A 230,686-nucleotide genomic window follows, 5' to 3' on the forward strand; every position below is an offset into this window, starting at 1 on the left:
CGTCGATGCCGTCGATGCCGTCCAGCACTTCGGCGGTCCACTGGGTCTCCAGGTCGATCGCGTGTTCGAAGGCCTTGTGCACGTAGTCGGTGAGCTGGTCGCCCTGCAGCGCCTGGTTCTCGCCGATGATGGCGCGAATCAGCTCGCTGATGAACTTCGAATGCGCCAGCTCGTCGCGGTTGATGAAGCTGATGATCTTGCCGGTGCCGGTCATGCGGTTCTGGCGCACCAGATTGTAGAAATACGCAAAGCCGGAATAGAAGTTGATGCCTTCCAGGATCGAGGACTGGATCAGCGAACGGATCAGCGTTTCGGCCGTCTTGTCGCGCATGAAGTCTTCGTAGGCGCCCATGATCGGCGCATTGCGCTTGATGATGGTCGGGTGGGTGCGCGCGATTTCGAACACGCGGTTCTGGTCGGCCAGGCCGGTGATCGAAGCCAGCACGTAGCTGTAGCTCTCGTTATGGATCACTTCCTGCTGGCCGATAATCGCGGCATTGGCATGCGCGGCCGGGTCGGTGATGTATTCGGCCACGTTGTAGATGAAACGCGTCTGCGGCGAGTCCAGCGTGGCCAGCAAACCGATGATCGAATCGTAGGCGTTCTTTTCACGCGCAGACAGCTCGTGGTACTGGCGCGCGTCGCCCTTCATGTCCACCTCGTCGGGGATCCAGAAGTTGGTCGACAACTCCTTGTAGGCCCGATAGAACGACGGGTACGGAATGTCGTTCCAGTTGAGGATGCCCGAGGTCTGACCATTGATGATGCCGGTCGAACGGTTGGGGTTGCGCGGCTCAAGGATCTTGATGCGGTCGAGCGGTGTTGCGGACAGGGCCATGGTTCTTTCTCGAATTTCACTGCGCCAATCACGGCGCTAAACGTGCTGGAGCAAAGCCCCCTGAGTCAGGGGGCGCGCCGACGGCGCGGGGGTGTGGAAGCTGATGAAGCAGGGTCCACGGTTCGCGCAGCGAACCGTGGAAGCGAAAGCGCGAATGCGCTTTAGCTACTGCACCACTCGCACTCACTGATATCGATATCGTTGGAACGCACGTAATACGTGGTCTTCAGGCCTTCGCGCCAGGCGGTCATGTGCAGGTCCAGCAGCGTGCTCGCACGGATGGTGCTGGGCACGTAGAAGTTGAAGCTGATCGACTGGTCCACGTGGCGCTGGCGGCGCGCGTTCTGGCGCACGCTGGCGAACTGGTCCACCTTGTAGGCACCCTTTTCGTAGTACGGCCAGGTGTCCAGCGACAGACCAGGCGCGGCGACCGGGCGACGGAAGTCCTTCTTTTCTTCGTAGTAGAACGCGCTGTAGATCGGGTCGATCGAGGCGGTGGAACCGGCAATCTGCGCGGTGCTCATGTTCGGCGCCACGGCCAGCATCCAGGCATTGCGCACGCCATTGACCGCCACCTGCGCCGACAGCTCCAGCCATTGCGGGCTGTTGTAGTCGCGCGCACGGAAGTACTCGCCGGTGTGCCAGTCGCTGCCACGGAACACGCTGTAGGTGCCCTTTTCCTTGGCCAGCTCCATGCTCGCCTGAACGGTCAGGTAGTTGATGCGCTCGTACAGCTCGTCGCTGTAGTCCTCGGCTTCGGTGGCATTCCAGTGGATGGACTTCTGCGCCAGCAGGTGGTGCCAACCGAAGGTGCCCAGGCCAATGGCGCGGTACTTCTGGTTGGTGATGGTGGCCTGCGGCACGGGCAACTGATTGAGGTCGATCACGTTGTCGAGCATGCGCACCTGGATCGGGATCAACCGCTCCAGCACGTCGGCACCCAGCAGATCGGCCTGGTCGGCCTGCACGGTGATCGCGCGGCCCAGGTTGATCGAAGACAGGTTGCACACCACGAAATCGCCGGCCTTCTTGGTGGTGACGATCTGATTGCCGCTGATGATCTCCTGCATCATCCGCGTCGGGCTCATGTTCTGCAGGATCTCGGTGCACAGGTTGGACGAATAGACCATGCCCTCGTGCTTGTTCGGGTTCTTGCGATTGACTTCATCGCGATAGAACATGAACGGGTTGCCGGTTTCCAGCTGGCTGACCATGATGCGCTTGAAGATCTCGATCGCCTTGACGGTCTTGCGCGTGATGCGCTCGTCGGCGACGACTTCTTCGTACTTGCGGCGGAAGCTGCTGTTGGCGTCGCCCTTCTTCTCGTCGTAAAAGTCCTGCAGGTACCAGCCCTTGATCCGCTTGACTTCGTGCGGATCGAACAGGTACCAGTCGCCGCGACGCTCGACCGCTTCCATGAACAGGTCCGGGATGCACACCGAGGTGAACACGTCGTGCGCGCGCAGGCGCTGGTCGCCGTTGTTCAGGCGCAGGTCCAGGAACGATTCGATGTCGCGGTGGAAGATGTCCAGGTAGACGGCGATGGCGCCTTTGCGCTGGCCCAGCTGGTCCACCGACACGGCGGTGTTGTTGAGCTGCTTGATCCACGGCACCACGCCGCCGGAGGAATTGGACACGCCACGGATCGCCGAACCCGACGAACGCACATAGCCCAGGTAGGCGCCCACGCCGCCGCCGTGCTTGGACACGCGCGCCACGTCGGTGTTGGAGTCGTAGATGCCCTGCAGGCTGTCGTCGACGGTGTCGATGAAGCAGCTCGACAGCTGGCCGCCCACCTTGCCGGCATTGGCCAGCGTGGGCGTGGCCACGGTCATGTACAGGTTGGACAGCGCCCAGTAGGCCTCGCCCACCAGCTGCATGCGGCGCTCGCGGCTGCCCTTGCCGGTGCCGATCTCGTCCTGCATCAGGTACAGCGCAATCGTCAGCCAGCGCTCCTGCGGCAGTTCGAACACGCCGCGCGAGCTGTCGGTGGCCAGGTAACGGGTGGCCAGCAGGTACAGGCCGTTATAGGCGAACAGCGTGTCGCGCTCGGGCTCGATCATCTTGCCGGCTTCGATCAGTTCGTCCTTGGAATAGCGGCGCAGGATGTCGTTGGAATAGACATTGCGGTCGGCCAGGCTTTCCTGCAGGCCGACGAACGAGCCGTACTTCTGGCTGGCGTCGTAGAAGCGGTTGCGGCTGGCGCGCTTGTAGAGGCGGCGCAGGTACAGCCGCGCGGCAAAATGCTCCCACTCCGGGGTGGTCAGATCGACGCGGGCCTCGGCCTCGCGGATCAGGTGGTCGACCAGGTCATCGGCGTTGACGCTGTCCTTGCGCTCGACGAACCCGAACACCGAGCGCTTGTAGTCGGCCACGTCCAGCTGCGGGAACTCGGCATGGATCTGGTCGATGGCGCGCTCCAGGCGCTGCGGCTCGAACGGAATCCTGCGATTGCCCGCTTCCTTGGTGATCCAGGTGGAGACGTTTTGTTCTTCGATGGTCTGTGCGTGCATTGCAATGGCTTGGCGGGGAGGCGGCACGATGTCCGACGGGTCGGCCACTTCCGGCGCGCCGCAGGCGGGCGCGGGAACGCTGGTGGGAACGCTGGTGGGTGCGGCGGTACCGGTGGCGATCGCGGAAAGGGTGTCGTTGGTGGTCATGCGTCCTCCATGCGTAGGCACACGAACCCGCTGGGGAGCAGGCGACGGCCAGGAGAACCCAGAGGAGGCTGGCGAAACGGGACACACGACGCGCGGCCCATGGCCCACGGCAGCATCCTCACCAATCTTCTTGAGATCCCATGGCCGCCATCATGCGGTGTGCTGTCGCATGATGGTTCGGTCGGTGATGCCGCACTGCCGTCGTCGGGTCCTGAAGCGGCACGGCATTGCCGGAACGCGTACAGGCACTGAAGCGGGTGCCACGGGCGATGCGGCTTGCGCATCCGCCTCGTCGCTTGGTGCCGTTTGGGGGGCGGTCACCACCGGACCCCAAGATAGTGTGGTCACCCTAGGGGGTCAACACCAAATATGGAGAAATCTGCGCAGGCCTTGTGGCACAACGCGCTGTTCGGACGAGCGGTCGTACCGGGCTGCTGGAGGACGAATCCGACTGCGCAGGTCAAGTCGGGAAGGCCCTGAACCACATCCCGCACTCACCTTGCATCCACACCAAACGTGGTACGCGTCGCGTTTTTTGCCAACCGCCGCGCGAGCGGCCGCAAGCCGGCTCGCATCTGTCGGCTGACGGCGAAGCGCCGCTCAGATCTCGGTCGGACCGAGCTGGTTGCGCTTGCGATAGCGGATCGACGACCACACCGAGGCGGCGATGAAGGCCACGCCGATCAGGCCGGTCAACACTTCCGGGACATGGTAGACGGTGCCCACCAGCATGATGATCGCCAGCACGCCGATGGCGTAATGGGCGCCATGCTCCAGGAACACGAACTCGTCCAGGGTGCCCTTGTGCACCAGATACACCGTCATCGAGCGCACGAACATCGCGCCGATCGCCAGGCCCAGCATGATGATGACCACATCGCGGGTGATGGCGAAGGCGCCAATCACGCCATCGAAGGAGAACGAGGCGTCCAGCACTTCCAGGTACAGGAAGGCGGCAATGCCCGAGCGCTTGGCCGGGCCCATGCTGCTGTCTTCGCTCTCTTCGGCCTCGAACAAGGCGTCCACGCTGCCGACCAGCAGGTACAGCAGTATCCCGCCCAGCCCGGCGAACAGCACGCTCTGGAAGATGGCATCGGGCAGGAACAGCTTGGTGCCCAGCAGCACGGTGACCGCCACGATCACCGACATTGCGTCCGCCTTGCCGAGCTTGCCCACCAGCCGCTCGATCGGGCCAAGCCAGTGCAACTTGCGCTCCTGGTCGAACAGGAAGTTCAGGAACACCAGCAACAGGAACATGCCTCCGAAGGCGGCAATGGACGGGTAGTGGTCGGTCAGCACCTGGCTGTAGCGCTCCGGCTCCTTGAGCGCCATCTGCATCACCGGCACCAGGCCCATGCCGGTGGCCACCGACACGATCACGATCGGGAACACCAGGCGCATGCCGAACACGGCGATCAGGATGCCCACGGTCAGGAACAGCTTCCGCCAGAATTCGTTCATGTGCTTGAGCACACCGGCGTTGACCACCGCGTTGTCGAACGATAGCGACACCTCCAGCACGCTCAGCACCAAGCACAGCCACAACGCCTGCCATAGACCCATTGCGGTGGTATGCCCCCACCAGGCAGCCAGGCCCAGGCAGATCGCTGTGACCAGGAACGACATTCTGAAATCGCGAAACATTGGCACTCCCAGGCGGGCCGAGACGACAGCCGGAGCAACAGGCCAGGGCAAGGCCCGGCAGGTCCGGCGTGCAGTGGAGGATGGGGGACCGCAGCGTGACGCAACGTCAGGCCGGGCGTGGCGCGTCCATTATAGGCAGTGTCACCGCCATCAGGGTCGCATCGTCCGGATCCGGGCGCACGCCGAAGCCCAGGCTCTGGCACATCGCCAGCATGGTGCGGTTCTCGCGCAGCACCTGGCCTTCGATCTGTTTCAGGCCCAGCCAGCGCGCGTACTCGATCATGATGCGCATCAGCTGCCAGCCGATACCGTGGCCCTTGAGGTCGGAACGGATCAGGATGCCGTACTCGCCGCCGATGTAATCGGCATCGGCATGCAGACGCACCGCGCCGAGCATGTCGCCGCTCCTGGGGTCGATGGCCACCAGCGCGATCGAGCGGGCGTAGTCCAGCTGGGTCAGGCGGGCGATGAATTCGTGGCTGAAATGCTTGACCGACTGGAAGAAGCGCAGCCGCAGGTCTTCGTCGGTGACGCGGGCGAAGAACGCGCGGAACAGCGCATCGTCCTCCGGGCGCACCGGGCGCACCAGCGCGTGGGTGCCATCGCCCAGGCCGATCTGGCGCTCCCATTCCTTCGGATAGGGGAAGATCGCAAAGCGCGGATGGCCGCGCCCCTTGTGCAGCTTGCGCGCCGGTGCCACCGCCACGCGGGCGTCCAGCGCGATCACCCCATCGCGGTCGGCCAGCAGCGGGTTGATGTCCAGTTCGGTGATTTCCGGGATGTCGGCGGCCAGCTGCGCCAGCTGGACCAGCACCAGCGCCACCGCGCGCTCGTCGGCGGCCGGCACGTCGCGGTAGGCCTTGAGGATGCGCGAGACGCGGGTACGCCCGATCAGCTCGTGGGCCAGGCGCAGGTCCAGCGGCGGCAGGGCGAGCTCGCGGTCGTTGATGACTTCCACCGCAGTGCCGCCACGCCCGAACACGATGGCCGGGCCGAACACCGGGTCATCGGCAATACCGGCGATCAGCTCGCGTGCCTTGGGCCGCAGCACGGTGGGCTGCACGATCACCCCTTCGATGGCTGCGTCCGGATGCGCAGCGCGCGCACGCGCCAGGATGCCGGTGGCCGCCTCGCGCACCGCCGCCACGCTGGACAGGTTCAGGCGCACGCCGTCCACGTCGGATTTGTGCGCGATCTCGCTGGACAGCACCTTCAACGTCACCGTGCGCCCGACCGCCAGCAACGGGTCGGCCAGCAGCGCGGCCTCGTTGGCGGTGGCGGCGACCTGCAACGGCACCACCGGGATGCCGTAGGCAGTCAGCAGCCGGTTGGTGGCCACCGGGTCCAGCCAGCGCCGGCCGGCGGCCAGCGCTGCTTCCACCAGCGTGCGCGCCACGCCGGCATCCACCACGAAATCTTCCGGCAGGCTGGGCGGGGTTTCCATCAACGCCGCCTGCGCCTCGCGGTAGCGCACCAGGTGGGTGAAGCCACGCACCGCATCCGATTCGGTGGCGTAGGTGGGCACGCGCGCGGCATTGAGCGCGGCGATGGCCGCATCGTCCTGGCCCAGCCATACCGCAAACACCGGTTTGTCGCGCTGGTAGCGGCTGCGCTGGTCCAGCGCGCGGGTCAGCGCCTTGGCCGCATCGGCCGAGGAGGTGAACGCAGTGGGCACGTTGACCACCAGCAAGGCATCGTTCTCCGGATCGTCCAGCAACGCTTCGATTGCCGCGGCATAGCGCGCGCCATCGGCATCCACAACGATGTCCACCGGATTGCTGCGCGACCAGCCTTCCGGCAACGATTGGTCCAGCCGCTCCAGGGTCTTGGCTGACAGTTCGGCCAGGGTGCCGCCGCGCAACACCAGCTGGTCCGCCGCCAGCTGCCCCACCCCGCCACCATTGCTCAGGATGGCCAGCCGCCGCCCCGGAAAACTGCCCAGCCGGCCCAGCGTTTCGGCGGCGGCGAATAGCTCGTCCAGCGCCCCCACCCGCAACAGCCCGGCACGCGCGAACGCCGCGCCATACACCGCATCCGAGCCGGCCAGCGCCTGGGCATGGGTATCGGCATGCGGATTGATGCGGAACTGGCGCCCCGATTTGACCACCACCACCGGCTTGGCGCGCGCGGCCGCACGCGCGGCCGACATGAACTTGCGCGCATCATCGATGCGTTCGACATACAGCAGGATCGCGCGGGTGCGGTAGTCGGTGGCGAAGTAATCCAGCAGATCGCCGAAATCCACGTCCAGCGTGTCGCCCAGCGACACCACCGCCGAAAAGCCTACCGAGCGCGCCACGCCCCACTCCACCAGGGCGGCGGCAATGGCGCTGGACTCGGAGATCAGCGCCAGGTCGCCGGCCTGCGGGCAGTGCGCGGCGATGCTGGCATTGAGCCGCGCGTGCGGGGCGATCACGCCCAGGCAGTGCGGGCCGAGGATGCGCATGCCCTTGGCGCGCGCGGCCGCCTCCATGCGCGCGGCCGGCGAACCGGGGCCGCGCCCCAGGCCGGCGGTGAGGATGATCGCTGCGGCCACCCCGCGGCGCGCGGCGATGGAAACGATGCGCGGCACGATGCGTGCCGGTGCGGTGATGACCACCAGGTCCGGCACCCACGGCAGATCGGTCAACCGCGCCACCGTGCGCACGCCATCGATCTCGCTGTAGCGCGGGCTCACCCAGCCGATCTGGCCGGGGAACCCGGCCGCGCGCAGGTTGCGCACCACCGCCCGGCCAGCCGACCGCTCGCGCGGACTGCCGCCCACCACCGCGACGGTGCCGGGGCGAAACACCTGCTGCAGGTGATAGGTACTCATCGTGCGGGGGACGCGGAAGCCATCGCACTACGGTACACGCACTGGGGGGCGAGGACATGCGCTGGCCGCTGCGGGCGATGCTGCCTGGTGGACACGCGCCGCCGAGTTGCTTGCCGTGGCGTAGAGGCGCCACTGGGCGCGAGGACGGTCTGGGCAAGGCCCTCGCGCCCAGGGGCGCTCCTACGTGATTGCTGCGTTCTGCGACAGTTCGCGTCCAGTGCGTCGGGCTGCGCAGCACGATGGCACGCCCATGGAGGCCTACAACAACGTGCCGCTCAGGATCATCGCCGCGATGCTGAAGTAGATCACCAGCCCGGTGACGTCCACCAGGGTGGCCACGAACGGCGCCGAGGCACTGGCCGGGTCGAAGCCCAAGCGTTGCAGCACGAACGGCAGCATCGAGCCGGACAACGAGCCGAAGGTGACGATGCCCACCAAGGCCGCGCCGATGGTCAGCGCCACCATCTGCCAATGTGGGCCGTAGTCGTACAGCCCGGCGTTCTGCCAGATGGCGATGCGCACGATCGCCAGCACGCCCAGGATCGCACCCAGGGTGAGGCCGGTGGGCAGCTCACGCAGGGCCACCCTCCACCAGTCGCGCAGGCGCAGTTCGCGCAGCGCCAGCGAGCGGATCAGCAGCGAGGTGGCCTGCGAGCCGGAATTGCCGCCCGAGCTCATGATTAACGGGATAAACAAGGTCAACACCACGGCCTTGGACAGTTCGTCCTCGAAGTGCTGCATGGCACTGGCGGTGAGCATCTCGCCCAGGAACAGCACGCTCAACCAGCCGGCACGCTTCTTGATCATCTGGCCAAAGCCGATGTGCATGTAGGGCTTGTCCAGCGCTTCCATGCCGCCGAACTTGTGCACGTCTTCGGTGGATTCGGCAATCAACGCATCCAGCACATCGTCCACGGTGACGATGCCCAGCATATGGCCGTTGCGATCCACCACCGGGATCGCCAGCAGGTCGTGGCGGCGGATCAGCCGCGCCACCTCTTCCTGGTCCAGCGCCGGGTCCACGGTGACCGGCGGATTGACCTGCGCCACCTCAAGGATGGGTGCGTCCGCAGCGCCGGTGATCAGCCGGCGCATGGTCACCACCTGCTGCAGCACGCGGGTCTGCGGGTCGAGCAGGTAGATCGCGTAGACGGTCTCGCGGCTACGCTCCACGTCGCGGATGTGCTGCAGGGTGCGCCCCACCGTCCAGTCGGTCGGCACCGCCACGAACTCGGTGGTCATCAAGGCGCCGGCGGTGTTGGGCGGGTAGCGCATCAACGCCTGGATCGACAGCCGCGCCTCGGCGCTGAGCAGCCACAGCAGCGGCTGGCGCTGGTCGGCATCCAGGCCGTGGAAGATGTCGGTGGCGCGGTCGTCGGCCATCTGGCCGAGTAGCGAGGCGGCCTGCTCGGCCGGCAGCTGCGCCACCAGCGCGCTGGCATCGCGCAGCTCGGGTTGTTCGAGCAGTTTCACCGCCCGCGCGGGCGACAACGCAACCAATACCTGCGCGGCGTCGTCGCGGTCGAGGGTGTTGAGATACTCCACCGCATCGGCCGTGTTGAGCTCGGCCAGCGGTGCGATCAGTGCATCGACGCCTTCGGCAAGGCGCAGGGTTTCGTCGTACATGGGGGTTCGCCTGGTGACGACCGTCGTCGATGACGGTCGGCGAACCTTCAAACCTCAGGCGCGCGCCAACCAGGTCATCGACCCGGGTCTAGGGTGACTGTCGCTGGACATGGATAAGGGCTCCGAAGGGTGCGCACCGACGGGTTGATCCGGCGGCGGCGCGGCGCAGTCTGCGCCGCCCGGGCCGGCTTGGTCAATGCCCCCTGCGACGCTCGCTCATGTCCGCTTCCGCTAGCAGGGCACAGGCGCCACGACAGCCCACGCACACGGTACGCACCACCGCCATCCATCGCGCCTAGCGGCCGTCGCCAAGGCATACCGACTGCCGGTTCCCGCTGTCGCATTCCGCCTCCCGCAGCGGATGGTCGAGCGCCTCATGCAATGCCGCCAGCGCCCGAGGTGCCGACTCAGCCAATCGCTCCCTGAAGGCGTGAGGGACACGCTGGCAGCAGCGAGCGACCGGCCGGTTCGCCTACTCGGTCAAGCCGCGATACTCCAGCAACGCCTCCACGCTCGGATCCCTGCCACGAAAGTTGCGGTACAGCGTGGTCACATCCACCGAATTTCCCGGGGCCAGGATCTTGGTACGGAAGATATCCCCGTTCTTGCGGGTCAGGCCGCCATGTTCCTCCATCCACTTGAATGCGTCATCGTCCAGAACCTCCGACCAGAAGTAGGCGTAGTACTTGGCCGCATAGCCGAAGCTCCAGATGTGGTCGAAGTAACTGCTCCGGTACCGTGGCGGCACCTCGGGCAGGTCCACCTTGAAACGCCGCATCGTGTCGGCCTCGAACTTGGCGACGTCCTGGATCGGCGCATCCGCCGATTGGCCATGCAGGGCCAGGTCGACGATCTCTGCCGACAGGTATTCGGTGGTCAGATAGCCGCTATTGAATGTTCTGGACTTGCGTAGTTTCTCCACCAATGCGGCGGGCATCGCCTCACCGGTCTGGTAGTGCCTGGCGTAGTTGGCGAACACCTTCGGATCGTTGGCCCAGTGCTCGTTGAACTGGGACGGAAACTCGCTGAAGTCGGTTGGCGTGGAGTATTGGGTCGTGGAGAACATGAAGTGCAAAGCGTGGCCGAATTCGTGGAACATCGACTTGACCTCGTCACTGCTCAGCAATGCGGGCTGTCCATCGGCCGGCTTGGTGAAATTGCACACGTTGTAGATCACTGGCTTGGCACCGGTCAGCGCATTGCGCTGGACAACATTGCCGGCCCAGGCACCACCGGACTTGCTCTCACGCTGGAAATAATCGGTGTAGAACAGCGCCAACGACTTGCCGTCCACATCGAAAATCTCGTACACCTTCATATCCGCGTGATAGGTCGGAATATCGGTGCGCTGCTTGAAGGTGATGCCGTACAGCTGCGTGGCTGCGTAGAACACGCCATTGCGCAACACACTGTCCAGTTCGAAGTACGGCTTGGTCTGCGACACATCCAGATCGTATTTCGCCTTGCGCACCTGGGCTGCGTAGAAGTTCCAGTCCGATGCGGTCAGCTTGAAGCCTCCATGCTGCGCGTCGATCAGCGCCTGGATCTGCGTTGCTTCGTCGCGCGCCTTGGCAGTGGCGCGCGGCACGATATCGGTCAGCAGCTTCAGCGCGGCCTGCGGGGTCCTGGCCATCTCGTTGCGCAGGCTGTAAGCGGCGTAATTGTCGAAGCCGAGCAGCCTGGCCCGCTGCGCACGCACTTGTAGCAAGCGACGGATGGTATCGCGCGTGTCGTTGGCATCGCCCTGCTCTGCACGCTTTTCCGACGCTTCAAGTATCTGCGCACGTAACGCACGATCTTTGAGCGAAGCCAGCACCGGTTGTTGCGTGGTGCTCTGCAAGGCAAGCAGGTACTTGCCATCGAGCTTACGTGCCTTCGCTGCGGCTGCAGCGGCCGCGATGTCAGCTTCACTCATGCCATCGAGCCTGGCCTTGTCGTCTACCACGATCGCCGCAGCCGCCGTCGCGGCAGTCAGCTTGGTGTGGTATTGGGTCGTGAGGTTATCCTCTTCCAGATTGAGCTTGCGCAGGATGGCCTTGTCGGGATCTGACAGGCGTGCCCCGGCGCTGATGAATTTTTCATAGGCCAACTCGAGCAGACGCTTCTGTTCGGGCGCAAGCCCCAGGGTGTCGCGCTGGTCGTAGACAGCCTTGAGCCGTGCGAACAGCCTGGGATTCATCAAGGCCTCGTCATTGAGCGCGGTGACCTTCGGACTGATGTCCCCGTCGATCGCACGCCGCGCGTCACTGGTGTCGGCAGACAACACGCTGTAGAAGATGTTGGAGACATGGGAAAGCGTGGCACCGCTGCGCTCTAGGGCTTCTACCGTGTTTTCGAAGGTGGGCGGTGCCGGATTCTCGATGATCCGGTGCAACTCGATGCGTTTGAGCCGGATACCTTCTTCGAAGGCAGGCAGGTAATCGCTGTCCCTGATCTTGTCGAAGGGCGGGGCCTGCAGAGGGAGCGTACTGGGGATCAACAGCGGGTTCAGGGCCAGACCTGTTCCGGGCGCGGTAGCCGTGGTGCCGGAGGCGGTGGTCGAAGCCGGGGTGGCGGTGTCTTTTCCACTGCAAGCGGCAAGACAGGCCATGATGATGACGGCCAGAGCGACGGGACGTTGCATGCGGTCGGGTTCCTGCAGGTGTGGGTTGCATGCAGCGGCACGGTGACCGTGAGCAGCGCGCATGGTTCGTTCCTCATCATGCGCATTGCTGCAGGGCATTGAGCCAGCTACTGTCTCAGCGCATTCCAGTATTGGCGCTCCCACGAGTAGCCGCAGGAGCGACCAGGAATCGGTGTCCCCTAAAGCGAACGGGATGGCGCGTGCCATCCCGTTCGGCCCTGCAATCGGTGCAGCGCACTCCCTCAGTCGGTCAAACCGCGGTTCTCCAGCAGCGCCTTGACGCTGGGATCCTTGCCGCGGAAATCGCGATACAGCGTGGCCAGGTCGACCGTATTGCCGCGCGAGAGGATCTTGGCGCGGAAGATGTCGCCGTTCTTGCGGGTCAGGCCGCCGTTTTCCTTGAACCACTCGAACGCATCGTCATCGAGCACTTCCGACCAGAAATAGGCGTAGTAACCGGCCGAGTAGCCACCGCCCCAGATGTGGTCGAAATAGGTGCTGCGGTAACGCGGCGGTACTTCGGCCAGGTCCACCTTGAAGCGCTTCAGCGCATCGGCTTCGTACTTGCTCACATCCTGCAGCGGCGCATCGGCCGGCTGGGTGTGCCAGGCCAGGTCCAGCAACGCCGCCGACAGGTATTCGGTGGTGGCGTAGCCGCTGTTGAAGGTCTTGGCCTTCTTGATCTTTTCCACCAGCTCGGCCGGCATCGGTGCGCCGGTCTGGTAGTGCTTGGCGTAGTGGGCGAAGACCTTCGGGTCCGAGGCCCAGTGCTCGTTGAACTGCGAGGGGAATTCCACAAAGTCGTTCGAGGTGCTGGTGCCGGCGATCGAGGGGTATTTCACCTTGGAGAACATGCCATGCAGCGCGTGGCCGAACTCATGGAACAGCGTGGTGACATCGTCGAAGCTCAGCAATGCCGGCTGGCCGGCGGCCGGCTTGGTGAAGTTGCAGACGTTGTAGACCACCGGCTTGGCACCGGTGAGGCCATCCTGTTCGACGAACACGTCCATCCAGGCGCCGCCGGACTTGCTGTCGCGCTTGAAGTAATCGGTGTAGAACAGCGCCATCGAGGTGCCGTCGGCATCGAAGACTTCATACACCTTCATGTCGGCGTGGTAGGTCGGGATGTCGGTACGCTGCTTGAAGGTGATGCCATACAGCTGCGTGGCCGCGTAGAACACGCCGTTCTGCAGCACGTTGTCCAGTTCGAAATACGGCTTGATCTGCGATTCGTCCAGGTCGTACTTGGCCTTGCGCACCTGCTCGGCGTAGAAGTCCCAGTCGGACGCGGCCAGTTTGAAATCGCCCTTCTGGGCATCGATGACCTTCTGCATTTCGGCCACTTCGCGACGTGCCTTGGCGGTGGCGGCCGGCACGGTGTCGGTCAGCAGCTTGAGCGCCGCCTCAGGGGTCTTGGCCATCTGGTCGCCCAGGCTGTAGGCGGCGTAGTTGTCGAAGCCCAGCAGCTTGGCTTTTTGCGCACGCAGCTGCGCCAGGCGCTGGATGGTCTGGCGGGTGTCGTTGGCATCGCCCTTTTCCGCACGCGTTTCAGACGCCTTCAGCACCTCGGCACGCAGCTCGCGATTCTTGAGCGACGCCAGCACCGGCTGCTGGGTGGTGTTCTGCAGGGTGAGCAGAGACTTGCCATCGAGCTTGCGCGCCTTGGCGGCATCGGCCGCGGCGGCGATGTCGCCCTCGCTCAGGCCATCGAGCCTGGCGGTGTCGTCCACCACCACCGCAGCGGCGGCCGAGGCGGCGACCAGGCGGGTGTGGAACTGGGTGGACAGCGTGGTTTCTTCCACGTTGAGCTTGCGCAGGCTGTCCTTGTCGGCATCGGACAGCTGGGCACCGGCACGGACCAGTTCTTCGTAATCGCGCTCGAGCAGGCGTTTTTGTTCCGGCTCCAGGTTCAGCGTGTCGCGCTGATCGTAGAGGGTCTTGACGCGTGCGAACAGCTTGGGATCAAGGTTGATCTCGTCCTTATGCGCGGCCAGCTTGGGCGCGATCTCTTCCTGGATCTTCTGGCGTGCGTCGCTGGTATCGGCCTGGACCAGCCCGAGGAAGATGCGCGAGACGCGCGTGAGCGTTTCGCCGCTGCGCTCCAGCGCTTCGATGGTGTTGTCGAAGGTGGGCGCCTGGCTGTTGTCGGCGATCTTGCGCACGTCGGCCAGGTGCTGGCGCATGCCTTCCTCGAAGGCCGGCAGGTAATCGCTGTCCTGGATCTTGTCGAACGGCGGCGCCTGGAACGGCAGCGTGCTGGCGGTCAGCAGCGGGTTCGGCGCGGCATCGGCGGCCGGGGTAGCGGTGTTCTCGGACACGGGGGCGGACTCCTGACCGGACGGCTCTTTTCCAGAACATGCGGCCAGTGCCAGGGTGATGGCGGCGGCCAGAACGACGGTACGCGACATGGCGTGTGATTCCTGAGTGGTGGGTACGACAAACCATCACGCTAGCGGGTTTGCGCGGCGCCGGCATGTGCCGTTGGCTGGGGAGCGATGAATGGCGATGTGCCGAGCAGCGGCGGTGTGGGGCCCTCATCCGCCCTTCGGGCACCTTCTCCCGCAGGCGGGAGAAGGCAGTGACTCACGCTGGCTTCCTCACAGCGTTTCGTCCTTGAAGATCGCCACGTGCGGGGCGCCATCGGCACCGATCCAGCCGCGGTACATGCCTTCGGTATTGAACGGGAAGGCGATGTTGCCTTGCGCATCCAGCGCAATGGCGCCGCCATCGCCGCCGGCGGTGGGAATCTGCTGGTCGATCACCGCCTCGGCGGCCTGCTGCAACGACTGCCCGGCGTATTTCATGCGCGCGCAGATGTCGTAGGCGGCCACCGCGCGGATGTAGAACTCGCCCCAGCCGGTGCCGGAGACGGCGCACTGCGCATTGGCATAGGTGCCGGCGCCGATGATGGGCGCATCGCCCACGCGGCCGTAGCGCTTGTTGGTCATGCCGCCGGTGGAGGTGCCAGCGGCCAGATGGCCGTCGCGGTCCAGCGCCAACGCGCCGACGGTGCCGAAATGCCTGGCGGTTTCCAGGTCCAGCGCGGCCTGCGCCTGGCGGTCGCCAGCCTCGGCCTTGAGCGCCTTCTGCAGCTGCTGCCAACGCTTGTCGGTGCGGAAGTAGCTCGGGTCCACCAGGGTGACGCCCTGCTCGCGCGCGAACTGCTCGGCGCCGTCGCCGACCAGCATCACGTGCTTGGAACGCTCCATGACGCGGCGCGCCAGCTGGATCGGGTTCTTGACCGTGTGCACGCCGGCAATCGCGCCGGCCTGGCCGCTGGCGCCATCCATGATCGCCGCGTCCAGCTCGTTCTTGCCGTCATGGGTGAAGACCGCGCCGCGCCCGGCGTTGAACTGCGGCGCGTCCTCCAGCACGGTGATGGTGGCCGCCACCGCCTCCACCGCGCTGCCGCCGCGGTTCAACACCGCATGCCCGGTGCGTAGCGCGCGTTGCATCGCCTCGCGTGCCTGGGCCTGTTCCTCGGCAGACAACCCAGACTTCTCCACGCCTGCGCCGCCATGGATCACCAGCATCGGGGTGGCGGCCAGGGTCGGACCGGCACACAGCAGCAAGGACAGGCACACCATGCGGATGGGCGAAGCGATCATGCGGTTTCCTGGTTGCACCTGCGCACGGTGATCGGCAGGTGCGGATGGGATGGGATGCGTTTCGCAGGCCAGACCCTGTGCCCGGCCTCCAGCGGCGTCCTACAGCGTATCGCGATGCTTGCCGCGCCACGGCCGGTACCAGGTGCGGATGGCGGCGATGTCGGCGGCCATGTCGGTGCCGGTCCAGAACGGCTCGCCGATGCCCACGGTCTTGCTGGGGTAATCGAAGTACACCGGCAGGATCGGCACCTGCGCATCGGAGGCGATCTTCCAGAAGCCGGCCTTCCAGTGTTCGACGCGCTTGCGCGTGCCCTCGGGGGTAATCACGTACCACATCTGCTCGGAGTTGCGGATCAGCCGCACCGCCTGGCCAATGGTGCCCTGCGGCGAGCTACGGTCCAGCGGGATGCCGCCGAGCTTGCGCAGCAGCGGGCCCAGCGGCCACCAGAACAGCTGCGCCTTGCCCAGCACGCGCACGTCGAAGCCCAGCGCGAACTTGGCCGCAAAGCCCAGGAAACCGTCCCAGTTGGACGAATGCGGAGCCACGATCATCACCAGCTTGGGCTCATCGGGCAGCCGCCCGAGCAGGCGCCAGCCGGTCAGGCGCAGCGCGGTACGGCCCAGCCAGCGGCCGAAGCGGCCGTGCGCACGCGGCATTCTGGGCGGGGCTGGCTGCAGCAGGATGTTGGCCTGTGTGACCGGTGGCAACGACGGAGCGTCTTGACTCACGCTTACTCCCAGTGGGACGCGGAGCGTCCACGTTTGGTCTGACTGCGCTCACGCTTGGCATCCAGCCGCCGCAGCTTGACGCCATGACTCGGTTTGGTGGCGACCCGGCGCTTGGGCACCGACAGGCACGCACTGATGATCTCGACCAGCCGCTCGCGCGCATCGTCGCGGTTGCGATCCTGGGTGCGGAAGCGCTGCGCATCGATCACCAGCACGCCTTCGGCGGTCATGCGGCGGTCGCGCCGCGACAGCAGGCGCGCACGCAAGGGCTCGGGCAGCGAGGGCGATCCGGCCACGTCGAAGCGCAGCTCCACCGCGGTGGACACCTTGTTGACGTTCTGCCCACCGGCGCCGCTGGCGCGCACGAAGCGCTCGACGAGCTCGCTGGGCGGGATCGTCAGGCTGGGGGTGATCTGGATCGGGTCGCTGGCCATACGCGTCGATTGTATCGGCAGCGGCACGCATGCGCGCGAACACCGGCTTCCCGTATGCTGCGGCCGGTTCCCCACTGCAGGACGCTTCGATGACCCCCGATTCGCTCGCCCCCGCCGGCGCGCTTGCCCGCCGCCTGATTCTGCTGGCCCTGCTGGCGCTGGCCACCCCGGCCGCGCTGGCGCAGGCGCCCACCGATGCCGACGTCAACCGTCTGCTGGCCGCCTCGCGCGCGCAGACCATGCTGGACACCATGCTGCCGCAGATCGAGGCGATGCAGCAGCAGCAGTTCGCCCAGCTCACCGCGCAGCGCCAGCTCGACCCCGCCGAGCAGGCGCAACTGCAGCGCATCCAGGAACGCACCCGCCAGACCGTGCGCAAGGCGCTGTCGTGGTCGGAGCTGCGCCCGATGTACGTGGACATCTACAAGCGCTCGTTCTCACGCGAAGACGTGCTGGCGATGGCCGAGTTCTACGAGAGCTCGGCCGGCCAGAGCCTGCTGGACAAGACCCCCGCCCTGACCCAGAACCTGATGGGCGCCATCCAGCAGAAGATGCTGCCGCTGTTTGCCGATCTGCAGAAGGATCTGGAGACCATCGTCAACGAGCCTGCCCCGGCGCAGAAGCCCTGAGGGGCGGGGAATCGGGAATCGGGAATCGTTAGAGCACAGCGCAAGCCCCTCTCCCTGTGGGGCGAGAAGGCACAGCTTGCGCGCCACTGGCGCGCGTACCTCGGAGCGCCCGGGGCGCGGAGCGAGGGTTGGGGTGAGGGTGCGGCTGCACGGAGTGGCACCAATCGCCACTGCCTTGCCCACTGGGAAGAGGACCACAGCGCGCCAGCGCTAAATCGCTGCCGCTACCTGCAACTGCGGCATGTCCCAGCCGAACAATGCGCAGGCCTTGACGAATTCCACATCCAGCGGTGCGGTGACGCCGATGCGCCTGCCATCGGCCGGGTGTGGAAACTCCAGGCGTTCGGCGTGCAGCAGCATGCGGTGGATGCCGAGCATGCGGAAGCTGCGGTTGTGGCGGCCATCGCCATGGCTGGTGTCGCCGATCATGTGATGCGACAGGTGCTTCATGTGCCGGCGGATCTGCCGAAAGCGCCCGGTCTGCGGCTGGCAGCGCAGCAGCGCATAACGCGAGGTGGCAAAGCCGGTGGAGGGGATCTCCAGCTCGCCGGTGGCCAGCCGCTGGAAGTGGGTCACCGCCGGCTTTTTCACCGGTTTGCCAGGGCCGCCATCCAGGGCGTGATCGACGACGAACTGCTCCTCGGCCGGCCAGCCGCGGCACACCGTCAGGTAGTGCTTGTCCACCTCGCCCGCCATCAGCGCCTTGCCCAGTGCACTGGCGCTGTCGCGGTCGAAGGCCAGCAGCAGGCAGCCACTGGTGGCGCGGTCGAGCCGGTGCACCAGGAAGATCGGCCGGCCCAGCTGCTCGCGCAGGCGGTCGGCCAGGAAGTCGTCTTCCCCGCGCGCCAGCTTGCTGTCGTGGACCATCAGGCCTGCGGGTTTGTCGACCACGGCCAGGACTTCGTCCTGGTGGAGAATCTGCAGATGCTTGGGGGATGTGCTCACCGGTGGATTATCCGCATCGCTGACACCGCCTGCCACTGCGCACGCGTGCCCATGCGCCGGTTGACCGCAGCACGGTGCCGGCAGAGCATGCAGATTCCCCACCGTGGACCACCCCAATGCGTACCTGGCTTCTGTTTTGCCTGCTGGCGGTCGCCCCGCTCGCGCAGGCCCTGGACCTGCCCTACGACGAACACGCCAATGCGGACGCGCAGCTACGCGCTGCGCTGGCCGCCGGCAAGAAAGCACATAAACCCACCTTGGTGATCTTCGGCGCCAACTGGTGCCACGACTGCCGCGCGCTGGACGCGGCGTTGCACACGGCCAGGAATGCGCCGCTGATCGACAAGTCGTTCGTGGTGGTCAAGGTGGATGTGGGCAACTTCGACCGCAACCTGGCGCTCAGCCAGCGCTACGGCGACCCGATCCAGAAGGGCATCCCGGCTGCGGTGGTGATCTCTCCCACCGGCACGCTGGTTTACACCACCCGTGCTGGCGAGCTGGCCAATGCGCGCAAGATGAGCGATGACGGCATCTACCAGTTCTTCGACCATGTGGCGCATGCCAACCACGCCCCCTGAGGCGATGGCCACCGCGTACGCGGCCTGCGCCGGCTGACCGTCGGGCAGCGCCGATGGGCCGTGCGCACAGGTAATACGCGCTAGCGACGCAGCCAGGCCACCAGCAATGCGGCCGTGCCGGCACCACCGCTGACCCAGCTCCATACCGGTATCGTGCCCAGGTACCAACCGTCCGGATGCAGGCCGTACAGCACCGCGGCGACCACCAGTAGCCCGCTGCCAGTGATGGCGGTGACCACGCGGGTCTGCAGCTTGCGCAGACTCAACTCCAGCGCGCGCAGCTCGGTGGAGCGGATCTCCAGCTGATGGCGGCCTTCCACCTGCTGCTTCAGCCAGCTGTGCACCAGGCGCGGCATGTCCGGCGCGTGGGTCATGAGTTCCGGCAGCCGCTTGCCCAATTCGCCGAGCATGCGGCGCGGGCTGTAGCGCTCGCGCAGGATGCGTTCGAGCACCGGGCGCGCCACCGCCCAGATATCCAGCTTGGGGTCGAGCTGCCGGCCCACCCCTTCGATGTTGAGCAGGGTCTTCTGCAGCAGGATCAGCTGTGGCTGCAGGGTCAGCTCGTAGCGCTGCGCGACGCGGAACAATTTGATCAACACCTGCGCCAGCGAAATCTCCGACAGCGGCCGGGTGAAGTACGGCTCGCACACCGAGCGCGCGGCCGCTTCCAGTTCGTCGATGCGCACGTTCGAGGGCATCCAGCCCGCCTCTACGTGCAACTCGGCCATGCGGCGGTAATCCTTGTGGAAGATCGCCATGAAGTTCTCGGCCAGGTAGTACTGATCTTCCTGCGAGAGCTGACCCATGATGCCGAAATCCAGCGCGATGAAGCGCGGGTTGAGACGGCGCTCCGGGTCCGCATCGACCCAGATGTTGCCGGCATGCGCATCGGCATGGAAAAAGTTGTCGCGGAACACCTGGGTGTAGAACACGCGCACGCCCTTGGCCGCCAGCGCCTTGCGATCGATGCCGGCGGCGTCGAGCTTGACGATATCGTCGGAGGGAATGCCGTACACGCGCTCTAATGTGAGCGCACGCTCGGCGGTGTGCGACCAGATCACTTCCGGCACGTACAGATCGTCCGAGCCTTCCCAGAACCGGCGCAGCACGCTGGCGTTTGCGCCTTCGCGCTGCAGATCGAGTTCGGCAGACAGGGTGCCTTCGATCTCGGCCACCACCTCGCGCGGGCGGATCTTGTCCGCACGCGGGTGGGTGCGTTCGACCAGCGTGGCCAGCGAGTGCAGCAGCGCGATATCGGCATCGATCTGGCGCTCGATGTCCGGGCGCAGCACCTTGACCACCACTGCGCGACCCACGCCGTTGGCATCGGCCGGCAGCGTGGCCGCATGCACCTGCGCGATGGAGGCAGACGCCAGCGGCACCGTGTCGAAGGAGGCGAACGCCACACTGACCGGCAGGCCGAGCGCACGTTCGACGATCAGACGCGCAGCCTCACCGTCGAACGGCTTGACCCGGTCCTGCAGCAAGGTGAGTTCTTCGGCCACGTCGGCCGGAATCAGATCGCGCCGGGTCGAAAGGATCTGCCCGAACTTGACGAAGATCGGCCCCAGCTCCTGCAAGGCCAAGCGTAGCCGCGCACCGCGCGATTGCGCGGCGATTTCGGCGCTGGCGCGCGGCACGAACGGTTTGGCCAGGCGCAGCCAGCGCTCGGCCGGAGTGCCTTCGAGCAAGGCGTCCAACCGGTAGCGCAGGATCACCCGGCCGATGCGGCTGGCCCGCAGGATCGCCTTCATGCCGCGCCTCCGGCAGCGCGCAGGCGGGCGACACGCGCAGCCAGGCGTTCGACAGCGTCGCGCAGCTCGTCCACGTCATCGTGGAAGGCGTCCAGCTCGGCACGCGGCACCACATCACGCGATTCTTCGGTGACGAATTCGGCCGCGCTATGCGCCAGATCCGATGCGCTGCGGCGGGCCTGCTGCAGCGCCGTGCGGACCGCGCCGGCAATCTGCACGCCCAGAATCTGCCCGAACACCGCCACGAACGGCAGCTGCCAATCCGGATCGAAGCGCCCGGCCAGCTGCTGCAGCTGGCGCGCCAGTTCCGCATCGCCGGAGACCTTGAGCCGCCCTGCCGGCGCACCGCTGCGGCGCGCATTGGCCAGGAACGGCAATTGCCCGAGCAAGCCGGCCAGGCTGCTGCGCACCGCCAGATCCGGTTCCTGCGCCGGGTCCACCGGCCCCACCAGCAGCCGGCGTTCGTGCACGCGGATCTGCAGGGCCAGGGCGGGCGCGTCCAGGGTCAGCGCAATCCGCTGGCCTTCCAGCGGCAGCAGGGCGTCGCGGGTATCCGGGTCCAGCGCCAGCGCGCGGTTGAGCGCGGCCTGCAGGGCCTGGCCGGCGAGCGGCTTGAGTGAGTTGAAAAGTGATCCGGGCATACAGGCATTCTACCGCCACCGCATGTCGCAGCCGCCTGATGGCGGTCTGCCTGTCGCTGTTGCGCGTTGCCGAAGCACCAGCACAACTGCCTGCAGGCTTCCGTGCGCTGCTCCCGCGCGGCATCCTGCCGCTTCCCTCAGCGATGGCAGGAACAGGCAATGCGCAAGATCCGGGTCGGTATCATCTTCGGCGGCAAATCGGCTGAGCACGAGGTCTCGCTGCAATCGGCGCGCAATATCCTGCAGGCGCTGGACCCGCAGCGCTTCGAACCGGTGTTGATCGGCATCGACAAGCAGGGCCAGTGGCATCTGAGCGCACCGGAAGGCTTTCTGCTCGATGCAGACGACCCTGGCAAGATCGCCCTGCATTGCAGTGGACGCGCGGTGGCCGTGCTGCCAGGCGCCGACACGGCGCAGCTGCGTCCGGTGGACAGCGAACAGGCGCTGGCACAGATCGATGTGGTGTTTCCGATCGTGCACGGCACCCTGGGCGAAGACGGCTCGCTGCAGGGACTGCTGCGCATGGCCAACCTGCCCTTCGTCGGCTCCGGCGTGCTCGGCTCGGCGGTTGCGATGGACAAGGACATGGCCAAGCGCGTGCTGCGCGAGGCCGGGCTGGCGGTGGCGCCGGGCGTCTGCCTCACCCGCCACACCGCCAAGCATGTCGATGCGCAGGCGCTGATCGCGCAATTGGGATTGCCGCTGTTCGTCAAACCGGCCAACCAGGGCTCGTCGGTCGGGGTCAGCCAGGTGCGCAGCGCAGACGCGTTTGCAGCGGCAGTGGCGCTGGCACTGTCCTACGACCACAAGGTGCTGGTGGAAGCGGCCGTGGCCGGCCGCGAGATCGAATGCGCTGTACTCGGCAATGCCGTAGCGCAGGCGAGTGTGTGCGGCGAGGTGGTGGTGCACGATGCGTTTTATTCGTACGAGACCAAATACATCAGCGAGCACGGGGCCGACCTGGTGATTCCGGCCGACATCGATGCGCCCACCCAGCACCGAATCCAGCAGATCGCGGTACAGGCCTACCAGGCGCTGGACTGCGCCGGCATGGCGCGGGTGGACGTGTTCCTGTGTGCAGACGGGCGCATCGTGATCAACGAGGTCAACACCTTGCCCGGCTTCACCCGCATCAGCATGTATCCGAAGCTATGGGAGGCAAGCGGACTGGACTATCGGAGCCTGATTACCCGGTTGATCGACCTGGCACTGCAACGCCATGACGACGATCAACTGCTGCGTAGTGCGGTGGACACACGCCGATGAGCGCAGCGCCGTTGCGCACGCGCTGCCCGCCCCACCACACGGGCCTACTCCAACAAATGCAATCGCTGAGAAAACGTCTGTGACAGGCATCAAACAGCGCGAATAACGCCATAACGCAGATGGCCCGCCTCCTTGCGGAAGCGGGCCATCTGCGCGCCGGCCGGCAGCGCCGCTGCCGGGACGTATCGTGCGTGCGGCGTTATACCTTGCCGCGACGGAACATCGAGATCACCGCCAGGATCAGGAACACCACGAACAGGATCCAGGCGATGTTGGTCGCTGCACCGGCGATGCCGCTGAAGCCCAGCACAGCGGCAATGATGGCGATGACGAAGAAGATGATGGCGTAATGCAGCATGGCAATGATTCCAGAAGTTGTCGTGCCGAATCGGCGCAGACGTATCTTGTGGATATGGCGGTCTTTATCGGGTGATGGCGATGTCGTTGGAAGATGAGGATCGCAGGCGGTTGAGCCCTTCTTCGATGCTGATCTGCGGCACATAGCCAAAGTCGCGGCGCGCCGGTTCCATGCTGTACCAATGCGGCGTGCACAGCTGTTCCACCAGGAACCGCGTCAGCGGCACTTCGCATGGCAGACGCAACAGTGGCCACACCGTCTCGCACACCGCACCGATCCGATAGGCGGTCTTGAACGAGAGCGAACGCGTCACCGCCGGTGCATCCACGGCCGCCAGCAGGCGGTTGAGCAACTCGCGCATCGGCAGCGGTTCGCCGTTGGAAATGAAGTACGCCTTGCCGGCGCAGGCAGCGCCCGGCGCCAGATGCTCGAACGCAGCGAAGTGCGCCTGCGCCGCGTTGTCGATGTACGTGCTGTCCACCAGATTGCTGCCATCACCCACCATGCGCAGCCGCCCGGCACGTGCGCGCGCAGCCAGACGCGGAAGCAGATGATTGTCGCCTGGCCCCCATATCAGGCGCGGGCGCAACGCCACCGTCGCCAGCTGCGCGTCGTTGGCTGCCAGCACCGCACGCTCGGCGATCGCCTTGGTGGCGGCATATGCGGCGCGCAGGTCTTCGCCATACGGCACTTCGTCGGCACCCAGCCCTTCCACCGGATTGGTGGCGCGATGGGTGACGCTGGGCGTGGACGTATAGATCAGCCGAGGCACGCCATTGGCGCGGCAGGCATCGAGCACGTTCTGCGTGCCCACCACGTTGGCCTGGTGATAGCTGTCGTAGCTGCCCCACGCACCGGCCTTGGCCGCGTTGTGGAACACCGCATCGATCCCGGCAAACGCATGCCGCACCGCCTGCGGGTCGGCCAGATCGCCCCGGATCTGGCCCACGCCCAGCGTCTGCAATACCGGGTAATCCCCACGCTGGAAGCTCACCACCTCATGCCCGCGCGCGCGCAGGCCGCGGCACAACGCCTGGCCCAGGAAGCCGCCACCGCCGGTCACCAATACCTTCATCGCGCCACACCGTTCATTCGAGGGAGCACACCATAGCCGGCCGCCATCGCCTTGGCGAATAGCCCGCCGACACGCATCAAATCGGCTTGCTGCAGCTCGTTACCCACGCTGTTGCGCCGCCCACACCGCCAAGGTCTCGCGGCCGATCTTGGCGTTATGGCGGATGTCCACCGGGAAGCCCGGATGGCGCAGGAAGCACGCGATTCCGGCGGTATGCGGGTGCGTCGCGCCCAGCGCACGTAATGCGGTTTGCACATCCGCAAAGGCCGACGCCGGCACACCCGGCTGCAACTCGACGCACAGCACCGGCTGTTGTTGTCCAACCGCGCCCACGCCGACCAAGGCGGTACGACGCACCTGCGCATGCACGTTGAACACCGGCTCCACCTGCTCGGTGTACAGCGGGCCGCTGGCGGTTTCCACGCGGTGCGTTTTACGGCCGCAGAACCACAACTGGCCCTGCGCATCGAAATAGCCCACATCGCCCATGCGGTGTACGACGCGCTCGCTGCCATCGTCGCAGCGCTCGCGGATCTTGGCGCTACGGGTGGCCGCATCGCGATTGAAGTAGGTATCGGTAGTGGTGGGCCCGGCGACGGTGATCTCGCCCACCTCGCCCACCGCCAGCACGCGCACGCCACTCCACTCGGCAATCGCCGCATCGTCGATGGCAATGATGCGCACCTCATTCGGCGCGACCACCTGGCCCACGCAGGTGCCCGCACCAGCCTCGGTGGCCGCGCGCGTGGCGTCCAGGGTGCGGCCTTCGATTGCCGCCACCGGCAGGCATTCGGTCGCGCCGTACGGCGTCCAGAACTGCGCATCGGCCGGCAGCAGTGCGCGGATCTTCGCCACCACATCCGGTGGCACCGGCGCACCGGCCGAGGTGACCAGGCGCACGTTGGGGAGCGGCTGCCCATCATCGGCCAGCACGCGCATCAATGCGGGCGAGCCGAACAACTGGGTGACACCGAAGCGGGCGATTGCATCGTGCAGCTTGCGCGGGTCGGCGCTGCCCGGGCGCGTCGGGTCCATGTCCGGAATCACCGAAGTCAAGCCCAGCGCCGGGTCGAACAAGGCGAACGGCGGAAACGTCGGTAGGTCCACACCGCCAGGCTGCATGTCGAACGCATTGCGCAGCAGCTCGATCTGTCCGACAAAATGCCGGTGCCGGTACACCACACCCTTGGGCACGCCAGTGGAGCCGCTGGTGAACAGGATCGCGGCCACATCGTCCGGCGCGGTCTGAGCCAGTTGCGCCGCAGCGCCAGCCCCATCACGCTCCACCCGCGCCAGGGTCACCCCGCCCCAGCCGTACCGGCCGCCAACGGTGACGATCTGCTGCGCGGACCGTGCCCAGCGCAGCAAGCGCCGCGCCAGCTGCGCCAGTGGAATGCCGATGAAGGCCTGCGGCTGCGCTTCGTCCAGGCATTGCTTGAGCGCGCGCTTGTCGATGCCCGGGTCCACCAGCACCGGCACCGCACCGGCCTTGAACAACGCGAACATCAGCAGGAAGAACTCCGGCGACGGCCGCACCATCACCACCGCGCGCATGCCGCGGCCGATGCCGTGCACTGCCAGCCCGGCCGCAATCGCATCGCTGCGCGCGTCCAGTTCGGCGTAGCTCAGGGTCACATCGTAGGCCGCGAACCCATTGGCGCCACGGCGTCCCGGGCAGCGGATGGCGATCTGATCGGGGCGCTCGCGCGCCAGCTGCGGAAGCGTGGCCGCGATATTGCAGAGGCTGGTCATTGCGTGATTATCGCGGATAACGCGCCGCGCATGGAGTGATGCACGGGCAACTGCACCAGCGCGTCCGTGTCCCATTGCCGGCGCGTGGCCTGGATCGACGTCGTTGATTGCGCGCCGGCCGCGTGAACCGCGCATGGCCGTGCACCACACGCTCTTGTTTCGCGGCGCAATTCGGTCAGAATGCCGCGCTCCCTACGCTCGTTTTGCCGCGCAAGGCCCGGCATGCCATGGCACACCCCTGCCTTACCTGCGGCGCTTGCTGCGCCTATTTCCGCGTCAGCTTCCACTGGAGCGAAGCCGATCCCGCCTTGGGCGGCAGAGTGCCGGTCGAATTGACCGACGCGCTACGCACCCACGAACGGGTGATGCGCGGCACCTCGCAAGCGCAGCCGCGCTGTATCGCGCTGGACGCCGACATCGGCCGCTACAGCCGCTGCAGCATTCACGACCGCCGCCCCTCCTCCTGCGCAGCGGTACCGGCTTCGCTGGAATTCGGCCAGCGCAGCGCGCAGTGCGACAAATCGCGCCTGGCGCATGGCCTGCATGCGTTGACCGAGGCCGACTGGGACGGTGTGGACGAGGCACAACGCAATCCGCTGCCGACGCTGTAAGGAGCAGGCACACGGCGTGCGTACCGCTGCGGGCGCCTCCCGGCACCTGCACTGCCTGCGCTACGCGCGGGCATGCGTGGCGGCCGGAGTTACAGCCGATGACGCTCCAAAAATGCACGAATCGCTGGCACCAGCACCTCGTGCTTGTCTTCCAGCACGTAGTGGTTCGCATCGTCGAACGCGGTGACTTCGGCCTGCGGCAGCGCGCGGCGGAAGCCGGCCAGGAAGTGCTTGTCGAAGCAGATATCGCGCAGGCCCCAGGCGATGAAAGCCGGGCGGTCGGCGAACGACGGCAGCGCCTGCGCCGAGCGTTCCAGCAATGACCAGCCCTTGTCGGCCGGCGACAGCGGGATGTCCTGCATGAAGCGGATAGTGGAGATGCGGTTGCGCCAGCTGTTATAGGGCGCCACGTAGGCACGCCGTACCGCCGCAGGCATGCGCCGCGACACGCCCAGCCACGAGGCGCCGGACGAAAAGGCATTGAAGGTGCGGATGAACCATTCGCCAGGACGCCAATGCCGGCCCATCGCAATCTGCCACGGCATCGGCTTTTCCGCCGGCAGCGGAAAGGCCGCGGTGTTGGTGATGACCAGCCGCCGGACCTGCGCATGGTGCGACAGCGCCCAGCCGAATCCGATCATGCCGCCCCAATCGTGCACCGCCAGCGTGACCGGGCCGGTGATGCCCAGGTGCCGCAACAGCGTGTCCAGATCGTCCACGCGCGACTGCAGGGTGTAGTCGTAACGCGGCTGCGCGTCGGGGGCATCGTCGGGCTTGTCGGACAGGCCCATGCCGATGTGGTCGGGCACGATGCAGCGATAGCGGTCGGACAGGCCGCTCACCAGATGTCTCCACAGATAGCTCCACGACGGATTGCCGTGCAGCATCACGACTACCTCGCCATCGCGCGGGCCTTCGTCCAGATACGCCATCGCAATGCCGGGACGCACCTCAAGGCGCTTGGGAGTGAAGGGATAGCCGGGGTAGGTCATGAAAAACGTATCCGATGTGTTTCAAGAGGGTCTGCACGGCTCAGGCGCTGACCTGGCACATGTACAGCAACGGCTTCGCGCATGTCGGCAAGCTCCAGCAAGACAGGCGATGCAAGCCCGCTGCTTTGCTTACTCGGCATCAGTGCTGAATTCTTTGTGGCAACGTATACCGCTGCGCTGCATGCGCATTGTCGGACAGCAGGCGCAGATACGCCGGATGCAGGAACAATTTCTCTTTCCCCATGCGCTGCTCGTGCAGTACGCCGATATCCACCAAGTCGCGAAGATAACGCGCCGCAGTTTCGCGCTTGGCGATACCGGCGTCTACGACGTTTTGAATGCGGCAGTAAGGTTGGCTGAAAAGCACATCCACCAGTTCGCGGCTGTAGGTTTTCGGGCGCTCTGCACGAACCCACTCACATGCATGCTCATGCAGTTGGCGAATGGCCTCAATCTTGGCGCCGGTCCAGCGTGCGGTATCGGCAACCGCATCCAGCATGTAAGCAACCCATTCGGCCCATGCGCCGTCGCGCGTGACGGCCAACAGCAAGCGGTAGTAATCCGCCTTGCGTTCGATGATGTAGCGCGACAGGTACAGCACAGGTTGATCCAGCAGATCCTGCTCGACCAGCATCAAGAGATTGAGCACACGTCCAGTACGCCCATTGCCGTCGGTGAACGGATGGATAGCCTCGAATTGATAGTGCGCCACTGCCATGCGAATCAATGGATCGATCTCGGGCGTCTCATGGATGAAGCGCTCCCAATTGGCCAGCTTTTCGCGTAACACCGCCTCGCCGACTGGAGGCGTATAGATCACGTCACCGGTCTGCTGATTGGCCAATGCCGTGCCAGGTACACGCCGCACCTGCATTTGTGCATTCTTGATGCGAGTGCACACGATCTCTGCTGTGCGGGTGGAGAGCGGGCGCGTACGCAGCGAAATAAAGCCCTCCTGCAACGCGGTGCGATAGCGCAATGCTTCTCGCGTTGCTGGATTGGCAGCGTCTTGATGCTCGGCGTAGCGAAACAGCTCATCCGTGGTGGTGACGATGTTCTCGATCTCCGAACTCGCCTGTGCTTCCAGGATGGGAATGGTATTGATCAACACGGCCGGGTTTGGCAAATGTCCGGTGGCCTGGCGAAGCGATGCCAATGCCTTGTGCGCCTCAATACACGCCTTCAGCAACCCCCGGGTTTCAAGCTCCACCGCAGGCGGCAACGGCGGCAGGTCGTTATACGGACGCTGGGGATCCATGCGATGGGCTCATGTCGACGGAATCGACATGATGCCAGCGTCATGTCGAAAAAACGGTAATCTCATACTTGGCGAGACTGCCATGAACGCAGTTAGCGCCTGGAGTGGGATGGAACGTGGCAACCGCTCGCTAGAAAGCGGCCATCCCATCTCTGGGATGGCCGTGCGGTTTCACCAAACCACTTCGGCCATCGAGCAATTCAGGCCCGAGCCGATCCCCATCAGGGCGATGCGGTCGCCCTTCTTCAGGCGGCCCAGTTCCTTGAGCTTGCTCAGCACGATCGGCACCGAGGCCGGTCCGATGTTGCCGTGCTCGCCGAAGATGGTCATGACCTTGGCCGGGTCGATACCGAACGACTTCACGAATGACGCGGTGTGCGGGCGGCTGACCTGGTGGATCACGAACTGGTCCACTTCGTCCACTGCCCAGCCCAGCACCTGCTTGGCAGCCAGGAAGGTCTTCTGCGCCAGTTTGATGCCTTCGATCAGCAGCAGGCGGGTGTCGGTGACCATGCGGTCCAGGTTGCCCCGGCACAGCTTGTTCCACTCGGTGGCAGAGCGGGTCACGCCGCCCTTGTAGCGCGGCGCGTCCGGCACCAGCTCCGAGCGCGCCATCACCATGGCAGCGGCACCGCAGCCCAGGGTCAAAGCGGCCAATTCGTTGCGGAATTCCTCTTCGGTAACATCCGGGGAGGTCATGCGCTCGAGGGTCTTTTCATAGACCAGGTTGGCGGTCTCGCCGTCGACGATCAGGGCGTAGTCGATTTCGCCACGCTCCAGCATGCGCGCGGCGATGTCCATGCCGTTGATGAAGGCCAGGCAGGCATTGGCCACGTCGAAGGTGACGCAGTGGTCGCCCACGCCCAGATTGCCGGACACGATGGAGGCCGTGGACGGCTCCAGGTAGTCGCGGCTCACCGAGGTGTTAACCAGCAGGCCGATCTTCTCGATGCCGATGCCGGCATCGGTCAGCGCCTTGCGCGCGGCCTGGGTGGCGGCGTCGGATGCCTGGACATCCTGGTCCCACAAGCGCCGTGCATGGATACCGGCAACGTCGCCCAACACGTCGGTCTTGATCCCGAGGCGGTCGTAGGTTGGTTGCAGGCGCTCGTTGATTTCCTTGGAAGTCAGCGTGTGCGGCGCATCAATATGCGCCAGTCCCGCGATGGAGACATTCTGGAAGAGCATCGAAGTAGCGCCATGGCGTCAGGCGAGGGGGCGCTAGTCTAGCTGCTGGCCGGTTTTACCGCATCTTTACAATTACATCGCCCCCGCCCCAGCCCAACGGTTCAGCGCGGCGTGCAGCGGAAGGCGTTGAAGCGCTGGCTCCCCTCGGCCGGCTGGCCCTGCGCCTGCACGGCATTGGCGTTGGCGCCCGGCGCTTCGTTGCGGGCCAGGGTTTCCAGTTCTTCCTGCACGCGCAGCGGGTTGCGGTTGTAGAAGCCGACCTTGCTCTTGACCGACACCACCACCTCGCCCTGCTGCTGGCAGCCGGCCGGCACCTGGCCAGCCGGGAGAACCCTCACCGTCTTGCCGCTTTGTTCGATCGGCACCCAGGTACAGGCGACGGTGGTGGTGGCAACCAGGACAGACAGCATCAGCACGCGCATACGGCATCACACCTGTGGACAAAGCCGGATTGTGCCGCAGTCGGCTGGCCGCGCAGCGCATGCCACTGCTCCTACGACACACCGCATTCAGTCCACCGGGAACCGCCGCGGCGTGCCCAGTGGCGGGCACGTCCGGTTGTCGGTTGCCCGCAAGCGTGTCCGGGTGTCCGGACGCGGACACCCGGCAGATCGCAAAATATCCATTAGAAACAACTGCATGTGGTTGGCACACCGTTTGCTCACTACCTCTTGCCTCTCGGAGCAAGCTACCGATAGCTGACTGATAGCTGAATAGAAACCAATCCGGCAGCAAAGTTCTTGCGCATGCCTAGATGGTGTACTACATTACTACCACACCACTTCTCACACACACCAAGAGACCTCGCCATGAACGCCCAGACCCTGCGCCTCGCCCTCTCCGCCGCCCTGATCGCCGCTGCCTCCCTGAGCGGCGCCGCGCAGGCCAGCAACCTGACCACGCTGGACGCGGTGCAGGTGCGCCCGTCCGCAGACCAGGTGACCCAGCAGACGCTGGAGCGCGCCAGCACCATCCGCACCCTTGCCGCCGTGCAGGTGCGCCCTTCCACCGAGCAACTGGCCGCCCTTGCCACCGAAGCGGCCGGCCCGCGCGTGGTTACCTTGGCAGCGGTGCAGGTGCGCCCGTCGGCCGGGCAACGCGCCGAGAGCATCGGCTACCGTACCGCCACCACGCAGGTCACTGCCGGCCGTGCTGCCGCCACGATCGGCGCACTGGTGGGCGAAGCCATCGTGAAGCTGCCGGTGCCGCAGCTGCAGCCATCGCCGGTCGAGCTGGAAGCGCTCATCGGTGCCGCCACAGGCCTGTGAGCCGCGCGCACCGCTACACTTGCGCGCATGCCAGCTCCCGTCCTCGACGTCATCCTGTTCCAACCAGAAATTCCGCCCAATACGGGCAACGTGATTCGCCTGTGCGCCAATACCGGCGCGCGCCTGCACCTGATCGAGCCGCTCGGCTTCGACCTCAGCGACAAGCAGCTCAAGCGCGCCGGCCTGGATTACCACGAATATGCCCAGTTGCAGGTGCATGCAGACCTGCCCACCGCCCTGGCGGCGATCGCGCCCAGTCGCGTGTTCGCGCTGAGTACGCGCAGCACGGTGCGGTATGACAGCCCGCACTTCGCCGATGGCGATGCATTCCTGTTTGGCCCGGAGACACGCGGCCTGCCGGCCGAGGTGCTGGAGTCGATCCCGCCGCAGCACCGGCTACGGCTGCCGATGCGCCCGGACAACCGCAGCCTGAATCTGTCCAACACCGTGGCGGTAATGGTGTTCGAAGCCTGGCGGCAGTGGAACTTCACCGGTGGCCAGTAGTCCCGACGGCCAGCACGACGCCAGCAACAGCGAGCGTCCACCGACCATCACGTCTAGCAGTCGCGCCCAGCACATCAGGCCTGCGGCTGCAGTCCGTTAGCCGCCTGCAACATGCCGCGGCAGCCGGCCCATAGCGCTACCGCCAGCAAGGCGATCGCGCCCAACGACAGGAACGCGATGCGGTAACCGAAGGCATGCGCCAGCCAGCCCCCGAACGCCGGGCTGAGCGCCGCGCCGATGCCCTGCACCGTCATCACCGCACCCTGGCCGACATTGACCCGGCCGGTGCCCTGCAGCAGGCGCGCCACCAGGGCCGGCACCACCACACTTTGCAGCCCGGCGCCCAGGCCATCCAGCACCTGCACTGGAAACACGCCCCAGCCCTGGATCACCGACGCGGCCACCAGCGCCCGCAGCGGCAAGGCCATGAAGGCGACCAACAACACCCACCAATGCCCGTGCACCCGGATCCAGCGCATCGCCAGCAAGGCCACCACCACCATCGTGGCCTGCGCCACCACGATCGTGGTGGCGGTCAGCGCGCTGGGGTCGCCGGCATGCGCCGCCACGATCGCCATGCCGTATAGCGGCAGCATGGCGGCGTTGCCCAGATGGAACAGCCCCAAGGTGACGGCCAGCACCGCCAGCGGGCGGCAGGTCAGCAAGACCCGCCAGCCGCCCGGCGCATCTGCGCCGTCGGCATGGCGTAGGCCACGTGCGGCACGGTGATCGATGGCATCGGCCGGAATCGCCAGCACTGCCGCCAGTGCCAGCACGCCGAACACCGCCGTCAGCGCAAATACCGCAGCAAATCCGTAGCGCCACCCTAACCATCCGGCCAGCACCGCGGCCAGCACCGCGGCCAGCATGTTGCCGGCATGTTGCCGGCATGGTTGGCGACCTGGTTGCGTGCCAGCTGATGGTCGAACCCGCGCGCGTGCACTAGCCCCAAGGTGATCCCGGTCAATGCCGGGCCGATGCCGGCTGCGGCAAGTGCCGAAGCGATCTGCGCGGCGACCACACCGGATGAGGTGGGCCGCAGCCAGATCAACGCGGTGGCCAGCAGGATCGCCAGACAGCCGATCACCACCACCGCGCGCTTGCGCCGGGTGGCATCGACCAGCGCGCCGGCCGGCGTGGTGGCGAGCATGCCAGCGATGCCACCCACGCTCATCACCGTGCCGATCGCCGCCACGGACCAGCCTTTCGACTGCAGAAACACGCTGAGAAACGGCCCCAGCCCGTCCTGCACATCGGCCACGCTGAAATGCAGCGCTTCCAGTGCGCGCGTACCGCGCGGTCTGGCCTGGCTCATCGGCATGGCAGTGCTCCGCCATGCGATGCAACGCCGGCACACAGGCCGGCGTGCGTGACAGACCAGAGGGCAACCATCTCAACCGCACACGGTGGCTGCATGTCCGGCTCCTAATGCTTGGGCTTGGGTTTGTGTGCAGGGCCGTGCGGCGGATGCGCGATTTGCTTCAGCGTCGCCGCCTTGCTGCCCAAGGCATGGGCATGGATCAACAGGCCGTGCGGGGTTGCCTTGGTATCGCCTTCGGCGACCAGCGATTTGCCGACCACCAATTGCTTGGCGAACTGGGCACCGGCATGCGGCGGAAACCGCACCGTCACCTCGTCATCGAGCAGCACGCCATGCACCTGCCCGTGCGGGCCGTGCAACAGCCGCGCGATGGTGCCGGCGTGCTGGGTAAATTGCGGCTTGGGCAGCTTGGGAGGCTTGCCGGCCGGCGGCTTGGGTTTGGCATGCGGCCCGTGCGGGCCCTCATCGACGATGCGCTTGCCGCCCGTAGGGTCGATCGCCAGCGCCGCCAGCATGTCCACATCGCGCGGCTTGAGCCCACGCACGCTCAGCGCGCTGCCCGGCTTGAGCGCCTTGAGCAGGGCCGCCGACAGGTGCGGTGGGGTATGCACTTCGGTGCCGTCGGTCAGCAACAGGCCATCGATATCGGCCTTGGGATTGAGCAGGAACCGCGCCAGAGTGCCGCGGGTTTCGGGAAGAAAATCAGGATCGACCCAATGCATGGTTGAACTCCAACAAGAGAGGACCGGCCAATGCCGGCAAGCCGCGCCCTTCGCCCTGCCTTGGGCAGGGCGAAGGTGCGCGTAAACGTCAGTGCGGGCGGGCGCGTCTGTGTGGCATTGGCCACCGACACACGGTCAGCGCGGCAGCGGCACGGCCGGTGCCGGTGGCACCGCAGGCGGCAGCGGACCATCCGGCCGCGGGGGGCTGAACAAGGCACGCTGCGAGGCGCGGTCGCGGCCCAGCCCGGTGGCCTCGATCGAGCGCCCGGCAGCGTTGGCCACCCCGAAGCCACGCACGCTCAGGGGCGCGCCGATGCGCAGCAGCTCGGCGAACTGCAGCGCCAGATGCGGCGGCATCCGTACCACGGTGCCATCGCTCAGCAACGCACCGTTGACCTCGCCACCCGGCCCGTAGACCAGGCGCTCGATGCGGCCCTGCGCTTCCAGCGGCGTCAAGGCGGCCGGTGCCGGTGGCGCGGGGGGCGCCGGTGGCATGGCACCGGCCATGGGCGGGCGATCCACCACCTCACGCTTGCTGCGCGTGGAACGGATGCTGCTGGCCCGTAGGACCGGCAGATCGCCCAGGCGATAGCCCTGCACGGTGACCGCATCGCCACGGCGCACCGCCGCCTGCAGTTCAGCGGACAGATGCGGCGCGATGCCAACCTGGGTGCCGTCGCGCAACCACAGGCCATCCACCTCGCCATTGGGATTGATCAGGAAGCGCTCCACGGTACCGGTGAGCTGCACCGGCGTGGCGGCAACCGGCGTCGGCGGCGCAGGCGGCATCGGGGGAGGCGGTGGCGGCATGCCGGCCGGCGCCCGCGCGGCGGCCGGCGTCGCAGGCGGCGGTGGAACCTGCGCGGCGGCGGTGGCCACGCTGCAGGCCAATGCAAAGGCAAGTGCGGTCTGACGCATCATGAGTGATCTCCAGGGCGGCAGGAGCGCCGCTCGCAGGGAGTACAAAGCAGCAATCGTGCCAACCTTTAACCCCTTGTTTTTACTGACTTGCGTTGCGCACCCGGGCCGGCAGGCGTCCGTGTTTCATCCACTGGCCGTCTGCTTTGCGGACAACTTTTTCGACCTGTCCGCCTGGCAGGCACTGCGCCGCGCTGCGATTGCAGAATCCACCGCAGCGGCCACGGCGTGGCGGTCGTCACGACCGGGTCCATCACCTCGTGCGCCACCGCATGGCCGTACTGGTGCGTGCCCGCGTGTTTACTGCAACCCGTAGTCGTCCAGCTTGCGATACAACAGCTGCCGGTGGATGCCAAGCCGACGTGCCGCCTCCGCGCGATTCCCCCCGCTGTGCGCCAATGCCTCCTGGATCATCTGTTTTTCCAGCCGCGCCACGGCGTCGGGCAGGCTGGTTTCCGGCGGAATCGGTGCGGCGCGCGGCGGCTCGGCCTCGCCCAGTGCCTCGTCCAGATCGTCCACCTCGATGCTGTGCCCGCGCACCAGCACCTGACAGCGCTGCACCACGTTGCGCAGTTCACGCACGTTGCCGGGCCAGGGATACGCCAGCAGGCGCGCCTGCGCCGCAGCCGACAGCCGGCGCGCACTGCCCTGTCCGTTGCGCAGGAAGTACTGCGCCAGCAGCACGATGTCCTGCCCACGCTCGCGCAATGGCGGCAATTCGATCGGCACCACGTTCAAGCGGTAGCGCAGGTCGCTGCGGAACTGCCCCGCAGCGACCCACGCCGCCAGATCGCGATGGGTCGCCGCCAGCACGCGTACATCCACCTTCTGAGCGCCGCGCCCGCCCAATGGGGTCACTTCGCCCTCCTGCAGGAAGCGCAGCAGCTTGGCCTGCATCGGCAGCGGCATGTCGCCGATCTCGTCCAGGAACAAGGTGCCACCATCGGCTTCGCGAATCAGGCCTGGGCGGTCGCTGGTTGCACCGGAAAAGGCGCCCTTGCGATGGCCGAACAACTCGCTTTCCATCAGCTCCAACGGGATCGCCGCGCAGTTGACCGCAACGAAGGCGGCGCCCGCACGCGCACTGGCACGATGCAGCGCGCGCGCGGCCAACTCCTTGCCGGTGCCGGTTTCACCAGTTATCAGCACCGCCAGGTCGGAGGCGGCCGCCAGGCCGATGCGCTTGTGCACCGTCCGCATCGCCGGGCTATGCCCGACCAGTGCATCGTCTTCCTCGGGCAAGACCGCCAACGCGACTGCGGGTGCGGCATTGGTACCGTTCAACAACGCGCGCTCCACTACCGCGACGATGTCCGCGCGCCCCACCGGCTTGACCAGATGATCGAACGCGCCCAGCGTCATCGCCTCGATGGTGTTACTGCTGGACACGTGCGCGGTCAGCATCACCAGCGGCACCGGCGGCGCTGCGGCATCGGCGGCGTGCGCGCGCAGTACCTCGATGCCATCCATGCCGGGCATGCGAAAGTCCACGAATGCCAGGTCGATACCGCCGGCACGCAGCTGCGCCAGCCCCTGTGCACCGTCGCTGGCGGCAACCACCTCGTGCCCGAGCGAGCGCAGCGTTGCCTGCAAGGTGGCCAGGAATGCTGCGTCGTCGTCGATCATCAGGATGCGCGCCATGGCAACTCCATGCTGAAACAGGTCGTTCCCTCGGCGTGGCGGTAGTGCACCTGCCCACCATGTGCGCGTGCGATCTCGCGCACCAGCGCCAGGCCCAGGCCATTGCCGTCGCTGCGGCCGCTGACGAAGGGCTCGAATAGCTGGTCGGCGATCGGCTCGGGAATGGGCGGGCCGTGGTTGCTCACCTGCAGATGCAGGACACCTTCACGCGCGGCCGCCTGCACCGTCACCGGCGTCTGCGGATCGGCATGCTGCAACGCATTGCGCACCAGATTGTGCAGCGCCCGTCCGAGCTGCTGCGGATCCAGGCGCCATTGCAGCGGTGCATCCGGCATCAATACGTGGGGACGTGGCGTATCGGGCGGCAGCGCGTCCGGATCCAGCACATCGGTCAGCCAGTCCTGCACCAGCACCGCCTCCAGCTGCAGGCGGATCGGCTGCACCATGCCGAGCAGGCTTTCGACCACGCCATCCAGGCGCCGGATCTGCCCCAGCATCAGCTCGGCATGCGCGGCGTCCTCGGTGGAGACATCGCGCCTGGCGATCTCGTTTTCCACCGCCAGGCGCATGGTGGCAATCGGGTTGCGGATCTCGTGGGCAACGGTGGCGGTCATGCGCCCGAGGGCGGCCAGCCGTTCGTGCCGCGACAACGCGTCGGCTAGCATGCGGCTCTGCGCCAAGGCCTGGGCATTGCGCTGCGCATACTCGTTGACTGCTGCGCCCAGCCGATCCAGTTCGGGTGCCCCTGTCACCGGAATCTGTGGCAGTTCGGATTCGGCGGCCAGTGCCAGCCCGATGCGATGCAGGCGCTGGCTCCAGCGCCGCACCACCACGCCGAGCGCGATCGCCGACACCGCCACCATCGCCAGGATCAGCAACATGCCGATCACCAACGGCCGCCATGCATCCGAGCTGCTGGCCGGCACCCGCGCCATGGTCCAGGCCGCCGTGCCGCTGGCCATGGGGCAGGCGGCGATCAACAACACCTCGCGGCTGCCATCGCGACGAAACTGCGCCGGCTGGCCGCCCTGCGCGCTCTGCCGCGCCGTTGCCACGATGCTGGCCCACTCCGCCGCGGGGATATCGGTCTTGCGGTCGCTGCCGTCATAGGTGGGGTACGCATAGGCCACAAAGCCCGTGTCCAGGCTCCACACCCCGCCCTCCACGCCGGGCGCATCGGACAGCACCAGTTGCACCACCACCGCGGCCAGCCCGGCGCTATTGTCTCCACGGCGTGCAGCCTCGCTTGCGCCGGCATAGCGCTGCACGATGCGCGTGCATTGCGCGCGCAGTTGCTGGCGCGCCTCGTCCAGCCGTACGCCTTCGGTTTGCCGGTACAGGCCGTACAGCATCGTGGCCACACCCAGGCAGGTGGCCACGATGACCACCCAGATCAACAGCAATTGCCGGAGCAACGAACGGGGCATGATGCGCGATCCCGAAATGGTGGGCGATGCGGCAGATGGCAGCGGCCACCTCAGCGGAAATTGGTCTTCACCAAATCGATCACTTCTTCGCCACGTCCGCTCATCACCGCCTTGAGCATGTACAGTCCCATGCCCTTGGCTTGTTCAAGCTTGATCGCCGGCGGCACCACCAGCTCCTGGGTGGCGACACGCACATCCACCAGCGCCGGCCCGGAATGCGCAAACGCCTGCCGCAAGGCGCGTTCCAATTGCGACGATTCGTCCACGCGGATTCCCAGGATGCCCATCGCATTGCTCATCGCCGCAAAGTCCGGGTTGCGCAGCTCGGTGCCGGTATCCATGTAGCCGGCGGCCTTCATCTCCATCGCCACGAAACCGAGCGAGGCATTGTTGAACACCACCACCTTGACCGGCAGGGCGAGCTGCGCCAGCGAGATGAAATCGCCCATCAGCATCGCAAAGCCACCGTCGCCGGACAGCGAAATGACCTGACGCCCGGGAAACGCCGCTTGTGCGCCCAGCGCCTGCGGCATCGCATTGGCCATCGAACCATGGTTGAACGACCCCAGCAGGCGCCGCTTGCCATTCATGCGCAGATAGCGTGCAGCCCACACCGTCGGCGTCCCGACATCACAGGTGAACACCGCATCCTCGTCGGCGACCTGGCTGACCAGGCGGGTGACGAACTGCGGATGCAGCGGCTCGCCGGGATCGGCGGGCACCGCCAGATCGTCCAGCCCCGCGCGCGCGCTGCGGTAATGCGCCAGTGCCTTGTCCAGAAAGCGGCGGTCTTCGCGGCGCTGCAGCTGCGGCAGCAACGCAGCGATGGTCTCGCCCACATCGGCGGCAATGCCCAGCTGCAGCGGCGTGCGCCGCCCCAGCGCACCCGGATCACGATCCACCTGCACGATGGTGGCGTCCTTGGGATAGAACTGCCGATACGGGAAATCCGTGCCCAGCATCAGCAAGGTGTCGCAGTTGAGCATGGCGTGGTAACCGGAGCTGAAGCCGATCAGGCCGGTCATGCCCACATCGAAGGGATTTTCCCACTCCATGGATTCCTTGCCGCGCAGCGCATGCACGATCGGCGCACCCAGCGTATCGGCCAGAGCCACCACCGCACCGTGCGCACCGGCGCACCCGCTGCCGCATAACAAGGTGATCGACTTGCTCTGCTGGAGCAGCTCGGCCAGCTGCTGCACATCCTCAGCAGCCGGCAACACGCGCGGCGCACGCAGGGCCGGCCATGCGCTGGACAGGTGCTTGTCTACTTCCAGCAGCGCAATATCGCCAGGAATCACCACCACTGCCACGCCTTGCTGCAGGATCGCCGTGCGCATCGCCCGATGCAGCACTTCCGGCAGCTGCGCCGGAGTGGTCACCAATTCCACGAAATGGCTGCATTCGCGGAACAGCTCCTGCGGATGGGTCTCCTGAAAATAGCTCAGGCCGATCTCCGACGAGGGGATCTGCGCGGCGATCGCCAGCACCGGCTGCCGGCTGCGGTGGCAGTCGAACAGACCATTGATCAGATGCAGGTTGCCCGGCCCGCAACTACCCGCACACACCGCCAGCCTGCCGGTCACCGCCGCTTCGGCGCCTGCGGCGAAGGCGGCCACTTCCTCGTGGCGTACATGCATCCACTCGATGGTCTGCATCTCGAGTAGGGCATCGGTCAGGCCATTGAGGCTATCGCCCGTCACTCCCCAGATGCGCTCCACCCCGGCGCTGTGCAGCGTCTCGGCCAGGAACTGCGCCACTGTTTTTTGCTTGCCCAAGACGCCGCTCCGCCGTTGTTCGAAGAGCTGCCATGCTCCCAGTGGCGATGTCAGTGCCATGTGCTGGTCAACCTAACCCGTGCAAATACCGCCTATTTCGGCAACTTTTCCAACTCGCTCCATGGACGTGGCCAAGGAATGACCAGCCCGTCACGCTTTGCCCCGGTGTTACGCACATCTGCAAACCACCACAAGAAAGCGCAGCTGAATCTGGCGCGATGATTCATCAACTACTCAGTCCAGAATTCATGTCGCGTTCCAACGCATAACGGAGAATTTACATCTCGGCAACGAACGGCATCCGCCTCAGCGCCGGCCCAAACCATAAGTACAGGTATCGATCATGAAGAATTCCCTGCTGGCCCTCGGCCTTCTCGCAGCCCTGCCGTTTGCGGCCTCCGCTGCTGAAAACATCTCCTACAACTTCGTCGAAGGCGACTACGTGCGCACGCCGACCGAAGGCCGCGACGCGGATGGCTGGGGCGTGAAGGCCTCGTACGCCGTCGCTCCGAACTTCCACGTGTTCGGCGATTACAGCAAGCAGAACGCCGACACCAACAACAGCGTGTTCGAAAGCTCCAACTCCGACTTCCAGCAGTGGGGCGTTGGCGTGGGCTTCAACCACGAGATCGCCACCAGCACCGACTTCCTGGCACGCGTTGCATACCGCCGCCTGGATCTGGACACCCCGAACATCAACTTCGACGGCTACAGCGTGGAAGCCGGCCTGCGTAACGCGTTCGGCGAACACTTCGAAGTCTATGCCCTGGCTGGCTACGAAGACTTCTCCCGGAAGCGTGGCGTCGATCTCGGCGACAACTTCTACGGCCGCCTCGGCGCCCAGGTGAAGTTGAACCAGAACTGGGGCATCAACGGCGACATCCGCATGGATGGCGACGGCAACAAAGAATGGTCGGTCGGCCCGCGCTTCAGCTGGTAAGCCGCTCGTTTGACTGCAACGCGACCTCTCTCCCGCGTTGCATCGGAAGCCCGGTCCCCCGACCGGGCTTCTTTCTTTTGGGCGATCGGTTGCGATAACGCGCTGCCGCCATCCATGCAAAGGACGACCGGCAGACGGACGACCGGCAATGCCGGGCGCTTGCCTGGGTCCGATCTCGATCCGCCGGACCGGGGGACAATGCGCTGGACTCAGGTGAACAGGGTCTGCGGATACTCGGGCTTGCGCTCACGCGCCAGCAGGCCCTTCAACCCGGCCTCGGGGGTGATTTCCCCATGCAGGACGGCGCGCACGGCGTTGGAGATCGGCAGTTCGATACCGTGCTGTTCGGCCTGGCGCATGACTTCATCGGCGGTCTGCACCGACTCCACCACCTGGCCGATCTCGCGGATCGCATCGTTCAGGCTCTGTCCCCGTCCCAACGCCAGGCCCAGTCGCCGGTTGCGCGACAGATCGCCGGTGCAGGTCAGCACCAGATCGCCCAGCCCGGCCAGCCCCATCAGGGTTTCCGGGCGCGCACCGATCACCGCGGCCAGGCGCAGCATTTCGTTCAGGCCACGGGTAATCAGACCGGCGCGCGCGTTGAGGCCCAGCTGCATGCCATCGGCCACGCCGGTGGCCACGGCCAGCACGTTCTTCATCGCGCCACCCAGCTCGGCACCCACCATGTCGTCGCCGGTATAGGCGCGGAAGGTGGGGCCATGCATCGCATCGGCCACGACCTGCGCAAACGCCGCATCGTCGCCATGCACGGTGATGGCGGTCGGCAAGCCCAGGGTGACCTCTTTGGCAAAAGACGGCCCGGTGACCACGGCCAGTGGAACGGCCGGGCCGAGCAGGTCGCGCGCCACTTCATGCAGGAAGCGTCCGGAACCCGGTTCAAAGCCCTTAGTCGCCCATGCCACGCCAGCGTTGGCCGGACGCAACGGAGCGATCAGCCGGATGGTTTCGGTAAACGCATGCGAGGGCACTACCACCAGGATCCAGCTCGCATCGGCAATGGCCGACTGCAGATCGGTGGTGGCGCGCAGCGTGTCCGGCAACGCGATGCCGGGCAGATAGCGCGCGTTCTCGTGGCGGCGGTCGATGGCATCCACCATCGCCGCATCACGCCCCCACAGCACGGTCGAGTGACCGTGCCTTGCCAGGAGCGCGGCCAAGGCCGTGCCCCAGGAACCGGCGCCGAGAACGGCGATCTTGTGGGTCGAATCGCTCATCGGCGCAACCGCGGTTCAGGCGTTGCCGGCCGGCTCGGAATCGGCCAGCGAGGTGCCTTCGCCCTGCGAGCGCTGGCGCAGGGTTTCTGCGTACAGGGCTTCGAAGTTGATCGGCTGCAGGTAGAACGGCGGGAAGCCGCCGGCCTGGATCAGGTCGCTGACCAGGGTGCGCACGTACGGGAACAGGATGTTCGGGCACTGGGTGCCGAGCAGCACGTCGATCGCCTGCGGCTCCAGGCCGACCAGGCCGAACACACCGGCCTGCTGCACTTCGGCCACATACGCGGTCTTGCCGCCGGCGGTGCAGGTCAGGGTCACGGCCAGCACGACTTCAAAGGCGTTGTCGTTGAGGCGCTGCACCTTCTGATTGAGGTTCAGCTGCAGCTCGGGCTGGTTGGCATCGTTGAACACGGCCGGGGCGTTGGGCGACTCGAAAGAAACGTCCTTGACGTAAATCTTTTCGATGGTGAAGGCGGGGCCAGCAGCGGTATCGGCCGGCGCAGCGGCGCCGTTGAGGGTTTCGTCGGACATTCCTAACTCCAGAAAACGGTTCGGTGGGTGCAACGTTGAGTGATGCAGAGGTGAAAACGCGAGTATCTCACGCAAGCAATGGGGGCTTGGGGACGCCGCACAAGGCCGATCAACGGCCCTTGATCAAGGGCAACTCGGCCATCTGCCAGGCAGCCACGCCGCCATCGAGCCAGTACACCTGTTCGAAGCCGGCCTTTTTCAGCGTCTTGGCAGCGCCTGCAGAGGCGTTGCCGCTGCGGCACACGACCACTACCGGCGACGCCTTGGCGTTGGCCAGCAGCTTGCCGGCTGGGTCGAACTTGGCCAGCGCCACGTTGCGGCTACCGGCGATATGGCCTTTTTCGAAATCGACCGCAGGCGACAGATCGATCACCAAAGCGTTTTCGCTGTTGATGAGCCGGGTCAGCTCGGCCGGCTTGAGTGCGCGATAGCCGCGAAACAGGCGCGCGACCTCGGTCACGATCAGGGCGATGGTTAGACCCACCAGGGCCAGCGACAGCATGGGGTTGCGGCCGACAAAGGCCTGCAGCTCTTCGAAATTCACGGGATCAGGGTCAGGCGAGCGGGCGGGAATTGTCGCACAGCTGGCGCGCGCGACGGCCAGCGGGCGCCACGGCCGGCTACTGGCCCTTCCACAGATCCGGCAGGCCGTTGGCCAGCCACCAGCGCTTGCGTTCGGCATCCCAACGCCAGATCTCGATGCTGCGCACCAGCCGCTCGGATTGGGTATTGCGGTTGATGACGCGCAATTCCACTTCACGGCGCAGGTCGCCGCCGGGGTCTTCGCCTGCGCGCAGCTCGCGATAACCGGAGATCTGGATCTGCTCATAGCGCGAGCGTTCCAGGTCGCTGAGCGGATGCGCCTGCGCGTAGGACGGTTCGACAAAGCCCTGGGCTGCATCGAAATCGCTCCAGCGCACCGCCGCCGTATAGGCAGCCCGCGTGGTTTCCAGTGCGCGCGCCTGCGCCCGGCTGCCGGCAGTGGCCGGCCCGCTCAGCATCACCAGGCCCAGCAGGACCATCGCTCCAATGACTGCACGCATCCGCATTCTCCCCGACCCAATCCGCATCCTACCGCTTCGGGAACGCCACGAAACGTCCGCTCAGGGTCGCCGCAGCGGTGCCCGATCCCAGCGCGATCTGCGCACGCATGCCGATCCGCGCCTTGCCGCGCTGGCGGAAGGTGGCCAGGAACGTCTCCCAGCCACCCGGTTCGGAGGGCGCCGCGTCGGCCACCAGCTCTTCGTAGACCGGCGCCACGTAACGCAGCTGGCTATCGGCCACATAGACGTCGGCGGCGTGCCCGGCCAGTTGCAGTTGCAGGGTCAGCCAGCCCCAGCCGGCCAGCGTCATCAGCGAGGCCAGGCTGCCCCCGAACGCATTGGCCTTGTCGTTGACGTTGGCCTGCAACGGCGCACGCAGGCGCAGCGCGCCATCGTGCAATCCATCGACGGCGATGCCCATCGACAGCACCGGCGGCATGGCGATGAACTGCTGCTGCAGCGACTGCAGGGCGGAGGCAAGCGTGCAAGAAGAGGTCATCGACAAGAGCTGGGAAAGCGGCGAAGGGCGGCATCATGCCGCAATGTCCGCCAAGCGTGTTGTGCTGGCGTGTGACATGCGGTACCGCATGGTGAACGAGGACGGGATGGCGGCGGCGCGCGGGATCGGCATTCATTGGCATTCAGTGCTGAACCTGCGCCGGCACCGGCATGGCCGATGCGCCTGCAACGGTGCCGCTCTCGCATAATCGCGGTATGACCCGGCCCCTTACCACCGACGCTTGGACCCTGATCTCACTGCGACCCAGCGGCGAGCATGCAGCGCTGCGACGAGCCGCCGCACGGCACGATGGGCGCCTACTTGCGCTGTCGCCGTGGCGGCTGCAGACCGACGACAGCGACCAGGCCCGCGCCGCGTTGCAGCTGGCACTCCAGGCGCCGATCGCGCTGTTCACCAGCCCGGCGGCGGTACGCGCCGCGCATCGGCTGGTGCCGCTGCGGCGGCCGCCACAAGCGCACTGGGTCAGCGTCGGCGAAGGCACCGCGCGCGCATTGCATGCCTGCGGAGTCGATCGCGTGGTGCGCCCGCAACGCATGGACAGCGAAGGCCTGCTGGCATTGCCACTGTTCCAGCCGCCGCTGCTGGCGGTGGGGCTGGTCACCGCGCCAGGCGGGCGCGGCATGCTCGCACCGGCACTGGAACAACGCGGCGCCCGCCTCCTGCGCGCCGATGTCTATCGCCGCATCGCCGTGCCGCTGCGCCGCTCGGCGGCACCAGCGTTGATGGAGGCACTGCCGCGCAGCGTCCTGGCCCTGAGCAGTGCCGAGGCGCTGGCATTGGTCCTGCCGCAGTTGCCGGGCACGGTGGTCACAGCATGGCGTCAGCGGCCAGTGGTGGCCTCCAGCGAGCGCATTCTGGCAGCGGCGCGAGCAGCAGGCTTCCAGCACACAACGCGCGCTGCCGGTCCACTGCCGATGCAATTGGCCGCTGCTGCTGCCGCCGTCGTGACATCGTCGCAACCTTGCTGAACTGCAGACCCAGACACAGCTTGCGAGCCTCCGCCGGGGCACGCCATGCTGTGGCCGATGACGGCGTTGCCCGCGCCGGTCGTGACCGCTCGAGGATGTCCGAATGACCGCACTGCCCACTCCTGCGCGACGTGTCCCCTGGACCTGGCTGCTACTCGCGCTGGTGGTGGCTGCGGTGGGCACAGCGCTGTTGCTCGGCTGGCGCGCATGGCAGGACTACCAGGCGGCGCAGCTGCAGGCCACCCAGGCGCAGCAGCAGCGTTGGGACGGCACCCAGCAACTGCTGCAAACGCTGCGACGCGATCAACGCCTGGCCAACGAGCGCCTGCAGGATGCGGCCGCCACCAACCGCGTCCTGCGCGACGAAATGCTGGGTTTGAGCCAGCGCAGCGCCCTGCTCGAAGAGACGGTGCAGAAGCTGGCAGATCCCAACCGCCATGGTGCGCAGGCCCTGCGGCTGGATGAAGTGGAACTGCTGCTGCGGCTGGGCCAGCAGCGGCTGGGCATCGCCGGCGACGCTGATGGCGCACGCCGCGCCTACGCATTGGCCAACGGAGCGCTCAACGGTATCGACGACCCAGGCTATCTCAATCTGCGCCAGGCGCTGGTGCAGGAGCGCGATGCGCTCGATCGCCTCGGCATCGGTCCGCAGGCCCAGGTTGGGCATGCACTGGACCAGCTGGCCGCCGATCTGCAACGCCTGCCGGAGCGCTCTGCGGCTGTTGGCGACGCGCCGCGGCCGTGGTGGCAGAAGGCGCTGGCGCCGCTGGTGGAGATCGCCCCCAGCCGCGGCCAGGTGGTGCTCACCGGCAGCGAACGCCACGCCGCCGAGGATGCGGTGCAGATCGAAATCAGCCTGGCACGCGCCGCCGCCGAGCGCGGCGATGCCGACGGTGTTGCGCAGGCGTTGCGCCGCGTCGATACCTGGATGACCCGGCGGTGGCCGGATTCGGCGCAACGCCGCCAGCTGCGCGCACGCCTGCGCACGCTGCAACAAGCGCCACTGCGTCCGCGCCTGCCGGAACTGGGCACCACCCTGCTGCAACTGCAGGCCATGCGTGAAGGGAGATCCAACCAATGAAAGCGATGCGTACCGTTCTGATCCTGCTGGTTGCCGTGGCGCTGGGCGTGCTCGGTGCGCAATGGCTGTCGCACCAGACCAGCTACGACCTGGGCAACGTGGTGGTCAGCGTGGGCGGCAACGATTACCGCGCCGCCATGCCGCAGGCGGTGTTGATCCTGGTGATCGCGCTGCTGGTGCTATGGTTGCTGTGGACCTTGGTCAGCCTGCCGTTCCGCGTCTGGGGCACGTATCGTCGCAAGCAGGGCCGTGCGCGCCTGATCGAAGGCCTGCGCGCCGCCGATCACGGCCAATGGCAGCGCGCCGAGCGCCTGCTGGTCAACGCCAGCGAGGACGAGGACGTCAGCGGGATTGCGCTGGCCAGCGCGGTGCGGGTGGCCGATGCGCGCGGCGACGAAGCGGCGGCCAATGCGCTGGCCCAACAGTTGGCCGAGCGCGATCCCACTGCGCACGCCCTGTTGCAGGGCGAACGCCATCTGGCACGTCAGCATCCAATCGAGGCGATCAATGCGCTGGACAGTGCCGCCGCGCAGCCGCTGCCGGCGCGTGGCCTGCTGCTGCGCACCCACGCGCTGACCCAGATCGGGCGCGCCGACGAAGCCTATGGTCAACTGGGCGCCCTGCGCCAGCAGGCGGTACTGGCGCCGGAGGCGTATAGCGCATTGGAGGCCACGCTGGCCGAACAGACCCTGCTGCAGGCCGGCGACGCCAATGCGCTGGCCGAACGCTGGGAAGCCTTGCCGAAGACGCTGCGGACCCTGCCGGCCATCGTGGCCGCCTATGCACAGCGTGCGGCCGTGCTGCACTGGGACGATGCCGCCGTGCACAGCCTGGAACAGGCGCTGGATACGCAATGGGACGAAGCACTGGTGCGCCTGTACGGAGTGCTGCCGCTGGAAAAATATGATTCGCGCCGTGCCAGCGCGCAGCGTTGGCTGACCCAGTATCCCGACAGCCCGGGCTTGCTGTTGACGCTGGCCCGCCTGGCGCGCCACCAGCAGCAGTGGTCGCAGGCCGAAGAGTTCCTGCATCGCGCACTCGCCCAGGGTGCCGGTAGCGAGGCCTGGGAAGAACTGGGACATGGGTTTGCCGCTGCTGGCGAGCTGCTGGCGGCGCAGCATTGCTACGCCAATGCCCTACGCGCGGCACGCGGCGAGCCGGTGATTGAGGGCATGCCGCAGCCATCGCACCATGGGACGCTAGTCGCGGTAGGGACCCTGCCCGCAGCCGATCCGCTGGCGCCGGATGAACGCCTGCCTTGATTGGCGTGCGCCGCGCCCGGCGACGGCGCGGTGTGCGCAGGAGCTGGCTGGCGGTGACTGAAACGCAGAGGCATCCGTTCGTATTGGCGCTGCGATAGCGCCCGGTTCAAGCATGCACGCACGCATGCGGAGGGAAGGATTCGACGCCTTGCGCCGCCCTGCACAGGCGCGGGAATCTGCCGCAGCGCCGGATCAATCGCCGCGCAAGGCCTCCGGCGGCGGCGGTGGCAACGTATCCAGGAACGCATCGCAGGCGCCGAGATAACGGGCCTGGTGATGATCGACCAATCGCGGCGACAACACCCGCGATCCCAGCCTGCCCACCAGCAGCATCGCCGCCATCACCGCGCTACCGATCACCCAGCGGAACTCGCTGTGCAGCGACAGGCCGCAGACCAGCAAGGCCAGCACCGAGGCCAGCGTCACGGCGACGTAGCGCACGCGACGACGCTCGTGCAGGCGACACAAGGTGAGCACATGCGGGCTGCGCCTGCGCAAGACGATCGCCAGGATCAGGTAAGGCAGCACGCCCAGCAGCAGCGCGGCGTAGATCACCGGGTGGTGCCAATGAAAGATGTAGCGACGCGGTGGCATGTCCGCCGGCGCATTGCACTTGACGCAGCGCGGCGGCAGGTTGGCGCCCGGCGTGCACACCAATACATCGCCCTCGCGCCACACATCGCCCCGCACTGGCGTCAGGTAGAGGGTGGGTGGCTCGTGCTGTGCATCCTTGGACATCCATGCGTCCTTGCAGGTTGGAGATTCGGGATTCGGGATTCGGGATTCGGGTTTGGGGATTGGGGATTCGCAAGAGCGGGTTTCGCCTTTGCGAATCCCGAATGCCCAATCCCCAATCCCACGCTGTGCAGCAGCGTCAGCGCTCGACGATCGCCACCACGCCCATGCCACCGGCGGTGCAGATCGAAATCAGCGCGCGGCCGCCGCCGCGTTCTTGCAGTTGCTTGGCGGCGGTGGCCACCACGCGTGCGCCGGTGGCGGCGAACGGGTGGCCGGTGGCCAGCGACGAACCCAACGGGTTGATCTTGTCCGGGTCGATGCGGCCCAGCGGCGCGTCCAGGCCCAGCCGCGTGCGGCAGTACTCCTCGCTCTCCCAGGCGCGCAGCGTGCACAGCACCTGCGCGGCGAAGGCTTCGTGGATTTCGTAGATGTCGAAGTCCTGCAGGCTCATGCCCTGGCGCGCCAGCATCTGCGGCACCGCGATGGTCGGTGCCATCAGTAGGCCTTCGCCGTGCACGAAATCCACCGCCGCCACCTGCGCATCGCGCAGATAGGCCATCGGCGTATGGCCATGCGCCAGCGCCCAGGCTTCACTGGACAGCAGCACCGCAGCGGCCCCATCGGTGAGCGGGGTGGAATTGGCGGCGGTCAGGGTGCCGCGACCGGACGTCTTGTCGAACGCCGGGCGCAACGTGGCGAGTTTTTCCAACGAGGTGTCCGCACGCAGGATGTTGTCGCGCGAGACGCCGCGAAACGGCGCGATCAAGCCGTCGAAGAAACCGCGCTCATAGGCTGCGGCCAGCTTGTGGTGCGAGGCCACCGCCCATTCGTCCTGCGAATCGCGCGAGATGTTCCACTGCTTGGCCATGTCCTCGCAGTGGTCGCCCATGCGCTTACCGGTGCGCGGCTCGGCCACGCCGGGGAACTCGGGCTTGAGTTCGGCCAGCTTGAAACCGCGCAGCAGCGTCCTGAGCTTGTCGCCAGTGGCCTTGGCACGATTGGCAGCCATCAGGCGTGCGCGCAGCTTCTTGCCATAGACGATCGGCACTTCGGAGGTGGTGTCCGAGCCGCCGCCAATGCCCGAATCGATCTGGCCCAACGCGATCTTGTTGGCGATGGTGATGACCGAATCCAGGCTGGTGCCGCAGGCACGCTGCAAGGTCAGGCCCGGGGTCAGCGGCGACAGCCCGGACGACAACGCGGCCTCGCGCGCCAGGTTCCAGTCCGACGAATGCTTGATGACCGCGCCCATCGCCACTTCGCCCAGCTGCTGGCCGTGCAGCCCAAAGCGCTCGACCAGCGCGCCCAGCGTGCGCACCGACATGCCCAGGTTGCCCACGTCCGCATAGGCGGTGTTCTGGCGACAGAACGGGATACGGACGCCACCCAGGATGGCGACGGGACGGGCTGCGGGCATCGGCTGACCTGGCATGGAAGACTCGGGGACATGGCCTGCACAGGGCCGGCAGGCATAATGGTTGCAGTGTAGCTTCGACCCCGTGATGGGCCAACCGCGAATCATGAGCAAGACCGAACACGGCGTGACCGCCATGGGTGTATTGGCACTGGAATTGACCGGTGGAAGCGCGCCCGAGCACGGCGCATTGGCGCCCGAGCAGGCCGGCATGCTGGCCGAACGCATCGGCCGCGACCTGGCGCAATGGATCCCCGAGGTCCGGGAACTCGAACTCAGCGTGGCCATGGCGCATTTCGACCCGGCCGAAGTGCTGCGGCCGGGCTGGCCGCTGCACCGCCGCTTGGAAGAGCTGCATGCCCGCGCGCCGGGCCGCGACCAGGGCCCGCGCGTGCTGGCCTTCGGCGCCGATGCGCACGGCGAGATTCCGTTGCCGTTCCAGGCCGATGCGCAACTCACCGGCGGCGGGCTGCGCGTGCTGCCGTTCCTGCTCACCGGCGATGCGCAGCGCGTGGCCACCGTGGCCGATGCGATGGAAGAGGTGCTGCTGGCCCAGGGCATGGCCCAGGCCGATACCGCGCTGCTGGCGCAGGAGAGCTTTGGCGCGCGGATCGAACACGCCCGCTACCTCACTGCGCACGATCTGGCAGCGATGATCTCGATGCAGTACGACAACCAGGGCCTGGCGCCGCTGTGGCCGCTGCTGGAAGCGGCGCTGCTCGCCCCAACCAGCGAGGAGTGGCTGGACCAGGCACCGGAGCCGCTGCTGCGCTATGTCGAGAGCGAAGTGCGCATTGCACTGTTCGATCCGGCCGGCTGGTGCGATTACTACGCACACGATCGCGCGCACTGCGAGCGCCTGCGCGGTGTCTACGAACAATTCCTCTCGCGCCAGCGGCAGATGGCCGCGGTGCTGGACGCCCACGGGCTGCCGGTGCTGTATGTGCATGTGGAGCCTGGACAGGATCCGCGGCAGGCGCTAGCTGCATAAGCTCGTCAGCCGACTCGAACGCTCCCGCATGGGTGACCGTGGAGACGACGGGGCTGTATGTAGACCATGTAAGGCGTGCCTGCGCCTCCCATGCACGGTTGCTGGGGCAACCGATGCAGCGGAGCGCCGGCATGGCCGACGTCGTGGCTGGGACCGGCCAGGGATGCAGGGATGACGGGCTGGCGATTGCCACCGACGCCGTGCCTGCGGGGAAGTGCATTTGCAGACCTGCAACGCGCCCATCTAAGACCGCACCGGGACGAGGTCTGAGCCCTGGCCGAACGGTTGAGTGGTTGCATCAGTAGCACACCCTTGGCGATCATCTGCGCAGTGATTGGATCGCATCGAGCGGCGTTTCGACGCGTGCCGGCCTCAGTGCGACTGGTAAACCGTAGCGAGCAATCATCAGGGTGGGTGCACACGGCGCGCAGGAAGCGGAGTGTATGCGCGGTACCTATCAACTCCGAGCACTGGCCGCGCCCGCCTGGCGGCCGCACAGTGATTTGTCAGCGAAGCTTAGGGTGTCGAACGATTTCCAGATGGGCAATCCCCATCCTGATCCTCGATCCCCCTACCTGCATACCGTGGTCGATATCACACATGCGTGGCTCTGCCATACCACAGCGCATCGCTCGACCGGATGCGCAAGATGCCCCTCAGCGCACTTGCTCGTTTATGACATCACGTCTTCGCGGTCGAAATGGACGCACCCTTAGGCAACAGGCATAGTCGTTGCGCGATTGGACGGAAACAGACCACAGGCCGCCACGCTCAAAATTCGGCTGCTGCTATGAATATTGCGTGCAGCATCGACATTGCCTGCCGGCACATTGAAGCAGGTGCAGCAGTCCGCATCGACGCGGACAACAAACCAAACCATGACGAAATCGCAAGCTGACCGGCACCCGCTTTCTGCTGATGGGTGAGTGCAAATCAACCACGCAGCCACACATAGCGACACTCATGTTACGCAAGTAACGGTCTTTCGCTGCCATGCTTCGCGGAGTCTCGACTCAATTGGAACAGCTGGTCTCCATCCTACACTTGAGAGGACACATCCATGCGCACCAAGCCCGCGCAACCATTGGCCACCATTCAACGACTTCTTGCCTCCGACCCCTCGCCAACGCACTCCCCCTCTGCGCCGTCGCTCACATCGCTGGGCACCAACCAAACGACCGGCTTGCTGGGGGGCTTGCCCGCACGAAAAGCCGGGCAAGCAGCGCAAGAAGGCCCACGCCAGGAAAACGGCGGGCGCGGCAAACACTGGGCATCTCGGGCCGCCAAATACGCGCTGGGAATAGCGGGTGCCGGTTATGTTGCAGATAACTTTTTCTTGTCCACGACCACGTTGGTCGATGGCAAAGCCGGGTTTACCGGCAATGATCGACTGGAAAAGGCATGTGCAAAAGCTGAGAAGTATCACGCGCGATACCACAGCGCTACCGAAGAAGAGCGCGCATCCCATTGTCGTCCTTTCGTACCGATCAAGACCTGCGGGTCCAACCAGTTCGCCACCATGAGCGACTACCGCGCGGCGACCAAAGTCCATGTCGGTCATCTGTTCGACACCGAAACTGCACGGGAATCGCTGCTGACCAACCTCTCCTGTCTCAAGGGCGAGCGGATCAAGCAGGAGTGCATCGCCAAGTATGCGCCTGCGAACGTCCCGGCAGATCCGGACCTGAGCAAGAGTCCGCTGTACGACGGGAAAAACAAATACTCGCTGGCCGGCGTCGCCAACCCCCAAACCGGAGCAAGCGGTTATACCTCGCGCTCCATCACCCAACCCTTCATCAACCGCGGCGTGCAGCACTTCATACAGGCTTCGCAGAGCGCCAAGGCGCGGTCTCTCAAACAATGCATGGAGTCGCTTCAACGCGCATTGGGCGGCAATGATACGCTCAGCAGGCAAGCACAGCACGCCGCCGGCCAGGCAATCCTGAACTTCCGGCAGGTCTATGCTGCCGACGAGCATTGGGGTCACCCTGAGAAGGTCATCATGAAGACCCTGATCGCCAACGGGCTGCTGTCTCAGAAGCAAACCGACAGGATCGATGCGACCTTGATGTTCGAAGATCCGTCCATCAGTGCCCTGAAAAGAAACACCAGCATCGCCGGGCCGTTATTGCAGAAACTGGAAACGAAGATTCAGTCCAGGCGCCTGCGGGATCAACCCGAGGCGCTTGCGGATTTCATGGAGATGACAAAACAGAAGAACATGGAAGGCCTGCCAATTGCGCACTTCAAACTCAGAGCGGACGGTACCGGCTTTGAAGACTGCTCCGGCTTGGGCGACTCGTTCACCAGTGCAAATGCCGTTGCGTGCATTAACCACGCACGCTTGATGAGCGGCGAGCCGCGCCTTTCGCAACAGGATGTCGGGACCGTGGTTGCCTGTCTTAATGCCGTATACGACGATGCCAGCAGCATCCGGCATTCGCTGCATGAGATCGCACGCGGATCCTTCGTCGGCGCCGGCTACACCACCGAGGACGCCGATGCGTTTTATGAGGAGATCTGTAAGGATGCTGCACAGGCATTCTATGCGGGAAAGTCCATGATCCGCAGCGACTAGCGCTCTATTTTCAATTGCCCCTGCCCATCCTATCAGTGGTGGACGCAATACAGCACCGGGTGCGAATTCCACGATCGCGGTGATGGCGACCGAAATGCGCGGCAGTATGGACCGCGACGCAACGCAAGCCATGCGTTTACCTGGTGGCTGCCTGTGCGTTGTCGGTGGTAATCACGCCGCAGGCCAGACGGCCGCCGGCATTGCCGGTGGGCTGGGTTTTGTAGTCATCCGGATCGGCATGCACGATCACGGCGTGCCCTGCGATATCGAACTGGTCGGCCTTGCCGAGATTGACGTTGTTCGACACCGGGGCGTCGATGCTGGCGTTGCCCTGCGCATCGGCGGTGATGTTGGGCATGTCGCCGGCATGATGCGGGTCGGCGCTGACATTGCCGTGATCGGACTGGGCAGGGTTGAAGTGGCCGCCGGCACTGCTGCCGTCCGGCGCGCTGCAGTCGCCTTTTTCGTGGATATGGAAGCCGTGTTCGCTGTTGGGCTTGAGCCCGCTGAGCTGACCGGTAACGCGCAGCGCGCCGTCCACGGTCTTGAAGGTCACCGTGCCTTTGACCTCATTGCCCTTGGTCGGCTTGAGCTCGGCGGTGGCCGTGGTGGTGGCCGCCGCTTCGGTGACCATGGAGGCGGCATGCTCGCCACCATGCGCCGCTTCGGCCGGCGTACCGGCCTGCGGCGCGGGCGCGGGATCGGCCGGTGCCGGTGCTTCGCGCTTGCAGGCGGTCAATGCCAGAGCAGTGGCCAGAAACAACGTAGTGGGAAGAATGCGCATGGAAAGCTCCTGTAGAGACCGCAAACGCGGCCATGGATGCCCCGACTCAGGGCTGCGAAGGGGGGGTACGCCACTGAGTGACGCGAATGACGCCGCACGCCAGCCGTGCACCGGCATTGCCGCTGGGCTGGCTGCGGTCATCGTCGGCATCGGCATGCACGATGAGCGCCTTGCCGACCACGTCGTTGGGCGCGCCGTCGCCCAGGCTGATGCCCGACACGATCATGTCCAGATGCGCGACGCCCTCGGCATCGGCACGCAGGTTGTCCATGTCGCCCAGGTGATGCGCGCCGTTGCCGGCCCGCCCGTGCGGCGCCCCGGCGGGATTGAAATGCACACCGGCACTGCTGGCATCGGCCGCGCTGCAATCACCGCGCTCATGCACATGAAAGCCGGCCACCGCGCCGGCACGTAGCCCACCGACGGTGCCGGTGATGCGGATGCCCTGCAACGCAGGCACCAGCACCACCCGGCCGCTGACCAGACTGCCCGATGCCGAAGCCAGCGCGGCGTCGGCCTGCTGCACCGGGCGCGCGGGCACTACCCGCGCTGCCGGCGGTGGCGGTGCCTTCGGCGGTGGTGGCGTGCTGCTGCAGGCAGCCAGCGCCAGCGCGGTAGCGGCAACGAGCGTGGACGAGCGGTAACGCATCGAGCTGTTCTCCTGATCTGATTGGGAACATATGCGGGCGCGTGTTCACGGGTCATGAAATGCGCCCACGGGCAGCCCACGAGTTTACGGGGGAGGTGTCGCGGGCCGGAATATGCGCGAAAGCAACCTACCCCCTCTCCTGCAGGCGGGAGAGGGGCTCGACTCCGCGTACGGGCACATCAGCGGCGTTTGCGCCCTGGCCCGAGTTTGCGGGTGACCGTATTGCGGCCAAGGCCCAGGCGGGCGGCGGCTTCGGCGCGGCGGCCCTGGGTGAGTTGCAGGGCGGCTTCGAGCAGGGTCTTGTCCAGGCGTTCGCGGGCTTCGGCGTGCAGGCCTTGCGCACCTTCACCCAGGCGCTGTGCGGCCCAGCTGGAGAGCAACTCGTCCCACTGGCCTTCGCCGCGTGCCGCACGGCGGCCGCCACGCGTGAGTGCGGCATCCACGTCCAGCACATCGATGATGTCGGCAGTGGCCAACGCGGCCAACCGCCAGCAGACGTTTTCCAGTTCGCGCACATTGCCGGGCCAGTCGTAGCGGCGCAGTGCTTCCAGTGCGGCCGCCGACAGCCGCTTGGGCAGCATGTCGAGCTTGCGCCCGGCCATGGCCAGGAAGTTCTCGGCCAGCTGCGCGATATCGCCGCGGCGTTCGCGCAACGGCGGCAGTTGCAGGCGCACCACGTCCAGGCGGTGCAGCAGGTCGGCACGAAAGCGGCCCTGTTCGACCAGCGCTTCCAGATCCTGATGGGTGGCGGCGATCACGCGCACGTCCACGCGGATCAACTCGCGCCCGCCCACGCGAAAGAATTCGTTCTCTGCCAATACACGCAGCAGACGGGTCTGCAACGGCAACGGCATGTCGCCGATTTCGTCCAGGAACAAGGTGCCGCCGTCGGCCTGTTCGAAGCGGCCGATATGGCGCTTGGTGGCACCGGTGAAGGCGCCGGTTTCGTGGCCGAACAATTCGCTTTCCAGCAGCTCGGCGGGAATGGCGGCGGTATTGAGCGCGACGAACGGCTTGCGTGCGCGTGGCGATTCGTTGTGCAGCGCGCGGGCCACCAGTTCCTTGCCGGTGCCGGTCTCGCCGTTGATGAGTACCGACAACGGCGCCAGCGCCAACCGGCCGATGGCGCGGAACAGGGCCTGCATCGCCGGGGTGTCGCCGATCAGCGATGCCGAGCCTTCGACCACCACCGTGGCGATGCCCGGCTGCACGTCGGCGTCGGCGTCGGGCAGCGCCCGCGCCGCCAGTGCCACCGCATCGTCCAGGTCGAATGGTTTGGACAGGAATTCATGCGCGCCGCCGCGGAAGGCGCCGGCGGTGCTGGCGACATCGGTATACGCCGACATCACGATCACCGGCAGCTGCGGGTGCTTGGACTTGAGCTTGTCCAGCAGGGTCAGGCCGTCTTCGCCGGGCATGCGCACATCGGTGAACAGCAGGTCCGGGGTAGGACGCATCGCCAGCGCCTGCAGCGCAGCGGCAGCGCTGTCGAAGCCATCGACGGCGTAGCCGGCATCGCGCAATGCCGTGGACAGCACGAAGCGGACCGAACGGTCGTCGTCGACCACCCAGATGTGGTGGGATGCGGCGGCGGCCTCAGCCATGCAGATGCTCCTTGTCGTGATCGCCGGCCAGCTCGGGCAGCAACAGGGTGAAAACGGTATGGCCCGGACGCGAGCGGTAGGTCAGCGTGCCGTGGTGTTCGCGCGAGACCTGCTGGGCCAGCGCCAGGCCCAGCCCGCTGCCTTCAGCACGGCCGCTGACCAGCGGCAGGAACAGGTGCTCGGCCAGCTCTTCGGGCACGCCGCCGCCGTCGTCGATGATCTCCAGCCGCAGCGACATCGCATGCACGCGGTCGCGGATGCGCTGGCCGTGTTCGACGCGGGTACGCAGCGTCACCCGGGTGGCGCCGGCCTGGAAGGCGTTGCGCACCAGGTTCCACACCGCCTGTGTCAGGCGGTCCACATCGCCGAGGATGTCGGGAATGCTGGGGTCGTAGTCGCGCTGCACCTGCACCGACCATCCGCCCTCGGCCTCGGCCAGGCGCAGCACCCGTTCCAGTACGACGTGGATGTTGAGGCCCTGGTGCGGGCGCAAGGGCGAGGGCGACAGCAGACGTTCGAGCAAGGTGTTGAGGCGCTCGATCTCGGTGCCGATCAACTCGATCAGCTCGCGCTCGTCCTCGTCGCGCCCGCCCGAGCGGCGCGCCAGCAGCTGGGCGGCGCCCTTCAGGCCGGCCAGCGGATTGCGCAGCTCGTGCGCCAGGCCCTTGAGCGCAGCGCTCAGGGCATTGGGCAAGGCGTGGGTGGGATCGAGCGCAGGGAATTCATCGACCGGATGGGTCTCCAGCAACCAGCCGCCGTCGTCCAGCCGCGACAGCCAGCCTTCGGCAAAGCGCGGGGCGTCGTTGGGCAGGCCCAACGCCAGCCGGTGCAGGCGCAGTACGTCGCGCTCGTCGTTGAGCAGGAAGCGCGCCAGCGCATCGCCCTGCACTTCCAGGGCGGCCAGCGGTTGATCGACCAGCCGCCGGGCACTGACCCCGAGCCAGCGCGCGAACGCCGGGTTGACGCCCAGTACGCGGCCCTCGCGATCAGCCCAGGCCACCGGGGTGCCCAGGCTGTCGAGCGAGGGAGTGGAGGTGGTCATCGCCATTGCACCAATTTAGTGCAATCGCTTGCCGGCCGCGCGCAGGGCGCACTGGATCTGGCCGGCATGGAAAACGATGATATCCGGCGGCGACGGCCGGCACCGCGCGTGCGCATCTGCGCGCCGACCGAGACAGACGTGGGGCTGGTCATGCAGTCACCTCGGCAGTTGACCCGCGCCAGCCGGCGAGGGAGACGCCGACCCGGCGCAGGCCGCGCCGGTCGGCGGGTTGCGCTGCCCGCGGCGGTGGCGCCACGGGCGGTCATGCTCAGGACTCGTACGCCGCTTCGCCGTGCGAGGTGATGTCCAGGCCCTCGCGCTCGGCGTCTTCGGTCACGCGCAGGCCGAACACCAGCCTGGCGACCAGGAAGCCCACCACCGACACCACGCCGATCCACACCACGGTGATGCCCACGCCCAGGGCCTGGATACCGACCTGGTGCACGATGTCGTAGTCGCCACCCTTCTGGCCGCCCAGCGAGGCCGCCGAGAACACGCCGGTCAGGATCGCCCCGATGATGCCGCCCAGGCCATGCACGCCGAACACGTCCAGGCTGTCGTCGGCACCGAGCAGGCGCTTCAGGCCGGTGACGCCCCAGACGCACAGCACGCCGGCCGCCAAACCAATGAAGATCGCACCGAACGGACCGACGGTGCCGCAGGCCGGAGTGATGCCGACCAGGCCGGCCACCATGCCCGAGGCCACGCCCAGGGCGGAGGACTTGCCCTTGATGATCTTCTCGGTCAACGACCAGCCCAGGATGGCCGCCGCCGTGGCCAGCAGCGTATTGAGGAAAGCCAGCGCCGCGCCGGCATTGGCTTCCAGGTTGGAGCCGGCATTGAAGCCGAACCAGCCCACCCACAACAGCGAGGCGCCGACGAAGGTCAGGGTCACGTTGTGCGGCTTGATCGCCTCACGCCCCAGCCCTGCCCGCTTGCCGACGAAGTAGGCACCCACCAGGCCGGCGATGCCGGCATTGATGTGCACCACCGTGCCGCCGGCAAAATCCAGCGCGCCCAGCCCGAACAGATAACCGCCGGTAGCCCAGACCATGTGCGCCAGCGGCAGATAGCCGAAGGTGAACCAGATCACCGAGAACAGCAGCACCGCAGCGAACTTGGCGCGTTCGGCGAAGGCGCCAACGATCAGCGCGCCGGTGATGCCGGCAAAGGTGGCCTGGAAGGCAACGAACACGTATTCCGGCAGGCTCACGCCCTTGGTGAAGGTGGCCGACAAGGTGTCGATGCTGACCCCCTTGAGCAGCGCCTTGTCCAGATTGCCGATCCACGCGCCTTCGCCGGAAAACGCCAGGCTGTAGCCGTACACCACCCACAGGATGGTCAACAGCGAGAACACCGTGGCGACCTGGATCAACACCGACAGCACGTTCTTGGCGCGCACCATGCCGCCGTAGAACAACGCCAGACCCGGCACCACCATCAACAGCACCAACAGCGTGGAGGTCAGCATCCAGGCGACATCCCCCTTGTTGACCACCGGTGCGGCCTCGGCGGCGGCCACCGGTGCGGCGGGCGGTTGCGCGGACGGCAACGGTTCGCTGGTGACCGGTTCGGTGGGCAACGGCGTGATCTGTGCACCGGACTGCGCGTGTGCGCTGCCCATGCCGCCCGCCAGCAGCGCGCTGACCAGCATCAGTATGCACACGCTGTAGAACCGGGCCTTCCACCCGGCAACAAGAGCTGTCTTCATACGGACTCCGGGGGGGTTGGACTCAGAGCGCATCGGCGCCGATTTCGCCGGTACGGATGCGCACCACCTGCTCGATCGCGGTGACGAAGATCTTGCCGTCGCCGATCTTGCCGGTGCCGGCGGCGTTCTGGATCGCCTCGACCACCGCGTCCAGGCGGTCGTCGGTCACCACGGTTTCGATCTTGATCTTGGGCAGGAAGTCCACGACGTATTCGGCGCCGCGATACAGCTCGGTGTGGCCCTTCTGGCGCCCGAAGCCCTTGACCTCGGTGACGGTGATACCCGACACGCCAGCGGCGGACAGGGCCTCGCGGACCTCGTCGAGCTTGAACGGCCGGATGATGGCGGTGATCAATTTCATGCGCATACCCCGAAAGGTGGAAGGAACCGGCCGGCATTGCGCCGCCCGGCGGTGTCATTCACCTGGATGCCAACCCCGGCATCCAATCGTTCGCAGAGCGCGCAGACCTCGGTCGATGCACTGCATCCACCGCGTGGGAGAGGTCAGGCCCGCGCGCCGCGAACGGTGTGCTTTCGCTTACCCCTCAACGCCACGGCAGCGCCGTGGCGTTGTCGAAATGGGCGGCGATGGTGCAGGTGGGAGGGAGGGCCTGCACCATCGCCGCGGTGGAACTCAGTTGCCGTAGTACAGCTGGTATTCCAGCGGATGCGTTGCCGCGCGGAACTTGGTGACTTCCTGCATCTTCAGCGCGATATAGCCGTCGATGAAGTCGTCGCTCATCACGCCGCCGGCCTTGAGGAACTCGCGGTCCTGGTCCAGCGCTTCCAGTGCCTGGTCCAGGCTGGAGCAGACCTGCGGGATCAGCTTCTCTTCTTCCGGCGGCAGGTCGTACAGGTCCTTGTCGCTGGGTGCGCCCGGATCAATCTGGTTCTTGATGCCGTCCAGGCCGGCCATCATCAGCGCGGTGAAAGTCAGGTAGCCGGACTGCAACGGATCGGGGAAGCGCATTTCGATGCGGCGTGCCTTCGGATTGGTGACCCACGGAATGCGGCACGAAGCCGAGCGGTTACGCGCCGAATAGGCCAGCATCACCGGTGCTTCGAAGCCCGGCACCAGGCGCTTGTAGCTGTTGGTACCGGAGTTGGCGAACGCGTTGATGGCACGGGCGTGCTTGAAGATGCCGCCGATGTACCACAGCGCCAGCTGCGACAGGCCGCCGTAGCCGTCGCCGGAGAACAGGTTGGTGCCGCCCTTGGTCAGCGACTGGTGCACGTGCATGCCGCTACCGTTGTCGCCGACGATCGGCTTGGGCATGAAGGTGGCGGTCTTGCCGTTGCGGTAGGCAACGTTCTTGATGATGTACTTCATCGTCAGCAGCTCGTCGGCCTTCTGCACCAGCGAGGAGAACTTGGTGCCGATCTCGCACTGGCCGGCGGTGGCCACCTCGTGGTGGTGCACCTCGGTCTCGATGCCGACCTGCTCCAGGGTCTTGATCATTTCCGCGCGCAGGTCGTGCAGGGTGTCGGTCGGCGGGACCGGGAAGTAGCCGCCCTTCACGCCCGGGCGGTAGCCACTGTTGCCGCCGTCGTACTTGGCGCCGGTGTTCCAGGCCGCTTCTTCAGAACCCACCTGGAAGAAGGTGTGGCCCATGTCGTTGGCAAAGCGCACCGAATCGAAGATGAAGAATTCCGGCTCCGGACCGAAGAACGCCTGGTCGGCGATGCCGGAGGACTTCAGGTAGGCCTCGGCGCGTTTTGCAATCCCGCGCGGGTCGCGCACGTAGCTCTGCATGGTGGCCGGGTCGAGGATGTCGCAGGTCAGCACCACGGTCGGATCGGCGAAGAACGGATCCAGGTAGGCGGTGCCGGCGTCCGGCAGCAGCACCATGTCCGACTCGTTGATGCCCTTCCAACCCGCGATCGAGCTGCCATCGAACATCTTGCCTTCTTCGAACAACGCCGGCTCGATGATGTTGGCCGGAAAGGTCACGTGCTGCTGCACGCCACGCATATCGACGAAGCGCAGGTCGACGAACTCGACCTTGTTGTCCTTGATCAGCTTTTCAACATTTTCCACGGACATCGGAAGAAACCTCGGATTGGAGTGAAGTGGCTCGTGGGCGGTACTACAGCAGGGACCATGCCAAGCTACCGCGCTTCACAAGTCGTTGATTTTACTGACCTCGGTCGAGACCGCTGCAGCTGCGAAAACACCACCGTGGTGCAAATCGACTCCATCTTGCACCGATATGGTGCATGCGGCAATGCACTATCCTTTGCCCTCCCCCGCACTCCTCTCCCGCCCGATGTCCGACCTCATTTCCGCCCTGTTGCTGGGCATTCTCGAAGGCCTTACCGAATTCCTGCCGATCTCCAGCACCGGCCACCTGCTGATCGCCGAACAATGGCTCGGACGCCGCTCGGATTTCTTCAACATTGTCATCCAGGCCGGCGCCATCCTGGCCATCTGCCTGGCGCTGCGGCAGAAGCTGTGGACCCTGGCCACCGGCCTGGGCGAGCGCGCCAAACGCGACTACGTGCTCAAGATCGGCGTGGCCTTCCTGGTCACCGCAGTGGTGGGCTTGATCGTGCGCAAGGCCGGCTGGCAGCTGCCGGAATCCATCCATCCGGTGGCCTGGGCACTGCTGATCGGCGGTGTGTGGATGCTGGTGGCCGAGCATTTCGCCGGCAAGCTGCCCGAGCGCGACGTGGTGACCTGGAAGGTGGCCATTGCCGTGGGCCTGGCACAGGTGGTGGCCGGCGTGTTTCCCGGCACCTCGCGCTCGGCGTCGGCAATCTTCCTGGCGATGCTGCTGGGCCTGAGCAGGCGCTCGGCGGCGGCGGATTTCGTGTTCATGGTGGGCATCCCGACCATGTTCGCGGCCAGCGGCTACGCGCTGCTGGAGATGTACAAGGACGGCGGCGTCGGCAGCGAGAACTGGACCGATGTGGCGGTGGCGTTCGTGGCCGCCACCATCACCGGCTTCATGGTGGTGAAGTGGCTGCTGGGCTACATCAAGCAGCACCGCTTCACCGTGTTTGCGGTGTACCGCATCGTGCTCGGCGCAGCCTTGCTGCTGTGGTTGCCGGCCGTGGCCTGAGGCGGTCACGCGGCCCTGCCGTGACCGCAGCGACGCTGCGGATCAGGGCAGCTGCGCAGGCGCTGGCGCCGGGTCTCAGCGCAGCGCCGGATTCAGCGTGTAGGTGCCATACAGCGCGGCCTCGGCCAGTACGTGGCCTTGCATCGCCGACAGCAGGTCGGCAGCGCTGAACGGGGTCGGCAGCGGCAGCTGCGCCACATCCAGCGCGAACACGCGAAAGAAATAGCGGTGCAGGCGCAGGTCGTTGAACGGTGGGTATGGGCCGTCGTAGCCCAGGTAGTCGCCCGCCATGTCGGGATTGCCGGCGAACCAGTGCGTGTAGGAATTCAGGCCCTGGCGCGCGCCTGCGGGACGGGCTGGTTGGTGCTTGCCTTTGGCCACGAACCCGTCGCTGCAACTGCCTTGCGCAATCTCGTGCACGGTGGCGGGGATATCGGCCATGGCCCAATGCACGAAATCGGTGCGTGGCTGCTCAACCGGGATCTGCAGATCCTGACGCCCTACCGTCTCCGGCACCGTCGGCACATCCGGGTCCAGGCACAGCAGCGCGAACGCGCGCGTGCCGGCGGGCGCATCGCGCCAGGCCAGGTGCGGATTGCGGTTGGGCGCGAAGCCGTCCGGGGTGCCGGCGGCGAATTCCACCGCAATCGGCTTGCCGTTTTCGATGCTGGTGCTGGTCAGACGCATGCGGAGTCTCCGTGGATCCAGGGCCGCCCAGAGTGCCTGGATCTGCGCAGCAGCGGAAGCAGCGGAAGCAGCGGAAGCAGCGGCGTGCGTCGGCGTACCCGCACCCGTAGGAGCGGCCCGGGCCGCGAGGGCGTTACCGATATCGGTGGGGCCCCATCGCGGCCGGGGCCGCTCCTACAGGGTTGGTCGGAGGTTTGGAGTGTGCGGCACCAAGTGCAAACGCGGAGCCACATGCAGCTGTAGGAGCGGCCCAGGCCGCGAGGGCGTTACCGATATCGGTGGTGCCCCATCGCGGCCTGGGCCGCTCCTACACGGAAATGCGCGGTTAGGGCCGGGGCCGCTCCAGGGTTGTCAGTCCTGTGGGTAGCCGAAGCGCACCGCAATCAGCGTAAGCTGATCGAACTGATCGCCCAGCACGCCGCGATAGTCGCGCCAGCGGCCCGCTGCCAGCCGCGCCGGCCCGCGTGGTTCGATCAACGGGAAGCTCAGCCCGAACGCCTGCTGCAATGCGTCGGAAATGCCCTGCGGGTCGTTCTCGATGCCATCCAGGCGAAGGATGCGGTGCGGGTACAGGTCGCGTTCGTGCAGCACCGCCACTTGCTCCAGCGCGGCCAGCAGCCAGTCGGTGGCCTGCTGCGGCGATTCCAGCGCCAGCGGTGCCGGGGCCCCGGCTGAGAGCCAGTCCAGCAGCATGTCGCGCGGGTCGCGCAGCGCGATCGCCAGGCGCCCCTCGGGCAGATGCCGGCGCAACGCACCCAGCAGGCTGTTGTCCCACCACAGCAGCCAGTCGATGACATTGCCGTCATCGATGGCGCGGCGCGGCAACTGCGCCTTCCAGCCCTCCACCAGCGCCATCGGCGCGAGCTCGCCGGAAGCCAGTTGCGCGACGGTGCGGTAGCTCTGCAATGCGTCCGACGGCGGGGTGGTGCCGTAGCGATCGCCGCGTACCAGCGGGGTGGCGGCGTCCATCACCGCGATCAGCCGTTCGACATGCGAGCCGGGCACGCCCCAGACGAACAACGGGCGCGCGGTGACGGTGTCGGGAATGGTCCCCAGCGCCGGCCACTGCATCGGCTGGCTGGCGGCCAACGGCGGCAACGGCAGCCGGTGCGGGGCCTGTTCGCGCTGGAACTGCATCCAGGTGGCCAGCGCCGCGTCGGGTTGCCCGGCGCGGTCCTGCACGTTGCCCAGCCAGGGCCGCAACACGGTCTGCTGCGGCGCCGGCAGGGAGTCGATCAGCGATTGCACGCAGGCGATCGCCGCCGGCGGGTCCCGCGCCAGCAGGGCTTCGACGATGCGCTGCTCGCCGCTGATGCGGCCCGGTTCCACCGCCACGATCTGGCGCGCCACCATTTCCGCTGCATCGGCATGGCCCTGCAGGTCGTGCACGCGCATCAGCGCTTCCAGCGCCGGCAGGTGCTCGGGCATGGCCAGCAGCCAGCGCTCGATCACGCCTTGCGCCTGCGGCCCGCCGACCGGCTCCACCGCCAGTCGGGCCAGCCACAGGTCATGCGCATTGGCCGAAGTGGCCAGCGCCGCGTCCAGGGTGTCGCGCGCATCGTCCACCGCGCCCAGCCGCTCCCAGGCGGTGAGCAGCGCATGCAGGGTGCGGCGATCAGCCGGCCAGTGCGCCAGCGCCAGGCGCAGGTGCGCGGCGGCCTGGTCGGGGCGACCAGCCTGCAATTCCATCTCGCCGGCGAGCCTGCGCATGGCCGGGATGTCGCCGCCGGGCTGGGCCAGCACGCCCTGCATCGCGGTCAGCGCATCGTCCAGGCGCCCCTGCTGCTGGGCCAGTTGGGCAATGAAGGCGCGCAGCGCGGTGCCGGGTGGGTTGAGTTCCGCCACGCGTTCGAACGCACGCTCGGCGAAGGCGAAATGCTCCTTCTGCAGGTAGGCAAAGCCCAGTGCGAACATCACCCGCGCATCGTCGGGCAATTGCTCGGCGGCGCGGGTGAGCAGCGCCAGCGCGCGGTCGCTCTGGCCGCGACGCATCTCCACCACGCCATCGATCGCCAGCAACTGCGGGTGCTCCGGCGCCAGACGCGCGGCGGTGCGGCTCAGCCGCTCGGCCTCGTCCAGATCGCCACGCGCCACGGCCAGATGCGCCTGCATCACGTAGGCATCGAACTGATTGGGGTCCAGCGCGGTGCTGCGCGACAGCGCGGCATCGGCCGCGGCCAGATCACGCGCGGCCAGCAGCAGGCCGGCACGCAGCAGGTGCAGGTCGGCGTCTTCCGGGGCCAGCGTCAGCGCGGTGTCGATGCTGGCCAGCGCCAGCGCCGGCTGACCTTGCTGCTGCAGGGCCAGCCCGAGCCAGCGGTGCGGCGGTGCGGCGTCCGGCGCGGCCGTCACCCATTCGCGGGCCAGTGCCACCGCATCGTCGGCCGCATTGCGGCGCAGGGCTTGAAGAATGGCGTCTTGCATGGCGGCGGTGTGTCCCGGACAAACCGCTATTGTAGCGATGCGCGGCGGGGCGCCGACCTACCGGGTGGCAGCCAGCCGCTCGGCCACCCAGCGTTCGGCAAAGCCGTCGCCACGGGCGTTTTCCAGAAAACCGCAATGGCCGCCCCAGCGCGCGATCTCCAGCTGCGCCTGCGCCGGCAGGCGCCAGGCGGCGAAGTCTTCGAACGGAATCACCGGGTCGTCCTGGGCCATCAGGATGGCTGCAGGCACCTGCAACCCCGCCAGCCGCTCGCCGGCGATCGAGTAACTCTCGAAATATGCTTCCAGCGAGCCATGGCCGGTGTGCTGCACCGCCAGCCAGGCCATCAAGCCGCGCATGTCCAGGGCCAGGGTGGCGTCGTCGTAGCCATGCTGGTCGGGAAACAGGGCGCGCTTGCGCAGCAGCGAATCGCGCCATTTACGGCGGAAATACCAGTCGTAGAACTGCGGGCCCTTTTCCAGCTGGGTCATGGTGGCGGCCGGGTCCAACAGCGGGCACACCGCCGCCACGCCGGCCAGCGGCAACCCGGCGGCCGGCGCACGCAAGGCCAGCCGCAGCGCGAAATTGCCGCCCAGCGAATATCCGGCCGCCAGCAGCTGCGCCGACGGAAAGCGCTGCCACAGATCGCCTGCGGCGTTGACTACCTCGTCGATGCGGTCGGAGTGGAACAGGTCCACGTTGAGATGATGGGTACCGCCGTGGTCGCGGAAATTCAGCCGGAACACCTGGTAGCCCAGGCCAAGCAGGCGCGCAGCGGTCAGCCGCATGTAGTTCGAATCGGCGCTGCCTTCCCACCCGTGCAGCAACAACACGGTGCCGCGCACCGGCGCATCGCCGGGTGGCACGCTCAGCCAGCCCTGCAGGCGCACGCCGTCGCCGCCATCGAGGATGTGTTCGCTGGTGACCGCGCCACTGGCGGCCAGCAGCTGCCGGCTGCGCAACCGGCGCAAGGCGCTGCTGCCCAGCACCGATTGCACATGCGGATTACGCAGCCAGCGCGGCGGCTGGTAGTCGGAGGCGTTCATGCGCACGCCTGGCCTGCTGGTGGCAGCTTGACGATGGCGGCGATGCGCACCTGCATTGCCGGCTCAGGACTCCATCGCGGCGATGATGCGGTGCCGCGAGGTATCGGCCAGGCGACGCCGCCCTTCGATGTCCAATGCCCCGATCGGCTCCAGGAAATGCACCTCCGCCAGCCGCGACGGCTCACCGAGCAGGCGCACGATATTGGCAAAGAAACTCTCGCGCTCGCCAAAGGCCACCACCGCCTGCGCATTGCCGCGCACACCGTAGCGCAGCGCCACCGGCTGTACCGGCACGCCGGCTTCCACCGCGGCCTGGAAGATGCGCGCATGGAACGGGCCCACTTCGGTGCCGCCGCGGGTGCGCCCTTCCGGAAACACGCCCACCGGCTTGCCGCTGCGCAGGCGCTGCAGCATTTCCTGCAATACCCCGCCCATCGATTCGGTGTTGCCGCGCTGATGGAAGATGGTCTGGCCCTTGGCCGCCAGCCAGCCCACCAGCGGCCAGCCGGCGATCTCGCGCTTGGCCACGAAGCCCATCACGCGCTGGCTGTGCAGCATGGAGATATCCACCCAGCTGACGTGGTTGGCCACGAACAGGGTGGCGCCAGGCAACGGCGTGCCGACGCGGCGCAGGCGGAAGCCGAAGATGCGCATCAGGTTGCCCTGCCACCAGCGGATCATCCGCTCGTCCAGGGTGTCCTCAGCGCCGGTACGGATGCGCGCCAGCGGCGGCGCCACCACGCACAACATGGTGATCGGCAGGCAGATGCACAGATGCAGCAGCAGCAACGGCACCCGGTACAGGTACCGCCACGCGCGCAGCACGCCGCCAGCATCGCGCGTGGCGTCCAGGGATGACTCGCTCATTCGACCAACGGGACCGGTAGCAGGGGGAGGAGGCACGGCTATTGTGACAGCAGCTTGGCGGCGGCGCAGTGCCGGTGGCGAACGGCGCTGTTCCACCCATGCGCCTGGCGGACGCGCTCAGCCATCGTTGCGCGCCACCACCGCCAGGGTCAGCCGCGACACGCACACCCGTTTGCCGGCCGGATTCTCGATGACGATGTCCCAGACCTGGGTACTGCGCCCGACGTGCACCGCGCGCGCGGTACCGGTGACCAGGCCCTGGGTGGCGGCCCGCAGGTGATTGGCATTGATTTCCAGCCCCACGCAGATCTGGCTGCGCAGGTCCACGCACAGGTTGCCGGCGCTGCTGCCCAGGGTTTCGGCCAATACCACCGAAGCGCCACCATGCAGCAGGCCATAGGGCTGCCGGGTGCGCGTGTCCACCGGCATGGTGCCGCGCAGCCAGTCGTCGCCGACCTCGGTGAACACGATGCCCAGGTGCGCGATCAGGCTGTCGCGGCTGGTGGCGTTGAGGGCGGCGAGGTCGACGGGTTCGCGAAAAATCATGGGCTGGGAATCGGGAATCGGGAATCGGGAATCGGGAATCGGGAATCGGGAATCGCAACAGCATCTGCGGTGCCGCGGCCGGATGCAACGGCGGCGACGGGTCGCTGCACTGCCACGACGGTGACAGACCGGGCGGGAGCGTTGCATGCGCCCGCTGCACGTCCCGGCAGCGGGGTGCTCAGAGAATCGGCACCAGGCCGGCGCCAAACGCTGTGAGCATGCGCACCAGCAGCCACTTCGGCCCCACGTTGACCTCGGGGAAATCGCCGACCGCCACATAGCACTGGCGGAATTGCGGGTCCTGCCGCTTGAGTGGGAACGGGCAGCCCGGGCCGGGCTGGAACTCGTAGTTGGTAGCGTAGCGCCAGGGCCAGAAATCCAGCACCGGCAGCGCTTCGGACATCTTGCCCACGCTGTAGTTCAGACCACTGAGGACCGGCGGCTTCTCGCGCGACGCCACCGTCCAAGCATTCTCCGGGCTGATGTCGCGTTCGATGCTCGCCGCCAGCGCCTGCGCAAAGCGCACATCGTCGATCACCACCGCCGCCTCGGTGTTGTAGTTCTCGCTGCGCGGGTCGAAGTTGTGCGTGCCGATCACGCCGATGCGGCGGTCCACCACCAACGATTTGGCGTGCAGACCCATGCGTGCGCCGGCACGGGTCACCGGCAGCGGTTTGTTGACCGCACGCGTGCCCAGGAACGAGGGCCGGGTTTCGGTCCGCAGCACGCGGCGATCAACCGCGCTGCCGCCGGGCGCCCGGCCGCCACCGCTGCTGCCGCGCAGCGCGCTCGCCGGCGCTTTGTCTGCCCCACCGCCACTGCTGCCACGCATCGCATTGCCGGCCGCGCTGCCACCGATCAGGCGGTTGTCGCGGCTGTCTTCGTTGGTCTGCAACGCCGGGTTGAGCGGGTCCGGCACCAGGTTGGCGTAGTCCACCGGTGCGTCCAGCGGAAACGGCTTGAACTCGTAGACGTTGAAGCCCAGTTCGCGCAGGTTGCGGCGTTTGAACTTGTACGACAACGCATACACGATGGGGTTGTCGGTAGCCGCCAGGCTATTGCTGGACACCACGATGCGCGGCGGCAGCGGGCGGGCGCGCAGGCTGCGGAAGATCGCCTGCGCCTGGTCGGACAACACCAGGTACGGCGTCTGCAACAGCACTTCCTGCTGCGCGCCGGCGATCAGGCTGTCCAGTTCCGGCGCGGTGGATACCGCCTTGGCGGCGTGGTCCTTGCGATGCTTCTGCGGCAGGTCGGCCACGTACAGCACGCGTTGCACCGGCATGGCCGGGGTGACGAAGGCATCGCGCACGAACTGCGGATCGCGCGCCTCGCGATCTACCCGCGCCACCCGGTCCGGGCGGCGGAACTGCGCCGGCGGCATCTGCGGCACGCCCTGCTCCAGCAACAAGCGGCCCACATCGTTCAGTCGTTCGACCGGGATGCTGCGCCGCGCGCGCCAGAACGCATCGAAGTTGGCGGCCATGGCGCGCACTTCCGGTCCGGCCAGGATCACGTCGCGGTCGCGGAAGTTGTATTCGCTGTCCCAGTCGTAATAGTCGTCCTGGTAGTTGCGCCCGCCCACCACGCCCAGCACGTCGTCCACCACCAGCAGCTTGTTGTGCATGCGCTGGTTGAAGCGCCGGAAACAGCACAGCACGCTGCCAACGTAGTCGAAGTAACTGAGCTTGACCTTGCCGAAGGTGGGGTTGTAGATACGCAGCTGCAGGTTTTCATGGCTGCCGGCCAGCGCACCGAGAATCTGCAGGTCGGTGATCGCCGAAAGCTGGTCGATCAGGATGCGTACCTTGACCCCGCGCCTGGCGGCGTCGGTCAAGGCATCCAGCACCATGCGCGCGCTGTCGTCCTTGTCGAAGATATAGGTCTGCAGGTCGATGCTGCGGGTAGCGCTGCGGATCAGGTTGAGCCGGGCCACCAGCGATTCTTCGCCATGGTCGACGATGGTGGCGTAGTGGCGCGGTGCGCTTGGCGTGGAGGCGCTCATCGTATCGCCCCCCAGCGTGCGCAACGGCGAAGGCAGGGCGCAATGGTTGGCCTGGGTGCACTCCACCACACTGCTGCGCGCGGCAGCGGCCACGGCGGCGGCCCGGGTGCGTTCGATGTTCGACAGACCCGCACATCCGGTGCCCGGCAACAATGTTGCCAGCACCAGGACCTTCAACAGCCACTTCACGGGCGCCGCGCCTCCTGCAGACGCCCGCGCAAAATGAATATCACCCTGTCGCCCAGGGCCATCTGCCACGCATTCATTCCATAACGTCCACGCAGGACCGTACCCCGGCTGATCACCTCGCAATCATAGCCCGGCCGGGCGCACTCCGCGGACGCCACATGCAGGGTTTCCATGTGGGTGATTCCGCGGATGGTCAGGTTGCCGAGGATGTCGCCCCCCTGCGTGACAACGCCCCGGGTGTAGGGCAACGACTCGAACTCCACCACCGGGTAGCGGGCCACGTCGAAGAAATCCTCGCCGCGCATCCAGCCGGTGTAGCGGTCCTTGCCGGGGATCTCCACCTGGGTGGCGTCCAGCCGAAAACGCACCTGTTCGCGTCCGTCGGCCAGCTCCACCACCTCACCATGAAAACGCGGAAACAAGCCCTCGATCTTCATGCCGAAGCGGGTCCTGATCTCGAACCCGAAGCGCGATTGCGCCGGGTCGATCACATGCACCTGCTGCTGCGCGAGGCAGGGCAACGCGGCCCACAGCGCCAGCCAGGCGACCCAGCGCAGCGACAGTGACACCGATCAAGGCCACCAGAACGCGGTCAGGCGGGCGATGCCCGGCTCGATGGTGGCCTCCAGCGGAAGCGCCAGCAGCGCGATCGAGGCGGTCGGCATGCCGCGGTAGTCACCGCTCTGGCCGCTATGCATCAGCGCCGCCAGGCGTTCCAGGCCCGGGTTGTGCCCGACCAGTAGCAGGCGCTCGGCGTCGCGGTGTTCGTCCACCAGGCTGGCCAGGGTGCCGGGGGTGGCCTCGTAGATGCGCTCGTCCAGGCGTTGTTCGATGTAGCCGGTGAGTTCGAGCACCGCTTCCAGGGTTTCGCGCGCGCGCCGGGCCGGCGAGCACAGCACCCGGTCGGGCACCAGCCGCTGTTCGCGCAGCCAGCGCCCGGCGGCCTCGGCTTCGGCAATGCCGTGCGGCGACAGCGGGCGGTCGAGGTCGGCCTGGCCGGTGTCGGCCGGCTCGGCATGGGCATGTCGCAACAAGATCAATTCGCGCATTGGGAACGTTCCGGTTCTAGGACTTTTTGAGCCACTTCAGCAGTGGCTCCCAGTCCTGTTGATGGTCGCGCACCTGCGCCGAGCGGTAGTCGAACAAGCTGCGCCCCAGGCCGGCCATGACGACATAGGCCTGGGTATCGCGCAGCTGGGCCACCAGCGGGTACGGCCAGCTGCCGATCATCTCGGCGGCCTGTTGCGAGGTCTGGGTCCAGGGACGGGCGCGATTGAGCACCAGCCCCACCGGCAGTTTGCGCTGATGCACGCGCGGCACCTTGGCCAGGGTGTTGAGGAAGCCCACCACCGCTTCGATATCCAGCGCCGACGACAACACCGGCACCACGACGGCATCGACATGGTCCAGGAAACCGCCCAGGTCATCTGCCATGGCGCCGGCCGGGGCATCGATGACCAGGTAATCGGTGCCCTCGGGCACGGCGGCCTGCCAGTTGCGGCGTTTGGTGGCATCGATCGGCAAGACCGCGCTTTCCAGACTGGCCCGGCGCTGCGCCCAGCGCGTGGACGACCCCTGGGGGTCGGCATCGGCCAGCACGGTGCGCTGGCCCTGCAACGCCGCATGTGCGGCCAGATTGGTGGCGATCGTGGTCTTGCCGACGCCGCCTTTGGAAGCGGCCACCAGGACTGTCTTCATGCACGCCTCGCTTCCGGGAGCTGGCAGGCAGCGTACACCGCAGCCGGGTGAGGAAGTAGTTGAAAAACGTTAAACGCGCCGGCATGCCGGCAACGCCTGGCGAGCGAGGCCGCAACGCGGATGTGCCAGCGTGCATGGGGACGCTTGAGGTCAGCGCGCCAGCTGCGCCAGCCACCAGGCCCACGCGGGCAGGGTCAACAGCGACAGCAGGATGCTGTAGCCGACCATGGCTGCGGCCAGACGTGGTGCCAGGCGATGCGAGATCGCCAGCGCAGCGGCGGTAATCATGCTGGGCATGGCCGACTCCAGCACAGTGGTCTGCAGCATCAGCCCATGCAGGCCAAGCGCCCAGGACAGCGGCAACGCCAGGATCGGCATCACCGCCAGCTTGAACACCAGGCCCAGCGCCAGTGGCTTGAGCTCCTCGGCCGGCAGGCGCAGCTGCAGCGAGAAACCCACCGCCAGCATCACCAGTGGCAGCATGGCATCGGCCAGGCTCTTCAGGCCGGCGCCGATCCAGCCCGGTGGCTGCCCGGGCATCAGCGTCAGCGCGAACAGCAGCGCCCACAACGGCGGGAATCGCAGCATCCGCTGCGCGATCACCCTGGCGGTGGGCGGGCTATCGCCGCTGTAGCGCGCCAGCACATACAGGCCGAACGTGGACAGCAGCACGAAGGTGCCGAACTGGTCGTAGACCACCGCGTACGGCAGGGCTTGATCGCCAAGCAGCGCACGCACCATCGGAAAGCCGATGAAGCTGGAGTTGGTGAACACCACGCACATCAACAGCGCGGCGTAGTGGGCGCGACCGATGCGCAGCAGGCGGCTGCAGCCCCATAGCAACGGCACGATGAGTGCGGTCAGCAGCCAGGGCGTGGCGATCAACCCGCCTAGCGATGCATCCAGATGCAGCCGCGGCACATAGGTCAGCACCGAGGCCGGCAGGCAGATGTACAGCACGATGCGGTTGAGCACGTCGGCGCTGTTGTCCGGCAATACCTTGCACCGTGCAAATACCAGGCCCAGCCCCAGCATCGCCAGGATCAACGCAAATGCATCCACCGCCATGGCGACATCGTGTCCGTCAGAAAGCCGGCCACAGCATCGCACGACGCGCGGCGCGCCCGGATCGGCGCGTGGCGGCAACGCCCCTTGCCGCCAAGCCGCAGATCTCGCTGGTCGCCAGCGGCAACGCCAACCGCAGGCATTGCCCGCACGGCGCGCCGGTTACGGCGACGCCGGCGGATTGGCCTGCCAGGCCGCGAACACCTCCGCCAGGCCGGTGCGATCGACCTCGCGCCAGTCCGGCAGCAGGCTGGCGTAGTTGGCGGTACTGCCCCAACGGTCCGGCCAGGTGCGCACGGCGGCGGCGTACCACTCGGTCGCCTCCTGCTTGCGGCCGGCGCGCCACAACGCCAGTGCGGCGGCAGTAGGCAACCATTCCGGCGCAGCCGGGCGGCCGGTGGCCAGGTTGGCCCACTGCTGCAGCGCCTGGTCCGGCTTGTCGGCACGCAGCAGGTCCCAGCCGTAGTTCCAGGTGATGGCGCGGTATTGCTGGCTGCCACTGGAGACCAGCGCCAGCGCGCCCTGGTAAAGCTCATCGCCCAACTGGGTCCGCCCGCCAGCGTAGGCCAGCGAGGCCAGCTGCGCGCGCGGTTCGGCGGCACGTGCGTCACGCTGCACGATCGTGGCCAGGCGATCGACAACGGCGTCGCCATGTCCCTGCACCGCCACCACCGGCTTGGTCGTGGCGCGGTCTTCGTCGAAATAGAACTCTTTTGGCTTGGGCAGACCTTGTGCCTGCGCCAACGACCACACGCCCCCGAGCAGGACCAGTGCGGCCCATGCGTATTTCCTTTTCACCGTGTTTTCCCCTGACAGCAAACGATGGTTCCCGTTCCCATCCTAACCGCAGCGCGACGGGCATGCATCCGTGCACCGCCTAGGCGCGTGAAGACTGGCTGCTACACTTCCGGTCGCCATTTTAGAGCCGTCGGACGGGTCATGCAGTTTCAGATGAGACGTCCCAGCTCACAGCCACCCTTTCCGGGCACGCCATGACCAGTACCGCTGCACTTTCCTCTCCAGACGCTGCCAATACGCCGGAGCTCGTCCGGGTGGATGCGGACTACACGCTGGAGCACAAATACACGCGCGCCGACGGCCGCATCTACCTGTCGGGCGTGCAGGCGCTGGTGCGGCTGCCGCTGATGCAGCGGCTGCGCGATCAGGCCGCCGGGCTGGACACGGCCGGCTTCGTCAGCGGGTATCGCGGCAGCCCGCTGGGCGGGTTGGACCTGGAACTGTGGCGCGCACGCAAGCATCTGGACGCAGCCAGGGTGACCTTCACCCCCGGCCTCAACGAGGACCTGGCCGCCACCATGGTGTGGGGCACCCAGCAGACCAACCTGTTCCCCGGCGCCAAGGTGCAGGGCGTGTACGGCATGTGGTACGGCAAGGGCCCGGGCGTGGACCGCAGCGGCGACGTGTTCAAGCACGGCAATGCCGCCGGCACCTCCCCCTACGGCGGCGTGCTGGCGCTGGCCGCCGACGACCACGCGTGCCGCAGTTCGACCCTGCCCCATGGCTCGGAAGACGAATTCGTCAGCGCGATGATGCCCATCCTCAACCCGGCCGGGGTGCAGGACATCCTGGACATGGGTCTGCTCGGCTGGGCGATGAGCCGTTACACCGGCCGCTGGATCGGCTTCAAGACCATCGCCGAGACGGTGGAATCGTCCGCCTCGGTGCAGGTGAACCCGTTCGCGCGCAGCATCGTGCTGCCGGAGGACTTCGCGCTGCCACCGGGGGGCTTGAGCATCCGCTGGCCAGACCCGCCGGTGGACCAGGAGATGCGCCTGCATCGCTATGCAGTGGCCGCCGCGCAGGCGTTCGCCCGTGCCAACGGCATCGACAAGGTGGTGCTGGATTCGCCACAGGCCCGGCTGGGCATCGTCACCACCGGCAAGAGCTACCTGGACGTGTTGCAGGCGCTGGAATACCTGGGCCTGGATGCATACGCCTGTGCGCAGATCGGCATCCGCGTCTACAAGGTCGGCATGACCTGGCCGCTGGAACCGGTGGGCATCAGCGCGTTTGCCCGCGGGCTGGAAGACATCGTGGTGGTGGAGGAAAAGAAGGCCTTCATCGAGCGGCAGATGAAGGAGCTGTTCTACAACTGGCCGGCCAGCGCCGGCGCGCGGCCGAGCATCGTCGGCAAGTACGACGAGCACGGCGCGTGGATCCTGCCTTCCACCGGCGAGCTGACCCCGGCCACCATCGCTGCGGTGATCGGCAGGCGCATCCTGCGCCTGCTGCAAGCGGGCACGATCAATACCGATTCGATCGAGCAACGGTTGCGCTGGATGGATGCCAAGGAAGCGGAAATGGCGCTGCCCCGCGCGCAGTTCCCGCGCGTGCCGCACTACTGCTCCGGCTGCCCGCACAACACCTCCACCGCGGTGCCGGAAGGCTCGCGTGCACTGGGCGGCATCGGTTGCCACTACATGGTGACGTGGATGAATCGCGCCACCGATACCTTTACCCATATGGGGGGCGAAGGCGTCACGTGGTCCGGGCAGGCACCGTTCACCGATACCCCGCACGTGTTCCAGAACCTGGGCGATGGCACCTACTTCCACAGCGGCTCGCTGGCGATCCGGCAGTCGGTCGCCACCGGGGTCAACATCACCTACAAGATCCTCTACAACGATGCGGTGGCCATGACCGGTGGCCAGCCGGTGGACGGCACGCTCAGCGTGCCGGACATTGCGCATCAACTGCGTGCCGAAGGCATCCATGAGATTGCGGTGGTCAGCGACGACATCGGCAAATGGACGCGGCGACGTGACCTGTTTCCGCCTGAGGTCGCGTTTCACGATCGTGGTGAACTGGATGCCGTGCAGCAGCACCTGCGCACGGTCAAGGGCGTGTCGATCCTGATCTTCGACCAGACCTGCGCCACCGAAAAACGGCGTCGTCGCAAACGCGGCAAGCTCATCGACCCGCCCAAGCGGGTGATGATCAATTCGCTGGTGTGCGAAGGCTGCGGCGATTGCGGCGAGAAGAGTTTTTGCGTGTCGGTGTTGCCGAAGGACACCGAATTCGGGCGCAAGCGCCAGATCGACCAGTCCAACTGCAACAAGGATTATTCCTGCGTCTCGGGCTTTTGCCCGAGCTTTGTCACCGTGCATGGCGGCGCACCGCGCAAGGGCAAACAACGCGATGCCAGCGCGTTGCTGGAGACGCTGCCCGCACCGCCGCAGCGCACGGCGCTGGAACAGCCCTGGAACATCCTCATCACCGGCGTCGGCGGCACCGGGGTGGTGACCATCGGCGCGCTGCTGGGCATGGCCGGGCATCTGGAAGGCAAGGGCGCCACCGTGCTGGACCAGACCGGCCTGGCGCAGAAAGGCGGCGCGGTGACCACGCATATCCGCATCGCCCGCCAGCCCGACGACATCCACGCGGTGCGCATCGCTGCCGGCGAAGCGGATCTGGTGCTGGGCTGCGACATGGTGGTGGTCAACGATTATTGGGCGCTGTCCAAGGTGCGCGATGGCCGCACCGAGGTGGTGCTCAACACCTACGAAGCGATGCCCGGCACGTTCACCACCCAGCCGGATCTGCAATTCCCCGCCGCCGAGATCATCGCCGGCGTGCGTACCGCACTGGGTGGGCGCGATCCATTGCTGCTGGATGCCACGCAACTGGCCACCGCCCTGTTGGGCGATGCCATCGCCAGCAATCTGTTCGTGCTGGGCTACGCCTGGCAGCATGGGCTGGTGCCGTTGTCGCATGCGGCGCTGATGCGCGCGATCGAGCTCAATGGCGCGGCGGTGGCGATGAACCAGCAGGCCTTTGCCTGGGGCCGGCTGGCCGCAGTGGATCTACCGGCCGTGCAGCGCGCTGCGGGCCTGCCCGGCTCGGGCGCACCGGCGCACCTGCAAGGCGACACGCCGGCGGCACGCGTGCCAGGCCGTTGGGAAGACCATGACCTCAGCGGCCAGAGTGCGCCGCGCGCGTTGGCGCAAACCGATGGCGGCACGCTGCACGGCGACGTTGATGCACCGACCGCCCCGCTCGATGACGAACAACTGGCGCCCTCGCTGGACGACGCCATCGCGCGTCGCATCGCCTTCCTGACCGACTACCAGGATGCAGCCTACGCGCAGCGCTACCGCGCGTTGGTCGAACGCGTGCGCAGCCACGAGGCACAGCGCGTGCCCGGCAGCAGCGCGCTGACCGAAGCGGTAGCCCGTTACGCCTTCAAGCTGATGGCCTACAAGGACGAATACGAAGTGGCGCGGCTGTACACGCGCGGCGACTTCCAGCGTCGGCTGCAGCAGCAGTTCGAAGGCGATTACACGCTGCGCTTCCATCTGGCGCCGCCGTTGCTGGCAAAGAAGGATGCGCAGGGCAATCTCATCAAGCGCGAGTACGGGCCGTGGATGTTCACCGCCTTCAAGCTGCTGGCACGGTTGAAGTTCCTGCGCGGCAGCAGGCTGGACGTGTTCGGCTACACCGCCGAGCGGCGTGGCGAGCGGGCGCTCATCGCCGATTACCTCGCAACGGTGGAGGGTTTGCTGGACCGCCTGGATGCCGACAACGTGGGCCTGGCCGCGCAGATTGCCAGCATTCCCGAACATATCCGCGGCTATGGCCACATCAAGCATGCGCACCTGCGCGAGGCCAAGGCGCGCGAGGCGGCGTTACTGGTGCAGTGGCGCAATCCGAGGGCGTTACATGTGGTGCAGGCGGTGTAATGTCATCGATCGATGACATCCCTCCCATGTAATCGTTCGGTGACTCCAGCAGGCCTGCTGATTTCCATGTCTGAATGTCAGCGATCGCCGACATTGCGGCAGTGTCGTCGATCGCTTACATTCGGCTACATGGACACCGTACGCACCCCTTCCGATATCGGCAACGTCATCCGCGCAAGGCGCAAGCATCTTGGTTGGGATCAGGTTCGCCTTGCCAAGCAGATCGGTGTGAGCCGACAGTGGATCGTCGACATCGAGAAGGGCAAGCCGCGCGCCGAGCTGCAATTGATCCTCAGGGCGCTGCACGTGCTGGGACTGCAGCTAGCGCTGAGCCCGGGCGCCGCTCAGGCGCAGGAGTGCGAAATGCTCGACCCCATCCCCGCCGCATCGATCAATCTCGATGCAATCCTTGAACGTCACCGCGGCACCCTGCCGCCAGGCACCGGCGTTGCTCATCCATCCAACAGCGCCACCCCCAGTTCGTTCTCCGCCCTGTCGCAACAAGCATTCAAGACCGCGTACTCGACTATCGATACATTCCACAAGCGGCATCCAGCACACGGGGTCTTGAAAAAGCAGTTTTCGGTGCTCGATGAACCGAAGGTCGTTGCTACAGCAAAAAAATCCGCCGTCACGTCCGCCTCGAAGAAAAAGGACGATCGATGAGGCTATTGACGTTGATTGGAGATCAGGTGATCGGTCATCTGAGCTCCGACGCGCATGGCCGCCCGCTATTTGCCTACACACGCGATTGGCAACGATCGAAGAACGCGTTACCGCTTTCATTGAATCTTCCCCTCAGCCGGGAAGATCACCCAACCGCGGCCGTTGGTGCGGTGTTGTGGGGCTTGCTGCCCGACAACGAAACGACAGTGCAACGCTGGGCCTCCAGATTTCAGGTCTCGCCGCGCAACCCGCTTGCCCTGTTGGCGCACGTTGGTGAGGACTGTGCCGGGGCGGTGCAATTCGTCACCGAAGACCGGCTCGCGGACGTGCTGTCCGGCGCCAGCGATAGCATCGAAGTTCTGACGGATGCCGAACTGGAAACGCGCCTGCGCAGACTGCGTCGCGACATTGGCGCGGCACGTCAGGTCGATGATGTCGGTCAGTTCAGCCTGGCCGGCGCGCAGGCAAAGATTGCCTTGCTGCATGATGGGCGGCAGTGGGCCATCCCGGCCGGACGCATCCCGACCACGCACATCCTCAAACCACCGAGCGGCGAATACGACGGGTTCGTCGAAAACGAGCTGTTCTGCCTGCGCCTGGCGAACAGCATCGGGCTACCGACTGCGGCCTGCCAGGCGCTGCGCTTTGGCGAGGAGACCGCCATTTGCGTCGAGCGCTACGATCGTCTGCAGATCGACGGAACGCTGCTGCGCATCCACCAGGAAGATATCTGCCAGGCGCTGGGAGTGATGCCGCAGATCAAGTATCAGAACCAGGGCGGCCCTGGCGTTGAGGCGATATCACAGCTCTTATGGACGCACTCGTCGCAGCCGCGGCAAGACGTCGAAACCCTGTTCCAGGCGCTGGCCTTCAATTATCTGATCGGCGGCACCGACGCACACGCGAAAAACTATTCACTGCTGCTCGGCCAGGGCGGGCAGGTTCGTCTGGCGCCGCTCTACGACATTTCCAGCGCTCTGCCGTACCCGCAGCTGCAGCGACGTCGGATCAAACTGGCAATGAAGATGGGCAGCCATTATCGCTGGTGGGACATCCGTCCGAGCGACTGGGTACAGGTCGCCAGCACATTGCGCCTGGACGCATCGGAGTGCCTTGCATGGATGCACCGGGTCGCCAGCGACATGCCCGATCGCGCGCAGGAACTGCTTGTTGCGCTTGCGCGGGAAGGCGTCGCGCACCCGATCCTGGAAGCTCTGGTGGGGGAAATCGCCAACGCATGCAGCCGCATGCGCAAGCTGTTGCAGCCGGATTGATCGGTTCGATGCGATCACACGGCAGGTGGCTTATCCAATCCACGTAGCGTCAATCGAAGTGCGGCCCGCGCATCAATCGGATCGGCCCACGCAGCGTGGCAATCTCCACGCGCTGCCCCTGTTGGGTGATCCGCACGATGCCCTGCTCCGCCGCCTCGGCTGCCACCGCGCGCACCTGCGGCATCAAGGCACGCCACACCGCCGCGTCATCGCTCAATGCACGCGCAACCTCCGAAGGGCAGATGGAGTGCTGCGGCCGCCGCTGTGCGAGCAGCTGCCGCATGACCGCGACAATCTGCGCATCGGCCGGCCGCTGCTCGCTGACCACCTGCGGCTTACAACGGACGCAGCAAACGCAGACCGAACCAGTCTTTGGCATCGTTCCAGCCATGGGTGACCTTGAGCCCGGCCGCAGCGGCCAGCTCGGCGAAACGCGCATCGGTGTACTTGTAGCTGTATTCAACCTGCATCGCCTCGCCTTTGGCAAAGGTAAATTCCCGTCCACCCACCTGCACGCGCTGGTCGCGCTGGCTGATGAGGAAGGTTTCGATGCGGCCGCGTTCGCGCGCATACACCGCGTGGTGGCGGAAACCGTCGAGATCGAAATCGCTGCCGATCTCGCGGTTGAGCCGCGCCAGCAGGTTCAAGGTGAACTCGGCAGTGACGCCGGCAGCGTCGTTGTAGGCGGCTTCGATCAGGTCGGCATCCTTGTCCAGATCGATGCCGATCAACGCGCAACCGTCGCTGCCCATGGTCTGGCGCATTGCATCCATCAGTGCAATAGCCGCAGTGTCGGTGAAATTGCCCAACGTCGAGCCGGGGAAGAACACCAGATGCCGGCGCGCCGGGCGCTGTGCGGTGGGCAGCCGCAATGGCTTGGTGAAGTCGGTGCAGACCGGCAGCAGCTGGATCTGCGGAAACTGCTGGGCCAACCGCGCGGTGCTTTCCAGCAGCGCGGTGCGCGAGATCTCCAGCGGGGTGTAGGCCACCACGTCGCGCAGGCCTTGCAGCAGCAGCTCGGTCTTGCGGCCGCTGCCGCTGCCGTATTCCACCACGTGCACGCCGGCACCGATGGCCTGTGCGATCGCGCCCATGCTGGCGTCCAGCAAGCTCAGTTCGGTGCTGGTGAGGTAATACTCCGGCTGCCGGGTAATGGCCTCGAACAACTGCGAGCCGCGCGCATCGTAGAAATACTTGGAGGGCAGGGTCTTGGGCGTTTGCGACAGCCCGGCCAGCGCATCGGCGGTGATGTCGTCCGGCTGCGGACGCAGGTCCGTCAGCGCGGCCTGGGCGCGTTGCATGGCATGGGCGGCAGCGTTCACGGCAGATCCTTGGCAAGGCGCACACCGGCAAACTGCCAGCGCGCGTCGGAGGGGAAAAAGTTGCGGTAACTGGCGCGCATGTGGCTGGCCGGCGTGGCACAACTGCCGCCGCGAAGCACCCATTGCGCGTTCATGAATTTGCCGTTGTATTCGCCCAGCGACCCCGGCCATGGCGCAAAGCCCGGATACGGCAGATACGCACTGCCCGTCCATTCCCAGACATCGCCGAACAACTGCTGCAGGCCGGTGTCCACAGCCTGCGCGCCGCGCGGATGCAAGGCATCGCTCTCGACGAAGTTGCCCTGCACCGGCACGCCTGTAGCAGCCAGTTCCCACTCGGCTTCGGTGGGCAGGCGTGCTCCGGCCCAGCGCGCGAAGGCATCGGCCTCGAACAGGCTCAGATGGCAGACCGGCGCATGCGGATCGCGCATGCGCCACCCGTCCAGGGTGAACTCGCGTCCCTGCGCATCCCAGTACAGCGGATGCTGCCAGCCCTGCGACTGCACCATCGCCCAGCCGTCGCTGAGCCAGGCGCCAGCGTTGCGGTAGCCGCCGTCGTCGATGAACTGCTGGAATTCGGCATTGCTGACCACACGGCTGGCCAGCGCATGCGTACCGACCAGCACCCGGTGACGTGGCGACTCGTTGTCGTAGGCGAAGCGCTCGCTGTGCGGCCAGGCCGGCGCGCCGATCTGTGCAATCTGCTCCTCGCGCGCATGCCAGCGCACCGCGCTGCCGACGACCAGCGGCGCTGCAGGCGTATTGCGATAGGCAGGCTGCAGCGGGTTGCTCCACAGCGCGTGCTTGATATCGGTCAGCAGCAGCTCCTGATGTTGCTGCTCATGCTGGATGCCCAGTTGCACGATGGTGCAAGTCTGCGCATCCAGCAGGCCGTCGCACAGGCGTTGCTGCATCTGCGTATCCACCGCCGCGCGATAGTCGCGCACCTGCTGCAACGACGGTCGCGACAACACGCCGCGGCGCGCGCGTGCATGCATCGGGCCCACGCTCTGGTAGTAGCTGTTGAACAGGAAATCCCAGGCCGGATCGAACACGCGGTAGCCCGGGTCGGCCTGCAGTACGAACCGTTCGAAAAACCAGGTGGTATGTGCCAGGTGCCATTTGCTGGGGCTGGCATCGGGCATGCTCTGCACCATGGCATCTTCGGCGCTCAGCGGTGCGGCGAGGCGGTCGCTGAGCGCGCGGGTCTGCGCGTAGCATTCCAACAGGCGGCGCTGCTGGTGCTGGTGGTCGACCAGCAAGGGTGAGGGTGCAGGCATCGTCATATGCTTGGGGAGCGCCCGTGAACGCGCCGTGTCGGTGCGATGGCGGTCAGCGGTAAGCTGTCGGCATGTCATCGCCCTTGTTGTCCAGCCCGCTCCCCATCCCTCTGGATTGGGCACACCGCCAGCAGGCATTCGCGCTCCCCGATGAATTGGTCTACCTGGACGCCGCTTCGCGCGGGCCGTTGTTGCGCGCGGTGCAGCAGGTAGCGCATCAGGCGGTGGATGCACTGGCCACGCCCTGGCGATTGCCCTTCGATGCGTGGCTGCAGCAGATCGAACAGCTGCGCACGCTTGCGGCCGGCCTGTTCGACCACGATGCCGACGCGGTGGCCTTGCTGCCATCGGCCGCACATGGCCTGGCCACGGCCGCACGCAACCTGCCACTGCAACGCGGCGACGCGGTGCTGGTACTGGAGGGGCAATTCCCGTCCAACCTGCTGATCTGGCAACGCCGCTGTGCGGAGGTGGGTGGGCGGATCGTGGCGGTACCGACCAGCACCGGCACCGTGTTGACCGATGCGGTATTGCAGGCGATTGCCCAAACTCCGGCGCTGCGTATTGCCAGCCTGCCGCAGGCGTATTGGCTGGATGGACGACAACTGGATCTGGACCGCATCAGCGCCGCGCTGCAGGCTCGCGGCGCGGCGCTGGTGCTGGACCTGAGCCAGAGCCTGGGCGTGTTGCCCAACGACCTGCCGCGCTGGAAGCCCGAGTTCGTGGTCAGTGTCGGCCACAAATGGTTGCTGGGGCCGATGGGCTTGGCTTGGCTGTGGGCGGCGCCGCACTGGCGCGCGCAGGGTGTACCGATCGAAGAACACTGGCTTGGCCGTGATGCCGGCAGCAGTTGGGAATTTCCGAGTGCGCAAGCGCCGCAGTATCGCGACGGCGCGCGCCGCTTCGATGCAGGGGGCGTTGCCGATCCGTTGCGCATTGCGATGGCGACGGTGGCGCTGCAGCAGGTCAGTGCATGGCAGCCGGTGCGCATCGGGCAGGCGCTGGGCGCGCTCACCGCGCAGTGGGATGCGGCCCTACAGGCCCGTGGGCTGGGCAGCTGGTGCCCGGCGGGGCACGCACCGCATCTGACGGCCCTGCAGCCGCCAGCATGGCAGTTGGAAACGGTGGCGAAGACCTTCGGCGAACTTGGAGCGATCTGCACGCGGCGGCATGGACGTCTCCGTATCGCACCGCATGTCGGTGTTGCCGAAGATGCATTGCTCAGCCTGGTTGCAGCGCTGCCAGATCAGCATCCGTAGAAGCGGACCCGGCCGCGACCGGCATTGCCGGGAAACGCCCGGTCGCGGCCGGGTCCGCTCCTACGGGCTCTGGCATGCACCGCATCTGACGGCTCTGCAGCCGCCGGCACGCCAGTTGGATGCAGTGGCGAAGACCTTCGGCGAGCTTGAAGCGATCTGCACGCGACGGCATGGACGTCTCCGTATCGCACCGCATGTCGGTGTTGCCGAAGATGCATTGCTCAGCCTGGTCGCAGCGCTGCCAGATCAGCATCCGTAGGAGCGGACCCGGCCGCGACCGGCATTGCCGGGAAACGCCCGGTCGCGGCCAGGTCCGCTCCTACGGGTTCATGATGGTTGGCGGATGCGCAGCCCGCGCGGCGTGACCCAGCGCTCCAGTCCTCCGAACACGGCCTGTACCAGCAACGCCAGCAGCGCGGCAGGCACCGCCCCTTCCAGGATCAGGCCGATATCGTCCAGGCGGATGCCGGTGAGGATGGGCTGGCCATAGCCGCCCGCGCCGATCAGCGCGCCCAGCGTGGCGGTACCGACGTTGATGACCGCTGCAGTCTGGATCCCGGCCACGATCGTGCGGCGTGCCAACGGCAACTCGATGCGCCACAGCCGCGTCCACGCCGGCAGGCCGATCGCCTCGGCGCTCTGGTGCAGCTCGCGCGGGATCGAGGTCAGCCCGGCATGCGTGTTGCGCACGATCGGCAGCAGGCTATACAGCAACAGCGCCGCAATCGCCGGCTTGGCGCCGATACCGAACAGCGGAATCATGAAGACAAATACCGCCAGTGAGGGCAAGGTCTGCAGTACGCCGGTCAGCGACAGCACCAGCTGGCCCAGCCGTGGCCGTCGTGCCGCCAGCACGCCCAATGGCAGGGCAATCAGCAATGCCAACCCCAACGAGCTGCCCACCAGTGCCAGATGCTCGTGGGTGTAACGCCATAGCCGGCTAGTGCGCGAGGCGGTGTCCGAGACAGGCTTCACGCCCAGCCATTGCGCGGCCACCGCAGATTCGGGCTTGCGCTCCAGCTTCACCTGCGCATTGAGGTGCTGCATGGCCGCTTCGTCGATGCGTCCCTGCAGGCCTTGCAAGGTCTCCAGCATCTGCGGCGCACGCTGTGCCAGATCCTTGCGGTACAGGAACACAGCCTGGTACTCGGGAAAATAATGGCGGTCGTCGCGCAGCACCTGCAGGGTGTAATACGCAATCTCCGCATCGGTGCTGTACAGATCGGTGACCTCGATCGCGCCGCTGTGCAGCGCGCGATAGGCCAGGTCGTGATCCAGGCCGGTGGCGGTTTGCGGCAGGGCATAGGCGGCGCGCACGCCCGGCCAGCCGTCGGCGCGCTGCATGAATTCGTTGCTGAGGCCGATCTTCAAGCCCGGGTGGCGCGCCAGTTCGGACAACGTGGTGATGCCCAACGCCTGCGCGCGCTCGCGCCGCATGCCGAACGCATAGGTGTTCTGAAAGCCGAGCGACTGCGTCATCGCCAACCCGCGCGCGTCCAGTTCGGCGCGCAACTCGGCGTGGCTGGCCTTGGGGAGTTGCAGCAGTTCCTGTGCCAGGGTGCCGGTGTATTCAGCATAGGCATCGATCTGCCCGGTTTCCAGCGCGCGCCACAGGATGCGCGTGCCGCCGAGCTGGGCGCGATGTTGCACATCCACCCCATCGCGCTTGCCGGCGGCAGTGGCGATTTCGCCCAGGATCACCGCTTCGGTGAAGTTCTTCGAGCCCACGTTGACTTGCGCGGCGTGTGCGCCCAGGCTGCACAGCAACAGCAGCACCGCCACCACCGCACGCGCGATCATGCGGCGTCGCCGATGCTGCGCTGCGCACTGAGAAACCGCTGCACGAACGGGTCGGCCGGGTGCTCAAGCAGCGCGCGCGCACTGCCCTGCTGCACCACGCGGCCGGCGCGCATCAGCACCAGGGTGTCGGCCAGATACGCCGCCTCGGCGACATCGTGGGTGACCAGCACCACGGTCTTGCCGAGCTGGGCAAACAGCGCGCGCATCTGTGCCTGCAGGTCGTAGCGCACGATGGGGTCGAGCGCGCCCAGCGGTTCGTCCAGCAGCAGGGCTGGTGGGTCGAGCATCAGCGCGCGGATCAGGCCAACGCGCTGGCGCTGCCCGCCCGACAGCTCGGCCGGGTAGCGCGCCAGCAACGCCGGCGACAGCTGGCACAGCGCGCACAACGTCTCCACGCGTGCGTCGATGCGCGCGCGCGTCCAGCCCAGCGTCTGCGCCAGCAACACCACATTGCTGCGCGCATCCAGATGCGGAAACAGACCGCCCTCCTGGATCACGTAGCCGATGCGCTGACGCTGCGCCTGCAGCTGCTTGCGTTGCAGTGGCGTGCCATCGAAGGCAACCGTGCCGCTGTCGGGCCATTCCAGCCCCACCAGCAGGCGCAACACGCTGGACTTGCCGGCGCCACTGGGCCCGATCACCGCCGTGGTGACGCCCCTGGCAAACGCCAGGCTGACGTTGTCGAGCGCAAGGGACTGGCCGTAGCGTCGGCTGACCTGATCGAGTGTGAACATGCGCTCGAGCGTGCCGAAGGCGACGTCAGCCGAGCGCGAAGGCGCGCATCAACGCGGCGGCGCCAGCAATTCGCGCGCGCTCAGGTAGCCGTCGCCGTTGGCATCCTGCCGCGCGAAGCGTTCGATCAAGGTGGCGCGATGCGCGGCGCGGGTGATCGGCTTGCCGCGCCGGCCAGGCAACTCCTCGCCCTGCAGCACGCCATCGTGATCGGTATCGCGCTGATCGAAGGCGTAGCTCATCCAGGCCAGATATTCGTCGCGGCTGACCCGGCCATCGCCATCGGTGTCCATGCGCTTGAGATACTCCTGGCTGTCCTGCACCTGGGCATGCGCACTGCCGGCAGCGGCGCACACAAGCCACATCGCCAGCAGCAGGCGTCTACTCGATCCGCTCGGCGCGCCGCTGCGCTCACGCACCACTGAGCGCATACCCCTTGAGCCGTGCCGCATAGGCCTGCAGCGCGGCATTGCCACTGGCTTCGGCTTCATGGCACCACTGCTGCAATTGCCTGAGCCGTTCGGAGGCGTCGTGACTGCGCGCTTCCAGCACGGCGGTCAGACGCGCGCGATACTCCACCAACGTGCGCATGCGCGGGCGTTGCGCCACCCAGGCCTGCAGCTGGGCGCGTGCATCCGGCTGCAGCCAGCTGCCATCGTCGACCAGACCCTTGCGCAGGCGGCGCGGCAACAATTCGCGCAACTTCGCGCCGCCGGCTTGAGCACGTTGCGCTGATAGTCGGTCATGGCCTGGAAGCGATGCGACAACAAGGCCTTGAGCGTGTCGGCATCGGGCACGGCGATGTTGGGGCGGATATCCAGCGACGGCGCCACCCGCAACACCTTGGCAAGGCCCAGCGCCTGCAGGCCGACAATGGCGATCCAGCCGATATCCAGCTCCCAGCGCCGCATCGAGAAGCGTGCCGAACTGGGGAAGGCATGGTGGTTGTTGTGCAGTTCTTCGCCGCCGATCCACAGCGCCCACGGCGTGAGGTTGGTGGAGGTGTCGGCCGATTCGAAATTGCGATAGCCCCACCAGTGGCCCAGCCCGTTGACCACGCCGGCGGCCCAGAACGGAATCCACGCCATCTGGATCGCCCACAGCGCGATGCCGGGCAAGCCGAACAGCACCGTGTTGATGACTGGGACCGGCATTGGCGTGCGGCGTATACAGATGCCGTTCGATCCAGTCCGACGGCGCGCCCTTGCCGTATTGCTCGATGTCCGCGCGCTCGGCACGCGCCTGCCGATACAGCTCCACGCCGCGCCAGAACACCTGGCCGATGCCCTTGGTTTGCGGGCTGTGCGGGTCTTCGTCGGTTTCCACCTTGGCGTGGTGCTTGCGATGGATCGCCACCCACTCGCGGGTAATCATCGAGGTGGTGAGCCAGGTCCAGAACCGGAAGAAGTGCGCCAGCACCGGGTGGAAATCCACACCGCGGTGCGCCTGGCTGCGATGCAGGTACAGGGTTACCGCAAAGATGGTGAGCTGGGTGACCACCAGCAGCACGCCCAGCACGCCCCAGACACCCAGGCCGGCCACGCCCGAGGTGAGGAAGTCGACGATCGGGTCGGGCAGCATCGGCAGTTCCACAGCGGCATCTCGTTGATTGGTACAGACATGATGGGGGCGATCGCGGCAAACTTCACCCTTCGCTTGCGTAGGGTGTTCCCGCATTCCTAACGCGGTTCACACCTCTCCCGCCACTGCCCGACGTTGCGTATGACTGCTGGTGTTTCTTCCCCTGCTGCTGCCGATACGAGCGCCCCCGCGTTGATCGAACTCGACCAGGCAAGCGTGATGCGCGGCCAGGTTCGTGTGCTGCATAGCGTGTCCTTGCGCATCGCGCTGGGGCAGCACACCGCCCTGCTTGGACCCAACGGCTGCGGCAAGTCGTCCTTCATCAAGCTCATCACCCGCGAGCTGTATCCGCTGGCGCGCGGGGACGGCCAGGCGTCAGTGAAGGTGCTGGGGCAGACCCGCTGGCAGGTGGACCGCTTGCGCGCGCAGCTGGGCATCGTCACAGGCGATCTGAGCGTCAACCTGGCCGAGATGCCGGGGCTGGATGTGGAAAGCGCGGTGCTGTCCGGCTTCTTCGCCAGCTACGTGGTGCCGCCGCACCGCGAGATCAGCGACGACATGCGTGCCCGTGCGCGCGAAGCGCTGAGCTTGGCGCGCGCCTTGCCGCTGCTGGACCGCCCGTTCGCCGAGTTGTCGGCCGGCGAAACACGCCGCGTGCTGATCGCCCGCGCGTTGGTCAACCGCCCGCAGGCGCTGTTGCTGGACGAGCCCTCTACCGGCCTGGATCTGGTCGCGCGCCAGCACCTGCTCGACAGCATGCGCGATCTTGCCCAGCAAGGCATCACACTGGTGCTGGTGACCCACCACATCGAAGAGATCGTGCCGGAGATCGCGCGGGTGATCCTGCTGCGCGCCGGCAAGGTGGTGGCCGATGGCAGCCGCGACGCGGTGCTGACCGATGCCAGCCTGTCGGCGGTGTTCGATGGCCCGGTGCGGGTGCAGCGCGATGGCGAGCGTTACCGGGCCACGGTGGGCACGTAAGCGCCGTCGCCGACGGCGGCACGCACGTCGGCGCACTGCACCACATGCAGCCCACGGCGGCCAGCGAAACCTGTCCGCTGCGGGAGCGCATGACCTTGGACAGGGGACGCAGCGGCCGCTGCCAAGGCTAGACTCCGCACACACATAGACAGGAGTCATCCCGATGGCCCAGTGGTATTTCCATGTTCCCGGACAGGCCGACCGCATCGGTCCGCTCGATGATGCCAGCGCACGCGCGCATGCCCAGCGCCAACCCGATGCGCTGGCCTGGCGCGACGGACTCGATGGCTGGACCCCGGCCCGGCAATTGGCCGAGTTGCAGAGCAGCGGCAGCGCCCCGCCACCGCTGACCGGCGCGACCGGCACTGCCGACGCCATCGATTACCGCATCGTTGGCAACGACATGCAGTTCGTCGAAGTGGAGCTGGACCCCGGCGAAAGCGCGATCGCCGAGGCCGGCGCGCTGATGTACAAGGATGCGGCCGTGCAGATGGACACCGTATTCGGCGACGGCTCGCATGCCGGCCAGAGCGGTGGCAGCGGCTTGATGGGCAAACTGCTCTCCGCCGGCAAGCGCGTGGTCACCGGCGAGAGTCTGTTCACCACCGTGTTCACCCATGCCGGCAGCGGCAAGGCCAAGGTGGCGTTCGCCGCGCCCTACCCCGGTACGGTGCTGGCGCTGCGCCTGTCCGAGCACGGCGGGCGGCTGATCTGCCAGAAGGACAGCTTTCTGGCCGGCGCGCGCGGGGTGTCGCTGGGCATCGCCTTCCAGAAGAAGATCCTCACCGGCCTGTTCGGTGGCGAGGGCTTCATCATGCAGAAGCTCGAAGGCGACGGCTGGGTGTTCGTGCACGCCGGTGGCACCGTGGTGGAGCGCACGCTGGGCCCGGGCGAGCGCATCGACGTGGATACCGGCTGCGTGGTCGCCTATCACGCCGGGGTGGACATGGACGTGCGCCGCGTGGCCGGCCTGAAAAGCATGTTCTTCGGTGGCGAAGGCGTGTTCCTGGCGACCCTCACCGGCCCCGGCAAGGTGTGGCTGCAATCGCTGCCGTTCTCGCGCATGGCCGGGCGCATGCTGCAGGCCGCGCCGCAGGGCGGCGGACAGCAGCGCGGCGAAGGCTCGGTGCTGGGGGGTCTGGGGCGGCTGCTGGATGGTGATAACCGGTTTTGAGGCTTGGGTGGCGGCGCCGTTCGGCGCGGTCCTGGGGGTGGGTCGGTTGTCTTTTGGCCAAGGAGAACGGCCTCCCCCATCCGCCCTTCGGGCACCTTCCCCCGCAGGCGGGAGAAGGGCATCGCATTCTGCCCCCTCTCCCGCCTGCGGGAGAGGGTTGGGGTGAGGGCAGCGGGCAAAAGCGGGCACGCTCCTCACCCGCCAGCGCGATCGGCGCCGCCTGGACGCCTCCCGTCCAGATCAGCCGCCGTTTTCGCAGCGCGTGTATTCTCCCTCGCCTTTCCCAATACGTTTCCGCCATGACCGCGCTCCGCCGCCCCCGTTCGCTCACGCTGTTGTGCATGCTTGGTCTGCTGGCGGCCTGCGGCGGCGAGCCGCGCGCGGCCGCGCCGGCACCGCTGGTGCAGGCGCCGACGGCCGGCGCGCCCAAACCGGTGAAGATCGGTATCGCGCTCGGCGGCGGCGCGGCCAAGGGCTTTGCGCATATCGGCGTCATCAAGATGCTGGAAGCCAACGGTTTCGCGCCGGTGGTGGTGTCGGGCACCAGTGCCGGCAGCGTGGTCGGTGCGTTGTATGCCAGCGGCATGGATGCGTTCCAGATGCAGGAAAAGGCGGTGGCGCTCGACCAGACCAGCATCCGCGATGTGCGGCTGTTGTCCGGTGGCCTGGTGCAGGGGCAGAAGCTGCAGGACTACGTCAACGCGCAACTCGGCGGCAAGTCGATCGAGACGTTGCGCAAGCCGTTCGCGGCGGTGGCCACGCGCCTGGAAGACGGCGAACGGATCGTGTTCGTGCGCGGTAATGCCGGCCAGGCGGTGCGCGCGTCCAGCAGCATTCCCGGCGTGTTCGAGCCGGTGACCATCGGCAACTATCACTTCGTCGACGGCGGCGTGGTCAGCCCGGTACCGGTGGATGCGGCACGCCAGCTTGGCGCCGAGTTCGTGGTGGCGGTGGATATCTCCAGCAAGGCCAGCGGCAAGAACCCGGGCGATCTGCTGGGAACGGTGAACCAGTCGATCTCGATCATGGGCCAGCGCCTGGGCGAGGCCGAACTCAAGCGCGCCGACGTGGTGATCCGCCCCAAGGTCAGCGATATCGGCTCGGCCGATTTCAACCAGCGCGGCACCGCGATCCTGGAAGGCGAGCGCGCGGCGATGGCGGCGATGCCGCAGATCCGCGCCAAGATCGCGCAGTTGCAGGCCGCACGCCGCAGCGCCGTGCGTACGGCGGCCGAACAGACCGCCGCGGCAAAACAACAGGCCTACCAGCGCTGCCTGGAACAGCGCTCGCGCTGGAGCAAGTTGCGTGGCAAGGACGAAGACTGCGTCGCGCCGTGAGGCCGCTGCCGCCGGGTGGAATACCGGGTGCCGTGCGAGATGCGCCCAGGCCAGGATCACTCGGTAAAGCATCGCGGCCTGGGCCGCTCCTACACGGGCGGTTGAAGCGCGCGGCACCCCTGCTCCTGTAGGAGCGGCCCCGGCCGCGACGCCTTACCGATCAACCGGCATCAGCCCAGATGCGACAGCGGCAATCCCTCCGGCGCCTTGACCGTGCGCAGCACGAAGCTGGAATTGACGTCGGAGACACCGGTGGCGTTGAGCAGGCGGTCGAGCAGGAAGCGCGAGAAATGCTCCAAATCGCGCACCTGCACCTGCAGCAGGTAATCCATGTCGCCAGTCAGCGCCCAACAGGCCACCACTTCGTCCCAGCCACGCACGCCGTCGGCGAACAGCTCGATATCGGCCTGGCCGTGCTGCTCCAGCTGCACCCGCACGAAGGCCTGCAGACCCAGCCCCAGTGCACGCGCATCCAGCCGCGCGCCATAGCCGGCGATGATGCCGGCGGCCTCCAGCCGCTGGATACGGCGTAGGCAGGCCGAGGCGGAGAGATTCACCTGCACGGCCAGCTCGGCGTTGCTGCTGCGCCCCTGCGTCTGCAACAGAGCAAGCAACCGCAGATCAATGCGGTCCAATGCGATGGATGGATTCATATGTTGCGCAGCAGCAATAAGGAACGCATGAATCTTGCGTGCAGTGGGGTTATTTGCGCAAGATTCGCAAGCCTGTTGCGCAGCGATCCGATTAAGGTGGAACACTGCCGCCATGGAGTTTGAGTCCGCATGAACACCGTCCCGCGCCGCGTCGAAAACCAGCTCACCGACAAGGGCTATGTGCCGGTCTACACCACGGCCGTGGTCAGCCAGCCGTGGGACGGCTATAGCAGCGACGACCACGCCACCTGGGGCACGCTGTACCGCCGCCAGCGCGAGTTGCTGGTGGGCCGTGCCTGCGATGAATTCCTGCAGGCGCAGGACGCCATGGGCATGGACGACACGCAGATTCCGCGCTTCGATGCGCTCAACCTCGTGTTGCAGGCGGCCACCGGCTGGACCCTGGTGGGCGTGGAAGGCCTGCTGCCGGAACTGGATTTCTTCGATCACCTGGTCAACAAGCGCTTTCCGGTGACCTGGTGGATCCGCCGCCCGGACCAGATCGATTACATCGCAGAACCGGACCTGTTCCACGACCTGTTCGGGCATGTGCCGCTGCTGATGAACCCGGTGTTTGCCGACTTCATGCAGGCCTATGGCCGCGGCGGGGTCAAGGCGCATGGCATCGGCGCCGAGGCGTTGCAGAACCTGACCCGCCTGTACTGGTACACGGTGGAATTTGGCCTGATCGACACCCCGCAAGGGCTGCGCATCTACGGTGCAGGCATCGTCTCGTCCAAGGGCGAGTCGCTGTATTCGCTGGAGTCCGACGCGCCCAACCGCATCGGGTTCGACCTGCAGCGCATCATGCGCACGCGTTACCGCATCGACACGTTCCAGAAGACTTACTTCGTCATCGACAGCTTCGCGCAGTTGATGGACGCCACCGGCCCGGACTTCACGCCCATCTACGCCGCACTGGCGCAGCAGGCGCAGGTGCCGGCTGGCGATGTGCTGGACAGCGATCGGGTGTTCCAGCGCGGCAGCGGCGCAGGCTGGAGCCACGACGGCGACGTGTGAGGCCACGCGCGATCAATGACATGCGGCGGCGCAAACCAGCCTGCGCCCGACCGCAGCGCATGCACGCGGCAGCAGCGTGCGCCTGGCGCGCCGACTCGACAGCGTCGCCAACGCACACTAAGGTCGAAGGCTGACCACATCGCCTTCGCCCAATGGACCTGACGCATCTGCGCATCCGGCGCCTGGAGCTGGACGACACCCGCCTGCTGTTCACCCTGGCCAATGGCATGCGCATCGATGAGCCGATCCAGGCCCATCGCCTGTTGCAGCGGGCCGCACCGCCGCAGCGCGCGCAATGGCAGCTCACCGAGGACGGCTACGGCGTGAACTGGCCGGCGATCGCGCCGCCCACGGCGGACGGCCTGTTCAACATGCCCGATCTGCTATGGCGCCGCCGCGCCGCACGCGCGCAGGCCAAGCTGGCAAGCCTGCGTGGACGGCTGGATGCACTCTCGCCGGGCGAGCGCGAGCTCATTGCACTGGCACGGCTGGACGCAGACATGAGCGAGAGCGGCTATGCGCGCTATTTCGATCGCTGGGACGCAGCCACCCGCAGCGCCGCACTGCAGGGCCTGGCGGCGATGGGCGCGGCGCAGACGCGGCAGGCCATCGAAGGCCTGGGCATGCTGTTCGAACGCCTGGAAGAGAACCCGGACCTGCTCAGCATCGAAGACATCCTCGATGCCATGAACGAGACCGAGCGCCAGCGCGTGCAAGGCTGGGAAGAAGTGTATTACCGCCGCTTAGGCGATCTGGCGCGGCTGGGATTGGCGCACTACGGGGTGGACAAGGCCTGAGCGGCCACACCGCGTTGCCGGTGGCACTGTACGCGGCGCCGCTGCGAAGGCGAGCAAGCCCTGCCGTCGAGCGGGCAGTGACCTGCACACCACCAGTCATGCGCAGCCAATACCGACACACAGGGCTCAGCGCGCTGGCTTGGTCATGTACGCCAGCAGCACGACCAGATCCTCCTCGCCGGTCTGCTGTAGCGCATGCGTGCTTCCCGGCCGTGTCAGCAGCGCATCACCGGCCGCCACTGGGTAGTGCTTGCCATCCAGCGCGTACAGGCCACGGCCGCTGACGATGTAGTAGATCTCGTCCTTGTCGTGCAGGTGCAGGCCGATGCCGGCGCCCTTGTGCAACACGCGCTTGCGCAGCACGAACGTCAGCCCGGGCGCGTCGGCGAAGAACGGATACGCCGTGGTGGGACCGGCACCGCCGTGCGGGCCGGGTTGTTGACGGGCGAGGTCGCGTTCGTGCACCACCAGCGAAGGATGTGCCTGTGCGGCGCGTTGCGCGGCAGTGTCGGGCGCGGCACCGCAATCGGCGTCGCGGCGCAACTGCGGTTTGAGCGCTGGTTGCAACTGCACCCAGCCGTTCACCACCAGGCAGGCGACGGCAGTGGCACCGGCGCGGCTGAAGTGGGTGCCATCGGCAATGTTCTTTTCCGGCACGAACAGGAAATACGGCTTGGCGGCCTGCTCGCCGAGCGCGCGAATCCAGTCGCTGGAGCTGGCGTTGAGATCGATCAGGCCCACGCGCTCGTCGGCGGCGAGCTGCTGCATGGCCAGGGTGTAACGGCCGTGCGTGTCGAGCAGCGCGCCGAAGTCGTAGAGCAGGCGTGCGGCCGGGGTGATCAGGATCGGGGTGGCACCGGTGGCGCGCGCAGTGGCAATAAAGCGGCGCAGCAACTGCACATAGTCGGTGGTCGGATCGGTGTAGCGGCTGGGGTCTTCGCGCTTGGCGTCGTTGTGACCGAACTGGATCAGCAGGATGTCGCCGCGGCGCAGCTCTTTTGCGATGGCATCCAGGCGTCCTTCGGCGATGAAGCTGCGGGTGCTGCGGCCGCCCTTGGCATGGTTGTGCACCTGCCACTGCGCGGGGTCGAACCAGTCCTGCAACAGTTGTCCCCAGCCGGCCTGCGGTGCACGCTCCGCGCCGTACTCGGCGGCAGTGGAATCGCCGGCGATGAAGATGCGATGGGGCGCGGCCTGAGCGAGGCCGGTGCAGAGCAGCAGCAAGGCGAGGAGCAGCAGAGGCATGGTGGCTCCGGGGAGGTGGTAAGTGCACGGCGCTGTTCCTTCTCCCTCTGGGAGAAGGTGCCCGGAGGGCGGATGAGGGCGCGGGCGTCCTGGAAATGCTGGACCGCCTTACAGTCGTCTCACGTCTTTTCCGTTTGGAGCAACTGTCTTCCGCTGTACCCTCACCCCAACCCCTCTCCCATTGGGAGAGGGGCTTTAGCAGTTACGCAGCTGCGGCTTCGCTCTTGCCAAGCAGGCCGGCGACGAAGCTGCGGATTTCCGCGTCCTGCGCGTTGTCGAAGAAGCACTGCTGGAAACGCTCGCCGCCAATGGCCTGCTTGACCAGCTCCGGGTCGATGGCGCGCAAGCCGTCGAGGTAGGACTTGGCGGTGGCCTGCTTGACCTGGGCCAGGATGCCGGCGTTGGCAACCTGCGACTCGCGACGCTCGGCCGGGTAGCCCATGCCGCGTTCGCCGCTGAACGCCTTTTCGAAGATGTAGCGCACGTTGATTTCCGCGCCCCAGCCGTAGCCCTTGGCGAACGCCAGCGCCAGCGCGTTGCCGTTGTTGACCTGGGCGAACAGGTAGGCATCGGTCGGCTCGATGCAGTAGCCGCAGAACACGCCCGGATGCGCGTTCAACGACATCATCGCGCCCTGTCCGGTGCCGCAGCCGGCCACCACGAAGTCCACCGCCTTGGCGTTCAGCAGCAGGCTGGCGGCGATGCCCAGGTGGATGTAGGTCAGGCGGTGGTCGTTGTCGCCGTCCATGCCGACATTGAAGACGGTGTGGCCCTGCTCACTGGCGACGTCGTTAAGCTGCTGCAGGATCACCGGGTTCTTGGCGGCCTGGCTAAACTCGTTCATGAGTGCGATTTTCATGGAAATGCTCCGATTGGGTTGGGGAAGCGTGGCTCGGGAAAAGCTGGAGGCTGGCGTGCTGCGGCGAGGCGTTTTCGATTGCGGTTCCGGTCGGGTAACTACCCTCATCCGCCCTTCGGGCACCTTCTCCCGCCTGCGGGAGAAGGACGCGGCCTCGCAAACACCGGGGATCGTGCGCGTCGGACGGTACGCATCATCGACGTGTGATCTGGCTCAGCGTGCCAGCCAGCCGCCGTCGACCGGGATGATGGCGCCGTTGACGTAGTCCGAAGCGCTGCTGGCCAGGAACACCGCCGTGCCGCCCAAATCGGCCGGCACGCCCCAGCGCGCGGCCGGGATGCGGTCCAGGATGGACTTGTTGCGATCGGCGTCGGCACGCAGCTGGGCGGTGTTGTCGGTGGCCATGTAGCCCGGCGCGATGGCATTGGTGGTCACGCCCTTGCTGGCCCATTCGTTGGCCAGCAGGCGGGTGATACCGGCGATACCGGACTTGCTGGCGGTGTAGGACGGCACGCGGATGCCGCCTTGGAAGGACAGCATCGAAGCGATGTTGATGATCTTGCCGCGCCCCTGGGCGATGAAGTGGCGGCCGGCGGCCTGCGCCATGAAGAACGCCGATTTCAGGTTGACGTTGAGCACGTCGTCCCAGTCCTGCTCGCTGAAATCGACCGCATCGGTGCGACGGATCAGGCCGGCGTTGTTGACCAGGATATCCAGCCCGCCCAGGCCGGCGATGGTGGTATCGACGATGCGCTGCACCGGCTCGATGCTGACCAGGTTGGCTTCAATGGCGAGGAAGCGGCGGCCCAGCGCCTTGACCTTTTCCTCGGTCTCGGTGGGCGCCTGGATGCCGGCGGCGGCAATATCGGCACCTGCCTGCGCCAATGCCAGCGCGATGCCCTGGCCCAGGCCGGTATTGGCACCGGTGACCAGTGCGACCTTGCCTTCGAGACTGAACGGATTGCTCATTACCTTATCGCTCCTGCTGGGTGTATCACGGTGTGAGAGGTGAACCGCGCGATGCGCGGCAAGGTGCCTGCGGTTGCAGCCCCGCGCGGGACCGCCGGTGATGACGTGAGCTGGCAGACAGCGCGCGCGTGCAGGTCGGTGTATCCAGGGTTTCGCCGTCCAGTGCCCGGGTAAAGGCGTACGGATCCTCGTTGCTGGCGCCCTCGATCGCATCGGGGTGGGTGGCGCAAGGCATTTTGCGGTACAGGGATATGCGCCTCTCCAGTGACAAGCGGGGGTCGTGTGCTTGCACCCGACTAGTCTAACGGCTCTGGTTAACCGGTGTCATTGCGCAGTGCAAGATGGAGCTGTGGCCGAATGGGAACTTCTTCCCCCGTCGGGAGAAGGTGACGCGTAGCGCCGGATGAGGGTGCGAGGCTGCGCGTGCTGTGTGGGTGCGCGGTTTGGTTGGTCGGGGAGAAGCTCATCTGCGCCTCCTCCGTCAGCTCATGACTGAGTTTAGATGGTTGTCTGCCGCCGTACCCTCACCCCAACCCCTCTCCCGCAGGCGGGAGAGGGGCTTCACGGCAGCGAGCGGCGGACTGCCTTCTCCCGCCTGCGGGGGAAGGTGCCCGAAGGGCGGATGGGGGCAAGCTGTTGGCCGATCGAGCCAGCTGTTCCCACCCTGTTGGGCACAACGCCCTGCAAGGTGGAGCGGAAGGCCGGCACCGTGGCGCGCGGCCCTCAATCTTCCGGCGCGGCACGGCGCAGTGCTCAATCCTCCGGCGGCTGGCAGGAGTCGCGCACGATCAGGTGCGGGCGCACGCTGGCGGTGGGCAGCTGCGGGGCATTGTCGGGCTGGATCAGCATGGCGGCCGCAGTGCGCCCGGTGTCACGGGTGTGGCGGCGCACCGAGGTCAGCGGTGGCCACAGGCGCGAGGCCAGCGAGCTGTCGTCGTAGCCGATCACCGAGAGCTGGCGCGGGATGTTGATGCCGGCGCGCAGGGCCACCTTGTAGATACCGGCGGCCATTTCGTCGTTGCCGGTGAAGATGGCGGTGGGGCGCTTCTTGCCCAGCAGCAGCTTTTCGGCCGCGGCCACGCCCGATTCGAAGGTGTAGCCGGCCTCCACGATGCGTTCGGGCGGCAGCTCGATGCCGCGCCGGGTCAGCGCGTCGGCAAAGCCGGCGGTGCGTTCGATCGAGGAGCGGTAGGCACTGGGGCCGGTGACCAGGGCGATGTCGCGGTGGCCCAGCGACAGCAGGTAGTCGGCGGCCTCTGCTGCGCCGTCGCGGTCGTGGGTGATGACCGTCTGCGAGGTAGCGTCCAGCGCGATCGAGGCGATGCGGGTATAGCGGCAGCCGATCTCGGCCAGCATGTCGGCCAACGCCTGGTCTTCGGAGGCGCGCGGCACCAGGATCACCCCGTGCAGCTTCTGCGCCTGGGCGAAGCGGCGCACACCTTCGATGTAGCCGGGGCTGCGGCTGTCGCAGGGGTGCACCACCAGCTCGAAGCTGGAGCCGCGCAGCGCGTCCAGCGCGCCGTACTGCATGTCCACGATGTACTGCGCGGTGGGGTTGTCGTAGACCATGCCGATCAGGAACGAGCGCCGGAACGCCAACCCCCGCGCCAATGGGTCGGGCGCGTAGCCAACCTCGCGCATCAGCGCCTCGACCTTCTCGCGGGTGTCCTGCCGCACCAGCGGCGAGTTGTTGATGATCCGCGAAACGGTCTTCTTCGACACGCCCGACATCCGCGCGATGTCGTTGATCGTGGCAACCTTGCCCTTCGGCAGGCCGGGCATTCCCTCTTCAGGCATCTTGCGGGCGGGCATAGCGGTCAACCAGTAAAGTGGATTGGATTCTACCGGCCCTGGGGCCGGCAGACCTGAGCGACGCCTGCCGCTGCCCCGGATCTGTGGTGCAAGGCGCGCCGCCGCAGGCATCGCGGCGGCATACCCGGCACTGCAGAACGGTCAGTCCAGGGCGCGGTAGCGGAAGTTGCGGAACTCCACCTGGCCATCGCCTGCGGCATACAGCGCCGGCTTCAGGGCCAGGAACTTGCCGGCCACGTTGTGGTGGTAACCGGACACTTCCATCTGCACCGGGTACTTGGTCCAGGCCTTGCCGTCGGTGCTGCTGTGGAGGGTGACGATGTGGCGGTTGTTGGTGACCCGCAGCCACAGCGTGCCGCCATTGCGGCTGGGCGCCAGCTTGGCCGGGCGCTCCTCGCCGTAGCGGTGCATGACGAAATTTTCGCCATTGCTGCCCACCCCGGCGTAGAGCTTGTCGCTGTAGAACAGCAGCGCCCCGCCCTGCCCGCCCGGTGCCACGGTCATCTGCACCTCGAACTGGTAGGCCGGGTCGGTGGCGATCACCGTCAGCGGCGAGGCATCGCGCGGCGCGCGGCCCTTGCCCTGCAGCCGCAGCACGCCGTCACCCACCTGCAGGCGCCTGGCCTCGTCGGCCGCCGGGTTGAAGAACGCCCACTGCGGGCCGAGCGTGCTGGCGCGGAAGTCGTCCGACAACGCCAGCCCGTGTGGCAGGGCCTGGCCGCTGGGCTTCTTCAACGGCTTGCCCAGGTCCCCACCCTTGGCGACGAACCAGCCATCGGGCGTCCATTCGATCGGGTCCAGCAGTGCCTGCCGGCCCAGCGTCCAATAGCCGTTTTCGTAGCCGTGGTAAAGCATCCACCAGCGCTGGTCGGTGCCTTCCACCAGGGTGGCGTGGCCACGCGACCACCATGGCTCGTCGGCGCTCTGGGTCCGGGTGATCGGGTTATTGGGCGCGTTCTGCCAGGGACCATGGATGGAGCGCGCGCGTGCGGTGATGACCATGTGCCCGGTCGGTGGGCCGGCGGTGCCGCCCACCGCAGTGGTCATGTAGTACCAGCCATTGTGGCGGGTGATCTTGGGGCCTTCCTGCGCATAGGCTTCCACGTCCCAGCTTTCCGGGTACTTCCAGCCGTCGTAGACGTGCTTGGGCGTGCCGACCACCTTGAAGCCGTCGTCGGACAGCTGCACATAGTCGCCGCCGCTCAGGAACAGGTAGCGCTTGCCGTCTTCGCCCACCGCATGGCCGGGGTCGATGTACTTGCCCAGGCCAATGTCGATCGGCGCGCTCCACGGGCCGTTGATGTCATCGGCCCAGACCACGAAGTTGCTGCGCTCACCCTGCTCGCCGTGCCGGGCCGGGAAGTAGATGTAGTAGCGCTTGCCGTGCTTGATGAGGTCCGGCGCCCAGATCGCGCCGACGTTCCGGGTGATGGCGTGGCCCAGCGGTTGCCAGTTGACCAGATCGCGCGAATGCCAGATCGGCAGGCCGGGATACGCATCGAACGAGGACAGCGTGAGGTAGTAGTCCTGCCCGTCCTTGAGCACCGACGGGTCGGGGTGGTCGCCGGCCAGCACCGGATTGAGATAGGTGCCATCGCCCTGGTCGGCGATGCGCTGGTGTTCGATGCCGCGCTTCCAGTCCGCCGCCGCGCTCAGACCGGCGCATAGCAACAGTCCGCCGGCCGCCAGCCAACGCCATCGGGATGAAGTGCTACCCACACGCATGCTTACTCCTGGTCCCCGGACACCGGGGCTTTGCGGCGACCGGTGGGCAATACCACCGGTTAACCGGATGAGGCGGAACTCTCCCGCCGGCAGCGATGCCTGCTGACTCGCAAGGCATCGCGTGTGACCGGCAGAGGGGATCGGACGAGGAACCTGCGTACCGCTCACCCGCGCCCGCCACGCACGCAGTCGCTCAGATCCTCAGGCGCGCAGGGCGCGTGGCAACCACAGCGACAATTCGGGGAAGAACGCCACGATCAGCAGCACGCACAGCGCCGCCAGCCAGAACGGCCAGATGGTGCGCATGCTCTGGGCGATGGTGATCTGCCCGATGGAGGTGCCGATAAACAGCACCGAACCGATCGGCGGGGTAATCAGGCCGATACCGCCGGCCAGCACCATCACCAGGCCGAAGTGGATCGGGTCGATGCCGTAGGCCTTGACCACCGGCAGGAAGATCGGCGTGCAGATCAGGATCTTCGGTGCCAGGTCCATGAACATGCCCAGCAACAGCAGCATCACCACGATCATCAGCAACACGGTGTTCTTGCTGTCGGCAATGGCCTGCAGGAACTTCACCGCCGCCGCCGGCACCTGCAGATACGCCAGCAACCAGCCGAACACGGCGGCCGTGGCGATCACGAACAGGATCACGCCGGTGGTGCGCGCGGCATGCGTGACGGCGGCGAAGAACTCGGCCCAGCGCAGCTGGCGATAGAGCAAGGCGGTGACGATCAAGGCGTACACCACCGCGATCGCGGCGCTCTCCACCGCGGTGAAGATACCGGCGCGAATGCCGATGAAGATCAACGCGACCAGGCCCAATCCCGGCAATGCACCGAACAAGCGCAACGCCACCGCCTGCCAGCCCGGGAACGGCTCGGTGCCGTAGCCGCGGTGACGCGCCACGGCATAGCCGGTAACCATCATCGCGGCGGTCATCAACAACGCGGGGAAGATGCCGGCCGCAAACAGATCGGCAATCGACAAACCGCCACCGGCCGCCGCCGAAAACAGGATCAGATTATGCGAGGGCGGCACCAGCAAGGCCACCAGCGCGGCGGTCATGCTCACGTTCACCGCGTAATCGCGGTCGTAGCCGCGTTTGATCATCTGCGGAATCATGGTGCCGCCCACCGCCGACACATCGGCGATGGCCGAACCGGACACGCCGCCGAAGAACAGCGACGACAGCACGCTGACCTGGCCCAGGCCACCGCGCACACGCCCCACCAGGGACGAAGCCAATGCGATCAAGCGTTCGGAAATGCCACCGCGCAGCATCAGCTCGCCGGCGAAGATGAACAGCGGAATCGCGATCAGCGACGCCGAGCCGCTGCCGGCGGAGATCTGCTGCACCAGCACCACCGTGGGCAGGTCCAGGTACAGCAAGGTGGCCAATGCGGCCGCGCCTAGCGCATAGGCCACCGGCACGCCGATCAGCAGCAGCACCACGAAGGTACCCAACAACATCGCGATACCCATCAGCGCACTCCCGGGGTGTGGATCGGGCGCAGCACACGCCACAACTTGAACAAGGCAAACAGCACCATCAAGGCACCGCCGATGGACAGCGGCAGGTAGTTGATGCTTTGTGGCATCTGCGCACCGGCCATCTTGATGTCCAGGCCGTCGACCAGCAGCGCCGCGCTCCACCACGCCAGCACCGCACCAATGGCGAGAATCATCAGCGGGCGAATCACTTCGAAGATCTTTCGCACCAACGGCGGCACATGCTCGCCCAACAGATAGAAGCCGAAGTGGCGGTTGGTGTGCACGCCGGCAGCGGCGCCCAGGCTCAGCGCGGTACTCAGCAGCAGCAGCGTCACCGGCTCGGTCCAGCTGGGCGAGTCGTTGAGCACGTAGCGGGTGAATACCTGCCAGCCCTGCACGACCACCAGGCCCAGCAATGCCAGCGAAGCCACGCCAATGGCAATGTCGGAAACGCGGTCCAGCGCGCGCTGCAACGGCGCGACCGGGACGGCAACAGTCTCAGGTTCGGTCATCGGGATCCCCTTATGCAAAATCGCGGATGCGGCGGTACAGCGCTTCGATCTCCGGCTGCTTGCGGTATTCGGCCAACAGCGGGGCGGAGGCGGTGCGGAACGCCGGCATGTCGACCTGGTTGAGCTTGACGCCGTAATCGACCACCTGCTTGCGTGCCGTCGTCTCGGAGGCATCCCACAGGCCGCGCATCACCGGCACCGACGCACGCGCCAGTTCCACCACCAGGCCGCGATCGGCCGCGCTCAGCGATTCGAAACTGCGTCGCGACATCACCAGGATATCCGGCGCATAGGAATGCTCGCTCTGCGACCAGTAGTGCGCGGCTTCGAAGTGCCGGCTGGACTGGAAGCTGCGCATATTGTTTTCCGCACCGTCGATCATGTGCGTTTCCATCGCCGAGAACGTCTCGCCCAGCGACATCGGCGTGGGGTTGGCGCCCAGCATGCGCATCAGCTTGAGGAAGATGTCCGAGGACGCCACGCGCAGCTTCAGGCCCTTGAGGTCCTCTGGGCGGTGCAGCGGGTGCTTGGTGTTGTAGAAACAGCGCGCGCCCGAATCGTAGATCGCCAGACCCACCAGGCCGCGCTGTTCGAAGCTGCGCAGTACGCTGTCACCCACATGCCCATCGATGGCGCGGCGCAGGTGCGGCACCGAATCGAACACGTACGGCAGGCACAGCGCCTGGGTCAGCGGAAAGGTGTTGTTCAACGCGCCCGAATAGACGCGGGTAATGTCGATGGCACCGAAGCGCGCCATGTCGATCGCCTCCGACTCGCGGCCCAGCTGGCCGGAATGGTACTGGCGCAGCTTGAGCCGGCCATTGGTGCGGGCTTCGAGCTGCTTGCCGAACCAGCGCACCGCTTCCACCGTGGGGTAGTCGCCCACGTGCACGTCGGTGGCGGTGAGCAGTTGCCCGCCGGGGATCGGCGTGGTGGCGCCGGCGCCCAGCCAGGGGCCGGCGGCGGCGGCGCCGAGCCCGGCACCGAGGAAATGTCTGCGTGTGAACATTGGCGCCCTCCCAAGCGTCTGGTCACGGGGTCCACGCTCAGCTGGCGGACACGGCCGTACAGGAAATGTCGCCGATGCCGGCGAAGCGAATCAGGGCATGCTGTCCCACTTCGATGTCATGGATACCGGTGGCATTGCCCGTGGCAATGAGATCACCGCGCTTGAGGGGACGGCCGCGCTGGGCCGAACGGCTGAGCGCAAATGCGTAGGCCGCGCGCAATCCGCCGGGCAAGGTGGTGGCGCCACCGGTGCCCACCACCTGGTCGTCGATCAGCGTTTCGGCGGTCAGCGCGGTTTCCTCGCGGTCCAGCCAATCGGTGACTTCCGGCCCCAGGATCAGCCCATTGTTGTTGCCGAAGTCCGAAATCACCACCCGCGGTCCCAGTTGGTTGATGGTGGCCAATGGGCTGCTGGCGATTTCCACGCCGATGAACAATTTCGCCGGCAGCGCCACGGCCTCGTCCGGGGTGTACTGCGTCTTGCCACCGGGGGCGTCGGCCTCCAGGCGTAGCACGTACTCGGCTTCCACCGCGCCAAAGCCGCCGACATAGATCGGGAACTCGGTTGTTCCACCGGTAGCATTCCATAGCTTCTGCGAGAAGATCGGGCCGAGCAGACGTTCGTCGCCAGAGGCATCGCGACGCTCGGCGGCGATGTAGCCCACCTTCCAGCCGACCACCTGGTCGTGCCACTGGCCGATGGCGATGTCCTGCACCTGGTAGGCGGTGACCAGATCGGAGGGAATTTGCCCGGGAAAGTCGGGTAGCGATGCCCCGGCACGGCGTGCTTCCACAAAACGCTGGGCGATGTCGGACAGCGCGGATGTGGACGTTGGCGGGGTGGCGGCGGCGTTGCTCAAGGGTGTCTCCCTGATAGGGGTTTTGTTGCACTGCCAATCGACAGCGGCACGGTGTGCTGTATATGGTAAACCGGTGTCATTGGCAATGTGCAGTGCGGCATTGTGATCGCCAATGCGAAGCGACCCTGGGAGGGGTGATGCGACAGACAAGCCACAAACCCCACGGCCGCAGGCCTTTCGGCTTGCTGCGCCATGGCCTTGCGCTGGCCCTGGGCGCCCTGGTGCTGGTGGGCACGCCCGCCTGGGCGGCCGAGGTGACCAGCGCCGACACCGCCGCCGAGCAGGCCAGCCGGATCGCGCTGTGGCCGGCCGGCATGGCACCGGGAGACACCGCACTGGCGCAGCCGCAGCGCATCGTGGACCGCAGCAGCGATGCCGCCCGCCCCGACCGCACCATCCAGTCCATCAGCCAGCCCTATCTGGTGGTGTACCGGCCCAGGCGGCCCAGCGGCACCGCGCTGCTGGTCACCCCGGGCGGCGGCTACCAGCGCATCGTGCTGGACAACGAAGGCAGCGCCTTGGTGCCGGGTTTCGTCGACCAGGCCGGGCTCACCCTGTTCGTGCTGCGCTACCGGTTGCCGGGCGAAGGCCATCCGAACGGCGCCGACGTGCCGCTGGCCGACGCCCAGCGCGCGCTGCGGCTGATCCGTGCCGATGCGGCGCGTTATGGCATCGATGCGCAGCGGGTCGGGGTGATGGGGTTTTCGGCCGGTGGCCATGTCGCCGCCAGCCTGGGCACGCGCTATGCCGCGCAGGTGTACCCGGCGCAGGATGCCGCCGATGCCCTGAGCGCCCGGCCGGACTTCCAGCTGCTGATCTACCCGGTGATCGACATGGACAGCGCCAACGCGCATCCGGGCTCGCGACAGCGCCTGCTCGGCAGCGCGCCCAGCGACGCGCAGGTGCGTGCCTACTCTGCGCAGCGGCACGTGGACGCGCGCACGCCGCCGACCTTCCTGCTGCACGCCCAGGACGACAGCGTGGTGCCGGTGCGCAACAGCCTGCTGATGCACGACGCACTGCGGCGTGCCGGGGTGCCCAGCGAGCTGCATGTGTTTCCACAGGGAGGCCATGGCTTCGGCACCGACCGCATCGCCGGGCTGACCCTGGCCGCCTGGCCGCAGCTGGCGCAGGCCTGGATTGCCCAGATCATCAAGCCATCGGCATCGGCATCGGCATCGGCATCGGCGAAGAAGGATGCCGAACGATGAGTGCGCCCCGCGCGCCCGATCCACGTCGCCGCAGGCTGCTACAGGGTGGCCTGCTGGCGACCGCCGCGGCTGCCTTGCCCGGCGTTGCCGCAGCCGCCGCAGCGCCAGCGCCGCCACGCGAGGACAGCGCGCCACTGGCACAGCTGCGCAGCGGCCGCGTGCGCGGCCTGCGCGATGCGGGTACCTGTGTGTTCAAGGGCATCCCGTACGGCAGCGACACCGGCGCGCGGCGCTTCCAGGCCCCGTTGCCGGAAGTGCCCTGGCAGGGCGTGCGCGATGCCACCGGCTTCGGCGCCGCCGCTCCCCAACACAAGGCCAGCGAGCCGACCAGCGAAGACTGCCTGTTCCTCAACGTGTGGACGCCCGGCCTGCGCGATGGCGGCCGGCGGCCGATCCTGTTCTACATCCACGGTGGCGGCTACACCACCGGCTCCGGCAGCGACCCGCTCTATGACGGCGTGCGCCTGTGCAAACGCGGCGACGTGGTGGTCATCACCGTCAATCATCGGCTCAACCTGTTCGGTTACCTGTCGCTGGCGCAACTGGGCGACGCCAGCTTCGCCGATTCGGGCAATGCCGGCCAGCTCGACCTGATCCAAGCGTTGCACTGGGTACGCCAGCATGCGGCCGAATTCGGTGGCGACGCGGGGAATGTCACCGTGTTCGGCCAGTCCGGCGGCGGCGCCAAAATCGCCACGCTGATGGCCATGCCGGCCGCACGTGGGTTGTTCCATCGCGCCTGGACCATGAGCGGGCAGCAGGTCACCGCGGCAGGGCCGCGCGCAGCCACCCAACGCGCGCAACTGTTGCTGGATGCGCTGAAGATGACGCCGGCCGATCTACCGCGCCTGCGCACGCTGCCGGTGGCGCAGCTGCTGGCTGCTGCGCAAGTGCGCGACCCCTCGCGGGTGGAAAACAGCGCGTTGTATTTCGGCCCGGTGCTGGATGCGCACAATGTGCCGGTGCATCCGTTCTGGCCCACCGCACCGCTGCAGTCGGCCGTCATTCCGATGGTGATCGGCAACACCCGCGATGAAACGCGCGCGTTTCTCGGCAAAGATGCGACAAACTTCGCACTGAGCTGGGACGAATTACCGGCCAGGCTGGAAGCCCAGCAATACGTGGACCTGTTACCACAGGTGGTGATTGCCGAATACCGCCGGCTATATCCGCACTACTCGCCGTCGGAGGTGTTCTTTGCCGCCACCACCGCCGGCCGTTCCTGGCGCGGCGCGGTCGAAGAGGCCGAAGCGCGCGCACGCCAGGGCGCACCGACGTGGGTGTACCAGCTGGACTGGGGATCGCCACTGGAGGGCGGCAAGTTCGGCGCCTTCCACACGCTGGATATTCCGTTGGTATTCGACACGATTGCCCAGCCCGGTTCGCGCACCGGCCAAGGTGCCGGGGCGCAAGCCATGGCGACGCAGATGAGCGAGGCCTTGATTGCGTTCGCGCGGCATGGCGACCCCAATCGTCGCGGCGCGCCACGCTGGCAACAGTACACGCTGCAACGCCGCCAGACGCTGATCTTCGACACCCCCAGCCGGCTGGAACCGGACCCGCGCGGTGGCGAGCGACGCCTGTACCAACAAGCCCCCTTCATTCAACGTGGCACGTTCTGACCATTCTTTGTCTTGGATGATCGCCGAGGTGTTGTTGCCACAGCGTGGCGGCTATTCACACACGCAAGCAGGCACGACACACCGTGCAGAAGTAGCCGCTACTCAACGCTCCTGCTCAAGCGCACGCTGGTACCCGTTCAAGACCCGAATGCGGGCTTGTATGAAGGTCTGCATGCACATCAGCCTGGCGTCATTACTGTTTGTCTGCAGCGTGGACGATGCAACCGTGTACTCGCAGGAATCCTGCGCAAATTTGAGCCAGCTGGCCTGCGCCAGGCTGAGCTTTGGAGCCAGGGTAGCATCCTGCGTTCGAGCGCGACGCAAGGTTTCCGCATATGCCTTGTCCAGCAGCGCATCCTCCTTGCCAGAAAGGCAATTGCGCACCTGCGCTGCGGTCGTTGCACCCTCTTCGCAGTCCTGCGCATGTGCCAGGGCTGGCAACCCACCCAGCACGACCACTAGCGCCAACATAGTGTTTCGTTTCATTCAGTCGTTCCCGTCGGTCTTGCCCATGATGCGTCACGTCGCCCCAAGTGACGCCGACACATCGCGGCCTTGGCGTGAGTAGTTGGTGCAGGTCTCACCTTGGAGCCAGCCCGGCACTGCCTGCAACCGCGTGACGACACCATACGCGGACGCTGCAACTGCCGCACCCGTAGGTCGCGGTCCAAGGGTGCGGCAATGCATCAGCCCTGCGGGGTCAGCACGATGGCGCCCAGCGGCGGCAGCAGCAGCGGCAGCGATTGCGCGTGCCCATGCATGGCGTGCTGCTCGGCTGTCACGCTACCGCCATTGCCCAGGTTGCTGCCGCCATAGAGGCCGGCATCGCTGTTGAACACTTCGCGCCACTGGCCGCCCTGCGGCACGCCGATGCGGTAGCCGTGCTGCACCACCGGGGTGAAGTTGATGACCACCAGCACCGGCGCATCGCCGCGCTTTGCCTTGCGCAGGAAGGCGACCACGCTGTTGGCGGCATCGTCGCCCACCACCCAGGAGAAACCGGACGGGTCATCGTCTTGCGTGTGCAGCGCGGGGTATTCGACGTACAGACGGTTCAAGTCGCGTACCAGCGTCTGCACGCCACGGTGGCGCGCTTCATCGAGCAAGTGCCACGGCAGGCCCGCGTCGTGGTTCCACTCGGTGGGTTGGCCGAACTCGCAGCCCATGAACAGCAACTTGCGCCCCGGGTGGGTGAACATGAAACCCAGGTAGGCGCGCAGGTTGGCGAACCGCTGCCAGTCGTCGCCGGGCATGCGGCCCAGCAACGAGCCCTTGCCGTGCACCACTTCGTCATGCGAGATCGGCAGCACGAAGCGCTCCGAATACGCGTAGACCATGCTGAAGGTCAGCTCGCCGTGGTGGTAGCGGCGATAGATCGGGTCCAGCCCCGCGTAGTGCAGGGTGTCGTGCATCCAGCCCATGTTCCACTTGTAGTGAAAGCCCAGGCCGCCATGCGCCACGTCGGCGGTCACACCGGGAAATGCAGTGGATTCCTCGGCAATCATCACCGCGCCCGGCGTGTGCTCGCGCACCACCGCGTTGAGCCGGCGCAGGAAGGCGATGGTTTCGTAGTTCTCGCGGCCGCCATGGATGTTGGGTACCCACTCGCCGGCGTTGCGGCTGTAGTCGCGGTACAGCATCGAGGCCACCGCATCCACGCGCAGGCCATCGACGTGATAGCGCTGCAGGAACTCCAGCGCACTGGCGATCAGAAAGCCGGACACCTCGCGGCGGCCGTGGTTGTAGATCAGCGTATTCCAGTCGCGGTGGAAGCCTTCGCGCGGGTCGGCGTGTTCGTACAGCGCGGTGCCATCGAAGTGCGCCAGCCCATGCGCGTCGGTGGGAAAGTGCGCCGGCACCCAGTCCACCAGCACGCCGATGCCCTCGCGGTGGCAACGGTCGACGAAACGGGCAAAGCCGTCCGGCGAACCGAAGCGCGCGGTGGGCGCGAACAGTCCCAACGGCTGGTAGCCCCACGAGCCGCCGAATGGATGCTCGGTGACCGGCATCAGTTCCACATGGGTAAAGCCCATGTCGGCCACATACGGAATCAGCCGGTCGGCCAGGCCATCCCAGTCCAGCTCCACGCCTTCTTTGCGCAGCCAGGAGCCGGCGTGGATCTCGTAGATGCTCATCGGTGCGTCGTGCGCCTGGCGGCGCGCGCGCGTGGCCATCCAGCCGTCGTCGCTCCACTGGAACGGCGTAGGGTCGGCCACGATGGAGGCGGTACCCGGCGCCAGTTCTGCGCGCCGCGCCACCGGGTCGGCCTTGGCCGGCAACGCGTGGCCATGGGGGCCACGCAGCTGGTATTTGTAATGTGCTCCGGGGCCGACATCGGGAACGAATAGCTCCCACACACCGGACTGATGCCGCAGCCGCATCGGGTGACGGCGCGCATCCCAGCTGTTGAAGTCGCCCACCACCGCCACACGCGAGGCATTGGGCGCCCACACCGCAAAACGCGTGCCGCGCACGCCATCCACTTCCACCACATTGGCCCCCAGCGCATCGGCCAGCTGCAGGTGGTGGCCTTCGCTGATGAGGTGCAGGTCGAAGTCGCTGAGCTGCGGCCCGAAGGCGTACGGGTCGGCGGTGTCCTGCTCGCCACCGGGCCAGCCGATGCGCAGGCGGTAGCCGCCCTGCGCCGGCAGGTCACCGGCGAACAGGCCCGGCTCCGGGCCCGCTTCCAGCACGATCGCCTGGCCGTCGTCCAGCACCGCACTAACGCGCTCGGCGCCAGGCAGATAGGTGCGCAACACGCGCCCGCCGTCACTCGGGTGCGCGCCCAACACGGCGAACGCATCGCCGTGGCGCGCGTCGGCCAGGGCGCGGATGACGCCGGGATCCCATCGATTACTCACTGCTGTCATTACTCCACTCATCATGTGTTCCCTGCATCGACGCGTGCGCGTTGCAGGATGCGTCGCAAACCTTCGATCGGCACCATCAACCAGCCTGGGCGGTTGGCGGCCTCATAGCGCACCTCGTAGCACGCCTTCTCCACCAGGAACAGCAAGGTGGCCGCGTTGAACGCCGCCGGCGCGATCCATGGGTGGGCGCTGGCGTCGAGCACGGCATGGTAAGCGTCCAGGAAGGCCTGTGTGGAGCGGCGGCGAAATTGCACCAGGAATTGGTGCAGATGCGTATCCACGCCCACTCCCGCGCGCGCGGCCGTTCCCTCCTCGCCACGCGCCGACACTTCGCTGGCGTAATCGAGCGAGCGCAGGAAGCCTGCCACGTCACGCAACGGGCTGGCCTTGGCACGCCGCTCGGCCAGCGGCTTGGCCGGCTCGCCCTCGAAGTCGATCAGCACCACATCGTCGAAGGCCACCAGGATCTGGCCCAGGTGGAAATCGCCGTGCACGCGGGTCAGCAGCGAATCGGCCAGCACGCTCGGCGCCTGGGCAAGCAGCGCGTCCAGCTGCGGACGTTGCGCCAGGATGGCGTCCAGTGCTTCGCGCTCGGCCGGCTCCTCGCTGGCGGCCAGCCGCGCGTTGACGGTCTCCCACATTTCCTCCACCTGCCGCGCCACGCCCGCCACTACATCGTTGGCGGCGGGCAGGTCGATACGCTGCGGGGCAAAGTCGGCATCGTCGGTGGCGCGCGACAGCGCTTCATGCAACTCGGCCAGGCGCTTGCCGACCACCGCGGCGAACGCGTCATAGCCGGCGATGGCTTCGGCGCGGGCCTCGTCGGTCTGCGCGGTGGCGTATTCGTCGAAGCTGCGCGCCAGATGATCCAGCGTCCAGCGCCAGGCATCGCCTTGATTGCGGATGAAACTCTGCAGCAGCGCAATGGTGGTGACGGTGCCCTGGCCATCGATGCGGCTCACGCTGCCCAGCAAGGGCGCCGCGTTGGTATAGCCCATCTCGGTGAGCCTGCGGCCGATCTCGATCTCCGGGTTGGCACCATTGGCCACATGCCGCAGCAGCTTGAACACGGCCTTGTCGGCGACCACCAGCGAGCTGTTGCTCTGCTCGGCCGACAGCCAGCGGATGTCCGGATCGGCAGGGATCTCCAGCCTGGCCAGCGCCGGCGTCGCTTCGAATCGCACCTGGCCTTGCTGCGAAGGATCATCGCCATCGCAGAAGTCCAGCGTCGTATCGGTGCGCAAGGCATCGATCACCCCGCGCACCATCGGCTTGAGCGCGAACGCATCGGTGAGATAGCCCACCTCGCGGCCCTGGCGTACGCGCGCCAATGCCAGCTGCTCGGCCAGCGTGCTGGGATGCTCGCGCTCCCACACGATGCCCACGGGGAGCATGTAGCACTCGTGGTGGCCATCTTCCAGCTCGACCTCCAACTCCAGCAGGCTCATCGGCTCATCGCCCGGCAGCGGCGTGCGGCGCGAAATGCGCACCTGCTTGAGTGCCTGGTCCTTGGCCGAGAACCAACGCCGCGCCGACAACCAGGCCGGCAGGATCTCGCCTTCCAGCGTGGCCAGATGCGGCAGCAAGGCGTTGCCTTCGTCGGTATCGCTGCGCAGCACCAGCGTGCGGTAGTCCGGCAACGGCACCGGGCTCGGCACGTGCCAATCCGGCAGCCTGCCTTCGCTGACCAGCTGGAAGGCATAGAAGCCGAACGGCGGCACGGTGAGCAGGTAGGTCAGCCGCCCGATGGGCGGGAAGCTGCCACCGCCGATGATGTCCACCGGCACGCGGCCTTCGAACTCGGACAGATCCAGCTCCACCGCCTGCAGCGTATGCGACAGGTTGGCCACGCACAGCACGGTTTCGTCCTGGTAGCAGCGCAGGTAGGCCAGCATGCGGCGGTTGCCTGGGTAGAGGAAGCGCAGCGCGCCCCGCCCGAAGGCCTGGTAGCGCTTGCGTACGCTAAGGACGCGGCGGGTCCAGGTGAGCAGCGAATGCTGGTCGCGGATCTGAGCTTCCACGTTCACCGCCTGGAAGCCGTATAGCGGGTCCATCACCGGCGGCAGCACCAGCTGGGCCGGGTCGGCACGCGAGAAGCCCCCGTTGCGATCGATCGACCACTGCATCGGCGTGCGCACGCCATCGCGGTCACCCAGGTGGATGTTGTCACCCATGCCGATTTCGTCGCCGTAATACAGCACCGGCGTGCCGGGCATGGTCAGCAGCAAGGAAGTCATCAGCTCGATACGGCGGCGGTCGCGCTCCAGCAGCGGCGCCAGGCGGCGGCGGATGCCTAGATTGATGCGGGCGCGGCGGTCGGCGGCATAGGTCTGCCATAAATAATCGCGCTCGGAGTCGGTGACCATCTCCAGCGTCAACTCGTCGTGGTTACGCAGGAAGATCGCCCACTGGCAGCTTTCCGGAATCTCCGGGGTCTGGCGCATGATGTCGGTAATGGGAAAGCGGTCTTCGCGCGCGATCGCCATGTACATGCGCGGCATCAGCGGGAAGTGGAACGCCATATGGCATTCGTCGGCGTTCTGGCCGAAGTATTGCTGGGTATCTTCCGGCCACATGTTGGCTTCGGCCAGCAGCATGCGGTCCGGGTATTCGGCATCAAGCGTAGCGCGGATCTTGCGCAGGATGGCGTGGGTTTCGGGCAGGTTCTCGTTGGAGGTGCCGGAGCGCTCGATCAGGTACGGCACCGCGTCAAGACGCAGTCCATCCACGCCGCGATCCAGCCAGAAGCGCATCACTTCCAGCACGGCCTCCAGCACCGCCGGATTGTCGAAGTTCAGGTCCGGTTGATGCGAGTAGAACCGATGCCAGAAGTATTGGCCGGCTACCGGATCCCACGTCCAGTTGGACTTTTCGGTATCGCAGAAGATGATGCGCGTGCCTGCGTATTCCTGGTCGGTGTCCGACCACACATAGAAGTCGCGCTCCGGTGAGCCGGCCTGCGCATTGCGTGCGCGCTGGAACCAGGGGTGCTGGTCGGAGGTGTGGTTGATGACCAGTTCGGTGACGATGCGGATGCCGCGCGCATGCGCCTGCGCCACCAGTTGCTCGAAATCGGCAATGCTGCCGTAGTCCGGATGCACCGCCATGTACTCGGCGATGTCATAGCCATCGTCGCGGCGCGGGCTGGGGTAGAACGGCAGCAGCCAGATGGTGTCCACGCCCAACTCGGCGATGTAGTCCAGCTTGGAGATCAACCCCGGGAAGTCGCCGATGCCATCGTCGTTGGAGTCGAAGAACGACTTGACGTGCACCTGGTAGATGATCGCGTCCTTGTACCACAGCTGGTCGGCGATCACGGCCGACTGGTCTGCGTCGGCCTGTAAAGCGGGAACTGCATTCATGCGACCTCTCCTGCGCGGATGCGCCATAACGCGAACGGCCGCGTCGCCTCTAAGCGGATGTGCTGGTGTTTGCCATGCCACGTGAACCGGTGCCCATCCCACAGGTCATCCACGGCCACGCTGGCGTGATCGGGCAGGCCCAACTCCCACAACGGAATTTCGATATCCGCGTCCTGCCCCGCGTGCGGGTCCAGGTTGATGGCCACCAGCACCAGCGTGCGGCTACGCGACAGGTAGCCAGCATCCAGGAACTTGCCGAAGTACAGCACCTGGTCGTTGTGCGCCTGATAGAAGCGCGTGCCCAGATGCGACTGCAGCTCCGGGTGCGTGCGGCGCAGCTGGTTGAAGCGGGTGATCTCCTCGACGATATCGCCGGGCGCGCGCTCGGGCCAGGCGCGTAGCTGGAATTTTTCCGAGTCCAGATACTCTTCCTTGCCCGCCGCCAGCGGCGTGGCCTCGCACAGTTCGAAGCCTTGATACATGCCCCACAGCCCCGACAACGTGGTCGCCAGCGCCGCCCGGATCAGATGCCCGTTGCGCCCGCTGGTCTGCAGGAAGAACGGGTTGATGTCCGGCGTGTTGACGAAGAAATGCGGGCGAAAGCACTCGCTTGGCACGCCTTGGTTCAACTCCTGCACGTACTCCTGCAACTCGTGCTTGTGGTTGCGCCAGGTGAAATAGGTATACGACTGCGAGAAACCGCACTTGGCCAGGCGGTACATCATCTTCGGCCGGGTAAAGGCCTCCGAGAGGAACACCACGTCCGGCCGGCGCCCGCGCACATCGGCAATCAGCCACTCCCAGAACGGGAACGGCTTGGTATGCGGGTTGTCCACGCGGAATAGCGTGACTCCTTCGTTGACCCAGAACAGCACTGCATCGCGCAGCGTGTTCCATAGCTCCGGCACCGCGCCGCTGGCATAGAAATCGACGTTGACGATGTCCTGGTACTTTTTCGGCGGATTTTCCGCATACGGAATGGAACCGTCCGCGCGCCAGGTGAACCAATCCTTGTGTTCCTTCAGCCATGGGTGATCGGGCGCGCACTGGATCGCAAAATCCAGCGCCACTTCCAGCCCCTGCCCACGCGCGGCCTGGATCAGGCGGCGGAAGCCGGCCAGCCCGCCAAGTTCGGCATGCACCTCCGTATGCCCACCGTCGGTCGCGCCGATCGCATACGGACTGCCGGGCTCGCCATCGACCGCAGTGACCGAGTTGTTGCGTCCCTTGCGGTTCTTCGCCCCGATCGGATGGATCGGTGGCATGTACAGCACATCGAAGTGCATGGCACGAATATGCGGCAGCCGCTGGATGACGTCATCGAACGTGCCATGTCGGTTGATATCACCGCTCTGCGAGCGCGGGAACAGCTCGTACCAACTAGCGAAGTGCGCCGCACGGCGCTCCGATTCCACCCGGAAGGTGACCGGGTACTCGGAGCGGAACGGCTTGTCGTCGGCCAGTGCCATTGCCTGCGCGGTCTCCGGCTCCAGCACGATGGCCAGTTGCTGCAACGGCTCGCTCCGCGCGCCGATACGGGTGAGGATGTCCTGCAGCTGCGCTGCCAAGTCACCATCGCTGCGCGCATGCGCCGCCTTGACCACTGCAATGGCTTCCTGCACGTCCACCGGCAGTACGGTGTCGGCCGCACGCTTCTTCTCCAGATCCGCATGCAGCGTGGCGAAGACATCGCGCCAGCCTTCCACACGGAACTCGTAGGTGCCGATGCGCTCCAGCGGGAACTCCGCGCGCCAGCGGTCGTTGCCCAGTGCGCGCATCGGTGCGCTGGTCCAGCTCTTGGCATCGGCGGCACGCCACAGTACCCCCACCGCAATACGGTCGTGCCCGTCGCAGAACGCATCGGCCTCCACGCAGATCCGATCGCCCACGCTGCGCTTGACCGGGAAGCGGCCGTGATCCACCGACGGCGTCACCGACTCGATGCAGACGCGCGGCCAGGTCCCGGCGGTCTGCGCGCGCGGACGCATGCGTGGTACCGCCAGCACATGTCGCGCCGGTACGCTGCGATACACCCGCACCTCGCCCGGCTCCAGCGCGTCCAGCGTCGTCCCGGACAGGGTGCGCCCATCTTCGGCCACCAATGCTTCTGCATCGCCCAGCAGGCGCAACACATCGGACGCCGGCACCGGCACCACATGCCGCGTATCGCCATTGATCAATAACAAGGCGGGCAAGCCACCCAGTGGCTCCACCGCCACTGCGGTCAGCCCGGTGGCCTCGCGCAGCAGCGGACGCAGCCGCAGGCCGGCCGTGCTGCCGGGTGGCCGGTCGCGGCCGCGCAGCGACTGCGGCAAAGCGTGTAGCTGCGCCTCGTCCAGCAACCACGCGCCACCCAGCGCCAATGCCAGCTGCCCGTGCTGCTCCGGCGCTGCGGCACGCTTGCCATCGGGCGCATCCAGCACCGCCACGACCTGCGACGCCAGTGCGCGCAACGCCATGTCTTCCTCGAAAAACCAGCCGCCGCGACCATCCCACCAGGCCAGCGAAGAGAACGCCGCATCGAAGCCGGCCCCGAACAGCTGCTGCAAGGCATCCAGCCCCAGTCCGGGCGTCCAGGCGGCGAACACCACCTCCGGCGCCCGCGCGTGCACGCGCGCGATCAGCGCGCGCCAGCGCTGCGCCGGCACCTGCTGCGGCTGTAACAAGCGGAACCCACCTATGCCCTGCCCGGCCCACTCCAGCAGGCGTGCGCTCCACCACTCCACCAGGGCCGCACCTTCCTGCGCATAGCTGAAGCGCGCCTCGGCTACCTCGGGCGTGGTCCGCGGCTGGCGCGGGTCCGGCACCGCCGTACTGCGCGCCCGAAACCACTGCGGATTGTCGCGTACCACCGCGCTGGCACCGCCAACCTCGTCCAGCCGCAGATCCATCAGCAGCTTCACGCCGGCCTGCTGCGCGGCCTGCACGGCCTCGCGCAGACGCCGGCCTTGCGCATCGTCTCCACCGGCAGGCTCCACCAGCCGGCCTTCGGCATCGCGCTCGAACGGCGCTGCCGTTACCACGTAATCGCAACCGGCCTCGCGTGCAGCCGCACAGCGCTGCTCCAGTCCGCTGGATGCCCCCCCTGCATCAGTGAGAACACAGATCCGCATGCCGCCCCCTACCGGGCAACGGCGCGCGCACGCACCGTGACCGAAAACGCCATGCGGAGTACGCCGCGCCGCAACGTGGCGGGCGCTGCCATGCGCCGCACCAGTCCAACACCTGCCCGGATCACCCCTCGCTCATGCACCATCGGGACGACCCTGCCTACCGTGACTGCACTCATGCGTAACTCCGCAACGATTCTCGACCCATGCAGTCAAGCACCCCGGCTGCGAATTCCATGTGTCGGCCAAGTTGACGGAAATCGAACAAGTTGTGTGGCGACGGTTTGTAACGGCGAGCACACCGGTCGCTGCCAATAGCCAGCGCCACTTGGCACAGGGGGCTAGTCCCTGAGGTATTCCCCGGGTCTTAAAGGACCCGCGCGCACGACCATCGGCTGTGCACGCATGCGTTCAAGCCACTTGATGTAGGCCTTATCGGCCAGTGTCTGACCGATACCTCGCGACTGGGATACAGCCTAGAGCAGAATTTGTGTTTATTGTTTCGTGGTAGTAGTCAGTCGGCTATCCGCGTGGATTAGCATTTCAATCCGGCAGCTGTCGAAGTTGGCAAGTGTGTAAGTAATTACAGGAAATGAAGCCGCTCACCGCGTCGGTTCAAACGGTCTTACATTCCCCGGCAAGAGCGATGCGACTTCAGATCACGGACTGCCAGTCCGATATGCATCCGTTGTGTGTACACATTCATTAACTGCTTTTTGCTGGGCGCCTGCAACCAAACGGATGCAACGAACAGCTCCACACCTTAACTCCATCGAAGAAGACAGGACGGGCAGCCGACATACCAATACTCTCCGTAACGTAAGAGCTCAACTTCACGTCCCTGGACTAACCACCGGACCAGCCACCCGAGCAACAACGGCATTTAACAATTAGTTAGCAATTGCATAGCGTGTGCGACCCAAACAACGAGCGAGTAATTCACTTCTCGCGTAGAACGAGAACACTAATGTATAGCGCTCCCCTGACACGATGGGCGTCACGGCATGGTGCGAGGCGGGACTGATGGCAAATGCAAAACCTGCGTCGTGCTCTGGACGAAATGCTTTGACAAGATCAGCTGCGTCAGCCGATGCAAACAACATCAAGATACCGCCGTTTTCGTCTACCCAACCACGGTTGAGTTGCACCAGAACGCGGTGGGTCTCCTGGCCAGGGATGTAATCGTTGTGGATGCGTATGCGTTGCCCTGGCACCAGCTTATGGGCAGTCACATCACACCGGTCATCCAAGCGGTTGCAGAAGACAGCTTCCACTTTCGAGCGCACCTGCTGGACGACCTCGCCTCCCAGCAGCGCATCAATGGCTGGCGGCAGCTCGCAATCCAGGAGGCTGAACTCATACTGCTCGTAGAAGCTTGCAACCTTCAAGCGCCAAGGGGCGGAAGTCTCAAGCCACGCCAGCACTGCCTCGCTTCCGGCCTCACCAAACACACGAGGGACCAACAGATGCTCAAACGGATTACTTTCAAGCGAGGCTCCACTTTCCAAAAACCCTGGTGGATTCACTCACGAAGTGCAAGGGTATCGTAGTTGAAAAAGACCTCGGCTGGAGTGAGATAGCTCAATCGTTTTCTGGGTCGGTTGTTGAGTGAATGTTCAACCTGCTGCAGCTCTTGCGCCGTGATGGTGCTGAAGTCACGACTGCGCGGAAAATACTGCCGGAGCAGTCCGTTGAGATTCTCATTGCAGCCGCGTTGCCAAGGGGCATGTGGGTCGGCAAAGTACACCTTGGTCGATAGCCGGTCCTCGATGCGGGCATCCTGGGCGAACTCGCTACCGCGATCGCAGGTCAGCGTCAGCACCTTATCGCGCACACGCCATAGGCGCGCGCAAATGACCTCGGCAACAGCATCGGCGGTGCCGTCAGGACTCCAGCCCAGACGCACATAGCCACTGCTGCGTTCGACATGCGTCACCAGCACGCCAGTGCCGCGCGATGGGCGGACCGTATCCAATTCCCAATGGCCTAACTGCGCACGTGAGGCCACATGCGCGGGGCGTTGGTGAATGGATTTGCGCTCTTCAAATCGCTTGGCACGGCCACGCCCATAAGGACGCCGCCGTGTTGGCAGGCGTAGCAAATGCCGTAACCGGTGACGCTTGAGATAGCGATACACACTGGCCACCCCTACCATCGGTTGACCCAGCAAACGCGCACGGCCGTGGATCTGCGCAGGGCTACATTTTTCGGCCAGCCCGGCCAGCAATGCAGCCTGCATCGGCCCGTCCATCTGCGCGTGGCTACTGCCTTGACTGCGACGCTGGCGGGCGGTGCGGTGCGCCTGCTGGGCACGGTACGTTCCACTACTGGCATTACGATTGCGCGCGCGCTCGCGGCCAATCGTACTGGCATGACGGCCGAGCTGACGGGCGATGTCCGCATTGGAGACAGAGAGATCACACCCCCAGGCAATCTGGTACCGTTCGTCCTGGGTCAGGTGTCGATAGCGCATGTGCAACTCCACTTGGTCGTGTAGGGGCTCAGGCTACGACACCTGGCCCGCTACGTTATAGGACTGTTGCACTTCGCGGGCGAATCCACCAGGCTTATCACGAAAACTCATCTCACGCCTGAGTGCAGTGCAGACAAGCGCGCGATGCAGCAAGTCGGACCCACATGCGCTCATTGATCGCCAGGCTGCTGGACAGAAGCCGGTCGACGTTGAGCCGGGAGCTGTCCATGGAGGACGCCAACGCTCTACTACGCACACGATTCAGGCAAGCGTTACTCAGCGATGCATTCGGCCACGGCGGTTTACATCAAGAACAGGCCTGTTCCAGCTGGTGCGCGATGATTTTGTCTTGACCTACGATTGCAGCACGGAGATGAAGTGATGTGCCGAACGTGGACGTTTGGTTAGTGGATCCGCATGCACCATGTCAGCGTGGAAGCAACGAAAACATCAACGGCCAGCTTCGCCAGTTCTTGCCCAAAAGCGTGAACAGACGAGTCAACCTTGCCAATCCGCCATGAACCGGTAGGTAGCGCTACTTCTCCCGCCGCCAATTGATCGAGCCCTTGGTCTCCACCGTGCTGGATTCGGCTTCCACGTCGAAGCCGCGGCTGAGCAGGTATTTGAGCGTCAGCACCGAGCCGCTGCCGATCATCGAGACGCCGTAGCCGACGTAGAGTTTTGGCGAGAGGTACTTGCCGAAGCCCACCACCGAGCCCAGCGTGCTGGATTGGCTGACGCCGGCGTCGTCCAGGCCGAGCTTGGCGCCGATCTGCGAGGCGATCAGGCTGCTGCCGGCCGACAGCGCGGCCGAGGCGGCGCTGACCTGCTGGGTTTCGTCGCTGCTGGCAGTGGAGAGGCCGCGGCCGAGCACCAGGTAGGACAACGCTTCGGATTGCGACATCGCCGGGTCCGACCACACGTCGGCACGCGGCGATTCGGCGCGGCCGCTGACGTCGATGCCGGCGGTGACGTCGCCGATCTTGCGTTCGGCGCGCAGGCTCACGCGCGGGTCGGAGACGATGTTGTTGTTCCAGGTCAGCTGGCCGCGGCTGATGGTCAGGTCCTGGCCGTAGGCCTTATAGCGGCCGCGCACGTCGAGCCCGCCGTTGGCGGTCATTTCACGGCCCGGGCGGGCGCGGATCTGCATCTGCCCGCTCAGGCCGCCCTTCAGGCCGAAGCCGCTCATATTGACCTTGTCGCCCAGCACGATGGCCAGGTCCATATCCAGCGGCGAGGCCGGGGTTTGTTCCGGGTCTACCGGGTCCAGCACCACCACGTCCTCGGATACGGAGGTGCCGCGGTCCAGGCGTTCCAGGTCGATGTCGGCCTCGGGGACGCTGACCTTGCCGCGCAGTTGCATGGTGTTGTCGGTGATGCCGAACTGCATGTCCGGGTTGGCGATGATACGCAGCTCGCTGGTGTTGTAAGCCAGCACGTTTTCGCCGCGGATATTGAGCAGCAACGGCGTGCTGGTGCCGAACCACGACAGCCCGCCATCGATGGTGAGCGTGCCGGGGCCAGACTTGGCCGAGGCGGTGATCTTGGCCGAGCCGTCCGGCAGCGCGTCGAAGCGGCCCTTGCCCTCGCTCAAGGTCAAACCCATCGACGGATATTCGGCGGTGAAGTGACTCAACGTGGCATCGCCGCCCAGCAGCGGTTTGTCGCGGGTGCCGCGCAGGCTGACATGGCCTTCGACTAGGCCCTTGGGCTGCACCACATCGGCCACCACCAGCTCCAGCCAGTACAGCCGCGACATATTGAGATATAGCTCGCCGTTGAGTGGCGCGTAGGCATCCCACCCGGTGTTGAACTTGGCATCGACAAAGCCGGCGCCCTGGAAGCCGATACCCAGCTTGGCCTGGATCTGCTGCTGGGTGAAGTCGGCCTGCATGCTGAACTGGTCGTAGCGCAACACTTCGCCACGATTGGAATTGCCAGCCACCGCCGCATAGCGGGTTTCGCCCAGGCGGACGCCGCCTTCGGGCGAGGCGATGCGGAAGCTGCCTTCCCAGGCATTGCCGCGCGGCTTGAAACTACCGTCCAGCGTCAGCTCGCCACGCAGGTAGATCTGACGGCCTTGCTGCTTGGGCAACCACGGCTGCACCAGCGACAGCGGCAGCGCGTCGCCATGCACCACCATCCCCTCGCGCGGCCAGTTGGCGCTGGCGCACAGCGCGCCACCGGTGGCGGCACCCAGGCAGGTATCGGACAGCGTGAACGCTGCGCCGTCGGTGCTGAACTGCGCCGGCTGGCGCAATGCCCAGGCATCGCCTTTGGCCGGTGCGATCCGCAGCGTGGCGACCTGGCCCTGCCAACGCTCACCATTGCGCCGCACATCGCCCTGTAGCACGACGCTGGCCATGCTGTTGGCGATGTCGGCATCCAGACGCAGCGCTTCCACTGCGCCGCGTGCCTGCACGCGCACGCTGTCCAGCACCATGCCGGCCTCGATCGCGCTGCCCTGCAAGGCCAGCTGCCCGTCGCTGCCGCGCCACGGCAGCCGGCCGCGCAGGCTGAGGCTCTGCGCGCTGTAGGTATTCCAGCGCAGGCCGTTGCCGGCGATGTCGGCGGTGATGTCCGGTGCAGTGCGCTTGCCGCTGACCTGCAGCTGCCCGCGCACCACGCCGGTGGCGCCCGGCAGCACATCGTCCAGCTGCAACGGTTGCAGTTGCGCGGCGATCTCCAGCTGGTCGCCGACCTTGCCCTTGGCGGTGATGCGGCTGGCACCCAGCGCCAGTTGCAGCTCGCCCTCGCCCTGTTCGCCACGCAGGGCGAACTTGCCATTGGCCGACAGCGCGCGCTGGCGCAGCTGGCCGGTCAGGCTGGGGATGTCTGCAGTGGCCTCGAAGCCCGGCGACACGCCGCCGGCCGGCGCCGGCAGCTGGCGGCCCTTGGAGGCGACCTTGCCAGAGAGGTTGCCGTTCCAGCCTGGGACGAAATAGCCCGGGTCGAACTTGGCCAGTTGCGCGGCCAGGTCCCAGTGCAGTTCCGGCGTCCAGCCCACCTCGCCGGTCACATCCAGCGCGCCACCCGGGGTGGTGGCCTGCACCTGCTTGAGCTGGGCGCGTTGGTCGTTGCCGCGCGTGTCGAACACCAGCTTGGCCTGCTGCCCGTCGCGCTCCACCATGGCGCGGCCGATCGCGGCCCACGCCTGCAAGGTGCCGGCCACGCCCAGCCGCGCCTGGCGCAGTTCCACCGGCACCAACGGCGCATCCGGCGTGGCCGGGTCCGCAGGTGGAGTGAAGCGCAGGCCGCTGGCATTGACCGCAAAGCGGAAGCTCGGGTTCTGGGAGTCGCGGAAATCGGCGGTGCCGCGCAGTTGGGTGCGGCCTTCGAAGGTGTCGATCACCAGCGGTTCGACGGTCAGCACCTGATCGACCAGGCTGATATGCGAGGGCTGCAAGGTCGCGCTCAACTCACCCTGTTTGACGCTGCCTTGCAGGTCGGCCTTGCCGCCCTTGCCGGAGGCCTGCAGGTTTAGTGCGATCGGCGTGGCCGGGGCGGCATACTGCCCATTGGTGGCCGGCATCAGCAGCGAGGTATCCAGCGCTTCGGTGACGGCCTTGAAGGCCCACGTGGGATCATCGCGACCGGTGAACACCAGGCTGGCCTGCAGCGGCGCCGGTGCACGGCCGGCGATGGCCACTTCCATCTTGTCCAGGTCCCCGCGCGCCACCAGCCCCAGGCTGGCCGGGGTACGGCCGCGTGCGGCCGGCAGCACCGCCGTGGCGGTGAGATCGGCGCGGTAAGCGTCGTTGGGGAGGTAATCCCCGTGCAGGCGGAAATCGCCCATGTCGGTGTCGATCACCAGATCGCGCGTCCGCAGTTCGCCGGTGGCCACTTCCAGACCACCCTGCATCTTGCGCAGTACGATCATCGGCTGCTGCAACTGGGTGATGCGCAGATTTTGCACATCGATCTTGTCGGCCTGGATCGCCAGCGGCACGGTGATCTGCGGCAGCGATTCGGGCCAGCTGGGGAGCTTGAACGGTTCGTCGCTCTTGCCCAGGTTCAAGGTGGCGTTGCTGACCTGCACCGCGTCCAGCTGCAGCTTGCGGCCGAGCAGCGGGCGCAGGTCCGGCTCCAGATACACGCGCTCGGCGGTGAAGTGGATGTCCTGATATTTGAAGTCGACATTGCGCAGGGTCAGCGGGCCGGCGACCGGGCCTTCGACGCGGCCGTAGGTAAAGGTCGCGCCAACCGGCAGGCGCGCAACGACTTGCGCCAGCAACACGTCACGCCCGGCCACGGTCTGCAGCAGCCAATAGAGGGCGACCAGGGCCAGCAGCACCAGCCCCAGCACGGTCAGGCCCGATCCCATCCAGAAGCGGCGGCGGCGATAGAAACGTGGGCGCGGAGCGGGCGGCGGCGTGGGCGTGCTCACAGGTTGGCCCCGATATCGATATAGAGCTGGAATTGCGAGTCGGGGTCGTTTAAGCCATGCGCGATATCCACCCGCACCGGTCCCACCGGCGAGCGCCAGCGCAGGCCGAAGCCGATGCCGGTATGCCAGTCCGGGCGGTTGTCGAAGGCGCTGCCGCCATCGACGAACACCGCCCCGCCCCAGGGGCCGCCCTTGAGGTAATGCTCGTATTCGGCGCTGGCGGTGACCATGTTCTTGGCACCGAGGGCGAACTCGTCCGGCTTGGGCGTGCGCGGGCCGACTTCGCGGAACGCATAGCCACGGATGCTGTTGGCGCCGCCGGCAAAGAACCGCAGGCTGGGCGGCATCGCCACCAGGTCGCTGGTCCAGGTGGTGCCGCCTTCGCCGCGCAGGATCACCCGGCCGTTGTCGCCGGCACCCAGGAACCAGCGCAACTGCCCGTACAGCTGGCCAAAATTGGTGTCCGAGCCGGCCCCTTCGGCACCGCCGCGGAGGAACATCTGCGCCGACACGCCGCTGCGCGGAAACAAGCGGTCGTCGACATTGACGTAGTTGGCCTGCAGCTGCGGGTAGACCAGGGTGGAGGTTTCGTACACCGCACCTTCGAAGTCATCACCACTGCTGAAGCGCCAGCGCTCGCGCAAGGCGTTGATCGAGGCGATGGCGCTCCAGCGTTCGTTGATCTGGCCACTGCGGCTGCCGGTGAGCTTGACGTTGCGCAGGTCGATGTACTGGGTCTGCTCGTCGTACAACCGCGCCGAGGCGGTATACCAGCCGTCCAGCCAGCGGAATGCCGGTACCCGATAGCGGGTGGTCAGGCTCTTGCGGTTCTGCGCGTAGTCCAGTTGCGTGTCCATCTTGTGACCACGCGAATTCACATAGCGCCGCTCCACGCCGCCGCGCACACCAGCCCCGCTCTCGCTGCCGAAACTCAGGCCCGAGGTGTAGATGGTGCGTTTGGCGCGGGTGAGTTTGACGTCCACCGGCACGCGGCCCTGGTCGTCGGCTTCTTCGGGCTTGGGCTGGATGTCGATGGTGCTGAAGTAGTCCAGCTTGGTCAGCGACTCGCGCAGCCGGTCCAGCTTGCCTTCGTGGTAGTAGCTGCCTTCGTCCCAGTAGACCAGGGGATCGAATAGCCCATCGCGGAAGTAGTCGTAGTCGAAGCGCACCTTGCCCATGTCATAGCGGCGGCCGCTGTCCCAGTTCAGGTCGATGTCGGCGGCGTGTTCGGCGCGCGTCACCTCCACCCGCCGCCGGGTGAGGTCGGCATCGAAATAGCCACGCTCGGCCAGCCGACGGGTGATGCGCACCTTGCTGGATTCATACTGCGGGTGGCTGAACACCTGGTCCGGGCGCGGCTCGAATTGCTTCAGGTCCTGGCCCAGGTAGCGGTCCTGCTCGGCCCAGCCGGTGATGGAGATATGCGAGGTGCGCACGCGCACCGGCTCGCCGCGTTCCACCGCGATCACCACCGTCACCCGGTCGCCGCTGCGCGGTGCCGCCAGGGTGATGGTCGGGGAGTAATAACCAAATGGTTCCAAGGCCTCGCGGGTCTGCCGTTCGGCCTGGGCCAGCAGGTACTCCAGGCGCGACTCGCCTTGTTCCTTGCCCACGGCCTCGTACAGGGACAGGGAGACCTGGATGTTCTCGATCATCTCGGCGTCGTCGCCGTCGTCCAACCCCTTGATTTCGATCTTGTCGATGGTTGCACGTGCAACCGCTTGCAGCGGCAGGAACACGGTACACAGCAGGGAGAGAGCAAACGCGGCTTTGAGCATCCGCCAAGGATACCCAGCCCCGCTGTGAAGGGACAAAAAATGTCGGCCATTCTGACTATACGGCGGGTAATGGAATGGCTACAGTCGGACAGTTGTTAACGTTTCGTTGACACGCATTGCGCGGCCCCTTCGGCTTGCCGCGCCCGTTCGGCACCTTTGGAGAGAGGTTTTCATGAAGCGTCATCTGTTGGTTACCGCCGTGTGGACCGCCCTGGCGATGCCGTCGCTTGCCACCGCGCAGCAGCAAGGCGAAGTCACCCAATTGGACAAGGTCACCGTGACTGGGTCGTTGATTCCGCGTTCCCAGGTCGAGACCGCCACACCAGTGTTCTCGATCACCGCCCAGGACATCCAGCGCCGCGGCTTCAAGGACGTCTACGACGTGCTGCGTTCGCAACCGATGGCGACCGGCTCCGTGCAGGATGGCCAGTTCAGTGGCGGCTTTACCGCTGGCGCCAAGTCGTTGAGCCTGCTGGGACTGGATCCCGGCTTCACCCTGGTGCTGATCGACGGCCGGCCGATGGCCGACTACCCCTTGCTCTACAACGGGCAGAGCAACTTCGTCGACCTGGCCAGCGTGCCGGTGGGCATGGTCGAGCGCATCGACGTGGCGCCCGGCAACCAGTCCTCGATCTACGGCTCCAGCGCGATCGCAGGCGTGGTCAACATCATCCTGAAAAAGCGCATGGACGGCGTGCAGATGAATTACCGCATGGGCACCTACGACGGCGGTGGCGGCAACAACCAGCGCTTCCAGCTCACCGGTGGCAACGAGATCGGCGGCGCCAATATCGTGTGGGGCCTGCAGCTCAACAACCAGGACCCGATCTACGGCTTCCAGCGCCGCGATTTCGATTCCACCAACGACAATCCAGACCCGACCCTGCGCTATGGTTCACGCATCGCGCTGCACAGCCTCCCCGGCCCCCCGGCCAGCTATGTCGATCCAGGCGCGGACAACTGCGCTGCGCTGGGTGGGCTGTTCAATGGATCGGTGCAGTACGACAACCGCGCCAACCGTGGCAACTTCTGCAGCAGCCGTGCAGTGCCCGGCTATGCCAGCATCCTCAACAAGGAACGCAGCGCCAGCGGCTATGCCAACCTGAGCTATGCCTTCAACGACAACGCCGAGCTGTACTCGACGCTGCTGCTCAACCGCACCAAGGTCGAGGTCAACGGCGGGCCGCGCTTCTGGCAAACCTCCGCCGATACCGGCGGCCTGTTCTACAACCAGAACAGCCAACAACTCGAAGGCTATCAACGCGTCTTTGCGCCGGAAGAGGCCGGCGATCTGGATTTCAACAACGACCGCCAGACCGCCGATTCCTACAACATCGCCATCGGCATGAAGGGCGGCCTGGGGGCCAGCAACTGGACCTATGACACCTTCTACTCGCGCTCGGAGTACCGCATCGAAAGCCGCCAGCAATGGCCGTTGGCGGACCGCATCGAAGACTTCTTCCGCGAACAATTCCTCGGCGCTCCCCAGGGGGATTATTACGGCTACCCGATCTACTCGCCCAACGATGCCAACTTCTATCGCGCGTTGACGCCGGCGCAGTACCGCAGCTTCAACGATGAAATCCGCACCAAGTCCAGGACCTGGACCCAGAACGTCAACCTGCAGCTGACCAACACCGAGTTGTTCGACATGCCGGCCGGGGCAGTGGGCATCGCCGGCGTCTTGCAGGCGGGCAATCAGTACTGGACCAATCCGACCGACCCCCGCGTCATCGCCGGCGACTTCTACCAACTGACCGGCACCCAGGGCAGCGGCAAGCGCGAAAACTGGGCGGCCGCCTTCGAGATGCGGGTGCCGATCCTGAGCACGTTGACGGCCAACCTGTCCGGCCGCTACGACGACTACAAGAACCAGGGTGGCGGTGGCGATTCCAAGTTCACCTACAAGGCCGCGCTGGAGTTCCGCCCGATCGAGTCGCTGCTGTTCCGCGGCAACTACGCCACTGCGTTCAAGGCACCGGATATGGCGTTCTCGTTCGCTGGCGACAGCGGGTTCTTCCAGGGCGTCAACGACTACTACCGCTGCGCGGTCGAAGAACCCGGCGTGCCGATTGCCGACTGTACCTATAGCGGCACAACCATCCAGGGCCGTCGGTCCGGCAATGCGGATCTGAAGTCGATCACTGCCAACTCCTGGGGCGCCGGGGTGGTGTGGTCGCCGAGTGCCCGCTTCAGCGTCAATGCGGACTACTACAACATCAAGATCGACCAGAAGGTCAGCGATCTCAGCACCGACAACCTGCTGCAGACCGAATCCGCCTGCCGCCTGGGCAGCCTACCCATCGGCTCGCCCACCTGCGTGGACGCGCTCGCGCGGATCGATCGCACCGCGGCCGATGCACCGGTGCCCAATCGCCTGAGCAATATCCGGATCAACCCGGTCAATATTTCCAACGAGGAAATCTCCGGCGTACTCACCAAGGCGACCTACAATCTGGCAACCGACTCCTGGGGCCTGTTCGTGTTCGACGCGCAGTACAACCTGACGCTCAAGCACGAAAGCCAGCAGTTCCCGCAGGACCCGGTACGCGACCTGCTCAACGAACCCTTCTTCTCGTCGGAGTTCCGCAGCATCACCAATGCCTCGATCACCTGGCAGAAAAACGCCTGGACCACCACCTTGTTCGGCCAGCGCTACGGCCGCACGCCCAACTTCATCGCGGGCCAGAGCACCGATGGCTACGCGGTGGAAGGCGCACGCAAGGTCGGTGCCTGGACCACCTTCAATGCGACGCTGGACTATGCGGTCAACGACGACATCTCGCTCACGGCCACGGTCAACAACCTGACCAACGAGCGGCCGCCGCGTGACCGTACCTACACCGACTACCCGTACTACAACATCTTCAACTACACCGGCTACGGCCGTTCCTACATGCTGGAACTGAACTGGCGTTTTGGCGCGCACTAACGTCTTGCGCAAGGCATGACCCAACGGCAGCCGTGACGGCTGCCGTTGGCGTTTCAGGCCGCGTCGCCTGCGCCCACGCGCGGTGCAATGGGCTGCATTGGCATGCTCAGGTAGCGCTCGTATCGATCAACCCGGCATGCGCCAGCGCCAGCCGTAACGGTTCCAGTTGCACCGCATAGCGGCGCCACGCTTCCAGATTGCGCCCGTGCACGCCTTCGCGCACCTGCACGCTGCTCAGCGTGGCCGATGCCGCGGCATTGCGGGTGATATCCACCTGGCCAGGCTCGCAGTGCAGTGCGCAGCGCGCCATCAGCTGTTCCAACACTGCGCCGGGGTCGCGCACCATCTGTGCATAATCCACGTCGATCACCCGCCCGGGCAACGCGGCCCGCCACTGCGCCATCAGCGCGTGATACGCCTGGTAATGCCGCGCCAGCGTCTGCAGATCGTAGCTATACGCATAGGAATCGCCGAACAGCGCGCGATAATTGGAAAAGCACACCGCCATCGGCTCACGCACCAGATGCACGATCAAGGCATTGGGCAGCGCGCGTGCGATCGGGCCGATCGCCACTGCATTGGCTGGTAGCTTGTCGATGTACCAGCGCGCCGCCCCGGCACGCCACTGCGTCTGTTCCAGATAGCGCTGGCCGATCTGCGCGTAATCCAGCGTGGGAAGCGCCTGCAGCAGGCCTGTTTCCAACAGGCTGCGGCCGGCCTGGTCGGCGCCCCAGCGGAGTTGATGGCCGAAATCGTTCAACTCGCCGGCCGACACGATCTGCGAATGATTACCCAGCAAGCGCTCCAGCACCGTGGTGCCCGAACGCGGCAATCCAAGCACAAAGATCGGCTGTGGACCCTGCACCGCCATGCTGTCGCCGGTGGCGAACACGCCCTGCGCGGCCAAGGCACCCAACTGTGCATACTGCGCCGCTTCGGCGTCGGCATCGTGACGCAGCCGCGCGTGCATCGCCGCATTGCCGTGCTGCAGCGCGTCCCAGGCGGCCTCGGTCTGGCCGAGATCCTCCAGCTCCTTGTACAACGCGAACGCCAACCCGGCGCGGTCTTCGCTGTCCGGGGCGGCGTGCTGCAGCTGCTGGCGCAGTTGCTCGACATGCTGGCTGTCCGCCGTTTGACGGCGCAGCCGCGCTCTTGTCAACGCGGCGCGGCCGTAGCCGGGCTTGAGCGCCAGGGCGTGATCGAGCGCGTGCGCCGCTTCATCGAGCCGGCCGTTGAACTGCAACTGCACCGCCAGGAAGAAGCGGAAATCGGCACCATCGAAGCCGCAGGCCTGCGCGCGTTGCATCATTGCCAGCGCCTCGGGATGCTCACCCAGGGACTGATGCACATGCGCCAATAGGGCAAGCGTTGCACCCTCGGCGCACCGCTGCACCGAGGGATGACGCAGCAGCAGGTGCAACTGGCGATGCTCGCCCACGCGCAGCAAGGCCTGCGCCAGCCGACAACGCATGGCGACATCGGCATCACCTAGATCCCTGGCCGCCAACAGCAATTGCGCGACCGCCTCGCGCATCCTGCCGCGTGCCAGCACGGTGCCGGCCAACAGAATGCGCGCGGCCACATGCGTGGGCTCCACCTCCAGCAAGGTCTGCAGCGCCGCTGCCGCCACGCCCAGGTCGCGCCGTGCCAGCGCCGCCTGGGCGTTATGCCAGTGTGTCGCGCCGGCGGGGCTGGACATCAGCTGGACAGGTGCTCGATGGCGGCAACGCTGCCCAGGCGGTCGCCGAGCTGTTTGAGCAGGGCCAGGCGGTTGGCACGCAGCTGGGGGTCGTCGGCATTGACCATCACACCGTCGAAGAATGCATCCACCTGCGGGCGCAGGCGGGCCAGGCGCGCGAGCACGGCGACGTAGTCGTGGCGGTGTAAGGCATCACCGGTATCACCGATGGCCGCCTGCACCGCTTCGGCCAGCGCTTGTTCGGCCGGTTCGCGTAGCAGGCTGGTGTCGATATCGCCGGGGATCTCGACATCGACCTTGCGCAGGATATTGCGGATGCGCTTGTTGGCGGCAGCCAAGGCTTCGGCTTCGGGCAGCGTGGCGAAACTACCGATGGCATCGATGCGGCGGTCGAAGTCGTAGAGGGAGCCGTGAGTCGCGCCCAGGTGCGCTCCTACGCTATCCGGTGTAGGAGCGCCCCCGGGCGCGACCGAGAACAATGCAGCGACGGCGTTGAAGTGGGTTGCCGGCACTTTTTTGTCGGCGTAGTAGCCACGTAGGCGGTCGAGGATGAAGTCGAAGATTTCTTGGGCAAGCTGTGCGTGCTGCGCTGAGTCGATTTCAGGAATCGTTGCCTCGTTCGGCAGCGTAGCTTTTCTGACCAAGCGATCCCATGGCAGCAACTTGGATGCAGTCACCAACGTCGCCTTCAAATCCAGATCAAACCCCGACTCAATCACCGTCCGCGCCAACCCCAACGCATTACGCCGCAACGCAAATGGATCCTTGTTGCCGGTCGGTTTAAGCCCAGCCGCAAACCCGCCGGCCAATGTATCCAGACGCTCGGCGATCGCCAGCACCTTGCCCAGCGGCGACAGTGCGATGTCGTCGCCGGCAAACCGTGGCTGGTAGGCCTCATCGATCGCCAGCGAAATTTCGCCAGGCTCGCCAGCGGCCTTGGCGTAATGCCGGCCGGCAATGCCCTGCAGTTCCGGAAACTCGTTGACCATGCGCGATTGCAGATCGTTCTTGGCCAGTTCCGCAGCGCGACGCGCCTGCACCGGGTCGGCACCGACCTGCGGCGCAATCGCTTCGGCCAGCGCCGCCACGCGCGCGACCTTGTCGGCCACGCTGCCCAGCTTGGCCTGATACGTGACGCTGGACAGGCCTTCACCCATCGCCTGCAGGCCCTGCTTGAGGTCTTCGTCGAAGAAGAATTTGGCATCGGCAAAGCGCGGGCGGATCACGCGCTCGTAGCCCTTGGCCACTTCGGCCACGTCCCTGGAGACGATATTGGCAATGCCGATGAACTGCTCGGTCAACTTGCCGCCGTCGTCCAGCACGGGGAAGAACTTCTGGTTGATTTCCATGGTTTCGATCAGCGCTTCCTGCGGTACCGCCAGGAACGCGCGCTCGAAACTGCAGAGCACCGCCGACGGCCATTCGACCAGGTTGACCACCTGTTCAAGATTATCGTCGCTGATACGCGCGCTGCCGCCGGCCTGCCTGGCGGCCGCTTCGACCTCTTCGACGATGCGCGCGCGGCGCGCATCGGCATCCACCAGCACGTGCGCGGCGCGTAGCGCGTCGATGTACTCGCCCGGCGCGGCCAACGACACGGCGCCGTCATGCATGAAGCGGTGGCCGCGCGTCACGCGGTCGCCACGCACGCCCAGCAATTGGGCCGGAATCACCTCGCTGCCGAACAGCAGCACCAGCCACTGCACCGGCCGGGCGAAGGCGTAGTCGTGCGCGCCCCAGCGCATCGGCTTGGGGATCGGCATGGCGGCAATGGCCTCGCGCAGGATCTCCGGCAGCAGCGCGGCGGTGCGCGCACCCGGTGTCACTGCGCGGTGTACGAAGCGCTCGCCCTTGGCATCGCTGGTGCGCTCCAGCGCGGTCCAGTCGATACCGGCCTTGGCGGCGAAGCCGGCCAGTGCCTTGGTCGGCTGGCCGTCGGCATCGAGGGCGATGTTGAGGTACGGGCCCAGCACTTCGGAGCGCTGCTCCGGCTGCTCGGTGGCCACGCCCGGCAACAGCACCGCCAGGCGGCGCGGGGTGGAGAGGGGTTTGGCAGCGCCGCGCGTGACCGCCACGCCGCGCTTTTCCAGACCGCTCAGCACGCCATCAAAAAAGGCCTGCGCCAGACCCGGCAGCGCCTTGACCGGCAGCTCTTCGGTGCCCAGTTCGATCAGCAGGGGAAGTTGTTCGCTCATGTGACATGGACCTTTGCGTATTCCCTTCTCCCGTCGGGAGAAGGTGCCCCGAAGGGGCGGATGAGGGTACGGGCGAAGCTCTGTGGAGTTTGGGTGCGTGAGGGCTTCGCCACGTACCCTCACCCCAACCCCTCTCCCGTTGGAGAGGGGCTTGTTGCTTCCTTCTCCCGTCGGGACATTGTCCCCCTTCATGGGGGAGAAGGTGCCCCGCAGGGGCAGATGAGGGGACGGGCGAAGCTCTGTGGAGTTTGGGTGCATGAGGGCTGCGCCTCGTACCCTCACCCCAACCCCTCTCCCGCGGGAGAGGGGCTCTTGGTTACTTCTTCACGCCAGGAAACCCCAGCTTCTCGCGCTGCGCGTGATACGCCTGCGCCACGCCTTGCGCCAGCGCGCGCACGCGCAGGATGTAGCGCTGGCGCTCGGTCACGCTGATGGCGCGGCGCGCATCCAGCAGGTTGAAGGCGTGGCTGGCCTTGGTGACCTGCTCATAGGCCGGCAACGGCAGGCCGACCTCCACCAGATGCTTGGCTTCGGCTTCGCAGGCATCGAAGCGATGGAACAGCTCAGCAACATTCGCATGCTCGAAGTTGTAGGTGCTCTGCTCCACCTCGTTCTGGTGGTACACATCGCCATACGTCACTGCGGTGCCATCCGGGCCGTAGGTCCACACCAGGTCGTAGACGTTGTCGCAGCTCTGCAGATACATGCACAGCCGCTCCAGCCCGTAGGTGATCTCGCCCAGCACCGGCTTGCACTCCAGCCCGCCGGCCTGCTGGAAATAGGTGAACTGGGTGACTTCCATACCGTTGAGCCAGACTTCCCAGCCCAGGCCCCAGGCGCCCAGCGTGGGCGATTCCCAGTTGTCTTCGACAAAGCGCAGGTCGTGCACCAGCGGATCGATGCCCAGTGCCTGCAACGAGCCCAGGTACAGGTCCTGGATGTTGTCCGGATTGGGCTTCATCGCCACCTGGTACTGGTAGTAACGCTGCAGGCGGTTGGGGTTGTCGCCGTAGCGGCCGTCGGTGGGGCGGCGCGAGGGCTGCACGTAGGCCGCATTCCACGGCTCCGGTCCCAGCGCACGCAGGAAGGTGGCCGGGTGGAACGTGCCCGCGCCCACTTCCAGGTCCAGCGGCTGGATCAGCACGCAGCCCTGCTCGGCCCAGTACTGGTTGAGGGTCTGGATCAGGCCCTGGAACGTGATTGGAACGCGGGGGGAATCGGACATGCAGCAAGGGCCGTGCGAAAGGGGTGCGCTAGTATACCGACCGACCCGCAGCGCTTTGCCGCGGAGGATCGTGGCAGGGGGCAACCAGCATGGAACAGCGGCGTAGCGCCGACCCGGACAGCGCAGCGGCACTCCTGCCGCGCGGCCGGTTGATGTTCGACCCAGTGGCAGCTGCCCTGCTGGCCGATGACATGGTGGTGCCGCACGAACACGAGCGCGTGCAGTTCTCCGCCGCCGGCGTGCGCAACGCCAGCGAGGTGCATCCGCTGGTGCTGCTGGCCAACCTCAAACTGCATGCCGCCCAGCCGCCAGCCGGCGAGCTGGGCCTGGAACGGCTCACCGAATGGCTGGCCACCCGCACCGGGCTGCGCTATCTGCGCATCGACCCCACCCGCATCGATGTGGCCGCCGTCACCGGCGTGGTCTCGCATGCGTACGCACGCCGGCACCGCATCCTGCCGCTGGCGCTGGATGCCGAGCGCGTGTTGATCGCCACCAGCGAGCCGCTGGCGCTGGAGTGGCTGGCCGACGTGCAACACCTGAGCCGCCGCCGCATCGAGCTGGCCCTCATCAATCCGCTGGACCTGCATCGCTACACGATGGAGTTCTTCGGCGTCACCCAATCAGTGCGCGGGGCGCGTGGCGATGCGCGCAGCACCGAATCCAACGTGGGCCTGCCCAGCTTCGAACAGCTGGTGGAACTGGGCCGCGCCGGCGACGTCAACGCCGACGACCACCACATCGTGCATATCGTCGATTGGCTGCTGCAGTACGCCTACGAACAGCGGGCCAGCGATATCCATCTGGAGCCGCGCCGCGAAGCCGGGCGCATGCGTTTCCGCATCGACGGGGTGCTGCACAAGGTGCTGGAAGTGCCGCCGTCGGTGATGACCGCGGTGGTCAGCCGCATCAAGGTGCTGGGCCGCATGGATCTGGCCGAACGCCGCCGCCCGCAGGACGGCCGCATCAAGACCCGCTCGCCGGGCGGGCGCGAGGTGGAAATGCGCCTGTCCACCATGCCCACCACCTTCGGCGAGAAATGCGTGATGCGCATCTTCGATCCGGATTCCGCATTCAAGAGCATCGAGCAGCTGGGTTTCAGCCCGGAAGAAGCGGCCGGCTGGAGCGCGCTGGTGGAACGCCCGCACGGCATCGTGCTGGTCACCGGCCCGACCGGCTCGGGCAAGACCACCACGCTGTATTCCACGCTCAAGCGCTTGGCCACGCCGGACGTGAACGTGTGCAGCGTGGAAGACCCGATCGAAATGATCGCGCCCGAGTTCAACCAGATGCAGGTCCAGCAGAACATCGACCTGGATTTTGCCAGCGGCGTACGCACGCTGCTGCGGCAGGACCCGGACATCATCATGATCGGCGAGATCCGCGACCTGGAAACCGCGCAGATGGCGGTGCAGGCCTCGCTCACCGGGCATCTGGTGCTGTCCACGCTGCATACCAACGATGCGGCGTCGGCGATCACCCGTTTGCTCGATCTGGGCGTACCGCATTACCTGGTGGCCTCCACGCTCAACGGCGTGCTGGCGCAACGGCTGGTGCGCACGCTGTGCGTGCATTGCAAGCGCCCGCACACGCTCAGCGATGCCGATTGGGCGGCTCTGCGCGAACCCGGCGAAGCGCTGCCGGAGCCGCTGAACGTGCACGCGCCGGTCGGCTGCCTGGAATGCCGCCGCACCGGCTACCTGGGCCGGGTGGGCCTGTACGAACTGCTGCCGGTCACCCCGCGCCTGCGCACCCTGATCCGCCCGGACACCGAACTGGCCAGCTTCAGCCACGCCGCCCGCAGCGAAGGCCTGCGCACGCTGCGCCGCACCGGCCTGGAGAAGGTTGCCGCCGGGCTGACCACCATCGAAGAGGTGCTGTCGGTGTTGCCGCCGCGCGAGTAGGCGATCCCCTCGGCAGGCCGGGATTTCAGGTCCAAGGCGTCCAGTGGCGCCATTGGCGGCCGATATCCAGGGCACGCCACCGCCGTGGCCATCCCACCGACCCCACTTGCAGGGAATCAGGACATGTCATTCGGCAATGACCCGCAACGCCCGGACCGGGGCGCGGCTTGAAAAAAACCCGCCACTGCCGCCTACAATCGGGGGCATCTGTGGTGTCCGGGTGTTCGCGCATGTCCGTTTTGCCGTTTCTCATCATCGAAACCGGGCAACCCGTGCCGGCGATGAAGCGATACGGCCGTTTTCCGCACTGGATCCGCGTGGCCGCAGGGCTGGCCGAGCATGAGACGGTGGCCATCGACGTCGCCAATGGCGATGCGCTGCCCGACCCGGCCGGCTTTGCCGGGATCATCGTCAGCGGCTCGGCCGCCTTCGTCACCGACCGCGCCGACTGGAGCGAACGCAGCGCCGAGTGGCTGCGCACCGCCGCGCACCAGGGCATGCCGCTGCTGGGCATCTGCTATGGGCACCAGCTGCTGGCGCATGCGCTCGGTGGCGAGGTCGACTACAACCCAGCCGGGCGCGAGTCGGGCACCATCGCGCTGGAACTGCACCCACCGGCCGGGCAGGACCCGTTGTTTGCCGGCCTGCCGACGCAGTTCCCGGCCCATGCCACCCACCTGCAGACGGTGGTGCGCGCCCCGGACGGCGCCATCGTGCTGGCCCATTCGCGCCAGGACCGCTGCCACGCGTTTCGCTGGGGCCGGGCCACCTGGGGCGTGCAGTTCCACCCGGAGTTCGCCACCCACCACATGCGCGGCTACGTGCGCGCACGCGCCGAGTGCATCGCCCGCCATGGCCACTGCGCCCGCACCGTGGCCCGCGAGGTCACCGCCGCGCCGGTGGCGCGCAAGCTGCTGCGCCGGTTCGTGCACCACGCACGCGGTCTGCAGACGGTGAACATTCATCCCGCCGCGCACACGTAAAAGCAGCGATAATCGCCTCACGCCGGATGGTCCGGCGCGCGTATCGAGCCGGAATGGGAATGAGCGAAATTCGTAAGGTGCCGGCGTCTGCCGGCGCGGAGTGGCTGTTGACCGGTTTCTCGCTGTTGAAGCGGGCGCCGCTGGCGCTGGGCTCGCTGGGGGTGATCTGGAGCGTGGCCGCCTCGCTGGTGGTGTCGCTGTCGGTGCTGGTGCCGTTGCTGGGCCCGGCCCTGCAGTTCCTGCTGGTGCTGGCCGGCCCACTGTTCATGGGCGGCTTGCTATGGGCGATCCGCGAAGTGGACGAAGGCCGCATCGCCAAGCCCTCGCATCTGCTGCACGGCCTGCAGGACGGCCGCGCGCCGCACCTGCTGGTGTCGCTGCTGCCGCAGCTGATCGCCGGCCTGCTGCTGGGCGTGCTGCTGCTGGTGATGATCGGCTCCAGCGGGCTGCAGCAGCTGGCGGAGGTGATGAACAAGATCAACCAGATCAGCCAGTCCGGCGCCCAGCCGGACCCGGTGCAGATCGAACAGCTGGCGGCCAGCCTGCCGGCCGGGCGCATCCTGCTGTGGCTGCTGCTGACCATCGCCACCTTCGCGGCGATGACGCTGGCGCTATTCGTGATGCCGCCGCAGGTGATGTTCGACCGCAGCACCGGCGGCCAGGCGCTGCGCGAGAGCCTGCGCGCCAGCCTGCACAACCTGCCGGCGATGCTGGTGTTCTTCGTGCTGGCCTTCATCACCCTCTTCGCGATCTATTTCGGGGCGACCATCGTGGCGTTGATCGTCGCGATGGTGGCCGGGCAGACCGTGGCGGTGTGGCTGTTGCAGCTATCGATGATGGCGGTGCTGATGCCGGTGTTCGCCGGCTCGATCTACGCGGCGTGGAAGCAGATGTTCGCCCACGAAGGCGCCGCCGCACCGCCCGCACCGCCCGCACGGCCGGATGTCTTCGCGGCCTGACGGCTTGCGGCCGTAGGAGCGCACCCGGGCGCGATGGGCCCTCCTGGGAACGCTTCGTCGCGCCCGGGTGCGCTCCTACGCCATTGGCTCGATGGTGCGCGCGCAGGTGCCGCACGCCGCTGAAGTTGGAATAGGCCACTTGCGGCGCGGCCGGTCGTGTCGATCCGGACCGTCAGTCCGCCGTACATCGCGCTCAGGAGGATGGCGGTGTGATGCCGGTGTTCGCCGGATGTGTCGGCCTGCCGCCGTAGGAGCGCACCCGGGCGCGATGGGCCTTCCTGGGAACGCTTCGTCGCGCCCGGGTGCGCTCCTACGCCATTGGCTCCATGGTGCGCGCGCAGTGCCCCACGCCGCTGAAGTTGGAGTAAGCCACTTGCGGCGCGGCCGGTCGTGTCGATCCGGACCGTCAGTTCGCCGTACATCGCGCTCAGGAGGATGGCGGTGCTGATGCCGGTGTTCGCCGGATGTGTCGGCCTGCCGCCGTAGGAGCGTACCCGGGCGCGATGGGCCTTCCTGGGAACGCTTCGTCGCGCCCGGGTGCGCTCCTACGGGAAATGTCGGTGGCTTGGGACGGCCACGCGATGACTAGCTTTCCTTCGGCCCCACCGCCCGCGAGGCGATGATGCCCAGCTCGTAGAGCAGGCACATCGGGATGGCCAGCATCAGTTGCGAGACCACGTCCGGCGGGGTGAGCACGGCGGCCAGGATGAAGATACCGACGATGGCGTAACCGCGGCCCTCGCTGAGCTGTTTGGGGCTGACCCAGCCCAGCAGCACCAGGATCACCAGGGCCACCGGCAGTTCGAAACTGGCACCGAAGGCGAAGAAGATCGCCAGCACGAAATCCAGATAGGAATTGGCGTCCGGGGTAATGGCGATCACGTCCGGCTTGAACGTGGTCAGGAAGTGGAACACCGCCGGCAGCACCAGAAAGTAGGCGAACGCACAGCCGATGTAGAACAGCGCCACCGCCGAGGCCAGCAGCGGGAAAGCCAGCTTCTTCTCGCGCTGGTACAGCCCCGGCGCCACGAAGGCCCAGGCCTGATACAGCAGCCACGGCACGCTGATGAACACCGCCACGAAGAAGGTCAGCTTCAACGGGGCGAAGAACGCGCCGGCCGGGTTCATCGCGATCATGGTCTGCCCCAGCGGCAGTTGCGAGATCAGCGGCGCGGCCAGCCAGGAATAGATCGCCCGCGAGAACGGCAGCAGGATCAGCAGCACTACGCCCAGGCCGATCAGCGCGCGCACCAGGCGGGCGCGCAATTCCACCAGATGTTCGATCAGGCTGCTTTCGGCCTGCGCATCATCGAACAGGCTCACGGCTGCTTCTCCTGCAAGGTGCTCGGTGCAGCCGGAGCCGGTGCGGTCCCCGGCTCGTGCGCCGGTCTGCCCACTGGCATCTGTGCGCTGGCAGTGTGCGCGGCACGCGGTGCCGGCACCAGGGTCTTGTGCGGCGCCGGTATCGGTGCCTGATGCGGCGCCGGAGCGATCGGCTGCGCCTGTGCAATCACTGGTGCGGCAGCCACATGGCCGGAAGCCTCTGCCGCGACGGCGACCGATTGGGCATTGGCGCCAGCCGCCGGATCCGCATGCGCCAGCTCCAGCGGCGTGGCCGCCGGCGTGGCGCTGCTGCGGATGTCGATATCGCGGCTGACATCCTCGTGCAGCGCGCGTGCGCCCTGTTCGACCTGCTGCTGCGTGTTGCGCAACTGGCCTTCGGCCTCGCGCAACGAGGCCTGCACGTCTTGGAGACTGCGCTTGAGTTCTTCGGCCTCCAGTTCGCGTTCCAGTTCCTGCTTGACCGAATCCCACTGCATGCGCGCGCGGCGCACCCACAGCCCGGCGAAGCGGGCGGCCTTGGGCAGGCGCTCGGGACCGAGGACCACCAAAGCGACGACCGCGATCAGCGTCAGTTCGCCAACACCAATGTCAAACACCGACGCTGCTCCGGGTCAGCGCGCGTCGCGGTCGCGTTCGGCCTGCGCCTCACGCGCCTGCTCGGCAGTGCGGGAGTCGTCACCGAGCTTGCCGGCCGGCTTGTCGTCGTCGTGCATGCCTTTCTTGAATTCCTTGACCGCGCTGCCGAGATCCTTGGCACCGCTGGTGAGCCGCTTGGTACCGAACACCAGCAGCACGATCACCAGCACGATCAGCCAGTGCCAAATGCTGAAACCGCCCATGATCTGCTCGCTTGCTGAAGAAGAGGGAAGACGCAGGATACCCCAGCGCACCGCGCAGGGGGATGACAGCCCGTCAGCGGGTGCCGTCCAGGGATTCGGTGCGGATCTCGCCCTCGGAGACCGGCTGGAAGCCTTGCTGCGCCGGCGGTGTGGCAGCGGGCTGCATCGGCACCGTGCTGGCGGCGTTGGCCGGTGGCGGCGGTGCGGGCGATGCCGAAACCTGCGTAGCGGCCGCTGCGTGTGGCGGCGGCGGCACGGTGTCGTCGCCGTCGCTGTTGCGATTGGCGCGTGCGGTGTAGGTGACCTCTTCCAGACGGTCGCGGAAGGCGACCACGTCGGTGGACGGGCGCTCGTTGGTGCGGCCTTCGAAGATCATGCGCGGGGTGGCACCGCCGCCGTAGGCGTTGAGGTCGGCGGCATCGTCGATCTGCAGCACCGCGCCATCCAGTGCCACACCGGCGAACAGCCCGCGCGCGCGCGACCACGACCAGATCTCGGCCTTGAGCTGGCCGTCGGTGGCGGCGGCGGCATTGCGGCCCACCGGGCCTGCGGCCACGCCGGCATCGGCGCCCAGGGTGAACTTGCCGTTGACGATATTGTCCAGACTGCGGTCGTTGCGGAACACCAGCACCACGTCGGAGGACTGCACGCCGGCCTGGAAGCCGATGCTGGCGCCGGTGAGCTTGACGAACACCGGCTGCGACCAGCTGCCGTCGGCGTTCTTCATCGACATCAGGCCATGACCGCGGCGACCACCGATGACCAGGCCGGCCTTGAGCGTGTCGGGGATGACCACGATGGCGCGTGCCTCGTCGAGCAGCTTGTCCGGGATGGCCTGCTCGGGAATCTTCATGATCTCGTTGAGCACCCGCACCGCGTTGCGCGCACGCTGGTCTTCTTCCGGGCCGGCAACGGCATGGCCGGCGGCAAGGGTCAGCGACAACAATAGCGCCAGGCGCGACAAACGAGGCATGACAAGCTCCAAGGGGCGGTCCGTCAAAGATAGCAATGGGGCGACGTTAGTGGTGAGGCAATGAATCGGTGGTGAGCGCAACCGGCGCCCAAGCGCGCGCCGATCACACCGATCGGTGCGCTGGTGTCGGCAGGGATGCCCGGCTCTGCCAGAATGGCCGGCATGAACACCTCCCCCGAATCCGCCCTGCTGGTCGTCAACCTTGGCACGCCGCAAGCGCCTACCGCGCCGGCAGTGCGCCGCTACCTGGCCGAGTTCCTCAGCGACCGTCGCGTGGTCGCGATTCCGCCGCTGTTCTGGAAGCCCCTGCTGTACGGGGTGATCCTGCCGATCCGCGGTCCCAAGTCGGCCGAGAAATACGCCAAGGTGTGGCTGCCCGACGGCTCGCCGCTGGCGGTCTACACGCGGCGCCTGGCAGAAGGCCTGAAAGAAGTGATGCCCGGCTGGCAGGTGGAATGGGCCATGCGCTACGGCGAGCCGGCGCTGCGCAAGACGCTCGATGGCCTGCGCGCACGCGGTATCCAACGCATCGTGGTACTGCCGCTGTACCCGCAGTATTCGACCACCACCACCGCCTCGATCCAGGACGTGGTGGACGCCTGGCGCCGCAGCGCGCCGGAGATCGCGGTAGAGGTAATCCAGGAGTACTGCGAAGACGCCGGCTGGGTGACGGCGATCGCCGACTCCATCCGCGCGCACTGGCAGGTGCACGGGCGCAGCGAGAAGTTGATGTTTTCCTTCCACGGCCTGCCGCAACGCGTGGCCAATGCGGGCGACCCGTACCCGCAGCAGTGCGAGCGCAGTGCGCAGGCGATCGTCTCCGCGCTGGGCCTGGGGCCGGACGAGTGGCAGATGGGCTACCAATCGCGCTTCGGCTCCGAGCGCTGGCTGCAGCCGTACGCAGAACCCACGCTCTGGAAACTGGCCGAGGGCGGCGTGCGCAGCTTCGACCTGGTGTGCCCGGGCTTTGCCACCGATTGCCTGGAAACCCTGGAGGAAGTGGCGCTGGGCTTTGCCGAAACGCTGGCCGAACGCGGCGCCACGCTCCGCTACATCCCCTGCCTCAACGCCACCCCGGCACATGCGCAGGCATTGGCCGCATTGGCGCGTCGCGCGTGAGGCTGGAACCGTTCGACTGTGAAGTGACCATTGGCCGTGTCACCGGGTTGCGCAATACCGAGCGGGGACCGCGCCGGGTACTGGCACTGCACGGCTGGCTCGACAATGCCGCCAGCTTCGTGCCGTTGAGTGCGCACCTGCCGGCGCCGGACCTGGATCTGGTGCTGCTGGACCTGCCCGGCCACGGCCACAGTGCGTGGCTGCCGGTGGGCGCCGAATACACCCTCAGCAGCGCCATTCACACGCTGCTGCAGGTCGCCGATGCGCTGGGCTGGGAGCGCTTCACCCTGCTCGGCCATTCGCTGGGCGGCGGGGTGGCCAGCCTGATGGCCGCCGCCGCGCCCGAACGCATCGAGGCGCTGGTGGTCATCGAGGCACTGGGCGCGCTGGCCGAACCGGTGGAAAGCACCGCCGAACGGCTGCGCGATTCGGTGCGCTCGACCCGTACCCTGTCGCAGCGGCCGTTGCGGGTGTTTGGTTCGATAGAAGCGCCGATCCGCGCACGCATGATGGCCAATCAGCTCACCGAGCCGGCGGCACGGCTGCTGGTGGAGCGCGGCCTGCGCGTGGTCGAGGGCGGCTACAGCTGGTGCACCGATCCACGCCTGACCCTGCCCACCGCCATCCGCATGACCGAAGCGCAGATCGACGCGCTGCTGGCCTCCATCGTGTGCCCGACCCAGGCGATCTTCGCCACACCGGCGCAGCCGTATTTTTCCGATGAACTGCGCGATCACCGGGTGGCGATGGTGGCCGATGCGCGCCTGGCGCTGCTGCCGGGCACGCACCATGTGCAGATGGAAACCCCGCAGCCGGTGGCAGCGGTCATCACTGGATTTCTGGGGTCATTGCCCGCGCCGCACGTGTGAAAAACGCCGGCTCGCGTGCGCGGTGATGCCGTCAAGCGGTGGCGCAAGTCGCCTGGACTAACTGGGTTGCAGCAAGCGCCGCAACTGCGCCTTGAGCTGGCGGCCGTGTTCGTGGAAGTAGCTGCGTTCGTCGCGCCATGTGGGAAAACGCCGTTCCACCTCGGCCCAGAACGCCGGTGAGTGGTTGGCCTGCAGCAGATGGCAGAGTTCGTGCACCAGCACGTATTCGAATGCCGACGAGCGGCCGAGCACCAGCGCCAGATCCAGCGCCATCGAGCCGTCCGGTGCCAGCGAGCCCCACTGCGAGGACATCACCTTCAGCCGCAAACGCGCCGGTGGACGCGGCAGCCCCGGTAGATAGCTGGGTAGCCAGCGGCCGACATCGGCGCGCGCCTGCGCTTCGTAGAATTCCTTCAGGGTGCGGCGCAGGCCCGCTTCGCCCAGCCGCGCTGGCAGATGGAAGTGCACGCCGTTGTCATCGAGTTCGATGCGTGCGTAGCGGCCTTCGTGCCAGCACAGGGGCAGCAGCGCGCCGCGCAGGGGCAGTAGCCCGGGCACGCCACGTTGCAGCGCCGGAAACGCATCGGCCTGCTGGTAACGCGACAGCTGCGTGCCCAGCCAATCCAGATGCGCGTGCACGAAGCGCTCGCCGGCCACCAGGCTTGCCCGCGGCGGCAAGGTGAGCCGCGCGCCCCGCTCGTCCACGCTGAGCTTGATCCGCCGCGCACGCGGATCGCGCACGCGCAACACCTCGATCGCCTGACCATCCAGCTGCACGTGCAGGCAATCGCGTTCGACGACGTGCGGGGCGGGCGCGATCAGGCGGCGGACGGGCTTGAACATGCGCACAGGATAGCCCCGCACTGGGTCAGGTGGTGAGCGCTTGCAGGCCAGATCCTGGCACGGCATGCGATGCGGCCACCGGACTGCGGGGCACGGGGGCGGCGCGGTGCGCAGGCCAGGTGGCACTCCGGTGCGATGCGGCCGGGCGCGTGTCCGCCACGCCCGGCCGCACGCCGCATCACTCGGCCTTGCTGAGCTTCAGCGCGGTTTCCAGCAACAGGAACAGCCGGCGGATTTCGGCGCTCATCAGCGCAAAGCGCGCATCCAGTTCGGCGCGTGCGCCGTCGTCCTCGCTGTGTTCGAGCTGGTCCAGCGCGCCGTCGAGGAACTTGAGCTTGCGGATCACCAGATCGTCGCCGAGCACGAACGACAGGTTGTCGTCCAGCACCAGGGCCAGCTTGGTGACCTGCTTGCCGGCTTCCAGGTGCTTGTCGATCTCGTCGCCGCGCAGTTCCTGGTGCTGGCACTTGACCACCGCACCGCCTTCGATGGGGTCCTTCATCTCGCATTCTTCGCCCAGGCTCAGGCCTTCGGGCAGCGGCTCGCCGGCGATCCAGCCGGTGAGGATGGCGCGCGGGGCGACTTCGGCATTGAGCGGCAGCGCCGGGAAGCTGCCGAGCGCGCCGCGGATCTCGCTCATCACGTTCTCGCCGCTCTTGCGGCTGGAGGTGTTGACCGCGATGTAGCCGTGCTGCAGGTCCAGGATGGCGTCGGTGCGCGAGCTCTTGACGAAGGCGCGCGGCAGCAATTCGTGGGTCAGGTCGTCCTTCAAACGCTTGCGCGCCTTGCCGCCGGGGCGGCGGCCTTCCTTTTCCTCGATCTCGGCGACCTTGCGCTCGAGCAGGTCGTTGACCACCGCGCCGGGCAGGATCTTGTCTTCGCCGCCAATGGTGAGCCAGAGAAACTCTTCCAGACGGTGCGAGAGCACTTCCTGCTCGTCGCGGCCGAAGGGCGAGATAAACCCGCGCGAACTCATTTCCAGCGGGCCGACCGGCTTGAGCTGCACTTGCGGCAGCAGCGTTTCGATCTGCGTGAAATCCAGCGTGGTGGGAAAGCGGAACAGCGTGAGATTGCGAAAGAACATGCGTAAGACCGAAGAAGAACAACGTGGAGGTGGAAGACCGACGGCGACCTGGCGGGCGCGTCAGTCGCTGGCGTGTGTGCTGTCGGCGGCGGCGTGCCAGGCGGTGGGATCGGGCGCGCTGGCGTCGGAGGGGCGGCCCAGCGCCTGGAAATCGAACAGGCTGCGGTCGGCCAGTTGCTCGGGCCGTACATCGCCCAGCGCGCGCGCAATCTGTTCCACCCGCCCCGGATGGTCGCGGTCCCATTGCTGCAGCATGCGGCCCACCTGCTGGCGCTGCAGGTTCTGCTGGCTGCCGCACAGGTTGCACGGAATGATCGGGAACTGCCGCAGCTGTGCGTAGGCGGCGATATCGGCTTCGCGCACATAGGCCAGCGGGCGGATCACCACATGCGCCCCGTCGTCGCTGCGCAGCTTGGGCGCCATCGCGGCCAGGCGCGCGTGGTGAAACAGGTTCATGAAGAACGTGGCGACGATGTCGTCGCGGTGATGGCCGAGCGCGATCTTGGTCACCCCATGCGCCTGCGCGTAGGCGTACAAGGCCCCGCGCCGCAGCCGCGAGCACAGCGAACACAGGGTCTTGCCGGCCGGGATCACCCGGCTGACCACCGAGTAGGTGTCCTGCTCGACGATGTCGAACGGCACGCCCTGCTCGCGCAGATAACGGGGCAGCACGTCGGCAGGGAACTCCGGCTGCTTCTGGTCCAGGTTCACCGCCACCAGTGTGAACGGCACCGGTGCCTTGCGCTGCAACTGCAGCAGCATGTCCAGCAAGGTGTAGCTGTCCTTGCCACCGGACAGGCATACCATCACCTTGTCGCCGGCCTCGATCATGCCGAAGTCGGCGATCGCCTGGCCCACCTGGCGCTGCAGCCGTTTGCCCAGGCGCAGCTGATCGGACGGCAACCGCGGGCGCGCAGTGCGCGGCGCGGGGTCGGCCAGGGGTTGCGGCAGCGGCAGGACAGCGGTCATGAGCCGCCCATTGTAGCTGCCGGGGGGATTGGGATTGGGATTGGGGCGTGAGGCCAGAGGTGGCTGCCCCCATCCGCCCTTCGGGCACCTTCCCCCGTGGACGGGGGAAGGCCTCCTACCCAGCCCTTGCCCGACAGTTTCCTCTCCTGATGGTCCCCTCTCCCGCCTGCGGGAGAGGGTGCCCGAAGGGCGGGTGAGGGCCGTACGCCCCAACCTACCAACCGCCAGCCATCACCACACCTTGGCACTACGCAACAACTTGCATCTCGCAGCGCAGCAAGCCTTTCGGCGGCTGGCTGGGTAAAGTCGGCAAGACCAATTCACCTGGGATGGGCATGACACTTCCAGCTTCGCTACCCGGCGCGGCTTTTTTCGGTCGCGGTTGTGGTAGCGCTAACATTTTTTGCTCCACTCCTCCCGGCACGCCCTTCCCCTTTTTGCAGGAGTTCACCCCATGAGCAACACCGTCTACATCGGCGCGAAGGAATACTTTCCCGGCATCGGCAAGATCGGCTTCGAAGGCCGCGACTCCGACAATCCGCTCGCGTTCAAGGTCTACGACGCCAACAAAAAGATCGGCGACAAGACCATGGCCGAGCATCTGCGTTTTGCCGTGGCCTACTGGCATAGCTTCTGCGGCAACGGCGCCGATCCGTTCGGCCCGGGCACGCGCGCGTATCCGTGGGATGTAGGCAACACCGCGCTCAATCGTGCCGAAGCCAAGTCCGACGCCGCCTTCGAATTCTTCACCAAGCTCGGCGTGCCGTACTACTGCTTCCACGATATCGATCTGGCACCGGATGCCGATGACATCGGCGAGTACGAAAAGAATCTCAAGCACATGGTGGGCATCGCCAAGCAGCGCCAGGCCGATACCGGCATCAAGCTGCTGTGGGGCACCGCCAACCTGTTCTCGCATGCGCGCTACATGAATGGCGCATCGACCAACCCGGACTTCAACGTGGTGGCGCGCGCCGCGGTGCAGGTCAAGGCTGCCATCGATGCCACGGTGGAGCTGGGCGGCGAGAACTACGTGTTCTGGGGTGGCCGCGAAGGCTATGCCTGCCTGCACAACACCCAGATGAAGCGCGAGCAGGACAACATGGCGCGCTTCCTGACCCTGGCACGTGATTACGGTCGCGCGATCGGCTTCAAGGGCAACTTCCTGATCGAGCCCAAGCCAATGGAGCCGATGAAGCACCAGTACGACTTCGACAGCGCCACGGTGATCGGCTTCCTGCGCCAGCACGGCCTGGATCAGGATTTCAAGCTCAATATCGAAGCCAACCACGCCACGCTGTCCGGCCACAGCTTCGAGCACGATCTGCAGGTTGCCAGCGATGCCGGCCTGCTGGGCAGCATCGATGCCAACCGCGGCAACCCGCAGAACGGCTGGGACACCGACCAGTTCCCGACCGACCTGTATGACACTGTCGGCGCGATGCTGGTGGTGCTGCGCCAGGGCGGGCTGGCACCGGGCGGCTTGAATTTCGATGCCAAGGTGCGCCGCGAATCGTCCGACCCGCAGGACCTTTTCCTGGCGCATATCGGTGGCATGGACGCGTTCGCGCGCGGGCTGGAAGTGGCCAATGCACTGCTGACGGCTTCGCCGCTGGAAACCTGGCGCAAAGAGCGCTACGCCAGCTTCGACAGCGGCGCCGGTGCGGCGTTTGCCAACGGCAGCAGCACGCTGGCCGACCTGGCCAAGCACGCTGCCGGCAATGCGCCCACGCAGATCAGCGGCCGCCAGGAAGCCTACGAGAACCTCATCAATCAGTATCTGACGCGGTGACCCACCAGCGTACGCATGTGTTGATGCACATGCGTGTGCGTGCCCTGCATGCGCTGCGAGCGCGGCGCATGCAGGGAGGAAACGTAACGGCAATGGCCACCGACGCAAACGCGCAGCTGTTCGCAGACGGCAGCCGCATGGGCGGGGCCCACAGTCCAGACAGCTTGGTGACCGACACCGGCTGCGGCAACCAAGGGACTGCGCAGCCTTCCGTCAGCGCTGTCTATTCGGCCGGATCGACCGATGGCGGTACGGCCACCGAATCCCGCTTGACCAGCAGGTGCGCGACCACATGATCGACCATCTTCGGCGTCCGCTCCTTGGCGCGTATCGTCTTCAGCAGGATGTCCAACGCGGCATCGGCCATGGCGGCAATGGGCTGCTGCACCGTCGTGAGTTCGGGCCAGACGGCGGTGGCGGCAGAGGTGTCATCGAATCCCACCACCGACAGGTCGCGCGGCACATCCATGCCGCGCCGGTGCGCCACCGAAATGGCGGCGGCGGCCATATCGTCGTTGCTGGCGAAGATCGCGCTGGGCCGGCGCTTGCGTGCCAGCAATTTTTCCGCGGCCAGCAACCCCGAGCGGTAGGTGTAATCGCCCGGCTGCACCAGATGCCGGTCCAGCCGCAAACCGGCATCGGACAAGGCCGCCTGGAATCCTTCGAAACGCCGCGTACTGGCCGACAGGTTGGGATGCCCGGCGATATAGCCGATCCGCGTATGCCCCTGCACGATCAGATGCTCGGTGATTTCCTTGGCGGCAGCGAATTCGTCGATGCGCACGCAGGCCACATCGGGACTGAAATGATTGGAGGCGATCGCCACCACCGGCACCTTGGCGCGCACCAGCTCCAGCACTGCGGCGCGGGACTCGCACAACGGCGGCGGCAGGATGACTCCGGCCACGCCCTTGGCGAGTTTGCGTGCGGCACGGCGCTCGGCATCGGCATCCAGGTCGTCCCAGCAGTCGATCACCAGCTGGATCGAAGTGCGCGAAGCCACCCGCAACACGCCGAGCAACAACTCGCGCAGGTAGGCACCACTGGGGTCGCTGTAGATCAGCGCGATGCGCGTGCTCTGCGCGGCGGCCAATGCGCTGGCGGCGAGATTGGGCATGTAACCGAGTTTGTCGACTGCGCGCATGACGCGCTCGCGGGTGGCCTGGCGCACACTGCCGTTGTTGTTGACCACACGCGAGACCGTCATCGGCGACACTTTCGCCAGCGCCGCCACCTCGTCGATGGTGGTCGCGCGGCTGGTGCGGCGGACCGATTTCCTGACCTTCTCCAAGCGTGGCCTCTTCAAGTGAGTGCGAAAGCTGCACGATGCACACCGACCGCGGCAATGAACTCCGCACCCACGGCATACACGGCGATGCAAACCATGGTACCGGGAAGCAGACAGAGCGGCGAGACACGCAACGATGCGTTACCTGCAGTGGAGCAAATGTCATGAGCAGGCAGGCAAGCGGCAATGAGCGCGTCCCGATGGCTGCGCTGTTACTGATGGGGCTGATGCTGCTCTGCGGCGTGTTTCTGCCTGCTGCGCAGGTACATGCCGAAGATGGCTACGAGCTGTGGTTGCGCTACCAGCCGGTGGACAAGGCCACTGCATTGCGCGAACACACCCAGGCACTGGTGGTCGTTGGCGATTCGCCCACCCTGCAGGCCGCGCGCCAGGAGCTGGAACGTGGCCTGCAGGGCCTGCTGGGCGCCGCGCCGCCACCCACTGATGCGGTCACGCGCGACGGTACGCTGCTGCTGGGTCCGGCCAATGCGCCGCAGGTAGCAGCCCTGAAGCTGTCTACCGCCGATCTTGGCCGCGAGGGCTACCTGATCCAGTCCGTTACCGTGGACGATCACCGCAGCATCGCGATCGTGGGCGGCAGTGATATCGGTGCGCTTTATGGCGCATTTCATTTCCTGCGTCTGCTGCAGACTGGCCAGGCGCTGACCGCACTGAACGTGCGTGAGTCGCCGCGGCTGCAGCTGCGCATGCTCAATCACTGGGACAATCTCGATGGCGTGGTGGAGCGCGGCTATGCCGGCGCCTCGCTGTGGAACTGGCAGACCTTGCCGGGCTATCTGGATCCGCGCTACACCGACTACGCACGCGCCAATGCCTCGCTGGGCATCAATGGCACCGTGCTCAACAATGTCAACGCCAAGGCCTGGAGCCTGACGCCGCAGTACCTGGACAAGGCCGCCGCGCTGGCCAAGGTCTTTCGGCCGTATGGCATCCGCGTGTTTCTCAGCGCCCGCTTCAGTGCGCCGATCGAGATCGGCGGGCTGCCCACCGCCGACCCACTGGACCCGCAGGTGCAGCGCTGGTGGCGTGAGACCGCCGATGCGATCTATGCGCGCATTCCGGATTTCGGCGGGTTTCTGGTCAAGGCCAATTCCGAAGGACAGCCCGGCCCGCAGGATTACGGGCGCACGCATGCCGATGGCGCGAACCTGCTGGCCGCTGCGCTGGCGCCGCATGGTGGCGTGGTGATGTGGCGTGCGTTCGTGTATTCGCACGAGCAGCCCGACGACCGCGCCAAGCAGGCGTACAGCGAATTCATGCCGCTCGATGGCGCGTTTGCCGACAACGTGATCGTGCAGGTGAAGAACGGCGCCATCGATTTCCAGCCACGCGAGCCCTTCCATCCGCTGTTCGGCGCGATGCGCAAGACGCCGCTGATGCCGGAGTTCCAGATCACCAAGGAATACCTTGGCTTTTCCACGCACCTGGCATATCTGGGCAGCTTGTTCGCCGAGACCTTGCAGGCCGATACCTATGCGCGCGGCAAGGGCTCGACCGTCGCGAAGACGGTGGATGGCAGCGTGTTCAACGATGCCAAACGCCCTCGGCTGACCGGCATGGCCGGCGTTGCCAACATCGGGTCGGACCGCAACTGGAGCGGCTCGATCTTCGATCAGGCCAACTGGTATGCCTATGGACGGCTGGCCTGGAATCCGTCGTTGTCGCCGGAGGCGATGGCGCAGGACTGGGTGCGCATGACGTTGTCCAACGATCCGGCCGTGGTCACGCCGGTGGTGGGCATGCTGCTGCGCTCGCGCGAGGCCGTGGTGGACTACATGACGCCGCTGGGCCTGCACCACCTGATGGGGCGCGGCCATCATTACGGCCCGGCGCCCTGGGATGCCGGCAGCGAGCGCCCGGATTGGGACCCGGTGTATTACCACCGCGCCGACCGCAACGGCATTGGCTTTGACCGCAGCGCCAGCGGCAGCAATGCAGTGGCGCAGTACGCCGCACCGGTGGCGCGGGTGTTCGGCGATGTGCGGAAGGTGCCCGAGCAGTCTCTGCTGTGGTTCCATCATGTCTCCTGGGACCGGCGCATGGCCTCCGGGCGGACGCTGTGGGACGAGTTGGTGTGGCATTACGACCATGGCGTGGACGAGGTGCGGGCGATGCGTGCGACCTGGCAAGGCCTGGCCGGCCGCATCGATGCGCCGCGCTATCGGCAGGTAGCCGGGTTTCTGGCAATCCAGCAGGACGAAGCGCAGTGGTGGCGCGATGCCAGCATCGCCTATTTCCAGAGCGTGTCCGGGCGTGCCTTGCCACCGGGCGTGGCCGCGCCGGCGCATCCGCTGGCGTACTACCAGGGCCTGAAATTTCCCTATGCACCGGGGAATCCGAAATGAGCCTGCGTGGTTTGCCCCTGCTGCTTGCCACGCTTGCAATCGATGTGGCCTGCGCCGCCGATGCGCCGCTGTTGCATCCGCTGTTCCAGGACCATGTGGTGCTGCAACGCGATGCGCCGATTCGGGTATGGGGCGATGCGGCGCCCGGCGCGCGCGTGCGGGTGCAATTGGAGACCCAGCAGCAACAGGTGCGCGCAGACCGCCAAGGCCACTGGCAGGCGCAGCTGCCCGCCCATGCAGCCGGCGGACCGTACACGCTGACCGCCAGCAGCGCCGACGGTGCGACACAGCAGGTGGCCGATGTGATGATCGGCGATGTGTGGCTGTGTTCGGGTCAATCCAACATGGAATTGCAGGTGCATCGCACGCTGGATGCGCGCAGCGAGATCGCCGATGCCGATCAACCGGCCATCCGCATGTTCAAGGTGCCGGCGCAATCCAGCCCCACGCCACAGCGTGGCTTTGGCGGCGCGGCGCAATGGCAGCCGACCACGCCGGACACGGTGAAGGACTTTTCGGCGGCGTGCTACTACTTCGCGCGCGAACTACGCAAGACCGTCTCCGTGCCGATGGGGTTGATCAACGCCTCGTGGGGCGGCTCGCAGCTGCAGGCCTGGATCGGCGAGGCGGCACTGCGCGCGGCCGGCGACGATGGCCCGGCACTGGATGTGCTGGCACGCTATGCCGACAGCCCGACGGACGCGGCGCCGCGCTGGGCACGGCTGTGGGAAGCATGGTGGCATGCGCATGGCGAAGGCGAGCCGTGGCAACCGGATGCGCCGGGCGCGTGGCAACCCGCACCTGCCGCGCTGGGCGCATGGGACGACTGGGGCGTGCCGCAGCTGGTGGGCTTCAACGGCATGGTCTGGTATCGCACCAGCGTGGAGCTGACGCCCGCGCAGGCAGCGCAGGAAGCCACCCTGGTGCTGGGGCCGGTGGACGAGCTAGACCAGACCTGGGTCAACGGTGTTGGCGTCGGCAGCAGCTACGGGGCCGATCAACCGCGCCGCTATGCGCTGCCGCGCGGCCACCTGCATGCCGGGCGCAACAGCATCGTGCTCAACGTCCTCAACACGTATCGCCGTGGTGGATTGCTGGGCGATGCGTCCTCGCGTGCGCTGCAGTTTGCCGATGGCAGCACGCTGCCGCTGGCCGCGCCGTGGCACTACCGCATCGTGCCGCCGCAGCTGGGCTCGCCCCCGCGGGCGCCGTGGTCCTCGGCCGCAGGGCTGACCACCTTGTACAACGGCATGATCGCCCCGCTCGGCCTTCTCGGCCTGCGCGGAGTGCTGTGGTACCAGGGCGAATCCAATGCCGGCGATGCCGTGCATTACCCGGCCTTGCTCGACGCCTGGCGGCGCGACTGGCGTGCACGCTTCGGTGCAACGCTGCCGCTGCTGATGGTGCAGCTGGCCAACTACGGCGCGCCGCCCACGCAACCGGTGGAAAGCGGTTGGGCGCAGCTGCGCGAGGCGCAGCGCCGCTTCGTGGCCGAAGACGCGCACGCGGGCCTGGCCGTGGCCATCGACATCGGCGACCGCTACGACATCCATCCGGCTAACAAGCAGGAACTGGGCCGGCGGCTGGCACGCGCGGCGCGGCACGTGGTGTATGGCGAAGCGGTGGCGCCCTCGGGCCCGGTACCACGGTCCGTGCAGCGCGATGGCCACAGCGTGCGCATCGCCTTCGACGATGTGGACACCACGCTGCTGAGTTACGGCAACGATGCGCCGATCGGCTTCGAAATCTGCGGCGCGGCGGCTGGCAGCTGCCGCTACGCCAGCGCCAGCGTGCAGCAGCGCCTCGTCCACCTGCGCATTCCTTCCGGCATGGATGCGGTGCGGGTGCGCTACTGCTGGGCCGACAGCCCGGTGTGCACGCTGTACGACCGCAGCGGCCTGCCGGCCGGTCCTTTCGAACTCCCCGTCACCGCCCCCCTTTCCCCATGAGGCAGATCCCGATGTCACAGACCCCCGACTCCCCCGCTCCGCTGCAAGGTTCGGCCCGCGATCGCGAGATCGTCGAGGCGCGCGTCATCGTCACCTGCCCGGGGCGCAACTTCGTCACCCTGAAGATCCGCACCCGTTCGGGCATCACCGGGCTGGGCGATGCCACGCTCAACGGCCGCGAACTGGCGGTGGCGGCCTACCTGCAGGAACATCTGGTGCCGAACCTGATCGGTCGCGACGCCGGGCGCATCGAGGACATCTGGCAGTTCTTCTACCGCGGTGCGTACTGGCGGCGTGGCCCGGTGACGATGAGCGCGATTGCCGCGGTGGACGTGGCGCTGTGGGACATCCTGGGCAAGATGGCCGGCATGCCGTTGTATCAGTTGCTGGGCGGGCGCTCGCGCGAAGGTGCGCTGGTCTATGGCCATGCCAACGGCCGCGATATCGCCGAAACCAGTGACGAAGTGGCCCGTTTTCGCGAGATGGGCTTTATCGCCATCCGCGCGCAATGCGGCGTGCCCGGCATCAAGAAGACCTATGGCATTTCCAGCGGCGGCAAGCCGTACGAGCCGGCCGAAAGCGAACTGCCCACCGAAACCGTGTGGTCCACGCCGCGCTATCTGGGTGTGGTGCCGAAGTTGTTCGAGCAACTGCGCAACGACCACGGCGATGAGATCGAGCTGCTGCACGATGCGCATCACCGGCTCACCCCGATCGAAGCCGCGCGCCTGGGCCGCAATCTGGAGCCCTACCGGCTGTTCTGGCTGGAAGACGCCACGCCTGCGGAAAACCAGCGTGCGTTCGAACTCATTCGCCAGCACACGGTCACGCCATTGGCAGTGGGCGAAGTGTTCAATTCGATTTGGGACTGCAAGCACCTGATCGAACAGCAGCTGATCGACTACATCCGCACCACGATTGTCCATGCCGGCGGCATCACCCACGTGCGCAGGCTGGCCGACTTCGCGGCCTTGCATCAGGTGCGCACCGGCTTCCACGGCGCCACCGATCTGTCGCCGGTGTGCATGGGCGCGGCCTTGCACTTCGATACCTGGGTGCCCAACTTCGGCATCCAGGAATACATGTTCCATTCCGACGAGGCCAATGCGGTGTTCCCGCACGACTACGTGTTCCGCGACGGGCGCCTGCACTGCGGCGAAACCCCCGGGCATGGCGTGGACATCGACGAGGCGCTGGCCGCCAGGTATCCCTATGTGCCTAAACAGCTGCCCATCGCGCGCCTGGAAGACGGCGCGATGTGGGATTGGTGATGCGGCTGTTGCCGGCCGCGCTGAGCGTGGTGATGGCCGCGCTTGTGCCTGTCGTGGCGCAGGCGCAGGCCGACGCCGAGGCCAATGTCGCCTTCGATTGGTTCGACTATCGCGGCGATGATGCGGTATTCGCCACGCCGTTGGCGGCCGGTCAATATCGCAACCCGATCCTGGCCGGCTTCTATCCGGACCCCAGCATCACCCGCGTGGGCGAGCGCTACTACCTGGTCAATTCCACCTTTGCGTATTTCCCGGCGATTCCGATATTCGAGAGCGGCGATCTGGTGCACTGGACGCAGATCGGCAACGTGGTCGAGCGCACCGACCAGCTCGACTACGACGGCCTGGACGTGTCGCGCGGCATGTTTGCTGCCAGTATTGGCCACCATGACGGACGCTTTTATGTGGTAGGGACTGCGGTCGACCGCGGTGGCAACTTTATCGCCAGCGCCAGCAACGCTGCTGGCCCCTGGTCGCAACTGACCTGGCTGCCGAGCATCGACGGCATCGACCCGTCGCTGTTCTTCGACACCGACGGCAGCGCGTATCTGCTCAACAACGGCCCACCGGAAGGCACGCCGTTATACGAGGGGCATCGCGCGATCTGGATGCAGCGCTTCAACATCGCCACCAACCAACCGACCGGCCCGCGCAAGGTGCTGCTCAACGGCGGCGTGGACCTGGCCAGCAAGCCGATCTGGATCGAGGGTCCGCACCTGTATCAGCGCGACGGCTGGTACTACCTGTCGTGCGCCGAAGGCGGCACCGGGCCGCAACATTCGCAGGTGGTGTTGCGCAGCCGCAACGTGTGGGGGCCATATGCGCCCTCGCCGCACACCCCCATCCTGACCCAGCGCGATCTGCCTGCCGACCGTGCGCACCCGGTCAGCAACGCCGGCCACGCGGATCTTGTCGAAGCACCAGATGGGCAATGGTGGGCGGTGTTCCTGGCCAGCCGGCCGTATTCCGGCGATCGCTACAACACCGGGCGCGAGACCTTTTTGCTGCCGGTGCAGTGGCGCGATGGCTGGCCAGCGATCCTGCCGGCAGGCGCACCGATTCCCTACATCGCAAACGCGCCTGCGGGGGCAAAAGCGACTGCCGATCAGGCACCGCTGTCTGGCAACTTCACCTGGCACGACGACTTCACCGCCGCTACCTTGCAGCGCGAATGGCTCACCCTGCGCGTGCCCAAGCGCACGGTGGGCGATACGCAGGCGCGCGCGGGCTGGTTGACCCTGCACGCGACCGCGCAGGGGCTGGAGGGCAGCGGCACGCCCGCGTTCCTTGCCCGTCGCCAGCAGCACACGCGTTTTTACGCCAGCACTGCGCTGGCCGTGCCCACCCAAGCAGGCGTGCAGGCCGGGTTGGCTGCGTTCCAGAACGCCAACGCGTGGTATGCGCTGGGCGTGCGGCGCGACGGCGCTGCACTGGAGGGCGCTGTACTGGAGGTATTTGTCGACAAGCGCGACGGCGGCACCACCACCACGCTGGCGCGCACCCGCATCCCGGCCACGACAACCCAGTTGCGCCTGCAGATCAGCGGCGATGGTGGCGCCTACAGCTTCGACTACGACGCCACCGGTGCCGGCTGGCAATCGCTACACCGCAACGACGATGCCGGCTTCCTCAGCACCGCACAGGCCGGCGGCTTCGTCGGCAGCATGATCGGGCCCTTCGCCCGGTTGCAATCAGACCGCACCAAGGAGGACTGACCATGCAGTCGCACCCTGCCCGTCTCACCGCCGCCCCGCGCCGCGCCCTGGCCGCCGGCCTGCTGCTGGCGATTGCCCTGGCCGCCGGCAACACGCAGGCGGTTGCACCGCCGCCGCCGCCGTATCTCGACACCCAACTGCCGTTCGAGACACGCGCCGCCGATCTGGTGTCGCGCATGACGCTGGAGGAAAAAGCCGCGCAGATGCAGAACGCCGCACCGGCGATCCCGCGCTTGCGGGTGCCCGCCTACGACTGGTGGAACGAGGCGCTGCACGGCGTGGCGCGCGCCGGTGGTGCCACGGTGTTTCCACAGGCGATCGGGCTGGCAGCCACCTTCGACACCCCGCTGATGGCCGAAGTGGCCACCGCCATCAGCGACGAAGCGCGTGCCAAGCACCACGCGTTCCTGGCACGCGGCGAACACAAACGCTATCAGGGCCTCACGTTCTGGTCGCCCAACATCAATATCTTCCGCGACCCGCGCTGGGGCCGTGGGCAGGAAACCTATGGCGAAGATCCGTTCCTGACCGCACGCATGGGCGTGACCTTCGTCCAGGGCCTGCAGACGCAGCAGGGCCCGTATCGCAAGCTCGATGCCACCGCCAAACACTTCGCCGTCCATAGCGGCCCGGAAGCGGACCGCCACCACTTCGACGTGCATCCCAGCGAGCGCGATCTGCATGAGACGTATCTGCCGGCGTTCCAGGCCTTGGTGCAGGAAGGCCATGTGGCCGCAGTGATGGGCGCCTACAACCGCGTCAACGGCGAGTCTGCCTCGGCCAGCACGCGGCTGGAAGGCATCCTGCGCCGCGACTGGGGCTTTGATGGCTATATCGTCAGCGACTGCGCGGCGATCCGCGATATCTGGCAGAACCACAAGATCGTGCCCACGCCCGAAGCCGCCGCCGCGCTGGGCGTCAAGCACGGCACCGACCTGGATTGCGGCGACACCTATGCAGCATTGCCCAAGGCGGTGCGCGCCGGCTTGATCGACGAAGCCACCCTCGATACCTCGCTCAAGCGGCTGATGACCACGCGCATGCGCTTAGGCATGTTCGACCCGCCGGCCAAGGTGCCGTGGGCGCAGATTCCCGCTTCGGTGAATCAATCGCCGCAGCACGATGCACTGGCCCGGCGCACCGCACGCGAATCGCTGGTGTTGCTGAAGAACGACGGCCTGCTGCCGCTCAAACCCACGCTCAAACGCATCGCCGTGGTCGGCCCCACCGCCGACGATCCGATGTCGTTGCTGGGCAACTATTACGGCACGCCCGCCGCGCCGGTCACCATCCTGCAAGGCATCCGCGATGCGGCGCCACAGGCGGAAGTGGTGTACGCACGCGGCAGCGATCTGATGGAAGGACGCGAAGACCCCAACGCCGCCGCACCGATCGATGCGCGCTACCTGCGCCCGGCCGCCGATGCGAAACAGAACGGATTGACCGGTGAGTACTTCAAGGGACGCAGGCTGGCCGGGCAACCGGTGCTGACCCGTATCGACCCGCGCATCGCCTTCCGCTGGGACCGCAATGCGCCGACCGACGATGCGCTGGGCCGTGGCGAGCTGCAGCCAGGGCAGGCGTTGGATCAGGACGATTTCAGCGTGCGTTGGCATGGCCAGTTGTTGCCGCCGGTCAGCGGCGATTACGACCTGCAGATCGCTGCCGATGACGGCGTGCGTCTGTTTCTGGACGGCAAGTTGCTGATCGACCAGTGGAGCGATGCGCCGCGCATGCGTGGCGGCAATGCCAGCGTGCGCCTGGAAGCCGGCAAGGCCTACGACCTGCGCGTGGAGTACTACGAAGCCACCCGCGATGCCGGTGTGCGCCTGGCCTGGCGCATGCCTGGCGCCAAGCCACCGCTGCAGGAAGCGGTGGATGCCGCACGCAATGCGGAGGTGGTGGTGTTCGTCGGCGGCCTCACCGGCGATGTCGAAGGCGAAGAGATGGACGTCAACTATCCCGGCTTTGCCGGCGGCGACCGCACCGACACCCGCTTGCCCAAACCGCAGCGCGAGCTGCTGCAGGCGCTGCAGGCCACTGGCACGCCGGTGGTGGCGGTGTTGACCAGCGGCTCTGCACTGGCGGTGGATTGGGCGCAGCAGCATGTGCCGGCGATCTTGCTGGCGTGGTATCCCGGCCAGCGCGGCGGCAGCGCGGTGGGTGATGTGCTGTTCGGCCAGGCCAGCCCGGGTGGTCGCCTGCCGATCACCTTCTACAAAGAAGCCGAGCGCCTGCCCGCCTTCGATGACTACGCCATGCGCGGGCGCACCTATCGCTACTTCACCGGCACCGCGCTGTACCCGTTCGGCCACGGATTGTCGTACACGCAATTCGCCTACTCGGACCTGCGCCTGGACCGCACCACCCTCAGCGCCGATGGCACCTTGCGCGCGACGCTGAAGGTGCGCAACACCGGCAAGCGCGCCGGCGACGAAGTGGTGCAGCTGTACCTGCATCCGCTCGACCCCAAGCGCGAACGGGCCGGCAAGGAGCTGCGTGGGTTTCAACGCATGACCCTGCAACCGGGCGAACAGCGCGAGGTCGCCTTCACGCTGAAGGCCGCCGATGCGCTGCGTATCTACGACGAGCAGCGCAAGACCTACGCCGTGGACCCGGGCGCCTATGAAGTGCAGATCGGCGCGTCCAGCAGCGACATCCGCAGCAAGCAACGCTTTACCGTCACCCACAAGTAATCGCGCCCTCAGAAGCCGCCGTGAAAAGCCCCTCTCCCGTCGGGGCGAGAAGGCACGGCTTACGCGCCATGGCGCGTGTGCCTTGGAGCGCCCGCGCCGCAAGCGCGGGCCGGGGCGCGGAGCGGGGGTTGGGGTGAGGGTACGGCCACCAAGCGAACGTGCAGCACCCCCTATTCAAAACAAGACCATGCCAATCCCACAACTCTCGCTAGCCACCCTTCCCCACCTACCTAAAACAATCCTAAAACCCAACTACGACCCAGCAACCACCACCATCGGCATCGTCCATCTGGGCGCAGGCGCCTTCCACCGCGCACACCAGGCCGTCTACATCGATGACCTGCTCGCAGACGATCCCGGCTGGGCCATCTGCACCGTTTCCCTGCACAGCCGACAGGTGCGCGACGCGTTGCGCCCGCAAGATGGCCTCTACACCCTCGCCCTGCTCGACGAGCACCCGCAACTGCGCATCATCGGTGCCATCCGCCAAGTGTTGTGCGCCGACGACGAACAAGCCGCAGTCCTCGCGCGCCTGGCCGATCCCGGCGTGCGGCTAGTCACCCTCACCGTCACCGAAAAAGGCTATTGCCTGGCCGGCGATACACTCGATCTGCATCACCCCGACATCGTGCACGACATCGCCAGCCCCGCCGCGCCACGCAGTGCCATCGGCTATCTGGTCGCCGGTCTTTACAAGCGCATGCAGGCCGGCCTTGCACCGTTCACCGTGCTCAGTTGCGACAACCTCAGCGATAACGGCCACCTGCTGCGCCGCGCGGTGCTGTTGCTGGCGCGCCAGCACGATGCCGCGCTGGCGGCCTGGATCGAGCAGCATGTGAGCTTTCCGCGCTCGATGGTCGACAGCATCACCCCGGCCACCGACGAGGCACTGCGTCCCCAGGTACAGGCGCAGACCGGCCTGTACGACGCCTGGCCGATCCAGCGCGAGCGCTATAGCCAGTGGGTGATCGAAGACGATTTCTGCAACGGCCGCCCCGACCTGACGCGCGTCGGCGTGGTGCTCAGCGACAACATCGCCGGCTACGCGCGCGCCAAGCTGCGCCTGCTCAATGCCCCGCATTCCACGCTGGCGTATCTGGGCAGCTTGCTGCAGCTGGAGAGCGTTGCCGATGCCATGGCGCACCCGCCGCTGGCGGCGTTCGTCGAAACGCTGATGCGTGAAGACATCGCACCCACGCTGCAGCCGGTGAACGACTTCGATGCGCAGCGCTACAGCGACGCGATTCTTGCGCGCTTCCGCAATCCCGCCATCCGCCATCTGCTTGCGCAGATCGCCTGGGACGGCTCGCAGAAGATTCCGGTGCGCCTGCTCGCCACCATCGACGACGCGCTTGCCGCAGGACGGCCCATCGACCGCCTCTGTTTGCCGGTTGCCGCGTGGCTGCAGTTCGTGCGCCGGCAGGCACGCAACGGCGTGGCCCTGGTCGACCCCTTGAACGATGCCCTGAGCGCGCTGGGACGTGCAGCCACCGGCGATGCAGCCGGTGATATCGCCCGCTTTGTCACGGTGGATGGCGTGTTCGGCGCGCTGGCTGCGGACCCGCGCTTCATCGATGCGCTGACCGAGGCCTATGCCGCGTTAGGCGATGCCACGCCAGGCCAGGTGGACGATGTGCTTGCTGCGCTGGCGGCTACCTGAGCCAGGCAACAACGCGGCGGTGGCGGTCTACGGCGGTTTCTGGACACACGAAGCAGCTCAGCTGCGCGCGCAACCGACAATGGCAGCCACCCCCAGCTGCCGGGTGTACCAGCTCACCTGCCGCAAGTAACCACCGATGCAGCCGTTGATTACATACCCCGATGGCCGCATCAGCTTGTGGCTCCATCGCACGTAGGCGTCTCGAAATGCCGGTGCCAGGCCCTGCAGCAGCAATGCGCCCAGCTGGCTCACCAGCAGGTAGGCGAACACTTCGATGCCCACCATATCCAGCAATGGCACAGCTGCTGCAAGTTCCGGGTTCGATGCGATGCAGGCAATCACCAACGCGGTGATTGCAACGGCTGCCCTGCGATTCAACCTGATTGTCCACATGTAGATGGACCTGTCTCTTGTCTAGCGATGAGGCCAGTGCAAGCTTGCACTTGGAAAATTTTGGTTCGTATCCGCTCGCCTTTGGGCTGTATCTGCCTGAAGCCTGGGCGGCCGATGCGGCGCAGCGGGAGAAGGCGGGTGTTCCGGAAGAGATCGAGTTCCCCAACAAGCCGGAGATAGCGCTGGCGCAGATGCAGGCAGCGCGTGCTGCAGGTGTTGTCCGCGGCACCGTGTTGGCCGATGCAGCCTATGGGCTTGGCGTGATGCGCTGACTGCCCGCCCGCGCCATGGAAGGGAAAGGGCCGTCCTGCGATTCGCCATCGCCGCACGGCGGATCGCCAGCCACAGTCGGTGGAGGCACTGGCGCAGTCCCTGCCTCGGCGTGCCTTCCGGACGGTGTCATGGCGGGAAGGCAGCAACGCACCGTTGTCCGGACGCTTTGCGGCCCTGCGCGTGCGTGCCGCGCAGGGAGATCGTTTGCGTCAGGAGGAGTGGTTGTTGATCGAATGGCCCAAAAACGAAGACAAGCCAACGCGCTACTTCCTCTCCAACTTGCCGGCAAGCACGCTCCGCAAGGATCTGGTGAATACAGTCAAGGCGCGCTGGCGGGTTGAACGCGATTATCAGGACCTGAAGCAGGAGTTTGGCCTGGATCACTACGAAGGGCGCGGTTGGCGGGGGTTTCATCATCACGCCACGCTATGCATTGCTGCTTACGGGTTTCTGGTTGCTGAGCGCTTGCGTGGAGCGCATCAAAAAAAACCGTCACAACGCCCGCAACCTGCCCTACCCGAAGATTACCGCCCGCGCGGGGCGACCGATGCGGGCTCAGCGCCATGTAGTGGACTCGATCGCGACGCTGCGCTGGACAATCGCCGTAGAAATTGCAGTGACACTACTTGGAAAGATACCTATACACCTTCGAATTTAGTGACAAAGTAGGATTAGGCAAGCTTTATCGGCGAGCGCTATCAGGGACCGTCCATAGCCATCCGCGGCCCTGACCCCGCTACTGGGTTTGCCCCTGGTCTTGCTTGATGGCTTTCGCCTGCATCAAGCTCTGCTCGACTGGCTGCTGGCCCACCTTCCCGTCTCCCCGCGCATGCATGAACGGCGCCTTGTCGCCAAATGGCACGTGGACCGCCCGCACGTTCTCGGCTCCGTCCTTGCCCAGTGCGTCGTTCACCCGGTCTATCGTCGGCCTACGGCCGCTGTCGTGTCGGGTGATTGGATGGGGCATCCACCAGGATGTATTCGCTGCCTTGGCTTTTCCAGGTCGGCGTGCGTTTGTCCAGCTTGATGCACGGCCGGCCGCCGCAGGAGGTGATCTCGACATGCCTGGCCGCTTCCTGCACGTCCGCTCGCACGTCCGCCGCCGCCGCGCGGGCCCGTGCGGCGTGCAGCTGGTCGTTGGCCTGATTCAGCAGCAAGAAAAACCCCATCAACAGCAGAACGAAACACATCGCCAGCGTCGCGATGATCTTCCAGGCCCAAGCAATCCTGGGCAGCAAGGCGCTTTCCATCCGCTGCTGCTGCGCCTGGAACAAGGCCACCATCGCCTGCTTGAACTTGGCCTCCTCCTGCTCCCTGGTGGCCTGCATCTGCGCCTGCGCGTCTTGCGTCTGTTGCTGCAAGCTGACGATCACCGTTTCCAAGCGGCCTGCGGCCACCGCTATTTGTCCAAGCGCGTCTTGCGCTTCGTCGTTCATGTCAATGCCCCAAGCGATGGCATCAGCGTGAGAACCCTGGTTGCTGCGTCGCCACCTGCCGCTGCTGGTCCTGGACCAGCGCCTGATCCTGCTGCCGCTGCGTTTCCGCCGTCAGCTGCTGCAGGCTTTGCTCCAGGGGTTGCGTGGCGGCCTGCAGCTTGTCGATCAGCACGCGGTCGATCAACCAGGGATTCTGGTCGGTCGAGGTAGCCAGCAATGCCCGACCGTCCTGGACTGGCGTAGTGCATCAATGCGCGGCAGCTGGTGCAGCTTGGCCTGACAAGCAACGGCACCAGCGACCTGTTCCATCTGCACGCGATCCAGATACCCGCCCGCCTGCGGCCCGAGCTGTTCCAAATGCGTCATCGCCTGCGCGAAGAGCGGGTTGTGCCGGCCAGGCAATTGCTGCTGCTTGGCCAACATCCGCTCCTGCGCCGACGCCAGTGTCTGCTGCCAGCGCTCGGGCGTCGCATACGCCATCGACGCTGCCCGTGCACCCTGGTCGTCGCCGGCTTCCAAGGCAGCATAGAACTGCTCGACCAAGGGGTCCATGCGGCGCGGTGCCGTCTGTTCCGATAGCGGCGTGTCGGTGAGGCTGCCAGGATGCGCGGACGTGTCGGCCACCGGGTCCGGCGCCACCTTCTCCTGCGCCGGTTCGGCTTCCTGCTCCTTCCTGTGGCCTGACGCTGACACGGAGACTGCGCCCAGCGTCGGCGCGTGCGCCATTGCGGGCTGGTCCAGCTCGGCCTTGGCATGGCGTAGCTCTTCGGAAGTGGTCACCGCGACCTGGTGGGCTACGCCATCGGGTCCGGTCTGGTAGTGGGCAATGGGACTGTCGTAGCCGTATTGCCCCTGCTCGCTCGGCTTCAGCTGCTGCATCGTCGGGCCAGTGAGGCCTTCGGCCTGCTTGGTCCGCTGGGTGGCCAGTTCCACCGCCTGAAGGTTGTTCTCCTGGGCGTTGAGGTCGACGCCCGCGGCCCGGTAGCGATGCAGGAGCTCGTTGTGCTCCATTTGCGCGGGCGTGGGCGCTGGCCGCGATTGGATGGCCGCCAAGTTCTCCTGGGCGCGCTCCAGGGACGGCTGGCGGATCTGGTTGGTGAGCTCCAGTTCCACGGCCAGGTTGCCGGTGGCCACCCCGTCCTTGCCGGCCCATTGCCCAGCCTCATTGCGCTGGTAGGTCTGACCATCGTGGCCTTGCACCCGGTCCTGCTGTGCACGAGCACTTTCGACGGCGGCAGGAGTGCCCACACCGTAGTCCTGCCCGCGCTGGGCGGCATGGTTCTCTAGATAGGACTGTGCAATGGCCTCGCCGCCAGTGGCAATGTTGTTCTCGATCCGAGCCAGGGATTCCTGGTTTAGGCGCTGCGCCTGCGCAGGGGTAGCGGCCTGAGGCTCGTAAACACCCTGGTCGTTGCCCCCCGCCACGCCCGTCTTGACCTGGCGTTCCCAGGACTCGGTAGTCGGATTGCGCTGCCAGTTTGGGTTATCCAGTCCCGTCTGATCGCTAGGCTTGGCCGGGAGATTGAACGGATCCTGTGGCGGTGGTGCTTTGCCCAGCGCGAACTCAGCGGCCTTGGCGTTCGCCATGGCGCCCAACTCTTGGGACTTGGCGTAGCTGGCTCCCACCGGAGCCTGACTGGGAGTGTCTCGCCCATCGGCCCCGCGCTCGAAAGCGCCCTGGCGCTGCCAATCTCGTCCGTTGAACTGCCACTCCACCCCAGTCTTGTCGGTCTGGTTGTAAATGGCGCGGTTGTCCAACAAGTCAGCGCCTTTGTCGAAGGCCTTGCTCATCAGGACGGCGTCGCCGACCACCAAGGCAGCGGGCACAAAGCCTCCGCTGCTACTGAGTGCTGCGGCTGTGGACGCACCACCCGCCCAGCCGCCCGCGTTGCGTGCAATGGCGTGCTGAACCTCCGACTGCGCAGCCGTGGTGTTGCCCTGTTCCATCAACGCCGAGGCAGTGCGCGCGGTCATGACGGCATCCGCGCCGGTGGTCAAAAGTCCGCCCGCACGCGTCAGTCCCCGCGCTGAAGCCTCGCCCATCAATAGCTGCATGGCCACATCACCGCGCTGCCCGAGCGGCACACGGAGGTTTTGTGCGGCTTCCTCTCCCAGGGTTTGCTCAACCTTGAGGATGCCCTGCTCTGACAGCACCACGCGCCCGTCGTGATGGGCATTGGCAATAGCGAGCGATAGTCCACTTCGTTGCAACGTTGGATTCCCGCCGCGCGCAATAGCCGTATTGCTGACCTGGATCTGATCAAGCGCGGTGACAATGCGGGACTCGGAGTTCGCCACACCTCCCCAGCCGTGATCCACTCCCGTGAAACTTTTCAGGGCGTCGATTTGCTGAGCGTGGGTTTGGTGGTAGCCCGGGGTGTCACGGAAAAAGTTCTGAACTTTCACGCCCGCCTGCGAAGGCGTAAGGCCCACGGGCGTATTGGTGTTCAAGTCGCCATTGATCAAGCCGACCTTGATAGTGTCGCGCAATTGCTCCACACGCTGCGCGACGCGGTCCAATGCTTCGGGGTCGCCACGCAAGGCGGCGCGACCATCCCGGGTCGCCTGTAGGTCGTCCAAGCGCTCAATCACACCGTCCTGATAAGCCCCAAGAGGTCCGCCGCTGTGAGGCGTAATGTCTAACGCCTCCGCGAACTGCGGATCGGACGGCAGGAACAGGCGATTCTCCGGGGCATGGATGTTGAACCGGCCCGTTTCTTGAAGCTTCGCAAGCAACTCGCTGTTCTTGAGCGTCTGCTGTTCGATGTTGTGGTGATCTTGAAAAAGCGTCCGATAGTTCGGCATGACTCAGGCTCCTTCCTGTTTGCTTGCGGCTCGCGTCAACGGTTCACTACGTCGTAGAACCAGAGGCCGTCCGACTGGCCTTCAGCACCAATCCCCGCTGCCTCAACAGCGTCCTTGAACACTCGATCGCAAAAAACCCCTCCATGGAAGGGAAGCCTGAAAACGTGGGCCTCTCCAAGCACGTCACGTTTGAAAGCCAAACGACTCCCGCCGGCCAAGCTGTAATACTTTCCGTCCTCATAGTCATCGCTGATCTTGATGTCGAGTTCGGACGCGTCCTCGTCCAAGGCATCCAACGTGCGAACGACATCGCAGAGGAAGACCATCGGCCCCTTGGAGCCATCGGCCAAGCGATAGTCGGCGTCAGCGAAAACGAAGGCATCCGAGTCCACGGACTCGATCACTTGGCGGAGCCGTTGGGAGACCAACCAGTAGCCACTGAAACCGCCCTCCAGGTCCTGCGGAAGCTCCCCTTCGCTGGGGATGTAGACCAAGCGCGGAGTCTCGCGCAACGGAGGAAACCCACCCTCGTCTGGCTTCAAGATGAGCCGCGGAGGCGACAGCAATGCCTTCTCGTTCTCAAAGACCACGCCATGGCCTTTTCCGCCTCGGCGGGCATCGGGACGCAACTGGAAGAACTCACCGACCTTAGGTTCGTTGATCGTCTTCGTTTCCATGTATCCGGTCTCCTCCATGCGGGTGTCAACTCATTGCTCTGCCCATGAGTCTACCGCCCTACCCTTCGCCATGGACAGCTGAGCGCGGCCGTTTCCAGCTGTATGGATAGCGATACAATGCAGCAACCTCAGACAAGGATAGGACGCATGCGGAAATACGAACTTGTATCGCAGGAAGACGAATGGGGCTGTGCAGCTGCCTGCGTGGCATCGATCCTGGACATCCCATATCAGCGGGCAAAGCGTCTACTGGAAAAGGAAAAGTCAGGCGAAATAGATGACCACCCTGAAGGCTTTGAGATTGACGAGATCGCCAATGCTCTCTACAAGAAAAATGTGAAGGTTGTTGCGGATTGGAACCCTCCAGCGAAGCTGCCCAGCGGCACCCTCGTGTGCATCCACAGCCGGGTCAGATATAAGAGCTATCACTACCTGCTCAAAGTTCCAGGCGGCTACATGGACCCTTGGTTCGACTTGAAAGATGGAGTCATGGAAGCGCAACTGCGCGCGGAACTACCCAAGGGGACCAAGCTTGTTGTGGCCCTTATTCCGAGTAAGAAATAAGGCTCTTACTCATAAGTCAGTAAATTAGGCTCATCGCGGATTCGTGTGGGTGCCTTGAGGCCCCTGAATCTGCGTTGAGCCTTGGAAACAGGCCCTTTCCACCGTCCCAGAAGGTGGTACATCCTGTGCTGACTTCTTGACGCGGTGTTCTGCATGAAAACGGGCCGTCGGCTGAGTGAGTTGTTTTCCTTCCCTGGCTTCGCGGCGGAGTCCACGCTCAAGGGCGTGTTCGGCGCCCCGAAGGCGCGGATCGTGACCTTGCGGCGCCGAAAAAAACGGCCGTGTGTTCCAACTGTGGCCATCGGTGTCGCAGCCGCTACGACAAGCGCCTGTGCCGCGCCCGCGACTTGCGGGCGGCCGGCTGGATGCTGTTCGTGGAGTTCGAGCGCTGGCGGGTCGATTGCCCGGGGTGCGGCGGCGTGCACGTAGAGCGGCTGGACTGGCTGGCCAAGAATCCGCGCTACACCGAGCGATTCGCCCTACATGTGGGCAATCTGTGCCGAAGCATGACGCACAAGGCCGTGGCTGAGCTGGAGCGCCTGCACGACAGCACGGTCAAGGAGCTGTCCAAGCTGTACATGGCCGAGCAGGTGCGCCGGGCGGGGACGCCGGCGCCGCGCGCCATCGGCATCGACGAGATCGCGATCCACAAGGGCCATGACTACCGCGTTGTGGTCAGCGATCTGGAGCGCGGCCGACCGATCTGGTTCGGCGGCAGTGGGCGCACCGAGGCGGACATCGACCAGTTCTTCGCCGAATTGGGCCCAAAACGCAGTGCTGGCATCGACGTGGCGGTGATGGACATGTGGCGGCCGTTTCGCAACTCGGTGGGCAAGAACGCGCCCAACGCCAGCATCGTGTTCGACAAATTCCACATCATGCGCCACCTGTCCGACGCGCTCGATCAGGTGCGGCGCGACGAGTACAAGCGCCTTCAAGGCCAGGATCGCAGTTACATCAAGGGCCAGCGTTACACCCTGCTGAGCAATCGCGAAAACCTTACCCTGGACGGTCGGAAGGCGCTCGCCAAGTTGCTGGCGGCCAACAAACGTCTGAACACGGCGTACCTGCTGAAAGAGTCCTTCGGGCAGCTGTGGAGCTACCGCACCGAGCGAGGTGCACGGGAGTTCTTCGAGCGCTGGAAGCAGAGTCTGCGCTGGCAGCGGCTTGCGCCCTACCAGACGTTCGTGGGGATGATCGAGCGGCACTGGGACGGCATCGCGGCGTACTGCAGGCCGGAGAACAAGGTCAGCCTCGGCCTGGTGGAAGGGCTCAACAACAAGATCCGGGTCATCCAGCGCAGCGCCTACGGCTATCGCGACGAGGAGTTCCTGAGGCTCAAGATCATCGCCAGCTTCCTGCCCGCGCTACCCGAAAATGCTCGATTGCACCCACAGTGATCCGCGAAGACCCGTAAATTAAGGAACAAATGTCAGCGCCTGCTATCCAAGCATCCATGATGAAGAGAGACGGACGCTTGGTATCGCGGGCGGCGCTGGAAGAAATGCGTCTGATGCGGCGGCGGGCCGTCTGCCTGTTACCTCGCTATGACATGCTGGCACTACACCGCACAGTTCCGGAACCCTTCTGCCATGGCAACCCACAAGAAGCAGCACCTGCCAGAGAAGGTCTGCGTTCACTGCGGGCGGCCATTTTGCTGGCGCAAGAAGTGGGAAAAGGTGTGGGACGAGGTGAAGTACTGTTCGGATCGATGTCGCGGTGACAGCAAGCGGCAGCGTGCGGCACGCTGATCGCTGTCACCGGATGGGCTGCGCTCACACGCCGCAGCGCCGCAGCGCCGGAGTCGGCCAGGTGTGGAAGCATCCCACGACGGGTGCGATCGCCGTGAGGATGCTTCCTCTGGCAGCGCTGAGTCCACGCGTCTGGACTCACGCCTCCGCGCTTTCCACCCATACCCGCATCTCGCCTTCGCCGCGATTTCCCCAGGCAAAATACGGCACGAAGCACAGCCGCTGCGTCTGCCAGCCGGGTGCGGCAGCGTCGTAACGGTACAAGGTGTCCGTCTCGGATTGATCGACGCGGCGCAGGCCATCGGTCTGGATCAAGGTCATGCCGGCCAATGCGCCCTCCCCGGGCACCAGGGTGAACTCTGCCGAGCGCGGCAGGGCCACTTGATAAAGTTCGCTGCCGTTGTCCACCTGCTCCAGGCAGTACACCAGCGGGCCGCGTTGCAGGGCCAGCTTGCCGGCAGCCTGCCGCAGCAGCGCATGACCACTCACGCGTCGTATCGGCATCGGTAGTTCCAGGACCAGACGTTGGCCCGGTTGCCATTGACGCGTAATCACCGCATAGCCCTTGCGCAGCTCGAACGCCAGCGGCACATCGTCCAGCGTGAGCGTGGGCGCCGGGCACCAGTCCGGGATGCGCAGGGCCAGCGTGGTGGTGAACGCACGTTCGGCCGCGATCCCGATCTCCACCCGCCCATCCCACGGATAGTCGGTGCGCTGCGACAAGGTGATGTGCACCCCGTCGCGTACCAGCTCGACCTGCCCGCCGGCATACATGTCCAGAGACAGCGCATCCTCGCGCTGGGTGTACAGATACTGCCCCAGCGAAGCCAGCAGGCGGGCGATGTTGGGCGGGCAACAGGCACATCCAAACCAGGGCTGGCGAACCGGTTTGACATGGTCATGGGCATGGCTGGCAGCCATCGTACGCGGCACCGTTTCCAGCGGATTGACGTAGAAGAACGCCTTGCCGTCCAGCGAGATGCCAGCCAGCACGGTGTTGTACAAGGCGCGTTCCATGACATCGGCAAAGCGCGCATCGCCTTCCATCTGCAACATGCGCTTGGCGAACAGCATCAGCCCGACCGAGGCGCAGCTCTCGGCGTAGGCGGTGTCGTTGGGCAGGTCGTAGGCGCTGGTGAACGATTCGCCCCAGCTCTGCGCGCCGATGGCGCCGGTGACGTACAGCTGCCGCTGCACCATGTCTTCCCACAGGCGCAGGCAGGCCTGCCGCTTGTCTGCATCGCCTTCCAGCAGCGCCAGGTGCGCCACGGCGGTCATCAGGTACACGAACCGCACCGCATGGCCGGTGGCGTGCTGCTGCTGGACCACCGGCAGGTGCGCCTGGCTATAACCCTTGTCGCGTACCATCCAGGCGCTGCCGTGGTTGTCCCAGTACGCCGTGCGCCCACGCCGCTCGTATTCCTGGTCGTACCAATGCGGCTGGGTCCCGCGCTGATCGACAAAGTAGCGCGCCAGCGCCAGGTAACGCGCATTGTCGGTGACCTCGTACAGGCGCAGCAGCGCCAGTTCGATTTCCGGGTGCCCGGGATAGCCCTGCAACTGTCCCGGTGCGGTGCCGAAGGTGGCATCGATATGGTCGGCGAAGCGGCAGCAGACCTCCAGCAGCGCGCGCTTGCCGGTGGCGCGCACATACGCCACGCCGGCCTCGAACAAATGGCCGGCGCAATACAGTTCGTGGCATTCGGCAAGATTGGTCCAGCGTTCGGCGGGCGCGACCAGCGAAAAATAGGTATTGAGATAGCCATCGGGCTGCTGTGCGGCGGCGACCAGCTCGATCACCGCATCGGCTGCGGCTTCCAGTGCCGGGTCGGGCTGCTGGCACAGCACATAGGCCACCGCCTCCAGCCACTTGGCCACATCGCTGTCCTGGAAGATCATGCCGTGGAACTGCCCCTGCGCACGGCCGGCGGCGATGCGGAAGTTGGCGATGGCATGGCTGGGTTCGGCATCGGCAACCCGATCGTTGAGCGCTTCCCACTGGTAGGGCAGCGCCACCTCGCGCACCAGCGCCTGATAGTTGCGCCAGAACGGCGCGGTCAAGGCCACCTGTGTAAGGTCGATGTCGTTACTGTGCGTCATGGGTGATTCCTTGGGTGGCCGCCGGCATCGCCAGCGGGGTGGGGGTCTGTGAGTGGCGGCCCGCCTGCGCGCGCGGCCAATGCGGCGGCGATCTGCTGCATGCGCGCGTTATCGAGCCTGCAGAAGCGGCTGGCGATCGCCACCAGCAGGTGCAGGCCGGCGGGCAGCAGGGTTTCCAGTGCGGTGATGCCCTGCCGCGACAGCGCCTCCTGGGGAACGCCGGGGCGGTAATGGCACAGGTGCAGCACCAGCGCAATGATCCCGGCACTGACCGCCCATGCCAGCTTGATCGCCAGCAGGTTGACCGCAAAATTGAGCCCGGACGCCCGCTGCCCGGTCTTCCAGGCGCCGTAGTCGTCGGCGAAGGCCATGATCGAAAAATGCAAGGGCAAGGTCATGCCCAGCAAGGTGCCGTTGAGGAAGATCGTCGCCAGCCACAGCGATTGCCGGGCCGGGCCGGTCGGCAGGAACCACATCGCCACGCCCATCGCGGCCAGGACCAGGTTCAATCGAAAGTACACACGCACCGTCTCGGCGCGGCGCGCCAACGGGGCGACCAGCAACGCTCCGGCGATCGCGGCCAGCGCCACCAGGCCGAGAAACAGCGAGGTGTAGCCGGCATCGCCACCCAGGACATAGGTGACGAAGTACAGGTAGCCACCACCACGCAGGTTCATGACGTTAATCAGCAGGAACGACATCAGCGTCAGCAGCAGTAGCTGATCGTTGCCCCACACCGCCGCAATATGCCGGCGGATGGAAAACGGCCCGGGAGCGGGCAGCGGCACGCGCTCACGCACGCTGACGAAGCAGAGCAACAGCATCGCCACCGCCAGCGCGCACATCACCGCCACCCCGGCCTGGTAGCCACGCGCCGCATCGCCACGGCCGAACACCGTCACCAGCCATGGCAGGCCCACCGAGACCAGCAAGCCTGCCAGCCCGCACAGGGTGAAGCGCCATGATTGGCTGGCGACGGTGTCCGCGCGCGACACCGTCATTGCATTAATCATCGCGCAGTACGGAACGTTGACCGCCGTGTAGCAGATCGACAGCAGCAAGTAGGTCAGGCACGCCCAGCCCAGCCGGCCGGTGCCATCCAACGCGGGCACGGTGAAGGCCAGTACCCCGGCGATGCCCAACGGCAACGCCATCCACAACTGCCACGGCCGGTAGCGCCCCCAGCGGCTGTGCGTGCGGTCGGCCAGCAGGCCCATGGCCGGATCGGCAAGCGCATCGAACACCCGCACCACCAGGAACATCACGCCCACCGACGCCGGATCCAGACCGACGACATCGGTATAGAAAAACGTGAGAAAACTCATGACGAGGCAGGTGATGACCGTGCCGCCCGCATCGCCGAGCCCGTAGCCGATGCGCTCATGCAGCGCGAGTCGTGGCACACCGGTTCCGGTGACGGCCGCAGCCGGTGATTTATTGGTGATGTCCAGCTGCATCGTGCACCTCCCACCGAGAATGTCGTTGTGCCCATCGGCCGGCGCCCACCGCGCCACTGCCAGCCCGCGACCGTTGCCGCATCACCCCGCGCGATCGACCCGACGCGCGACGGTGCTACCGAAGAAGCGTTGCAGCAGGCAGAACGCCAGCAGCAGCACGCCGATGGCGATGCGCGTCCACCACGAGCTGAGCGTGCCGTCGAACGCGATCAAGGTCTGCAGCACGCCCAGGATCAGCACGCCGAACAGGCTGCCGATGACCGACCCGCTGCCGCCCGACAACAGCGTCCCGCCAATCACCACCGCGGCAATCACATCCAGCTCCAGGCCCAGCGCGTGCAAGCTGTAGCCGCTGAGCGTGTAGACCGTATAGACCACCCCCGCCAGCGCCGCACAGAATCCGCTCAGCGCATACACCCCGATATCGGTGGCCGCCACCGGCAGGCCCATCAACACCGCCGATTGGCGGTTGCCGCCGATCGCATAGACCGTGCGTCCGAATGGGGTCAGCCACGCCACGCTACTGCCGGCAACCACCAGCAGCAGCGCCAGCACCGCGCCGGCCGACAACGAGGCCCCCCCGCCCAACGGCAGGCGCCAACTGGCCATGGCGGTGTAGAACGGGTGGTCGATATCGATCGATTCAACGCTGATGAGCGTGGCGGCGCCACGCGCCAGGAACATGCCCGCCAGGGTGACCACGAACGGTGGCAGCCGGTAGCGCTGGATGAGCGCGCCCATCACCGCGCCGAAGCCGGCGCCCAGCGTCAGCACCAGCGCAATCGCAGCCGGTGGTGGCCAGTGTTGGTGCTGCACCAGCTCGGCGCTGAGCACCGTGGTGAAGGCGATCACCGCGCCCACCGACAGGTCGATCCCGCCGCTGAGGATCACAAAGGTCATGCCCACCGCGACGATCAGCAGGAACGCATTGTCGATCAACAGATTGAGAAAGACCTGCGGCGACAGGAAGCCGTCGTAGAGGATGCCACCACCCGCCGAGAGCGCCACGAACAAGGCGATCGTGACCAGCAGGGTCAGCCTGCGCGGATCGCGGCGACGCGGCGGGCGCGGCACGGCATCGGTAGCGCCAACGGTCTCCGGCACGCCCGTCACCGGCCTGACTCCGCCGGCCGCGCACCGATCCAGCCAACCACCTGGGCGCGAAATGCCGCCGATTGCAGCAGCAGCACCAGGAAGACCAGCACGGCCTTGACCACCAGATTGATTTGCGGCGGCAGCCCGATGGCGTAGATGGTGGTGGTCAGCGTCTGGATAATCAGCGCACCGACCAGGCTGCCGGCAAGACTGAAACGGCCACCGCCCAACGCGGTCCCGCCCAGGCTCACCGCCAGGATCGCGTCCAGCTCAAGCAGCTGGCCGGCGTTGTTGGCATCGGCACTGGCCACGTTCGAGCTGACCAGCAGCCCCGCCAGCCCGGCACTGACGCCGCAGAACACATACAGCGCCAGCGTGATCGTACCCGCGCGCACGCCAGCCACCTGCGCGGCCAGCGGGTTGTGGCCGATCGCCCGCACGAACAGGCCCAGCGCACTGCGGTGCATCAGCAGCGACAACGCCACGAACACCGCCGCCACCACGAACAGCGAGAACGGCAAGCCGAACAGGTAGCCGTTGCCGAGGAACGCGTAGGGCGGGTAATAGATGGTCAGGATCTGGCCGCCGCTGAGCAGTTGGGCGATGCCGCGCCCAGCCACCATCAGGATCAGCGTGGCGATGATGGGTTGCATGCCGGCCTTGACCACCAACAGGCCGTTCCACGCCCCGCACAGCGCCGCGACCACCAGCGCCAGACCGATGGCGGCCAGCAGCGGCCACGGCCCGGTGCCGACACCGACGTGGGCAATGGTCCAGGCGGCCACCGTCGCGGCGATGGCCAGCACCGCGCCAACGGAGATGTCCAGGCCGCGCACCGCGATCACCAGGGTCATGCCCAGCGACACCAGTGCCAGCGGGGCGGCGCGGTTGGCGATATCCACCAACGTGCCGAAGACGCGGCCGTCGCGCCATTCCAGCGTCAGGAATCCGGCATTGAACACACCGTTGCCGGCCAACAGCAATGCCAGGGTCAGCGCCGGCCACAGCACCGGCTGGGCCAGCAGGTTGCGCCAGCGGGACGGGCGCGGGGCGGCGTCGATGGGCGCGGGGGAAGGTGTCTGGGTCATCCGGCGCGCTTCCTCAGGTGCCCGCAATCAAGGCCAGTACCTGCTGGCCATCGCATTGGCCGGGCAGTTCCCCGACCTTGCGCCGCTCGCGCAATACCGCGATGCGATCGCACAGGCGCGTCAGTTCGTCGATTTCGGCGGAGATGAACAGCACCGCCATGCCCTGCCGCGCCAGCCGGACCACCTCGGCCGTGATCTCCTGCTTGGCGGCGACGTCGATGCCGCGGGTTGGCTCATCCAGGATCAGCAGGGTCGGCTCGGTGGCCAGCCAGCGCGCCAGCACCACCTTCTGCTGGTTGCCCCCGGACAAGGTGCCCACCGGGGTGTCCAGGTCGGCGGTCTTGATGCCCAGCCTCTGGACCAGCTGCACGGCCAGGGCGTTCTGGCGCTCGCGCGACAGAAAGCGGCGCCACCCCAGCCGCGCTTGCAGCGCCAGCACGATGTTGTCGCGGACCGACAACTCGGCGACGATGCCTTCGGTCTTGCGTTCTTCCGGGCACAGCGCCAGGCCCCGCGCCACCGCATCGGCGGGGTGGGTGAAGCGGCATGCCTGTCCCTGCACCCACAATTGGCCCTGGTCGGCCTGGTCCAGGCCGAAGACCAGGCGTGCCAGTTCGGTACGGCCGGCACCGAGCAGGCCGCCCAGCCCCAGCACTTCGCCCGCACGCACCTGCAGGTCGGTCGGCGCCAGCTTGCCGCGCCGGCCCAGCCCCTGCGCATCGACCACGACCGGCGCCTGCGCCAGATCCGTCGCGCTGGCGCTGCGGGCCTGGGTCATGGCGACCTCGCGCCCGACCATGGCCGCCACCAGCGCGGGCGCCGGCAACTCGGCCGGCAGGTACTCGCCGACCAGGCGGCCGTTGCGCAGCACGCTGATGCGATCGGCCACCGCATAGACCTGGTCGATGAAATGGCTGACGAACACGATCGCCATGCCACGCTCGCGCAGCCGCCGCATCACCCGGAACAACGCGCGCACTTCGTCCTCGTCCAGGCTGGAGGTGGGCTCGTCCAGGATCAGCACCCGCGCCGATACGCCGATTGCCCGTGCAATGGCCACCATCTGCTGGATCGCCACCGGGTAATGCGCCAGCGGCCGGTCCACGTCCAGCTCCAGCTGCAGCTCGCGCATCAGCGCGCGCGCGCCCACCCGCACCTGCGCCCAGTCGATCGCCCGGCTCCAGCGCCGCCGCGGGTAGCGGCCGGCGTAGAGATTCTCGGCCACCGACAGGTTCGGACACAGGGTCACTTCCTGATAGACCGTACTGATGCCGGCGTGCTGCGCCTGCAACGGCGTGGCCGGCGCGATCGGCCGGCCGTCCAGTGCGATGCGGCCGGCATCGGGCGCTTGAACCCCGGTCAACAGCGCGATCAGGCTGGATTTGCCGGCACCGTTCTGGCCCATCAGGGCGTGGATCTCACCGGCATGCAGGCACAGGTCCACGCCGTCCAGCGCCACCGTCGCCCCGTACCGCTTGCTCAGGCCCGAGGCCTGCAACACCGGCGCGTTCATACGGCCACCCTGGGCAAGCAGCGGTGCCTGCGCATGCTCAGTACTGGCGCTTGGGCAATTCGGCGGCGGCGTGTTCCTGCGTGAACACGCCCTCCTCCACCAGCACGCGGCGCGGCACCGGCCGGCCGGCCTTCAGGTCGACGATCAGACGCGCCAGTTGCGGACCCAGCAGCGGATTGCATTCCACTGTTGCATTGAGCTTGCCGGCCTTCATCGCCTCGAATGCCCCACGCACGCCGTCGATGGACACGATGCGCACGTCGTGACCGGGCTTGAGCCCGCCCTCTTCGATCGCCTGGATCGCGCCGATGGCCATGTCGTCGTTGTGTGCGAACAGCACGTCGATCTTGTTGCCCTCGGCCTTGAGGAACGACTCCATGACTTCCTTGCCCTTGGCGCGGGTGAAGTCGCCGCTCTGGGAGCGCACGATCTGGAAGCGCCGGTCGGCATCGAGCACCTCGTGAAAGCCCTTCATCCGATCGTTGGCCGGCGCCGAACCGACCGTGCCCTGCAGCTCGGCCACGCGGATCGGACCGGGCTTGCCGGTGCTGTCCTGCACCAACCAGCGCGCCGCCTTGCGACCTTCTTCGACAAAATCCGAGCCGATCAGCGTGGCGTACAGCGATGGGTCGGAGACCTTGACCGCGCGGTCGGTGAGCACCACCGGGATCTTGGCCGCCTTGGCTTCCTGCAGCACCGTTGCCCAGCCGGATTCGACCACCGGCGAGAACGCGATCACATCCACCCGTTGGGCGATGAACGAGCGCAAGGCCTTGATCTGGTTTTCCTGCTTCTGTTGCGCATCGGAGAACTTCAGGCGGAAGGTGGGCGCCACCAGCGCGGCCTTGATCGAGGCGGTATTGGCGGTCCGCCACTCGCTCTCGGCGCCGATCTGGCTGAAGCCCACGGTGATCTGCCCGCTCTGACCGCCACTACCGCGCGAGCAGCCGGCTGCCAGGACCACCAGCATCGCCAATACCACGACGCGCCACTGCTTGTTCATGCTGTCTGCCTCCCAGGGAATGGAACCGCGCTGCACCAACACACCCGCGTTGCCGATCGACCCTGCCTGCCCACCGCGTGGCTGCGGCATCGGGCCGGCGATGCTCGCCGCCGGCAGTGGATCGGGTGCAATGCGGCACGTCCATGCGCACGCATCGCCTCACGCGCAACCACGCAGGTCTCCGTTGCGCAACGCACGCCTGCGCAGCAGCGGTCCTGCCAGGCGTTTCCCGCCCACGGCCACCTCAAAGCGCATGCACGCCGCCAAGGGCGAACCCGGAATCGCTGCGCACCAGCGGATTCACCAACGGATGGCCCAATGCAGGCAGATCGATCTCGAAGCAGTCGCCCGGCTGCACCTGGAACTGATCGGCAAAACTGAGCGTGGCCGTGCCGAAGAAGTGCAGGTGCACATCGCCCGGCCGACGATGCGCTGCGTACTTGAAGTGGTGGTATTCCAGATTGGCCAGCGAGTGGCACATGTTGGCCTCGCCGGTCACGAAGGGTTTTTCCCAGACCAGCTGCTCGCCGCGGCGGATGCGGCTGACGCCGCGCAGATCGGCCGGCAGCGCACCGCTGCGCAACTCCGGTCCCACCGCACAGGCGCGCAGTTTGGAATGCGCCAGATACAGGTAATTCTGGCGTTCGGTGACATGGTCGGAAAACTCATTGCCGATCGCAAACCCCAGGCGATGCGGCGTGCCATCGGCACCGATCAGGTACAAGCCCACCAACTCCGGTTCTTCGCCGCCGTCCAGCGCAAAATCCGGAGACGGCAGGGGCGCGCCCGGCGCCACCAGCACGGCACCATCGCCCTTGAAGAACCATTCCGGCTGCACGCCCGGTGTGCCATCGGTGGGAATGCCACCCTCCAGCCCCCACTGGAACATCTTCATCGAATCGGTGAGCGCGCCGGCAGCGTGCTGCGCCTGCAGGGTTTGATGCATGGCGTCGCGGGCGGCCGCACTGCCCAGATGGGTCAGCCCGGTGCCGGACACCATGCAATGTGCAGGGTCGGGGTGTTGCAGCGGCGACAACACCCGCAGCGCAGCCAGCAATGGCGCATACGGCTGCACGCTGTCGCCCCCCTGCAGCGCAACCTGCGCCTCCAGTGAGCGGCCGGCGCTGATGGCCGCGCTGGCAAGCGCGTAAGTGGAATCGACGCCGTCGATCCGGCGGACCGTCTGTCCGTCGGCCGTGACCTCGCCCACGCACGGGACGCCTGCAGCATCGAGAAACTGGATCAATCGCATTGCCTGCCACCTTCTCGCCAGAGGAGCGGATCGCCGTGCCCCACGCGCGCCAGTCGGGCACGCGTGATCGGCGGCGAGCAGCAGTGTGCGATTGCCACGCATACACAACAAATATAGATTTGGGAAAAACCCATACCCAAATTGGCATTGACCTACCAATGACCTCCGCTCCCTGGTTCCTGCGCGCGCGCCTCAAGACCCGGCAGCTGATGTTGCTGATCGCCATCGATGAAGAAGGCAACATCCATCGCGCGGCCGAGGTGTTGAACATGTCCCAGCCGGCGGCCTCCAAGCTGCTGAAGGATCTGGAAGACATGATGGAGGTGCAGCTGTTCGACCGCCTGCCACGCGGCATGCGCGCTACCTGGTACGGGGAAAGCATGATCCGCCATGCCCGCATCGCCCTTGCCAGCCTCGGCGAGGCCGGGACCGAGATCCAGGCACTCAAGGCGGGCCACAGCGGCACCGTGGGCATCGGCGCCATCGCCGGGGCGGCCATGACGCTGCTGCCGCCGACACTGGCGCGTGTCACCCGGCAGCACCCGGCATTGCGCGTCTCGCTGCTGGTGGAAAGCAGCGACGTGCTGCTGGAGCGGCTGGCCCAGAACAAGCTCGATTTCATGGTCGGCCGCCTGTTCGCCCGCCATGACAAGCGCAACCTGCATTACCAGGCGCTGGCCCGTGAAGAGATCTGCGCCATCGTGCGGCCGCAGCACCCGATCCTGCAGCACCAGCAGCACAGCCTGGAGGCACTGGCCGCCGCTTCCTGGATCGTGCCGCCGCAAGGCAGCGTGCTGCGCCACCGCTTCGAGCTGATGTTCCAGAGCGCCGGCCTGGAACCGCCGCAGCAGGTGATCGCCACCACCGCACTGATGTTCATCACCAAGATGCTGCAGGAAAGCGACAACCTGGCCGTCGTCCCGGTGGACGTCGCCCGGCATTACGTGGACCACGGCATGGTACAGATCGTGCCGGTCGCCTTGTCCTGCCGGATGGACGCGTTCGGCATCATCACCCGGACCGACTGGCTGCTGTCGCCCGGTGCACGCACCGTCCTGGCCATGTTGCAAGAGGTGGGAGCCCAGGTGTATGGCGGAGGCGCCCTGCCCGCAGATGCCTGACCGCGCGCCCCTGGCCGCAGCCCGAGATGCCGAACAGCCGCCTCGGTCAGCAGATCGATAACGATGTTGCTATCGATGATCTGAATATTGTTATTTTTACAGTATCAATGTGCCCGGTAGGATTGAGCGCGAACCCGCCTGCGCCATGCGCTGCACCTGCTCATCCGACTCAAGGATCCCTCGCTCATGGATTCACCGGACACGCCGTCCCGACGCAGCCAGCAGTGGTTCGGCCGGCAAGGCAAACAGGGGTCTTACTACCGCAGCTGGCTCAAGGGGCTGGGCCTGCCGGACGACCTGTTCGACGGCCGCCCGGTCATTGGGATCTGCAACACCTGGTCGGAGCTGACGCCCTGCAACAGCTCCTTCCGGGAACTGGCCGAACACGTCAAACGCGGTGTCTACGAAGCCGGCGGCCTGCCGCTGGAATTTCCGGTCATGTCGCTGGGCGAAACCCAGATCCGCCCCACCGCGATGCTGTATCGCAATCTGGCCAGCATGGACGTGGAAGAATCGATCCGCGCCAATCCGCTGGACGGCGTAGTGCTGCTGATGGGCTGCGACAAAACCACGCCGTCGCTGCTGATGGGCGCGGCCAGCGTCGATCTGCCGACCATCGGCCTGTCCGGCGGGCCGTCGCTGTCGGGCAACTGGCGGGGCCAGCCGGTGGGCTCGGGCACCGGCGTGATCCAGATGTCGGAGATGGTGCGTGCCGGCACCATGACCCAGGCCGAATTTGTCGAGGCCGAATCCTGCATGCAGCGCTCCAAGGGCAGCTGCATGACCATGGGCACCGCCTCGACGATGGCGGCCATGGTCGAGGCGCTGGGCATGTCGCTGCCCGAGAACGCCGCGATCCCGGCGGTGGATGCACGCCGCTACCGGCTGGCGCACCTCAGCGGCCGGCGCATCGTGGAGATGGTGCGCGAGGATCTGCGCATGTCCAGGATCCTCACCCGCGCCGCCTTCGAAAACGCGATCAAGGCCAATGCCGCCATCGGCGGCTCGACCAATGCGGTGATCCACCTGCTGGCACTGGCTCGCCGCATCGGCGTGGAGCTCACGCTGGAGGACTGGGACACCCTCGGCTCGCGCCTGCCCTGCCTGGTCAACCTGAAGCCATCTGGCCAGTACTTGATGGAAGATTTCTACTACGCCGGTGGCCTGCCGGCGGTGCTGCGCGAAATTGCCGCCGACCTGCACCTGGATGCGCTCACCGCCAGCGGTCGCACGCTGGGGCAGGCCATCGCCGATGCACCGTGCTGGAACCGCGAGGTGATCCACGCCCTGGAGGCCCCCTTCAAGGCCGAAGCCGGCATCGCCGTGCTGCGCGGCAACCTGGCGCCGGACGGGGCGGTCATCAAACCGTCTGCCGCCTCGCCGCATCTGCTGCAGCATCGCGGCCGCGCCGTGGTGTTCGAGGACATCACCGATTTCAAGGCACGCATCGACGATGAGACCCTGGACATCGACGAAACCTGCGTGATGGTGCTGAAGAACTGCGGCCCACGCGGGTACCCCGGCATGGCCGAAGTGGGCAACATGCCGCTGCCGCCCAAGCTGCTGCGCCGTGGCATCACCGACATCGTCCGGATTTCCGACGCACGCATGAGCGGCACCGCCTACGGCACGGTGGTGCTGCACACCTCCCCCGAGGCCGCCGCCGGTGGCACCCTGGCGCTGGTGCGCACGGGCGATTTCATCGAACTGGATGTCCCCAACCGGCGCCTGCACCTGGACGTCTCCGATCAGGAGCTGGAGCGCCGCCGCCAGGGGTGGGTGCCACTGCAGCCACCGGCGCGTGGCTGGACCCGGCTGTATGTCCAGCACGTGCAGCAGGCACATCTGGGTGCCGACCTGGACTTCCTGGTCGGCGGCAGCGGCGCGGCAGTGGGCGACGATTCGCACTGAGCAGCGCGCAGCCAATGCTGGGCGCGGCGTCGAGCGATCCGGCGTGCACCGGACTACTGCGCAAATTCGATGCCCAGCGCCTTCACCCGCACCCGCGCCAGCATCGCATGCGAGGTCATGTACAGCGTATGGCCGTCATTGCCGAACGCGCAGTTGGAGATCGCCTCGCCGGTTTCGATGCGGCCCAACCGCTGGCCGGCCGGGTTGAACACGATGACGCCGCCAGGGCCGGTGGCGAACAGATGGCCGTCCGATGACACCGCCATGCCGTCGGGCAGGCCGGGGGCATCCTTGGCGACCAGATCCGAGGCGTCGGCGAACACGCGCTTGCCGGTGACGGCGCCGTGCGCATCGAGCGCGTAGGCCATCCAGATCGGACGCTTCGGATCGGAATTGGACACGTACAAGGTGCGCTCATCGGGCGATAGCGCGATGCCGTTGGGGAAGCTCAAGCTGTCGTCCAGCAGGTGCACGCTGCCGTCGGGATCCAGCCGATACACCCCATTGAAGTGCAATTGCTTGACTGGCGAATCATTGAGATCCTTCAAGCCATACGGCGGGTCGGTGAAGAACACCACGCCATCGCGGCGACGCACCACATCGTTGGGGCTGTTGAAGCGCTTGCCCTCGAAGCGGGTGGCCAGCGGGGTCTTCTTGCGGGTGGCCGGGTCGAGCCTGGCCACGATGCGGGTGCCCGAATCGGCCAGCAGCACCGTGCCACCGGGCTCGGCATACAAGCCATTGGCGCCGGCCTCGCGCAGCGTGGCCTGTTCCGGGCCGGTATAGCCAGATGGCGACAACAGCACCGACAGGCCAGCCTCCTCGGACCAGCGATAGAGCTTGTTTTCCGGCACATCGGTGAACAACAGGTAGCCCCCGCTGCGCACCCATGCCGGCCCTTCTGACCAGGTGAAGCCCTCAGTGAGCTTCTCGATGCGTGCATCGGCCGCGACTACCTTGCCGAAGCGCTGGTCGAAGGTTTCCAGATGCCCGATGGCGGTGAATCGCGGCGGCGGGGCTTCCTTCCTGGTGCAGGCAGCGACAATGGCCAGCAGAGGAACAGCCAACAACAGGTAGGGCGACACGCGCATCGGTCATCCGGCTTCAGGTCCAGCCTCATGATGCCATCAAGTCTGTGCAGCGTGTCAGCCACTGCAGGGCGCTGCAGTGATTGCGCGCTGGTGCAACGTGTCACTCACCTCGTGTGGGATCGATACAAGGCTGCGCTGCCCAGGATGAGGTCGTTGAAGCCAGTAACACGACAGTCCCTCAGCGCTTTCCATCCGGAGCTGTCTCCACCTGATCTTCAGATAGCTCCAGGCCAGTCCGCTTGGCTGCAGCCAATAGTTCAGCCCTGTGGCCTTGTGCTGGCCATCCAGCGACCGTGTCGATCACACGGCCCGCATCCATGAAGTAGAACATCGGCGTTGCCCACTGTGTCAGCATCGGCCAATCACTCCTGCGGTACGCCAGCGACATCTGCTGCTGCGGGTATCTCGCGTTCCAAGCGGCAAACACCGAAAAATCGTCTTGCCTGCTCGGCGGCGCGATCCATTTCGAATGAGATCGCATCACTGCGTTCAATGCCGGATCCTGGCCGATGGCAGCCATGGCGCGTTGCGTGTAGGGACACAGCGGATCTGCAACGACGATGATGAGGCGAGCGGCATCGAGGTGCGTGGCGACATGCAAGAGCCGCCTGCCATGCATTGCGATACGCAACTCGCTTGGCAACCCTGCGGCAACGGCGATGGGCTCCACCACCTCCGGTGGTGGATGAGCCAGCCCGTCAGCGTGATGCGCAAAGAATGCCGTTGCGGCAGCAAAGTCTCGCGCTGCCAACAGCGCACGATAGGTCTGCACGACATCGTGAGGCGTTGATGCATGAAGGCGCTCCAGGGCAGCCAAGGCCTTGACCTGGTCTTCGGTGATCCTGGAATCGCCGGTATAGAACGAGGCCGCATTCGCGACCTCGAACATTTGACGGGCCTGGCGAGCATCGAGACCCGACCATGACCGATTGGCCATCAATGCACTCCGCATCTTCTCGTAGCGTTGCTTGACCCGCTCAGAGAGCGCAAGATCGGATTCATTCGACCTCCGCACTGCGGCGGCTTCGATCGTGTCCGCAGTCGCCGCAGATGCAGACGGATCAAGGTCAACAGCATGCGCAAGCGGTGGAGAAACCAGTAGCCAGAGCAGCAGTGCGAGAAGTAGCCCGCTCAGCAATTTCCCGTGCAAATCTTGGTGAGTGACTGAGTGCATGTTGCACGCGCCTCGCAACGTTGGTCGCCGTCATCTGCCTGCATTTCCAGGGTCTCATGATGGCGCAATCCGCATCACTGTCAATCAACAGCCCCGGCACCGACCGTGTTGCGCGTTGTCTACCGCTTGGTGACAGGATCGCCTAGACCCGACTCGCCGTAGTGCGTGGAGAAATTCAGCGGGAGTTGACTCATAGACGCATTCAAACCCGCGCTGCGTCTCGGCTGTGCGAGTCTGAGTGAAACTTGCCCGCCCAACAGTCATATCCCCGGTAAATCATGCCGGCAATGAACCATTTGGCCGTTTTACTCTTCAGGCACCGCCAACACCGCCTCCAGTGCCGGCTTGGGCCGATGGTCGCGATCGAACAACAAGGGATAGTTGATGCGGCCGGGCACCGGGTAGTCGTTCTTCCATGACATGCCGTCGCTGACACCCCAGACGCTGACGCGCGCCAGCGTGTCGCGCTTGCGCCAGAACAGCGCGAACAGTTCCGCATAACGCTCGGTCAACTGTGCCTGCACCTGCGGCGGCAGGCCATCGCGATATGGGTCGAGAAAGCGCTTGAATTCCGGCAGCTGGAACTGCTTGTGCGCCAGGCCGGTGCCGATTACCTGGCCTTCCCTGGTAACCGGCAACACGTCCACGTCCAGTTCGGTCACCATGACCTTGATGCCGAGCGCGGCATACGCATCGATGGCCGCTTCGATGTCCTGCACGCTGGGATAGTTCAGCCCCCAATGCCCCTGCATGCCGACGCCGTCGATGCGGATGCCGGCCTGCTGCAGCATCCTGACCATGCGCACGATGCCATCGCGCTTGGCCGGCCGCCAGGCGTTGAAATCGTTGTAGTACAGCTCGGCGTCCGGCGCGTAACGCTGCGCGAAGGTGAAGGCATTGCGCACCACGGTGTCGCCATCGCCGACGCGTTGCACCCAGTTGGTGGGACGGTAACTGCCATCTTCGTCGATGATCTCGTTGACCACGTCCCAGGCCTGTACCTTGCCGACATAGCGCCCTGCCACCCGTTCGATATGCGCACGCATGCGCTCGATCTGTGCCGCCGCGGTGTTGGGTGCGCCGTGCGCATCCACGAAGAACCACTCCGGGGTCTGGTTGTGCCAGACCAACGTGTGCCCGACCACGAACAGGCGCTGGCGGTGCGCATAGGCAACGAACGCATCGGCGGCGGCGAAATCGAACACACCCGGCCGTGGGGCGACGACCTCGGCCTTCATCACGTTCTCCGGCGTGACGGCATTGAAGTGGCAGGCCACCAGCGCCGCCGAGGCAGCGTCCTTGCCCGAGACGATCTCGGCATTGACTGCCGTGCCCAGCAGGAATCCGCTGGAATATGCACCTTTCAGCGTCGCCGCTGCGGGCGCGCACGCCGGCGCGGCCAGGGCCGGTGCAGCGCTCGTGCTCGCCGCCAGCAGCAAGCCGCAGCACAGCAGGAATGGTCGGTTGGGCATGCGCGTTCTCATGGCAACGGGCAGGCATCTGGCAGGGGGTGCGGCCAGGGCCGGCCGGTGTGCATCGGTAGGCAGCTCACTCATTCCGCCTGCACCTGCACGCTGGTGGGCTGCAGCGTGTCCGATTCCACATGCAAGGTGATCGGCCCGCGCGCACCGGCGCGTGCGCGCACGATGGCCAGGCACAGGCCGTTGAAGGCGTTGCGCTGTGTCGAGGCGAACGACTCCAGGTTGGTGGGGTCGCCATTATCGGTGGCCACCAGTTCGCCCGGTCCCTCGATGCGAAAGCGCAGGCGGTCGCCCGCGGTCGGTGCAGCACGCCCCTGGCGATCGAGCAGGCGCACGGTGACAAAGCTCAGGTCCTTGCCATCGCCACGGATGCGGCGGCGGTCGGGCGTTGCCTGCAGGCGTGCGGCATGGCCGGCGGTCTGCACACGGTCGCTCGCCCAGGGCCTGCCGTTCTTGTACGCCTGCACGCGTAATTCACCGGGCTGATACACCACATCGTCCCAGCGCAGCCGGTACTGCAGCGGCCCCTTGCGCTTGCGCCCCTGCGAGACGCCGTTGACGAACAGCTCGGCCTCATCGCCGGAGGTGAACACATGCACCGGGGTGACCTGCCCCTCGCGTCCCGGCCAGCTCCAGTGAGGCAGTAAGTGCGCCATCGGCAGGTCCTGGCGCCACCGCGCTTGATACAGCCAGTAGCGGTCTTTCGGAAAACCCGCCAGATCGAAGATGCCGGTGTACGCACTGCGTGAGCTGTAGTACGGCGTGGGTTCGCCCAGGTAATCGAAGCCGGTCCAGACGAATTCGCCGGCCACGTACGGGTGCCGGTCCAGCGCGGCGAACACCTTGTCCGCACTGGAACCAAAATCCACCGCATGCAATTCGTAGGCACTGACCTGATGCGCCACCGCATCGCCGCCGCGTCCCTCGCGCACCGGTGCGCTGGTGTCCGGGGTCACCGGGAACAGATACACCCCGCGGCTGCTCACTGCTGAAGCAGTCTCACTGCTGAAAATGGCCTTGTGCGGAAACTTCGCATGGAATGCCGGGTATTGCGGCTGCTTGCGTATGCGCTCGGTACCTTCGAACTCGGGCGTATCGCGAATGCCCTCGCCCTGGTAGTTGAGGCTGATGACATCCAGCGCGGCCGGTAGCGGCATCTCGGGCGAGGCGTAGTTCATCGCCACCGTGGCCAGGCGGCTGGGATCTTCGTCGTGCACGATGGCATGCAGCTTGCGCGCAATGGCCGCGCCCTGCTCGCCGGTGTACTGCTCGCCCACTTCGTTGCCCACGCTCCACAACATCACCGACGGATGATTGCGGTCGCGGCGCAGCATCGCGCGCAGGTCCGGCTCGTGCCATTGCCCAAATACCAGGTGGAAATCCAACGGAGTCTTCTTCATTTCCCAGCTGTCGAAGACTTCGTCCACCACCAGCAGGCCCATGCGGTCGGTGAGTTCCAGCAGCTCTGGCGCAGGCGGGTTATGGCTCATGCGGATCGCGTTGGTGCCCATCTGCTGCAGCAACTGCAGCTGGCGCTCGGCGGCACGCACATTGAACGCAGCGCCCAACGCGCCCAGGTCGTGGTGGTTGTTCACACCACGGATGGGCACGCGCTCGCCGTTGACCAGCAGGCCGTTGTCGGCATCGAACACGATGCTGCGGATGCCGAACGGGGTGTCGTAGCGGTCCACCAGCTGCCCGTTCTGGCGCACCTCGGTCACCGCCACATAGCGATGCGGCTGCTGGGTGGGCGGTGGTCCCCACAGTTGCGGGTTCTCGATCTGCACGGTGCCCTGCACGCGGGCACTGCCGCCGGCAGGCACCGCAACCTGCGCCGGCGCGATGTGCGCCACGGCCGCGCCACTGGGCGTACCGCTGTCGGCATCGAGGTGGTAGATCGCGGTGTCCACCTGTGCCTGCGTGGCAGTGCGCGCGGCGTTGTCCAGGGTGACGGCCAGTTGCACCTGCGCCGATGCCGCCGAGACCTGCGGGGTGGTCAGCTGCGTGCCCCAGTGCGCGACATGCAGCGGCGCGGTCTTGGTCAACCATACCTGGCGATACAACCCGCCGCCGGGATACCAGCGCGCCGAGTCGGGCGGATTGTCCAGGCGGATCGCCAGCTGGTTGCGCCCGCCAGGAATGGCATACGGAGTCAGGTCAACGCGCCAGGAGCTGTAGCCGTAAGGCCAGCCGCCGACCAGCTTGCCGTTGAGCCAGACCGTGGCATAAGACATCGCGCCATCGAGATCGAGAAACAACGAGCGGCCGCGATCGCTGGCCGGAATGTCCAGGGTCTTGCGGTACCAGCCCACGCCCCAGCTCGCCAGCCGGCCCATGCCACCGTAAGGGCCCTCGGCCAGGAACGGCCCGGCAATGGCCCAGTCGTGCGGCAGGTCCACCGATTGCCAACGGCTGTCGTCAAAATCTGCCTGCACATACGCCACGCCGCTGCCTGGATGGCCTGGCGGGCGCTGATGGCGCTGCGCAGGATCGGCGATCAGCGCATTGCCGGTGGGCAGGATCCACGGCTTGAGTACGTCCTTGGCCGGTGGCTGCAGTAGCTGCGCCTGATCCGGGCGCGCATCGGCCACCTTGCCGTCCTCGCTGCGCATCACCTCCGGGCGCACGTCGTAATCGAGCACCACGGTGTTGCCCGGCGGGTCGCCGCGGTGGAAGCGCCATTGCGCCGTGAGCGCTACACGCTCGCGCGGGGCCACACTGACCGGCTGCGCGGCGGCCAGTGCGGGCAGCACCGCACACACCACAATCACAATCACCATCACCGACATCCAGCACCCGCCGGCCGGGCCCAGACCGCACGAGGCGAGCGCTTGCCGCAGCCGTGCCATCGGCCTCACAGTTTGTACGCCTGCTTGGGCAGCCGGTAGGCCAGGTCCACTGCGATCTCCATAGCCTCGTCTTCATCCAACCGATGCTCGGCCACCAGCGTGGCCAAAAACGCGCTATCCACGCGTCGCGCCACGTCGTGCCGCGCGGGAATCGACAGGAAGGCGCGCGTGTCGTCGTTGAAGCCCACCGTGTTGTAGAAGCCGGCGCTGGCCAGGGTCTGCTTGCGAAAGCGCCACATGCCTTCGGGTGCATCGTGAAACCACCAGGCCGGGCCCAGCAGCAGCGCTGGGTAATGCCCGGCCAACGGCGCCAGCTCGCGGCTGTAGCTGGTTTCGTCCAGGGTGAACACGATCAGGCGCAAGCGCGCATCGTTGCCATAGCGATTCAGCAGCGGCTTGAGGGCCTGCACATAGTCGGTACGCATCGGAATATCGGCCCCCTTGTCGCGCCCGTAGCGCTGGAACAAAGGCTGGTTGTGGTTGCGGTGGCAGCCCGGATGCAGCTGCATCACCAACCCGTCGTCCAGGCTCATGCCGGCCATTTCGGTCAGCATCTGCGCGCGGAACAGTTCGGCCTGCGCCGGCGTCGCGGCGCCGCGCACCACCGTCTCGAACAAGCGTTGCGCCTCGCCCGGCGACAGATCTGCCGTCGCCGCGCTGGGGTGGCCGTGGTCGGTGGAGGTGGCGCCGTGCGCGGCGAAGAACGCGCGGCGCTGCCGGTGCGCACGCAGATAGCCGGGCCAGGTCAGCACATCCTCGCCGGTGAGTGCGCCGAACTGCTGCAGCGCCCCAGCGAACTGTTCGTGCTCCGGGTCCACCACCGGATCCGGACGGTAGGCGGTCAGCACGCGGCCCGTCCATCCGCTGGCGGCAATGGCGGCGTGGTGCTGCAAACTGTCCAGCGGCGATTCGGTGGTGGCGATCACCTCGATATGGAAGCGTTCGAACAGCGCGCGCGGCGCAAATGCCGGGGTCTGCAATGCAGCGGTGATGTGGTCGTAATAGTGATCGGCGGTGGCCGCATCCAGCCGGATGCGCAGATCGAACACTTCGTGGAAGACATGGTTGAGCCACAACGCCGACGGCGTGCCGCGCAACAGCGCGAAGTGTTCGGCAAACACCCGCCATGCCGCACGCGGGTCCACCGCCGCGCGGGTGCCGTCGGCACGCGGAATGCCCAGTGCCTCCAGATCGACGCCCTGGCTATAGAGCATGCGGAACACGTAGTGGTCGGGCACCAGCAGCAGTTCTGTTGCGTTGGCGAACGCCGCATTGGTCGCAAACCAGGCCGGATCGGTGTGCCCGTGCGGGCTGATGATCGGCAACCCGGCGATCCGTGCATACAGGCGGCGTGCGATGGCACGCGTGCCGGGGTCGGCGGGCAGCAGGCGGTCGTCGTGCAGGGTCAGGGGAGAAGCTGTGGACATGGAATCAGGACACCAAGAAAGACGGGAAACACACGCTGTCGGCCGCCCGCGTCATGGCGCGGGCGTGCCGGGATGGCTGGCCACGTAATCGCGCAACCAGGTCAAGGCCGGGCGCTCGCTACCATCGCCGCGCAGCAGATACGCCGCTTCCTTGTCGCGCCACAGGCCGGGACGAAAGCCCCACAAGGTGATGCCGCGCACCGCCGGGTGCTCCCAGAAAATGGGGAATACGCGCTGGTAATCGGCCAGCTGCTGCGCATCAGTGGGTCCATCCAGATCGAATTCGGTGATGTAGATCGGCAGGCCGGTGGCGGCCAGCGCATCCAGGTTGGCGCGGTGCACCGACATCGCCACATTGGGCGTGGTTTCGAAGGCATGCTCCTGAATCCCGATGGCATCCACCAGATGCTCGCGCTGCAGCAGTTGCACGATCTGCAGATAGCGCTGCGTGGCCTTGGCATTGTTGGTGATGCTGTAGTCGTTCATCATCAGCGTGGTGTGCGGGAAGTACTGCCGCGCCAGTCGAAACTGCTGCAGCACCCATTCCCATCCGCTGGCGCCATTGCCACCCAGCGCCTGCAGATAATTGCCGCCGCCGGTATCGCTCTTGCTGGGCGGGTCGTTGAGCGGTTCATTGACCACCTCCAGCAGATCGATATCCGGGTAGCGCTGCGCCACGGCGGCGAACCACTGCTCGATCTCGCGGCGCTGCTCGGCCGGTGGCAGGGTCTTGATCCATTCCGGCTGCTGGTTGCCCCACACCATCACATGCATCTGGAACGGCATGTCGTTGGCCTTGGCAAAGCGGTAGGCCGTGTCCAGCCCGCTCCAGTCCATCTGGTCGCGCACCGCCTCCACCGTGCCCCACTTGCCGGCATTCTCCGGCGTGAGCTTGTTCCAGTACTGCGCAAATCCCGGCGCCTGCTGCGGGCTGTAGGCACTGCCCAGAAATTTGGATGCGCCCGCTGCCAAGGGTGCGGCCTGGGCCACCGATGCGATGCTTGCGGCGAGCAACACGCCCAACCCCACTCTATGCAACTGCATGATGCGTTCCTCAGGAAGATGGCGGCGCCGTCGTGGCCGCCGGCAGGTGCGCCGGTTCCAGCCGCGGCACCAGATGATGCACGACGGCCAGCGCCAGCAGATAGGCAGAACCGGCCATCAGGAACACCGGCACATAACTGCCGGTCGCCTGTAGCAAGAATCCGATGAAGGTGGCGATGAGCATGCCGCCCACTGCACCGGCGAATCCGCCGATGCCCACCACCGTGGCCACCGCATGGCGGGGGAACATGTCCGAGGGCAGCGTGAACAAGTTGGCCGACCAGCCCTGGTGCGCGGCGGTCGCCAAGCCGATCAACGCCACCGCCAACCACAGATTGTCTGCGCGCGCGGCGAACACGATCGGCACTACCGAGACGGCGCAGATCAGCATGGCGGTCTTGCGCGCGCGATTGACGCTCCAGCCGCGCGCGATGAACCGCCCGGCGATCCAGCCACCGGCAATGCTGCCCACGTCGGCCAGCACGAAGATCACGATCAATGGTGCACCCAGTTGCAGCAGGCTCAAACCGTATTCGGCATGCAGGAACTTCGGCAGCCAGAATAGGAAGAACCACCAGATCGGGTCGGTGATGAACTTGCCCAGGACAAAGGCCCAGGCCTGGCGATGCCGCAGCACCTGCAACCACGACAGCCGCCGTTGCATCGGCTCGTGCGCGTCGCTGCGGATATGCGCCAGCTCCGCCGCCGACAAGCCGGGCTGTTGCTCGGGCGGGTGATAACTGACCCACCACACCAGCAACCAGGTGGCGCTGAGCACGCCGGTGAACAGGAAGGCCGCCTGCCAACCCCAGGCGGTGGCGATCACCGGCACCAGCAGCGGCGCCACGATGGCCCCGATATTGGAGCCGGAATTGAAGATGCCGGTGGCCAGCGCGCGCTCGCGGCGCGGGAACCATTCGGCCACGGTCTTGAGCGCGGCGGGGAAGTTTCCCGACTCGCCCAGCCCCAGGAAGAACCGCGCAATCGCAAAGCCCACCACGCTGCTTGCCAGCGCGTGCCCCATCGCTGCCAGGCTCCATACCCCGATTGCCAGCGCATAGCCGATGCGGGTGCCGAAGCGATCGATCACCGCGCCGCTGCACAGCAGCCCCAGTGCATAGGCGGCCTGGAAGGCGGTGACGATGTAGCCGTACTGGATCTCGTTCCAACCGATCTCGGTCTGCAGGAAGGGCGCCAGTACGCCCAGCACCTGGCGGTCGATGTAGTTGATGGTGGTAGCCGCCAGCAACAGTGCGCACACCCGCCAGCGCACGCGGCCCAGCCCCGCTGGCGCAACGACAGGCGCGTCCTTGGCAGGCTCGCTCATGCGTATGGCCTGCGTGGCGGGCATGTACCGCGCCGCTGCTGGACCGGCATGGCGGCAAGGACGGTGCGCGCACCGCTGCGGTGCCGGTCAGGCATGTGGCTGCCGCGTTCTTCGCTGGGTTTCATCGACCACTGCACCTGCACGAGGGTGGCCTTGCGCCACGGGTGATAGCGCTACCATTACCATGCCGACCGGCGAAATCCATCGCGCACTGCAACACGGCGCATGCCACCTGCGTGCGCAAACCGGACAGCGATAACGCGCCCGCGCAGCGGATTGCCTGGCCGGCCCGCCTATGCTGCCCTGCAGCGTGATGTTGCAGATTTGGTAGCGCTAACATCCAACGCCACTGATCGCCCGTTCTTCCCCACCGCACCATCGCCGCGCCGATTCCCGGCAGCGGCACTCCCTGCGCCGGGGCGATGCGTGGGACATCTGCTCACCTGTTAGGGAAGGGATTACGGTGAAGAACAGCTACGCACAAACCGCGTTGTCCTGCGCGTTGGGATCCATCTTGCTGGGCATGGCCAGCAGCGTCGCCTGGGCCCAGTCCACCGATGCCGCCACTGCGCCACCGCCGCCGGACCCGGCCGGCAACAGCGACGCGGTGACCCAGCTCGATACCGTCACCGTTTCCGGCTACCGCCGCAGCATCCAGTTCTCCACCGATGCCAAGCGCGATTCGGTCGGTTTCGCCGACACCGTATTCGCCGAAGACATCGGCAAGTTTCCGGACATGAACATCGCCGAGTCGCTCAACCGCATTCCCGGCGTGCAGCTGGCGCGCGACGTCAATGGCGAAGGCCTCAACATCGCCATCCGCGGCCTGGGCACCAGCTTCACCAAGACCACGCTCAACGGCTCCAGCATCGCCACCGCCTCGATCGGCCTGAACGCGCAGAACCAAAACCGCGAAGTCGATCTGAACCTGTTCCCCACCGAGTTCTTCACCCAGCTCACCGTCAGCAAGACTCCTACCGCCAGCATGCTCGAAGGCGGCGTCTCCGGTGTGGTGGACATGCGCAGCGCGCGCCCGTTCGATCGCCCCGGCGTGCATTTCACCTATCAGGCGCAGGCCGACTGGAACAGCACCAGCGAGAAGACCACCCCGCGCGGCGCCTTCATGGGTAGCTGGACCAATGAGGAAGGCACCTTTGGCGCGTTGTTCGGGGTGGCCTCGGTGCGCAGCAAGCTGGGCGTGCGCGGCTTCGAGAGCGTGGGCTGGACCAACCCGGGCCTGACCTATACCCAATGCGGACTCACCCCGCCCGCAGGCACGCCGGCCACCAATCAGCCGGCGGCCTGCAACGTCAACGGCGGCGGTAACTGGCGCATTCCCGACCGCGTGCCGGCCACTGCCGGCAGCGGCCTGACCACCGGTGAGACCATCGATGCGGCCTGGCTGCTGGCACGCAACCCGGGCCTGAGCATCGCCCAGATCAGCGATGCACTGATCCCGCGGCTGGGCCGCGACGTGTACATGAGCGGTGATCGCAACCGCGATGCCTCGGTGATGTCGCTGGAATGGCGCCCCTCCGACAGCCTGCATTTCTACTTGGACACGCTATATTCCGAAGCCAAGCGCACCACCGAGCGGATCAGCATGAATCTGATCGGCCGCAACGGCAACATGATTCCGCTGGGCATGCAGCTGGACCAGAACAACGTGGTCACCAGTGCCACCTTCGCCAATGCGCAGTACTTTCTGGAGGCACGCCCGTACCGCGAAGAGGTCAAGTTCTGGAGCGTCAATCCCGGTGCCGAGCTGCTGTTCGGCGCCGAGCAGGACATCAAGCTCAACGTGCAGGCCAATGCCACGCGCAGCTGGCTGGATCGCGAATCGCCCAGCATCCTGGTGACCTCGCCGTTCACCACCGTCGACTATCGCAACGAAGGCGGCGACCGCCCCTCGATCAGCAGCCCGCTGGATCTCAACGACCCCAACCTGGGCTGGGGCTGGACCGGTGGCCGGGTCAATATCCAGAACGAAAAGCGCATCACGCAAACACGCGGTGCGCGTGCCGACCTGCAGTTCGGCGAGGACAAGCGCAACATCAAGATCGGCGCGGCCTACGACCAGGCCGAACGCACCATCCGCGGCTTCGACAACAGCATCGCCTGGGAGCGGGTGGTGTGCCGTGGCGATGGCGGTAACGTGTGCAACGGCGGCCCTGGCTCGGCCGTGCCCAGCGCAGTACTGGCGACGTATCTGCGGCCTGGCCCGGATGGCTTCATCACGGCCGATTTCGACCGCTTCCTGCGCGACACCAATTATTACCCGTTGCGCGACTCCGCGCCGGAAACCAACTCCGCCAACACCGGTGCCTCGGCCGGCGGCATCCGCGAGAAGAACCTGGGTTTCTACATCGAAACCAATGCCGAAACCGAAGTGTGGAACCGCACGCTGCGCTTCAATGCCGGTGTGCGTTACGTGACCACCGACCAGACCATCACCGGCCCGGTCACCATCAACGGCATTCGCCGCGTGCAGGTGCTCGATTCGGACTACAAGGAAACCCTGCCTTCGTTCAATGCCGCCTGGGACGTGGCCGACAACGTGGTGCTGCGCCTGTCCAGTTCGCGCACGCTCACCCGCCCGGACCCGAGCGCGATGTTGCCCAACACCAACTTCAGCGACCCGTCTGCGCAGACCGCCACGCAGGGCAATCCGAACCTGGCACCGTACCTGTCCACGAACGTGGACTTCGGCGGCGAGTGGTACACCGGTGGCGAAGGCTATGTCGGCCTGACCCTGTTCAACAAGCGCATCAGCGGCTTCACCGTCAACGGCGTGCGGCGCATTCCCTTCAACGACCTGGGCGTGCCGTACGAGAGTCTGCTGCCGATCCAGCAAGCCGGGTTGGACCAGCGCGGCGGCCCGAACGCCGCCACGGTGGACGTGCAGACCCAGGTCAATGCCGACGGCGTGCTCAATATCCGCGGCACCGAAGCGATCTGGGTGCAGCCGCTGGACAAGCTCATCGACGGCCTGGGCTTCAGCGTGAACTACACGCACGTCACCCAATCCTCCGAAGGCGAAGGCATCCCGGCAGTGGCGGTGGGCGTGGCGCCGAACCTGTGGAACGGCACCGTGTACTGGGAGAAGAACGCCGCCTCGGTGCGCCTGTCCTACACCTGGAACGACGACATGGTGATCTCCGGTGCCAACCAGAACGGCATCCCGTACGCGCGCCTCAATGCCGACGCACGCGGCCAGCTGGATCTGTCGGCCAGCTACGCGCTGGACTGGTTGCCCTCCAAGCCGCAGCTCACCCTCAACGTCACCAACATCACCGACGAGCCGCTGCGCACCACCTACGCCTGGCCCAACGCCACCTACGACCTGTACCAGCCCGGGCGCACCGTCATGCTCGGCATCCGCGGTACCTTCTGAGTGCTGTGCCCGCCGGTTGTTGGTGACATGTCCTGCAACCGGCGGGCAAGCGCGCGCCGCGGCGCTTTCCGCAGCACTCTTCGAGTCCGCCCGACCTCATGAACACTGCGTCTTCCCCGCTGTCACTACGCGAAAAGATCGGCTACAGCCTGGGCGACCTGGCCGCCAACCTGATCTTCCAGACGCTGGTGACGTTCCTGGCGTTCTTCTACACCGACGTGTTCCGCATTCCCGCCAGCGCAGCGGCCACGTTGATCTTCGTGGTCGGCCTGCTGGGCGCATTCGTGTTCACTCCCGTCATCGGCATCCTGGCCGACCGCACCCGCACGCGCTGGGGCAAGTTCCGTCCGTGGATCCTGTGGACGGCGCTGCCGTTCGGTGCCTTGTCGCTGGCCGCCTTCAATACACCGGCGCTTGGCGAGCAGGGCAAGATCACTTACGCCTTCGCCACCTACACCTTGTTGATGCTGGTGTACGTGGCCAACAACCTGCCGTATTCGGCACTGAGCGGCGTGCTCACCGGCAGCATGGAGCAGCGCAACAGCCTGTCGGCTTACCGCTTTCTGGCCGTGACGCTGGCGCAGTTCGTGATCCAGGTGCTGCTGCTGCCCTTGGTGCTGATCCTGGGCAATGGCGACAAGGCGCAGGGCTTCCGTAACACCATGGCGTTGTTCGCTGCCGTCGGCACGCTGTGTTTTCTCATCACCTTCTTCACCACCCGCGAGCGCGTGCGGCCCATCAGCGAGCAGCGCAGCAGCGTGCGCCAGGACCTGACCGATCTGCTCCGCAACAAGCCCTGGCTGGTGATGCTGGCGCTGACCATCCTGGTCTTCATCAATCTCGCCATGAAGGGCGGGATGTACATCTATTACTTCAAGTACACCCTGGATGCCAGCGCGCTGGCGCAGTTTCTCGACAACGCCGGCTTCAATCGCTTCATTGGCGGCATCAACGGCGTGCTCACCAGTGCCGGCATGACGGCGCTGCACTGGCCGCAGGACGCTCCCACCTCGGCCTTCAGCGTGTTCAGTGCCGGTGGCATCATGGCCATGATCGCGGGCATCGGCTGTTCCAAGCGCCTGGCCGACCGCCATGGCAAGCGCAACGTGTTCGGTGGTGCGCTGCTGATCTCCACGCTGTTCCTGCTGGCGTTCTACGTCTACCCGCCCACCGCCATCGGCTGGGTGTTCGGCTCCTACGTGCTGCACGGCTTCTTCTACGGCATCACCATTCCGCTGCTGTGGGCGATGATCGCCGATGTGGCCGACTACTCGGAATGGAAGAACCACCGCCGCGCCACTGCGATCATCTTCTCGGCGATGTTGTGTGGCCTGAAGATCGGCCTGAGCATCGGTGGCGCGCTGGTCGCCGGCATCCTGGCCTGGTACGGCTACGACGCCGCGTTGGCGCAGCAAAGCGCCGCCGTGAACGATGGCATCCGCCTGGCCATCAGTGTGTATGCCTCCCTGCCGTTCCTGCTCAGCACCGCGCTATTGGCGCTGTACGAGATCGACAAGCCCCTGGAATCCCGTATCGAACGCGAACTGGACGCACGCCGCCAGGCGGCGCTGCCGACAGTGGGCCAATGACTTCCCTCCCCCTCATGCACAGGTACGCGCATGTCCGATGAACTGCAAGCCGCCACCCTGCAGGCGCTGGCGCGCACCGCCATTTCCGCACCGCTGGTCAGCCACATTTATACAGCCGACCCTTCCGCACATGTGTTCGACGGCGCGCTGTACATCTACCCCTCGCACGACATCGATGCCGGCGTTGCCTTCAGCGACGACGGCTCGCACTTCTGCATGGAGGACTACCACGTCTTTCGCATGGCGCATCCGCACGCGCCTGTGGAAGACCTGGGGCAGGTCCTGCACGTACGCGACGTGCCTTGGGCACAGCGTCAGATGTGGGCACCGGATGCCGCGCAGCGCAACGGCAAGACCTACCTGTATTTCCCGGCCAAACGCGCCGATGGCATCTTCCAGATCGGCGTAGCGGTAGGCGACGGCCCGCAAGGCCCGTTCACCGCACAACCGCAACCGATCGCCGGCAGCTACTCCATCGACCCGGCCGTGTTCGGCGACGCCGATGGCGAGCATTACCTGTATTTCGGCGGCATCTGGGGCGGCCAGCTGCAGCACTACCGCGACAACGGCTACGCGCAGACCCACCAGGAACCCGAAGGCACAGCGCCCGCGCTCGGCCCACGCGTCGGCCGCCTGCGTGAGGACATGCTGCAGTTGGCCGAGCCCACCCGCGAGGTGGTGATCCTGGACGAACACGGCAGCCCGCTACGCGCCGACGACCACGCCCGCCGCTTCTTCGAAGGCCCCTGGATGCATCACCACGCCGGTCGCTATTACCTGTCGTATTCCACCGGCGACACCCACCTGATCTGCTACGCCACCAGCGAGACGCCCTACGGCCCGTTCACCTATCAAGGCGTGCTGCTGGCACCGGTGATCGGCTGGACCACGCACCACTCCATCTGCAACGTCGATGGCCAGTGGTACCTGTTCTATCACGATGCCAGCCTGTCGCAGGGCCAGACTCACCTACGCAGCATCAAGATGACACCGCTGCAGCATGACGCCGATGGGACGATCGCCACGATTTATCCGTATGGGGAGCAGGCGGTGTCGCCTTGGTGAGCGGCGACAGCTAGGCCTACGCGCCACGGAGCAGGAGCATCTTGCATTCCATTAGCGCTTCGCCTCAGCAGAGAACCGCGTGAGTAGATGCGCGTGAGAGTCCTTCGTCAGTACGACGATACAATGCTGGATCAGCTGCGATCAGGCTCCACGACCACTGCGGTTCCATAACACAGCACCTCGGTCAGACCTGCCATCAACTCGGTGGCGTCATAGCGCACTGCGATGACGGCATTACCACCCAGCTGCCTGGCATGTTGCACCATATCGCGATAGGTTTCCGAGCGGGCCTGCTCGCACAGTTCGGTGTATATGGTGATGTTGCCGCCGAACAGTGTTTGCAGGCTGCCAAAGAAATTCCCCACGATGGAACGCGACCTCACGGTGATGCCGCGCACCAACCCCAGGTTGCGAACGATCTGGTAGCCCGGCAGTTCAAATGCCGTGGTCACCATACTGTCGTTGAGCGACAAGAGCGACGCGTGGATCGGCGAAGAGTCGTATGGATTTGTCACGAACGCATCTCCCGATAGGATGACAACGCACTGGCGTTTCTTCTCCGGAGGCATAGATGCATTTTACTGCTCCGAGAATTCCCAACCATCGTTATAGCCGCCCAAGGGCATTGCCTGTAACGCCAGCTCCTCTTCGAACGCCACGATCGCCTTGTAGGTGGCAACCATGGTCGGATACACGGTGACGTCCATGGGGAAGGCAGTGTTTTCCGGGTAATAGCGGCAGCACACCTTCTGCTCGCAGCGGAGCATGGCCACCGAGAACTCCAGTGCCGCCTCCTTGGTGGGAAACACGACCGAAAAGGCGATTTCGCGGGTCCTGGAAAGATCCACTCCCTGCTGCGCGATGTGCCAGAGGGTGTCGCCGTTGTCGTCCTTGGGATGGAGGGTCAAATCTCGCTGCATGGCGCGCTTGGTGAGTGACGGCCGGCCCGGCCAAGAACGCCAGGATGGCGACTGTCTGGCCGACAATCCAGCAGCACTACGGCACCCACACCAAATTCATCAACTGCGGGTTCGCCGTCACCTTGACCAGCTTGCCACTGGGGCCGAACTGCACCTGGTACTCGGAGAAGCTGTCGCGCCAGTAACGCCACAGCGAGGCGTCCAGATTGGGGTTCTCGCTGCTGATCGGGTAGCCGACGGCCATGATGACCTGCTCGCGGGTCATGCCGCCGGTGAGCTTGCCCTCATTGATGGCCTGGCGGATCTTGGGCGGGAAGGTGGCGAGCTTGAGCTTGGGGTCGGCGGTGACGACGTAGCGGGCGGCGAAGGCGGTGTTGTCCAGGTCGCGGCTGTAGTCGTTGCCGATGGACTGCTTTTCACCGGCAATCTTCAGGTTGACGCGGTTGCGGCCAAAGCCGGTGACGCTGACCGGCGTACCGACCGGGAGCAGGTGCTTGCCGTCTTCGACGTAATTGCTGTCGCTGATCCAGCTGCCGTCGGTGCGCAGATTGCAGCACAGGAAGCCGTCGTACTTGGTCACGTCGGCGGCGCTCGCCAGGTCGGAAGCTGTCAGCAGGCCCAGGGCCAGCAGGGAAGTACGCAAACGCATCGGGAGGACTCCTTTCTCGACGGCCGGGGCCGCACGGCAGTGATGGCTAAGGCGTCGCCGTTTCCCCGACGCCGCGCGAGCATTGTCGCAGCCTCCGGCCACTTGGCAAGCGCGGGTGACGCGCACCGCCCGGGGTTGTGTATGCTCGGGGCGTGGACACTCTTTCACCCGCCGAGATCGTCGAGCAGATCGCCGAGTTGCGACGTGCACACCGCGCGTTGGACGAGGAGATCCAGCGCGTGCCTGCGAACATGGAGGACGAGCTGCAGATGAAGCGCTTGAAGAAGCGCAAGCTGCATCTCAAGGACTGCATCACGCGGCTGGAGATGGAGCTGGTGCCCGACGAGCCGGCGTGAGGTCGCCTTGCGCTTGGGCTTGCTTGGAGCGCCTGACAGACCGTAGCGCGCAGGCGCTGGGTTGGGCGGCGCGGTCCTCGCCCCCTGTAGGAGCGCACCTGGGCGCGATGGGGCTTTCACGGGAAGGCCCTCGCGCCCAGGTGCGCTCCTACAAGGACCGCCTGCCTGGGTCTGCGAATTCACAGCATGTGATCGCGATCGTCCAGGCGGGGGCATGAACCGGCTTGGCAGGCTGCACGCCGTGACTGTCGGCAGCGATCCCGCGTGCCTGGCAGCAAGAACCGGGCGGTATGCATGGTCCTTGCTCCCTGTAGGAGCGCACCTGGGCGCGACGGGGCTTTCACGGGAAGGCCCTCGCGCCCGGGGGCGCTCCTACAAGTATTGCGAGCGGGCTGACTGCTGGGTCTGCGAAGTGGCAGCATGTGATCGCGATGGCATGAATCAGGCTGTCAGCGATGGCTACAGCTACTCAGCCTGCGCGCAGCAAGATCTTGCCGCGACGGCCCGGCTCGGCGCTTGCTGCAGCGGCCTGGGCGGCGTCTTCCAGGTCGAACACCGCTTCAACGGGCAGCGCCAGGCTGCCGTCCAGAGCCGCCTTGAGCAGTTCGCCGATCATGCGGCGCTTGTCCTCGGGTGGAGTGGCGGCCATGACCTTGCTACCCCAGAAGCCGCGCACGGTGGCCTGCTTGAAGATCACATCGCCGCTGGAAATCTGCAGCGACTCGCCGGTCATCGAGCCGAAGGACACCAGCTCGCCACCTTCGGCCAACAGGCCAAGCAGCTCGCCGGCAGCGGCGCCGGCCACCGAGTCGATGCCGCGGACGATGGGCGCATCACCGGCCAGCGCGCGCACCTGGGCCTGCCAGCCGTCCTTGGCGGTGGACACGGCATTGCCGATGCCCAGCGCCTTCAATTCTTCGACACCGGCGTCGCGGCGCACCAGGTTGACGACGTTGATGCCGCGGGTGGCGGCCAGCATGGCGACGGTCTTGCCGACGGCACCGTTGGCGGTGTTCTGCACGATCCAGTCGCCTTTGCCCACGCGCAGGAATTCGATCAGCATCAGCGCGCTCAACGGCATGGCGATCAGCTGGCAGCCGCGGTCATCGTCCAGCGCATCGGGCAGCGGCACCACGCCGGAGGCGGCGGCGAGGAAGTACTCGGCCCAGCTCTCGTGCACCCCGGCCGCGACCACGCGCTGGCCAACCTGCAGGCCGTCCACGCCCTCGCCCAGCGCATCGACGACACCGGAACCCTCACTGCCGCCGATCGCGGGCAGCGCCGGCTTGTAGCCGTAGTTGCCGCGCACGGTCCACAGGTCGTGGTTGTGGATCGGCGAGCGCCGCATGGCGATGCGGACCTGGCCCTTGCCGGGCTGCGGTACCGGGCGTTCGCCAAGCTCGAGCACCTTGGCGGGATCGCCGAATTGGGTATGGATAGCTGCGCGCATGAAGGTTTCCTGTCGGCAGCGCCCGTGGTGCAGCGCCTCGCCGATCACAGTGAAAGGGGCTGCGATGTTAACGAGAACACCGCAAGCGGCTGATGAAACGACCGCAACCATTGTGTGAAAGCCGTGCAAGATCCCGAAGGACGAAACGCACGCCACCGTGATGAAGATCACTGCGCTGCAGGGTGCAATGGTGGCTGCAACCGCCCCTTCATCCGGCGCTACGCGCCACCTTTTCCCGATGGGAGAAGGATGCCGCAGTGCTCCTAAGCCTCACTGCAGTGCGGCCACCTCACTCCGGCGGCAACACCACGTCCGGCTTCACCGCCGCCGGGCTGACCCGTTCGATGGTGTGGCGCAGCTCGCGGCCGAGGATGAACTTGGCATCCTTGGCCCATGCATCCAGCCGCTCGTCGAACAACAACTTGCTGTTCTCGTCCGGCCAAACCAGGCGCAGCTCGCGCAGTTTCTGGATGAAGCTGCGGAACAGGGTCTTGTCGAAGAACTCCGGGGCGGCCGGGGCGTACAACAGGCTCAGACGCTGCGCGGCCTGCTGGCACAGGCTCTCCAGTTCGCCGGCACCGAGGACGCCGGGACCGTTCTTCACCAGCACCGAAATGGCGATGTAATAACGCTCGAACGCCTGCTGCAGCGAATGACCGATGGCGCGCAGCCGGAACACTTCATCGGTCTGTCCGGTGTTGCGCGCCAGGATGCCGCCATCGTCGTCGGTGACGTTGAGCAGCAGGCCCTCGCGTACGAACATCTCGATGGTCTGTTCGATGCGCTCGGCAAAGCGGTCTTCGCTCCACGGCAGGAACAGCTCGGCCTGCAGGAACGGGTACACCGTGCGGCCCAGGCGGATCAGCCCGGCGCGGCTCATGCGGCGGTTGTTCTGGAAGCAGCACGCCACCCACGAGGACGCGGTGAACAGGTGCAGCACGTTGTTGCGGAAGTAGCTCAGCAACACCGCAGTATCGCCGCTGACGCTGAGCACATCGCCCAACGGATGCGACACTCGCGTCAATACATTGATCTCTTCGGCATGGGTGATGATGCGCGCCGGGGTGTGCGGGGTGACGGTGACGCGGTCCGAATACGGCATTTCCGCCAGCAGCTTCTTGCAGAGCTCGATCTGCGCGATCAGGTCGGCCTCGCCCATCGCGTGCTTGGGCGTGGATAGCAGCGCCAGCGCCAGCAGGTTGATCGGATTGACGTCAGCGGCGCAGTTGATGCGGGTCTGGATCTGGGTGGACAAGGTATCCACCGCCGGTGCCAGCCAGGTGGGTTTTTCGTCCTCGGGTACCGGTTGCCCATCCCAGTCCGGAGCGTGCCTGGCCAGCACGTCGTTGAGCGCGATCGGCTCGCCGAAGTTCACCACCACCTGGCCGTAGTTCTGCTTGAGCACCTTGGGAATGGACCACAGCAGGCCCCAGATGGATTCCTTTTCCTTGGGCCGGCCGGTGAGTTCGTCCAGGTAGCTATTGCCCTCCATCAGCTTCTCGTAGCCGATGTACACCGGCTGGAACAGCACCGGCTTGCGTGGCTGGCGCAGGTAGGCGCGCAGCGTCATCGCGATCATACCGCCCTTGGGCTGCAGCAGCCGCCCGGTGCGCGAGCGCCCGCCTTCGACGAAGTATTCGATCGAATAGCCGCCGGCCACCAGCTGGGCAACGTATTCGCTGAGCACCGCCGAATACAGCGCGTTGCCGCGGATGCTGCGGCGGATGAAGAACGCGCCGCCCTTGCGCAGCAGCGTGCCCACCACCGGCAGGTTGAGGTTGATGCCGGCCACGATGTGCGGCGGCACGATGCCGCGTTCGTACAGCAGGTAGCTCAGCAACAGGTAATCCATGTGGCTGCGGTGGCTGGGCACGTAGACCACTTCATGCCCGGGCGCGGCCTGTTTGAGCTTGTCCAGGTGGTGCACCAGCACGCCGGCGTAGATGCGGTTCCACACATGGGTGAGCAGGAAGCTGGCCGAGCGCACCACCGGGCTGGAATAGTCGGCGGCGATCTCCCAGGCATAGGCATGCGCCTTGCGCCAGGCATCGACCGGTTTGGAGTTATCGCGCTTGGCCTGGGTGGCGATGGCCTCGCGCACCGAGTCGGCGGCCAGCACCTGGTCCACCAGCAGGCGGCGGGTGGACAGGTCCGGCCCGATCACGGCCTCGCGGATGCGCCGGAAGTGGGTGCGCAGTACGCGCTGCAACTTGCGCAAGGTGCGCTCGGGCGGCAACCCCTCGGCCATGGTCTGGCGCAGCGAGATCGGCGGGGCGAAGCGCACGATGGTGGTACGGCCGTTGAGCAACACCGCCAGCAGGCGGCGGAAGCGGCCCACCAGCGCCCAGTTCTCCGAGAACAGCACCGCGAACCAGCCGCTCTGCTTGTCCGGCGCGCGGCCCACGAAGATCGACACCGGCACCAGTTGCACGTCCAGGTCGGCACGCACGCGATGGGCCTGCAACAGCTTGGCCAGCGAGTCGGAATGGGTCTTGCCGCCGCGCTGTTCGGGAATCAGCGAATTGCTGCTGCTGCGCCGCGACAGCGCCAGGTAGGCGCGCTTACGTTCCAGCGGGTCGCCCGGCAGCGGCACCAACGGCGAGGGCAGGCCGGCCTCGCGGCAGGCCTTGTCCAGGATCAAGGCACTCGACAGCCCATAGTCTTCCAGCACGTACACCACCGACCGGCCGTCGTCGTAGCGGCCGGGCTGATCCGGCTCGATGGTCAGACTCAGCCAGGGGTCGGCCAGGCGCCCGAGCAGGCGCGCCCACCACGGCCGCTTGCTTGGGCGCGGGCTGGCCGGCGCCAGCGCCGCGGCGGCGGCCGACACCTCCGGAGGCACGGGGCTGGCGGTCGGCAACGGCGAGGCACCGCCAGGCGTGGCGGCATCGGCGGTGGGCGGGGCGGGCTGGCCGTCGGGAAACGGCAGGGGGTTTTGTTCTGGCATCGCGGTCATTATCGCCCAGCCGGGCGCTGCCCGGCATTTGCCGACGGCGCCGGCGGGGCGTCGGGGCTTGCCGTGGCTGCGGGTAGGTCCGCCACCGGCGGCGTACGCAACAGTGCCGCCACTTCCTCCTGGGTCTGCTGCTGGTACCAGTGGCCGTCGCGTTTGACCAGCGCCACGGTCAGGTCGATGTCGCGTGCGGCCAGCCGATAGCGCAACCGCACCTGGGCCTGCTCGCCGTCCTGCGTGACCAACCCGGTGCGCAAGGCATCCAGGCTGCCATCGATCGACAGGCCATAGCGTTCCAGCACCTTCTTGCACACCGCCCAGAACGGCCCGAGCCGGCGCAGGCTCTCTTCCATGCCCAGGCGTTGCAGATCCGCGTCGGAGGTGATGCCGGTGGCGCGGGCGGCAGCCACTAGCTCGGCGATACTGGCCTTGGCGCGCGGGCGGTCGGCCAGCGGCGCGCTGGCGGCCCAGGCGCTCAGGGCATCGACCAGTTGCATGTAGTGGGCGCGCTGCTCGGGTTGGTAGTCGTTGCGACTGCGCAGGTACTGCACGCCGAACTGGCCCAGCGACTGCGCGGCCTTCGCGATGCCCTGCGCCTGCCCGGCCAGTTGCGCGTCGAAGGCCTGCTGCAGGCGGCGCTCGGCGTCGGGCGCCGACAAGGCCCCCAGCAGCGTGCCCATCTCATTGGGCAGCGGCAGTTCGGTCAGCGGCCAGCGGCTGGCACCGCTGCGCCAGGCCGCGTCCAGCTGGGTGTACTGCGCGGGCGTGACCCGGATCCGCGCATAGGCGACCAGATCGTTGCGGCGCAACGGGACGGTCATCGCCTGCATCGCCGCGGCCGGTTCGGCGTTGGCGCCGGGCAGGGCCATGGGCGGCTCCTGGCGCTGGCAGCCGCCCATGCCCAAGGCGACGAGCAGCGCCCAGGCGACGGGCTGGAACCGGCCTGCGCGGACGGTGAGTGACGGCATGCGCACGATGTTCCCCTGATCGGTCGGCGCATCTTGCTGGCTGGCGCCACTGGCGGCAAGGCGCGCGGCCCCGGGGGACCGGGATCGGTTCGTTGGTGGCGACATCCACAGGCCATGGCAGCAGCGACCGATGGCCAACACTGTCTGGACGCTGTCTCGTTCGGACAACTTTGTCCACCTACTCCAGCGGAAGCCTTGCGCCGCAAGGACTCGCCTGATTGTGCAATGCATCATGTAAGCGCTTGCAGTTCCTGCTAGCGTGCGCGCCATCTCGCTTCGAGGCCGCCATCGGATGGTGCCGATGTCATGCATGTGCCTGTTTCCCCCGAACGCCCTGCGTCTGCGTCACGTGCGTCCAACTCCGGCACGCGGCAGGATGCGCATTGTCTTGTCCAAGGTCATGCCATGAGCCGACCACGCTCGGAGAGCACTAGCGTCACCATCAAGGACGTCGCGCGCCAGGCGCAGGTCTCGGTTGCCACGGTGTCGCGCACCATGAATGGCCACCAGCATGTGGCCGAGTCGGTCCGCGAACGCGTGCTGCAGGTGGCGCGCAGCCTCAACTACATCCCGCACCACGCCGCGCGCAGCCTGAGCAGCCGCCGTACCCACACCATCGGGGTGGTGTTGCCGGACCTGCATGGCGAATTTTTTTCCGAATTGATCCGTGGCATCGACCAGGTGGCGCGGGAGCAGGGCTACCACCTGCTGGTGTCCAGCTCGCACGGCGACCCGCAGGCGCAGCGCCGGGCGCTGGAGCGCCTGCCCGGGCGCGTGGATGGGGTGCTGCTGATGTCGCCGTCGCTGGGCGAGTCGGACGTTTACGCCGAGGCGCTGCCCGGCGGGCTGCCGGCGGTCCTGCTCAACTGTGCCGGCAGCAACGGCCAGCGGCCGCTGCTCAACGTGGACAATTACGGCGGCGCGCGGGTGATGACCCGCCATCTGCGCGACAGCGGCCATGGCCGCATTGCGTTCATCGCCGGCCCGGACGACAACTTCGATGCGCACGAACGCCTGCGCGGCTATCGCGACGAGCTGGCGCTGGACCCGCAGGCGCAACCGTGGGTGCTGCCGGGCAATTTCGACGAGGCATCCGGGTATCGCGCCGGCCAGACCCTGGCGCAGGACGCCCGCCCGGACGCGGTGTTCGCCGCCAACGACATGATGGCGCTGGGCTGCCTGTTCGCGCTCGGCCATGCCGGGCTCAAGGTACCGCAGGACATCGCCCTGGCCGGTTTCGACGACGTGCCGATGGCGCGCTACGTGCTGCCGGCATTGACCACCATGCGGGTGGATATTGCCGGGCTGGGCGCACGTGCGCTGCGGTTGCTGCTGGGCCAGCAACTGGTCGATGCGCCGCCAGTGCCGGCGGAGGCCGCGCCACCGGCGCGCTCGGAGATGGTTCCGGAGCTGATCGTGCGCGCGTCCAGTGCGCCACGCACCGCGCCCAGAGGCTGAAAGCATCGCGCGCCGTCGCATCTTCACGAATTCTTTGCGGTTTCTTGTGTTTTTTATAACGCCTATCGCCTGCCTGCCGTCGCTCTGCCGACCTTGAAGCAACGCACCACCTGCGCCACGCCGACCCCTTCGCCGGTACGCGCCTCACCCCTGGGAGGGGGAATGTCATGAAGACCCATCGCACCGTCTCCACCTTGCCGGCGCGCAGCCTGTTGTGCTGCGCCCTGGCCGCCTCGCTGCTGGCAGCGTCTCCGGCCATGGCCCAATCCAGCAATGCCACCTTGCGTGGCCAGGTCGCCGCCGCACAGGCCGGCACCACCGTGACCGCCACCAATGTCGCCAGCGGTGCCGTGCGCCGGGTCGCCACGGGACCGGATGGCACCTATGCGCTGGTCGGCCTGCCGCCGGGCACCTACAAGGTCGAAGCCGGCCCGGGCACCGAGCGGACGGTGACGCTGTCGGTGGCCTCCTCGGTCAGCCTGGACCTGGGCGGCGGCACGGCGACGGCCACCGCACCGGCAGGCGATGCCACCACGCTGGACGCGGTGCGGGTCACCGCCACCACGTTGCAGGAGGTCAAGACCTCCGAAGTGGGCACCAACATCTCGCTCAAGCAGATCAGCACCGTGCCGCAGCTGACGCGCAACTTCCTGGAGTTTGCCGACACCGTGCCGGGCATGCAGTTCGAGACTGATTCCAACGGCAATAGCCGCATCCGCGGCGGCGCGCAGGCCAGCTCGGCGGTGAATGTCTATATCGACGGCGTGGGCCAGAAGAGCTATCTGTTCGGCGGCGTGTCCGGCCAGCAGCAGAGCGCGGGCAACCCGTTCCCGCAGCTGGCGATCGGCGAGTACAAGGTCATCACCTCCAACTACAAGGCCGAGTTCGACCAGGTGGGTTCGGCGGCGATCGTGGCCTCCACCAAGTCCGGCGGCAACGAGTTCCACGGCGAGATCTTCGGGCGCACCACCAACACCGATTTCCGCGCGCGCCAGCCCGACGAGCGCGCCGGTGCGCCCAACGCCGACGGCAACAAGCGCCAGACCCACCAGGACGAATATGGCTTCGCGCTCAGCGGCCCCATCGTCAAGGACAAGGCGCATTTCTTCTTCAGCTACGAAGGCAAGGGCTTCGAAGTCTCGGCCAGCCCGGTGTCGGTGCCCGACAACTTCAGCGTGCTGAGCGACGACCTGCCGGCCAGCGTGCAGAGCCGTCTGGGGTCGGTCACCCGACCGTTCAACGAAGACCTGTACTTCGGCAAGATCGACTGGGACATCGGCGACAACGACCGCCTGGAGCTGACCGCCAAGGTCCGCGACGAGGAAAGCCGCGACAGCGTGGGCGATCGCAACACCGCCATCGCCGCCAAGATCAACCTCAACTCCGAAGAACGCTACGACCTGCGTTGGCAGCATTTCGGCGAAACCTACGTCAACGAGGCGCGCATCTCCTACGAGGACGTGCTGTTCAATCCGACCGCCTCCACCATCGGCAGCCAAAGCGTGTACACGCGCGGCATCGCCGAGAACGATGTGCTCATCAACGACGGCGCCACCAGTGGCCTGGCGATCCAGCGCAAGGGGCAAAAAGGCCCCAGCTTCCAGAACGATCTGACCTTCAACAGCATCGACTGGCACGGCAGCCACGTCATCAAGATGGGCGTGAAGTACAAGGAAGTGGAGCTGACCCAGAGCGAGAATTCCACCGTCAACCCGTCGTTCTTCTACGCGGTCAACGATGGCCAGGGCACTGCGGCGATTCCGTACCAGGTGCGCTTCAACCTGCCGTTTGCCGGTGCCGCACCGTCGGTGACCACCAGCAGCAAGCAACTGGGTCTGTATATCCAGGACGATTGGGACGTCAACGACAAGCTGCAGTTGAACCTGGGCGTGCGTTGGGACGGCGAGAAGATCCCGTCCTACCTGGACAATGTGACCCCGCCGGAAGTGGTGGCCGCCTTGAATGGTCCCGGTACAGACCCGGCGGTGAGCGCCACCTACGCCGAGCAACTGGCCAAGGGCGGGGTCAACATCAACGACTACCTCAGCAACGGCCGCAATCGCAAGCAGGACAACAACAACTTCGCCCCGCGCCTGGGCTTTTCCTACGATTTCCGTGGCGACGAATCGCTGGTGCTGTTCGGCGGCGCCGGGCGCAGCTTCGACCGCAACCTGTTCGACATCATGGGCCTGGAACAGGTCAAGTCGGCGCTGGCGCAATACACCGTCCGCTTCGTCGAATCCTCCGACTGCACGCCAGCGCCAGGCACCTGCACCAACTTCAACCCGGCGTTCATCAGCAACCCGGACAGCCTGGGCGGGCTGGTCGATGCACGGGTGCGCAACGGCGAAATCGACCTGCTCAACAACGACCTGAAAACCCCGTATTCGGACCAATATTCGTTGGGCCTGCGCACCCGCGTGGGCGAGTGGAGCAACTCGGCCACGGTGTCGTATATCCACAGCAAGGACGGGCTGATCCTCACCCTGGGCAACCGCTACCCGAATGGCGATTTCTTCCAGAACGGCGGCCAGCCGTGGCTACAGCCGCCGCCGGGATTCGGCTCGCTCATCATCGGCAACAACGGCGTGGAAACCAAGACCACGCAGCTGCTGCTGTCCACCGACAAGGCCTATACCAAGGAAAGCGGCTGGGGCCTGACGGCGGCCTACACGTTCTCGCGCGCACGCGGCAACCGTGGCAACGATGAACAGTACGGCTTCGATGCCGCCACCATCGCCGACTATCCGTTCCTGGATTTGAACTCGGTGCCGCGCCATCGCCTGGTGGTCACCGGCATCTACGACCTGTTCTGGGGGATCAGTGCCTCGGCCAAGCTGACCCTGGCCACGGTACCGCCGCGCAACGAAGCGGTGTCCTACGACCTGTACGGCGGCCCGCCCTCCAACAACATCCGCGTGGTGTCGGTGGATGCACCGGGCGGCAAGTTCCTGGCCGGCGGGGACATCTTCGGCACCCGCCAGCTGGACCTGTCGCTGTCCAAGGACATGCAGGTCACCGATGCGGTGACCGTGCAGGTGCGCGGCGATCTGATCAACGCCTTGAACTTCCGCAACTACGACCAGTACGCCATCGACTGGGGCCAGGGTGGGGTCTACAGCCCGCGTGTGGACATCAACCAATACGGCTCCATGTCCACCCCGCCGCGCAGCCTGTTCCTGAGCGCACGCATCATCTGGTGACCGAAGCCGGCACCCACCTCGGTCCGTTGTCATCCCGGATACGCCATCCGGGGTGGCAGCGGAGGCTGTCACCGGCGAGCAAGGCACGCGCGGGGCGCGCCTGAGACATGGCCGTTGGCGCTGTTCCGCTGCCGCACACCGCAGTGCACCGATGCGCAAAAAAAAGGATAGGCCACACGGACCGATCCCTTCAAAAGCCGGGAAACCCCGGCAGACAATGCGTGGCACAGCTTCCGACTGACATCGGACGCGGCATGCTAACCAGATTTAACGTTAAGGCAACACTTTAATTGTTACTACTTATCTGACTGATTCTATTCAGAAAAAGTGGTCGCATCCTTTCAGGGACGATGCGAGGTTGCAGAACGAATCTCCGCCTGGATGGCGGCGGCCGCAGCGGCCGGATCGCTGGCCAGGCGGATCGGGCGGCCGACGACAATCGCATCGGCGCCATCAGTAAAGGCCTGCGCCACGCCCACGGTGCGCTGCTGGTCGTCGCCGACCGGCCCGCCGGGACGGATGCCAGGGCAGACGATCGAAAATGCCGGGCCGGTGGCGCGGCGGATCGGGCCGGCTTCCTGGCCGGAGGCGATCACCCCGTCGATGCCGGCCGCCTGCGCGGCCAGCGCGCGCTCCACCACCACCTCCACCGGTGCGCGGTCGATGCCCATTGCGGCCAGGTCCGGGCGGCCCATCGAAGTCAGCACGGTCACTGCCAGCAGGCGCATGTCGCCCCGGTTGGCCTCGGCGGCGGCCTGCAACATGCCGGCATGCCAGCCGTGCACGGTGCAATAGCTCACCGGCCACTGCGACAGCCGGGCGATGGTGCCGGCCACGGTGGCGGGAATATCGAAGAACTTCAGGTCCACGAACACCCGCTTGTTGCGCCTGGCCAGCGCATCGAGCACATGAAAATACTCGCCGGAGGCCAGCAGCTCCATGCCGATCTTGTAGAAGGACACCGACTCGCCCAGGCGCTCCACCCAGGCGATGGCCTCGTCATGGCCGGGCACATCCAGCGCGAAGATCAGCCGCTCGTGCGCGGCCAGGGCTAACAGGGGGCGGCTCATCGGGCAAGCTCCAGGGCGGCGCGCTTGGCGTCGTGGCGGGTCTGCCAGGGTTGCGAATAATCGTTGTTGAACTGCGCCGGCTCCCAGCCGCCATAGCTGGGGTTGGGCAGCATCCACCAGCGCTCGCCGAACCAGTCGTGGTACTGCTGCAGCAGCGCGCCACGGGCCTGCCCGGTATTGGCACTCACCTGCACGAAGTCGCCCAGCTGGTCGCCGAACTGCATCAGCACGCGGTATTGCCGCCCGGCCAGCTGGCGGCGGCAATTCTTCTCGCTGCCGGTCTGCTCGCAGCCGGGCACCACCGTGCCCAGGCCCAGGAACACGCTGTCGTCGGCCACCGGCAGGCCGGCGCTGCGCAGGTTGGCCAGCGTGGCGTCCTTCAGATGCACCGCGCGGTTGGAGATGTAGATCAAGGTGATACCGCGCGCGTTGGCCGCCTTGGCGAAATCCACCACGCCGGGAATCGGCTTGGCCTTCTTCTCGGCCACCCACTGGTCCCAGCTCAGCTCGTCGTATTCCTTGCCCTCGCGCAGCAACCGCGCCTGGTACGGCGAGTTGTCCAGCACGGTCTCGTCCACGTCCAGCACCACTGCCGGCTTCAGGCCGATGGCGGCATTGGCGCGTTCTTCGGGCACCAGCGCGTCCCAGTTGGGCTGCTTGAGCGCGGCGTCCAGCGTGTCGGCCGCCGCGCGGTAGGTCTGCTCGGCCACGGCGCGGTATTCCTCCGAGCGCTGCATCCACAGCACCGCGTTGAGGTTGTCGTCGCCGGCTGGCAGGGCAGTGGCCGGTGCTGCCGGCTGGGTGGCCGCCGCGCTGGCGGCATCGGTAGCTACTGCGGCAGGCGGCGCCTTGTCACCGGGCTTGCAGGCGCTCAAGGCCAGCGCGGTGCAGGCGATCAGGGACAGCGGTGCATAGGACGGGAAGCGCATGACAGCCACCAGGAGACAGAACGGCAAGGAAGCCGATGATTTTAACGGGTTCGCGCCGCAGTGCTCCCACGCCAGCACTCCCGATGCGATGCAGACACCCCATGCGCCGCATGCCGTGGATGGGCATGGCCCCACCTTGTCGCGCTGCGCCGCCGCATGCCGGCGACGGATCGGCATATGCTTCCCCGCTGATTGCCCAGGAGCTGCCGCATGACAGAGACATCGTCCATCCCCGTGCTCGATACCGCCCAGGCCCGCGTACTGGGCTGCCTGATCGAGAAGGAAGCGACCACCCCGGACGCCTACCCGCTCACCGTCAACGCCGCCCAGGTGGCCGCCAACCAGAAGACCGCCCGCGAACCGGTACTGACGCTGCAGACCGGCGTTGTCCATCACGCGCTGCGCCAGCTCGAAACGCTGGGGCTGGTGCGCCAGCAATTCTCCTCGCGCGCCGAACGCTACGAGCACAGGCTGGGCAGCGTGCTGGACCTGACCCGCCAGCAGGTGGCGTTGATCGGCCTGCTGCTGTTGCGCGGGCCGCAGACGTTGGGCGAGCTGCACACGCGCAGCGAGCGGCTGGCGCGTTTCAACGATGCCGACGATGTGCGTCATCATCTGGAACGGCTGGTCCAGCGCGGCCTGGCCGCGCAACTGCCGCGCGCCGGCGGCCAGCGCGAGGACCGTTACGCACATCTGCTCAGCGGTGCATTGGATCTGGAAGCCTTGCAGGCGGCCGCTGCGCGCGCCGCACCGGCAGCGCGCGGCGGCGCCGACAGCAGCGAGCTGGAAACGCGCGTGCAGGTGCTGGAAGAACAGCTGCAGGACCTGCGTGCGCAACTGGCCGAGTTGCACACCCGCCTGGGCGAGTGATCGCGCCGGTAAGTCGCTTGGCCGCCGATGGCGCGGCCGGGCGCGGCAGATCCGCGCGACGTGCGATGGGCCGCACCCAACCACCGCCTACCGGTGTCCGACACCATCGAAACGCGGGCAAGCGCAGGCGACCCCGCTCAGCGGTGCACGCTACCCGGGTCAAGCTCGATCGTGTAGTACGCCACGGCTTCGGTGCCGGCACTCAGCACCCGCAGGCCCTCATAACGGAGCCCGAGCGCTTCCAGCGCGCGGATCGATTCCGCATTGCCTGGCGAGACGATCGCGCACAGCCGCGTCAACCCCAGTGCCTTGCGCGCATGCACCAGCACCGCGCGCCCGGCTTCGCTGACATAGCCCTTGCCGCGATGCGCGGGCAACAGCGCAAAACCCAGATGCGGCACCGGCAAGGTTTCGCGGCACAGCAAGCCCAAGGTGCCCAGGAACGTGGCGCCGTCCCGCGTCTCCAGCGCCCAGTGCGCGAAACCGTGTTGTTGCTGATGGGCCTGCGCCCAGTCGCGCAGATGCGCGCGCGCCTGCGCGCGGGTGCGCAGACCACGGTCGCCGATGCCGGCGATGAAGGCAGGATCGTTGACCAGCGCCAGCATCGCCTCGGCATCGCCGTCGGGATCGAGCAGGCGCAAGCGCAGTCGTGCGGTTTCCAGGATGACGGTCACGGCGCGCTCCTATGTCGCAAGCCGCAGACTGCCGCGCAGGAACGGCCCTGACAAGCCTGATTGCAGCACGCATGGTGGCGTTGCAGATGCCGCAGTGATGGCGGGCGCAGTGCACTGCGCGTGCGGCCGATCCACCTGCACGGCCAGTGCTCAGTCGAACAGCGCCTGGATCGCCGCCAGGCCCGCGCTGGCGCGTTCCTTCTTGCGTTCGGCATCGGCCACCGGGTCGGCACCATCGCGCTGCAGCTCCGCTGCGGGAATCTCGTCGAAGAACCGGCTCGGCTTCAACCGCACATGCTCGCCGAACTTGCGCGTCAGCTTGCTGTAGCTCATCCACAACTGCTGCTTGGCGCGGGTGATGCCCACGTACAACAGGCGGCGCTCTTCCTGCAGATTGCCTTCTTCCAGGCTGACTTCGTGCGGCAGCACGCCGTCTTCGCAGCCAACGATGAACACATAGCGGAATTCCAGGCCCTTGGACGCATGCATGGTCATCATGCGCACCTGGTTGCCGCCATCGTCCTTGTCGTTGCGCGACAGCAGCGCCAGCTGCGCGGCCAGATCGCCGGCGCTGGCCCCGCGCGGCCCACCTTCGAACCACTCGGCCAATTCGTCCAGGTTGCGCTTGCGGCGCTGGAAGCCGGTTTCGTCCTTGGACTGGTTGCGCAGGTCGTTGAGCAGGCCGGACTTGTCGGCCAGCATGCGCACCAGTTCGCCCGCCGGCATGCTGGTCGCGTGCTGGCGCATCTCGCGCAGGATGTCGGTGAACGCGCTCAGGCCGTTGGCCGCACGCGGCGGCAGCTGCTGCAACGCGCCCATCGACTCGGCCGCACGCGACATCGGCACCGACTTGCCGCTGGCAAGCTCGGCCAGTCGCGCCAGCGAGGTCGCCCCCACTTCGCGCTTGGGCGACTGCACCGCACGCAGGAAGGCGGCGTCATCGTCCGGGTTGACGATCAGGCGCAGCCACGACAACAGGTCCTTGACCTCCTGTCGCTCCAGGAACGCGGTGCCGCCGGTCAGGTGATACGGCACCCGCAACAACTGCAGCGCTTTTTCCAGCGGCCGCGATTGGAAATTGCCGCGGAACAGGATGCAGAAATCGCTCCACGGCACCTGCTTGGCGGTGCCCAGGAACGAAATCTCGGCGGCCACCTTTTCCGCCTCGTGCTCGCTGTCGCGGCATTCCCACACGCGAATACGCTCGCCGTCGGCCTGGTCGCTCCACAACGTCTTCAGATGCTCGTGCGGGTTGTGCGCGATCAAGGCGTTGGCCGCGCGCAGCACGCGGTTGGAACAACGATAGTTCTGCTCCAGCTTGATGATTTCCAGCGCCGGATAGTCGCGCCCCATCTGCTGCAGGTTTTCCGGGTTGGCGCCGCGCCAGGCGTAGATGCTCTGGTCGTCGTCGCCCACGCAGGTGAAGTTGCCACGCGGGCCGGCCAGCATCTTCAGCAGCCGGTACTGCGCATCGTTGGTGTCCTGGCATTCGTCCACCAGCAGGTAGCCGATGCGTTCGCGCCAGCCCAGTACGATCTCTTCGTTGGCTTCCAGGATCTGCACCGGCAGGCGGATCAGATCGTCGAAGTCCACCGCGTTGAAGGTGGTCAGCCGCGCCTGGTAGCGCTCGTACAGGCTGGCGGCTTCTTTTTCGCGGTTGCTGCGCGCCGCCGCCATCGCCTGCTCCGGCGATAGCCCGGCGTTCTTGGCGCGCGAGATCAGGTTCTTGGCGTCCTCGATCGCATCGGGCTTGGCGCCATGCATCAGGTCCTTGATCTGCGCGGCGGCATCGTCCGAATCGAAGATCGAAAACCCGCGCTTCAGGCCGACGGCAGCATGTTCGATCTGCAGGAACTTCAGTCCCAGTGCGTGGAAGGTGCAGATGGTCAGGCCATCGGCACCATCGCCGCGGATGCGCTTGGCCACACGCTCGCGCATTTCCTTGGCCGATTTGTTGGTGAAGGTGATCGCGGCGATGCGCTTGGCCGGGTAGCGCCCGGTGGCGATCAGGTGCGCGATCTTCTCCACGATCACGCGCGTCTTGCCGCTGCCGGCACCGGCCAGCACCAACAAGGGACCTTCGCCGTGCAGCACTGCGGCGCTTTGCGGGGGATTGAGACCGTGCATAGAGGCTTCCGACAGAGCGCGCCATTGTACCGGGGTGGCTAGCAGCTAGCCGGCGCGCGGGTTCATGTGGCGCCGGGAAGCGCCCAGGATTGCCGCAGCGCATTCGCGGAACGCGACGGCGCGGTCCTGGTGCAGCATCGGCCAACCATGCCAGGCAGCGCCGGTCTTCCGCATTCCGCCGCCCGGCCCGTAACATCACGCCATGGCCAAGCTCTACTTTTACTATTCGGCGATGAATGCCGGCAAGACCACCACCTTGCTGCAGTCGGCACACAACTACCGCGAGCGCGGCATGCGCACGCTGATCCTCACGCCCAAGCTCGATCACCGCGCCGGCAGCGGCGTGGTCGCCTCGCGGATCGGCCTGCGCGCGGACGGGCGCACCTTCGACCGCACCACCGAATTGCAGCAGCTGGTCGAACGCGATATCGCCACCGACGGGCCGCTGCATTGCGTGCTGGTGGACGAGGCGCAATTCCTTGGCCGCACGCAGGTCTGGCAATTGAGCGAGGTGGTCGACCGGCTACGCATCCCGGTGCTGTGCTACGGCCTGCGTACCGATTTCCGCGGCGAGCTGTTCGAAGGCAGCCAGTTCCTGCTGGCCTGGGCCGACGAACTGGAAGAGATCAAGACCATTTGCCACAGCGGCAGCAAGGCCACCATGACCGTGCGGGTGGATGCGCACGGCCACGCGGTGCAGGACGGCCCGCAGGTGGAGATTGGCGGCAACGAACGCTACGTGTCGGTCAGCCGCGCCGAGTTCAAGAAGATCATGCGCGGCGAGGGCCGCATCGATCCGCTGCAGATCGCCTTGCCGTTGCCCGCAGGCGAGACCTGATTTCCGCCCTGACGGCCAGGCCGTCGGCGCTGCTGGTGCGTGCCGCCGTGCCGGGTCGCCACGCCTGCGTCTGTTGCACCTATACGGTTTATCGGCAGTGCTAAACCCAAGCGGACATGCGGTTGACCACCATCGCCGACATCGACTGACAGGCGTATCGTTATGCCTGCATGGAGGCGGCCTGGTATACCTCCGGGCCCAACTGCCGTCCTGTAAACTGGCGACTGTCCACTCCTTGGGAGGCATTACATGGGTCCGCTTCCCGCTGAGCTTCGCGCCGATATCGCGCGCGTTGGCCGACTTTCCTCGGTTCCCGATGTCCTGGGCATCCTCACGCGTCTGACCGGCATGGGCTTTGCCGCAGTCGCGCGTGTGACCGAAGCGCGCTGGATCACCTGCCTGGTGCGCGACGAGCTGTCCTTCGGTCTAAAGCCTGGCGACGAACTGCCGCTGGCCACCACGTTCTGCGACAGCGTGCGGGTCAAGGGCAATGCCGTCTGGTTCGGCCATGCCTCGGACGACCCGGTCTACCGCGACCACCCTTCGCCGCGGTTGTACGGCTTCGAAAGCTATGTATCGGTGCCGATCCGTTTCGACGACGGCAGCGTGTTCGGCACCCTGTGTGCGCTGGATCCGTTACCACGGGTCATGGATCGGCAGCTGGTGGAGAAGGTCGAGCTGCTCGCGCAGTTGCTGGCCGCACAGATCCAGGCCGAGCAGCGTGCCGAGGAAAGTGCGCAGGAATCGCAGCGCGCACGCAGCGAACTCGGACGCGCCGGGGCCTCGGCGCGGCTACGCGAAGAATTCATCGGCATTCTGGGGCACGATCTGCGCAATCCGCTGCAGTCCATGCTCGCGGTGGTGGATGCGCTGACCATCGACCCGATCAATCAACGTCAAGGCGAATCCATCCGCTCGCTGCAGCGCAGCCTGCAGCGCATGGAGGAACTGATCGACTTCGCCTGCGATTTCGCCCGTGGGATCGAACGCGACTGGCTGCAGATGGACTACGGCAATGGCAGCGACCTGTCCGACGCGCTGTCGCAGGTCGTCGACGAAACCCGCGCGGCCTATCCCAACCAGGTGCTGTCCACCCATGTCTCCATCGACGAGCCGGTGCATGGCGACGCGGTGCGGCTGGCGCAGATGTTTGGCAGCATGATGATCAACGCGGTGGTGCAGGGGCAGCAGAGTTCGTTGATCAAGGCAGTGGCGGTCACCGAGCGGGGCCGCCTGCGTGTGGAGGTCTGCAACCTGGATGGCATCGATCCGCGTCGGCTGGACGTGCTGCATGCCTCCACCCACGTGCACACCGCCGGGCTGGCCTTGCCCGAGGTCGACCTGGGGCTGCACATGGCCGCGCAGATCGCACATGCCCATCAGGGCGAACTGCGCATCATCAGCGGCAACAAGGGCACCTGCTTCCGCGTCGAGCTGGCCTGCCAACGTCCGCGGGCGCGGATGCAGCTGGTCAAGGACGGCGCCTCGCACTGAGGCAGCACGCTGATGCGCGCGCCCGGTGCCTGAGGGGCGGTGGGCGCCATCGCCGCCCACCGCCACAAGGCCTCAAAACAGCTTGCGTTCGCCCACCGGCGGCGGCGTCCACTGGTACAGCCAGGTCTCGGTCAGTGGCTTGCCGTTGGCGCGCAGGTACAGGCGGATATCGATCTGCCGGGTGCCCTCGTCCGGCGGCACCAGGTCGAACATCGCCCGGTAGCCCTTGAGTTCGTGCAACGGCCGCGCCGACACGATTTCGGTGGCGCCACGCGATACCTGCAGCACCACGTCCACCTTCGCCTTGGGGTCCCTGCCCAGCGCCGCCAGCTCGCCCCCGACGAAGTCCACCGCAAAGCGCCACGAGAAATGCGTGCGTTTCTGCCCGACGATGCCGCCCAGCCCGGTACGGGTTGCCACGCAGTGCGCCAGCGGCGAGCTGGCGGGCGGGCGGGCGCCCCAGTACAGCCGATATCCCATCAGCAGTTCCTGCCCGGGCTGCGGCTTGGCCTGCGGATTCCAGAACGCCACGATGTTGTCGAAGGTCTCGTCCACGGTGGGAATTTCCACCAGCTGCACCGAGCCCTTGCCCCAACTGCCCTTCGGCTCCACCCACAGGCAGGGGCGCTTCTCGTAGAACACGCCGTCGTCCTGGTAGTGGTCGAAGTTGCGATCGCGCTGCAGCAGCCCGAAGCCGCGCGGGTTCTCGTCCACGAACATGTTGAAGCGCAGCTGCGGCGGGTTGCACAACGGCCGCCAGATCCATTCGCCGCCGCCGGTCCACATCGCCAGGCCGTCGGTGTCGTGGATTTCCGGGCGCCAGTCCCAATCCATGCGGCGGTCGTTCTCGCCAACCTGGTACATGCTGGTGCACGGGCCGATCCCCAGCCGCTCGATCGCCTTGCGCGGATACAGCGCGCTGTCGATCTCCATGACCAGCACCTCGCCATTGGTGATGGCGAAGCGGTACGCGCCGGCCACGCTGGGAGAATCCAGCAGGCCATACACCACCACCGTGTCCGAATCGTCGGCCGGCTGCTCCAGATAATAGGCAATGAAATCCGGGAACTCTTCCGGCCCACCGGTACCTGTGTCGATGGCCAGACCGCGCGCGGATTGGCCGTACTGCCCTTCCTTGCCCACCGCACGGAAATAGCTCGCGCCCAGGAACGCGGAGAAATCGCGCTCGGTGTCCTTGCGGGTATTGAGCCGGAAGCCCGCAAACCCCAGGTCCTTGGGCAATTGCTTGCCGCCCAGCCCGCTGCTGCCGTAGTCGAACGCAGCCGGATCGTAGGCCAGCTGCTGCGCCTTGCCATCGACGATGTCGTAGAGGTGCACCGGGGTGTGGAAATACAGCCCCAGGTGGAAGAATTTCGCCTGGAACTTGCCATGGCCGTCGGCCCACAAGGCGTGGTCCTGGCGGTAGCGGATCGACTGGTATTGATCCCAGTTCAACGATTCCAGCGGGCCAGGCAATACCTGCTTATGGCTCTTGTAGGGCGCAGCCGCCAACGCACGCGCCTGGCCCTTGAGCCAACCGTAGTCGAAGGGCTGCGGCTGACCGAGGCGACGCAACCCCACTGCCTTGGCCGCCAATGCCCACTGCGGGAGCGCCGGCAGGCCGAGCGCGGCCAGGGCGGCAGCGGCATTCTTGAGGAAGTGGCGTCGTTGCATGCGCATCGATCTGACTGGTGGAATGGGCGACATCATAGCCATACCCCGGCGTGTGCGTGAATGCGCCACTCAATGTGGTGTTGCCGACCCAGCGCAGGCATGCGGCAGATCCAGCGCGGTGGCCTGCCTGCACAGGAACTCCCGTTGCGCCTGGGGCGTATCCGCACCGCTGTAGTGCAACAGGGTCCACTGCTCCTGCGCCTGCATCTGCGCACCGGGCGCGAGCGTGCGATAGGGGGCATGGACTTCCATTTCCAGCAGTCCGCGCTCCGGGTGGCGGGCCGGGGCATCCAGATACAGTTCCACCTGTCCTTGTTCGGGGTGGATGCGCGCTGCCGGCTGATGCGCGAAGCGGATCACCAGCACCTGCTGCCCGGCGAACCCGGCCATCCAGCCCGCGGAAGGTTGCAGCAATAGCTTGCCGCGCTGGGTCGCGCCATCGGCATGCGGCTCGGCGCGCAGTGCCAACAGGCCATCGTGCAGCTGATAGCGCGGCGCCACGGTCCCGGCATCGGCAGGCGGCTGCACGCGGATATCCGCCACCTGTGCCACCGGCACGAACACGCGCGTACTCGCCGCCACCCGGGTGTTGAACCACAGGTCCCAGGCGATTGGTTCCTCGCGGATATTGCGCGCACTGGCGTGCACCTCCACGGTATCCGCTCGCGCCGACGACAGGGCGATGCGCTTGCGCAGCTGCACCCCGCTCACCGGACTGGCCACGCCTTCCAGGCGCAACTGCCGCGCCGTGCGCGCAGCGATGCGTGTGGCTGCCAGCGACAGATAGGGATCGGGCGGCCACACCGCGCCGGCCGCCTTGCGTTGCGGATTGACCGACTGATGCAGCCACCACTGGCTTTGTGGACCAACCCACACATCATGGCCCAGATAGGCGATATCGCCGGCGCTGGCGGACAGTTCGGGATCCGGCTGCTGCTGGACCGCCGTACCGATCTTCAGCACATTGGGATGGCCCACCCGCTGGAACGCCAGGATCCGTCCACCGAATGCAGGTGTCGCCGTCAGCTCGATCACCTCGTTGGAGAGACCAATCCGTTCGACCGCTGCAGGCGCGTCGTGCGGCGGCGCGCAGGTGGCCAGCGCCGGCCAGCCCAGCACGCCGGCCATGGCAATGCACGCCAATACACCCCAGCCATCCTTCATGCAGGCCTTCCGCTTTACAGGGTCGGGCGATTGCAGGACTGCGGCGGCGGTCAACGCTGGCATCCGGCGCACCAGACCGTGGCCCGCTGGCCGATCATGGCATGCTTGAGTTCGCGTCCGCATTGCTTGCAGGGTTCCCCGTCTCGCCCGTACACCATGAGCTCTTGCTCGAAGTAGCCAGGTGCGCCGTCCGGACTGATGAAATCGCGCAAGGTGGTGCCGCCGCGCTGTATCGCGTATTCGAGGATCTGCTTCACCGCCGCGGCCAGCCGTCGATAGCGCTCCAACGAGACCTTGCCGGCCTCCCGCAAGGGGCTGATTCCTGCCCGATACAGGCTCTCGGCAGCGTAGATATTGCCGACACCGACGACCACCGCTTGATCCATCAGCAACGTCTTGACGGCAGCACGGCGGCCACGCGACAGCGCATACAGATAATCGCCGGTAAATGCCTCCGATAATGGTTCGGGACCGAGCGCGGCGAGCAATTCGTGCACTTGTGTCTCCGATTGCCACAGCAGGCATCCAAACCGGCGCGGGTCGTTGAAGCGCAAGACCCGCCCGTCCTGTAGGCTGATATCCACATGATCGTGCGCACGCGGCGGCGTATCGCCGGGCAGCACGCGCAAGCTGCCGGACATGCCCAGGTGCAGCAGCGCGCTGCCGCCAGCGTCGGTATCCATCAGGAGATACTTCGCGCGGCGCCGTACCTGGGTGATGCCGGCTCCGGGCAACAGGCGCTCGATCTGCTCGGCGATAGGCCAGCGTAGATCCGCACGGCGCAGGATCACGCCATGGATGCGTTGCCCGACCAGGTGCGGTGCCAGGCCACGCATGGTGGTTTCGACTTCAGGCAACTCCGGCATCGGGGCATCCAGCGACGCCGGTCATGTACCGGCCAACTTCAAGATGGAGGTGTGCGGGGCAAAAACAATCCAGAGCCAGCGCACCAGCGCACCAGCCCGGCCATGCGTAGGTTTTGATGAGGTGGAGGATTTGGAGTGGGGCAAAAAGAACAAACCCCCAGTCCTGTTGGACTGAGGGTTTGGGGAAAAGCCCCTGGCGATGACCTACTCTCGCATGGCTTGAGCCACACTACCATCGGCGCAGCTGCGTTTCACTTCCGAGTTCGGGATGGGATCGGGTGGTTCCACAGCGCTAATTTCACCAGGGAGACGGTTGGAGCGTCGCCAGTTGCTGCTTCCTCAAACGTGAGCACGGGTGTGCAAGCGTTTGCGTATGGAAGCACCTACGGCGCTCAGCCTCGCATAGTTAACTTGTGACGTAGCTTGCATTTGATGATCTACCAACGTTCGTTGGGACCAAGGCAACTTGAGGTTATATGGTCAAGCCGCACGGATCATTAGTATCAGTTAGCTCAATACATTGCTGTACTTACACACCTGACCTATCAACCACGTAGTCTACATGGTTCCTTTAGGGGGCTTGTGCCCCGGGAAGTCTCATCTTGAGGCGCGCTTCCCGCTTAGATGCTTTCAGCGGTTATCGCTTCCGAACATAGCTACCCGGCAATGCCACTGGCGTGACAACCGGAACACCAGAGGTTCGTCCACTCCGGTCCTCTCGTACTAGGAGCAGCCCCTCTCAAACTTCCAACGCCCATGGCAGATAGGGACCGAACTGTCTCACGACGTTCTGAACCCAGCTCGCGTACCACTTTAAATGGCGAACAGCCATACCCTTGGGACCGACTACAGCCCCAGGATGTGATGAGCCGACATCGAGGTGCCAAACACCGCCGTCGATATGAACTCTTGGGCGGTATCAGCCTGTTATCCCCGGAGTACCTTTTATCCGTTGAGCGATGGCCCTTCCATACAGAACCACCGGATCACTAAGACCTACTTTCGTACCTGCTTGATCCGTCGATCTTGCAGTCAAGCACGCTTATGCCTTTGCACACAGTGCGCGATGTCCGACCGCGCTGAGCGTACCTTCGTGCTCCTCCGTTACTCTTTAGGAGGAGACCGCCCCAGTCAAACTACCCACCATACACGGTCCCTGATCCGGATAACGGATCTAGGTTAGAACGTCAAGCACGACAGGGTGGTATTTCAAGGATGGCTCCACTGCAGCTAGCGCCACAGTTTCATAGCCTCCCACCTATCCTACACAGACGAACTCAACGTTCAGTGTAAAGCTATAGTAAAGGTTCACGGGGTCTTTCCGTCTTGCCACGGGAACGCTGCATCTTCACAGCGATTTCAATTTCACTGAGTCTCGGGTGGAGACAGCGCCGCTGTCGTTACGCCATTCGTGCAGGTCGGAACTTACCCGACAAGGAATTTCGCTACCTTAGGACCGTTATAGTTACGGCCGCCGTTTACTGGGGCTTCGATCAAGAGCTTCGCCTTGCGGCTGACCCCATCAATTAACCTTCCAGCACCGGGCAGGCGTCACACCCTATACGTCCACTTTCGTGTTTGCAGAGTGCTGTGTTTTTGATAAACAGTCGCAGCGGCCTGGTTTCTGCGACCCTCTTCAGCTATAGCTCGCACGAGCCACCAAAAAGGGTGCACCTTCTCCCGAAGTTACGGTGCCATGTTGCCTAGTTCCTTCACCCGAGTTCTCTCAAGCGCCTGAGAATTCTCATCCTACCCACCTGTGTCGGTTTACGGTACGGTCTTCGTGAGCTGAAGCTTAGGAGCTTTTCCTGGAAGCGTGGTATCAGTGACTTCGCCATAAAGGCTCGTCTCGGTGCTCGGTCTTAAAGGATCCCGGATTTGCCAAAGATCCAAACCTACCGCCTTTCCCCGGGACAACCAACGCCCGGTACACCTAACCTTCTCCGTCCCTCCATCGCACTCACGCGAGGTGCAGGAATATTAACCTGCTTCCCATCGACTACGGCTTTCGCCCTCGCCTTAGGGACCGACTAACCCTGCGTCGATTAACGTTGCGCAAGGAAACCTTGGGCTTTCGGCGTGCGGGCTTTTCACCCGCATTATCGTTACTCATGTCAGCATTCGCACTTCCGATACCTCCAGCAGACTTCTCAATCCACCTTCGCAGGCTTACGGAACGCTCCTCTACCGCGCATAAAACAAGTTTTATGCACCCCAAGCTTCGGTTCACTGCTTAGCCCCGTTAAATCTTCCGCGCAGACCGACTCGACCAGTGAGCTATTACGCTTTCTTTAAAGGGTGGCTGCTTCTAAGCCAACCTCCTGGCTGTCTATGCCTTTCCACATCGTTTTCCACTTAGCAGTGAATTTGGGACCTTAGCTGTGGGTCTGGGTTGTTTCCCTTTTCACGACGGACGTTAGCACCCGCCGTGTGTCTCCCGGATAGTACGTACTGGTATTCGGAGTTTGCAATGGTTTGGTAAGTCGCGATGACCCCCTAGCCATAACAGTGCTCTACCCCCAGTAGTATTCGTCCGAGGCGCTACCTAAATAGCTTTCGAGGAGAACCAGCTATCTCCGGGTTCGATTAGCTTTTCACTCCTAATCACAGCTCATCCCCGTCTTTTGCAACAGACGTGGGTTCGGGCCTCCAGTACCTGTTACGGCACCTTCACCCTGGCCATGACTAGATCACCCGGTTTCGGGTCTACTGCCCGCGACTATGCGCCCTTATCAGACTCGGTTTCCCTTCGCCTCCCCTATACGGTTAAGCTTGCCACGAACAGTAAGTCGCTGACCCATTATACAAAAGGTACGCAGTCACTCTTGCGAGCTCCTACTGCTTGTACGCACACGGTTTCAGGATCTATTTCACTCCCCTCTCCGGGGTTCTTTTCGCCTTTCCCTCACGGTACTGGTTCACTATCGGTCGGTCAGGAGTATTTAGCCTTGGAGGATGGTCCCCCCATATTCAGACAGGGTTTCACGTGCCCCGCCCTACTCGTCTTCACTGGAGTGGCCCTTTTAAATACAGGGCTATCACCTTCTATGGCCAATCTTTCCAGATTGTTTTTCTAAAGCCATTCCAGCTTAAGGGCTGTTCCCCGTTCGCTCGTCACTACTTAGGGAATCTCGGTTGATTTCTTTTCCTCCGGTTACTTAGATATTTCAGTTCACCGGGTTCGCTTCCAGCAGCTATGAATTCACTGCAGGATACTGCCGAAGCAGTGGGTTTCCCCATTCGGACATTGCCGGATCAAAGCTTGTTGCCAGCTCCCCGACACTTTTCGCAGGCTACCACGTCCTTCATCGCCTCTGACCGCCTAGGCATCCACCGTGTGCGCTTATTCGCTTGACCATATAACCCCAAGTTGCCTCAGGGTCACATGCCGTGTTGTGTGGGGTACAAAGCCACCAACGCGAACATACGACTCAATTTACTTAGGGACTCGAAGTCCCCGCCTTAGCCTCAACGACACGTTTAGATAGATATCTCAAACGCTCGCTACGTCACAAGTTATAAAAGAACACGTACCAGCCTCAACGCTGATCCGTATAAATTCTTAAGTGTGCACTACATTCAGAGTGGTGGGTCTGGGTAGACTCGAACTACCGACCTCACCCTTATCAGGGGTGCGCTCTAACCACCTGAGCTACAGACCCGAAGTCTTTTCACTCAATATGGTGGAGCCTGTCGGGATCGAACCGACGACCCCCTGCTTGCAAAGCAGGTGCTCTCCCAGCTGAGCTAAGGCCCCAAAAGGGACTTCGCATACCGACCTGTGCCGGTATGAATCTCTGAATGCAGGTAATTTGTGAGGACGCCCGCAAGACGATGACGTCATGCTCAAAAGGAGGTGATCCAGCCGCACCTTCCGATACGGCTACCTTGTTACGACTTCACCCCAGTCATCGGCCACACCGTGGCAAGCGCCCTCCCGAAGGTTAAGCTACCTGCTTCTGGTGCAACAAACTCCCATGGTGTGACGGGCGGTGTGTACAAGGCCCGGGAACGTATTCACCGCAGCAATGCTGATCTGCGATTACTAGCGATTCCGACTTCATGGAGTCGAGTTGCAGACTCCAATCCGGACTGAGATAGGGTTTCTGGGATTGGCTTGCCCTCGCGGGTTTGCAGCCCTCTGTCCCTACCATTGTAGTACGTGTGTAGCCCTGGTCGTAAGGGCCATGATGACTTGACGTCATCCCCACCTTCCTCCGGTTTGTCACCGGCGGTCTCCTTAGAGTTCCCACCATTACGTGCTGGCAACTAAGGACAAGGGTTGCGCTCGTTGCGGGACTTAACCCAACATCTCACGACACGAGCTGACGACAGCCATGCAGCACCTGTCTCACGGTTCCCGAAGGCACCAATCCATCTCTGGAAAGTTCCGTGGATGTCAAGACCAGGTAAGGTTCTTCGCGTTGCATCGAATTAAACCACATACTCCACCGCTTGTGCGGGCCCCCGTCAATTCCTTTGAGTTTCAGTCTTGCGACCGTACTCCCCAGGCGGCGAACTTAACGCGTTAGCTTCGATACTGCGTGCCAAATTGCACCCAACATCCAGTTCGCATCGTTTAGGGCGTGGACTACCAGGGTATCTAATCCTGTTTGCTCCCCACGCTTTCGTGCCTCAGTGTCAGTGTTGGTCCAGGTAGCCGCCTTCGCCACGGATGTTCCTCCCGATCTCTACGCATTTCACTGCTACACCGGGAATTCCGCTACCCTCTACCACACTCTAGTGACCCAGTATCCACTGCAATTCCCAGGTTGAGCCCAGGGCTTTCACAACAGACTTAAACCACCACCTACGCACGCTTTACGCCCAGTAATTCCGAGTAACGCTTGCACCCTTCGTATTACCGCGGCTGCTGGCACGAAGTTAGCCGGTGCTTATTCTTTGGGTACCGTCAGAACAATCGGGTATTAACCGACTGCTTTTCTTTCCCAACAAAAGGGCTTTACAACCCGAAGGCCTTCTTCACCCACGCGGCATGGCTGGATCAGGCTTGCGCCCATTGTCCAATATTCCCCACTGCTGCCTCCCGTAGGAGTCTGGACCGTGTCTCAGTTCCAGTGTGGCTGATCATCCTCTCAGACCAGCTACGGATCGTCGCCTTGGTGGGCCTTTACCCCGCCAACTAGCTAATCCGACATCGGCTCATTCAATCGCGCGAAGCCCGAAGGTCCTCCGCTTTCACCCGTAGGTCGTATGCGGTATTAGCGTAAGTTTCCCTACGTTATCCCCCACGAAAGAGTAGATTCCGATGTATTCCTCACCCGTCCGCCACTCGCCACCCATAAGAGCAAGCTCTTACTGTGCTGCCGTTCGACTTGCATGTGTTAGGCCTGCCGCCAGCGTTCACTCTGAGCCAGGATCAAACTCTTCACTTAAAATTACAGACCCGAAGGTCAATACTCTTAGCTGCAGAAGTTCAACCACTGACAACTTATCGCTTGCAAAGCAATTAATATGTTGCTTTTTGATTAAACGTCTGCAAGATGGACAATCATCCTTCCTGCAGGCGTCCGCACAAATTACCTGCGCACACTGTCAAAGAACATTGGGAAGTGGCCTCAGCGCCGTTCCCGTCAGCTTCGTCGTTTCCGTCGAAGCGAGCCGCCCATTATAGCGGACTTTTTCTTGCCGTCAACACCTCAATCTCAGGTGGTTGACGCTGCTTCGTGTCGACCCGAAGGTTTTCTGCGAAGCGAGCCGGCCATATTAGCAGGCTTTTCATCCTCGTCAACCCCTCGTGAAGAGGAGGTTGCCGCTGCCGCACTTCACTCTGCCGAAGCAGCTTTCCGTGTAGCGAGCCGACCATCATAGCCGGGTTTTGCGTTTCGTCAATACCTTGTCGGTGTTTTCGAAACCCCTCGTTCGTTGCTGCGGTGCTTGGAGAAGCGCCGCCGTCCTGAGCGAGGTTGCGCAGTTTAGCGAGCCTGTGCAGAAGCGCAAGCACTTTTTGACACTGGCATGACATCGCCCTGGTTTGGGTGGCAGACAAGCCCACCGCCGGCTCACGTCTCAACGCAGATTCATAGCAATAGATAAGACGGGCAGTGGCGATCACCTTCTTGGTCACTGCCCCGGGGCTACCCCTGGGCGGGGTCGGCGCGGCGTTCCGGGGGCTGATGGCCGGCACGCTGAGGGTGCTGGCGCTGCGGCCGCAGCCTTCGGCGTAATGCGGCCCTGCCTGCCGCCGCTGGCAGGTGGGCGCCGCTTATTCGGGGTCGCGCAGTTGCAGCAGCCAATGCGCAGTGGCGCCGCTGGGGCTGGGCAACGGTTCAAGATGGAACTGGCGATAGACCGGCGGGCCATGCTGGGTGCGCAGCGGCAAGGTGACGTAGGCGGCACGCCCCACGCGCAGGGCGTCCTCGAACACCTCGACCCGGGCTTTGGCGGCATCGTCGGCCAGCAGCGCGAGAATGTCGCAACCGATCAGCTCGGCGACCTCGGTCTGGCTCAGCTCGGCGAACGCCGGGTTGACGAACATCAGCCGGTGCGCGCTGCTGTGCAGGCCACGCTCGATGATGGCCACGCCGTCGCGCAGGCGCGACAGCGAGGCTTCGAGCAAGCTGAAGTCCTGCTGGAAGCGCTTGCGCTCCATCAGTTCGATCAACACCCGCAGGCTACGGGCCGATTCCAGATGCAGCGGCGACCACCGGAGCGCGCGGCCGCAGACGGTTTGCTGCCATAGGTCGAAGCTCTTGCGCGGCGACAACCGCGAGTTGGGAATGTCCGCCAGCTTGGCCAGCTGCGGGTTGCCGGCCCATTTGATCTGTTGCACCTGCTCGCGGCGGGTCCACAGCAGGGCGCTGCGCGATTGCGGCATCAGCGGGACGAAGATGAAGCCAGCCGCCAACGGCGCCAGATCGGCCAACTCCGGAAAGACCTCGCCGATGGCATCCACATGCAGGGCACCCACCGCATCCTCGCGCAGGGCCTTGTGATGCCTGGATTCGACGTGGTCGCGGATCCGCCGCAGCGCCTCGACATCCGGCGCATTGCCATGGCGGCTGATCTCGCTGCCATGGAAGATGGCCACGCCGTCGGCATCCACCACGTCCATCAGATCCGGTGCCATGTCGGCCAGCATCTCGACGGTCATCTGATCGGCATCGTTGAAATCGGTAATCAGCTTTTCGCGGATGGTCAGCAGCACCGATTCCAGCCGCGCACGCGCCACCGCCTGCAACGCACCGATGCGCCCGGCCAGCGCGCGAGTGACCGCATCGGTGGCATCGCGCATGGCGTGGCTGGTGAAGTGCGGGCTGTAGTGGTGGCAGGCAATCAGCCCCCACAGCGCGTCATTGACGACGATGGAGGACACCAGCGTGGCGGTGACGCCCATGTTGGCCAAGTATTCCAGATGCACCGGCGAGACGCTGCGCAGGCTGACATCGCTCAGGTCCACCGGGGTGCCCAGGCGCGGATGCAGGGTGGGCTGGATCGGCGACGGCTGATAGCCGACATCGGCGATCTGGCGCACGCGGTTGCGCAGGTACAGCGCGCGCGCCTGCGCGGGGATGTCGCTGGCTGGGTAATGCAGGCCCAGGTAAGCCTCCAGCTCGGGCTGGCGGGCTTCGGCGATGACGTCGCCGTTCCACTCTTCGTCGAAGCGGTAGACCATCACCCGGTCGAAGCCGATCATGCTGCGCAGACCCTTGGCCGCGCGCACGGCGGCTTCGGCGATGCCGGGGTCGCGCTCGATGCTGCGCAATAGCGGCAACGCCTCGCGCAGGGTGACGTCCATCAGGCGCGCGTCGCGCGGCTCGATCTCGACCAGCCATTGCTCCGGATACAGATGCCAGCCAGCCACCCAGGCATGTTCGGGCGGCGTGGCACGCGCGGGGAAACGCACTTCGGCATGCAGCAGGTGCTGCGCTTGTTCGTCCACCGCGAAGGGCTGCGCCTCGGGCACCTCCAGCACCTGGGTGTAGGGCATGCCCAGCAGCGATTCCAACGGCACGCCGAGCAGATCGGCGGCGGTGCTGCTGGCCTGCACGATGCGGCCATCGGCCGGCTCGATCACCAACAGCGCGCCGTAGGGTTGGATCAGGCCGGGGATGTGGATCGGTTCGCGCGCGCACTCATCCATATCCAGGGGTTCGGTGGTCTGGGTCACGCGTGTGGCTCCGCTGCGAGGCAGGTATGGAAGTGAGTGAACATGGCCTGTGCGCCTTCAATGGCGGCCGCGCGCGCGCGCGGCGAGTCCAGGCGATGGTCGAGTACGCTCTGGAAACGGCACCAGCCTGCAGGATCTTCGTCTGCCAGCTCGAAATATTGCAAGGCACCGGCCAATGCGGGGCGATGGCGGCGCAGGTGGCGGGCGATTACCCGGCCGCCCAGCTGCGATCCTTCGATCACGTACAGCATGCCCCAGCGCGCGGCATCGTCGTCGCTGGCCGGCGGTGGCAGCGGCGCATCCGGTGCCTGCGCGAGCGTGTAGAGATCCGCGCTCAGGGCCGGCACGCGACGACGATAGGGCCAGCCGCTACCAACCAGGGTGTTCAACCAGTCGCTCAGGCGCTCTTCGAAGCCGGCCAGCAAGGCATGGTGCCGGCGCAGGACCGTGGCATACCCATTGCGGTCGATCTGCCCGTGGCCGAGCGCCTGCATCAGCGGCACCGCCTCGACCAGACGGTGCGTGTCCTGGGTGGCATCGCGCAGCGCGCGTGCGGCCGATGATGGAACCGCCTGGGTGTCCAAACGCATAAAAAGTCGAGGCAGTGCCGCAGCACGGAAGACGCCAGCCTAGCAGCGCAGACGCAAATCAGAAAAAGCAGGCGCAAGCGCCGGATGAATCCGTTGCCATCAACGCCCCTCCACAGCGGCCGGGCTCTGCGGGCGGCCGGCACGTGCCCACGCCATCGCCCAACCGACGGCCAGTAACACGCCGGCCAGCAGCCAGGGTGCGCCGGGCAGATGCAGGGACGTGCCCTGGCTGATGAACCAGGCGAACACATTGGCGAACAGCAACGGCCCGACGATGCCGGCCAGGCTGATTAAGCTGGTCAACGCACCCTGCACGCGGCCTTGCGCGTCGGCGCCGACTTCGCGGGTGATGAGTGCTTGCGCCGCCGGGCCGGCGACGGCCCACAACGCACTGATCGGAATCCCGATCAGAAACATGCGGCCGCTGTCGGCCAAGCCATAGACGACAAAGCCGATCACCCCGCAGCCCAGGCCAAGCAGCAGCGCGCGGCGTTCGCCCAGCCAGCGCACCAGCCGACCGACCAGGGCCACGTTGACGAGGATGCTGCACACCCCCACCCCGGCCAGGACCCAGCTCACTTCGCGCGGACCCCAGTGGTATTGGTAGCCGGCGAACAGCACGAAGATGCTGGGGTAGACGTAGTGCGCCAGGTTGGCCAGGAACACCACCGAGGCCAGGCCGAACACCTGCCGGTAGCGTCGCAGCAGCCTGAGCGCGCCAAGCGGATTGGCATGCGACCATTCCAGCCGCGCGGTACGACGGTCGGCGGGGAGCGATTCGGGCAGTACGAAGAACCCGTACAGGACATTCACCAGCGACAGCCCGGCAGCAAACCAGAACGGCCAGCGCAGGCCGATGCTGCCCAGCCAACCGCCGATCAGCGGACCGGCGACGAAACCGATTCCGAACGCCGCGCCCAGCAGGCCGAATGCGCCCGCCCGCTTGTCGGCCGGGGTGACGTCGGCAATGTAGGCGGTGGCGGTGGAAAGACTGGCAGAACACACGCCGGAGATCACCCGCGCCAGCAGCAACATCGGCAGGCTGTGGGCGATGGCCATCAAAATAAAGTCCAGGCCCAGGCCCAGGCACGACAGCAGGATCACCGGGCGGCGGCCGAAACGGTCGGAGAGCGCGCCCTGCAGTGGCGAACAGACGAACTGGATGGACGCGAACAGGAAGCCGAACCAGCCGATCCAGCCAGCGGCCACCACGTAGTCGCCCCCAGTGAAATGCCGCACCAGATCCGGTAGCACCGGGATGATGACGCCGAAGGACAGCACGTCGATCAGCACGGTGATGAAGATGAAGATCAGTGCAGCGCGGCGCCGGCCCGGGACTGCAGCGGAATCGGGTGGGAGGGTCATCGCGCAGACCGGGAAGGATGAGGCCGGCAGTGTAGCTGTGGATGAGAGGCAGATGCCGGCGGGGATGTAGCCGCTGGGCTGGGTGGTGTCTTGTGCTGGGTGCTTGGGTTGGCTGTGGCCCTCATCCGCCCTTCGGGCACCTTCTCCCGCAAGCGGGAGAAGGGAGTCGGAAGTGGCCTTGCTCCCGCAGGCGGGAGAAGGGAGTGAGCGGGAGAGGGGCATCTGCGGCGCCTTATTCGACGCTGATGGTCTGGGTCAGGGTGTGGCTGGTGCCGGGGGCAAGGTCGATCACGTCCGGGCCGGCATTGGCCGCTTCCAGGCAGACGTAGTCGCGCCAGCCCTCGCCCACGTCGGCCATCTTCTTGCCGGCGTCCTCGCCCGGGTTCCAGGCCACCAGCGAGCGGCTGCCTTCGGTGGCGATGACGATCCGACGGGCGAGGACCGGGTCGGTAAGCGTGTAGCGGCCGCCGGCGTTGACGTAGATGCGGTCACTGCGGCCGGGATCGCGCGGGTCGCGCAGGTGCCAGTCGCCTTGCTGGCGGTGGGTGGTGGCGTAGTGTTCGTACTTGTCCAGGTAGTCCAGGCCGTCCAGGCCCTGCACGCTGACCTTCAGGGCATCGCCGACGCGGAAATAGGTGTGCAGCGCCTGGGTGAAGCGCACCGGGGCGTTGCTGGTGTTGTCGGTCGTCAGGCGCTGCTGCACGGTGCGGCCGATATGCAGCGTCATGCGCAGGCGCAAGGCCAGGTCGTCGAAGGTCGGCGGAGCCAGCGTGAGCACCACGCTGCCGTCGTCTTCGCGGTGGCTGTCGATGAGCTGCCACGGCACGGTGCGCACGAAGCCGTGCGCGGGGACTTCGCCGGTCTGGTCCTGGCGGCCGAAGTACGGCCAGCACACCGGGGCGCCGCCACGGATCGGGGTGGGCGGTTGCTTGGCGATGGGCGACAGCCACAGCACGTCCTGCCCGCCCTTGGGCACGAACGAGAGCAGCTGACCGCCGAACAGGCTGATGGCGGCGGTGGAGAACGGGGTGTCGATCAGCAGCGAGGGGAAGCCGTGGAAGTCGCCTGTGGTTAGGCCGGTGGTGTCGGACATGGGGGATGCCTTGTGGACGATGGGAGATTGGGCGAATGCGGGATAAGCGGCCGGCAGTTTGAAGGCGGTGCCGCGCACGGCCGCCAGGCCGGTGAGCGGTGGGGCGGCACGCAGGGCGGTGAGGATGCGCTGGCCG

General features: G+C 66.0%; 174 protein-coding genes, 2 tRNA genes, 3 rRNA genes, 1 other RNA gene and 4 pseudogenes (2 of these 184 running past the window's edge). 54 read left to right on the forward strand and 130 right to left on the reverse strand.

Going from position 1 to position 230,686, the window contains the following annotated elements:
- From ACCQ13_RS19405 to arfB, 10 genes are all read right to left on the reverse strand, one after another.
- Positions 1 to 832, reverse strand: the 5' portion of a protein-coding gene (locus ACCQ13_RS19405; protein ID WP_208800724.1) for a ribonucleotide-diphosphate reductase subunit beta. It extends 212 nt beyond the left edge of the window; the window shows 832 of its 1,044 coding nt (coding positions 1-832); it begins with the start codon at positions 830 to 832; its stop codon lies beyond the left edge, outside the window.
- Positions 833 to 999: 167 nt separating this feature from the next.
- On the reverse strand, positions 1,000 to 3,498 hold the full coding sequence (locus ACCQ13_RS19410) for a ribonucleoside-diphosphate reductase subunit alpha (protein WP_159407800.1): 2,499 nt from the start codon (positions 3,496 to 3,498) through the stop codon (positions 1,000 to 1,002).
- 600 nt (positions 3,499 to 4,098) lie between these two features.
- Complete coding sequence (locus tag ACCQ13_RS19415) at positions 4,099 to 5,142, reverse strand: DUF475 domain-containing protein (RefSeq protein WP_159407801.1); 1,044 nt, start codon at positions 5,140 to 5,142, stop codon at positions 4,099 to 4,101.
- A gap of 106 nt (positions 5,143 to 5,248) precedes the next feature.
- Entirely contained in the window at positions 5,249 to 7,957 is a 2,709-nt protein-coding gene (locus tag ACCQ13_RS19420; RefSeq protein WP_159407802.1) for a bifunctional acetate--CoA ligase family protein/GNAT family N-acetyltransferase, read from the reverse strand.
- Between the two features lie 258 nt (positions 7,958 to 8,215).
- Positions 8,216 to 9,583, reverse strand: coding sequence for a magnesium transporter (mgtE, locus tag ACCQ13_RS19425; RefSeq protein WP_104601921.1), 1,368 nt, complete (start codon positions 9,581 to 9,583; stop codon positions 8,216 to 8,218).
- A gap of 472 nt (positions 9,584 to 10,055) precedes the next feature.
- On the reverse strand, positions 10,056 to 12,206 hold the full coding sequence (locus ACCQ13_RS19430; protein ID WP_159407803.1) for a M3 family metallopeptidase: 2,151 nt from the start codon (positions 12,204 to 12,206) through the stop codon (positions 10,056 to 10,058).
- A 242-nt stretch (positions 12,207 to 12,448) separates the two neighbouring features.
- Complete coding sequence (gene dcp / locus ACCQ13_RS19435) at positions 12,449 to 14,614, reverse strand: peptidyl-dipeptidase Dcp (RefSeq protein ID WP_159407804.1); 2,166 nt, start codon at positions 14,612 to 14,614, stop codon at positions 12,449 to 12,451.
- Positions 14,615 to 14,803: 189 nt separating this feature from the next.
- On the reverse strand, positions 14,804 to 15,793 hold the full coding sequence (locus ACCQ13_RS19440; protein WP_372372433.1) for an isoaspartyl peptidase/L-asparaginase family protein: 990 nt from the start codon (positions 15,791 to 15,793) through the stop codon (positions 14,804 to 14,806).
- 120 nt (positions 15,794 to 15,913) lie between these two features.
- A complete protein-coding gene (locus ACCQ13_RS19445; protein WP_104601923.1) occupies positions 15,914 to 16,543 on the reverse strand; it encodes a lysophosphatidylcholine acyltransferase in 630 nt (209 codons plus the stop codon).
- Positions 16,544 to 16,545: 2 nt separating this feature from the next.
- Positions 16,546 to 16,977 (reverse strand): alternative ribosome rescue aminoacyl-tRNA hydrolase ArfB, encoded by a 432-nt coding sequence (arfB, locus tag ACCQ13_RS19450; protein ID WP_159407805.1) that lies wholly within the window; start codon positions 16,975 to 16,977, stop codon positions 16,546 to 16,548.
- 89 nt (positions 16,978 to 17,066) lie between these two features.
- Here arfB and ACCQ13_RS19455 point away from each other — a divergent pair, with 89 nt between their 5' ends.
- Positions 17,067 to 17,606 carry a DUF2059 domain-containing protein gene (locus ACCQ13_RS19455; RefSeq protein ID WP_159407806.1) on the forward strand — a complete coding sequence of 180 codons (540 nt, stop codon included), beginning with the start codon at positions 17,067 to 17,069 and terminating at the stop codon, positions 17,604 to 17,606.
- Between the two features lie 210 nt (positions 17,607 to 17,816).
- Here the strand turns inward: ACCQ13_RS19455 and ACCQ13_RS19460 are convergent, their stop codons facing one another.
- A complete protein-coding gene (locus tag ACCQ13_RS19460; protein ID WP_104601925.1) occupies positions 17,817 to 18,587 on the reverse strand; it encodes a pseudouridine synthase in 771 nt (256 codons plus the stop codon).
- Between the two features lie 80 nt (positions 18,588 to 18,667).
- Here ACCQ13_RS19460 and ACCQ13_RS19465 point away from each other — a divergent pair, with 80 nt between their 5' ends.
- Positions 18,668 to 19,129 (forward strand): thioredoxin family protein, encoded by a 462-nt coding sequence (locus ACCQ13_RS19465; RefSeq protein WP_104601926.1) that lies wholly within the window; start codon positions 18,668 to 18,670, stop codon positions 19,127 to 19,129.
- 80 nt (positions 19,130 to 19,209) lie between these two features.
- Here the strand turns inward: ACCQ13_RS19465 and ubiB are convergent, their stop codons facing one another.
- Complete coding sequence (gene ubiB / locus ACCQ13_RS19470; RefSeq protein ID WP_159407807.1) at positions 19,210 to 20,883, reverse strand: ubiquinone biosynthesis regulatory protein kinase UbiB; 1,674 nt, start codon at positions 20,881 to 20,883, stop codon at positions 19,210 to 19,212.
- Positions 20,880 to 21,524, reverse strand: coding sequence for a ubiquinone biosynthesis accessory factor UbiJ (locus ACCQ13_RS19475; RefSeq protein ID WP_159407808.1), 645 nt, complete (start codon positions 21,522 to 21,524; stop codon positions 20,880 to 20,882). The genes ubiB and ACCQ13_RS19475 overlap by 4 nt, the downstream gene beginning before the upstream one ends.
- A gap of 159 nt (positions 21,525 to 21,683) precedes the next feature.
- On the opposite strand from ACCQ13_RS19475, the gene ddlA reads away from it, so the two are divergent.
- Positions 21,684 to 22,790: a D-alanine--D-alanine ligase gene (ddlA, locus tag ACCQ13_RS19480; RefSeq protein ID WP_104601929.1), complete on the forward strand. Its 1,107-nt coding sequence runs from the start codon at positions 21,684 to 21,686 to the stop codon at positions 22,788 to 22,790.
- Positions 22,791 to 22,989: 199 nt separating this feature from the next.
- Here the strand turns inward: ddlA and ACCQ13_RS19485 are convergent, their stop codons facing one another.
- The 3 genes from ACCQ13_RS19485 to oleC all read right to left on the reverse strand — a co-directional run bounded on the left by ACCQ13_RS19485 (position 22,990) and on the right by oleC (position 25,975).
- Positions 22,990 to 23,148 (reverse strand): DUF1328 domain-containing protein, encoded by a 159-nt coding sequence (locus ACCQ13_RS19485; RefSeq protein ID WP_003468167.1) that lies wholly within the window; start codon positions 23,146 to 23,148, stop codon positions 22,990 to 22,992.
- A 64-nt stretch (positions 23,149 to 23,212) separates the two neighbouring features.
- Complete coding sequence (oleD, locus tag ACCQ13_RS19490) at positions 23,213 to 24,223, reverse strand: 2-alkyl-3-oxoalkanoate reductase (RefSeq protein WP_159407809.1); 1,011 nt, start codon at positions 24,221 to 24,223, stop codon at positions 23,213 to 23,215.
- Between the two features lie 99 nt (positions 24,224 to 24,322).
- Positions 24,323 to 25,975: an olefin beta-lactone synthetase gene (oleC, locus tag ACCQ13_RS19495; RefSeq protein WP_159407810.1), complete on the reverse strand. Its 1,653-nt coding sequence runs from the start codon at positions 25,973 to 25,975 to the stop codon at positions 24,323 to 24,325.
- Between the two features lie 227 nt (positions 25,976 to 26,202).
- Here oleC and ACCQ13_RS19500 point away from each other — a divergent pair, with 227 nt between their 5' ends.
- A complete protein-coding gene (locus ACCQ13_RS19500; protein WP_159407811.1) occupies positions 26,203 to 26,586 on the forward strand; it encodes a YkgJ family cysteine cluster protein in 384 nt (127 codons plus the stop codon).
- Between the two features lie 89 nt (positions 26,587 to 26,675).
- On the opposite strand, the gene ACCQ13_RS19505 is transcribed toward ACCQ13_RS19500, so the two are convergent.
- The 4 genes from ACCQ13_RS19505 to ACCQ13_RS19520 form a co-directional block, all read right to left on the reverse strand.
- Entirely contained in the window at positions 26,676 to 27,578 is a 903-nt protein-coding gene (locus ACCQ13_RS19505) for an alpha/beta fold hydrolase (RefSeq protein ID WP_159407812.1), read from the reverse strand.
- A 139-nt stretch (positions 27,579 to 27,717) separates the two neighbouring features.
- Entirely contained in the window at positions 27,718 to 28,836 is a 1,119-nt protein-coding gene (gene fic / locus ACCQ13_RS19510) for a protein adenylyltransferase Fic (RefSeq protein WP_104601933.1), read from the reverse strand.
- A gap of 171 nt (positions 28,837 to 29,007) precedes the next feature.
- The gene (locus ACCQ13_RS19515; protein WP_029218373.1) at positions 29,008 to 30,024 is read right to left on the reverse strand and encodes a 3-oxoacyl-ACP synthase III; all 1,017 of its coding nucleotides are present in this window, start codon (positions 30,022 to 30,024) and stop codon (positions 29,008 to 29,010) included.
- Between the two features lie 101 nt (positions 30,025 to 30,125).
- The gene (locus ACCQ13_RS19520; protein ID WP_159407813.1) at positions 30,126 to 30,446 is read right to left on the reverse strand and encodes a DUF4156 domain-containing protein; all 321 of its coding nucleotides are present in this window, start codon (positions 30,444 to 30,446) and stop codon (positions 30,126 to 30,128) included.
- A 387-nt stretch (positions 30,447 to 30,833) separates the two neighbouring features.
- Here ACCQ13_RS19520 and ACCQ13_RS19525 point away from each other — a divergent pair, with 387 nt between their 5' ends.
- Together ACCQ13_RS19525 and ACCQ13_RS19530 are read left to right on the forward strand one after the other, a co-directional pair.
- On the forward strand, positions 30,834 to 31,292 hold the full coding sequence (locus ACCQ13_RS19525) for an XAC0231 family protein (protein WP_104601935.1): 459 nt from the start codon (positions 30,834 to 30,836) through the stop codon (positions 31,290 to 31,292).
- Between the two features lie 27 nt (positions 31,293 to 31,319).
- Complete coding sequence (locus ACCQ13_RS19530) at positions 31,320 to 31,796, forward strand: tRNA (cytidine(34)-2'-O)-methyltransferase (RefSeq protein WP_159407814.1); 477 nt, start codon at positions 31,320 to 31,322, stop codon at positions 31,794 to 31,796.
- Positions 31,797 to 31,870: 74 nt separating this feature from the next.
- On the opposite strand, the pseudogene ACCQ13_RS19535 reads toward ACCQ13_RS19530, so the two are convergent.
- From ACCQ13_RS19535 to poxB, 6 genes and pseudogenes are all read right to left on the reverse strand, one after another.
- Positions 31,871 to 33,117: pseudogene (locus ACCQ13_RS19535) on the reverse strand (MFS transporter).
- A gap of 104 nt (positions 33,118 to 33,221) precedes the next feature.
- Positions 33,222 to 33,839: a hypothetical protein gene (locus ACCQ13_RS19540; protein WP_159407815.1), complete on the reverse strand. Its 618-nt coding sequence runs from the start codon at positions 33,837 to 33,839 to the stop codon at positions 33,222 to 33,224.
- 135 nt (positions 33,840 to 33,974) lie between these two features.
- Positions 33,975 to 34,760, reverse strand: coding sequence for a hypothetical protein (locus ACCQ13_RS19545; protein ID WP_104601939.1), 786 nt, complete (start codon positions 34,758 to 34,760; stop codon positions 33,975 to 33,977).
- A 297-nt stretch (positions 34,761 to 35,057) separates the two neighbouring features.
- A complete protein-coding gene (locus tag ACCQ13_RS19550; RefSeq protein WP_104601940.1) occupies positions 35,058 to 36,398 on the reverse strand; it encodes a sigma-54-dependent transcriptional regulator in 1,341 nt (446 codons plus the stop codon).
- Positions 36,383 to 37,825 (reverse strand): sensor histidine kinase, encoded by a 1,443-nt coding sequence (locus tag ACCQ13_RS19555; RefSeq protein ID WP_104601941.1) that lies wholly within the window; start codon positions 37,823 to 37,825, stop codon positions 36,383 to 36,385. Before ACCQ13_RS19555 ends, ACCQ13_RS19550 begins: the two co-directional genes overlap by 16 nt.
- A gap of 50 nt (positions 37,826 to 37,875) precedes the next feature.
- Complete coding sequence (poxB, locus tag ACCQ13_RS19560) at positions 37,876 to 39,585, reverse strand: ubiquinone-dependent pyruvate dehydrogenase (protein WP_372372434.1); 1,710 nt, start codon at positions 39,583 to 39,585, stop codon at positions 37,876 to 37,878.
- 361 nt (positions 39,586 to 39,946) lie between these two features.
- On the opposite strand from poxB, the gene ACCQ13_RS19565 reads away from it, so the two are divergent.
- Positions 39,947 to 40,543, forward strand: a complete 597-nt coding sequence (locus ACCQ13_RS19565; protein WP_104601944.1) for an OmpO family porin — start codon at positions 39,947 to 39,949, stop codon at positions 40,541 to 40,543.
- Positions 40,544 to 40,752: 209 nt separating this feature from the next.
- Here the strand turns inward: ACCQ13_RS19565 and ACCQ13_RS19570 are convergent, their stop codons facing one another.
- The 5 genes from ACCQ13_RS19570 to ACCQ13_RS19590 all read right to left on the reverse strand — a co-directional run bounded on the left by ACCQ13_RS19570 (position 40,753) and on the right by ACCQ13_RS19590 (position 43,851).
- Positions 40,753 to 41,778: an NAD(P)H-dependent glycerol-3-phosphate dehydrogenase gene (locus ACCQ13_RS19570; RefSeq protein ID WP_159407816.1), complete on the reverse strand. Its 1,026-nt coding sequence runs from the start codon at positions 41,776 to 41,778 to the stop codon at positions 40,753 to 40,755.
- Between the two features lie 15 nt (positions 41,779 to 41,793).
- On the reverse strand, positions 41,794 to 42,309 hold the full coding sequence (secB, locus tag ACCQ13_RS19575; protein WP_104601946.1) for a protein-export chaperone SecB: 516 nt from the start codon (positions 42,307 to 42,309) through the stop codon (positions 41,794 to 41,796).
- Between the two features lie 109 nt (positions 42,310 to 42,418).
- Complete coding sequence (locus ACCQ13_RS19580; RefSeq protein WP_104601947.1) at positions 42,419 to 42,853, reverse strand: rhodanese-like domain-containing protein; 435 nt, start codon at positions 42,851 to 42,853, stop codon at positions 42,419 to 42,421.
- Between the two features lie 76 nt (positions 42,854 to 42,929).
- Positions 42,930 to 43,352: a hypothetical protein gene (locus tag ACCQ13_RS19585; protein WP_159407817.1), complete on the reverse strand. Its 423-nt coding sequence runs from the start codon at positions 43,350 to 43,352 to the stop codon at positions 42,930 to 42,932.
- Positions 43,353 to 43,380: 28 nt separating this feature from the next.
- Complete coding sequence (locus ACCQ13_RS19590; RefSeq protein WP_159407818.1) at positions 43,381 to 43,851, reverse strand: YiiD C-terminal domain-containing protein; 471 nt, start codon at positions 43,849 to 43,851, stop codon at positions 43,381 to 43,383.
- Here ACCQ13_RS19590 and ACCQ13_RS19595 point away from each other — a divergent pair.
- The 4 genes from ACCQ13_RS19595 (at position 43,835) to ACCQ13_RS19610 (ending at position 47,183) form a co-directional block, all read left to right on the forward strand.
- Positions 43,835 to 44,059, forward strand: coding sequence for a hypothetical protein (locus ACCQ13_RS19595; protein ID WP_159407819.1), 225 nt, complete (start codon positions 43,835 to 43,837; stop codon positions 44,057 to 44,059). The genes ACCQ13_RS19590 and ACCQ13_RS19595 overlap by 17 nt on opposite strands.
- Positions 44,060 to 44,066: 7 nt before the next feature.
- The gene (locus ACCQ13_RS19600) at positions 44,067 to 44,840 is read left to right on the forward strand and encodes a uroporphyrinogen-III synthase (protein ID WP_159407820.1); all 774 of its coding nucleotides are present in this window, start codon (positions 44,067 to 44,069) and stop codon (positions 44,838 to 44,840) included.
- A 103-nt stretch (positions 44,841 to 44,943) separates the two neighbouring features.
- Positions 44,944 to 45,921 (forward strand): uroporphyrinogen-III C-methyltransferase, encoded by a 978-nt coding sequence (locus ACCQ13_RS19605; RefSeq protein WP_159407821.1) that lies wholly within the window; start codon positions 44,944 to 44,946, stop codon positions 45,919 to 45,921.
- Positions 45,918 to 47,183, forward strand: coding sequence for a heme biosynthesis protein HemY (locus tag ACCQ13_RS19610; RefSeq protein WP_104601951.1), 1,266 nt, complete (start codon positions 45,918 to 45,920; stop codon positions 47,181 to 47,183). The genes ACCQ13_RS19605 and ACCQ13_RS19610 overlap by 4 nt, the downstream gene beginning before the upstream one ends.
- A gap of 192 nt (positions 47,184 to 47,375) precedes the next feature.
- Here the strand turns inward: ACCQ13_RS19610 and ACCQ13_RS19615 are convergent, their stop codons facing one another.
- Together ACCQ13_RS19615 and ACCQ13_RS19620 are read right to left on the reverse strand one after the other, a co-directional pair.
- Positions 47,376 to 47,921, reverse strand: coding sequence for a hypothetical protein (locus ACCQ13_RS19615; RefSeq protein WP_167526977.1), 546 nt, complete (start codon positions 47,919 to 47,921; stop codon positions 47,376 to 47,378).
- Positions 47,922 to 48,057: 136 nt separating this feature from the next.
- Entirely contained in the window at positions 48,058 to 49,353 is a 1,296-nt protein-coding gene (locus ACCQ13_RS19620; protein WP_159407822.1) for an acetyl-CoA C-acetyltransferase, read from the reverse strand.
- A gap of 88 nt (positions 49,354 to 49,441) precedes the next feature.
- On the opposite strand from ACCQ13_RS19620, the gene ACCQ13_RS19625 reads away from it, so the two are divergent.
- Complete coding sequence (locus ACCQ13_RS19625; RefSeq protein WP_167526978.1) at positions 49,442 to 50,326, forward strand: hypothetical protein; 885 nt, start codon at positions 49,442 to 49,444, stop codon at positions 50,324 to 50,326.
- A 379-nt stretch (positions 50,327 to 50,705) separates the two neighbouring features.
- Here ACCQ13_RS19625 and ACCQ13_RS19630 read toward each other — a convergent pair.
- A non-coding RNA gene (locus tag ACCQ13_RS19630) (sX9 sRNA) lies at positions 50,706 to 50,782 on the reverse strand.
- Between the two features lie 604 nt (positions 50,783 to 51,386).
- Here ACCQ13_RS19630 and xopAG point away from each other — a divergent pair.
- Positions 51,387 to 52,904, forward strand: a complete 1,518-nt coding sequence (xopAG, locus tag ACCQ13_RS19635) for a XopAG/AvrGf1 family type III secretion system effector (RefSeq protein ID WP_274392018.1) — start codon at positions 51,387 to 51,389, stop codon at positions 52,902 to 52,904.
- Between the two features lie 136 nt (positions 52,905 to 53,040).
- On the opposite strand, the gene ACCQ13_RS19640 is transcribed toward xopAG, so the two are convergent.
- The 7 genes from ACCQ13_RS19640 to glnA form a co-directional block, all read right to left on the reverse strand.
- The gene (locus tag ACCQ13_RS19640) at positions 53,041 to 53,688 is read right to left on the reverse strand and encodes a superoxide dismutase family protein (RefSeq protein ID WP_104601954.1); all 648 of its coding nucleotides are present in this window, start codon (positions 53,686 to 53,688) and stop codon (positions 53,041 to 53,043) included.
- Positions 53,689 to 53,734: 46 nt separating this feature from the next.
- Entirely contained in the window at positions 53,735 to 54,337 is a 603-nt protein-coding gene (locus ACCQ13_RS19645) for a superoxide dismutase family protein (protein ID WP_167526979.1), read from the reverse strand.
- Between the two features lie 179 nt (positions 54,338 to 54,516).
- Complete coding sequence (gene ntrC / locus ACCQ13_RS19650; RefSeq protein ID WP_159407823.1) at positions 54,517 to 55,941, reverse strand: nitrogen regulation protein NR(I); 1,425 nt, start codon at positions 55,939 to 55,941, stop codon at positions 54,517 to 54,519.
- Positions 55,934 to 56,983: a two-component system sensor histidine kinase NtrB gene (locus ACCQ13_RS19655; RefSeq protein ID WP_104602020.1), complete on the reverse strand. Its 1,050-nt coding sequence runs from the start codon at positions 56,981 to 56,983 to the stop codon at positions 55,934 to 55,936. The genes ntrC and ACCQ13_RS19655 overlap by 8 nt, the downstream gene beginning before the upstream one ends.
- A gap of 268 nt (positions 56,984 to 57,251) precedes the next feature.
- On the reverse strand, positions 57,252 to 58,694 hold the full coding sequence (locus ACCQ13_RS19660; RefSeq protein ID WP_167526981.1) for an ammonium transporter: 1,443 nt from the start codon (positions 58,692 to 58,694) through the stop codon (positions 57,252 to 57,254).
- Between the two features lie 22 nt (positions 58,695 to 58,716).
- On the reverse strand, positions 58,717 to 59,055 hold the full coding sequence (locus ACCQ13_RS19665) for a P-II family nitrogen regulator (RefSeq protein ID WP_002808480.1): 339 nt from the start codon (positions 59,053 to 59,055) through the stop codon (positions 58,717 to 58,719).
- A 273-nt stretch (positions 59,056 to 59,328) separates the two neighbouring features.
- The gene (glnA, locus tag ACCQ13_RS19670) at positions 59,329 to 60,738 is read right to left on the reverse strand and encodes a type I glutamate--ammonia ligase (RefSeq protein WP_064507962.1); all 1,410 of its coding nucleotides are present in this window, start codon (positions 60,736 to 60,738) and stop codon (positions 59,329 to 59,331) included.
- Positions 60,739 to 60,961: 223 nt separating this feature from the next.
- Here glnA and ACCQ13_RS19675 point away from each other — a divergent pair, with 223 nt between their 5' ends.
- Positions 60,962 to 61,756, forward strand: coding sequence for an undecaprenyl-diphosphate phosphatase (locus ACCQ13_RS19675; RefSeq protein ID WP_159407824.1), 795 nt, complete (start codon positions 60,962 to 60,964; stop codon positions 61,754 to 61,756).
- A gap of 75 nt (positions 61,757 to 61,831) precedes the next feature.
- On the opposite strand, the gene ACCQ13_RS19680 is transcribed toward ACCQ13_RS19675, so the two are convergent.
- The 11 genes from ACCQ13_RS19680 to ACCQ13_RS19730 all read right to left on the reverse strand — a co-directional run bounded on the left by ACCQ13_RS19680 (position 61,832) and on the right by ACCQ13_RS19730 (position 73,079).
- The gene (locus ACCQ13_RS19680) at positions 61,832 to 62,443 is read right to left on the reverse strand and encodes a YbhB/YbcL family Raf kinase inhibitor-like protein (RefSeq protein ID WP_104601958.1); all 612 of its coding nucleotides are present in this window, start codon (positions 62,441 to 62,443) and stop codon (positions 61,832 to 61,834) included.
- Between the two features lie 351 nt (positions 62,444 to 62,794).
- The gene (locus ACCQ13_RS19685) at positions 62,795 to 64,867 is read right to left on the reverse strand and encodes a tetratricopeptide repeat protein (RefSeq protein WP_159407825.1); all 2,073 of its coding nucleotides are present in this window, start codon (positions 64,865 to 64,867) and stop codon (positions 62,795 to 62,797) included.
- A 57-nt stretch (positions 64,868 to 64,924) separates the two neighbouring features.
- The gene (locus ACCQ13_RS19690) at positions 64,925 to 65,911 is read right to left on the reverse strand and encodes a YheT family hydrolase (protein ID WP_104601960.1); all 987 of its coding nucleotides are present in this window, start codon (positions 65,909 to 65,911) and stop codon (positions 64,925 to 64,927) included.
- A gap of 63 nt (positions 65,912 to 65,974) precedes the next feature.
- Positions 65,975 to 66,874, reverse strand: a complete 900-nt coding sequence (locus tag ACCQ13_RS19695; protein ID WP_208800420.1) for a lysophospholipid acyltransferase family protein — start codon at positions 66,872 to 66,874, stop codon at positions 65,975 to 65,977.
- Between the two features lie 21 nt (positions 66,875 to 66,895).
- Complete coding sequence (locus ACCQ13_RS19700; RefSeq protein WP_104601962.1) at positions 66,896 to 67,324, reverse strand: hotdog fold thioesterase; 429 nt, start codon at positions 67,322 to 67,324, stop codon at positions 66,896 to 66,898.
- A 178-nt stretch (positions 67,325 to 67,502) separates the two neighbouring features.
- Positions 67,503 to 69,518 carry a phospholipase D family protein gene (locus ACCQ13_RS19705; protein ID WP_159407827.1) on the reverse strand — a complete coding sequence of 672 codons (2,016 nt, stop codon included), beginning with the start codon at positions 69,516 to 69,518 and terminating at the stop codon, positions 67,503 to 67,505.
- The gene (locus ACCQ13_RS19710; RefSeq protein ID WP_159407828.1) at positions 69,515 to 70,087 is read right to left on the reverse strand and encodes a YceI family protein; all 573 of its coding nucleotides are present in this window, start codon (positions 70,085 to 70,087) and stop codon (positions 69,515 to 69,517) included. The genes ACCQ13_RS19705 and ACCQ13_RS19710 overlap by 4 nt, the downstream gene beginning before the upstream one ends.
- Before the next feature lie 3 nt (positions 70,088 to 70,090).
- A complete protein-coding gene (locus tag ACCQ13_RS19715; RefSeq protein WP_104601966.1) occupies positions 70,091 to 70,567 on the reverse strand; it encodes a SixA phosphatase family protein in 477 nt (158 codons plus the stop codon).
- 16 nt (positions 70,568 to 70,583) lie between these two features.
- The gene (locus ACCQ13_RS19720) at positions 70,584 to 71,216 is read right to left on the reverse strand and encodes a nucleotide-binding protein (protein WP_159407829.1); all 633 of its coding nucleotides are present in this window, start codon (positions 71,214 to 71,216) and stop codon (positions 70,584 to 70,586) included.
- A gap of 150 nt (positions 71,217 to 71,366) precedes the next feature.
- Positions 71,367 to 72,284 carry an AEC family transporter gene (locus ACCQ13_RS19725; RefSeq protein WP_159407830.1) on the reverse strand — a complete coding sequence of 306 codons (918 nt, stop codon included), beginning with the start codon at positions 72,282 to 72,284 and terminating at the stop codon, positions 71,367 to 71,369.
- Between the two features lie 159 nt (positions 72,285 to 72,443).
- Positions 72,444 to 73,079, reverse strand: coding sequence for a tetratricopeptide repeat protein (locus ACCQ13_RS19730; protein ID WP_159407831.1), 636 nt, complete (start codon positions 73,077 to 73,079; stop codon positions 72,444 to 72,446).
- 194 nt (positions 73,080 to 73,273) lie between these two features.
- Between ACCQ13_RS19730 and ACCQ13_RS19735 the strand changes: the two genes are divergently transcribed.
- From ACCQ13_RS19735 to ACCQ13_RS19745, 3 genes are all read left to right on the forward strand, one after another.
- Positions 73,274 to 76,981, forward strand: a complete 3,708-nt coding sequence (locus ACCQ13_RS19735) for an indolepyruvate ferredoxin oxidoreductase family protein (protein ID WP_159407832.1) — start codon at positions 73,274 to 73,276, stop codon at positions 76,979 to 76,981.
- 129 nt (positions 76,982 to 77,110) lie between these two features.
- Positions 77,111 to 77,647, forward strand: coding sequence for a helix-turn-helix transcriptional regulator (locus ACCQ13_RS19740; RefSeq protein ID WP_159407833.1), 537 nt, complete (start codon positions 77,111 to 77,113; stop codon positions 77,645 to 77,647).
- Positions 77,644 to 78,921, forward strand: a complete 1,278-nt coding sequence (locus ACCQ13_RS19745; protein ID WP_104601972.1) for a type II toxin-antitoxin system HipA family toxin — start codon at positions 77,644 to 77,646, stop codon at positions 78,919 to 78,921. Before ACCQ13_RS19740 ends, ACCQ13_RS19745 begins: the two co-directional genes overlap by 4 nt.
- Positions 78,922 to 78,970: 49 nt before the next feature.
- Here ACCQ13_RS19745 and ACCQ13_RS19750 read toward each other — a convergent pair whose 3' ends face one another.
- The 3 genes from ACCQ13_RS19750 to egtB are packed head-to-tail and all read right to left on the reverse strand — an operon-like array spanning position 78,971 to position 81,529.
- The gene (locus ACCQ13_RS19750; RefSeq protein ID WP_249027592.1) at positions 78,971 to 79,204 is read right to left on the reverse strand and encodes a DUF3253 domain-containing protein; all 234 of its coding nucleotides are present in this window, start codon (positions 79,202 to 79,204) and stop codon (positions 78,971 to 78,973) included.
- A 52-nt stretch (positions 79,205 to 79,256) separates the two neighbouring features.
- A complete protein-coding gene (egtD, locus tag ACCQ13_RS19755; RefSeq protein WP_159407834.1) occupies positions 79,257 to 80,243 on the reverse strand; it encodes an L-histidine N(alpha)-methyltransferase in 987 nt (328 codons plus the stop codon).
- Positions 80,240 to 81,529 (reverse strand): ergothioneine biosynthesis protein EgtB, encoded by a 1,290-nt coding sequence (gene egtB / locus ACCQ13_RS19760; protein ID WP_167526982.1) that lies wholly within the window; start codon positions 81,527 to 81,529, stop codon positions 80,240 to 80,242. The genes egtD and egtB overlap by 4 nt, the downstream gene beginning before the upstream one ends.
- A 65-nt stretch (positions 81,530 to 81,594) precedes the next feature.
- On the opposite strand from egtB, the gene ACCQ13_RS19765 reads away from it, so the two are divergent.
- Together ACCQ13_RS19765 and ACCQ13_RS19770 are read left to right on the forward strand one after the other, a co-directional pair.
- Positions 81,595 to 82,782, forward strand: a complete 1,188-nt coding sequence (locus ACCQ13_RS19765; RefSeq protein ID WP_104601975.1) for an aminotransferase class V-fold PLP-dependent enzyme — start codon at positions 81,595 to 81,597, stop codon at positions 82,780 to 82,782.
- Between the two features lie 49 nt (positions 82,783 to 82,831).
- Positions 82,832 to 83,041: pseudogene (locus ACCQ13_RS19770) on the forward strand (aminotransferase class V-fold PLP-dependent enzyme); the annotation flags it as partial.
- A 68-nt stretch (positions 83,042 to 83,109) separates the two neighbouring features.
- On the opposite strand, the gene ACCQ13_RS19775 reads toward ACCQ13_RS19770, so the two are convergent.
- The 4 genes and pseudogenes from ACCQ13_RS19775 to ACCQ13_RS19790 all read right to left on the reverse strand — a co-directional run bounded on the left by ACCQ13_RS19775 (position 83,110) and on the right by ACCQ13_RS19790 (position 86,895).
- Positions 83,110 to 84,582, reverse strand: coding sequence for an ABC transporter permease/substrate-binding protein (locus ACCQ13_RS19775; protein WP_104601976.1), 1,473 nt, complete (start codon positions 84,580 to 84,582; stop codon positions 83,110 to 83,112).
- Complete coding sequence (locus tag ACCQ13_RS19780; RefSeq protein ID WP_159407836.1) at positions 84,579 to 85,316, reverse strand: ATP-binding cassette domain-containing protein; 738 nt, start codon at positions 85,314 to 85,316, stop codon at positions 84,579 to 84,581. Before ACCQ13_RS19780 ends, ACCQ13_RS19775 begins: the two co-directional genes overlap by 4 nt.
- A 48-nt stretch (positions 85,317 to 85,364) precedes the next feature.
- On the reverse strand, positions 85,365 to 85,679 hold the full coding sequence (locus ACCQ13_RS19785; protein ID WP_104602023.1) for an EF-hand domain-containing protein: 315 nt from the start codon (positions 85,677 to 85,679) through the stop codon (positions 85,365 to 85,367).
- 46 nt (positions 85,680 to 85,725) lie between these two features.
- Positions 85,726 to 86,895, reverse strand: a pseudogene (locus ACCQ13_RS19790) (DesA family fatty acid desaturase).
- A gap of 141 nt (positions 86,896 to 87,036) precedes the next feature.
- On the opposite strand from ACCQ13_RS19790, the gene ACCQ13_RS19795 reads away from it, so the two are divergent.
- The 3 genes from ACCQ13_RS19795 to ACCQ13_RS19805 all read left to right on the forward strand — a co-directional run bounded on the left by ACCQ13_RS19795 (position 87,037) and on the right by ACCQ13_RS19805 (position 90,387).
- Positions 87,037 to 87,876: an ABC transporter ATP-binding protein gene (locus ACCQ13_RS19795; RefSeq protein ID WP_159407837.1), complete on the forward strand. Its 840-nt coding sequence runs from the start codon at positions 87,037 to 87,039 to the stop codon at positions 87,874 to 87,876.
- 163 nt (positions 87,877 to 88,039) lie between these two features.
- Positions 88,040 to 89,050 carry a TIGR00266 family protein gene (locus ACCQ13_RS19800; protein WP_104601978.1) on the forward strand — a complete coding sequence of 337 codons (1,011 nt, stop codon included), beginning with the start codon at positions 88,040 to 88,042 and terminating at the stop codon, positions 89,048 to 89,050.
- A 299-nt stretch (positions 89,051 to 89,349) separates the two neighbouring features.
- Positions 89,350 to 90,387 carry a patatin-like phospholipase family protein gene (locus ACCQ13_RS19805; RefSeq protein ID WP_159407838.1) on the forward strand — a complete coding sequence of 346 codons (1,038 nt, stop codon included), beginning with the start codon at positions 89,350 to 89,352 and terminating at the stop codon, positions 90,385 to 90,387.
- Positions 90,388 to 90,557: 170 nt separating this feature from the next.
- Here ACCQ13_RS19805 and ACCQ13_RS19810 read toward each other — a convergent pair whose 3' ends face one another.
- A complete protein-coding gene (locus ACCQ13_RS19810) occupies positions 90,558 to 91,040 on the reverse strand; it encodes an Lrp/AsnC family transcriptional regulator (RefSeq protein ID WP_104601980.1) in 483 nt (160 codons plus the stop codon).
- A 129-nt stretch (positions 91,041 to 91,169) separates the two neighbouring features.
- Here ACCQ13_RS19810 and phhA point away from each other — a divergent pair, with 129 nt between their 5' ends.
- Both phhA and ACCQ13_RS19820 read left to right on the forward strand, forming a co-directional pair.
- On the forward strand, positions 91,170 to 92,060 hold the full coding sequence (gene phhA, locus ACCQ13_RS19815) for a phenylalanine 4-monooxygenase (RefSeq protein WP_159407839.1): 891 nt from the start codon (positions 91,170 to 91,172) through the stop codon (positions 92,058 to 92,060).
- A gap of 152 nt (positions 92,061 to 92,212) precedes the next feature.
- A complete protein-coding gene (locus ACCQ13_RS19820; RefSeq protein ID WP_159407840.1) occupies positions 92,213 to 92,857 on the forward strand; it encodes a DMP19 family protein in 645 nt (214 codons plus the stop codon).
- A gap of 126 nt (positions 92,858 to 92,983) precedes the next feature.
- Here the strand turns inward: ACCQ13_RS19820 and ACCQ13_RS19825 are convergent, their stop codons facing one another.
- From ACCQ13_RS19825 to ACCQ13_RS19865, 9 genes are all read right to left on the reverse strand, one after another.
- Entirely contained in the window at positions 92,984 to 94,102 is a 1,119-nt protein-coding gene (locus ACCQ13_RS19825; RefSeq protein WP_159407841.1) for a GDSL-type esterase/lipase family protein, read from the reverse strand.
- A 202-nt stretch (positions 94,103 to 94,304) separates the two neighbouring features.
- On the reverse strand, positions 94,305 to 94,961 hold the full coding sequence (locus tag ACCQ13_RS19830; RefSeq protein WP_104601984.1) for an RpiB/LacA/LacB family sugar-phosphate isomerase: 657 nt from the start codon (positions 94,959 to 94,961) through the stop codon (positions 94,305 to 94,307).
- A 213-nt stretch (positions 94,962 to 95,174) separates the two neighbouring features.
- Complete coding sequence (gene kduD, locus ACCQ13_RS19835) at positions 95,175 to 95,930, reverse strand: 2-dehydro-3-deoxy-D-gluconate 5-dehydrogenase KduD (protein ID WP_159407842.1); 756 nt, start codon at positions 95,928 to 95,930, stop codon at positions 95,175 to 95,177.
- A 753-nt stretch (positions 95,931 to 96,683) separates the two neighbouring features.
- Positions 96,684 to 97,742 (reverse strand): LacI family DNA-binding transcriptional regulator, encoded by a 1,059-nt coding sequence (locus ACCQ13_RS19840; protein WP_208800422.1) that lies wholly within the window; start codon positions 97,740 to 97,742, stop codon positions 96,684 to 96,686.
- Between the two features lie 141 nt (positions 97,743 to 97,883).
- Positions 97,884 to 99,467 carry a family 43 glycosylhydrolase gene (locus tag ACCQ13_RS19845; protein ID WP_159407844.1) on the reverse strand — a complete coding sequence of 528 codons (1,584 nt, stop codon included), beginning with the start codon at positions 99,465 to 99,467 and terminating at the stop codon, positions 97,884 to 97,886.
- 201 nt (positions 99,468 to 99,668) lie between these two features.
- Positions 99,669 to 100,952 carry a TRAP transporter large permease gene (locus tag ACCQ13_RS19850; RefSeq protein ID WP_104601988.1) on the reverse strand — a complete coding sequence of 428 codons (1,284 nt, stop codon included), beginning with the start codon at positions 100,950 to 100,952 and terminating at the stop codon, positions 99,669 to 99,671.
- The gene (locus ACCQ13_RS19855) at positions 100,952 to 101,473 is read right to left on the reverse strand and encodes a TRAP transporter small permease (protein WP_167526983.1); all 522 of its coding nucleotides are present in this window, start codon (positions 101,471 to 101,473) and stop codon (positions 100,952 to 100,954) included. Before ACCQ13_RS19855 ends, ACCQ13_RS19850 begins: the two co-directional genes overlap by 1 nt.
- A gap of 10 nt (positions 101,474 to 101,483) precedes the next feature.
- Complete coding sequence (locus ACCQ13_RS19860) at positions 101,484 to 102,482, reverse strand: TRAP transporter substrate-binding protein (RefSeq protein WP_104601989.1); 999 nt, start codon at positions 102,480 to 102,482, stop codon at positions 101,484 to 101,486.
- Between the two features lie 37 nt (positions 102,483 to 102,519).
- A complete protein-coding gene (locus tag ACCQ13_RS19865; protein ID WP_104601990.1) occupies positions 102,520 to 103,341 on the reverse strand; it encodes a 2-keto-4-pentenoate hydratase in 822 nt (273 codons plus the stop codon).
- Positions 103,342 to 103,478: 137 nt separating this feature from the next.
- Between ACCQ13_RS19865 and ACCQ13_RS19870 the strand changes: the two genes are divergently transcribed.
- Together ACCQ13_RS19870 and ACCQ13_RS19875 are read left to right on the forward strand one after the other, a co-directional pair.
- On the forward strand, positions 103,479 to 104,552 hold the full coding sequence (locus ACCQ13_RS19870) for an alpha/beta hydrolase (protein WP_274392020.1): 1,074 nt from the start codon (positions 103,479 to 103,481) through the stop codon (positions 104,550 to 104,552).
- Positions 104,549 to 106,174 (forward strand): carboxylesterase/lipase family protein, encoded by a 1,626-nt coding sequence (locus ACCQ13_RS19875; protein ID WP_159407846.1) that lies wholly within the window; start codon positions 104,549 to 104,551, stop codon positions 106,172 to 106,174. Before ACCQ13_RS19870 ends, ACCQ13_RS19875 begins: the two co-directional genes overlap by 4 nt.
- Before the next feature lie 102 nt (positions 106,175 to 106,276).
- Here the strand turns inward: ACCQ13_RS19875 and ACCQ13_RS19880 are convergent, their stop codons facing one another.
- The 8 genes from ACCQ13_RS19880 to ACCQ13_RS19915 all read right to left on the reverse strand — a co-directional run bounded on the left by ACCQ13_RS19880 (position 106,277) and on the right by ACCQ13_RS19915 (position 124,154).
- Positions 106,277 to 106,660 carry a lysozyme inhibitor LprI family protein gene (locus ACCQ13_RS19880; RefSeq protein WP_159407847.1) on the reverse strand — a complete coding sequence of 128 codons (384 nt, stop codon included), beginning with the start codon at positions 106,658 to 106,660 and terminating at the stop codon, positions 106,277 to 106,279.
- A 200-nt stretch (positions 106,661 to 106,860) separates the two neighbouring features.
- Positions 106,861 to 109,035, reverse strand: coding sequence for a 1,4-alpha-glucan branching protein GlgB (gene glgB, locus ACCQ13_RS19885; RefSeq protein ID WP_208800424.1), 2,175 nt, complete (start codon positions 109,033 to 109,035; stop codon positions 106,861 to 106,863).
- 20 nt (positions 109,036 to 109,055) lie between these two features.
- Positions 109,056 to 112,406: a maltose alpha-D-glucosyltransferase gene (gene treS / locus ACCQ13_RS19890; RefSeq protein ID WP_159407849.1), complete on the reverse strand. Its 3,351-nt coding sequence runs from the start codon at positions 112,404 to 112,406 to the stop codon at positions 109,056 to 109,058.
- Positions 112,403 to 115,519 carry an alpha-1,4-glucan--maltose-1-phosphate maltosyltransferase gene (locus ACCQ13_RS19895; RefSeq protein WP_159407850.1) on the reverse strand — a complete coding sequence of 1,039 codons (3,117 nt, stop codon included), beginning with the start codon at positions 115,517 to 115,519 and terminating at the stop codon, positions 112,403 to 112,405. The genes treS and ACCQ13_RS19895 overlap by 4 nt, the downstream gene beginning before the upstream one ends.
- 887 nt (positions 115,520 to 116,406) lie before the next feature.
- A complete protein-coding gene (gene yhhC / locus ACCQ13_RS19900) occupies positions 116,407 to 117,042 on the reverse strand; it encodes a cyclophane-containing peptide 2OG-Fe(II) oxygenase YhhC (protein ID WP_159407851.1) in 636 nt (211 codons plus the stop codon).
- Entirely contained in the window at positions 117,039 to 117,989 is a 951-nt protein-coding gene (locus tag ACCQ13_RS19905; RefSeq protein WP_159407000.1) for an IS30 family transposase, read from the reverse strand. The genes yhhC and ACCQ13_RS19905 overlap by 4 nt, the downstream gene beginning before the upstream one ends.
- A gap of 535 nt (positions 117,990 to 118,524) precedes the next feature.
- Positions 118,525 to 122,376: a translocation/assembly module TamB domain-containing protein gene (locus ACCQ13_RS19910; protein ID WP_159407852.1), complete on the reverse strand. Its 3,852-nt coding sequence runs from the start codon at positions 122,374 to 122,376 to the stop codon at positions 118,525 to 118,527.
- Entirely contained in the window at positions 122,373 to 124,154 is a 1,782-nt protein-coding gene (locus ACCQ13_RS19915) for an autotransporter assembly complex protein TamA (RefSeq protein WP_372372323.1), read from the reverse strand. The genes ACCQ13_RS19910 and ACCQ13_RS19915 overlap by 4 nt, the downstream gene beginning before the upstream one ends.
- 217 nt (positions 124,155 to 124,371) lie before the next feature.
- Here ACCQ13_RS19915 and ACCQ13_RS19920 point away from each other — a divergent pair, with 217 nt between their 5' ends.
- A complete protein-coding gene (locus ACCQ13_RS19920; protein WP_208800731.1) occupies positions 124,372 to 127,086 on the forward strand; it encodes a TonB-dependent receptor plug domain-containing protein in 2,715 nt (904 codons plus the stop codon).
- A 106-nt stretch (positions 127,087 to 127,192) separates the two neighbouring features.
- Here ACCQ13_RS19920 and ACCQ13_RS19925 read toward each other — a convergent pair whose 3' ends face one another.
- From ACCQ13_RS19925 to glyQ, 3 genes are all read right to left on the reverse strand, one after another.
- Complete coding sequence (locus tag ACCQ13_RS19925; RefSeq protein WP_159407854.1) at positions 127,193 to 128,785, reverse strand: tetratricopeptide repeat-containing sulfotransferase family protein; 1,593 nt, start codon at positions 128,783 to 128,785, stop codon at positions 127,193 to 127,195.
- Positions 128,785 to 130,980 (reverse strand): glycine--tRNA ligase subunit beta, encoded by a 2,196-nt coding sequence (glyS, locus tag ACCQ13_RS19930; RefSeq protein ID WP_104604890.1) that lies wholly within the window; start codon positions 130,978 to 130,980, stop codon positions 128,785 to 128,787. Before glyS ends, ACCQ13_RS19925 begins: the two co-directional genes overlap by 1 nt.
- 316 nt (positions 130,981 to 131,296) lie before the next feature.
- Complete coding sequence (gene glyQ, locus ACCQ13_RS19935; protein WP_104604892.1) at positions 131,297 to 132,205, reverse strand: glycine--tRNA ligase subunit alpha; 909 nt, start codon at positions 132,203 to 132,205, stop codon at positions 131,297 to 131,299.
- A gap of 89 nt (positions 132,206 to 132,294) precedes the next feature.
- Here glyQ and ACCQ13_RS19940 point away from each other — a divergent pair, with 89 nt between their 5' ends.
- The 3 genes from ACCQ13_RS19940 to ACCQ13_RS19950 all read left to right on the forward strand — a co-directional run bounded on the left by ACCQ13_RS19940 (position 132,295) and on the right by ACCQ13_RS19950 (position 136,051).
- Positions 132,295 to 134,109, forward strand: a complete 1,815-nt coding sequence (locus tag ACCQ13_RS19940) for a GspE/PulE family protein (RefSeq protein WP_104604904.1) — start codon at positions 132,295 to 132,297, stop codon at positions 134,107 to 134,109.
- Between the two features lie 230 nt (positions 134,110 to 134,339).
- Positions 134,340 to 135,092: a glutamine amidotransferase gene (locus ACCQ13_RS19945; RefSeq protein ID WP_159407855.1), complete on the forward strand. Its 753-nt coding sequence runs from the start codon at positions 134,340 to 134,342 to the stop codon at positions 135,090 to 135,092.
- A gap of 59 nt (positions 135,093 to 135,151) precedes the next feature.
- The gene (locus ACCQ13_RS19950; protein WP_104604910.1) at positions 135,152 to 136,051 is read left to right on the forward strand and encodes a BPSS1780 family membrane protein; all 900 of its coding nucleotides are present in this window, start codon (positions 135,152 to 135,154) and stop codon (positions 136,049 to 136,051) included.
- 585 nt (positions 136,052 to 136,636) lie between these two features.
- On the opposite strand, the gene tatC is transcribed toward ACCQ13_RS19950, so the two are convergent.
- The 4 genes from tatC to ACCQ13_RS19970 form a co-directional block, all read right to left on the reverse strand.
- Entirely contained in the window at positions 136,637 to 137,374 is a 738-nt protein-coding gene (gene tatC, locus ACCQ13_RS19955; RefSeq protein ID WP_104604917.1) for a twin-arginine translocase subunit TatC, read from the reverse strand.
- The gene (gene tatB, locus ACCQ13_RS19960) at positions 137,371 to 137,991 is read right to left on the reverse strand and encodes a Sec-independent protein translocase protein TatB (protein WP_104604919.1); all 621 of its coding nucleotides are present in this window, start codon (positions 137,989 to 137,991) and stop codon (positions 137,371 to 137,373) included. The genes tatC and tatB overlap by 4 nt, the downstream gene beginning before the upstream one ends.
- Positions 137,992 to 138,006: 15 nt before the next feature.
- Positions 138,007 to 138,234 carry a Sec-independent protein translocase subunit TatA gene (gene tatA / locus ACCQ13_RS19965; RefSeq protein WP_003484969.1) on the reverse strand — a complete coding sequence of 76 codons (228 nt, stop codon included), beginning with the start codon at positions 138,232 to 138,234 and terminating at the stop codon, positions 138,007 to 138,009.
- A gap of 73 nt (positions 138,235 to 138,307) precedes the next feature.
- Positions 138,308 to 139,207, reverse strand: coding sequence for a lipid-binding SYLF domain-containing protein (locus ACCQ13_RS19970; RefSeq protein ID WP_167526984.1), 900 nt, complete (start codon positions 139,205 to 139,207; stop codon positions 138,308 to 138,310).
- Between the two features lie 153 nt (positions 139,208 to 139,360).
- On the opposite strand from ACCQ13_RS19970, the gene hemH reads away from it, so the two are divergent.
- Together hemH and ACCQ13_RS19980 are read left to right on the forward strand one after the other, a co-directional pair.
- Positions 139,361 to 140,326, forward strand: a complete 966-nt coding sequence (hemH, locus tag ACCQ13_RS19975; RefSeq protein ID WP_159408043.1) for a ferrochelatase — start codon at positions 139,361 to 139,363, stop codon at positions 140,324 to 140,326.
- A gap of 2 nt (positions 140,327 to 140,328) precedes the next feature.
- Positions 140,329 to 141,195, forward strand: coding sequence for an alpha/beta fold hydrolase (locus ACCQ13_RS19980; protein ID WP_167527029.1), 867 nt, complete (start codon positions 140,329 to 140,331; stop codon positions 141,193 to 141,195).
- Positions 141,196 to 141,252: 57 nt separating this feature from the next.
- Here the strand turns inward: ACCQ13_RS19980 and ACCQ13_RS19985 are convergent, their stop codons facing one another.
- The 3 genes from ACCQ13_RS19985 to ttcA form a co-directional block, all read right to left on the reverse strand.
- The gene (locus ACCQ13_RS19985; RefSeq protein ID WP_167526985.1) at positions 141,253 to 142,038 is read right to left on the reverse strand and encodes a YgjP family zinc-dependent metalloprotease; all 786 of its coding nucleotides are present in this window, start codon (positions 142,036 to 142,038) and stop codon (positions 141,253 to 141,255) included.
- A 178-nt stretch (positions 142,039 to 142,216) separates the two neighbouring features.
- Positions 142,217 to 143,122 (reverse strand): recombination-associated protein RdgC, encoded by a 906-nt coding sequence (locus tag ACCQ13_RS19990; RefSeq protein ID WP_159407857.1) that lies wholly within the window; start codon positions 143,120 to 143,122, stop codon positions 142,217 to 142,219.
- Positions 143,123 to 143,182: 60 nt separating this feature from the next.
- On the reverse strand, positions 143,183 to 144,091 hold the full coding sequence (gene ttcA, locus ACCQ13_RS19995) for a tRNA 2-thiocytidine(32) synthetase TtcA (protein ID WP_159407858.1): 909 nt from the start codon (positions 144,089 to 144,091) through the stop codon (positions 143,183 to 143,185).
- Positions 144,092 to 144,545: 454 nt separating this feature from the next.
- On the opposite strand from ttcA, the gene xylA reads away from it, so the two are divergent.
- A complete protein-coding gene (gene xylA / locus ACCQ13_RS20000; protein ID WP_274392021.1) occupies positions 144,546 to 145,883 on the forward strand; it encodes a xylose isomerase in 1,338 nt (445 codons plus the stop codon).
- Between the two features lie 223 nt (positions 145,884 to 146,106).
- Here xylA and ACCQ13_RS20005 read toward each other — a convergent pair whose 3' ends face one another.
- Positions 146,107 to 147,174, reverse strand: a complete 1,068-nt coding sequence (locus tag ACCQ13_RS20005; RefSeq protein ID WP_167526986.1) for a LacI family DNA-binding transcriptional regulator — start codon at positions 147,172 to 147,174, stop codon at positions 146,107 to 146,109.
- 197 nt (positions 147,175 to 147,371) lie between these two features.
- Between ACCQ13_RS20005 and ACCQ13_RS20010 the strand changes: the two genes are divergently transcribed.
- The 6 genes from ACCQ13_RS20010 (at position 147,372) to ACCQ13_RS20035 (ending at position 158,828) form a co-directional block, all read left to right on the forward strand.
- On the forward strand, positions 147,372 to 149,537 hold the full coding sequence (locus ACCQ13_RS20010) for an alpha-glucuronidase family glycosyl hydrolase (RefSeq protein ID WP_372372436.1): 2,166 nt from the start codon (positions 147,372 to 147,374) through the stop codon (positions 149,535 to 149,537).
- On the forward strand, positions 149,534 to 151,486 hold the full coding sequence (locus tag ACCQ13_RS20015; RefSeq protein ID WP_104605397.1) for a sialate O-acetylesterase: 1,953 nt from the start codon (positions 149,534 to 149,536) through the stop codon (positions 151,484 to 151,486). The genes ACCQ13_RS20010 and ACCQ13_RS20015 overlap by 4 nt, the downstream gene beginning before the upstream one ends.
- An 11-nt stretch (positions 151,487 to 151,497) precedes the next feature.
- Positions 151,498 to 152,757 carry a D-mannonate dehydratase ManD gene (manD, locus tag ACCQ13_RS20020; RefSeq protein ID WP_104605409.1) on the forward strand — a complete coding sequence of 420 codons (1,260 nt, stop codon included), beginning with the start codon at positions 151,498 to 151,500 and terminating at the stop codon, positions 152,755 to 152,757.
- 32 nt (positions 152,758 to 152,789) lie between these two features.
- Positions 152,790 to 154,472, forward strand: a complete 1,683-nt coding sequence (locus tag ACCQ13_RS20025) for a glycoside hydrolase family 43 protein (protein ID WP_372372437.1) — start codon at positions 152,790 to 152,792, stop codon at positions 154,470 to 154,472.
- Between the two features lie 2 nt (positions 154,473 to 154,474).
- Entirely contained in the window at positions 154,475 to 157,168 is a 2,694-nt protein-coding gene (locus ACCQ13_RS20030) for a glycoside hydrolase family 3 protein (RefSeq protein WP_274392022.1), read from the forward strand.
- A 187-nt stretch (positions 157,169 to 157,355) separates the two neighbouring features.
- Complete coding sequence (locus ACCQ13_RS20035; RefSeq protein ID WP_159407862.1) at positions 157,356 to 158,828, forward strand: mannitol dehydrogenase family protein; 1,473 nt, start codon at positions 157,356 to 157,358, stop codon at positions 158,826 to 158,828.
- 57 nt (positions 158,829 to 158,885) lie between these two features.
- Here the strand turns inward: ACCQ13_RS20035 and ACCQ13_RS20040 are convergent, their stop codons facing one another.
- Positions 158,886 to 159,206, reverse strand: coding sequence for a hypothetical protein (locus ACCQ13_RS20040; RefSeq protein WP_223214373.1), 321 nt, complete (start codon positions 159,204 to 159,206; stop codon positions 158,886 to 158,888).
- Between the two features lie 50 nt (positions 159,207 to 159,256).
- Between ACCQ13_RS20040 and ACCQ13_RS20045 the strand changes: the two are divergent.
- Positions 159,257 to 160,037, forward strand: a pseudogene (locus ACCQ13_RS20045) (IS701 family transposase); the annotation flags it as partial.
- Positions 160,038 to 160,230: 193 nt separating this feature from the next.
- Here ACCQ13_RS20045 and ACCQ13_RS20050 read toward each other — a convergent pair.
- From ACCQ13_RS20050 to ACCQ13_RS20070, 5 genes are read right to left on the reverse strand one after another with little or no spacing between them, the layout of a single operon-like run.
- Positions 160,231 to 160,407: a hypothetical protein gene (locus ACCQ13_RS20050; protein WP_158251464.1), complete on the reverse strand. Its 177-nt coding sequence runs from the start codon at positions 160,405 to 160,407 to the stop codon at positions 160,231 to 160,233.
- Between the two features lie 16 nt (positions 160,408 to 160,423).
- Positions 160,424 to 160,930 (reverse strand): hypothetical protein, encoded by a 507-nt coding sequence (locus ACCQ13_RS20055; protein ID WP_159407864.1) that lies wholly within the window; start codon positions 160,928 to 160,930, stop codon positions 160,424 to 160,426.
- A 22-nt stretch (positions 160,931 to 160,952) separates the two neighbouring features.
- Positions 160,953 to 161,114: a hypothetical protein gene (locus tag ACCQ13_RS20060; protein WP_159407865.1), complete on the reverse strand. Its 162-nt coding sequence runs from the start codon at positions 161,112 to 161,114 to the stop codon at positions 160,953 to 160,955.
- Positions 161,111 to 163,735, reverse strand: coding sequence for an XVIPCD domain-containing protein (locus ACCQ13_RS20065; protein WP_223214374.1), 2,625 nt, complete (start codon positions 163,733 to 163,735; stop codon positions 161,111 to 161,113). Before ACCQ13_RS20065 ends, ACCQ13_RS20060 begins: the two co-directional genes overlap by 4 nt.
- 35 nt (positions 163,736 to 163,770) lie before the next feature.
- A complete protein-coding gene (locus ACCQ13_RS20070) occupies positions 163,771 to 164,412 on the reverse strand; it encodes a DUF1629 domain-containing protein (protein ID WP_104605693.1) in 642 nt (213 codons plus the stop codon).
- Between the two features lie 147 nt (positions 164,413 to 164,559).
- On the opposite strand from ACCQ13_RS20070, the gene ACCQ13_RS20075 reads away from it, so the two are divergent.
- The 3 genes from ACCQ13_RS20075 (at position 164,560) to ACCQ13_RS20085 (ending at position 166,727) form a co-directional block, all read left to right on the forward strand.
- Positions 164,560 to 164,976 (forward strand): hypothetical protein, encoded by a 417-nt coding sequence (locus ACCQ13_RS20075; protein ID WP_223214375.1) that lies wholly within the window; start codon positions 164,560 to 164,562, stop codon positions 164,974 to 164,976.
- Positions 164,977 to 165,257: 281 nt separating this feature from the next.
- Positions 165,258 to 166,376 (forward strand): ISL3 family transposase, encoded by a 1,119-nt coding sequence (locus ACCQ13_RS20080; RefSeq protein ID WP_159406429.1) that lies wholly within the window; start codon positions 165,258 to 165,260, stop codon positions 166,374 to 166,376.
- Positions 166,377 to 166,568: 192 nt separating this feature from the next.
- Complete coding sequence (locus ACCQ13_RS20085) at positions 166,569 to 166,727, forward strand: DUF2256 domain-containing protein (RefSeq protein ID WP_159407866.1); 159 nt, start codon at positions 166,569 to 166,571, stop codon at positions 166,725 to 166,727.
- A 138-nt stretch (positions 166,728 to 166,865) separates the two neighbouring features.
- On the opposite strand, the gene ACCQ13_RS20090 is transcribed toward ACCQ13_RS20085, so the two are convergent.
- From ACCQ13_RS20090 to araD1, 7 genes are all read right to left on the reverse strand, one after another.
- Entirely contained in the window at positions 166,866 to 168,827 is a 1,962-nt protein-coding gene (locus tag ACCQ13_RS20090; RefSeq protein WP_159407867.1) for a glycoside hydrolase family 127 protein, read from the reverse strand.
- Entirely contained in the window at positions 168,824 to 170,284 is a 1,461-nt protein-coding gene (locus ACCQ13_RS20095) for an MFS transporter (protein ID WP_343236092.1), read from the reverse strand. The genes ACCQ13_RS20090 and ACCQ13_RS20095 overlap by 4 nt, the downstream gene beginning before the upstream one ends.
- 81 nt (positions 170,285 to 170,365) lie before the next feature.
- Entirely contained in the window at positions 170,366 to 171,358 is a 993-nt protein-coding gene (gene yjfF / locus ACCQ13_RS20100) for a galactofuranose ABC transporter, permease protein YjfF (RefSeq protein ID WP_274392115.1), read from the reverse strand.
- Positions 171,359 to 171,393: 35 nt separating this feature from the next.
- A complete protein-coding gene (locus tag ACCQ13_RS20105) occupies positions 171,394 to 172,467 on the reverse strand; it encodes an ABC transporter permease (protein WP_104605495.1) in 1,074 nt (357 codons plus the stop codon).
- 13 nt (positions 172,468 to 172,480) lie between these two features.
- Entirely contained in the window at positions 172,481 to 173,980 is a 1,500-nt protein-coding gene (locus ACCQ13_RS20110) for a sugar ABC transporter ATP-binding protein (protein ID WP_104605493.1), read from the reverse strand.
- Between the two features lie 37 nt (positions 173,981 to 174,017).
- Positions 174,018 to 175,073, reverse strand: a complete 1,056-nt coding sequence (locus ACCQ13_RS20115; RefSeq protein WP_223214376.1) for an ABC transporter substrate-binding protein — start codon at positions 175,071 to 175,073, stop codon at positions 174,018 to 174,020.
- Positions 175,074 to 175,227: 154 nt separating this feature from the next.
- Positions 175,228 to 176,235, reverse strand: a complete 1,008-nt coding sequence (gene araD1 / locus ACCQ13_RS20120) for an AraD1 family protein (RefSeq protein WP_104605491.1) — start codon at positions 176,233 to 176,235, stop codon at positions 175,228 to 175,230.
- Positions 176,236 to 176,393: 158 nt separating this feature from the next.
- On the opposite strand from araD1, the gene ACCQ13_RS20125 reads away from it, so the two are divergent.
- Both ACCQ13_RS20125 and ACCQ13_RS20130 read left to right on the forward strand, forming a co-directional pair.
- The gene (locus tag ACCQ13_RS20125) at positions 176,394 to 177,356 is read left to right on the forward strand and encodes a LysR family transcriptional regulator (RefSeq protein ID WP_104605489.1); all 963 of its coding nucleotides are present in this window, start codon (positions 176,394 to 176,396) and stop codon (positions 177,354 to 177,356) included.
- 186 nt (positions 177,357 to 177,542) lie between these two features.
- Positions 177,543 to 179,267 (forward strand): IlvD/Edd family dehydratase, encoded by a 1,725-nt coding sequence (locus ACCQ13_RS20130; protein ID WP_159407869.1) that lies wholly within the window; start codon positions 177,543 to 177,545, stop codon positions 179,265 to 179,267.
- A 53-nt stretch (positions 179,268 to 179,320) separates the two neighbouring features.
- Here ACCQ13_RS20130 and ACCQ13_RS20135 read toward each other — a convergent pair whose 3' ends face one another.
- The 7 genes from ACCQ13_RS20135 to ACCQ13_RS20165 form a co-directional block, all read right to left on the reverse strand.
- Entirely contained in the window at positions 179,321 to 180,358 is a 1,038-nt protein-coding gene (locus ACCQ13_RS20135) for an SMP-30/gluconolactonase/LRE family protein (RefSeq protein ID WP_104605485.1), read from the reverse strand.
- Positions 180,359 to 180,536: 178 nt separating this feature from the next.
- Entirely contained in the window at positions 180,537 to 181,532 is a 996-nt protein-coding gene (locus tag ACCQ13_RS20140; protein ID WP_159407870.1) for a hypothetical protein, read from the reverse strand.
- A 305-nt stretch (positions 181,533 to 181,837) separates the two neighbouring features.
- Positions 181,838 to 183,004 (reverse strand): endo-1,4-beta-xylanase, encoded by a 1,167-nt coding sequence (locus ACCQ13_RS20145; RefSeq protein WP_159407871.1) that lies wholly within the window; start codon positions 183,002 to 183,004, stop codon positions 181,838 to 181,840.
- 80 nt (positions 183,005 to 183,084) lie between these two features.
- Positions 183,085 to 185,793, reverse strand: coding sequence for a beta-galactosidase GalB (gene galB / locus ACCQ13_RS20150; protein ID WP_159407872.1), 2,709 nt, complete (start codon positions 185,791 to 185,793; stop codon positions 183,085 to 183,087).
- A 74-nt stretch (positions 185,794 to 185,867) separates the two neighbouring features.
- Positions 185,868 to 187,289: a glucuronate isomerase gene (uxaC, locus tag ACCQ13_RS20155; protein ID WP_159407873.1), complete on the reverse strand. Its 1,422-nt coding sequence runs from the start codon at positions 187,287 to 187,289 to the stop codon at positions 185,868 to 185,870.
- A gap of 51 nt (positions 187,290 to 187,340) precedes the next feature.
- Entirely contained in the window at positions 187,341 to 188,333 is a 993-nt protein-coding gene (locus ACCQ13_RS20160) for an endo-1,4-beta-xylanase (RefSeq protein WP_104604756.1), read from the reverse strand.
- Positions 188,334 to 188,343: 10 nt separating this feature from the next.
- A complete protein-coding gene (locus tag ACCQ13_RS20165) occupies positions 188,344 to 189,660 on the reverse strand; it encodes an MFS transporter (RefSeq protein WP_104604758.1) in 1,317 nt (438 codons plus the stop codon).
- 463 nt (positions 189,661 to 190,123) lie between these two features.
- On the opposite strand from ACCQ13_RS20165, the gene ACCQ13_RS20170 reads away from it, so the two are divergent.
- The 3 genes from ACCQ13_RS20170 (at position 190,124) to ACCQ13_RS20180 (ending at position 195,708) form a co-directional block, all read left to right on the forward strand.
- Complete coding sequence (locus ACCQ13_RS20170) at positions 190,124 to 193,054, forward strand: TonB-dependent receptor (protein ID WP_167526987.1); 2,931 nt, start codon at positions 190,124 to 190,126, stop codon at positions 193,052 to 193,054.
- A 98-nt stretch (positions 193,055 to 193,152) separates the two neighbouring features.
- Positions 193,153 to 194,643, forward strand: coding sequence for an MFS transporter (locus ACCQ13_RS20175; protein ID WP_104604760.1), 1,491 nt, complete (start codon positions 193,153 to 193,155; stop codon positions 194,641 to 194,643).
- A gap of 30 nt (positions 194,644 to 194,673) precedes the next feature.
- Positions 194,674 to 195,708, forward strand: a complete 1,035-nt coding sequence (locus tag ACCQ13_RS20180; protein WP_104604762.1) for a glycoside hydrolase family 43 protein — start codon at positions 194,674 to 194,676, stop codon at positions 195,706 to 195,708.
- Between the two features lie 131 nt (positions 195,709 to 195,839).
- Here ACCQ13_RS20180 and ACCQ13_RS20185 read toward each other — a convergent pair whose 3' ends face one another.
- The 3 genes from ACCQ13_RS20185 to ACCQ13_RS20195 all read right to left on the reverse strand — a co-directional run bounded on the left by ACCQ13_RS20185 (position 195,840) and on the right by ACCQ13_RS20195 (position 197,277).
- On the reverse strand, positions 195,840 to 196,223 hold the full coding sequence (locus ACCQ13_RS20185) for a YbjQ family protein (RefSeq protein WP_104604764.1): 384 nt from the start codon (positions 196,221 to 196,223) through the stop codon (positions 195,840 to 195,842).
- A gap of 63 nt (positions 196,224 to 196,286) precedes the next feature.
- The gene (locus tag ACCQ13_RS20190) at positions 196,287 to 196,628 is read right to left on the reverse strand and encodes a ribonuclease E inhibitor RraB (RefSeq protein ID WP_104604766.1); all 342 of its coding nucleotides are present in this window, start codon (positions 196,626 to 196,628) and stop codon (positions 196,287 to 196,289) included.
- A gap of 76 nt (positions 196,629 to 196,704) precedes the next feature.
- A complete protein-coding gene (locus tag ACCQ13_RS20195) occupies positions 196,705 to 197,277 on the reverse strand; it encodes a hypothetical protein (RefSeq protein ID WP_104604768.1) in 573 nt (190 codons plus the stop codon).
- A gap of 152 nt (positions 197,278 to 197,429) precedes the next feature.
- On the opposite strand from ACCQ13_RS20195, the gene ACCQ13_RS20200 reads away from it, so the two are divergent.
- Positions 197,430 to 197,633, forward strand: coding sequence for a YdcH family protein (locus ACCQ13_RS20200; RefSeq protein WP_167526988.1), 204 nt, complete (start codon positions 197,430 to 197,432; stop codon positions 197,631 to 197,633).
- A gap of 469 nt (positions 197,634 to 198,102) precedes the next feature.
- Here the strand turns inward: ACCQ13_RS20200 and ACCQ13_RS20205 are convergent, their stop codons facing one another.
- The 3 genes from ACCQ13_RS20205 to ACCQ13_RS20215 all read right to left on the reverse strand — a co-directional run bounded on the left by ACCQ13_RS20205 (position 198,103) and on the right by ACCQ13_RS20215 (position 203,004).
- Complete coding sequence (locus tag ACCQ13_RS20205; protein WP_104604794.1) at positions 198,103 to 199,083, reverse strand: zinc-binding dehydrogenase; 981 nt, start codon at positions 199,081 to 199,083, stop codon at positions 198,103 to 198,105.
- Positions 199,084 to 199,372: 289 nt separating this feature from the next.
- The gene (plsB, locus tag ACCQ13_RS20210) at positions 199,373 to 202,039 is read right to left on the reverse strand and encodes a glycerol-3-phosphate 1-O-acyltransferase PlsB (RefSeq protein WP_104604772.1); all 2,667 of its coding nucleotides are present in this window, start codon (positions 202,037 to 202,039) and stop codon (positions 199,373 to 199,375) included.
- On the reverse strand, positions 202,039 to 203,004 hold the full coding sequence (locus ACCQ13_RS20215; protein ID WP_167526989.1) for a hypothetical protein: 966 nt from the start codon (positions 203,002 to 203,004) through the stop codon (positions 202,039 to 202,041). Before ACCQ13_RS20215 ends, plsB begins: the two co-directional genes overlap by 1 nt.
- A gap of 405 nt (positions 203,005 to 203,409) precedes the next feature.
- On the opposite strand from ACCQ13_RS20215, the gene ACCQ13_RS20220 reads away from it, so the two are divergent.
- Both ACCQ13_RS20220 and ACCQ13_RS20225 read left to right on the forward strand, forming a co-directional pair.
- Complete coding sequence (locus ACCQ13_RS20220; protein WP_104604776.1) at positions 203,410 to 204,462, forward strand: LacI family DNA-binding transcriptional regulator; 1,053 nt, start codon at positions 203,410 to 203,412, stop codon at positions 204,460 to 204,462.
- A gap of 167 nt (positions 204,463 to 204,629) precedes the next feature.
- Entirely contained in the window at positions 204,630 to 207,665 is a 3,036-nt protein-coding gene (locus tag ACCQ13_RS20225; protein WP_104604778.1) for a TonB-dependent receptor, read from the forward strand.
- A gap of 341 nt (positions 207,666 to 208,006) precedes the next feature.
- Here ACCQ13_RS20225 and pyrF read toward each other — a convergent pair whose 3' ends face one another.
- Positions 208,007 to 208,735, reverse strand: a complete 729-nt coding sequence (gene pyrF, locus ACCQ13_RS20230) for an orotidine-5'-phosphate decarboxylase (RefSeq protein WP_104604780.1) — start codon at positions 208,733 to 208,735, stop codon at positions 208,007 to 208,009.
- Entirely contained in the window at positions 208,732 to 209,664 is a 933-nt protein-coding gene (locus tag ACCQ13_RS20235; RefSeq protein WP_104604782.1) for an HAD family acid phosphatase, read from the reverse strand. Before ACCQ13_RS20235 ends, pyrF begins: the two co-directional genes overlap by 4 nt.
- Positions 209,665 to 209,874: 210 nt before the next feature.
- On the opposite strand from ACCQ13_RS20235, the gene ACCQ13_RS20240 reads away from it, so the two are divergent.
- Positions 209,875 to 210,534 carry a YceH family protein gene (locus ACCQ13_RS20240; protein WP_104604784.1) on the forward strand — a complete coding sequence of 220 codons (660 nt, stop codon included), beginning with the start codon at positions 209,875 to 209,877 and terminating at the stop codon, positions 210,532 to 210,534.
- Positions 210,535 to 210,671: 137 nt separating this feature from the next.
- Here the strand turns inward: ACCQ13_RS20240 and ACCQ13_RS20245 are convergent, their stop codons facing one another.
- Together ACCQ13_RS20245 and rep are read right to left on the reverse strand one after the other, a co-directional pair.
- Entirely contained in the window at positions 210,672 to 211,208 is a 537-nt protein-coding gene (locus tag ACCQ13_RS20245) for a GNAT family N-acetyltransferase (RefSeq protein ID WP_104604786.1), read from the reverse strand.
- 150 nt (positions 211,209 to 211,358) lie between these two features.
- The gene (gene rep / locus ACCQ13_RS20250) at positions 211,359 to 213,335 is read right to left on the reverse strand and encodes a DNA helicase Rep (RefSeq protein WP_159407875.1); all 1,977 of its coding nucleotides are present in this window, start codon (positions 213,333 to 213,335) and stop codon (positions 211,359 to 211,361) included.
- Between the two features lie 202 nt (positions 213,336 to 213,537).
- Between rep and ACCQ13_RS20255 the strand changes: the two genes are divergently transcribed.
- Positions 213,538 to 214,173 carry a thymidine kinase gene (locus ACCQ13_RS20255; RefSeq protein ID WP_159407876.1) on the forward strand — a complete coding sequence of 212 codons (636 nt, stop codon included), beginning with the start codon at positions 213,538 to 213,540 and terminating at the stop codon, positions 214,171 to 214,173.
- Positions 214,174 to 214,422: 249 nt separating this feature from the next.
- Positions 214,423 to 215,667 carry a GAF domain-containing sensor histidine kinase gene (locus ACCQ13_RS20260; protein ID WP_104605648.1) on the forward strand — a complete coding sequence of 415 codons (1,245 nt, stop codon included), beginning with the start codon at positions 214,423 to 214,425 and terminating at the stop codon, positions 215,665 to 215,667.
- A 72-nt stretch (positions 215,668 to 215,739) separates the two neighbouring features.
- On the opposite strand, the gene ACCQ13_RS20265 is transcribed toward ACCQ13_RS20260, so the two are convergent.
- The 12 genes from ACCQ13_RS20265 to ACCQ13_RS20320 all read right to left on the reverse strand — a co-directional run.
- Positions 215,740 to 217,341: an OpgD/OpgG family glucan biosynthesis protein gene (locus tag ACCQ13_RS20265; RefSeq protein ID WP_159407877.1), complete on the reverse strand. Its 1,602-nt coding sequence runs from the start codon at positions 217,339 to 217,341 to the stop codon at positions 215,740 to 215,742.
- A 69-nt stretch (positions 217,342 to 217,410) separates the two neighbouring features.
- Complete coding sequence (locus ACCQ13_RS20270; protein ID WP_159407878.1) at positions 217,411 to 218,505, reverse strand: DUF4380 domain-containing protein; 1,095 nt, start codon at positions 218,503 to 218,505, stop codon at positions 217,411 to 217,413.
- A 50-nt stretch (positions 218,506 to 218,555) separates the two neighbouring features.
- Positions 218,556 to 219,371: a bifunctional DNA-formamidopyrimidine glycosylase/DNA-(apurinic or apyrimidinic site) lyase gene (gene mutM / locus ACCQ13_RS20275; RefSeq protein ID WP_104605644.1), complete on the reverse strand. Its 816-nt coding sequence runs from the start codon at positions 219,369 to 219,371 to the stop codon at positions 218,556 to 218,558.
- Between the two features lie 191 nt (positions 219,372 to 219,562).
- Positions 219,563 to 219,677: ribosomal RNA gene (gene rrf / locus ACCQ13_RS20280) — 5S ribosomal RNA — on the reverse strand.
- 170 nt (positions 219,678 to 219,847) lie between these two features.
- Positions 219,848 to 222,728: ribosomal RNA gene (locus ACCQ13_RS20285) — 23S ribosomal RNA — on the reverse strand.
- A gap of 228 nt (positions 222,729 to 222,956) precedes the next feature.
- Positions 222,957 to 223,033, reverse strand: a tRNA-Ile gene (locus ACCQ13_RS20290).
- A 19-nt stretch (positions 223,034 to 223,052) separates the two neighbouring features.
- Positions 223,053 to 223,128, reverse strand: a tRNA-Ala gene (locus ACCQ13_RS20295).
- 92 nt (positions 223,129 to 223,220) lie between these two features.
- Positions 223,221 to 224,767, reverse strand: a 16S ribosomal RNA gene (locus tag ACCQ13_RS20300).
- The 16S, 23S and 5S rRNA genes sit together here with 2 tRNA genes alongside, the layout of an rRNA operon.
- 830 nt (positions 224,768 to 225,597) lie before the next feature.
- Positions 225,598 to 227,502 (reverse strand): bacteriophytochrome BphP, encoded by a 1,905-nt coding sequence (bphP, locus tag ACCQ13_RS20305; protein ID WP_104603281.1) that lies wholly within the window; start codon positions 227,500 to 227,502, stop codon positions 225,598 to 225,600.
- A complete protein-coding gene (locus ACCQ13_RS20310; protein ID WP_274392023.1) occupies positions 227,499 to 228,092 on the reverse strand; it encodes a biliverdin-producing heme oxygenase in 594 nt (197 codons plus the stop codon). Before ACCQ13_RS20310 ends, bphP begins: the two co-directional genes overlap by 4 nt.
- 99 nt (positions 228,093 to 228,191) lie before the next feature.
- Positions 228,192 to 229,457, reverse strand: coding sequence for a TCR/Tet family MFS transporter (locus ACCQ13_RS20315; RefSeq protein ID WP_159407879.1), 1,266 nt, complete (start codon positions 229,455 to 229,457; stop codon positions 228,192 to 228,194).
- A 232-nt stretch (positions 229,458 to 229,689) separates the two neighbouring features.
- Positions 229,690 to 230,686, reverse strand: partial view of a lytic murein transglycosylase gene (locus tag ACCQ13_RS20320; protein ID WP_159407880.1) — the final stretch only. 1,166 nt of this gene lie beyond the right edge of the window; only the last 997 of its 2,163 coding nucleotides appear in the window; its start codon lies off the right edge, out of view; its stop codon occupies positions 229,690 to 229,692.

It is taken from the genome of Xanthomonas sp. NCPPB 1638 (assembly GCF_041475635.2).
GTDB classification, from domain to species: domain Bacteria; phylum Pseudomonadota; class Gammaproteobacteria; order Xanthomonadales; family Xanthomonadaceae; genus Xanthomonas; species Xanthomonas cucurbitae.

What these genes read in the sequence shown, in the direction of transcription:
- ACCQ13_RS19410 (WP_159407800.1), bottom strand. Translation starts at nt 3,498, where the DNA reads ATGACCACCAACGACACCCTTTCCGCGATCGCCACCGGTACCGCCGCA.
- ACCQ13_RS19415 (WP_159407801.1), bottom strand. Translation starts at nt 5,142, where the DNA reads ATGTTTCGCGATTTCAGAATGTCGTTCCTGGTCACAGCGATCTGCCTG.
- ACCQ13_RS19420 (WP_159407802.1), bottom strand. Translation starts at nt 7,957, where the DNA reads ATGAGTACCTATCACCTGCAGCAGGTGTTTCGCCCCGGCACCGTCGCG.
- mgtE (WP_104601921.1), bottom strand. Translation starts at nt 9,583, where the DNA reads ATGTACGACGAAACCCTGCGCCTTGCCGAAGGCGTCGATGCACTGATC.
- ACCQ13_RS19430 (WP_159407803.1), bottom strand. Translation starts at nt 12,206, where the DNA reads ATGCAACGTCCCGTCGCTCTGGCCGTCATCATCATGGCCTGTCTTGCC.
- dcp (WP_159407804.1), bottom strand. Translation starts at nt 14,614, where the DNA reads ATGTCGCGTACCGTCGTTCTGGCCGCCGCCATCACCCTGGCACTGGCC.
- ACCQ13_RS19440 (WP_372372433.1), bottom strand. Translation starts at nt 15,793, where the DNA reads ATGGTGTGCCTGTCCTTGCTGCTGTGTGCCGGTCCGACCCTGGCCGCC.
- arfB (WP_159407805.1), bottom strand. Translation starts at nt 16,977, where the DNA reads ATGGCCAGCGACCCGATCCAGATCACCCCCAGCCTGACGATCCCGCCC.
- ACCQ13_RS19455 (WP_159407806.1), top strand. Translation starts at nt 17,067, where the DNA reads ATGACCCCCGATTCGCTCGCCCCCGCCGGCGCGCTTGCCCGCCGCCTG.
- ACCQ13_RS19465 (WP_104601926.1), top strand. Translation starts at nt 18,668, where the DNA reads ATGCGTACCTGGCTTCTGTTTTGCCTGCTGGCGGTCGCCCCGCTCGCG.
- ubiB (WP_159407807.1), bottom strand. Translation starts at nt 20,883, where the DNA reads ATGAAGGCGATCCTGCGGGCCAGCCGCATCGGCCGGGTGATCCTGCGC.
- ACCQ13_RS19475 (WP_159407808.1), bottom strand. Translation starts at nt 21,524, where the DNA reads ATGCCCGGATCACTTTTCAACTCACTCAAGCCGCTCGCCGGCCAGGCC.
- ddlA (WP_104601929.1), top strand. Translation starts at nt 21,684, where the DNA reads ATGCGCAAGATCCGGGTCGGTATCATCTTCGGCGGCAAATCGGCTGAG.
- ACCQ13_RS19485 (WP_003468167.1), bottom strand. Translation starts at nt 23,148, where the DNA reads ATGCTGCATTACGCCATCATCTTCTTCGTCATCGCCATCATTGCCGCT.
- oleD (WP_159407809.1), bottom strand. Translation starts at nt 24,223, where the DNA reads ATGAAGGTATTGGTGACCGGCGGTGGCGGCTTCCTGGGCCAGGCGTTG.
- oleC (WP_159407810.1), bottom strand. Translation starts at nt 25,975, where the DNA reads ATGACCAGCCTCTGCAATATCGCGGCCACGCTTCCGCAGCTGGCGCGC.
- ACCQ13_RS19500 (WP_159407811.1), top strand. Translation starts at nt 26,203, where the DNA reads ATGGCACACCCCTGCCTTACCTGCGGCGCTTGCTGCGCCTATTTCCGC.
- ACCQ13_RS19505 (WP_159407812.1), bottom strand. Translation starts at nt 27,578, where the DNA reads ATGACCTACCCCGGCTATCCCTTCACTCCCAAGCGCCTTGAGGTGCGT.
- fic (WP_104601933.1), bottom strand. Translation starts at nt 28,836, where the DNA reads ATGGATCCCCAGCGTCCGTATAACGACCTGCCGCCGTTGCCGCCTGCG.
- ACCQ13_RS19515 (WP_029218373.1), bottom strand. Translation starts at nt 30,024, where the DNA reads ATGCTCTTCCAGAATGTCTCCATCGCGGGACTGGCGCATATTGATGCG.
- ACCQ13_RS19520 (WP_159407813.1), bottom strand. Translation starts at nt 30,446, where the DNA reads ATGCGCGTGCTGATGCTGTCTGTCCTGGTTGCCACCACCACCGTCGCC.
- ACCQ13_RS19525 (WP_104601935.1), top strand. Translation starts at nt 30,834, where the DNA reads ATGAACGCCCAGACCCTGCGCCTCGCCCTCTCCGCCGCCCTGATCGCC.
- ACCQ13_RS19530 (WP_159407814.1), top strand. Translation starts at nt 31,320, where the DNA reads ATGCCAGCTCCCGTCCTCGACGTCATCCTGTTCCAACCAGAAATTCCG.
- ACCQ13_RS19540 (WP_159407815.1), bottom strand. Translation starts at nt 33,839, where the DNA reads ATGCATTGGGTCGATCCTGATTTTCTTCCCGAAACCCGCGGCACTCTG.
- ACCQ13_RS19545 (WP_104601939.1), bottom strand. Translation starts at nt 34,760, where the DNA reads ATGATGCGTCAGACCGCACTTGCCTTTGCATTGGCCTGCAGCGTGGCC.
- ACCQ13_RS19550 (WP_104601940.1), bottom strand. Translation starts at nt 36,398, where the DNA reads ATGGCGCGCATCCTGATGATCGACGACGACGCAGCATTCCTGGCCACC.
- ACCQ13_RS19555 (WP_104601941.1), bottom strand. Translation starts at nt 37,825, where the DNA reads ATGCCCCGTTCGTTGCTCCGGCAATTGCTGTTGATCTGGGTGGTCATC.
- ACCQ13_RS19565 (WP_104601944.1), top strand. Translation starts at nt 39,947, where the DNA reads ATGAAGAATTCCCTGCTGGCCCTCGGCCTTCTCGCAGCCCTGCCGTTT.
- ACCQ13_RS19570 (WP_159407816.1), bottom strand. Translation starts at nt 41,778, where the DNA reads ATGAGCGATTCGACCCACAAGATCGCCGTTCTCGGCGCCGGTTCCTGG.
- secB (WP_104601946.1), bottom strand. Translation starts at nt 42,309, where the DNA reads ATGTCCGACGAAACCCTCAACGGCGCCGCTGCGCCGGCCGATACCGCT.
- ACCQ13_RS19585 (WP_159407817.1), bottom strand. Translation starts at nt 43,352, where the DNA reads ATGCGTGCAGTCATTGGAGCGATGGTCCTGCTGGGCCTGGTGATGCTG.
- ACCQ13_RS19590 (WP_159407818.1), bottom strand. Translation starts at nt 43,851, where the DNA reads ATGACCTCTTCTTGCACGCTTGCCTCCGCCCTGCAGTCGCTGCAGCAG.
- ACCQ13_RS19600 (WP_159407820.1), top strand. Translation starts at nt 44,067, where the DNA reads ATGACCCGGCCCCTTACCACCGACGCTTGGACCCTGATCTCACTGCGA.
- ACCQ13_RS19605 (WP_159407821.1), top strand. Translation starts at nt 44,944, where the DNA reads ATGACCGCACTGCCCACTCCTGCGCGACGTGTCCCCTGGACCTGGCTG.
- ACCQ13_RS19610 (WP_104601951.1), top strand. Translation starts at nt 45,918, where the DNA reads ATGAAAGCGATGCGTACCGTTCTGATCCTGCTGGTTGCCGTGGCGCTG.
- ACCQ13_RS19615 (WP_167526977.1), bottom strand. Translation starts at nt 47,921, where the DNA reads ATGTCCAAGGATGCACAGCACGAGCCACCCACCCTCTACCTGACGCCA.
- ACCQ13_RS19620 (WP_159407822.1), bottom strand. Translation starts at nt 49,353, where the DNA reads ATGCCAGGTCAGCCGATGCCCGCAGCCCGTCCCGTCGCCATCCTGGGT.
- ACCQ13_RS19625 (WP_167526978.1), top strand. Translation starts at nt 49,442, where the DNA reads ATGAGCAAGACCGAACACGGCGTGACCGCCATGGGTGTATTGGCACTG.
- xopAG (WP_274392018.1), top strand. Translation starts at nt 51,387, where the DNA reads ATGCGCACCAAGCCCGCGCAACCATTGGCCACCATTCAACGACTTCTT.
- ACCQ13_RS19640 (WP_104601954.1), bottom strand. Translation starts at nt 53,688, where the DNA reads ATGCGCATTCTTCCCACTACGTTGTTTCTGGCCACTGCTCTGGCATTG.
- ACCQ13_RS19645 (WP_167526979.1), bottom strand. Translation starts at nt 54,337, where the DNA reads ATGCGTTACCGCTCGTCCACGCTCGTTGCCGCTACCGCGCTGGCGCTG.
- ntrC (WP_159407823.1), bottom strand. Translation starts at nt 55,941, where the DNA reads ATGGCTGAGGCCGCCGCCGCATCCCACCACATCTGGGTGGTCGACGAC.
- ACCQ13_RS19655 (WP_104602020.1), bottom strand. Translation starts at nt 56,983, where the DNA reads ATGACCACCTCCACTCCCTCGCTCGACAGCCTGGGCACCCCGGTGGCC.
- ACCQ13_RS19660 (WP_167526981.1), bottom strand. Translation starts at nt 58,694, where the DNA reads ATGAAGACAGCTCTTGTTGCCGGGTGGAAGGCCCGGTTCTACAGCGTG.
- ACCQ13_RS19665 (WP_002808480.1), bottom strand. Translation starts at nt 59,055, where the DNA reads ATGAAATTGATCACCGCCATCATCCGGCCGTTCAAGCTCGACGAGGTC.
- glnA (WP_064507962.1), bottom strand. Translation starts at nt 60,738, where the DNA reads ATGTCCGTGGAAAATGTTGAAAAGCTGATCAAGGACAACAAGGTCGAG.
- ACCQ13_RS19675 (WP_159407824.1), top strand. Translation starts at nt 60,962, where the DNA reads ATGTCCGACCTCATTTCCGCCCTGTTGCTGGGCATTCTCGAAGGCCTT.
- ACCQ13_RS19680 (WP_104601958.1), bottom strand. Translation starts at nt 62,443, where the DNA reads ATGCGTCTGACCAGCACCAGCATCGAAAACGGCAAGCCGATTGCGGTG.
- ACCQ13_RS19685 (WP_159407825.1), bottom strand. Translation starts at nt 64,867, where the DNA reads ATGCAAGACGCCATTCTTCAAGCCCTGCGCCGCAATGCGGCCGACGAT.
- ACCQ13_RS19690 (WP_104601960.1), bottom strand. Translation starts at nt 65,911, where the DNA reads ATGAACGCCTCCGACTACCAGCCGCCGCGCTGGCTGCGTAATCCGCAT.
- ACCQ13_RS19700 (WP_104601962.1), bottom strand. Translation starts at nt 67,324, where the DNA reads ATGATTTTTCGCGAACCCGTCGACCTCGCCGCCCTCAACGCCACCAGC.
- ACCQ13_RS19715 (WP_104601966.1), bottom strand. Translation starts at nt 70,567, where the DNA reads ATGCGCGAATTGATCTTGTTGCGACATGCCCATGCCGAGCCGGCCGAC.
- ACCQ13_RS19720 (WP_159407829.1), bottom strand. Translation starts at nt 71,216, where the DNA reads ATGAAGACAGTCCTGGTGGCCGCTTCCAAAGGCGGCGTCGGCAAGACC.
- ACCQ13_RS19725 (WP_159407830.1), bottom strand. Translation starts at nt 72,284, where the DNA reads ATGGCGGTGGATGCATTTGCGTTGATCCTGGCGATGCTGGGGCTGGGC.
- ACCQ13_RS19735 (WP_159407832.1), top strand. Translation starts at nt 73,274, where the DNA reads ATGACCAGTACCGCTGCACTTTCCTCTCCAGACGCTGCCAATACGCCG.
- ACCQ13_RS19740 (WP_159407833.1), top strand. Translation starts at nt 77,111, where the DNA reads ATGGACACCGTACGCACCCCTTCCGATATCGGCAACGTCATCCGCGCA.
- ACCQ13_RS19745 (WP_104601972.1), top strand. Translation starts at nt 77,644, where the DNA reads ATGAGGCTATTGACGTTGATTGGAGATCAGGTGATCGGTCATCTGAGC.
- ACCQ13_RS19750 (WP_249027592.1), bottom strand. Translation starts at nt 79,204, where the DNA reads ATGCGGCAGCTGCTCGCACAGCGGCGGCCGCAGCACTCCATCTGCCCT.
- egtB (WP_167526982.1), bottom strand. Translation starts at nt 81,529, where the DNA reads ATGACGATGCCTGCACCCTCACCCTTGCTGGTCGACCACCAGCACCAG.
- ACCQ13_RS19765 (WP_104601975.1), top strand. Translation starts at nt 81,595, where the DNA reads ATGTCATCGCCCTTGTTGTCCAGCCCGCTCCCCATCCCTCTGGATTGG.
- ACCQ13_RS19775 (WP_104601976.1), bottom strand. Translation starts at nt 84,582, where the DNA reads ATGATCGCGCGTGCGGTGGTGGCGGTGCTGCTGTTGCTGTGCAGCCTG.
- ACCQ13_RS19780 (WP_159407836.1), bottom strand. Translation starts at nt 85,316, where the DNA reads ATGTTCACACTCGATCAGGTCAGCCGACGCTACGGCCAGTCCCTTGCG.
- ACCQ13_RS19785 (WP_104602023.1), bottom strand. Translation starts at nt 85,679, where the DNA reads ATGTGGCTTGTGTGCGCCGCTGCCGGCAGTGCGCATGCCCAGGTGCAG.
- ACCQ13_RS19795 (WP_159407837.1), top strand. Translation starts at nt 87,037, where the DNA reads ATGACTGCTGGTGTTTCTTCCCCTGCTGCTGCCGATACGAGCGCCCCC.
- ACCQ13_RS19800 (WP_104601978.1), top strand. Translation starts at nt 88,040, where the DNA reads ATGGCCCAGTGGTATTTCCATGTTCCCGGACAGGCCGACCGCATCGGT.
- ACCQ13_RS19805 (WP_159407838.1), top strand. Translation starts at nt 89,350, where the DNA reads ATGACCGCGCTCCGCCGCCCCCGTTCGCTCACGCTGTTGTGCATGCTT.
- ACCQ13_RS19810 (WP_104601980.1), bottom strand. Translation starts at nt 91,040, where the DNA reads ATGAATCCATCCATCGCATTGGACCGCATTGATCTGCGGTTGCTTGCT.
- phhA (WP_159407839.1), top strand. Translation starts at nt 91,170, where the DNA reads ATGAACACCGTCCCGCGCCGCGTCGAAAACCAGCTCACCGACAAGGGC.
- ACCQ13_RS19820 (WP_159407840.1), top strand. Translation starts at nt 92,213, where the DNA reads ATGGACCTGACGCATCTGCGCATCCGGCGCCTGGAGCTGGACGACACC.
- ACCQ13_RS19825 (WP_159407841.1), bottom strand. Translation starts at nt 94,102, where the DNA reads ATGCCTCTGCTGCTCCTCGCCTTGCTGCTGCTCTGCACCGGCCTCGCT.
- ACCQ13_RS19830 (WP_104601984.1), bottom strand. Translation starts at nt 94,961, where the DNA reads ATGAAAATCGCACTCATGAACGAGTTTAGCCAGGCCGCCAAGAACCCG.
- kduD (WP_159407842.1), bottom strand. Translation starts at nt 95,930, where the DNA reads ATGAGCAATCCGTTCAGTCTCGAAGGCAAGGTCGCACTGGTCACCGGT.
- ACCQ13_RS19840 (WP_208800422.1), bottom strand. Translation starts at nt 97,742, where the DNA reads ATGCCCGCCCGCAAGATGCCTGAAGAGGGAATGCCCGGCCTGCCGAAG.
- ACCQ13_RS19845 (WP_159407844.1), bottom strand. Translation starts at nt 99,467, where the DNA reads ATGCGTGTGGGTAGCACTTCATCCCGATGGCGTTGGCTGGCGGCCGGC.
- ACCQ13_RS19850 (WP_104601988.1), bottom strand. Translation starts at nt 100,952, where the DNA reads ATGGGTATCGCGATGTTGTTGGGTACCTTCGTGGTGCTGCTGCTGATC.
- ACCQ13_RS19855 (WP_167526983.1), bottom strand. Translation starts at nt 101,473, where the DNA reads ATGACCGAACCTGAGACTGTTGCCGTCCCGGTCGCGCCGTTGCAGCGC.
- ACCQ13_RS19860 (WP_104601989.1), bottom strand. Translation starts at nt 102,482, where the DNA reads ATGTTCACACGCAGACATTTCCTCGGTGCCGGGCTCGGCGCCGCCGCC.
- ACCQ13_RS19870 (WP_274392020.1), top strand. Translation starts at nt 103,479, where the DNA reads ATGCGACAGACAAGCCACAAACCCCACGGCCGCAGGCCTTTCGGCTTG.
- ACCQ13_RS19875 (WP_159407846.1), top strand. Translation starts at nt 104,549, where the DNA reads ATGAGTGCGCCCCGCGCGCCCGATCCACGTCGCCGCAGGCTGCTACAG.
- ACCQ13_RS19880 (WP_159407847.1), bottom strand. Translation starts at nt 106,660, where the DNA reads ATGAAACGAAACACTATGTTGGCGCTAGTGGTCGTGCTGGGTGGGTTG.
- treS (WP_159407849.1), bottom strand. Translation starts at nt 112,406, where the DNA reads ATGAATGCAGTTCCCGCTTTACAGGCCGACGCAGACCAGTCGGCCGTG.
- ACCQ13_RS19895 (WP_159407850.1), bottom strand. Translation starts at nt 115,519, where the DNA reads ATGCGGATCTGTGTTCTCACTGATGCAGGGGGGGCATCCAGCGGACTG.
- ACCQ13_RS19905 (WP_159407000.1), bottom strand. Translation starts at nt 117,989, where the DNA reads ATGCGCTATCGACACCTGACCCAGGACGAACGGTACCAGATTGCCTGG.
- ACCQ13_RS19915 (WP_372372323.1), bottom strand. Translation starts at nt 124,154, where the DNA reads ATGCTCAAAGCCGCGTTTGCTCTCTCCCTGCTGTGTACCGTGTTCCTG.
- ACCQ13_RS19920 (WP_208800731.1), top strand. Translation starts at nt 124,372, where the DNA reads ATGCCGTCGCTTGCCACCGCGCAGCAGCAAGGCGAAGTCACCCAATTG.
- ACCQ13_RS19925 (WP_159407854.1), bottom strand. Translation starts at nt 128,785, where the DNA reads ATGTCCAGCCCCGCCGGCGCGACACACTGGCATAACGCCCAGGCGGCG.
- glyS (WP_104604890.1), bottom strand. Translation starts at nt 130,980, where the DNA reads ATGAGCGAACAACTTCCCCTGCTGATCGAACTGGGCACCGAAGAGCTG.
- glyQ (WP_104604892.1), bottom strand. Translation starts at nt 132,205, where the DNA reads ATGTCCGATTCCCCCCGCGTTCCAATCACGTTCCAGGGCCTGATCCAG.
- ACCQ13_RS19940 (WP_104604904.1), top strand. Translation starts at nt 132,295, where the DNA reads ATGGAACAGCGGCGTAGCGCCGACCCGGACAGCGCAGCGGCACTCCTG.
- ACCQ13_RS19945 (WP_159407855.1), top strand. Translation starts at nt 134,340, where the DNA reads ATGTCCGTTTTGCCGTTTCTCATCATCGAAACCGGGCAACCCGTGCCG.
- ACCQ13_RS19950 (WP_104604910.1), top strand. Translation starts at nt 135,152, where the DNA reads ATGAGCGAAATTCGTAAGGTGCCGGCGTCTGCCGGCGCGGAGTGGCTG.
- tatA (WP_003484969.1), bottom strand. Translation starts at nt 138,234, where the DNA reads ATGGGCGGTTTCAGCATTTGGCACTGGCTGATCGTGCTGGTGATCGTG.
- ACCQ13_RS19970 (WP_167526984.1), bottom strand. Translation starts at nt 139,207, where the DNA reads ATGCCTCGTTTGTCGCGCCTGGCGCTATTGTTGTCGCTGACCCTTGCC.
- hemH (WP_159408043.1), top strand. Translation starts at nt 139,361, where the DNA reads ATGGCCGGCATGAACACCTCCCCCGAATCCGCCCTGCTGGTCGTCAAC.
- ACCQ13_RS19985 (WP_167526985.1), bottom strand. Translation starts at nt 142,038, where the DNA reads ATGTTCAAGCCCGTCCGCCGCCTGATCGCGCCCGCCCCGCACGTCGTC.
- ACCQ13_RS19990 (WP_159407857.1), bottom strand. Translation starts at nt 143,122, where the DNA reads ATGTTCTTTCGCAATCTCACGCTGTTCCGCTTTCCCACCACGCTGGAT.
- ttcA (WP_159407858.1), bottom strand. Translation starts at nt 144,091, where the DNA reads ATGACCGCTGTCCTGCCGCTGCCGCAACCCCTGGCCGACCCCGCGCCG.
- xylA (WP_274392021.1), top strand. Translation starts at nt 144,546, where the DNA reads ATGAGCAACACCGTCTACATCGGCGCGAAGGAATACTTTCCCGGCATC.
- ACCQ13_RS20010 (WP_372372436.1), top strand. Translation starts at nt 147,372, where the DNA reads ATGGCTGCGCTGTTACTGATGGGGCTGATGCTGCTCTGCGGCGTGTTT.
- ACCQ13_RS20015 (WP_104605397.1), top strand. Translation starts at nt 149,534, where the DNA reads ATGAGCCTGCGTGGTTTGCCCCTGCTGCTTGCCACGCTTGCAATCGAT.
- manD (WP_104605409.1), top strand. Translation starts at nt 151,498, where the DNA reads ATGTCACAGACCCCCGACTCCCCCGCTCCGCTGCAAGGTTCGGCCCGC.
- ACCQ13_RS20025 (WP_372372437.1), top strand. Translation starts at nt 152,790, where the DNA reads ATGGCCGCGCTTGTGCCTGTCGTGGCGCAGGCGCAGGCCGACGCCGAG.
- ACCQ13_RS20030 (WP_274392022.1), top strand. Translation starts at nt 154,475, where the DNA reads ATGCAGTCGCACCCTGCCCGTCTCACCGCCGCCCCGCGCCGCGCCCTG.
- ACCQ13_RS20035 (WP_159407862.1), top strand. Translation starts at nt 157,356, where the DNA reads ATGCCAATCCCACAACTCTCGCTAGCCACCCTTCCCCACCTACCTAAA.
- ACCQ13_RS20055 (WP_159407864.1), bottom strand. Translation starts at nt 160,930, where the DNA reads ATGAACGACGAAGCGCAAGACGCGCTTGGACAAATAGCGGTGGCCGCA.
- ACCQ13_RS20065 (WP_223214374.1), bottom strand. Translation starts at nt 163,735, where the DNA reads ATGCCGAACTATCGGACGCTTTTTCAAGATCACCACAACATCGAACAG.
- ACCQ13_RS20070 (WP_104605693.1), bottom strand. Translation starts at nt 164,412, where the DNA reads ATGGAAACGAAGACGATCAACGAACCTAAGGTCGGTGAGTTCTTCCAG.
- ACCQ13_RS20075 (WP_223214375.1), top strand. Translation starts at nt 164,560, where the DNA reads ATGCGGAAATACGAACTTGTATCGCAGGAAGACGAATGGGGCTGTGCA.
- ACCQ13_RS20085 (WP_159407866.1), top strand. Translation starts at nt 166,569, where the DNA reads ATGGCAACCCACAAGAAGCAGCACCTGCCAGAGAAGGTCTGCGTTCAC.
- ACCQ13_RS20090 (WP_159407867.1), bottom strand. Translation starts at nt 168,827, where the DNA reads ATGACGCACAGTAACGACATCGACCTTACACAGGTGGCCTTGACCGCG.
- ACCQ13_RS20095 (WP_343236092.1), bottom strand. Translation starts at nt 170,284, where the DNA reads ATGCAGCTGGACATCACCAATAAATCACCGGCTGCGGCCGTCACCGGA.
- ACCQ13_RS20105 (WP_104605495.1), bottom strand. Translation starts at nt 172,467, where the DNA reads ATGACCCAGACACCTTCCCCCGCGCCCATCGACGCCGCCCCGCGCCCG.
- ACCQ13_RS20110 (WP_104605493.1), bottom strand. Translation starts at nt 173,980, where the DNA reads ATGAACGCGCCGGTGTTGCAGGCCTCGGGCCTGAGCAAGCGGTACGGG.
- ACCQ13_RS20115 (WP_223214376.1), bottom strand. Translation starts at nt 175,073, where the DNA reads ATGCCGCAGCCACGCGGTGGGCAGGCAGGGTCGATCGGCAACGCGGGT.
- araD1 (WP_104605491.1), bottom strand. Translation starts at nt 176,235, where the DNA reads ATGCGATTGATCCAGTTTCTCGATGCTGCAGGCGTCCCGTGCGTGGGC.
- ACCQ13_RS20125 (WP_104605489.1), top strand. Translation starts at nt 176,394, where the DNA reads ATGACCTCCGCTCCCTGGTTCCTGCGCGCGCGCCTCAAGACCCGGCAG.
- ACCQ13_RS20130 (WP_159407869.1), top strand. Translation starts at nt 177,543, where the DNA reads ATGGATTCACCGGACACGCCGTCCCGACGCAGCCAGCAGTGGTTCGGC.
- ACCQ13_RS20135 (WP_104605485.1), bottom strand. Translation starts at nt 180,358, where the DNA reads ATGCGCGTGTCGCCCTACCTGTTGTTGGCTGTTCCTCTGCTGGCCATT.
- ACCQ13_RS20140 (WP_159407870.1), bottom strand. Translation starts at nt 181,532, where the DNA reads ATGCACTCAGTCACTCACCAAGATTTGCACGGGAAATTGCTGAGCGGG.
- ACCQ13_RS20145 (WP_159407871.1), bottom strand. Translation starts at nt 183,004, where the DNA reads ATGCCCAACCGACCATTCCTGCTGTGCTGCGGCTTGCTGCTGGCGGCG.
- galB (WP_159407872.1), bottom strand. Translation starts at nt 185,793, where the DNA reads ATGGTGATTGTGATTGTGGTGTGTGCGGTGCTGCCCGCACTGGCCGCC.
- uxaC (WP_159407873.1), bottom strand. Translation starts at nt 187,289, where the DNA reads ATGTCCACAGCTTCTCCCCTGACCCTGCACGACGACCGCCTGCTGCCC.
- ACCQ13_RS20160 (WP_104604756.1), bottom strand. Translation starts at nt 188,333, where the DNA reads ATGCAGTTGCATAGAGTGGGGTTGGGCGTGTTGCTCGCCGCAAGCATC.
- ACCQ13_RS20165 (WP_104604758.1), bottom strand. Translation starts at nt 189,660, where the DNA reads ATGAGCGAGCCTGCCAAGGACGCGCCTGTCGTTGCGCCAGCGGGGCTG.
- ACCQ13_RS20175 (WP_104604760.1), top strand. Translation starts at nt 193,153, where the DNA reads ATGAACACTGCGTCTTCCCCGCTGTCACTACGCGAAAAGATCGGCTAC.
- ACCQ13_RS20180 (WP_104604762.1), top strand. Translation starts at nt 194,674, where the DNA reads ATGTCCGATGAACTGCAAGCCGCCACCCTGCAGGCGCTGGCGCGCACC.
- ACCQ13_RS20190 (WP_104604766.1), bottom strand. Translation starts at nt 196,628, where the DNA reads ATGCAGCGAGATTTGACCCTCCATCCCAAGGACGACAACGGCGACACC.
- ACCQ13_RS20195 (WP_104604768.1), bottom strand. Translation starts at nt 197,277, where the DNA reads ATGCGTTTGCGTACTTCCCTGCTGGCCCTGGGCCTGCTGACAGCTTCC.
- ACCQ13_RS20205 (WP_104604794.1), bottom strand. Translation starts at nt 199,083, where the DNA reads ATGCGCGCAGCTATCCATACCCAATTCGGCGATCCCGCCAAGGTGCTC.
- plsB (WP_104604772.1), bottom strand. Translation starts at nt 202,039, where the DNA reads ATGACCGCGATGCCAGAACAAAACCCCCTGCCGTTTCCCGACGGCCAG.
- ACCQ13_RS20215 (WP_167526989.1), bottom strand. Translation starts at nt 203,004, where the DNA reads ATGCCGTCACTCACCGTCCGCGCAGGCCGGTTCCAGCCCGTCGCCTGG.
- ACCQ13_RS20220 (WP_104604776.1), top strand. Translation starts at nt 203,410, where the DNA reads ATGAGCCGACCACGCTCGGAGAGCACTAGCGTCACCATCAAGGACGTC.
- ACCQ13_RS20225 (WP_104604778.1), top strand. Translation starts at nt 204,630, where the DNA reads ATGAAGACCCATCGCACCGTCTCCACCTTGCCGGCGCGCAGCCTGTTG.
- pyrF (WP_104604780.1), bottom strand. Translation starts at nt 208,735, where the DNA reads ATGAGCCGCCCCCTGTTAGCCCTGGCCGCGCACGAGCGGCTGATCTTC.
- ACCQ13_RS20235 (WP_104604782.1), bottom strand. Translation starts at nt 209,664, where the DNA reads ATGCGCTTCCCGTCCTATGCACCGCTGTCCCTGATCGCCTGCACCGCG.
- ACCQ13_RS20240 (WP_104604784.1), top strand. Translation starts at nt 209,875, where the DNA reads ATGACAGAGACATCGTCCATCCCCGTGCTCGATACCGCCCAGGCCCGC.
- rep (WP_159407875.1), bottom strand. Translation starts at nt 213,335, where the DNA reads ATGCACGGTCTCAATCCCCCGCAAAGCGCCGCAGTGCTGCACGGCGAA.
- ACCQ13_RS20255 (WP_159407876.1), top strand. Translation starts at nt 213,538, where the DNA reads ATGGCCAAGCTCTACTTTTACTATTCGGCGATGAATGCCGGCAAGACC.
- ACCQ13_RS20260 (WP_104605648.1), top strand. Translation starts at nt 214,423, where the DNA reads ATGGGTCCGCTTCCCGCTGAGCTTCGCGCCGATATCGCGCGCGTTGGC.
- ACCQ13_RS20265 (WP_159407877.1), bottom strand. Translation starts at nt 217,341, where the DNA reads ATGCAACGACGCCACTTCCTCAAGAATGCCGCTGCCGCCCTGGCCGCG.
- ACCQ13_RS20270 (WP_159407878.1), bottom strand. Translation starts at nt 218,505, where the DNA reads ATGAAGGATGGCTGGGGTGTATTGGCGTGCATTGCCATGGCCGGCGTG.
- mutM (WP_104605644.1), bottom strand. Translation starts at nt 219,371, where the DNA reads ATGCCGGAGTTGCCTGAAGTCGAAACCACCATGCGTGGCCTGGCACCG.
- ACCQ13_RS20310 (WP_274392023.1), bottom strand. Translation starts at nt 228,092, where the DNA reads ATGCGTTTGGACACCCAGGCGGTTCCATCATCGGCCGCACGCGCGCTG.
- ACCQ13_RS20315 (WP_159407879.1), bottom strand. Translation starts at nt 229,457, where the DNA reads ATGACCCTCCCACCCGATTCCGCTGCAGTCCCGGGCCGGCGCCGCGCT.